The sequence below is a fragment of the Pedobacter psychrophilus genome, from assembly GCF_001652725.1.
GTDB classification, from domain to species: domain Bacteria; phylum Bacteroidota; class Bacteroidia; order Sphingobacteriales; family Sphingobacteriaceae; genus Pseudopedobacter; species Pseudopedobacter psychrophilus.
The window spans coordinates 1-230,686 of the sequence record NZ_LWHJ01000031.1 but is presented as its reverse complement, the minus strand read 5'-3'; the positions used below and the strand labels follow the sequence as shown (position 1 = coordinate 230,686).

The 230,686-nt window shown below is 31.8% G+C and carries 227 protein-coding genes, 4 tRNA genes, 1 pseudogene and 1 riboswitch (1 of these 233 cut by a window edge); of the genes and pseudogenes, 101 read left to right on the top strand and 131 right to left on the bottom strand.

The features are described from left to right. The 3 genes from A5893_RS16360 to A5893_RS16350 all read left to right on the top strand — a co-directional run. Positions 1-407: the final stretch of an alginate lyase family protein gene (locus tag A5893_RS16360; RefSeq protein WP_068823662.1), read on the top strand. Its footprint begins 763 nt before the window's first position; 407 of the gene's 1,170 nt are visible here — the last part of the coding sequence; its start codon lies off the left edge, out of view; the stop codon is at positions 405-407. 223 nt (positions 408-630) lie between these two features. Continuing rightward, positions 631-1,827, top strand: coding sequence for a glycoside hydrolase family 88 protein (locus A5893_RS16355; protein WP_068823661.1), 1,197 nt, complete (start codon positions 631-633; stop codon positions 1,825-1,827). 1 nt (position 1,828) lies between these two features. Beyond that, positions 1,829-3,142, top strand: a complete 1,314-nt coding sequence (locus A5893_RS16350) for a polysaccharide lyase 6 family protein (protein WP_068823660.1) — start codon at positions 1,829-1,831, stop codon at positions 3,140-3,142. Here the strand turns inward: A5893_RS16350 and A5893_RS16345 are convergent, their stop codons facing one another. After that, a complete protein-coding gene (locus tag A5893_RS16345) occupies positions 3,143-3,352 on the bottom strand; it encodes a hypothetical protein (RefSeq protein WP_157687586.1) in 210 nt (69 codons plus the stop codon). It abuts the gene before it with no gap. Positions 3,353-3,500: 148 nt separating this feature from the next. Between A5893_RS16345 and A5893_RS16340 the strand changes: the two genes are divergently transcribed. Further along, on the top strand, positions 3,501-4,130 hold the full coding sequence (locus A5893_RS16340) for a hypothetical protein (RefSeq protein WP_068823658.1): 630 nt from the start codon (positions 3,501-3,503) through the stop codon (positions 4,128-4,130). A 12-nt stretch (positions 4,131-4,142) separates the two neighbouring features. Here the strand turns inward: A5893_RS16340 and A5893_RS16335 are convergent, their stop codons facing one another. The 6 genes from A5893_RS16335 to lpxK all read right to left on the bottom strand — a co-directional run bounded on the left by A5893_RS16335 (position 4,143) and on the right by lpxK (position 11,098). Next, entirely contained in the window at positions 4,143-5,684 is a 1,542-nt protein-coding gene (locus A5893_RS16335) for a GH3 family domain-containing protein (RefSeq protein WP_068823657.1), read from the bottom strand. An 81-nt stretch (positions 5,685-5,765) separates the two neighbouring features. Beyond that, positions 5,766-6,317 (bottom strand): hypothetical protein, encoded by a 552-nt coding sequence (locus tag A5893_RS16330; RefSeq protein WP_157687585.1) that lies wholly within the window; start codon positions 6,315-6,317, stop codon positions 5,766-5,768. A gap of 6 nt (positions 6,318-6,323) precedes the next feature. Further along, a complete protein-coding gene (locus tag A5893_RS16325; protein ID WP_068823655.1) occupies positions 6,324-6,755 on the bottom strand; it encodes a hypothetical protein in 432 nt (143 codons plus the stop codon). 431 nt (positions 6,756-7,186) lie between these two features. Then, positions 7,187-9,244, bottom strand: coding sequence for a putative porin (locus A5893_RS16320; protein ID WP_232456881.1), 2,058 nt, complete (start codon positions 9,242-9,244; stop codon positions 7,187-7,189). Positions 9,245-9,246: 2 nt separating this feature from the next. Next, on the bottom strand, positions 9,247-10,062 hold the full coding sequence (locus A5893_RS16315; RefSeq protein ID WP_068823654.1) for a purine-nucleoside phosphorylase: 816 nt from the start codon (positions 10,060-10,062) through the stop codon (positions 9,247-9,249). Next, the gene (gene lpxK, locus A5893_RS16310) at positions 10,043-11,098 is read right to left on the bottom strand and encodes a tetraacyldisaccharide 4'-kinase (RefSeq protein ID WP_068823653.1); all 1,056 of its coding nucleotides are present in this window, start codon (positions 11,096-11,098) and stop codon (positions 10,043-10,045) included. The genes A5893_RS16315 and lpxK overlap by 20 nt, the downstream gene beginning before the upstream one ends. 115 nt (positions 11,099-11,213) lie before the next feature. Here lpxK and A5893_RS16305 point away from each other — a divergent pair, with 115 nt between their 5' ends. Beyond that, the gene (locus A5893_RS16305) at positions 11,214-11,945 is read left to right on the top strand and encodes a class I SAM-dependent methyltransferase (protein ID WP_068823652.1); all 732 of its coding nucleotides are present in this window, start codon (positions 11,214-11,216) and stop codon (positions 11,943-11,945) included. A gap of 29 nt (positions 11,946-11,974) precedes the next feature. Here the strand turns inward: A5893_RS16305 and A5893_RS16300 are convergent, their stop codons facing one another. Then, positions 11,975-12,757 (bottom strand): S1/P1 nuclease, encoded by a 783-nt coding sequence (locus tag A5893_RS16300; RefSeq protein WP_068823651.1) that lies wholly within the window; start codon positions 12,755-12,757, stop codon positions 11,975-11,977. 165 nt (positions 12,758-12,922) lie between these two features. Here A5893_RS16300 and pruA point away from each other — a divergent pair, with 165 nt between their 5' ends. Beyond that, on the top strand, positions 12,923-14,557 hold the full coding sequence (gene pruA / locus A5893_RS16295) for an L-glutamate gamma-semialdehyde dehydrogenase (protein WP_068823650.1): 1,635 nt from the start codon (positions 12,923-12,925) through the stop codon (positions 14,555-14,557). Between the two features lie 49 nt (positions 14,558-14,606). Here the strand turns inward: pruA and A5893_RS18215 are convergent, their stop codons facing one another. Then, on the bottom strand, positions 14,607-14,729 hold the full coding sequence (locus tag A5893_RS18215) for a hypothetical protein (RefSeq protein ID WP_262497044.1): 123 nt from the start codon (positions 14,727-14,729) through the stop codon (positions 14,607-14,609). A gap of 33 nt (positions 14,730-14,762) precedes the next feature. After that, a complete protein-coding gene (locus A5893_RS16290; RefSeq protein WP_068823649.1) occupies positions 14,763-15,293 on the bottom strand; it encodes an REP-associated tyrosine transposase in 531 nt (176 codons plus the stop codon). Between the two features lie 276 nt (positions 15,294-15,569). On the opposite strand from A5893_RS16290, the gene A5893_RS17740 reads away from it, so the two are divergent. Then, entirely contained in the window at positions 15,570-15,734 is a 165-nt protein-coding gene (locus A5893_RS17740) for a hypothetical protein (protein ID WP_157687584.1), read from the top strand. Positions 15,735-15,782: 48 nt separating this feature from the next. Here the strand turns inward: A5893_RS17740 and A5893_RS16285 are convergent, their stop codons facing one another. The 12 genes from A5893_RS16285 to A5893_RS16230 all read right to left on the bottom strand — a co-directional run bounded on the left by A5893_RS16285 (position 15,783) and on the right by A5893_RS16230 (position 26,757). Next, positions 15,783-16,436: an SCO family protein gene (locus A5893_RS16285; protein ID WP_068823648.1), complete on the bottom strand. Its 654-nt coding sequence runs from the start codon at positions 16,434-16,436 to the stop codon at positions 15,783-15,785. After that, positions 16,408-16,992 (bottom strand): toxin-antitoxin system YwqK family antitoxin, encoded by a 585-nt coding sequence (locus A5893_RS16280; protein WP_068823731.1) that lies wholly within the window; start codon positions 16,990-16,992, stop codon positions 16,408-16,410. The genes A5893_RS16285 and A5893_RS16280 overlap by 29 nt, the downstream gene beginning before the upstream one ends. Further along, complete coding sequence (locus A5893_RS16275; RefSeq protein ID WP_198342348.1) at positions 16,964-17,722, bottom strand: YHYH protein; 759 nt, start codon at positions 17,720-17,722, stop codon at positions 16,964-16,966. Before A5893_RS16275 ends, A5893_RS16280 begins: the two co-directional genes overlap by 29 nt. A 3-nt stretch (positions 17,723-17,725) precedes the next feature. Continuing rightward, complete coding sequence (locus A5893_RS16270; protein ID WP_068823647.1) at positions 17,726-18,187, bottom strand: hypothetical protein; 462 nt, start codon at positions 18,185-18,187, stop codon at positions 17,726-17,728. Next, a complete protein-coding gene (locus tag A5893_RS16265) occupies positions 18,180-18,452 on the bottom strand; it encodes a hypothetical protein (RefSeq protein ID WP_068823646.1) in 273 nt (90 codons plus the stop codon). Before A5893_RS16265 ends, A5893_RS16270 begins: the two co-directional genes overlap by 8 nt. 35 nt (positions 18,453-18,487) lie before the next feature. Then, positions 18,488-19,012, bottom strand: coding sequence for an RNA polymerase sigma factor (locus A5893_RS16260; protein WP_068823645.1), 525 nt, complete (start codon positions 19,010-19,012; stop codon positions 18,488-18,490). A gap of 59 nt (positions 19,013-19,071) precedes the next feature. Next, entirely contained in the window at positions 19,072-20,724 is a 1,653-nt protein-coding gene (locus A5893_RS16255) for a mechanosensitive ion channel family protein (RefSeq protein WP_068823644.1), read from the bottom strand. 140 nt (positions 20,725-20,864) lie between these two features. Continuing rightward, positions 20,865-21,419, bottom strand: coding sequence for a sugar O-acetyltransferase (locus A5893_RS16250; protein ID WP_068823643.1), 555 nt, complete (start codon positions 21,417-21,419; stop codon positions 20,865-20,867). Between the two features lie 11 nt (positions 21,420-21,430). Then, on the bottom strand, positions 21,431-22,711 hold the full coding sequence (locus A5893_RS16245; RefSeq protein ID WP_068823642.1) for a bifunctional folylpolyglutamate synthase/dihydrofolate synthase: 1,281 nt from the start codon (positions 22,709-22,711) through the stop codon (positions 21,431-21,433). Positions 22,712-22,722: 11 nt separating this feature from the next. Next, positions 22,723-23,244 carry an acyl-CoA thioesterase gene (locus A5893_RS16240; protein ID WP_068823641.1) on the bottom strand — a complete coding sequence of 174 codons (522 nt, stop codon included), beginning with the start codon at positions 23,242-23,244 and terminating at the stop codon, positions 22,723-22,725. Positions 23,245-23,293: 49 nt separating this feature from the next. Further along, complete coding sequence (locus A5893_RS16235; protein WP_232456880.1) at positions 23,294-24,520, bottom strand: type IX secretion system plug protein; 1,227 nt, start codon at positions 24,518-24,520, stop codon at positions 23,294-23,296. A gap of 320 nt (positions 24,521-24,840) precedes the next feature. After that, on the bottom strand, positions 24,841-26,757 hold the full coding sequence (locus A5893_RS16230; protein WP_068823640.1) for an ABC-F family ATP-binding cassette domain-containing protein: 1,917 nt from the start codon (positions 26,755-26,757) through the stop codon (positions 24,841-24,843). Positions 26,758-26,835: 78 nt separating this feature from the next. Here A5893_RS16230 and A5893_RS16225 point away from each other — a divergent pair, with 78 nt between their 5' ends. After that, the gene (locus tag A5893_RS16225) at positions 26,836-27,204 is read left to right on the top strand and encodes a SpoIIAA family protein (RefSeq protein ID WP_068823639.1); all 369 of its coding nucleotides are present in this window, start codon (positions 26,836-26,838) and stop codon (positions 27,202-27,204) included. A 46-nt stretch (positions 27,205-27,250) separates the two neighbouring features. On the opposite strand, the gene A5893_RS16220 is transcribed toward A5893_RS16225, so the two are convergent. The 11 genes from A5893_RS16220 to A5893_RS16180 form a co-directional block, all read right to left on the bottom strand. Continuing rightward, positions 27,251-27,667, bottom strand: a complete 417-nt coding sequence (locus A5893_RS16220; RefSeq protein ID WP_068823638.1) for a cupin domain-containing protein — start codon at positions 27,665-27,667, stop codon at positions 27,251-27,253. A gap of 72 nt (positions 27,668-27,739) precedes the next feature. Beyond that, complete coding sequence (locus A5893_RS18135; RefSeq protein WP_232456879.1) at positions 27,740-28,426, bottom strand: M1 family aminopeptidase; 687 nt, start codon at positions 28,424-28,426, stop codon at positions 27,740-27,742. Continuing rightward, on the bottom strand, positions 28,369-29,601 hold the full coding sequence (locus A5893_RS16215) for a gluzincin family metallopeptidase (protein ID WP_232456878.1): 1,233 nt from the start codon (positions 29,599-29,601) through the stop codon (positions 28,369-28,371). The genes A5893_RS18135 and A5893_RS16215 overlap by 58 nt, the downstream gene beginning before the upstream one ends. Before the next feature lie 142 nt (positions 29,602-29,743). Then, positions 29,744-30,220, bottom strand: coding sequence for a Dps family protein (locus A5893_RS16210; protein WP_068823637.1), 477 nt, complete (start codon positions 30,218-30,220; stop codon positions 29,744-29,746). A 354-nt stretch (positions 30,221-30,574) separates the two neighbouring features. Continuing rightward, positions 30,575-30,748, bottom strand: coding sequence for a histone H1 (locus tag A5893_RS16205; protein ID WP_068823636.1), 174 nt, complete (start codon positions 30,746-30,748; stop codon positions 30,575-30,577). A 156-nt stretch (positions 30,749-30,904) separates the two neighbouring features. Then, positions 30,905-31,480, bottom strand: coding sequence for a MarC family protein (locus tag A5893_RS16200; protein WP_068823635.1), 576 nt, complete (start codon positions 31,478-31,480; stop codon positions 30,905-30,907). A 99-nt stretch (positions 31,481-31,579) separates the two neighbouring features. Next, a complete protein-coding gene (secDF, locus tag A5893_RS16195) occupies positions 31,580-34,543 on the bottom strand; it encodes a protein translocase subunit SecDF (RefSeq protein ID WP_068823634.1) in 2,964 nt (987 codons plus the stop codon). Positions 34,544-34,650: 107 nt separating this feature from the next. After that, positions 34,651-35,178, bottom strand: a complete 528-nt coding sequence (locus tag A5893_RS16190; protein WP_232456877.1) for a dihydrofolate reductase — start codon at positions 35,176-35,178, stop codon at positions 34,651-34,653. Positions 35,179-35,261: 83 nt separating this feature from the next. After that, a complete protein-coding gene (locus tag A5893_RS17950) occupies positions 35,262-35,411 on the bottom strand; it encodes a hypothetical protein (protein WP_198342347.1) in 150 nt (49 codons plus the stop codon). Positions 35,412-35,425: 14 nt separating this feature from the next. Next, complete coding sequence (locus tag A5893_RS16185; RefSeq protein WP_068823633.1) at positions 35,426-36,172, bottom strand: toll/interleukin-1 receptor domain-containing protein; 747 nt, start codon at positions 36,170-36,172, stop codon at positions 35,426-35,428. A gap of 82 nt (positions 36,173-36,254) precedes the next feature. After that, the gene (locus tag A5893_RS16180; protein WP_068823632.1) at positions 36,255-37,076 is read right to left on the bottom strand and encodes a thymidylate synthase; all 822 of its coding nucleotides are present in this window, start codon (positions 37,074-37,076) and stop codon (positions 36,255-36,257) included. Between the two features lie 256 nt (positions 37,077-37,332). Here A5893_RS16180 and ispE point away from each other — a divergent pair, with 256 nt between their 5' ends. Both ispE and A5893_RS16170 read left to right on the top strand, forming a co-directional pair. Then, a complete protein-coding gene (ispE, locus tag A5893_RS16175) occupies positions 37,333-38,139 on the top strand; it encodes a 4-(cytidine 5'-diphospho)-2-C-methyl-D-erythritol kinase (protein ID WP_068823631.1) in 807 nt (268 codons plus the stop codon). Then, a complete protein-coding gene (locus A5893_RS16170; RefSeq protein ID WP_068823630.1) occupies positions 38,136-39,383 on the top strand; it encodes a glycosyltransferase in 1,248 nt (415 codons plus the stop codon). The genes ispE and A5893_RS16170 overlap by 4 nt, the downstream gene beginning before the upstream one ends. Before the next feature lie 97 nt (positions 39,384-39,480). On the opposite strand, the gene A5893_RS16165 is transcribed toward A5893_RS16170, so the two are convergent. The 4 genes from A5893_RS16165 to A5893_RS16150 form a co-directional block, all read right to left on the bottom strand. Next, positions 39,481-40,167 (bottom strand): hypothetical protein, encoded by a 687-nt coding sequence (locus tag A5893_RS16165; RefSeq protein ID WP_068823629.1) that lies wholly within the window; start codon positions 40,165-40,167, stop codon positions 39,481-39,483. A 5-nt stretch (positions 40,168-40,172) separates the two neighbouring features. Further along, the gene (locus A5893_RS16160; protein WP_068823628.1) at positions 40,173-40,922 is read right to left on the bottom strand and encodes an LVIVD repeat-containing protein; all 750 of its coding nucleotides are present in this window, start codon (positions 40,920-40,922) and stop codon (positions 40,173-40,175) included. 2 nt (positions 40,923-40,924) lie between these two features. Then, positions 40,925-41,437 carry a hypothetical protein gene (locus tag A5893_RS16155; protein ID WP_068823627.1) on the bottom strand — a complete coding sequence of 171 codons (513 nt, stop codon included), beginning with the start codon at positions 41,435-41,437 and terminating at the stop codon, positions 40,925-40,927. A gap of 169 nt (positions 41,438-41,606) precedes the next feature. Continuing rightward, a complete protein-coding gene (locus A5893_RS16150; protein WP_068823626.1) occupies positions 41,607-44,027 on the bottom strand; it encodes a zinc-dependent metalloprotease in 2,421 nt (806 codons plus the stop codon). Positions 44,028-44,139: 112 nt separating this feature from the next. On the opposite strand from A5893_RS16150, the gene A5893_RS16145 reads away from it, so the two are divergent. From A5893_RS16145 to A5893_RS16130, 4 genes are all read left to right on the top strand, one after another. Continuing rightward, complete coding sequence (locus tag A5893_RS16145; protein ID WP_068823625.1) at positions 44,140-44,613, top strand: GAF domain-containing protein; 474 nt, start codon at positions 44,140-44,142, stop codon at positions 44,611-44,613. A gap of 324 nt (positions 44,614-44,937) precedes the next feature. After that, positions 44,938-45,627, top strand: coding sequence for a hypothetical protein (locus tag A5893_RS16140; protein ID WP_068823624.1), 690 nt, complete (start codon positions 44,938-44,940; stop codon positions 45,625-45,627). Between the two features lie 149 nt (positions 45,628-45,776). Next, a complete protein-coding gene (locus A5893_RS16135; RefSeq protein WP_068823623.1) occupies positions 45,777-47,135 on the top strand; it encodes a sensor histidine kinase in 1,359 nt (452 codons plus the stop codon). A gap of 104 nt (positions 47,136-47,239) precedes the next feature. Further along, complete coding sequence (locus A5893_RS16130; protein ID WP_068823622.1) at positions 47,240-47,521, top strand: hypothetical protein; 282 nt, start codon at positions 47,240-47,242, stop codon at positions 47,519-47,521. A gap of 61 nt (positions 47,522-47,582) precedes the next feature. Here A5893_RS16130 and A5893_RS16125 read toward each other — a convergent pair whose 3' ends face one another. The 5 genes from A5893_RS16125 to A5893_RS16110 form a co-directional block, all read right to left on the bottom strand. Continuing rightward, complete coding sequence (locus tag A5893_RS16125) at positions 47,583-49,796, bottom strand: tetratricopeptide repeat-containing hybrid sensor histidine kinase/response regulator (protein WP_068823621.1); 2,214 nt, start codon at positions 49,794-49,796, stop codon at positions 47,583-47,585. A 121-nt stretch (positions 49,797-49,917) separates the two neighbouring features. After that, a complete protein-coding gene (locus A5893_RS17570) occupies positions 49,918-50,445 on the bottom strand; it encodes a M28 family metallopeptidase (protein WP_157687583.1) in 528 nt (175 codons plus the stop codon). Continuing rightward, a complete protein-coding gene (locus A5893_RS16120; RefSeq protein ID WP_094336738.1) occupies positions 50,423-51,379 on the bottom strand; it encodes a M28 family peptidase in 957 nt (318 codons plus the stop codon). Before A5893_RS16120 ends, A5893_RS17570 begins: the two co-directional genes overlap by 23 nt. Positions 51,380-51,454: 75 nt before the next feature. Beyond that, positions 51,455-51,913 carry an ankyrin repeat domain-containing protein gene (locus A5893_RS16115; RefSeq protein ID WP_068823620.1) on the bottom strand — a complete coding sequence of 153 codons (459 nt, stop codon included), beginning with the start codon at positions 51,911-51,913 and terminating at the stop codon, positions 51,455-51,457. 101 nt (positions 51,914-52,014) lie between these two features. Further along, positions 52,015-54,192, bottom strand: coding sequence for a catalase (locus tag A5893_RS16110; protein ID WP_068823619.1), 2,178 nt, complete (start codon positions 54,190-54,192; stop codon positions 52,015-52,017). Between the two features lie 179 nt (positions 54,193-54,371). On the opposite strand from A5893_RS16110, the gene A5893_RS16105 reads away from it, so the two are divergent. Then, on the top strand, positions 54,372-54,923 hold the full coding sequence (locus A5893_RS16105; RefSeq protein ID WP_068823618.1) for a pyridoxamine 5'-phosphate oxidase family protein: 552 nt from the start codon (positions 54,372-54,374) through the stop codon (positions 54,921-54,923). 66 nt (positions 54,924-54,989) lie between these two features. Beyond that, positions 54,990-55,589 carry a DNA-3-methyladenine glycosylase gene (locus tag A5893_RS16100; RefSeq protein ID WP_068823617.1) on the top strand — a complete coding sequence of 200 codons (600 nt, stop codon included), beginning with the start codon at positions 54,990-54,992 and terminating at the stop codon, positions 55,587-55,589. A gap of 172 nt (positions 55,590-55,761) precedes the next feature. On the opposite strand, the gene A5893_RS16095 is transcribed toward A5893_RS16100, so the two are convergent. From A5893_RS16095 to A5893_RS16085, 3 genes are all read right to left on the bottom strand, one after another. Then, positions 55,762-57,036, bottom strand: a complete 1,275-nt coding sequence (locus A5893_RS16095; RefSeq protein ID WP_068823616.1) for an adenylosuccinate synthase — start codon at positions 57,034-57,036, stop codon at positions 55,762-55,764. A gap of 35 nt (positions 57,037-57,071) precedes the next feature. After that, a complete protein-coding gene (locus A5893_RS16090) occupies positions 57,072-57,551 on the bottom strand; it encodes a Fur family transcriptional regulator (RefSeq protein WP_068823615.1) in 480 nt (159 codons plus the stop codon). Positions 57,552-57,638: 87 nt separating this feature from the next. After that, complete coding sequence (locus A5893_RS16085) at positions 57,639-58,034, bottom strand: helix-turn-helix domain-containing protein (RefSeq protein WP_068823614.1); 396 nt, start codon at positions 58,032-58,034, stop codon at positions 57,639-57,641. 204 nt (positions 58,035-58,238) lie between these two features. On the opposite strand from A5893_RS16085, the gene A5893_RS16080 reads away from it, so the two are divergent. Genes A5893_RS16080 through A5893_RS16065 form a run of 4 tightly spaced genes read left to right on the top strand, consistent with a single transcriptional unit; the run spans position 58,239 to position 61,324 of the window. Continuing rightward, positions 58,239-58,502 carry a hypothetical protein gene (locus A5893_RS16080; RefSeq protein ID WP_157687582.1) on the top strand — a complete coding sequence of 88 codons (264 nt, stop codon included), beginning with the start codon at positions 58,239-58,241 and terminating at the stop codon, positions 58,500-58,502. Beyond that, positions 58,499-59,638 carry a hypothetical protein gene (locus tag A5893_RS16075; RefSeq protein ID WP_068823612.1) on the top strand — a complete coding sequence of 380 codons (1,140 nt, stop codon included), beginning with the start codon at positions 58,499-58,501 and terminating at the stop codon, positions 59,636-59,638. Before A5893_RS16080 ends, A5893_RS16075 begins: the two co-directional genes overlap by 4 nt. Further along, a complete protein-coding gene (locus A5893_RS16070) occupies positions 59,635-60,954 on the top strand; it encodes a peptidase associated/transthyretin-like domain-containing protein (RefSeq protein ID WP_068823611.1) in 1,320 nt (439 codons plus the stop codon). The genes A5893_RS16075 and A5893_RS16070 overlap by 4 nt, the downstream gene beginning before the upstream one ends. Before the next feature lie 7 nt (positions 60,955-60,961). Continuing rightward, complete coding sequence (locus A5893_RS16065) at positions 60,962-61,324, top strand: DUF1573 domain-containing protein (protein ID WP_068823610.1); 363 nt, start codon at positions 60,962-60,964, stop codon at positions 61,322-61,324. 99 nt (positions 61,325-61,423) lie between these two features. Here the strand turns inward: A5893_RS16065 and A5893_RS18255 are convergent, their stop codons facing one another. After that, entirely contained in the window at positions 61,424-61,582 is a 159-nt protein-coding gene (locus tag A5893_RS18255; RefSeq protein WP_317040604.1) for an ACT domain-containing protein, read from the bottom strand. A gap of 297 nt (positions 61,583-61,879) precedes the next feature. Here A5893_RS18255 and A5893_RS16060 point away from each other — a divergent pair, with 297 nt between their 5' ends. Beyond that, a complete protein-coding gene (locus A5893_RS16060; protein WP_068823609.1) occupies positions 61,880-62,518 on the top strand; it encodes a type IV toxin-antitoxin system AbiEi family antitoxin domain-containing protein in 639 nt (212 codons plus the stop codon). Next, a complete protein-coding gene (locus A5893_RS16055) occupies positions 62,515-63,369 on the top strand; it encodes a nucleotidyl transferase AbiEii/AbiGii toxin family protein (protein WP_068823608.1) in 855 nt (284 codons plus the stop codon). The genes A5893_RS16060 and A5893_RS16055 overlap by 4 nt, the downstream gene beginning before the upstream one ends. Before the next feature lie 8 nt (positions 63,370-63,377). Here the strand turns inward: A5893_RS16055 and A5893_RS16050 are convergent, their stop codons facing one another. Then, positions 63,378-65,609 carry a RelA/SpoT family protein gene (locus A5893_RS16050; RefSeq protein ID WP_068823607.1) on the bottom strand — a complete coding sequence of 744 codons (2,232 nt, stop codon included), beginning with the start codon at positions 65,607-65,609 and terminating at the stop codon, positions 63,378-63,380. 104 nt (positions 65,610-65,713) lie between these two features. On the opposite strand from A5893_RS16050, the gene A5893_RS16045 reads away from it, so the two are divergent. The 10 genes from A5893_RS16045 to A5893_RS16005 all read left to right on the top strand — a co-directional run bounded on the left by A5893_RS16045 (position 65,714) and on the right by A5893_RS16005 (position 76,365). After that, a complete protein-coding gene (locus tag A5893_RS16045; protein WP_068823606.1) occupies positions 65,714-66,313 on the top strand; it encodes a DUF4294 domain-containing protein in 600 nt (199 codons plus the stop codon). A 4-nt stretch (positions 66,314-66,317) separates the two neighbouring features. Further along, positions 66,318-66,824 (top strand): glutathione peroxidase, encoded by a 507-nt coding sequence (locus tag A5893_RS16040; RefSeq protein ID WP_068823605.1) that lies wholly within the window; start codon positions 66,318-66,320, stop codon positions 66,822-66,824. Positions 66,825-66,826: 2 nt separating this feature from the next. Then, positions 66,827-67,549 carry a bacillithiol biosynthesis deacetylase BshB1 gene (bshB1, locus tag A5893_RS16035; protein ID WP_068823604.1) on the top strand — a complete coding sequence of 241 codons (723 nt, stop codon included), beginning with the start codon at positions 66,827-66,829 and terminating at the stop codon, positions 67,547-67,549. A gap of 2 nt (positions 67,550-67,551) precedes the next feature. After that, positions 67,552-68,895 (top strand): sigma-54-dependent transcriptional regulator, encoded by a 1,344-nt coding sequence (locus tag A5893_RS16030; RefSeq protein WP_068823603.1) that lies wholly within the window; start codon positions 67,552-67,554, stop codon positions 68,893-68,895. Between the two features lie 239 nt (positions 68,896-69,134). After that, positions 69,135-69,212, top strand: a complete 78-nt coding sequence (locus A5893_RS18345) for a potassium-transporting ATPase subunit F (protein WP_157687589.1) — start codon at positions 69,135-69,137, stop codon at positions 69,210-69,212. 3 nt (positions 69,213-69,215) lie between these two features. Then, positions 69,216-70,907, top strand: coding sequence for a potassium-transporting ATPase subunit KdpA (kdpA, locus tag A5893_RS16025; RefSeq protein ID WP_068823602.1), 1,692 nt, complete (start codon positions 69,216-69,218; stop codon positions 70,905-70,907). A 4-nt stretch (positions 70,908-70,911) separates the two neighbouring features. Continuing rightward, positions 70,912-72,948 carry a potassium-transporting ATPase subunit KdpB gene (gene kdpB / locus A5893_RS16020; RefSeq protein ID WP_068823601.1) on the top strand — a complete coding sequence of 679 codons (2,037 nt, stop codon included), beginning with the start codon at positions 70,912-70,914 and terminating at the stop codon, positions 72,946-72,948. A gap of 5 nt (positions 72,949-72,953) precedes the next feature. Beyond that, entirely contained in the window at positions 72,954-73,517 is a 564-nt protein-coding gene (gene kdpC / locus A5893_RS16015; RefSeq protein ID WP_068823600.1) for a potassium-transporting ATPase subunit KdpC, read from the top strand. Continuing rightward, positions 73,518-74,630, top strand: coding sequence for a histidine kinase (locus A5893_RS16010; protein ID WP_068823598.1), 1,113 nt, complete (start codon positions 73,518-73,520; stop codon positions 74,628-74,630). Between the two features lie 7 nt (positions 74,631-74,637). Then, entirely contained in the window at positions 74,638-76,365 is a 1,728-nt protein-coding gene (locus A5893_RS16005) for a HAMP domain-containing histidine kinase (RefSeq protein WP_068823596.1), read from the top strand. Positions 76,366-76,509: 144 nt separating this feature from the next. Here A5893_RS16005 and A5893_RS16000 read toward each other — a convergent pair. From A5893_RS16000 to A5893_RS15990, 3 genes are all read right to left on the bottom strand, one after another. After that, positions 76,510-76,594 (bottom strand) — tRNA-Leu (locus A5893_RS16000). 49 nt (positions 76,595-76,643) lie between these two features. After that, positions 76,644-76,716, bottom strand: a tRNA-Gly gene (locus tag A5893_RS15995). Between the two features lie 93 nt (positions 76,717-76,809). Further along, positions 76,810-77,289: a regulatory protein RecX gene (locus tag A5893_RS15990; RefSeq protein WP_068823594.1), complete on the bottom strand. Its 480-nt coding sequence runs from the start codon at positions 77,287-77,289 to the stop codon at positions 76,810-76,812. A 49-nt stretch (positions 77,290-77,338) separates the two neighbouring features. Between A5893_RS15990 and A5893_RS15985 the strand changes: the two genes are divergently transcribed. Beyond that, positions 77,339-79,792, top strand: a complete 2,454-nt coding sequence (locus A5893_RS15985; RefSeq protein WP_068823593.1) for a bifunctional UDP-N-acetylmuramoyl-tripeptide:D-alanyl-D-alanine ligase/alanine racemase — start codon at positions 77,339-77,341, stop codon at positions 79,790-79,792. 9 nt (positions 79,793-79,801) lie between these two features. Beyond that, complete coding sequence (locus A5893_RS15980; RefSeq protein WP_068823592.1) at positions 79,802-80,395, top strand: DUF502 domain-containing protein; 594 nt, start codon at positions 79,802-79,804, stop codon at positions 80,393-80,395. Here the strand turns inward: A5893_RS15980 and A5893_RS15975 are convergent. The 3 genes from A5893_RS15975 to A5893_RS15965 all read right to left on the bottom strand — a co-directional run bounded on the left by A5893_RS15975 (position 80,392) and on the right by A5893_RS15965 (position 83,926). After that, on the bottom strand, positions 80,392-81,321 hold the full coding sequence (locus tag A5893_RS15975; protein ID WP_068823591.1) for a hypothetical protein: 930 nt from the start codon (positions 81,319-81,321) through the stop codon (positions 80,392-80,394). The genes A5893_RS15980 and A5893_RS15975 overlap by 4 nt on opposite strands. 376 nt (positions 81,322-81,697) lie before the next feature. Beyond that, positions 81,698-82,405, bottom strand: a complete 708-nt coding sequence (locus tag A5893_RS15970; protein ID WP_068823590.1) for an LOG family protein — start codon at positions 82,403-82,405, stop codon at positions 81,698-81,700. An 18-nt stretch (positions 82,406-82,423) separates the two neighbouring features. Further along, complete coding sequence (locus tag A5893_RS15965; RefSeq protein WP_068823589.1) at positions 82,424-83,926, bottom strand: sodium:solute symporter; 1,503 nt, start codon at positions 83,924-83,926, stop codon at positions 82,424-82,426. A gap of 73 nt (positions 83,927-83,999) precedes the next feature. Here A5893_RS15965 and recR point away from each other — a divergent pair, with 73 nt between their 5' ends. The 4 genes from recR (at position 84,000) to A5893_RS15945 (ending at position 87,235) form a co-directional block, all read left to right on the top strand. Beyond that, complete coding sequence (gene recR / locus A5893_RS15960; protein ID WP_068823588.1) at positions 84,000-84,617, top strand: recombination mediator RecR; 618 nt, start codon at positions 84,000-84,002, stop codon at positions 84,615-84,617. Positions 84,618-84,619: 2 nt separating this feature from the next. Further along, positions 84,620-85,396 carry a glycosyltransferase family 2 protein gene (locus A5893_RS15955; protein ID WP_157687581.1) on the top strand — a complete coding sequence of 259 codons (777 nt, stop codon included), beginning with the start codon at positions 84,620-84,622 and terminating at the stop codon, positions 85,394-85,396. 1 nt (position 85,397) lies between these two features. Then, positions 85,398-86,213, top strand: a complete 816-nt coding sequence (locus A5893_RS15950; protein WP_068823586.1) for an SDR family oxidoreductase — start codon at positions 85,398-85,400, stop codon at positions 86,211-86,213. A gap of 188 nt (positions 86,214-86,401) precedes the next feature. Then, the gene (locus A5893_RS15945; RefSeq protein ID WP_232456876.1) at positions 86,402-87,235 is read left to right on the top strand and encodes an alpha/beta hydrolase; all 834 of its coding nucleotides are present in this window, start codon (positions 86,402-86,404) and stop codon (positions 87,233-87,235) included. Positions 87,236-87,310: 75 nt separating this feature from the next. Here A5893_RS15945 and A5893_RS15940 read toward each other — a convergent pair whose 3' ends face one another. Then, positions 87,311-87,910, bottom strand: a complete 600-nt coding sequence (locus A5893_RS15940; RefSeq protein WP_157687580.1) for a hypothetical protein — start codon at positions 87,908-87,910, stop codon at positions 87,311-87,313. Positions 87,911-88,042: 132 nt separating this feature from the next. On the opposite strand from A5893_RS15940, the gene A5893_RS15935 reads away from it, so the two are divergent. Both A5893_RS15935 and A5893_RS15930 read left to right on the top strand, forming a co-directional pair. Further along, positions 88,043-89,038, top strand: a complete 996-nt coding sequence (locus A5893_RS15935) for a fumarylacetoacetate hydrolase family protein (protein ID WP_068823583.1) — start codon at positions 88,043-88,045, stop codon at positions 89,036-89,038. A gap of 1 nt (position 89,039) precedes the next feature. Further along, entirely contained in the window at positions 89,040-89,930 is an 891-nt protein-coding gene (locus tag A5893_RS15930; RefSeq protein ID WP_068823582.1) for a flavin reductase family protein, read from the top strand. A gap of 93 nt (positions 89,931-90,023) precedes the next feature. On the opposite strand, the gene A5893_RS15925 is transcribed toward A5893_RS15930, so the two are convergent. The 7 genes from A5893_RS15925 to A5893_RS15895 all read right to left on the bottom strand — a co-directional run bounded on the left by A5893_RS15925 (position 90,024) and on the right by A5893_RS15895 (position 95,581). Beyond that, positions 90,024-90,389, bottom strand: a complete 366-nt coding sequence (locus A5893_RS15925) for a DUF2200 domain-containing protein (protein WP_068823581.1) — start codon at positions 90,387-90,389, stop codon at positions 90,024-90,026. A 208-nt stretch (positions 90,390-90,597) separates the two neighbouring features. Next, complete coding sequence (locus tag A5893_RS15920) at positions 90,598-91,449, bottom strand: TIR domain-containing protein (protein WP_068823580.1); 852 nt, start codon at positions 91,447-91,449, stop codon at positions 90,598-90,600. Between the two features lie 198 nt (positions 91,450-91,647). Beyond that, positions 91,648-92,334 carry a hypothetical protein gene (locus tag A5893_RS15915; protein WP_157687579.1) on the bottom strand — a complete coding sequence of 229 codons (687 nt, stop codon included), beginning with the start codon at positions 92,332-92,334 and terminating at the stop codon, positions 91,648-91,650. Positions 92,335-92,404: 70 nt separating this feature from the next. After that, entirely contained in the window at positions 92,405-93,208 is an 804-nt protein-coding gene (locus A5893_RS15910; protein ID WP_068823578.1) for a class I SAM-dependent methyltransferase, read from the bottom strand. A gap of 45 nt (positions 93,209-93,253) precedes the next feature. Continuing rightward, positions 93,254-94,114, bottom strand: a complete 861-nt coding sequence (locus tag A5893_RS15905) for a hydroxymethylglutaryl-CoA lyase (protein ID WP_068823577.1) — start codon at positions 94,112-94,114, stop codon at positions 93,254-93,256. Between the two features lie 257 nt (positions 94,115-94,371). Then, the gene (locus A5893_RS15900) at positions 94,372-94,743 is read right to left on the bottom strand and encodes a hypothetical protein (protein ID WP_068823576.1); all 372 of its coding nucleotides are present in this window, start codon (positions 94,741-94,743) and stop codon (positions 94,372-94,374) included. A 61-nt stretch (positions 94,744-94,804) separates the two neighbouring features. Continuing rightward, a complete protein-coding gene (locus tag A5893_RS15895; RefSeq protein ID WP_068823575.1) occupies positions 94,805-95,581 on the bottom strand; it encodes an XRE family transcriptional regulator in 777 nt (258 codons plus the stop codon). A 129-nt stretch (positions 95,582-95,710) separates the two neighbouring features. Between A5893_RS15895 and A5893_RS15890 the strand changes: the two genes are divergently transcribed. The 5 genes from A5893_RS15890 to A5893_RS15870 all read left to right on the top strand — a co-directional run bounded on the left by A5893_RS15890 (position 95,711) and on the right by A5893_RS15870 (position 101,438). After that, the gene (locus A5893_RS15890; protein WP_068823574.1) at positions 95,711-96,067 is read left to right on the top strand and encodes a GIY-YIG nuclease family protein; all 357 of its coding nucleotides are present in this window, start codon (positions 95,711-95,713) and stop codon (positions 96,065-96,067) included. Positions 96,068-96,207: 140 nt separating this feature from the next. After that, positions 96,208-99,711 carry a PKD domain-containing protein gene (locus A5893_RS15885; protein ID WP_068823573.1) on the top strand — a complete coding sequence of 1,168 codons (3,504 nt, stop codon included), beginning with the start codon at positions 96,208-96,210 and terminating at the stop codon, positions 99,709-99,711. A 2-nt stretch (positions 99,712-99,713) separates the two neighbouring features. Continuing rightward, positions 99,714-100,682, top strand: a complete 969-nt coding sequence (locus tag A5893_RS15880; protein WP_068823572.1) for a PorP/SprF family type IX secretion system membrane protein — start codon at positions 99,714-99,716, stop codon at positions 100,680-100,682. 82 nt (positions 100,683-100,764) lie between these two features. Continuing rightward, the gene (locus tag A5893_RS15875) at positions 100,765-101,094 is read left to right on the top strand and encodes an immunity protein Imm33 domain-containing protein (RefSeq protein ID WP_068823571.1); all 330 of its coding nucleotides are present in this window, start codon (positions 100,765-100,767) and stop codon (positions 101,092-101,094) included. A gap of 161 nt (positions 101,095-101,255) precedes the next feature. Then, on the top strand, positions 101,256-101,438 hold the full coding sequence (locus A5893_RS15870; RefSeq protein ID WP_068823570.1) for a hypothetical protein: 183 nt from the start codon (positions 101,256-101,258) through the stop codon (positions 101,436-101,438). A 91-nt stretch (positions 101,439-101,529) separates the two neighbouring features. Here the strand turns inward: A5893_RS15870 and lat are convergent, their stop codons facing one another. The 3 genes from lat to A5893_RS15855 form a co-directional block, all read right to left on the bottom strand. Continuing rightward, positions 101,530-102,861: an L-lysine 6-transaminase gene (gene lat, locus A5893_RS15865; protein ID WP_068823569.1), complete on the bottom strand. Its 1,332-nt coding sequence runs from the start codon at positions 102,859-102,861 to the stop codon at positions 101,530-101,532. Between the two features lie 117 nt (positions 102,862-102,978). After that, entirely contained in the window at positions 102,979-103,662 is a 684-nt protein-coding gene (gene mnmD, locus A5893_RS15860) for a tRNA (5-methylaminomethyl-2-thiouridine)(34)-methyltransferase MnmD (protein WP_068823568.1), read from the bottom strand. A 150-nt stretch (positions 103,663-103,812) separates the two neighbouring features. Further along, a complete protein-coding gene (locus A5893_RS15855; protein ID WP_068823727.1) occupies positions 103,813-104,307 on the bottom strand; it encodes a rhodanese-like domain-containing protein in 495 nt (164 codons plus the stop codon). 118 nt (positions 104,308-104,425) lie between these two features. On the opposite strand from A5893_RS15855, the gene A5893_RS15850 reads away from it, so the two are divergent. After that, the gene (locus A5893_RS15850) at positions 104,426-105,208 is read left to right on the top strand and encodes a M90 family metallopeptidase (RefSeq protein ID WP_068823567.1); all 783 of its coding nucleotides are present in this window, start codon (positions 104,426-104,428) and stop codon (positions 105,206-105,208) included. Continuing rightward, complete coding sequence (locus A5893_RS15845) at positions 105,208-105,570, top strand: hypothetical protein (RefSeq protein WP_068823566.1); 363 nt, start codon at positions 105,208-105,210, stop codon at positions 105,568-105,570. The genes A5893_RS15850 and A5893_RS15845 overlap by 1 nt, the downstream gene beginning before the upstream one ends. 4 nt (positions 105,571-105,574) lie before the next feature. On the opposite strand, the gene bioD is transcribed toward A5893_RS15845, so the two are convergent. The 4 genes from bioD to A5893_RS15825 all read right to left on the bottom strand — a co-directional run bounded on the left by bioD (position 105,575) and on the right by A5893_RS15825 (position 109,524). Next, positions 105,575-106,192: a dethiobiotin synthase gene (gene bioD / locus A5893_RS15840; RefSeq protein ID WP_068823565.1), complete on the bottom strand. Its 618-nt coding sequence runs from the start codon at positions 106,190-106,192 to the stop codon at positions 105,575-105,577. Beyond that, a complete protein-coding gene (locus A5893_RS15835; protein ID WP_068823564.1) occupies positions 106,189-107,307 on the bottom strand; it encodes an aminotransferase class I/II-fold pyridoxal phosphate-dependent enzyme in 1,119 nt (372 codons plus the stop codon). Before A5893_RS15835 ends, bioD begins: the two co-directional genes overlap by 4 nt. A gap of 15 nt (positions 107,308-107,322) precedes the next feature. Beyond that, a complete protein-coding gene (gene asnS, locus A5893_RS15830) occupies positions 107,323-108,771 on the bottom strand; it encodes an asparagine--tRNA ligase (protein WP_068823563.1) in 1,449 nt (482 codons plus the stop codon). Positions 108,772-109,056: 285 nt separating this feature from the next. Beyond that, positions 109,057-109,524 carry a hypothetical protein gene (locus A5893_RS15825; protein WP_068823562.1) on the bottom strand — a complete coding sequence of 156 codons (468 nt, stop codon included), beginning with the start codon at positions 109,522-109,524 and terminating at the stop codon, positions 109,057-109,059. A 43-nt stretch (positions 109,525-109,567) separates the two neighbouring features. On the opposite strand from A5893_RS15825, the gene A5893_RS15820 reads away from it, so the two are divergent. After that, positions 109,568-109,858, top strand: a complete 291-nt coding sequence (locus tag A5893_RS15820; RefSeq protein WP_068823561.1) for a YciI family protein — start codon at positions 109,568-109,570, stop codon at positions 109,856-109,858. Positions 109,859-109,968: 110 nt separating this feature from the next. Continuing rightward, positions 109,969-110,451 carry a Spy/CpxP family protein refolding chaperone gene (locus tag A5893_RS15815; RefSeq protein ID WP_068823560.1) on the top strand — a complete coding sequence of 161 codons (483 nt, stop codon included), beginning with the start codon at positions 109,969-109,971 and terminating at the stop codon, positions 110,449-110,451. A gap of 80 nt (positions 110,452-110,531) precedes the next feature. On the opposite strand, the gene sucC is transcribed toward A5893_RS15815, so the two are convergent. The 5 genes from sucC to A5893_RS15790 all read right to left on the bottom strand — a co-directional run bounded on the left by sucC (position 110,532) and on the right by A5893_RS15790 (position 114,816). After that, positions 110,532-111,722, bottom strand: coding sequence for an ADP-forming succinate--CoA ligase subunit beta (gene sucC / locus A5893_RS15810; protein WP_068823559.1), 1,191 nt, complete (start codon positions 111,720-111,722; stop codon positions 110,532-110,534). Positions 111,723-112,028: 306 nt separating this feature from the next. Then, positions 112,029-112,613: an alpha-ribazole phosphatase family protein gene (gene cobC, locus A5893_RS15805; RefSeq protein ID WP_068823558.1), complete on the bottom strand. Its 585-nt coding sequence runs from the start codon at positions 112,611-112,613 to the stop codon at positions 112,029-112,031. A 405-nt stretch (positions 112,614-113,018) separates the two neighbouring features. Further along, complete coding sequence (locus A5893_RS15800; RefSeq protein ID WP_068823557.1) at positions 113,019-113,264, bottom strand: hypothetical protein; 246 nt, start codon at positions 113,262-113,264, stop codon at positions 113,019-113,021. 55 nt (positions 113,265-113,319) lie between these two features. Beyond that, entirely contained in the window at positions 113,320-114,015 is a 696-nt protein-coding gene (locus A5893_RS15795) for a DUF3291 domain-containing protein (RefSeq protein WP_068823556.1), read from the bottom strand. Between the two features lie 69 nt (positions 114,016-114,084). After that, positions 114,085-114,816, bottom strand: coding sequence for an MBL fold metallo-hydrolase (locus A5893_RS15790; protein ID WP_068823555.1), 732 nt, complete (start codon positions 114,814-114,816; stop codon positions 114,085-114,087). A gap of 194 nt (positions 114,817-115,010) precedes the next feature. On the opposite strand from A5893_RS15790, the gene A5893_RS15785 reads away from it, so the two are divergent. Further along, positions 115,011-116,990 carry a S9 family peptidase gene (locus tag A5893_RS15785; protein WP_068823554.1) on the top strand — a complete coding sequence of 660 codons (1,980 nt, stop codon included), beginning with the start codon at positions 115,011-115,013 and terminating at the stop codon, positions 116,988-116,990. 398 nt (positions 116,991-117,388) lie between these two features. On the opposite strand, the gene aroC is transcribed toward A5893_RS15785, so the two are convergent. From aroC to A5893_RS15750, 6 genes are all read right to left on the bottom strand, one after another. Further along, positions 117,389-118,477 (bottom strand): chorismate synthase, encoded by a 1,089-nt coding sequence (aroC, locus tag A5893_RS15775; protein WP_068823552.1) that lies wholly within the window; start codon positions 118,475-118,477, stop codon positions 117,389-117,391. 237 nt (positions 118,478-118,714) lie between these two features. After that, entirely contained in the window at positions 118,715-119,953 is a 1,239-nt protein-coding gene (locus A5893_RS15770) for a 3-phosphoshikimate 1-carboxyvinyltransferase (RefSeq protein ID WP_068823551.1), read from the bottom strand. After that, the gene (locus tag A5893_RS15765; protein ID WP_068823550.1) at positions 119,953-121,059 is read right to left on the bottom strand and encodes a chorismate mutase; all 1,107 of its coding nucleotides are present in this window, start codon (positions 121,057-121,059) and stop codon (positions 119,953-119,955) included. The genes A5893_RS15770 and A5893_RS15765 overlap by 1 nt, the downstream gene beginning before the upstream one ends. A 101-nt stretch (positions 121,060-121,160) precedes the next feature. After that, complete coding sequence (locus A5893_RS15760; protein ID WP_068823549.1) at positions 121,161-121,991, bottom strand: prephenate dehydratase; 831 nt, start codon at positions 121,989-121,991, stop codon at positions 121,161-121,163. Positions 121,992-122,258: 267 nt separating this feature from the next. Further along, on the bottom strand, positions 122,259-123,320 hold the full coding sequence (gene aroB, locus A5893_RS15755) for a 3-dehydroquinate synthase (protein ID WP_068823548.1): 1,062 nt from the start codon (positions 123,318-123,320) through the stop codon (positions 122,259-122,261). Further along, positions 123,317-123,523, bottom strand: coding sequence for an RNA-binding S4 domain-containing protein (locus A5893_RS15750; RefSeq protein ID WP_068823547.1), 207 nt, complete (start codon positions 123,521-123,523; stop codon positions 123,317-123,319). Before A5893_RS15750 ends, aroB begins: the two co-directional genes overlap by 4 nt. Positions 123,524-123,608: 85 nt before the next feature. Here A5893_RS15750 and A5893_RS15745 point away from each other — a divergent pair, with 85 nt between their 5' ends. Next, positions 123,609-124,802, top strand: coding sequence for a proline dehydrogenase family protein (locus A5893_RS15745; RefSeq protein WP_094336737.1), 1,194 nt, complete (start codon positions 123,609-123,611; stop codon positions 124,800-124,802). 10 nt (positions 124,803-124,812) lie between these two features. Here the strand turns inward: A5893_RS15745 and A5893_RS15740 are convergent, their stop codons facing one another. The 8 genes from A5893_RS15740 to A5893_RS15705 form a co-directional block, all read right to left on the bottom strand. Beyond that, positions 124,813-125,352, bottom strand: a complete 540-nt coding sequence (locus A5893_RS15740) for a sigma-70 family RNA polymerase sigma factor (RefSeq protein WP_068823546.1) — start codon at positions 125,350-125,352, stop codon at positions 124,813-124,815. A gap of 260 nt (positions 125,353-125,612) precedes the next feature. Continuing rightward, positions 125,613-126,629 (bottom strand): UDP-N-acetylmuramate dehydrogenase, encoded by a 1,017-nt coding sequence (gene murB / locus A5893_RS15735; RefSeq protein ID WP_068823725.1) that lies wholly within the window; start codon positions 126,627-126,629, stop codon positions 125,613-125,615. A 76-nt stretch (positions 126,630-126,705) separates the two neighbouring features. Continuing rightward, positions 126,706-127,143, bottom strand: coding sequence for a sterol desaturase family protein (locus A5893_RS15730; protein WP_082911470.1), 438 nt, complete (start codon positions 127,141-127,143; stop codon positions 126,706-126,708). A gap of 107 nt (positions 127,144-127,250) precedes the next feature. Beyond that, the gene (lpdA, locus tag A5893_RS15725) at positions 127,251-128,654 is read right to left on the bottom strand and encodes a dihydrolipoyl dehydrogenase (protein ID WP_068823545.1); all 1,404 of its coding nucleotides are present in this window, start codon (positions 128,652-128,654) and stop codon (positions 127,251-127,253) included. A gap of 246 nt (positions 128,655-128,900) precedes the next feature. Further along, positions 128,901-129,131, bottom strand: a complete 231-nt coding sequence (locus A5893_RS15720) for a hypothetical protein (RefSeq protein WP_068823544.1) — start codon at positions 129,129-129,131, stop codon at positions 128,901-128,903. A 104-nt stretch (positions 129,132-129,235) separates the two neighbouring features. After that, positions 129,236-130,171: a tRNA epoxyqueuosine(34) reductase QueG gene (queG, locus tag A5893_RS15715; protein ID WP_068823543.1), complete on the bottom strand. Its 936-nt coding sequence runs from the start codon at positions 130,169-130,171 to the stop codon at positions 129,236-129,238. Positions 130,172-130,179: 8 nt separating this feature from the next. Next, complete coding sequence (locus tag A5893_RS15710) at positions 130,180-130,815, bottom strand: HAD family hydrolase (protein WP_068823542.1); 636 nt, start codon at positions 130,813-130,815, stop codon at positions 130,180-130,182. Positions 130,816-130,875: 60 nt separating this feature from the next. Continuing rightward, the gene (locus A5893_RS15705) at positions 130,876-131,271 is read right to left on the bottom strand and encodes a DUF1573 domain-containing protein (RefSeq protein ID WP_068823541.1); all 396 of its coding nucleotides are present in this window, start codon (positions 131,269-131,271) and stop codon (positions 130,876-130,878) included. A gap of 127 nt (positions 131,272-131,398) precedes the next feature. Between A5893_RS15705 and A5893_RS15700 the strand changes: the two genes are divergently transcribed. From A5893_RS15700 to A5893_RS15690, 3 genes are all read left to right on the top strand, one after another. Beyond that, on the top strand, positions 131,399-133,822 hold the full coding sequence (locus A5893_RS15700) for an alpha-ketoacid dehydrogenase subunit alpha/beta (RefSeq protein ID WP_068823540.1): 2,424 nt from the start codon (positions 131,399-131,401) through the stop codon (positions 133,820-133,822). 134 nt (positions 133,823-133,956) lie between these two features. Next, a tRNA-Ile gene (locus tag A5893_RS15695) sits at positions 133,957-134,030 on the top strand. Positions 134,031-134,036: 6 nt separating this feature from the next. Further along, positions 134,037-134,110, top strand: a tRNA-Arg gene (locus A5893_RS15690). A 77-nt stretch (positions 134,111-134,187) separates the two neighbouring features. Here A5893_RS15690 and A5893_RS15685 read toward each other — a convergent pair. The 4 genes from A5893_RS15685 to A5893_RS15675 all read right to left on the bottom strand — a co-directional run bounded on the left by A5893_RS15685 (position 134,188) and on the right by A5893_RS15675 (position 138,305). Continuing rightward, positions 134,188-134,889, bottom strand: a complete 702-nt coding sequence (locus A5893_RS15685; RefSeq protein WP_068823539.1) for a hypothetical protein — start codon at positions 134,887-134,889, stop codon at positions 134,188-134,190. 7 nt (positions 134,890-134,896) lie between these two features. Further along, entirely contained in the window at positions 134,897-136,639 is a 1,743-nt protein-coding gene (locus tag A5893_RS17945; protein WP_317040605.1) for an Eco57I restriction-modification methylase domain-containing protein, read from the bottom strand. Next, positions 136,609-137,862 carry a type IIL restriction-modification enzyme MmeI gene (locus A5893_RS17940; protein WP_198342345.1) on the bottom strand — a complete coding sequence of 418 codons (1,254 nt, stop codon included), beginning with the start codon at positions 137,860-137,862 and terminating at the stop codon, positions 136,609-136,611. Before A5893_RS17940 ends, A5893_RS17945 begins: the two co-directional genes overlap by 31 nt. Before the next feature lie 74 nt (positions 137,863-137,936). After that, positions 137,937-138,305, bottom strand: coding sequence for a hypothetical protein (locus A5893_RS15675; protein WP_068823538.1), 369 nt, complete (start codon positions 138,303-138,305; stop codon positions 137,937-137,939). Positions 138,306-138,511: 206 nt separating this feature from the next. Here A5893_RS15675 and mnmE point away from each other — a divergent pair, with 206 nt between their 5' ends. The 3 genes from mnmE to A5893_RS15660 are packed head-to-tail and all read left to right on the top strand — an operon-like array spanning position 138,512 to position 140,723. Then, positions 138,512-139,879 carry a tRNA uridine-5-carboxymethylaminomethyl(34) synthesis GTPase MnmE gene (gene mnmE, locus A5893_RS15670; RefSeq protein WP_068823537.1) on the top strand — a complete coding sequence of 456 codons (1,368 nt, stop codon included), beginning with the start codon at positions 138,512-138,514 and terminating at the stop codon, positions 139,877-139,879. Positions 139,880-139,933: 54 nt separating this feature from the next. Then, positions 139,934-140,416 (top strand): nucleotidyltransferase substrate binding protein, encoded by a 483-nt coding sequence (locus tag A5893_RS15665; protein WP_068823536.1) that lies wholly within the window; start codon positions 139,934-139,936, stop codon positions 140,414-140,416. Beyond that, positions 140,391-140,723, top strand: coding sequence for a nucleotidyltransferase domain-containing protein (locus tag A5893_RS15660; protein ID WP_068823535.1), 333 nt, complete (start codon positions 140,391-140,393; stop codon positions 140,721-140,723). Before A5893_RS15665 ends, A5893_RS15660 begins: the two co-directional genes overlap by 26 nt. A gap of 25 nt (positions 140,724-140,748) precedes the next feature. On the opposite strand, the gene coaD is transcribed toward A5893_RS15660, so the two are convergent. From coaD to A5893_RS15645, 3 genes are read right to left on the bottom strand one after another with little or no spacing between them, the layout of a single operon-like run. Beyond that, positions 140,749-141,213: a pantetheine-phosphate adenylyltransferase gene (gene coaD / locus A5893_RS15655; RefSeq protein WP_068823534.1), complete on the bottom strand. Its 465-nt coding sequence runs from the start codon at positions 141,211-141,213 to the stop codon at positions 140,749-140,751. Positions 141,214-141,233: 20 nt separating this feature from the next. Next, entirely contained in the window at positions 141,234-141,773 is a 540-nt protein-coding gene (locus tag A5893_RS15650) for an RsmD family RNA methyltransferase (protein WP_068823533.1), read from the bottom strand. After that, complete coding sequence (locus A5893_RS15645; RefSeq protein WP_068823532.1) at positions 141,764-142,579, bottom strand: DUF3822 family protein; 816 nt, start codon at positions 142,577-142,579, stop codon at positions 141,764-141,766. The genes A5893_RS15650 and A5893_RS15645 overlap by 10 nt, the downstream gene beginning before the upstream one ends. A gap of 237 nt (positions 142,580-142,816) precedes the next feature. On the opposite strand from A5893_RS15645, the gene A5893_RS15640 reads away from it, so the two are divergent. After that, positions 142,817-144,235 carry an ATP-dependent DNA helicase gene (locus A5893_RS15640; protein WP_068823531.1) on the top strand — a complete coding sequence of 473 codons (1,419 nt, stop codon included), beginning with the start codon at positions 142,817-142,819 and terminating at the stop codon, positions 144,233-144,235. Here the strand turns inward: A5893_RS15640 and A5893_RS15635 are convergent. The 3 genes from A5893_RS15635 to mnmA form a co-directional block, all read right to left on the bottom strand. After that, the gene (locus tag A5893_RS15635; protein ID WP_068823530.1) at positions 144,232-144,861 is read right to left on the bottom strand and encodes a CHASE3 domain-containing protein; all 630 of its coding nucleotides are present in this window, start codon (positions 144,859-144,861) and stop codon (positions 144,232-144,234) included. The genes A5893_RS15640 and A5893_RS15635 overlap by 4 nt on opposite strands. A 68-nt stretch (positions 144,862-144,929) precedes the next feature. Further along, on the bottom strand, positions 144,930-145,604 hold the full coding sequence (locus A5893_RS15630; RefSeq protein ID WP_068823529.1) for a hypothetical protein: 675 nt from the start codon (positions 145,602-145,604) through the stop codon (positions 144,930-144,932). Between the two features lie 158 nt (positions 145,605-145,762). After that, complete coding sequence (mnmA, locus tag A5893_RS15625) at positions 145,763-146,851, bottom strand: tRNA 2-thiouridine(34) synthase MnmA (RefSeq protein WP_068823528.1); 1,089 nt, start codon at positions 146,849-146,851, stop codon at positions 145,763-145,765. 213 nt (positions 146,852-147,064) lie between these two features. On the opposite strand from mnmA, the gene A5893_RS15620 reads away from it, so the two are divergent. Beyond that, complete coding sequence (locus A5893_RS15620; protein WP_082911469.1) at positions 147,065-148,648, top strand: IPT/TIG domain-containing protein; 1,584 nt, start codon at positions 147,065-147,067, stop codon at positions 148,646-148,648. A 211-nt stretch (positions 148,649-148,859) separates the two neighbouring features. On the opposite strand, the gene A5893_RS15615 is transcribed toward A5893_RS15620, so the two are convergent. Genes A5893_RS15615 through A5893_RS15605 form a run of 3 tightly spaced genes read right to left on the bottom strand, consistent with a single transcriptional unit; the run spans position 148,860 to position 150,980 of the window. After that, a complete protein-coding gene (locus tag A5893_RS15615) occupies positions 148,860-149,462 on the bottom strand; it encodes a TIGR04282 family arsenosugar biosynthesis glycosyltransferase (RefSeq protein ID WP_068823526.1) in 603 nt (200 codons plus the stop codon). 15 nt (positions 149,463-149,477) lie between these two features. Next, positions 149,478-150,593 carry a DNA polymerase IV gene (dinB, locus tag A5893_RS15610; protein ID WP_068823525.1) on the bottom strand — a complete coding sequence of 372 codons (1,116 nt, stop codon included), beginning with the start codon at positions 150,591-150,593 and terminating at the stop codon, positions 149,478-149,480. 9 nt (positions 150,594-150,602) lie between these two features. Beyond that, the gene (locus A5893_RS15605) at positions 150,603-150,980 is read right to left on the bottom strand and encodes a DUF6122 family protein (protein WP_068823524.1); all 378 of its coding nucleotides are present in this window, start codon (positions 150,978-150,980) and stop codon (positions 150,603-150,605) included. Positions 150,981-151,034: 54 nt separating this feature from the next. After that, positions 151,035-151,228: riboswitch (cobalamin riboswitch) on the top strand. A 95-nt stretch (positions 151,229-151,323) separates the two neighbouring features. On the opposite strand from A5893_RS15605, the gene A5893_RS15600 reads away from it, so the two are divergent. From A5893_RS15600 to A5893_RS15590, 3 genes are read left to right on the top strand one after another with little or no spacing between them, the layout of a single operon-like run. Continuing rightward, positions 151,324-153,306 (top strand): TonB-dependent receptor, encoded by a 1,983-nt coding sequence (locus A5893_RS15600; protein WP_068823523.1) that lies wholly within the window; start codon positions 151,324-151,326, stop codon positions 153,304-153,306. A 2-nt stretch (positions 153,307-153,308) separates the two neighbouring features. Next, a complete protein-coding gene (locus A5893_RS15595) occupies positions 153,309-154,367 on the top strand; it encodes a YncE family protein (RefSeq protein ID WP_068823522.1) in 1,059 nt (352 codons plus the stop codon). A 49-nt stretch (positions 154,368-154,416) separates the two neighbouring features. After that, on the top strand, positions 154,417-154,995 hold the full coding sequence (locus A5893_RS15590) for a DUF6580 family putative transport protein (RefSeq protein ID WP_068823521.1): 579 nt from the start codon (positions 154,417-154,419) through the stop codon (positions 154,993-154,995). Positions 154,996-155,166: 171 nt separating this feature from the next. Here A5893_RS15590 and A5893_RS15585 read toward each other — a convergent pair whose 3' ends face one another. Together A5893_RS15585 and A5893_RS15580 are read right to left on the bottom strand one after the other, a co-directional pair. Further along, positions 155,167-155,913 carry a sugar transferase gene (locus A5893_RS15585; RefSeq protein ID WP_094336736.1) on the bottom strand — a complete coding sequence of 249 codons (747 nt, stop codon included), beginning with the start codon at positions 155,911-155,913 and terminating at the stop codon, positions 155,167-155,169. A gap of 326 nt (positions 155,914-156,239) precedes the next feature. After that, on the bottom strand, positions 156,240-156,632 hold the full coding sequence (locus tag A5893_RS15580; protein ID WP_068823520.1) for a response regulator: 393 nt from the start codon (positions 156,630-156,632) through the stop codon (positions 156,240-156,242). A 573-nt stretch (positions 156,633-157,205) separates the two neighbouring features. Here A5893_RS15580 and dnaK point away from each other — a divergent pair. Beyond that, on the top strand, positions 157,206-159,125 hold the full coding sequence (gene dnaK / locus A5893_RS15575) for a molecular chaperone DnaK (protein WP_068823519.1): 1,920 nt from the start codon (positions 157,206-157,208) through the stop codon (positions 159,123-159,125). Between the two features lie 227 nt (positions 159,126-159,352). Here dnaK and A5893_RS15570 read toward each other — a convergent pair whose 3' ends face one another. Genes A5893_RS15570 through pyrE form a run of 3 tightly spaced genes read right to left on the bottom strand, consistent with a single transcriptional unit; the run spans position 159,353 to position 160,826 of the window. Further along, the gene (locus A5893_RS15570; protein ID WP_068823518.1) at positions 159,353-159,769 is read right to left on the bottom strand and encodes a hypothetical protein; all 417 of its coding nucleotides are present in this window, start codon (positions 159,767-159,769) and stop codon (positions 159,353-159,355) included. Beyond that, a complete protein-coding gene (locus tag A5893_RS15565; RefSeq protein WP_068823517.1) occupies positions 159,769-160,164 on the bottom strand; it encodes an SRPBCC family protein in 396 nt (131 codons plus the stop codon). Before A5893_RS15565 ends, A5893_RS15570 begins: the two co-directional genes overlap by 1 nt. A gap of 2 nt (positions 160,165-160,166) precedes the next feature. Then, positions 160,167-160,826, bottom strand: a complete 660-nt coding sequence (gene pyrE / locus A5893_RS15560) for an orotate phosphoribosyltransferase (RefSeq protein WP_068823516.1) — start codon at positions 160,824-160,826, stop codon at positions 160,167-160,169. Here pyrE and A5893_RS15555 point away from each other — a divergent pair. Then, complete coding sequence (locus A5893_RS15555; protein WP_068823515.1) at positions 160,825-161,427, top strand: NUDIX hydrolase; 603 nt, start codon at positions 160,825-160,827, stop codon at positions 161,425-161,427. The two genes, pyrE and A5893_RS15555, sit on opposite strands and share 2 nt — an antisense overlap. 69 nt (positions 161,428-161,496) lie before the next feature. Here A5893_RS15555 and A5893_RS17515 read toward each other — a convergent pair whose 3' ends face one another. Beyond that, positions 161,497-161,697, bottom strand: coding sequence for a hypothetical protein (locus tag A5893_RS17515; protein ID WP_082911468.1), 201 nt, complete (start codon positions 161,695-161,697; stop codon positions 161,497-161,499). Between the two features lie 177 nt (positions 161,698-161,874). On the opposite strand from A5893_RS17515, the gene A5893_RS15545 reads away from it, so the two are divergent. From A5893_RS15545 to A5893_RS15515, 7 genes are all read left to right on the top strand, one after another. Beyond that, positions 161,875-162,354, top strand: coding sequence for a hypothetical protein (locus tag A5893_RS15545; protein WP_068823513.1), 480 nt, complete (start codon positions 161,875-161,877; stop codon positions 162,352-162,354). A gap of 103 nt (positions 162,355-162,457) precedes the next feature. Further along, complete coding sequence (gene rplU / locus A5893_RS15540) at positions 162,458-162,769, top strand: 50S ribosomal protein L21 (RefSeq protein ID WP_068823512.1); 312 nt, start codon at positions 162,458-162,460, stop codon at positions 162,767-162,769. A gap of 53 nt (positions 162,770-162,822) precedes the next feature. Continuing rightward, positions 162,823-163,299, top strand: coding sequence for a 50S ribosomal protein L27 (rpmA, locus tag A5893_RS17510; protein WP_082911467.1), 477 nt, complete (start codon positions 162,823-162,825; stop codon positions 163,297-163,299). Positions 163,300-163,431: 132 nt separating this feature from the next. Further along, positions 163,432-164,781: a magnesium transporter gene (gene mgtE / locus A5893_RS15530; protein WP_068823511.1), complete on the top strand. Its 1,350-nt coding sequence runs from the start codon at positions 163,432-163,434 to the stop codon at positions 164,779-164,781. A 203-nt stretch (positions 164,782-164,984) separates the two neighbouring features. Next, positions 164,985-165,977: a biotin synthase BioB gene (gene bioB / locus A5893_RS15525; protein ID WP_068823510.1), complete on the top strand. Its 993-nt coding sequence runs from the start codon at positions 164,985-164,987 to the stop codon at positions 165,975-165,977. A gap of 237 nt (positions 165,978-166,214) precedes the next feature. Then, positions 166,215-166,526, top strand: coding sequence for a hypothetical protein (locus A5893_RS15520; protein WP_068823509.1), 312 nt, complete (start codon positions 166,215-166,217; stop codon positions 166,524-166,526). A gap of 91 nt (positions 166,527-166,617) precedes the next feature. After that, a complete protein-coding gene (locus tag A5893_RS15515; protein ID WP_068823508.1) occupies positions 166,618-167,946 on the top strand; it encodes a sigma-54-dependent transcriptional regulator in 1,329 nt (442 codons plus the stop codon). Here A5893_RS15515 and A5893_RS15510 read toward each other — a convergent pair. Continuing rightward, positions 167,931-170,402, bottom strand: coding sequence for an ATP-binding protein (locus A5893_RS15510; protein WP_068823507.1), 2,472 nt, complete (start codon positions 170,400-170,402; stop codon positions 167,931-167,933). The two genes, A5893_RS15515 and A5893_RS15510, sit on opposite strands and share 16 nt — an antisense overlap. A 147-nt stretch (positions 170,403-170,549) precedes the next feature. On the opposite strand from A5893_RS15510, the gene A5893_RS15505 reads away from it, so the two are divergent. From A5893_RS15505 to ligD, 6 genes are all read left to right on the top strand, one after another. Then, positions 170,550-171,524 carry a cation diffusion facilitator family transporter gene (locus A5893_RS15505; protein ID WP_082911466.1) on the top strand — a complete coding sequence of 325 codons (975 nt, stop codon included), beginning with the start codon at positions 170,550-170,552 and terminating at the stop codon, positions 171,522-171,524. 1 nt (position 171,525) lies between these two features. Then, positions 171,526-171,975, top strand: coding sequence for an NUDIX domain-containing protein (locus tag A5893_RS15500; protein WP_068823505.1), 450 nt, complete (start codon positions 171,526-171,528; stop codon positions 171,973-171,975). A 7-nt stretch (positions 171,976-171,982) separates the two neighbouring features. Continuing rightward, the gene (bioA, locus tag A5893_RS15495; protein WP_068823504.1) at positions 171,983-173,248 is read left to right on the top strand and encodes an adenosylmethionine--8-amino-7-oxononanoate transaminase; all 1,266 of its coding nucleotides are present in this window, start codon (positions 171,983-171,985) and stop codon (positions 173,246-173,248) included. Between the two features lies 1 nt (position 173,249). Next, entirely contained in the window at positions 173,250-173,882 is a 633-nt protein-coding gene (locus tag A5893_RS15490) for a hypothetical protein (RefSeq protein WP_068823503.1), read from the top strand. 114 nt (positions 173,883-173,996) lie between these two features. After that, positions 173,997-174,764 (top strand): non-homologous end joining protein Ku, encoded by a 768-nt coding sequence (ku, locus tag A5893_RS15485; protein ID WP_068823502.1) that lies wholly within the window; start codon positions 173,997-173,999, stop codon positions 174,762-174,764. A gap of 3 nt (positions 174,765-174,767) precedes the next feature. Further along, positions 174,768-177,242: a DNA ligase D gene (gene ligD / locus A5893_RS15480; RefSeq protein WP_068823501.1), complete on the top strand. Its 2,475-nt coding sequence runs from the start codon at positions 174,768-174,770 to the stop codon at positions 177,240-177,242. A gap of 124 nt (positions 177,243-177,366) precedes the next feature. Here ligD and A5893_RS15475 read toward each other — a convergent pair whose 3' ends face one another. The 3 genes from A5893_RS15475 to A5893_RS15465 form a co-directional block, all read right to left on the bottom strand. Continuing rightward, a complete protein-coding gene (locus tag A5893_RS15475; RefSeq protein ID WP_068823500.1) occupies positions 177,367-177,819 on the bottom strand; it encodes a cold-shock protein in 453 nt (150 codons plus the stop codon). Between the two features lie 250 nt (positions 177,820-178,069). Next, positions 178,070-178,801 carry a phosphatase PAP2 family protein gene (locus tag A5893_RS15470; protein ID WP_068823499.1) on the bottom strand — a complete coding sequence of 244 codons (732 nt, stop codon included), beginning with the start codon at positions 178,799-178,801 and terminating at the stop codon, positions 178,070-178,072. Between the two features lie 40 nt (positions 178,802-178,841). Further along, the gene (locus A5893_RS15465) at positions 178,842-179,969 is read right to left on the bottom strand and encodes a DEAD/DEAH box helicase (RefSeq protein WP_068823498.1); all 1,128 of its coding nucleotides are present in this window, start codon (positions 179,967-179,969) and stop codon (positions 178,842-178,844) included. A 282-nt stretch (positions 179,970-180,251) separates the two neighbouring features. On the opposite strand from A5893_RS15465, the gene A5893_RS15460 reads away from it, so the two are divergent. Continuing rightward, a complete protein-coding gene (locus A5893_RS15460; RefSeq protein ID WP_068823497.1) occupies positions 180,252-182,372 on the top strand; it encodes an FUSC family protein in 2,121 nt (706 codons plus the stop codon). Positions 182,373-182,375: 3 nt separating this feature from the next. Here A5893_RS15460 and A5893_RS15455 read toward each other — a convergent pair whose 3' ends face one another. The 4 genes from A5893_RS15455 to A5893_RS15440 form a co-directional block, all read right to left on the bottom strand. Further along, positions 182,376-182,600 carry a CDGSH iron-sulfur domain-containing protein gene (locus tag A5893_RS15455; RefSeq protein WP_068823496.1) on the bottom strand — a complete coding sequence of 75 codons (225 nt, stop codon included), beginning with the start codon at positions 182,598-182,600 and terminating at the stop codon, positions 182,376-182,378. A gap of 101 nt (positions 182,601-182,701) precedes the next feature. Further along, positions 182,702-184,804 carry an OmpA family protein gene (locus A5893_RS15450; protein ID WP_068823495.1) on the bottom strand — a complete coding sequence of 701 codons (2,103 nt, stop codon included), beginning with the start codon at positions 184,802-184,804 and terminating at the stop codon, positions 182,702-182,704. Positions 184,805-184,813: 9 nt separating this feature from the next. Further along, on the bottom strand, positions 184,814-185,743 hold the full coding sequence (locus A5893_RS15445; RefSeq protein ID WP_068823494.1) for a PorP/SprF family type IX secretion system membrane protein: 930 nt from the start codon (positions 185,741-185,743) through the stop codon (positions 184,814-184,816). A gap of 5 nt (positions 185,744-185,748) precedes the next feature. Then, positions 185,749-188,289, bottom strand: coding sequence for an Ig-like domain-containing protein (locus A5893_RS15440; RefSeq protein WP_068823493.1), 2,541 nt, complete (start codon positions 188,287-188,289; stop codon positions 185,749-185,751). Between the two features lie 403 nt (positions 188,290-188,692). Here A5893_RS15440 and A5893_RS15435 point away from each other — a divergent pair, with 403 nt between their 5' ends. The 9 genes from A5893_RS15435 to A5893_RS15395 all read left to right on the top strand — a co-directional run bounded on the left by A5893_RS15435 (position 188,693) and on the right by A5893_RS15395 (position 199,665). After that, the gene (locus A5893_RS15435; protein WP_068823492.1) at positions 188,693-189,382 is read left to right on the top strand and encodes a TolC family protein; all 690 of its coding nucleotides are present in this window, start codon (positions 188,693-188,695) and stop codon (positions 189,380-189,382) included. Continuing rightward, positions 189,382-191,583 carry an exopolysaccharide transport family protein gene (locus A5893_RS15430; RefSeq protein ID WP_068823491.1) on the top strand — a complete coding sequence of 734 codons (2,202 nt, stop codon included), beginning with the start codon at positions 189,382-189,384 and terminating at the stop codon, positions 191,581-191,583. The genes A5893_RS15435 and A5893_RS15430 overlap by 1 nt, the downstream gene beginning before the upstream one ends. Then, on the top strand, positions 191,584-192,750 hold the full coding sequence (locus A5893_RS15425) for a glycosyltransferase (protein ID WP_068823490.1): 1,167 nt from the start codon (positions 191,584-191,586) through the stop codon (positions 192,748-192,750). It begins immediately after the preceding gene. 142 nt (positions 192,751-192,892) lie between these two features. Beyond that, a complete protein-coding gene (locus A5893_RS15420; protein WP_068823489.1) occupies positions 192,893-194,386 on the top strand; it encodes an O-antigen ligase family protein in 1,494 nt (497 codons plus the stop codon). Between the two features lie 71 nt (positions 194,387-194,457). Beyond that, on the top strand, positions 194,458-195,666 hold the full coding sequence (locus A5893_RS15415; protein WP_068823488.1) for a glycosyltransferase: 1,209 nt from the start codon (positions 194,458-194,460) through the stop codon (positions 195,664-195,666). Between the two features lie 2 nt (positions 195,667-195,668). Further along, entirely contained in the window at positions 195,669-196,769 is a 1,101-nt protein-coding gene (locus A5893_RS15410; RefSeq protein ID WP_068823487.1) for a glycosyltransferase family 4 protein, read from the top strand. 120 nt (positions 196,770-196,889) lie between these two features. Continuing rightward, complete coding sequence (locus tag A5893_RS15405) at positions 196,890-198,200, top strand: MBOAT family O-acyltransferase (RefSeq protein ID WP_232456875.1); 1,311 nt, start codon at positions 196,890-196,892, stop codon at positions 198,198-198,200. Further along, the gene (locus A5893_RS15400) at positions 198,200-199,150 is read left to right on the top strand and encodes a hypothetical protein (protein ID WP_068823485.1); all 951 of its coding nucleotides are present in this window, start codon (positions 198,200-198,202) and stop codon (positions 199,148-199,150) included. Before A5893_RS15405 ends, A5893_RS15400 begins: the two co-directional genes overlap by 1 nt. Positions 199,151-199,182: 32 nt before the next feature. Continuing rightward, positions 199,183-199,665: a hypothetical protein gene (locus A5893_RS15395; RefSeq protein ID WP_068823484.1), complete on the top strand. Its 483-nt coding sequence runs from the start codon at positions 199,183-199,185 to the stop codon at positions 199,663-199,665. A gap of 74 nt (positions 199,666-199,739) precedes the next feature. Here the strand turns inward: A5893_RS15395 and A5893_RS15390 are convergent, their stop codons facing one another. Further along, entirely contained in the window at positions 199,740-200,033 is a 294-nt protein-coding gene (locus A5893_RS15390) for a hypothetical protein (protein WP_068823483.1), read from the bottom strand. Between the two features lie 97 nt (positions 200,034-200,130). Continuing rightward, complete coding sequence (locus tag A5893_RS15385; protein ID WP_068823482.1) at positions 200,131-200,472, bottom strand: single-stranded DNA-binding protein; 342 nt, start codon at positions 200,470-200,472, stop codon at positions 200,131-200,133. A gap of 289 nt (positions 200,473-200,761) precedes the next feature. Between A5893_RS15385 and A5893_RS15380 the strand changes: the two genes are divergently transcribed. Together A5893_RS15380 and A5893_RS15375 are read left to right on the top strand one after the other, a co-directional pair. Next, the gene (locus A5893_RS15380) at positions 200,762-201,541 is read left to right on the top strand and encodes a hypothetical protein (protein ID WP_068823481.1); all 780 of its coding nucleotides are present in this window, start codon (positions 200,762-200,764) and stop codon (positions 201,539-201,541) included. 227 nt (positions 201,542-201,768) lie between these two features. Continuing rightward, on the top strand, positions 201,769-202,230 hold the full coding sequence (locus A5893_RS15375; protein ID WP_082911465.1) for a hypothetical protein: 462 nt from the start codon (positions 201,769-201,771) through the stop codon (positions 202,228-202,230). A 73-nt stretch (positions 202,231-202,303) separates the two neighbouring features. Here the strand turns inward: A5893_RS15375 and A5893_RS15370 are convergent, their stop codons facing one another. Further along, positions 202,304-203,284: a GlxA family transcriptional regulator gene (locus A5893_RS15370; protein WP_068823480.1), complete on the bottom strand. Its 981-nt coding sequence runs from the start codon at positions 203,282-203,284 to the stop codon at positions 202,304-202,306. A 122-nt stretch (positions 203,285-203,406) separates the two neighbouring features. Between A5893_RS15370 and A5893_RS15365 the strand changes: the two genes are divergently transcribed. The 3 genes from A5893_RS15365 (at position 203,407) to A5893_RS15355 (ending at position 205,762) form a co-directional block, all read left to right on the top strand. Then, positions 203,407-203,886: a DinB family protein gene (locus tag A5893_RS15365; RefSeq protein WP_068823479.1), complete on the top strand. Its 480-nt coding sequence runs from the start codon at positions 203,407-203,409 to the stop codon at positions 203,884-203,886. A gap of 6 nt (positions 203,887-203,892) precedes the next feature. Continuing rightward, positions 203,893-204,804 (top strand): SRPBCC family protein, encoded by a 912-nt coding sequence (locus A5893_RS18130; RefSeq protein ID WP_068823478.1) that lies wholly within the window; start codon positions 203,893-203,895, stop codon positions 204,802-204,804. A gap of 244 nt (positions 204,805-205,048) precedes the next feature. Continuing rightward, positions 205,049-205,762, top strand: coding sequence for a YoaK family protein (locus tag A5893_RS15355; protein ID WP_068823477.1), 714 nt, complete (start codon positions 205,049-205,051; stop codon positions 205,760-205,762). Positions 205,763-205,875: 113 nt separating this feature from the next. Here the strand turns inward: A5893_RS15355 and A5893_RS15350 are convergent, their stop codons facing one another. The 6 genes from A5893_RS15350 to gatB form a co-directional block, all read right to left on the bottom strand. Further along, positions 205,876-206,724 carry a ferritin-like domain-containing protein gene (locus tag A5893_RS15350; protein ID WP_068823476.1) on the bottom strand — a complete coding sequence of 283 codons (849 nt, stop codon included), beginning with the start codon at positions 206,722-206,724 and terminating at the stop codon, positions 205,876-205,878. A 10-nt stretch (positions 206,725-206,734) separates the two neighbouring features. Next, a complete protein-coding gene (locus A5893_RS15345; RefSeq protein ID WP_068823475.1) occupies positions 206,735-207,436 on the bottom strand; it encodes a ferritin-like domain-containing protein in 702 nt (233 codons plus the stop codon). Between the two features lie 468 nt (positions 207,437-207,904). Beyond that, a complete protein-coding gene (locus tag A5893_RS15340) occupies positions 207,905-210,610 on the bottom strand; it encodes a valine--tRNA ligase (RefSeq protein ID WP_068823474.1) in 2,706 nt (901 codons plus the stop codon). A 259-nt stretch (positions 210,611-210,869) separates the two neighbouring features. Then, positions 210,870-211,556, bottom strand: a complete 687-nt coding sequence (locus tag A5893_RS15335; RefSeq protein ID WP_068823473.1) for a response regulator transcription factor — start codon at positions 211,554-211,556, stop codon at positions 210,870-210,872. Between the two features lie 121 nt (positions 211,557-211,677). Continuing rightward, positions 211,678-212,796: a TlpA disulfide reductase family protein gene (locus tag A5893_RS15330; protein WP_068823722.1), complete on the bottom strand. Its 1,119-nt coding sequence runs from the start codon at positions 212,794-212,796 to the stop codon at positions 211,678-211,680. Next, on the bottom strand, positions 212,793-214,262 hold the full coding sequence (gene gatB, locus A5893_RS15325; RefSeq protein ID WP_068823472.1) for an Asp-tRNA(Asn)/Glu-tRNA(Gln) amidotransferase subunit GatB: 1,470 nt from the start codon (positions 214,260-214,262) through the stop codon (positions 212,793-212,795). The genes A5893_RS15330 and gatB overlap by 4 nt, the downstream gene beginning before the upstream one ends. Before the next feature lie 264 nt (positions 214,263-214,526). Between gatB and A5893_RS15320 the strand changes: the two genes are divergently transcribed. The 5 genes from A5893_RS15320 (at position 214,527) to A5893_RS15300 (ending at position 217,989) form a co-directional block, all read left to right on the top strand. Then, positions 214,527-215,012, top strand: a complete 486-nt coding sequence (locus A5893_RS15320; RefSeq protein WP_068823471.1) for a YiiD C-terminal domain-containing protein — start codon at positions 214,527-214,529, stop codon at positions 215,010-215,012. Next, positions 215,013-215,465 (top strand): GNAT family N-acetyltransferase, encoded by a 453-nt coding sequence (locus tag A5893_RS15315; protein ID WP_068823470.1) that lies wholly within the window; start codon positions 215,013-215,015, stop codon positions 215,463-215,465. A 4-nt stretch (positions 215,466-215,469) separates the two neighbouring features. Continuing rightward, positions 215,470-216,111 (top strand): AlbA family DNA-binding domain-containing protein, encoded by a 642-nt coding sequence (locus tag A5893_RS15310; protein ID WP_068823469.1) that lies wholly within the window; start codon positions 215,470-215,472, stop codon positions 216,109-216,111. 123 nt (positions 216,112-216,234) lie between these two features. Further along, a complete protein-coding gene (locus A5893_RS15305; protein ID WP_068823468.1) occupies positions 216,235-217,587 on the top strand; it encodes an MATE family efflux transporter in 1,353 nt (450 codons plus the stop codon). A gap of 33 nt (positions 217,588-217,620) precedes the next feature. Beyond that, the gene (locus A5893_RS15300; RefSeq protein WP_068823467.1) at positions 217,621-217,989 is read left to right on the top strand and encodes a hypothetical protein; all 369 of its coding nucleotides are present in this window, start codon (positions 217,621-217,623) and stop codon (positions 217,987-217,989) included. On the opposite strand, the gene A5893_RS15295 is transcribed toward A5893_RS15300, so the two are convergent. After that, positions 217,990-219,237, bottom strand: a complete 1,248-nt coding sequence (locus A5893_RS15295; RefSeq protein ID WP_068823466.1) for an ABC transporter permease — start codon at positions 219,235-219,237, stop codon at positions 217,990-217,992. 229 nt (positions 219,238-219,466) lie between these two features. Between A5893_RS15295 and A5893_RS15290 the strand changes: the two genes are divergently transcribed. The 4 genes from A5893_RS15290 (at position 219,467) to A5893_RS15275 (ending at position 223,130) form a co-directional block, all read left to right on the top strand. After that, positions 219,467-221,248, top strand: a complete 1,782-nt coding sequence (locus A5893_RS15290; protein WP_094336735.1) for an aromatic amino acid hydroxylase — start codon at positions 219,467-219,469, stop codon at positions 221,246-221,248. 1 nt (position 221,249) lies between these two features. Further along, complete coding sequence (locus tag A5893_RS15285; protein WP_068823465.1) at positions 221,250-221,984, top strand: SDR family NAD(P)-dependent oxidoreductase; 735 nt, start codon at positions 221,250-221,252, stop codon at positions 221,982-221,984. A 138-nt stretch (positions 221,985-222,122) separates the two neighbouring features. Next, positions 222,123-222,650 carry a hypothetical protein gene (locus A5893_RS15280; protein ID WP_157687578.1) on the top strand — a complete coding sequence of 176 codons (528 nt, stop codon included), beginning with the start codon at positions 222,123-222,125 and terminating at the stop codon, positions 222,648-222,650. A gap of 48 nt (positions 222,651-222,698) precedes the next feature. Next, a complete protein-coding gene (locus A5893_RS15275) occupies positions 222,699-223,130 on the top strand; it encodes a hypothetical protein (RefSeq protein ID WP_068823463.1) in 432 nt (143 codons plus the stop codon). A gap of 293 nt (positions 223,131-223,423) precedes the next feature. On the opposite strand, the gene A5893_RS15270 is transcribed toward A5893_RS15275, so the two are convergent. From A5893_RS15270 to A5893_RS15240, 7 genes and pseudogenes are all read right to left on the bottom strand, one after another. Then, on the bottom strand, positions 223,424-224,371 hold the full coding sequence (locus A5893_RS15270) for a D-2-hydroxyacid dehydrogenase (protein WP_068823462.1): 948 nt from the start codon (positions 224,369-224,371) through the stop codon (positions 223,424-223,426). Between the two features lie 22 nt (positions 224,372-224,393). Continuing rightward, positions 224,394-225,458 (bottom strand): 3-phosphoserine/phosphohydroxythreonine transaminase, encoded by a 1,065-nt coding sequence (gene serC / locus A5893_RS15265; RefSeq protein ID WP_068823461.1) that lies wholly within the window; start codon positions 225,456-225,458, stop codon positions 224,394-224,396. Positions 225,459-225,590: 132 nt separating this feature from the next. Continuing rightward, positions 225,591-228,014 carry a TonB-dependent receptor gene (locus A5893_RS15260; protein WP_068823460.1) on the bottom strand — a complete coding sequence of 808 codons (2,424 nt, stop codon included), beginning with the start codon at positions 228,012-228,014 and terminating at the stop codon, positions 225,591-225,593. A 13-nt stretch (positions 228,015-228,027) separates the two neighbouring features. After that, the gene (rpe, locus tag A5893_RS15255; protein ID WP_068823459.1) at positions 228,028-228,699 is read right to left on the bottom strand and encodes a ribulose-phosphate 3-epimerase; all 672 of its coding nucleotides are present in this window, start codon (positions 228,697-228,699) and stop codon (positions 228,028-228,030) included. Between the two features lie 60 nt (positions 228,700-228,759). Further along, the gene (locus tag A5893_RS15250) at positions 228,760-229,470 is read right to left on the bottom strand and encodes a head GIN domain-containing protein (RefSeq protein WP_068823458.1); all 711 of its coding nucleotides are present in this window, start codon (positions 229,468-229,470) and stop codon (positions 228,760-228,762) included. A 96-nt stretch (positions 229,471-229,566) separates the two neighbouring features. Further along, complete coding sequence (locus A5893_RS15245) at positions 229,567-230,115, bottom strand: DUF7010 family protein (protein ID WP_068823457.1); 549 nt, start codon at positions 230,113-230,115, stop codon at positions 229,567-229,569. Positions 230,116-230,343: 228 nt separating this feature from the next. Next, a pseudogene (locus tag A5893_RS15240) lies at positions 230,344-230,686 on the bottom strand (gfo/Idh/MocA family oxidoreductase); the annotation flags it as partial.

Genomic DNA, 230,686 nt, shown 5'->3' with positions numbered 1-230,686 from the left:
TTTTATTACCTAGCCAAATGGTAGCAGATGGTAGTTTTCCTTTAGAAATGGCTCGAACAAAACCTTATGGTTATTCTATTTTTAATTTAGATGCAATGACAATACTTTGCCAGATTCTATCTACTTCTGGTGATAATTTGTTTGGCTTTGAAACTCCAGATGGAAAATCGATTAAAAGAGGAGTTGAATTTATGTATCCTTTTATTGACAATAAAAGTTCATGGACATTAACGCCAGATGTGATGTTTTGGAATGATTGGCCAGTTGCTCAACCATTTTTAATTTTTGGATCAAACGCATATCAAAACCAAAAATGGTTTAATACTTGGAAAGGTTTAGAACATCAGCCAAAAGTAAACGAAGTGATTAGAAATTTACCGATTAAGTATCCATTGTTGTTTATGTAAAAAATTAAAAATTAAAAATTAAAAATTAAAAATTAAAAATTAAAAAGTAAAAAGTAAAAAGTAAAAAGTAAAAAGTAAAAAGTAAAAAGTAAAAAGTAAAAAGTAAAAAGTAAAAAGTTCAATCTATCTCTGTGATCACTGCGCCCTCGGTGGTTAAAAATAAATCCTACTTAGTGAACTCTGTGAAAAACTCTGTTCCATTTGTGGTAAATTATAAAGCACTATGAATATTAAACAAATATTAACAATCGCCATTACTATAACAACGCTCAGCAGTTGCGCACAAAAACTTTATTTTAAAAAAGAAGTAAGCCATGCTGAAGCGCAAACAGACTTAATGATTCAAGAAATTCCAAAGGCTGATAACAAAAACGGCACATTGGTTACTCCAAGGACTTTAGAAGGCGGGAATTTAAAACTGGTAGCTTCAAAAGATTGGACAAGTGGTTTCTTTCCTGGGGAACTTTGGTATTTGTACGAACTCACCAAAAACGACAAATGGAAGCAAGAAGCAATTAAATATAGTGCATTTATTGAGCAAGAAAAATTTAATGATAAGACCCACGATATGGGCTTTAAAGTATATTGCAGTTTTGGAAACGCTTATCGTCTTACAAAAAATGAAAATGATAAAAATGTAATTATCCTAGCGGCAAAAACACTATCTACCCGTTTTAGTCCTAAAGTTGGAGCAATCCGCAGTTGGGATCATAATGATGATAAATGGGATTATCCTGTTATTATTGATAATATGCTTAACCTCGAACTTCTTTTTGAGGCTACAAAACTAACAGGTGATTCAAGTTTTTATAAAATTGCAGTATCTCATGCTAATACTACGATGAAAAATCATTTTCGATCTGATTATAGTACTTATCATGTAATTGATTACAATCCAGAAACTGGATTAGTAGAACATAAACAAACCCATCAGGGATATAGTGATGCTTCTGCTTGGGCGAGGGGACAAGCTTGGGCACTTTATGGTTATACCATGTGTTATCGTGAAACAAAAGACCCAAAATATTTGGCTCAGGCAAAAAATGTAGCAAGTTTTATCTTCAATAATAAAAACATGCCCGCAGATTTGATTCCTTACTGGGATTTTGATGTACCGAATATTCAAAACGAGCCTCGAGATGCCTCAGCAGCTGCAGTTATTGCTTCCGCTTTATTTGAATTAAGCACTTACACCAAAACAAATGATTATCTTCCTAAAGCTTCCAAAATTCTTAAGAATCTTTCTACTAATTATAATTTTAAAAATGGTGAGGGCAAAGGTTTTATCTTAAACTATAGTACAGGTTCTAAACCTTCTAATTCTGAAGTAAACGTACCATTAAGTTATGCAGATTATTATTATTTAGAGTCGTTAATACGGGCAAATAAATTAAAAAATAACAAATCTTTATTTAATTAAGATGACTAAAATAACTGTTAAGTTCCTATTAACTTTTTGTTTTTTAGCGATTTTAAATCAGGCTGAAGCCAAAGATTACACTGTTAAAAATGCGCAAGAAATTACAGCGTTACAATTGGCTGCAGGCGATAAGGTGATCATGAAAAGTGGTGATTGGAAAAACCAGAATATTTTATTTAAAGGGAATGGAACAGAAAAACTGCCGATTGTTTTAATTGCCGAAAAATCTGGAGAAGTTTTATTATCTGGTAATTCTACGCTTAAAATAGAAGGAAGTTATTTGATAATAGATGGTTTGGCTTTCGCCGATGGTTATTCTGAGAAAGAAGCAGTGATTACTTTTAGCAAAAACTCAAATAATTGTAGAGTTACAAATACCAGCATCATTAATTATAATCATCCCGATAAAACTTTTGATTATAAATGGGTATCTGTTTTTGGTGAGCATAACAGAGTTGACCATTGCGCTTTTTCTGGAAAAAAACATCAAGGTACTTTATTAGTAGTTTGGCTTTCTGATAAACCAAATTATTCAGAAATTGATCATAATTATTTTGGACCAAGGCCAGACTTAGGCGTAAATGGTGGAGAAATAATCAGGATTGGAACTAGTGAATGGTCTATGTATGACTCTTTTGCAAAAGTAGAAAATAATATTTTTGATAATTGTAACGGAGAAACCGAAATCATATCCATTAAATCTGGTCATAATCTAATTTCTAACAATCTATTCTACGAGTGTGTTGGTACAGTAACTTTTAGACATGGTAATAATTCTGAGGTTTCTAATAATTATTTTATTGGAAACCATGTAAAAAATACAGGCGGTATCAGAATAATTGGTGAAAACCAAAATGTGCATAATAATTATTTACAAGGTTTAACAGGAACAGATTTAAGAGCAGCGATTTCTATTATGAATGCTTTGGATAAATCACCGTTAAATGGTTATTGGCAAGTAAAAAATCCAAATATCAGTAATAACTTAATTATAGATTGTAAAGAGGCAGTTGTTATAGGGTCTGGAAAAAGTAATTTAAGAATTATGCCGCCTACAGGATTAATTTTAGAAGATAATATAATCATCGATTCCAAAAAACTAATTGTCTTTAATGAGGAATTGTTAGATGGAGAAATAAAAAATAATAAAGTTAAAGGTGCTCAATTACAAAATGGATTTGAAATTTTAAAACCCGATTTAGTAAAATCATCTGGTATCTTCCAAATTAAAGGAAAAGAAAGAGTTCCTTTTTGGTTAAAGGATATTATTGGACCAAACTGGAAAGTTTTTCCCAGAGAAATAATAATTAAATAATTAATAATTTCTCACAAAGAAATATACTATAAAAAGTAAAACCACGCATATCACTAGAATCCAGGTAATACTTAAACCTGCAGGTTTATCATTTTTTTCTGTAACTGCTTCTTCGGCAGGTGCAGGATTATTCTCTTTGTTATGATTATAATCATCTTCTACACCTTCAGGAGATTTTTTTTCTATGTAATCTTTATTTTGCTCTTCCATAATGTCCATAATACAATTTTATTGCCAGCTTTAAATTTGAAATTATTTATTTTTCCATTAATGATATTTTTAATGGCATGAATCATGATTGTATGATATCAGCATATAAATTATGGCTTCAATATTTGTTTCATCTCTTATAAGTTTAATGATTTTATCACAATCAAATCTTTCTAAAAATCCATCCAATCAAAACTTAGATGAATTTAGGTACAACAAAAAAATACCTAAAATAATTGAACATAATGTTTTAATAGCTTTATCTCATTATCCTGAACTAAAAAATACGCCTATTTCATTTGTATTTAAAAAGGATATTAAAAAGTCCGTAATGCAAGCTCAACCTATAATTGGTAGTTTATTGGGAGGAAAAGATAGCAGAGCTTACCGGATAAATATTTCATCCATGTTTAAACTTACTCATTCTGTAACACCAATTCACCAACTACCGGATAGTATTATGATTGGTTGGATTGGTCACGAGTTAGGGCATATAATGGATTATGAACATAAAAGTACTTTTGGAATGATTGCTTTTGGTTTAGGATACTTTTTTTATGAAAAAAGTTTAAAAAAAGCAGAGGTTGCCGCGGATACTTATGCTGTAAACCATGGCTTAGGCGCTTACATTTTAGACACAAAAAGGTTTATTTTAGATAATTCTGATTTACCAGAAGTTTATAAGAAACGAATTGCAAGATTATATCTTTCTCCTGATGATATTGTTGAGCAGATAAAAAAATTAGAAGAAGCAAAGATTAAAGGAGCCATTAAATAGCTCCATTAATACTTACTTAACTATATTATTCTTTAAAAAATCTTGAAATTCTAAAAACTCCTCTTCTTTTAATACCCTCGGTATTTTAGCTTGTCCTCCAAGATTCTTTTTTTCATGGCTCCAATTATAAAATTTTTCCACTTCAAATAATTCAACTTCTACACCTTTTAGCGCTTTTGTGCGGGCAACAGCATAATTTTTATTGTTGATGTTTAAGAAGCCGTCTAATTCAGAAGCTAAATTTTCTCTATCTATTTGGTTGAAATCGCCCTCTACACCTAATAACCATTTATGTATGTACTCTTCATTTTCATTATGAATTGCAGAAACTACAAATTCTTTAGTACATAAATCAGTATGGTTCTTGCTTAGATGTTCTAAAGCGCTATTCATTTGGTGAACAGATAATTGCGAACCCACAACGTTTAAATAATGTTTAGTACGACCAGTAATTTTAATTTCTGCTAATTCTTTGTTTGTGATTGTTACTGTATCACCAATCATATAACGCCAGGCACCAGCAACAGTTGATATTAATAATACATATTCTACATTTTCTACAGTATCGGCGAAAGCCAAAACCTCTGAATTTTGTTTTACTGCACCTTTATCATCAATGTTTTTATCTTCAAAAGGTACAAATTCAAAAAATACTCCATTATTAATGCTTAATGCCATAGAGGAAACATCAGGACGGCGTTGCATAGCCAAAAATCCTTCTGATGCCAAATAAGTATCAATATAAATAATGGGATGATCTAATAGCTTTTCAAAACTTTTACGATAAGGTTCAAATGCAACTCCTCCAGAAGTATAAACCTGTAAATTAGGCCATATTTCATGAATGTTTTCTAATTTATGATATTTGATTACTGCTTCCAACATTAATTGAACCCAACTTGGAATTCCAGAAAGACTACCAATATCCCAGTTTGGAGCTTCCTCTGCAATACGCTTAACTTTCTCATCCCAATTTTTTATGGCTGCTATTTCTTCGCCGGGTTTGTAAAATCCTTTAAACCAGGCAGGAATATTACTGGCCGATATACCAGAAATTTCGCCCTCTAAATGATCTTCTTTATTGATTAAATCGGTACTACTTCCCAACATCAAAATTTGCTTCTCAAAAAAATCTCCTGGTAAATCAAAGTTTTTTAAACTCATAATTTGTTGGATACCAGATTTTCTAATAGAGTCCAGCATATCATCCGTAACAGGTATATGTTTGCTGTTGCTTGTAGTACCGCTACTAAGTGCAAAATAATTTTGCCCGCCAGGCCAAGTTACATTTTGATGTCCTTCTAAAAGATAATGCCACCAATCATCATTCATTTTATCATAATCATGGATGGGAACAATCTCTTGAAACTTTTGAATGGGATTTTCTGATTTTAAAATTTCTGTAAAAAGATATTTTTTACCAAATGCAGTATGTTTTGCCTTTTCTAAAAGATTTATTAACACTTCTTTTTGAGCTGTGTTAGGGTTGGGGTCGCCTGTAATAAATCCTGATACGCTTATTGCTTTTTTAATCAGTTCACCAATCACTGTCATTCTTAAATATTTAAAGTTTGTAAAAATTTATAAGCAAAAAAAGAACCCTTATTACTAAGAGTTCTCATTTTTTTAAATTTATTAGCTTTTGGGCTTTATTTTAGTACCATCCTCGGTGATTTTAACTTTTCCTGTCTCGTCTTTTATCTTCATCTTATCATCGGTCACTTTTGTTTTTTCATCACCGCTTTTAGATTTATAGGTGTCATTATCTATTTTGATTTTAGATGTATCAGTTTTGATTTTGATTTCATCGCCATCAATTTTGATTTTCATATCATCTAATTTATATTTTCCATCACCCAAGCTAACTAACATATTATTTACCTTCATACCATTTTGATATAAAGTATCCATGGTAATTGGGTCGTAATAAAATTCAACTGGAAGTTGTGTTTTACTATCAACAGCAATTCCAGTCGTTTCGTCTCTTGTAATCTCTATATCTTCCCCAGTAGAAAGGTTTTTATATTTACCAGGTTTTACAACAGGCTTATCCATATCAGTCATGGCATTATCTTCATCCATTGAAACAGAAGTGCTATCGTTGCTTGTTGAATCGTCCTTTGAATCATTGTTGCAAGCCGTTAAAATAATAACCGCAGCAATCATACTTAAAAATATCTTTTTCATGATAGACTAATTATCAGTTTTAATTTTAGCTTCTCCGTCTTCAATTTTTATCTTTTTGTCATCTGTTTTTATTTTATAGTCTCCATCTTTTTCAACTTTAATTTTCACACCATCTTCAGATTTCATTTCATCAATTTGTTGTTCCAAATCGCTTTTTGCCATTTCGTATTTTCCTTCGGCATCTTTAACAATCTGATTGTTAACAACAGCACCTGTAGTGCCATTTATAGTATCTTTTGTGTCTAAATCCACGTAAAACATCACTGGTTTTTGGCTCACACTATCTATGGCCATTCCTGTTTCTGCGTCTTTAATGATATACACTTTTTCTCCGGTTGCTAAATCTTCATATTTAGCTTTGTTGTTATTACAAGCAGCTAAAACTACAATTGGAGTGATTAATAAAGCAACATTGATTGTTTTTTTTAAATTTTTCATTATTTTTTAAATTTGTTTGACTGCCAACACTTTACAATTACCTTACCAAATTTTAAACACTTGGTTTACTTAGAGAAACACGAAGTAAAGGGAGGAAAAAATTTTTGCCACGAATTGCACTAATGTTCACTAATTCTAAAAAGAGAATATTTCGCTAATTAGATTTAACAAGAACTTTAATAATCTAAGTTTAGTAAATAAATTTAGAGAAACACGGATTAAAAAGGTGGAAAAAATTTTTGCCACGAATAGCACTAATTGTCACCAATTCTAAAAGAGAATATTTCGCTAATCAGCTTTAATAATAACTCTAATATCTAAGTGTAGGAATCAAAACTTTTATTCAGTTAATAGGGAAATCCTGATAATCTTAAAATACTGATAATCTATAGTTAGACAATAAAAATCATAATAGTCAACATTCAGATAATTTAATCGTAAAACTTCCAGCTTACTCCAAATTTTGCCAAAGAATATGGCATTGGATAACGATTAACAGTGTAATATCCTTTACTAAATAAGCCTTGATTTAAATAATCATAACGCAAAAACAAATTTGCTCTTTTCCAATTGGTTCTTATCCAAACATCTGCGATAGGGTAGGTGTCAAACTGAACATTCCCGCCATTATAAAAAACACCGATTGCAGGGGCATATTTAGGTGATGTATATTTACTAAAATATTTAACATCTATCCCAATATCGGTTTTTAAAACTTTAAAGAAATTTTGAGAAAAATATAAGCTGTGAAAAGTGTAGATTTCTGGTGTTCTTAAGATATTCTCATTATCTGTTTTTTGATAAACTAAATAATTCTCAAAAGTGAATTTGCCAAATTTGAAATCTTTTCTTAAGCTTAGCTTTAATAAATTAATTGCACTTCCATATTGAGTTGGTGAGGCATCGCTATCTGTTCCCTGCTCAAAATATAAATGATTATTCACTAAATAATACTCGGCCTTAGCCTTTAAAAAATATTTAGGAATTACATAAGAAAAGCCTAAATGTTGAGTAGTGATTTTTTTAAAACTTAAATTCCATTGATAATGATTAGTGACTTGCCTTTCATAGATTAAAGCTGGACTTTGATTTTGGGAATAGCCTTCAAAAATTACACTTCCTATTTTATTACCTAATTTAATTTCAGATTGGGCTTCATAAAGAAAATCTCCAAAATTACGACCTTGGATGATTTGAGAAAGTTTAACATTTAAATTTGCTTTATCATTAAAGCCATAATTTGCGTTACCTTTTAAAGTAATATCCTGGAAATTGGTTTTAAATGTAAACTGCTCATAACTATAAAAATCATGTTGAATGCCAACTTCTACTTTTAACTCATTCCTTAAAAAGGACACACTTTTTCCCCTTAAATAAAAGCTATAATTAAATTCATTTTTTAAGTGATTTAATTTAGTACTGTCGCCAGTTTTAGAAGAATCTTGATAAATGAAATAATTTTTTAATAAGCCGGTATCGTCAAAACCATCATTTGTAAAATAAAATTTTTGAGTTTGATATTGTAAGTTATAACTCACTCTTTGGGTGGGTAATACGTTACTGTTGCTATCAATTGTTTTTTGTTTACCAATATTATAAAACTGCTTTAAATAGATAGAGTTATTATGCCAGTTATGTTTTGCAGTACTTAATCTTGATTCTTCAAATTCTGGAGCAACATTAGTTGGTTCTGTAAAAATAGAATCGTTTAAGATAGAACCGTTTTCATATCCTTTAAGGTTATTAAAAATAGCATTGGCTAGTAATGTGTATCTTTTGTTTGGCGATTCATACCATGTCCATAAAGCAGCATTTAAATGGTTAACCACTACTCTATCAGCCTGCCGGGCTGGTGCGCCATAATAGGAGCGAGATCCTTTTTTTGCAAAACTTGCCCCAATATTCCAATTTGGTTTAATATTTTGAGAATGGGTTACAGCAAACATTTGTTCAGAAAGTCTACCAAATGCAGGCGTTACATAATATAAATCTGTATATGGACTTCTGGCTTTATAATAGATAATATCTTCTGGCTTCAATAAATATCTATCATAATAATGATAGCCAACATCAAAGCCAATTGTTTTTGCTGGCTCAAAAAGCATATCTCTGTAAGATAAACCCAACAATCCCAAATTCATAGTAGGATGTTCTGGGTCGTCTAATATTCTGTACCTATGGAAATTTTTAACAGTGGTATCAATAGGAAATAATCTGGTACTGTCTTTTAGATATTCTTCTTTTGTGTATCTGATATAAGTAGAATTGTAGATGATTGAATCCTTTTTTTTATCTAGTTTTTCTCTTAGAGAATCTATATTTTCTTCTGTATTTTCTTCATTTTGAGGAGGAACCTGATTTCTTGGATCTGTTGGTTCATTTTGCGGGCTACCTGGCACAGGTAAAGGCCTACCCCTTTGAGGGATAAACTGCGCAAAACAAAAAGATGCAGAAATCAATAAAAAGAAAAGTAAAAAAAGCTTCTTCAAGATTATAGCTGTAAAATCAATTCTTTAATAATAGATGTAAGTTGAGGTTCTGCTTCGCTGGCAATTTTAATGATTTCCTCAACAGAAACTGGTTGTAAATCTTCAGAAAAACCTTCATCCGTTAAAACAGAAATGGCACAAACAGGTATACCCATGTGGTTAGCCACAATAACTTCTGGAACAGTACTCATACCAACAGCATCACCGCCAATAATTCTTAAATATTTATACTCAGCTTTGGTTTCTAAATTAGGACCGGTTACAGATACGTAAACTCCTTTATGGCAATTAATATTTTTTTCTTGAGCAATTTTTAAAGCTTTTTCCATCATACCCTTATGATAAGGTTGGCTCATATCAGGAAAACGAGGTCCTAATTCTTCAAAATTTCTACCAATTAATGGATTATCAGGTTGTAAGTTAATATGATCTTCAATCACCATTAAATCTCCTTTTTTAAAATCAGGATTTAAAGAACCACTAGCATTAGAAACAAAAAGCTTTTGGATACCCAGCATCTTCATCACCCTTACCGGGAAAGTAATCTGCTTCATATTATAGCCTTCATAATAGTGTAACCTGCCTTGCATAGCAATAACTTTTTTACCAGATATTGTCCCAAAAATTAGTTTACCAGAATGAAATTCTAAGGTTGACATAGGGAAATTTGGGATATTGGAATACATTAATTGGTATTGTACTTCAATTTCTGAAACCAAGCCACCAAGTCCTGTTCCTAAAATAATTCCTACTTCTGGATTAAAATCACCAACCTTTTGTTTAATGTAAGAGATGGTTTCAGATATATTGCTTAGCATAATTTTTTATCGATTTGTTAAATTCTTCTTGTTGGTTATTTATAAAACCAACTGTTATTGGCAATTTGTAAATAGGTAAATCTTTTAATATGTTATCAAACTGTGTGGTGTTTAAACGTACCGCATCTTTTTCTGTTGTGATGATTATTTTTTTAACAGATTTTAACTCATTAAAATCTGTTGCAAGTTTAAGCATATTTTTTTGTGTAAAAACATGATGATCTGCATAAGCATGATGAATTATTTTAGGGGTATATTTTTTTATTTCAGTAATTAAGGGTTCTGTTTTGGCAATTCCTGTCAATAATATAACAGTGGTTTCGGCTGTTATTTGGGCAATATTTAATTTATCAAAAGATGATATTTTTTGTAATTGTTCATCATATTTGATAAAAGAAAAAAACAATTCTTGATGTTCAAAAGGCTTAATATGCGCTTTAATTTTTTGCCTTTTGGCCGATGATAAGTTTGGTGGACACTTTGTTACGACAATAATATTGGCTCTTTTTCTTTCACAAAAATCTTCGCGATAATCACCTGCTGGTAATAGCAATTTAGGTTTTTGAATTTGATGATAATCGAACAGAAGAATACTTAAACCGGGTTTAACTGCTCTATGTTGAAATGCGTCATCCATCAAAATCAAATCGTTTGTCTGTTTGATTTTATTTATTCCAAAAACCCTATCCTCGCAAACGGCAACATTGATATCTTTATACTTTTTAGCTATTTGCAAAGGTTCGTCGCCAGTTTCTAGTGCATCATCATCAGGTTTAACCCATCTAAAACCTTTTGTTTTACGTCCGTAACCTCTACTTAAAGTAGATAAGTTGAAATCGTTTTTTAAAAGTAAAATCAGATATTCTACCATTGGTGTTTTCCCAGAACCGCCAACTTCTAAATTACCGACAGAAATTATAGGAATATCAAAAGAGGTACTTTTAAAAATATTCCAATCGTAAAGTTTATTCCTAAAAAAAATAATGATTCCGTAAAGGAGAGAAAAAGGAAAAAGTAGTAATCTAAAAATTTTCACTAGCTACGGTTATCAGGTAAAATTAAGAAATAAAAGGTATTACAATAACTATCTACAAGCCTAATAAAACATTTTCCTTTTTTTAGTATTAATTTAACAGAAGAATTCTAAAACCATGAAAAATTACACACTATTGGCTCTAAGCTTATTAATAAGCCAAATTGGTTGTACGCAAACCAACAAACAAAAAACTAAAAATCAAACTGATACTATTTACAAATATAGAACTCCAAGTAGAGATGGCACAGGTAAAATTTACCAGGGAAGAGAGATTTCTTATGTCATGGATGCTTCTGGAGCAAGTTGGTTGGAACGCAATAATAGAAACGAGGAAGAAAATACAACTCTTGCTATGGATAAATTACCCATAAATAATAAAAGTGTAGTTGCAGATATTGGTGCAGGCAGTGGATATTATAGTTTTAAAATTGCACAAAAAGTAAAGGAAGGGAAGGTTTATGCCGTTGAAATTCAGGATGATTTTATCACGCTATTAAAAAAGAATCAACAAGAAAAAGTCTTTAAAAATGTGGAGGTGATAAAAGGAACAGAACAAAATCCTAATCTTCCGGCAAATTCAATTGATTTAGCTATAATGGTTGATGTTTATCATGAATTAGCTTACCCACAAGAAATGTTATCGGCATTAGCCAAAGCTTTAAAAGCCAATGGAAAAATTTTATTGTTAGAATATAGGGAAGAAGATCCAGAAATTGCCATCAAACCGTTGCACAAAATGAGTGTGAAACAAGTTAATAAGGAAATGGAAGCCAATGGATTTAAGCTTTATAAAAGAGAAGAATTTTTACCAATACAACACTTTTTAGTTTATGAAAAGATTAGGTAACTAGCAATTATTCAATCGCTTAAATATTTTTATTTAAACAAAGTATTTAATAATCCTGCAAGTCTAATCCCTGCTTTTTGAATTCTTTCTTTATAGATTTCAGAATGTTTTGGATAATAGGTATAGTTTAAATTTGAGTTTTCTTCTACTTCTTTATAAAGTTGAGAAGAAATTTGGTAAGATTCAAATAACCATTTTGAAACATCATCGTTCTGCCATTCCTTAATTTTTGTTTCATTTACGTTATCTAAAGCGGTCGCCATTTCGGTATAAGTTTTTCCGTTGTAATCTATAATACCACTGTCCCAAAGAGAATGTAAATTAGATTCTTTACCCTGAAATTTAACTTTTATTTTATTTCCACCTTGGTCTTCTTCTCTGCTCACATGCATTGGTTGGTGTAAATCTCCAACTAAATGGATTATCATTTTTAATGCAAATGTTCTTTTGTCTTTAGTATTGTTAGGATTTTTAACTTCCTTTTGCATTTTTAATAAGGCACTATATACATTTTCTGAAGTGTCTGCTTTTAATGCTAAAACAAATTCTTTATAGTTTAATCCTTGAGGGAGATTAATGTAATGCCATGGGGCAGTATATCTAAAAGCGTTATCACTTCTAATTTCATCTGCAAAAGTACTTGTTAAAGGCATTTCTTCTGTTCCTAACAAAAATTTAACGGTTGCCTTGGCTTTTATAGATAGATGGTTTTCAGCAATTTTGCCAATGCTTCTATGAGCAACAACTCCCCAAGAAATCAAAGTAAAAGCGAATATAATAGTAGCAACAGGAAAAATATATTTCAATTTCATATTATAAATTTTATGTGTAAATATAAAACAAGGAGTTTATAAATTTTGGGTTAATCACTTATATAACATTCTATTTACAATGATTTAATGTTTGTCAAAATAGGAAAGGTAATGGAGGTTTAAAACCAAAATTCTTATCTTTAACTTTTACCAAAATTCAAGATTATGCTTAAAGGATTTTTTAAGGTTCCAACACCAACCAACGAACCAATTTATAGTTATGCCCCTAATACCAAAGAAAGAGCTTTATTAAAAGACGCTTTAGTGGAAGCAAGAAATAAAGAGATTGATATCCCAATGTATATTGGTAGTGAGGAAATTACTACAAAAAATAAAGTCGCATTGCGTCCTCCACATGATCATAAACATGTTTTAGGATGTTTTAATTATGGTGATAAAAGTCATGTTAAACAAGCTATTGATGCTGCTTTAGCGGCAAAAGCAAATTGGGAAAATTTGGGATGGGAGCACAGAGCAGCCATATTTTTAAAAGCTGCGGATTTAGTTGCCACAAAATATAGGTACGAATTAAATGCAGCAACCATGTTAGGTCAGTCAAAAAATGCTTTTCAAGCAGAGATTGATGCAGCTTGCGAGTTTATAGATTTCTTGCGGTTTAACGTGAGCTATTTAGCAGATATTTATGCGCAACAACCGCCAGTTTCACCAAGCGGAGTTTGGAATAGATTAGAACAACGCCCTTTAGAAGGATTTATATTTGCTTTAACTCCTTTTAATTTCACAGCTATAGCTGGAAATTTACCTGCTTCTTGTGCCTTAATGGGCAATGTGGTGGTTTGGAAACCCGCCGATACGCAAGTTTATGCTGCTAATGTAATCATGAAAATTTTTAAGGAAGCTGGTGTTCCTGATGGCGTTATCAACTTGATTTATGCCGATGGGCCAGAAGTTGGGGAAGTTATTTTTAACCATCCTGATTTTGCGGGAATACATTTTACGGGTTCTACAGCTGTTTTTCAGCACATTTGGAAAACAATTGGAACCAACATCCATAAATATAAAAGCTACCCAAGAATAGTTGGTGAAACTGGTGGTAAAGATTTTATCCTTGTTCATCCATCTGCAGATTGGAAAGCCGCATCAACCGGAATTGTGAGAGGTGCTTTTGAATATCAAGGACAAAAATGCTCTGCTGCATCTCGTAGCTACATTGCTAAATCTCTTTGGCCACAAATGAAAGAAATGATGTTGAAAGATATTGCTTCTTTTAAAATGGGACCAACTGAAGATTTTGGGAATTTTATCAATGCCGTTATCGATGAGAAATCATTTGATAAACTAGCTAAATATATTGATCAAGCTAAAGCTGATAAAAATGTAGAAATCATTTGCGGTGGTAATTATGATAAATCGGTAGGTTATTTTATAGAGCCAACCATTATTGTAGCCAATGATCCAAAATATACCACCATGTGCGAAGAATTATTTGGACCAGTTTTAACCATTTATGTTTATGAGGATAAAGATTTTGAGAAAACTTTAACACTGATTGACGAAACTTCGCCTTATGCTTTAACTGGAGCAATTTTTTCTCAGGATCGCTATGCGATAGAATTAGCTTCAGATAAACTAAAAAACTGTGCGGGTAATTTTTATATCAACGATAAATGTACAGGAGCAGTTGTTGGTCAGCAACCATTTGGTGGCGCTAGAGGTTCTGGAACTAATGATAAAGCAGGAGCAATGATCAATCTTTTACGTTGGGTTTCTCCACGTACAATCAAAGAAACTTTTAATCCTCCGATTGATTATCGTTATCCATTTTTGGATAAAGAGTAATATAATTAAAGATTTAAAGCTCAGAATTTTTTAAAATTCTGAGCTTTTATTATTCTTTTTCTAAAGTTTTAATGTCTTTAACTAATTGCTGAGCTTCTAATTCTAAAGTTCCGTTGTATATACCTCGAATCCTTTTATTTCCAAAAGCTGTTCGACATGTTCCGCAGGGCATGTCGAACTTTGAATAATGTGGATTTGCAATCCGCTAAACAAAACTGGTAAGTTCCAGCATACTATTTCTTATTCCATATAGCTGACCACAACTACTATATAAATATTCTTCCTCTTTCTCAACCAAACCTGCTCTAACAGGGTTGAGATGAATATAATCTTGCTTTGTATTGAAAAAATCCAGACTGGTGATTTCTTCTCCATGATATCCTTCTTGCCAAAATAAAATATAATCTTCTTTTTTTAAGAGCCATAGCATCCAATTTTTTCTACTTTCCTTTTGATTATTTGTAATGGCTAAAGTGATTTTAGTAGATGTATATTTTTTAAAGTCTCTAATGATGTCACTGAGATTATCTTTATTAGTGCCTATGATCAGATGGATATGATTAGTCATTACCACCCATGAGAATATTTTTAACCCTTTGTGTTTTTGGCAGTAAATCAAACTTTCTAATAAAATATCTATATAATCTTTTCGTGTAAACACATCAACCCACTGGTTTACAGTACAGGTGATGAAATAAATTCCTTTCTGGTCGTATATTCTGTAAGCGAAAGCCATGGATAAATATTGGCTTTTTTAAGTTGAATTACAAATGGGAATTGAGGATTGCAAATCCTTTTTATTTAAAGTTCGACATGCCTTTCGGAACATGTCGAACAGCATAAATCCTTCCTTGTAAACACATAAACCACTGGTTTACAGTACAGTTGATGAAATAAACTCCTTTCTGGTCGTATATTCTGTAAGCGAAAGCCATGGATAAATATTGGCTTTTTTAAATTGAATTACAAGTGGGAATTGAGGATTACAAATCCTTTTTATTTAAAGTTCGACATGCCCTGCGGAACATGTCGAACAGCTAGAGGCGCTAGAGGTTCCGGAACTAATGATAAAGCTGGAGCAATGATCAATCTTTTACGTTGGGTTTCTCCACATACAATCAAAGAAACTTTTAATCCTCCAATTGATTATCGTTATCCATTTTTGGATAAAGAATAATATAATTAAAGATTTAAAGCTCAGAATTTTTTAAATTCTGAGCTTTTATTATTCTTTTTCTAAAGCTTTAATGTCTTTAACTAACTGCTGAGCTTCTAATTCTAAAGTTCCGTTATAAATACCTCGAATTCTTTTATTTTTATCAACCAATAAAATATGCTCAGTATGCAGAAATTGAGTACTGTCTTTGGTGAAACCTAAATCTTCTTCTGCAAAATAAGATTGACGGGCTAATTTATAAATTTCAGCTTTTTTACCTGTGAGTAAATGCCAATTAGGAGCATCAATTTTATTGACTTGGGCATAAATTTTTAATCTTTCTACATCATCAATCCAAGGTGTTACGCTGTAAGATAACATCACTAAATTATGATCATTCTTAAACTCGTTTTGCAGTAATTTCATGTTTTTAGTAATGGTTGGGCAAATGCTACCACAACTTGTAAAAATGAAGCTGGCTATATGTATTTTTCCATTGATGTCTTGTTGGGTAATGGTTTTTCCATACTGATCAACACAAGAAAAATCGGCAATTTGATGTGTTACTTTTAGATTTACTTCTTCAGTGGTTTTTAAAAATAGAGGCGTAAAATCAGGTTTGTTATAGTAAGGCAGCTTTTCCGTTTTATCAATATCGGCACAAGCCAAAAAAGAAAAAAGAAAACAAATGAAGCTAATTTTTAAAAATACTGTCCGATACATTGGTGCAATTTTTTGTCCCTAATAAACCAAATCTTCTTCCGTTTTTGATGATGTAATTTGCCCTTACCTTACCATCATCATAAAACATTTGTTCAACACCTTCTTCATAACCTTTATGGTAATTAAGATTCAACGTAAGCTGACCCTGGTAGTTCCATTCTTTATAATTCCCTTCATACTCATTATTTTGGAAATGATAGTGCAGTTTTTTTCTTCCATCTGGCCACCAAGCTTTTAGTTCACCTTCTTTGAATCCGTTTACAAAAAAACGACTTTCTGTTTTAGTTCCATTCACACTATATTTTCTCCAGTTTCCATGTTCTTTGCCTAAATAATAACCTGTAACTTCTAGAGTATCATTAGTTTGAGCATAGAAGGAAAAAATATATCCTGTGTAAGGTTGATTATTTTTAAACATCAAACCATTTACGCTATGGAAACCAGCTTCACTGCTGTTTTTTATCTCGTTTAATACTATCTTCTGATTCTGGCTTTCACAACCCAAAATCAGAAAGAGAGGAATAAAATTAATTAGAAACTGTACCTGCCGTACCATAAAAACCGCTTCCATTTATGTAAGGATCTGCATCTGTAATGTGATAATGGTATATTCCGTTTGGATAATCAGCTGTTACAGTAGTATGCCCATGATAGGCATCTAAAGATGAATTTGAAACTTTTGCCCCATTTTCTTCTGGTCCATAAACTGGAAAACCATCTAATAAAAAGCCTAATAAAGCAGATTTTGTGGCTTTAATTGTTGTTAAATAAATTGGCTCAACGTGGTAATGGTATTGACCAGACATTTGTGGGTGTCCGTAATATTGATCAAAACTTACTATTTCATTAGTTAAGGGCTGATTTGGACCTGCATATTGGTTAAAAAATGGCACACCATTTAAAGAAACACCAATTGCACCTAATGGAGTAGCTGCATGATTACTCGATACTTGCGGATTTATTGGAATTTTGAAAGTGTAATTTTGTGAAGAAATACTATTTGGGTTTTTTTTGAAAGTATTTCCACCGAAAGTTGTTCCGGTAAAATTTTCATACAAACTATTTGAAGTGGCATAATAAGGAGACTTATGATCTGGCAAACCGCTTGTTTTGATATAAACATAAGTGCCATCAGATGTTATGCTGCTTGCTCCATAAATCTTACTATAAATGGAAGGCACTGTAGCTGTATTGGTTGAGCTTGCTGAAGCTTCTTTTTTACAGCTAAATCCTATCAAGAATATAGCTATAAGTGAAATCGGAATAATGAATAATTTGCGCATCATAATTTATTTAGGTGGTTGGTTTTGATTAAAAAGTTGTGATAGTTCTTGGGTTAATTCTTGATAATTTTTTAATTGATTTGGTTTACAAAGTTTTTTAATCTGCAAAAAATGTTGATAATGAGTTTGCTCTATTTCCGTTTGTAAAATACCAAGTTTATTTTCTAGCTCATTGCTATATGTTATGTTATTGGTGTTGAGCTGTTTGTAAAGCAATTGTTTTGTATCTCTAACCTGATCTCTCAAACTTTTCAATTTAGTTTGGTGCTCATCAATTAATATTTGGTAATCTGCTATTTGCTTTTCATCAAAGTTTAATTTTTGGATGATGATATTTTTAGGACCATTTCCAACATCATCTCTTCTTTCTGGGTGTGGTGGTTGATGAAGAAATAAGAATCCCAAAACAGAAAAATTAAGGATTAAAAGTCCAATAACGGCTATTGTCAATAATTTTAACTTACTCATTATAAAAATTATTATTGTTTTTCAATTGCATTTCTGTTGCCACTTTATCTAAACCTGATTTACTATCCGTTTTTTGAACTTTTATTGCTGTAATATTTAAAGTTATAATCATAATCGCTACAAATCCAAAACTCCATTTAAAATAAGCAGGAATTTCTTGTGTTTTAGCTTCATTAATTTTCTGTTGAATTCTGGTAAACATGAAAGGAGGAGCATCTACTTGTTCTATTTTGCTCAACAAATTTAATTTCTCTTCTATGTTCATGATAGTTTATACGATGTTAATTTTTAAATCCTTCGCTAATTAATTTTTTTTTGAAGATTTATTTTCGCTCTTGTAATTAATGATTCTACAGCCTTAACTGATAGTTGCATAATTTCGGCAACTTCTTTTTGTGAGCGACTTTCTATCTTGTTTAAAATGAGGGCAGTTTTTTGATTTGGAGGTAAACGATTAATATTAGAAAATAGAATTTGTAACTCTTCCTTATGTTCTAATAAAATTCCAGGGTGATTAAAGTCTGTGACTTGAATTTCTTGATCTTCTGATTCGTCTTTAAAAATGCTGATAATAAAACCGAATCTTTTAGCTGTTTTTTTTGATTTAAGGAAATCTAAGCTTTGGTTGATAGTTAACCTGTAAATCCAGGTTTTAAGAGAAGATAATTCGGGATTGAATTGACGATGTTTTTGATAAATTTTTACAAATACTTCCTGGGTAATATCTTGAGCGTCGTCTTTATTTTGGCAATAGGAGAGGGCGAGGTTAAAAACCAATTTATTGTATTCATCATAAATTGATTTAAAATCACTTTGGTTTATCATTAACCATTAAAAAAAATAACCATCAATATATTTTTTGAACAAACCGTAATATTTAAAACCTATTTCTTATTTTCCTTCTTATCTTTTTCTACAACAAAGCCTGGGGTTTCATAATCATCAGCAAGATAATCAGCAGGAATGGTAGTTTTATTTCCATCTCTAAGTGTTTGATAATGAGAACTCATAATTTCTACACCAGCCTCATTAAATTTATCTTGGATATTGGCGTGAAGATTAGAGTAGATTACAGCAGATTTTTCTGGTCGTTTGGTATACGCATTTATCTGATAGGCAACATACCAATCTTCTAAACTCGTTTGTAAAACAAAAGGCTTTCTTTTTATATCTATTCCTTCGCATGCTAATGCAGCATTAATCAATAAATCATGAATTTTACGCCAAGGCTCATCATATCCAATGGTTACTGTAGTATGTAAAATACAGCCTTCTTTTTTAGCCATAACGGTGTAATTGATGGTGTTTCCGCTTAATATAGCCGAATTTGGAATGGTAACAATTTCATTTTTAATCGTTCTTAAACGAGTTACTAATAAAGATTTTTCTACCACATCGCCAGTTACATCACCAATCTTAACTCTGTCTTGTAATATAAACGGACGCATATAGGTAATTACTAAGCCTGCAACCATATTACCAATTGCAGATGAAGAACCAAAAGAAACTAATAAACCTAAAAAAACGGATACTCCTTTGAAAACATCAGAATCTGATCCTGGTATTTTAGGCCAAATAACTACCACCATAAAGGCATAGAGTACAAATTTTACTATTTTAAAAGTAGGTGATGCCCAATCTGGATAAAAACCATTTAGTTTTAATTTTCCTATAGCAATTTCGCCTGCTAAATAACCCAAACCTTTGATTATATATCTAAAAAACATCACAATTACGATGATACTTATTAGGTTGGGTATGAAATTAATTATGGATGAAAGTATACTTTTTAGCGGGTCTAGTATAAAATTGATAAGCGCATCACTCCAGGCTTTTGTCCATGGAAAAAGACGAAAAATTATGGGAAGTGTTAAATAAATTATGATGATAATGACAAAATATTTAACCACGTTAACAGTTCTTCTTAAAAAAATCAACTGACTTTCTTGAGATAACAGTTCGTAATTCCTGATTTTAATTCCGTCTATTTTATTGGTTAAATTATTGCTCAACCATTCCTTAAACCTATTGATATATCTATTTAAGTAAAATATGATGAGGACCAGTAAAAGAATAATCAACAATCCAAAACCAACACGTTTAGCAATTTCAACTATATTATTTTCATTTCTATATTTACTAATGATGTTAACAATGGCTTTTTGATAATTATTAGCTAATTGATTTACAGTGGACTGATTAGCCTTTGCATCAGCTTCTGTGATAGAAACCAATATGATATTGTTATAAATAATATTAGCATTTCCACCGGTAGTGTCAAGTAAGATTGAATCGGTTTTTGTTGCTAAGTCTTTTTCTAATTCTTCTATTTTTTCTGTAGCAAGCCTTGCTCTTTCTTGCGCAGTTAAAGGACCAAGGCTGTTTTTTATATAAAATAGGTTTTTGTTATAAACTGTAACAGGAAAACCCGCATAACTGATGCTATCCCTATCTAAAGAATCTGGAACGACTATTTTATTTTGAGCCTTTAAATTTAAAGCACCAATAATTAAGAAGAAGTATAAAATAATTCTCATCGAATAAAACTACAAATTTATTTAATATTAGTTTGTTTGTGGGCTAGGATTTAGTTTGTTAGGAATTAGTTAACTTTCCCAAACCAAAAACCAAAATAGCAACTTACAACCTAACAACTAACAATTTACCCACTAAACACCTACAGCAAATTCTTAATCACTTTCGCAGGGTTTCCAACAGCCATACTGTTATCAGAAATATCTTTTGTTACCACACTTCCGGCACCAATAATGCAATTTTTTCCAATGCTTACTCCGGGTAAAATAATGGCATTTCCTCCAATCCAACAATCATCACCAATAGAAACTGGTTTTGAAAACTCCAATGTTTTTCTTGTTTCTTTATCTTCTGGATGAGAAGCTGCATAAATTTGAACGCCTGGAGCAAAAAATACGTTAGAACCAATATTAATTTTCATGGTATCTAAAACCACACAGTTCACATTGAAATATACATTATCGCCACAGTGGATATTATAGCCGTAATCGCAATGAAAAGGAGGTTCTATATAAAAGTTTTTACCAGTATTAGGAATCAACTCTTTGATAATATCTTTTGCAGGTTTGGTTACCAAATATTCGGTAATATTCAATTGTCGAAGTAAACGTTTCGCATTTCTTCTTTCTTTAACTAATTCAGGGTCCATGGCCGAATAAAGTTCGCCAGCCAACATTTTTTCTTTTTCAGATTTCATAATAATTGAAATTATAAAGCCTCAGCTACCACAAAAGTGCTTCCGCCGATGAATATTAAATCATCAGGTTTTGCATTAATTTTTGCGGCTTTTATTGCGGTATTAACATCGGCGTAAGCCAAACCATTTAAATTAAATTCTGAAGCTTCTTCTTTTAATTGATCTGCAGGTTTTGCCCTTTCTAATTTTGGCGCACAAAAATAATAGGTGGCATCGGTAGGTAAAAAACTCAATATTTTAGAAATATCCTTATCCTTCACCATTCCAATTACAAAATGTAAATGGTCAAATTTGGTTTGGTTAATGTTGTTAAGAACCTCTTTAATACCATCTTCATTGTGTCCGGTATCGCAAATTACCAGGGGATTTTCTGATAATGTTTGCCAACGACCCATTAAGCCTGTCAGTTTTTTCACTTCGCTTAAAGCCGATATTAAAACGTCGTCATCTATTTCAAAACCTTTCTGCTTAAGCTGATTTATTGTACTTAAAACCGTTTTAATGTTTTTGATTTGATAGGTTCCGGTAAGGTCTAAAGCAATTTGATAGCTTTTTTCTTTACCATGGATTTCAATTTCTCTTTTACCGTTTACAATTTTGCTATCGTTAAAACACCATTCGTTAGCTGCAAAAGTGAGTTCTGCGTTTTGTTCTTTTGCTTTATCGATAAAAATCTGTTTAATTTCTTCTTGATATTCACCGATAATAACTGGGGTATTGATTTTAATGATTCCTGCTTTTTCGGATGCGATTTTTTGTAAAGTATCGCCTAAAATATCCATATGGTCCATACTGATATTTGTGATGACAGAAACTTCTGGACTGATCACATTTGTAGAATCTAATCGACCCCCTAAACCCACCTCAATAATGGCAATATCAACTTTATGTTTAGCAAAATGTTGAAATGCGAGACCAACAGTAGCCTCAAAAAAAGAAGGTGAAACCTCTTCGATAAAAGTTTTGTTTGCTTCTACAAAATCAACGACTTCCGGTTCAGAAATCATTTCACCATTTATTTTAATTCTTTCTCTAAAATCTTTTAAATGAGGAGAGGTGTATAAACCAGTTTTGTAACCAGCTTCTTGCAGAATTGCCGCTAAAATATGCGATGTAGAACCTTTTCCGTTGGTGCCTGCAATATGTACAGATTTGAACTTTTTTTCAGGATGATCTAAATGTTCACAAAATTTAATGGTATTACTTAAATCGTTTTTTAATGCTGCAGCACCCACTCTTGTAAACATTGGTAGTTTTGCATATAGATAGGAAAGCGTTTGTGCGTAATCCATTAAAATAAATTTTACTGTTTTACTGCCGTAAATAAAGCCTTCAATTCTGTAGCATCGTCAGGCTTCATTTTTCCTCCTAAAATTAATCTTAATTGCCTGCGACGTAAAGCACCATTAAATAATTCTTTTTCTTCTTCTGTTTGAGGAATGATTGCAGGTACAGGAACGGTTTTAGAATCATCATCAACAGCAACAAAAGTGTAGTAAGCCTCATTGGATTTTACTTTATGTCCTGATGGAATATTCTCTGCCCAAACATCAAGGCGAACCTCAACAGATGTATTAAAAGCCCTTGAAACTTTAGCATGAATGGTTACCACATCTCCTAATTTTATAGGATGAGAAAAAGAAACGTTATCAACAGAAGCAGTTACCACAATGTTATTACAATGTTTTTGTGCAGAAATTGCTGCTGCAATATCCATCCAATGCAATAATCTACCGCCCATTAAATTATGTAAAGTATTGGTGTCATTGGGCAAAACCAATTCATTCATGGTAATATATGATCCCTGTGGATGTTTCTCTCTCATATTTATTTTATTTCATTCAAGTATTCAAAATTCAATCCTAAATTAACTGTTAAAAGTTTCTTGGGTATTTTACTGTATTTAATTCTGTAAAAGCAATTAGTTCGTCAAACCTACCACCCGGTGGGCGGTAATAAATTAAAATTTGATAATCGTTTTCTGTCTGATAAAAAGTTCCATCAAATGCGTTTTCATCAATAGTTTTTCCATTTTCATCTGCCCAAATATAATGGTAATCTACTACTCCTTGCTTTAGAGGTATACTTAGATTAAAGGTTTTCTGAATTGGGTCATAAACCATTTGGTTTAGAGAATTTTTTTGATAAGCATTAAACTTCCCTACCACATAAGCAAAACCTTTATCATCTGGTGCTTGTGCCTTTAAGGCAAAATTAATATTTCCATAATCAGCATCATAATCTGGGGTATTTCCATCTTGATTTAAAATGAAGAAATTACCATTTTCATCATACTGAAAAGAATAATTTGGAATATTCTTGCTTACATCTGCAAATAGATTTACAGTATAAATCGAATCTTTAATATTTTCATAAACGCCTTCAGATTTGAACCTGAAACTACGGGTGTCAAATCTTCTAAACTCATTACCACCCGCAAAATCAAATGTACTGTTATCAGTAAAAACTAATTGATTGTTTCTGATAAATAAAGGTCTTTGGGTACTTTGAGCAACATTTGAGCGTCCGTTTTGCATTACTACGGCCGTAATTTCTTGATAGGGATTTTGGATATTTAACCCTGGATGAAAAATACTAAAATTGATTTTTTGATTTTTGTCCCTTAAAGAAACCTGACTAGAAGGAGCAATTTCCGCTTGTAAAGAAACTTTTTGAGCCAAAATATAAAAACGCCTGGTAATTAAAAGTCTAGTTTGATCTCCATCTTCATAAACCTTTAAAAGGTAATTGCCAGATAATTTTGGGATAACATTTAGATTGGGAAGCGTAATTTCGTAATGGGTATATTTTTGGAAAGTGTTAAAAGAAAAGCGATAATCATTTACTCTATCTTCGCTAAAGCTTTCTACATAATCTAAACTAGAAATAGCAGAAGGTTTCCAATTGGCGTCGCAATGTGTTACGCTATAGTATAAATTTCTGCTTCCGCCACGTAAATCGTCAAACTTAAACCTTAATCTTTCTGGTGTACCTAAATTTAAAATCGGGAAAGATTGATCTTTTCTATCGTTATAAAACTGAACACTTTTAATTTCAGAAATATAATTTATATCATCAAAAATGGCTTGTACCGATGCCACTTGTATTCTTTGAATCCGTTCTTTTTTAGTTTTTTTTTGAGCTAAACAGGAAGTTGAAATAAATAATAGAGCGATCGAGAATAAACTAAGTTTAAAATCAATAGATAATCCCAATATTTTTTGAGTGAACCACTTTTTATTTTTTACCAAGATGCTTAAATTTTAGTTAAAGAAAATTAACGTCAAGCTGATGATTTTGTTTCTTATTGGTATTGAGATTTGAGTAATGAGTATTGAGCCTTTAGTAACGAGTAACTAGTATCAAGATAAAAATTAATCCTAAAAGTCCTAATCAACTAATTCAACCAATGACAAATGAACTAATTTTCAAGCACCATTATCTCATCAGCTAATTGTTCCCAATGTAATTGAGCAGCTCCTAAGCTTTCTTTTGCTTTAGCATATTGCTCGTTGGTTTCTGCAAGTTTTTTGGGATTACTGTAAACTTCTTCTTTGGCGATTTCAGTTTCTAAATCTTTTACCGTTTTTTCCTTTTCGGCAATCTCATCCTCTAAAGTTTGCAAAGATTGATTCAATTTTTTCAGTTGTTTTTTCTTTTCTTCTAAATCGGAAGGCTTAAGTTCAACTTTTTTAGGTTTTTCAGCTTTTGCAGGTTTTATCCCACCTTGGTCGCCAGTTTTTTCTCTTTTTGATTGCCATTCTTCATATTCCTGATAAGTACCAGGATATTCTTGAATGTCTTGACCTTCTATAAACCATATTTTATTGGCCACATTATCCAAGAAATATCTATCGTGAGAAACGGCAATTAATGTACCTTCATATTGTTGTAAAGCCTGAATTAAGATATTTACAGATTGAATATCCAAGTGATTGGTTGGCTCATCTAAAATCAAGAAATTAGAATCTGTTGTTAATGATTTTGCCAAGGCAACCCTTGATTTTTCCCCACCAGAAAGCACCCTTATTTTCTTAAAAACATCATCACCAGTAAATAAAAAACATCCTAAAATAGAACGGATTTCTGTATCACTATGCTTTGGTGCAAAAGCTTGTAGTTCTTCTAAAATCGAATTATCTAGATGCAAACTTTCTAATTGATGCTGGGCAAAAAAGGTGGTAGTCACATTATGACCAGTTTCACAAGTTCCTTTATAGGTTTCGGTATTGGCAATCATCCTTAATAAGGTAGATTTACCTTTGCCATTTGCCCCAATCAATGCAATTTTATCTCCTTTTTCAATAACACCATCAGCATTATTTAAAATATCGATGTTTGGATAACTTTTATATGCGTTCTCAATCCTGATTACATGTCGACCAGAAGGTTTAGAAAATTTAAATCTAAAATTAACCGTTGGGTTTTCATCATCAACATCCTCCACACGTTCCATTTTATCCAAGGCTTTCATCCTGGATTGCGCCATTTTTGCTTTAGATGCTTTTGCCCTAAAACGTTCAATCAAACGCTCTTCCTGCTTAATTTTAGCTTGTTGATTTTTAAATTCTCCTTTTTGAATCTCTCCTCTTAAAGCTTTTTCTTCTAAATAGAAAGTGTAATTGCCAGAATAAATAGTCAGATTTCCTTTACGTGATTCTACAATCCTATTTACAATCCTATCCAAAAAATACCTATCGTGAGAAACGATAACAATGGCACCATCAAAACCATTTAAATAGGTTTCTAACCATTTAATGGACGGTAAATCCATGTGGTTGGTTGGCTCATCCAACAATAAGATATCAGGAGTTTGTAACAAGATTTTCGCCAACATTACTCGCATACGCCAACCTCCAGAAAAGGTATTTAAGGGGCGATGTTGGTCTTCAGATGAAAATCCTAAACCAGCTAAAATCTCATTTGCCCTATATTCTATGCTATAACCATCTAAAGCTTCAAACTCTAATTGTTTATCACTTAGTTTATTTAAAACTTCTTCAGAATAATCGGTCTCAATTTTTTTTAGTAAAACCTCAATTTCATCATGTAACTGATTTTGACGTTCAAAAGCCTCCATGGCAACGTGAAGAATACTATGATGAGAATCGTAAGAAAGTAAATCCTGATTTAAATAGCCAATTTTTAAATCTTTAGCCATAGAAACCGTACCCATAGAAGGTTGGTATTCGCCAACGATGATTTTTAGGAGTGTAGATTTACCAGTACCATTTGCACCGATTAATCCTATTTTTTCTCCTGGTTTAATGTGCCAATTGGCCTCATCATATAAAGCCCTAGAGCCTATTAAAAAAGTTAAGTCGTTTATTGAAATCATTTGGGCGCAAAGGTATGAAATTTGATAAAACAATCTTGATGCTTTTATCAATCAATTAAATACAAAAAAAATTAGGATATGTTAACGATTATAGAAAATTTACCAGCTCATGTTGTTGGTATTGAAGCTTCTGGTGAAGTTGACGCAGACCAAGTTGCAGATGTGATTATTCCTGCCTTAAAATTGCAAGTAGAAAATTACGATGAAATCAACTATCTGCTGGTTTTAAAAACTGATGTTAAAAACTGGAGTGGTGGAGCTTGGCTACAAGATTTAAAGGCTGGAGTGCAAAACTTAACAAAATGGAATAAGATTGCAGTTGCCACTGATGAAAAAATGGTAGAAAAATTTAGCGATATGTTTTCAGTTTTGAGCCCGGGTGAAAGTAAGGGTTTTAAATTGTCGGAAATAGAGGAAGCAAAAAAATGGGTATCAGCAAAAAGCTAATACCCATTACGATTATAATTTTAGCCATCAAATTAAAAACTGATGGCTATTTTTTTACAGTGATTTCAGTTCCTACAACACCAGCATAAAACACCATTATCTCGGCGGGTATATCTCCTTTGTTTTCTCCATAATGATACTTGTTTACCAATTCTATAATGCTATCGCCAGCTTTCAATTCCAACACATTATTTTTATCATCAATTACAGTAAGAACTCCCGTGATTAAAACGCCAGCATTAATCACTAAATGTTTATGCAAATCTAGTTTTTGATGTGGCGGTATCACAATTTTTAAAATGGTAATTTTTGGTTGACCATTTGGATAAGCGGGAAGCGTATCTCCATTCCAACTTTGAGTGCTTTCTGCTATTTTAGTGACTTTAATATTATCCTCGCTCTTTTGAGAAAAGGCATTATACGTAAAACCTAAAAGCAGTATGATGATTAGAATTTTCTTCATTGTCTTATTTTATTCAACCAGTTTAAATAGCGAAACTGGATAAAAATAATTATGGTTTAAAATGATTTAATTCTAATTAGCAATCCAGTTATTGTTCTTCAAATCTGCATCCATAAAAATACCACCATCAATTGCAATGCTCATAATTTCAGTTCCAGTTCTTATGGTTAAAACAATTTGCTTCTGGTTTTTCTCCCAGATAGCAGGAGTTTGATGGTAGGTGTTTACACTTCCATCAATATGAGTAACTAATACATCAAAAGGAACTGCAAAACCACCAATATTATTGATATATAGCTCTTGGGTATCTTTTGTTTTTTGAACCACTTTGTTTAAATCTAAATCGATATAGTTAGGGGTGTAAAACCAGTTGTAAAAAAACCAATCAAGGTTTTTACCAGAACCGCTTTTCATCGAATTAAAATAATCCCAAGGAATTGGATGTTTTCCGTTCCAATTATTCATGTAAGTGTGTAATGCTTTTTTAAACAAATCATCGCCTAACATGTCTTTTAAAGCTAAATAGCTTAAGGAAGGTTTACCATAAGAGTTATTTCCAGCACCAAATTTCACGTCTGGAGATGGAGTTATAATTGGGTTTTCATTGGTGTGAGGTCCATTGATCCATCGCTTCACCCTAAAATTTTTGTAAAATTCGTCGGCAGCTTTTTTACCATTTTCAGAAATGCCGATTAAATATTCTAAAGTTGTAGCCCAGCCTTCATCCATAAATGCATAATAACTTTCATTAATGCCCATATAAAAAGGAAAATAGGTATGTGCTTGTTCATGATCTTGAACCAATTGAGCAAAGTTAAATCTGTTTCATGGCTATCATTAACCATCATTGGATATTCCATATCTGCAAATCCTTGTACGGCAGTGCTCTTAGAAAAAGGATACGCTACTCCTGGCCAGTTTTTAGAATACCATCCCAAAGCGTATCGGCTGTTTCTTACTGATAAATGAAAGTCGGCAGAACTATCTGGGAATGCTGCTTGTACACTTGCCCTACGTTTTTTTGCTTCATCAACAATTACGCTACTTGCATCCCATACATAATGATTGCTAATTGCCGTAGTAACATCGCTGATATTATTTGCCTTGAAAACCCAGGTATTGGTATTATTTTGATTTGTAATTGTTTTTGTATCTAAATCTTTTTGGGTAACTATATTTATAACTGAATCACTGCTTAAAGATGTTTCTAATTTATTTGCAAACTCTTGCTCAAGCACATCTGTTGGATTTTTTAAATCTCCAGTCGCCCAAACTATAAAGTTTTTTGGTACAGTCACATTTAAAGAGTAATCATTGAAATCATTATAAAACTCTAATGAACCCAAATGAGGTTGTTTGTCCCAACCTTTATAATCATCGTAAACAGAGACACGAGGGTAAAAATAGGCTAAGAAAAATGTAGTAGAATCTATAGCGCCATCTCTTCCTCTGCCAGAAGAAAGTTGATAATGCCAATCAATGGAAAGTTTTACAGAATCATGGGGCATTAAGGTTTTAGCTAACGGAAACATATAATTAGTTGTAGTTGCCATTTCATTATTCCATGATGCTATTTTACCATTTACTTTTATTTGATCTACAGTAATTCCCAAATCTGGATTTTCCACTCCATTTCTTCCTCTACGGTGAACATTAACAATTAGCTTCATGTTTAAGCTATCCAATTTATCTGGACTATTATTAAAATAGGTTATTTCTTCTTTACCTGCAACGGTTTTATTTGGAGGATTAACATTGATGGAAATATCATATCGCCCACGGTTTTGCCAATAATTTTTACCGGGTTTACCATTTTCACTTCTAGTTTGTTTTGAGAATGCATTTTGAATGTTAGAAGGCTTGGTTAATGTTTGTGCATTAACACTTAATCCAAATATGAATGGAAGTATGATTAGATACAATGATTTAGACATAGTTATTATTTTAATCTAAGTTATAAATTGAATGGGTTTCTAAAAATATGTATGATAAAAATTACATAGTTTATCATAAGTATTATTAAATGAGAAGAGCAAATTGATGTTTTCAATTTGCTCTTCATAGCTATATGTTTTTTTAACCTAAATGAGACCTGAGCATCCAGGCAGTTTTCTCATGTTGCTCCATTAAGCCTGTTAAATAATCGCTGATACCTTCTGCTCCAAACTTTTCTGCAATCGGTTTAATGTTTTCTCTTAAAAAGATGATGATGCTTTCATGATCTTCTAAAAGTTCTTTAAAAAGATTTTGGCTATCAAACTTTCCATTTAACTTTTCTGATAGATGGCTGAACTTAATAAATTGACTTAAATCGCCTATGGCATAATGACCTACAGAACGTATTTTTTCTGCAACGTTATCTACAATAATTTGTTGATCATTATATAACTCTTCTAAATAAACATGAACGGTATGAAAATCAGGTCCCGTTATATTCCAATGAGCATTTAATGTTTTTGAATAAAGGATAAACTCATCTGCTAAAATTTTATTTAATTGTTCGGCAATGTGCTCCCTGTTTTTATCGGTAATACCAATGTTTGCTTTTTTCATTATCTTAAAATTTATGCTTGCTATTAATAATTTATTAGCACAGTTTATTTACAGGAAAAATCATACCATAATTTAACTACAGGATTAATTTTTATAACACAAATGTAAAATTGATTTTAGCTAACGATATAACTAATAGGAGGGATGTAATTATTAATATGGTTGATCAAAATTTGGACTTACTATTATCAAATCCACTCTTTCTATTTAATTTGATAATTGTATTAGAGATTATTCTTAATAATATGGAAGAATAAATAACCAATAATCTTGAGTTGTTTTAGAGAAATTTCTTTTAATGCAAAAAGCCTAAATGGGGTTTCCATTTAGGCTTTCATAATTTGATAAAAATGATTAACCGTTTTTCTTAGCAGTTACCTCATTACGAATATCTTGAGCTAAAACTTTAGATTGTTGCATAGCATTACGCAATCTAGTTCCAGCTGCTTTATTTCCTTTGTCAAAAAACGCTGTTGCATCTGCTTCAGCTGAAGAGATCAATTCCTTTAATTCTTTAAATTTGTCCATGTTATAAGATTTAATTTTTGTTAATATTCAAAACGAAGATATTTAACTTTTTTTTATAAACAAACGATTTTTAGGTATTTAAGAAAAAAAATATCCACAAAAACATGCTTATAAACAAATGATAAGGTTTATTGAGACTAAAGTATAGATTTTATATTAAAGTCCGGTATTGTTTCTAAACATTTTTATCGCAATAGCTAAAAGAATAATTCCAAATGCCTTTCTTAATATGTGTAGACCTGTCGGCCCAAACAGTTTTTCTATCCTTAATGAATTTTTTAATACCAAATAAACGAACAATAAATTAATAATTATACCACATAAAATATTCACTGTGTTATATTCAGCCTTTAAGGATAATAAGGTTGTCATTGTGCCTGCACCAGCAATTAAAGGGAAAGCCAAAGGTACAATAGAGACAGCCGCGGGGATTTCTTCTTTAAAAAAATTGATACCTAAAACCATTTCCATGGCAATGATAAAAATTACTATTGAACCTGCAATTGCAAATGATGAAATATCTAAACCAATGATAGCCAACAAACCTTCTCCCAAAAAAAGAAATATGATCATTAGTGCTAATGAAACCAATGTTGCTTTTTCAGATTGAATGTGACCACCAGCTTTTTGTCGTAAACCGATAATAATAGGGATGGAACCCAAAATATCGATAATAGCAAACAAGATCATGGTTACAGATAAGATCTCTTTTATATTAAATTTATTCTCCATATCCTAAAATTAAAAAATTAAGTCAAATTAAAATGAAAGCTAAAAAAAAGACCGTCTCGCTTTTAGTTCGAGACGGTCTTTTAAATTTTATGTTAATTATTAGTTTTTACCTTCTTTATCATCTTTAATAAAATCAACAACTACAGGCGAGGCCACGCAGATAGAAGAGTAAGTACCAAATATTACTCCAATTAATAATGCGAAAGAGAAACCTCTAATTACCTCACCACCAAATAAGAATAAGACAGCCAATACAAATATTACCGTTAAGGCAGTAATTACAGTACGACTTAAAGTACTATTGATCGCATCATTAATCACAACCGACATTTTATCTGTTTTAGCATGATGTTGTCCTAAGAATTCTCTAATCCTATCAAAAACAACTACAGTATCGTTAATAGAATAACCAATTACCGTTAATATTGCTGCTATAAATGCTTGATCTATATCTAAAGAAAATGGTAATATTCCGTTAAATAATGAGAAGAAAGAAAGTACCAATAAAACATCATGTACCAAGGCTACTAGAGCACCTGCACTGTAAGACCATTTTCTAAATCTTACGAAGATGTATAAAGCAATTGCCAATATAGAAAGACCAACTGCATAAATTGCCGATATTTTAATATCATTTGCAATGGTAGGTCCAACTTTTTGCGAGCTTTCAATATTTGATTTATTAGATGATATTTTAGCTAAGCCTTCTTTTAATTTAGTTTCTACCAATTGATCAGCATTATCTGCTTGGTTATCAATCATGTAAGGGGTAGTTAATCTTATTTGATCATCGCTTCCAAAAGTTTTAACTTCAGTTGCTACACCAAATGCAGTATTAAGTGCATCCCTAACTTCTTCCGTATTTACTGATTTTTCAAATTTAACTACATAAGTTCTACCACCTTTAAAATCAACCCCTAAACTAAATCCTCTAACGATGATTGAAATGATACCTAACGTTATAAATAAGCCTGAAATGGCATAGAAAATTTTACGTTTTCCTACAAAATTGTAATTAGCATTTTTGAAAGTATGATTGCTCCAAGGATTACCAAATTTAATCGGCATTTCCTTTTTCAACATCCATTCAAAGATCAATCTTGAAATTAAGATGGCTGAGAACAATGAAGTAACAATACCTATAATTAAAGTAGTGGCAAAACCTTGTATCGGGCCAGAACCAAATACGTAAAGGATAATACCAGTAATTAATGTAGTTACCTGACTATCTAAAATGGATGGCATTGCATGTTTGTAACCATCAGAAATAGCTAATCTTAAAGATTTACCTAAATTTAATTCTTCTCGCACACGTTCGTAAATTAATACGTTAGCATCAACAGCCATACCTAATGTTAACACGATACCTGCGATACCTGGAAGCGTTAAAACCGCACCTAATGATGCCAATACACCCATTAAGAAAAACACGTTGGTAAATACTGCAATATTAGCTACCGTACCTGCTCTATTGTAATAGAACATCATGAAAACCAAAACTACAATTAAACCTACCACGGCAGATGTTAATCCAGAACTGATTGCCGCAGCGCCTAATGATGGGCCTACTATTGCTTCCTGTACAATTTTAGCTGGAGCTGGAAGTTTACCTGCTTTTAATATATTGGCTAAATCTTTTGTTTCATCTACAGTAAAGTTACCTGATATAGAAGATATACCATTCGGAATCTCTCCTGAAACTCTCGGAGCTGTGTAAACAGAATTATCTAAAACAATTGCGATTGATTTGTTATCATCTTCACTTTGCTGATTACCTGCTGCTGCTAATGTTATTCTTTTCCATTCTCTTGCACCATCAGATTTCATTACCATAACCACTTCTGGATTACCACGTTGGTCAAAATCTTCACGAGCATTAGAAATTACATCACCTGCTAATGCTGGTTCTCCGTTTGCACCCGTTGCTTTAATTCCGAAAAGTTCAAATACTTTAGAATCTGCAGACATAGATTTTACGCTCCAAAGTAATTTTAAATTTGAAGGCAAAAGTGTCTTAACATCTTCTTCGTTAAAAATAGAGTTGATTTTGGCAGTATCTAATTCTTGAGCATAACCTACTGTTGGACCAGGGCGTAAACTTTGTTGTCCGTCTTGACCTTGAAAAGTAGCTGGAGATAAAACAGCGAATAAAGGATTGGTTTTTGCCAATGCATCGCTTTTTAAAGAATCTTTACCAGTTGTATCTCTTTTAGCATTTAATAAAGCAGGTTTGTCATTAGCTGCTTTTGCAGTTGAATCAGTAGCGCTAAGTGTTGGCTTAGTAGCTGTTTTAGGTAATTTTGCTGCTAATATATTATTGATATTTTGCAATATTGGGAAGATCTCCTGGTTATCAAAAGTTTCGTAAAACTCCAATTTAGCAGATCCAGAAAGTAATTTACGAACACGTTCTTTTTCTGTAACACCAGGAAGTTCTACTAAAATACGGTTAGAACCATCTTGTAATTGGATATTTGGTTGTGTAACCCCAAACTTATCTATACGAGTTCTTAAAATGTTATAAGATCTTTCTACTGCTGAAGTTGCTTGTTTATCTAAAAATGACTTAACTTCATTATTAGAAGCATTCAATTTAAGATCTGTAGCGTTTTCTTTAGTTGCAAAGAAGATAGAAAGTTTGCCACTTGGACTTAATTTTTCATATTCTGAAACAAAAAGAGAGATTAAACCTTCTTGGCTTGTTGCTAATCTAGCTTCTGCATTACGCAATGCTTGATTAAAAGTAGCATCAGAAGGATTGTTGGCCAAACTTCTTACCAATTGAGATAATTCAATCTCCATGGTTACGTTCATACCGCCTTTTAAATCTAGTCCTAAAGGAATTTCTTTTTGTTTACAATACTGAAAAGTATGGTTAAACAATGGATAAACCGGTTGGTTAGAGATAGAATCTAAGTATCTTTTCTCTTTAATTGGATCACCTTTAGCGAATTCTTTGGCATCATTTTCGACCTTGTTGGTAACGAAAGTAAAAGAAAGCGCATATAAACATAGAAGTGTTAATACAATTGCTGCAAACTTGATAATTCCTTTGTTTTGCATTTTTAGTTTAATTGATTTGTGTAATTCTGATTTAAAAATTCAAGAGGGCAAAGCTAATTAAATTTTTAATTTATAAAATTCTTAAAAATTAAATTATTAGCATTTGATTAATGGCGCTTTAAGATTAGAAAAGAATAATCAAAAGCGTGTTTCTCGTCTTTTTGATGGTCTTCTTTAAAAATAACCTCCCAATCTAAAGCATCTATGGAAGGGAAAAAGGTATCTGCGTTAAACTGATGATGAACCTTTGTTAGATAAATTTGATGAATTAAAGGCAAAGCTTCTCTGTAAATCTCACCGCCTCCAATTACGAAAGCCTGTTCTTCATTGGCGCAAGCATTTAAAGCCTTTTCTAAACTATTAAAAACTTCTACTCCTTCAATCTTTAAATCTTTTTTTCTGGTGATGATGATATTTCTGCGGTTTGGCAAAGGTTTCCCAATAGAATCATAAGTTTTACGACCCATTATTACGGTATGGCCTGAGGTGGTTTTTTTAAAAAACTTTAAATCGTTTGGCAAATGCCAGAGTAATTGGTTGTTTTTACCGATTCCGTTTTCTGAATCTGTGGCAACTATTAGGGATAAACCCATAAATCCCCCAAGGGAGACTTCTTTTTCCTCTTTGATATTCATTGTTTTTTTAGATTTTAAATCGAATTGACTTAAAATGTGACGGAAATTTATGGAGTTTTTAGACTTAAGAGTTATAAAAAAAATTAGGGCTTTAGTTTAACTATTTTATCATCTCGCATCACTACAATAACTGAATTCTTCTGCTTTTTAAACTCAATCATTTTCACGTAAGACTTCTCCAGTCCTTTAATAATTTTATCTCTCAATTCATTTTGCTCTTTTATAGTTGTCATATTGTTTTATTATTTTATTGAACTAATTTATTTTCAAAGGCATACATAAGCCCTTTTTCTGTTACCGCAACTGTACTATAATCATTTGTAAAAAAGCACTTGACAAATCCCATTTTATTTAGTTTTAAAATCGATATTTTAAAAAGCATAGGAGATATTTTAAGTTCATTAATTATAAATTTAGATAGAACATATAATTCTATCCCTTGTTTTTCTATTATTACAGAAAGTATAGAATCAAGGAGTTTTGAGTCATCTTCCAATTTTTCTTGAACAATAGGTTTGAAAGGATTATTACCTATTGCAGGTTTTTCAAATAATGGAGAATTGTGAATAGACCTAACTAATTCATCATAACTGAATTCGAAGTCATCTTCTTTTGAAAAATTGATGTAAAGCTTACTTCTTAAAAATGTAGGGACTTCTAAAGTTCCGCTTTGTTTAATAATTGGAATAATTTTATTTGCATCAATATTTTTCATAAGACTAGAAGTAATAATCATTTTTTCATAACCAACTCCTCCTTGACCTTTATTAGCTTTAGCGACGTATTTATCTGTGCAAATCATTAAAATTTTATTAGCAGAGGCTAAATGAGTTTCCATAAAGTGTGGTAAATCTGCACCCGGTTGTAATTCAAATTGATCTAATATTGCATCAATTCCGTTATTGCGAAGCCTAGTTGCTAATTGCAAAGCCCATTTTTTATGCTCCTGTGTGTCATGAGAATATGAGATGAATGCTTTTGGTATTATATTCATAATTTGCAATTATATTCTTAGAGTATTTCTAATGATGAAATTTTAATAATGGATAATAATCCCCTTTAGGGGTTAAGGGGTTTTAAACCGCCACAGTTCCCTTAATATGCGGATATGGTTCATAGCCCACCAACTCAAAATCTTCAAACTTAAACCCGAAAATGTCTTTTACTTCAGGGTTGATTTTCATGGTAGGTAAAGCTTTTGGTTCGCGAGACAATTGCAGGGTGGTTTGCTCTAAATGGTTGTTATATAAATGAGCATCGCCTAAAGTATGCACAAAATCTCCGGACTGTAAATTGCAAACCTGGGCAACCATCATGGTTAATAGCGCATAAGAGGCAATGTTGAAAGGAACGCCCAAGAAAATATCTGCGCTTCTTTGGTATAGCTGACAGCTTAATTTACCAACTTTTTCTCCCTTTACGGGATTTGGGGGTGCAACGTAAAACTGGAAAAAACTATGGCAAGGAGGCAAAGCCATATTTTCTATTTCGGCCACATTCCATGCAGATACAATAATTCTTCTAGAATCGGGGTTGTTTTTAATTTGGTTAATAATATTGGTAATCTGATCAATATGCTTACCATCTGGCGTAGGCCAAGAACGCCATTGAGAACCATATACCGGGCCTAAATTTCCGTTTTCGTCAGCCCATTCATCCCAAATCTTTACACCATTTTCCTTTAAATATTTGATGTTGGTATCGCCACTTAAAAACCAGATCAGCTCGTGGATGATGGATTTAAGGTGCAGTTTTTTGGTGGTCACCATCGGGAAACCTTCGGCTAAGTTGAAACGCATTTGATAACCAAAAACACTTAATGTTCCTGTTCCTGTTCTATCGTGTTTTTGGGTGCCATTATCTAAAACATGGCGCATTAAATCTAAATATTGTTTCATTTTGTTTTATTAAAAACCCTTAGACTCCGCTCAGGGTGACATGCTATAAGTGCGTTAACGATAGGAGTGACATCCTTTTTTGCTCATTGCCACCCTGCAAATGGCAAAAAAGATATAACGGATAGCGTGTTAAAACGCCCAAATCATTTTTTAAAAATACATTCTAAATTCCAACCTAAGCTTATATTCCTACAAATTAAATTAATCTATATTTGCCATCCTATTAATGTGCAAAACCTCTTAATTGTTAATATTGATGATTACTTTTCCAAACGCCAAAATCAATATCGGTTTAAACATCACCCATAAAAGAACGGACGGTTATCATAATTTGGAGACTATTTTTTACCCTGTTAAAATTAAAGAAGCTTTAGAGGTTATTGAAAGTGCTGAAATGGATTTCGAGACTTCGGGGATTGAAATTCCTGGACCTGCAAATGATAATCTGTGTTTGCAGGCTTATCAGTTAATGAGAAAAGACCATGATTTACCCAACATTAAAATACACCTCCATAAAAACATACCAATTGGTGCAGGTTTAGGAGGTGGTTCTGCCGATACTGCCTTTTTTATCAAATTGATTAATGATAAATTTGAAATGCAACTTTCTGATGAAAAGATGGAGAGTTATTGTAGACAATTAGGTGCCGATTGTGCTTTTTTTATCCAAAATAAACCTGTTTACGCTTTTAATAAAGGGGATGAATTTGAACCCATAACCTTAGATCTTTCGGATTATCATTTGGCTTTAGTGATGCCACCGGTTCATGTTTCTACTGCAGAAGCTTATCGCGGAGTAACTCCAAAACAACCCAAACGATCTTTAAAAGAGTTGATTAAAATGCCCATTGAAGAATGGCAGAGTAAAATTACCAACGATTTTGAAGACCACATCTTATTAAATCACCCTCAAATAAAAAAAGTAAAACAAGATTTATTGAGTGCTGGAGCATTATTTTCTATGATGAGTGGGAGCGGAGCATCGGTTTATGGCATTTTTAAAGAGAAAGTAGATTTAAGTTTTTTAGAAAAAGACAATTTGGTTTTTAGCGATATACAATGAGCAATCCCATACATAAAGTTTTAATAATTGGGACTGTTTTCCCAGAACCTGCTTCATCTGCCGCAGGGAGTAGGATGGTGCAGCTGATAAAAGCTTTTAGCGCCCAAAACTATCAAATTACTTTTGCCAGTGCTGCTGCAGATAGTGAGTTTATGGTAGATCTAGCCTCATTGGGCGTAGAAAAAGTGAGTATTAAATTGAACGACGAGAGTTTTGATGAGTATGTGAAAACACTAAACCCAGACTTGGTTTTGTTTGATCGCTTTATGACGGAGGAACAATTTGGCTGGCGGGTTACGGAACATTGTCCCGATGCCATTAAGGTTTTAGATACCGAAGATTTGCATTGTTTAAGAGCAGGAAGGCAAAGGGCATATAAGGCGAATGAGGAATTTTATTTGGATGATCTGCTTTTAGAGGATGTTGCTAAACGGGAAATAGCCAGTATTTTACGTTGTGATCTTTCCTTAATTATCTCTACTTATGAGATGAGGGTTTTAAAGGAAATATTTGTGATTGACGAAGCCCTGTTGCTTTATCTGCCATTTATGTTGCCCGGCATTACTCCAGCAATAAAAGCGGAATGGTTGCCTTTTGAAGAGCGAGAACATTTTATCAGCATCGGGAATTTTTTACATGAACCCAATTATCAAGCTGTTTTGTATCTTAAAACCGAGATTTGGCCACTCATTAGAAGAAAAATGCCAACAGCCCAAGTCCATGTTTACGGAGCTTATGCGAGCGATAAAGTAAACCAGTTGAATAATGTTAAAGAAGATTTCCTGATCAAGGGGCGGGCGAAGGATGTGAACGAGGTGATGGGCAAAGCCAAGGTTTGTTTATGTCCGTTGGTGTTTGGTGCTGGTTTAAAGGGAAAATTGGTGGATGCCATGCAAAACGGAACGCCAAATGTGAGTACTCCAATTGCAGTAGAAGGGATGCGTGAGGGTTTAACCTGGAGCGGTTTTGTGGCTAATACCCCGAAAGATTTTGCTGATGATGCCGTAAAGTTGTATGAGAATGAGGATATGTGGAACAAGTTTCAAGCTAATGGAACAACCATTATCAATCAGCTGTTTGACGAAAAGAACTGGAATGCGAAATTTATATCTACTTTAAAAAGGCTCAACCAAAATATTCAGGAGCACAGAAAGTATAATTTCTATGGAGCCATGATGCAACACCATACCCAAATGAGTACCAAATACCTTTCTAAATGGATTGAGGAGAAGAATAGGGTTTAGGTGGTTTGTTAGTTTGTTAGGTGGTTAGGTTTAGTTTGTTAGTTGGTTAGGGAATTGTTCTTAGTGATTAGTTCATTAGGGATTAGTTAATTAGTTTTTAATTTTTTATTTGAAAGCCAAACCTTATACCTGCTTGTAAAACAAAACCATTATAATTAAAGCCATAAATAGGCTGCTCATAATTTCTATTTCTCTCTAACAATTCATTTCGTGAACTCATTTTATAACCATAACCAAAATACGTATCTAATAAAATATTGGTGTTCCATACTTTATGATAGCCAAAATTAGCAAATAGAAAACCCGAATTTATAGGGTATTTAGTTTCTGATTCTCCAAAAGTGATATACTCAATACCATCTTCAATATAAGAATAAAAAGCATCGCCTTTTACGGCAAACTCTAAAGTTCTTAAAGTTATCCCTGGAGAGAAGTAAAAGCTGGTCAGTTTTTCAGTCGGCTTTAATTTTAATTTATAAGCCAAGTTGATTCCGCCACCAGAAACATAATCTTTTTCGGCTTCATCGTCATTTATGTTTCTGTAAAGAAGGTCGGTTTTTCCGTTTATAACTTCCAAGCCAACAACAAATGCCGAAGATTTTTCTTTTTGCTGAATCTCTGCATCAAATCTAACGGTGTTATTCATCAAAAATATAGGCTGAAAACTGATACTTAATGGGAATTTACTTTTTGCATCAGCATCTGTACTAACCTTTCCTAATTGGGCAAACAATTTAACTTGAATGATTAGAAAGCAAAAAATTAGCAGTATGATTTTTTTCATTCTTATTATTTAAACCCAATTTTAATACTACTCAATAAAACAGGTTCTTTTCCACTGTAATCATATTGCGTTAATCCATTTTCACCAATCAGCATCAATAATTTACCTATGGCAATGGCATCATTTGCTTTCACATCAATAATCCCTTTTGGTATAAGATTTACGTTATCTGTAGCATCAAACCATTTCACATTATCATCACAAACAAATAAATCGTTACCGTTTAAAGCTAACCCTTTAGGATTATTCATAGGATAGATTTTAGCTACTTTTGGTAATTTCTTATCCTTAATATCAATCACTTCTAATTGCGTAAGCCCTCTAGAACATCTTGTAGCACCAGAACTTAAAGTGATGTATGCGTAATTTTCGTTTGCTACTACAGGATCACAACTTAAAATATGTCTGTATTGGCTCAACTGTTTTGGAGCGAGCGGATTGCTAATATCATAGATATACATACCGGTTTCACTACCTAAAAACAAAGTGTTTCCTAATGGAAAAATGGTTTCAATACCAAAGCCAAAAGGCTTGTCTACTTTATATATTGGATTACTAGCTTCAGATATATCAAATATTTTTACATCTGTTTTTGTTACCGTGTAAAGATTATCGCCAACAATTGCAAACCTAGCTAAAGAACCAGCTGTTCCAGTACTAAATCCATCTGAAGAAGAAGTTGAACTGCCTGCGTCTTTACTACAAGAAGCAATCAAAAAAATCAGGATGATGTAAAGTATATTTCTCGTTTTCATATTTATTTTTTTGTCCAGCTTACGATAATAGTATTTGGTGGCCTGTTTGTTAAATTAAATTTAGATGGAATCACGCCACCATCAGGCGGTGCAACTTCAGGAAATACATTTTCAATCCTCTTTACTATTGCTAAATTTCCTTTTTCATCTTCCAATAAATTAATAGCTATTAAATCTATTGCATTATCAACATATAAAATATTCTCTTTAATGGCCATATCCACACAACCAGGTACAGCAATATAACCTTTGTTAACAGGTAATTTTGGATTACTATTATCAATGATATGTACGCCTTTAAAACGCTCACTAATAAAAATAAAATTATCTTTATAATAGATTTTGGCTGCATCACCGATATTTGTTGTTGGCTTTAACCTTACGGATGTTGAAAGGCTACTTCTTGAAAGTAATACTGGGACATAATCTGTGTAAGAGACGGGAGTGTTAGAACCAATTGGGGTACAAGCCGATATAAATAAAACGGCAATGATAAAAAAGATTGATTTTTTCATATATAGTATCCTATAATTTAATGACAATTACGATGAAGTATCATGGGTTGATACATCGATTAAATATTTCATAGTTAGTTAACAATAAATTAACACCATCTTTTGACGGTTCATTCGTTGAAGCTAAACTAGTTTTAAATCATAAAAAACGATGCAAAATAATACACTCTCAAAATTCATCATCGCCTATAGGAGAACCGTCAGGCATTGCAATAGGTTCTGGTAATTTAAAATCTTCTGGATGTTCTTCAAATCTTTTTATTCTATTTAAAATGAGTTGAGATGTTCCAGCGTTTATACCTGTTAATCTTATATTACAAATGCCTTTAATATCATTAATAGCAGATAACAATCTGGCTTTTACATTCTCAGATGTTCTGTTAGCGCCTAATGTGTTTAAGATTTGGTTAACGGTAAGCACTTGAACCATCCTCGCTATTTCCCCTTTTAAATTATCCTGGCTAATATATGAAGATTTAAAAGTCTGATTAATTAACTGACCTAACATGCCTTCTAGTGAAGGTTGTTTATTGTCTCTGGCATGGTGCTCAATAATTCTTTCTAACCTTTCTGGGTTTAATAAAAAGTTTAAAGTAGTTCCCGTTAAAGATTCTGCAGGAGATAAGGCATCAAATGTTAAGCCTGTATTTGTTTTAAAAGTTTCCCTGCTCCTTGGATATCCAATTGGTCTGGGAGGTATATTTGCAATCAAACTTTCTGGTAATATTAAATTATCCGGAGAAATAACCGATAATAATTTATCAAATGCTTGCTGCTGAACCTGTGGATTAACAAATGAAGTCACCAGTTGTCCATCACCTTTTAGGGCAAAAGTATAATTTAAGCCTCCCACAATTTTAGATACCGCTTCTATTTGGTAACGATGCAACAAATAAATAGGAACCAAAGCTTCTTCAATGGTTGCCATTGGCATTCCTGTTTTAATGGCTTTATCAGAAAACTTGTTTAAAATGGTTTTTCTAATATTCATCAGAGTATCTAAAGTTGCTATTGGATCTTTTCCATCGTCCCATAAATGTGCTGCCGGATGAGCACTACTTTCTGGACGGGAATCTGCATCAGAAATAAAGCTAAAACCCTGTTTTAAAGTCTCTTTAAAGATGTTATTTAAAGCTTCTTCTTCATTGGTTTGTTTTGGGAAATCCTGATAACCATAAAGAACTGCCCGTTTATCCCAACTCCCAATACCAACTGCATAAGTGTCAGATAAGTCAATATTTCCTTTTGCATCCATTTTGATGTGAGGAAAAGGGTAATCCATTACAGATGCCCGATTGTTTGTACTGGCAGCAAAATTATGCTGTATTCCTAAAGTATGTCCAATTTCATGAGCTGCTAACTGCCTGATTCTTGCTAAAGACATTTTCATCATTTGGTCTTCTTGCTGCTTTTCATCGCCGTAAGGCAATAATAAACCAGTTGCAATTAAATAATCCTGCCTCACCCTAAGCGAACCTAAAGAAACCTGGCCTTTAATAATTTCTCCAGTTCTAGGGTCGGTAATGGATTCGCCATAAGACCAACCACGGGTAGAACGATGTACCCATTGCACCAGATTATAACGAATATCCATTGGGTCGACACCTTCTGGAAGTAATTTTACCTGAAAAGCATCTTTGTAACCCGCAGCTTCAAAAGCCTGATTCCACCATTTGGCGCCATCCATCAAAGCAGAGCGAATGGGTTCTGGCGCACCTCTATCAATATAATAAACAATAGAATTTACGGCTTCACTAACGGCTGCAGATGGGTCTTTTTTCTGTAAACGGTGACGAACCATCAGCTTTTTAACGATATTTTGATCAATAGGTGTGGCATAATCCATAAAATCCAGGTTATAAAAACCAGCCCTTGGGTCAAATTTTCTAAACTGATAATTGCTATCTGGTAATTCTATAAAAGATTGATGGGTATGAACGGTTACATTATCAGGGTCTGGCGTTACCGAACGTATTTCCCTCCCTTTTGCAGTTCCTGTTAAGGTAATGATAGATTCAAACTCGGTGTTTTTAGGGAAATTTTTGGTGTTTTCTAAATAAATAGCAGAACGAGATTCATCTGTTTTATAACTCCCTTGCCCCATGGCAGCCAGCTTATCTCCAATTTGGTGGACGTCCCTCATTAAAAAAGGAGTCAAATCTATCAACACTTTATCACCATCCATAGCCTCGGCTTTAAAGCCAAAAATTACAGAACTTGCAAAAGCCTGTTCAACAGAGTTTTTCTCGTCGATATTATTGGTAATGGCCCTGTAATCATAATTGGGTTGTTGTAAAAGTACTTTGGGACCAATCTTCACAAACTTTAAAATCTTATTCCCGCCAATCTGGCCACGGTCTAAACCTAAATCATTAGAACCTACACCAAAAGGTAAAGAGGTCACATACAGAAATTCCTGATTAAATTTATCTATCTCTAAATAGATTTTACCCGAGCTATCATCCCAATAAAAATTAAAATAACCAGGATATTTTGTAAATTCTTTGGTTTTGTTTTCGATGTTTTGAGCCTGAATAGGAACAGTTTGGATAAACAAACCGATAAATAGTAAATAGATAATTTTACGCATTTTAATGATTTAGATTCCTAAGATAAATATTTAAGCTATTAATTAATTGTAAAAAATTGCTGGAGAGAAAGAAAGGCTCATATTTATAGGGCGATTATTTTAATTTTGTGAAATGGCAGAAGATTTAACCATTGTTAACGGAGACAAGATCGCTCAATATCAATCTTTAATCCCTCAAATAGCAGCGCTTATTAGTTATGAAACTGATTTAATGGCTAATTTGGGAAATGTTTGTTCGGCGTTGAAAGAGCAATTCGGTTGGTTTTGGGTAGGTTTTTATTTGATCAAAGAAGATGAATTGGTGCTCTCGGCTTTTCAAGGTCCGGTGGCCTGTACAAGGATTGCCAAAGGAAAAGGAGTTTGCGGAACGGCATGGCAAGCGGCGAAAACACTTATTGTTGCAGATGTTGATGCATTCCCAGGGCATATTGCTTGCAGCAGTCTTTCCAGATCTGAAATGGTGTTGCCTATTTTTAAAGATGATGAGGTGATTGGAGTTTTAGATGTTGATAGTGAGCAACTGAACCATTTTGATGAAGCAGATGAAAAAGGATTACAGGCTATTTTAGCCCTGATCAAATTTTAATGACAAATTTATATGATTAGTTAACCACCCCCAACCCCCGCCAGCGGGGGACACTTATATGATGGGAAAGATATGGCAGTGCATTTTATCGTTTTCAATAGCAAGGTATTCCCTCTGGATGGAGGTATGGGGAGGTAAATTTTTAGTTTTATAATTAAATAGAGATATTTTAAAGTAGGCTAATCTACCAAAACCCCACAGATGGGGACACTGGCTTAAATCGTAAACAATTAAGTTTATCCAAGAATTGAATTGAGTTTAATAAGAGTCCATTTTCTTTCGTACATTTAAAACCAATCCTATCATTTATCACAATCTATAAAAATGAAAAATCATCTTCAAATACTATCCATTAAAAAGTTGAAACCCCTCAAAATTATTATAAACACAAAAATATATTTATACTTTCTACTGTTTATTGGCCTTAGTGCTTGTCAGAATAATAAACCAACAGAAAGCACCAATTCTGCATCAAAGGATAGTATTGCGGTGGTGCAAACAGATACAGTCGCAGTTACACCAGTTAGTGAAGTTAGTTATGCTTTGGCGCTAAGCCCTAATGCTTTACAATTGGTAAATCAAAATACTGGTGCAACTACAGAAATGAGTTTTGGGATGCAGTTTGATGATGCGGTAGAGACTTTAGAAAAGGTTTTAAAATTAAAACCTAGTGTAGGGATCAATAGCGAATGTGGTGCTGGTCCGTTAAAGATGGCAACTTGGGATAATGGCTTAACCTTGCTTTTTAAAGAAAAAAACAAAGAATGGTTATTTGAGGGTTGGGCGGCAAATAAAGCCAAAAACCCAGAAATGAAATTAACTAACATGGCTGGCGTTGGAATTGGCAGCACCAGAAAAGACATGGAAAGTGCAACCGTGATTGAAGTAGAAAAAACATCATTAGGTTATGAATTTTCTACAAAATCTGATGATCTATTCGGAATTTTTGATGGAGCTGGTGAAAATGCAAAAATTACTGCTTTGTGGAGTGGAATTAGTTGTAATTTTAGATAGTTGATTTTTTAAAAGAAATAAGCAATCATCGTAAAATTATCTGAAACTTTTTAATCATCATTTTGTTAACTTCATCAATGATTATTTTAGTCTTTATGACATTGTTATCTGCTTAAAATTAATTAATTAAATTAGTATTTTAATTTAACATGTCAACATTCAATTTCTTTGACCATTATATAGAAAAGATTAATTCTTTATGGATTAAACTGATTGGTAATCAAAGCGAATTTCATTTAGAAAACAGGATATTCCATTCTATAAGTCTTAGCATCATTTGTTTAGCAGCTATATACATCCCTTATAATTTTTATGCTGGGCTATACATTTCTTCCTTATCAGCTTTAATTGTAGGGTTCATTTACTTTTATCAATATTATAATTCCAGGTATTTAGGTAAACCACATAATGATACGTTATTTGCTTTAACGGGGCTATTTATTTTTGGTGTCAATTATTTTTCTAATGCTGGTATAAATGGATCAACTGATATCATTTGGCCTACCTATCTGCTATTGCTCTTTGCGGTTTCGCATTATCGCCATCATATCAATTGGCTAATCATCTATATTGCCTTTTTCCTGATCTTACACCTGATAGAATTTACCTATCCCAATTTAGTACAAAATCCTTTTATAACTAAAAACGCTCATTTTACAGATAGAATTACAGCAATACCACTCGCTATATTGGTAATTTATATCTCCTTTAACTTCATTAGACGCAGCTACGATAAAGAAAGAAAACTAGTGCTTGAAAAAACTTTGTTACTTTCTAAAAGTAATGAACAGATACTTATCCAGAACGAGTTATTGGAGAAAAGCAATGCCGATAAGAGTAAATTAATGTCCATTATATCTCATGATCTTCGTTCTCCTTTGATGAATATCCAAAGTTATTTAATACTGTTAAATGAGTATGAAATGGACAGCAAAGAGCGCAATCAAATAGAAAATACCTTACTTAAATCTACTGAAAATGCTATAGATATGCTTTCTAATATTTTGCATTGGTCAAAATCACAAATGGAAGGCCCTAATGCACAGCCAATACCAGTAAATCTGAAAACAGTTCTATTAAGTACCATAGAGATGGGAAAGATAGCTGCTGTAAAAAAGGAAATTATTTTTAATCATAAATTATGTGATGAAATGAATGTGATTGCAGATGTAGATATGCTTCAATTAGTCATTAGGAACCTCTTGGTTAATGCGATTAAATTTACCCCAAAAGGAGGGCAGGTTGATATTATTGCCGAACGTTCATTAAACGAATGCAAAATTACGGTTGCCGATAACGGAGTAGGTATTCCAAAAGAAAAACAGCGATCTATTTTTTCTATCCAAACAAAGCCGGCTTATGGTACCAATAAAGAAGTTGGAGTAGGTTTGGGATTAGCATTATGCAAAGAATATGTAGACCTTCAAAATGGTAGGATAGACTTTATAAGTGATGAGGCAACAGGCACCCAATTTTTTGTTTATTTACCAATTGCAACTGATATTTAAAATTGGTTGGTCATTATCTTTAACTATTAAATTTTATTTTCTGTTATCAACCCTTTAAAAAATTAAATTTGAACTCATCAAATTTATTATCCATATCAATATCCATGTTATCAGCATACCAAATTCAAAAAGTTAATGAAATAGATCAAATAGTATTTGATTTTTTTAAGCTCCATCCAAAAGTGAAAGAGATACAGTGCAAAGATTTAATGGAGATTTTTGTTAAAGAAAATGTGTTTAATAAAGACTATAAAGAGGGTTTACCCTTAAGGGATTTTCTAAAAAAAGTAGAAGAGAGTGATCAATTAGCGTTGTTTAAAAAATCCACGCTTTACAGAAATGAAGAGAACAGATATTGGTATTTTAAAAAGAAATCAAAGAAATAGTTCTACATCATAAAATTCATTTTTTATCTACTTAAGATAATTAACAGTAGCCATAGAATTATTAAACTACCAATTTTGAATTGAAATCTGTTAAGGTTTGATATAGCTTTTTAATTTCAATTGGTTTGCTTAAGAAGCCATTAAAATGGGATGAATTCTCTTCACGACTTTCAGCAGTGATATCTGCGGTTAACGCAAAAATAGGTGTAAATTGATTGATGTTTTTATCTTCCCTGATCTGTTTGGTAGCGTCAAAACCGTTTAGTTCTGGCATATGGATATCCATTAGTATAAAATCATAAGCAACCAATTTTGCTTTTTCTACGGCTTCTATTCCGTTTATTGCATGGTCTGTATTGATACCCCAATTTGATAATACCTTCATAGCAACCATGGCATTGATTTGATTATCCTCAGAAAGAAGAATCCTTTTTCCTTTTAAATGATCTTGCTCTTGAGCGGGCAATTCATGTACTAAGGCATCCCTTTTTAATTGTAGTGTAAATTGAAATTTTGTACCAATGCCAACTTTACTTTTAAAAGTGATTTTACTGCCATAAATAGCAATGATCTTTTTTACTATAGCAAGACCTAAACCTGTACCTACATGTTTTTTTGTGGTGATGGATTTTGGCTGAGAGAATGTCTCAAATATCTTGTCGTAAAAATCTTCTGAAATGCCAGCACCTGTATCAGAAACCTCAAAACTTATACTGTCTTTCTCTCCAAGTTCTTTAATCTTACTCACTTTTAAAGTCACTGAACCTTTGTCGGTAAATTTAATTCCATTACTAATCAGATTATTTAAAACCTGAGATAATTTAGTCTCATCTAACTCATACCAACCTTTGATCTGATCATCTACCTCTAAATTTAATTTAATGTTTTTTTGTTTTGCATCTAATTCATAGGTGGTAATCGTTCGTTTTAAGATGGTTTTTAAATCTTTAGGGCGTAAATCAATCACCACTTTTCCATGGTCCAGTTTAGTGAAATCAAGGATGTCATTTATGATCAGTAATAGATTTACTGAAGCTGCATTTAACGAGTCGATTAAATTTTTATCATCACCAATGTATTTTTCACTTAAAATTGTACTGATGGTGGTTATGGCATTTAATGGCGTACGAATCTCATGACTCATGGTAGAAAGAAAATCTTGTTTGATACGGGCAGACTGTTCTGCTATATCTTTTTTCTCTAAAATTACGGCCTTTTCTTTCCTCAGTTGTTCATCTTTTTCAAGCGATTTCATTTTGGTAATTAAATCGTAGCTTTTGATGATTTGTAAGGTTTGGGTATTGATTACTTTTTCTTTTTGGGATAAGTAAAGTTCTAAATAATACAACGCATCCAAACGCTTGTTTTCTTGTTTTGCAATTTGATACAACAAAAAATTACTTTTGAATTTGATGATCATCGTATTATACGTTTCACCAATTCTTATTGCCTCTAATAGTGTTTCCTTAGCCTCTTTAAGTTTTCCCCATTTAAGGTAAAGTAACCCTAATTTTTGGTAGGCCATTCCCAAACCAAGTTTCTCACCTGATTTGATGTGTATTTCAATAGATGTTTTAAAATCTTTTTCTGCAAGTTCATAATCACCTGTAAAAGTGTATATTTTAGCTCTGCCATAAATTGCAAATGCCAAACCGCGTATATCTCCATTTTGATTTTTTAACTCAATAGATTTATCTATCAGTTTAAAAGCTTTATCTACTTTTGATTGTTTTAGATAAATACCTGATAAAGGGTTATATACATTTGAGAGTAAGCTTTTATTGTTAATTTTATTGGAGGCGACAATGGCTTTTTTATAAGAAGAAATGGCATTGCCCTCATCCCCAAAATATTCATAAATAGTTCCTAAAGATTTATGTACTCTGGCTTGATTAAAATAGTCGTTATTTTTTTGATAAACGGTTAAACAATCCATTAAATTTATTAAACCTAAATGGTAATTATCAGTTTTATAATGGATGCTCGCAATGTTGTAAGAAGCATCTGCAAGCCCATTTTCATCTTCTAATAATTTAAAAACCAGAATAGATTTCTTAGCCATAGACATGGCTTGCTTATAAGAACCACTAATCATATAAAATAAAGAAAGCTGGTTTAAACTTTTCCCTATTAAAAATTGATCGTTTAAAATTTTGCTTATTGCTAACGCTTTGGAGGATAATCTGATACTTTGTTTTAAATCATAAATACGGCATGCGTAAGAGTCTTTTAAGAGCTTTTTTACCTCATTTATAATTAAAATATTGTTATCCATCTCTAATTGAACTGATATGTTTGGGTTATACGTTTAAACATTCAAAAATGTTTATAAATCACTAATCTAAACCGTAAATAATTTTATAAATCACATTCTCATCAATAAAAATAAATGTTTATCAACGTTTTACTATACCATCAACAGCTGGTTTTTTTAAAGTCTCAGATACTGTCCATCCTGTACCGTACATCCAATCTGTCATCTTTTTTAATTTGGTAATATCTATTGCAGCCGACTCATCTTTTGGGGTATGGTAATCTGGATGCAATAAAGTAGTAAAAAAAATAGCTGGAATACCGGCTTGGGCATAAGGCAAATGATCACTCCTGAAATACCAAAATTCTGGATGTGAGGCTTCATCCCATGAAAAATCAACTTTAAAATGAGTTAGTTTTTCATTTGTTTTTAAAGCCATGTTAACCAGATCTGATGAATTTTTATGGGGAGCAATACTTCCTAGCAAAGCTGCGGAATCAGGATCGTTTCTACCAATCATATCTCCGTTTAAAACAGCAACAATCTTGCTTTTATCAATATTTGGATGATTTACAAACCATCTTGAACCCAATAATCCTCTTTCTTCGGCTCCATGCCATATAAATAATGCAGAACGTTTTCCAGGTTTAGAAATCCATGCCCTTTCCAATAGCCAACATCGCCACAGTTACAGATGCATTATCATCTGCACCATTCCAGATAGAATCTCCATTTATTGCAGGGCCAACGCCATCATGATCATGGTGACCGCTAAAAAGCACAAATTCATTCTTAAGCTGAGGGTCTGTTCCAAAAGCTTTTGCAATGACGTTAACACTAGGATATTCGAAATTTTCTTCCTTAAAATCCAAATTGATATGGGCATTGCCATTACTCAATTGGCTTTCAAATTCATCACTTACCAAAATTGAGGGTGTTTTAACTTTTGGTTTGTCCATGCCATCAATTAAGTACAAACCTTCCTCAAAATTATGGCCTACAAAGGCAATTGCCTTCCTGACCGTTTTATCAGCCACAAAAATAATTGCTTTTACACCTTTGCGTTGTAAAACTTGACTTTGCTGGCGCATGGCCGAAGCTGTGTAGCGATATCCCCACAAGCTCATACCTGATGCTGGCAATGGTTTTGGTGCCTCTATTTTTAATGCAACAATTTTATTTTTTAAGTCCTGGACAGTATCTGCCATAGAGCTTAACCATTTAACATCAGCATCTAATTGAGAATTTGTGGGTTGTGTGGGCCAAACTTCTTTCCAAAGATTTAAAGATTTATTATTTAATGTAAAACTACTATTGCCAGCTATACGAGTTCTGTTGATGTTAAAAAACTGAAAATAAGTACCATCATCTCCAGCAGGTTTTAACCCTGCTTCTTGTGCTTTTTGGGCTACCCAAACAGCAGCTCTCATTTCGTCTAAACTTCCAGCTCGTCTTCCTCGAAAAGCATCTCCAGCCAAATCAAAAATATCTCTGTTTAAATCTGCGGTTTTTATTGATGATAATGCTGGTGGGGAAATTTGCGCTTTAATGTTAAAGCAAATGAAAAATAAATTGAAAAGAATGATGTTAAGGCGTTTTCTCATTTTGCAAAATAAGAAATGAAGATAAAAAAAATAATCAATCTTAAAAATATTACAAAGCAGTTGAATAATAATGGTTTAAGCTAATAAATCTAAAGCGCTCATGTTATTTTGCATGCCAGCATGATCCAAAGCCATTAAACCATTATTGTCCTGAATCATTTTATCAGCACCATGATCTATTAATAATTTTATCATATCATTTCTTCCGAACATGGTAGCAAACATGAGGGCGGTGCCACCATTGCCATGTTGTTGGTTAAGGTCTGCTCCACTTTTTATGAGTAATTCTGCAATTTCTGAATAGCCTTTAAAGGCAACACCCATCAAAGCGGTATTTCCTCCAAAATCCTGGGCATTAAGATCCGCACCTTGCTCAATCAATAATTCTGTCGCAGCTAATTGCCCGTTATAGGTGGCTATAGTAAGTGGTGTATATCCTTTTTCATCTTTACAATTGATGTTGGCACCGGTAGCTAATAATTGTTTAATTTGTTCAAGATCGCCAATTCTGGCAGCTTGTATCAATTCATTCATGTAATGGTTTTTGTTTTAAATTAATGGATTTGATTTTTTTAAAAAGATATCACCAATTATAAAAAAAGGCAGCAGATTGTTTCTGCTGCCTTTTAAAAAGATTATGAAGGAACTTTCTCTCCTTTTTCTCTTGGCCAGAAACGATGGTTTGCAATGGCAGTGATGAATTTTTGCGTATCTTCTTTAGTTACATTATCCATCATGATCAAAGCTTCATCTTTATCAATTGCTTTTTTATCCGTTAGTTTTTGAGCTACATAGCTTTTATCGAATAATTTTTTAGCATCTCCACAAAAAGCCAAGGCTTTACAATGTGTAAAAGTTTCATTTATGAAATGAATAGCATCAGGAACGCCCATTAAAGCTTGTATGCTTTTCTCACCCGAAGGGATGTAAATGGCATCAACCAATACAGAAGCAAATGCTAAAAAGCTTTTATCTACTTTAATTTTGTTTCCATTGCTGTCGTTAATATATCCTCCATGAGGTGCAATTACTTTAACCACGGCTCCTTCATCTTGTAAAGATTTTTTCATAGATGATAAGGATTCCGCATCTACACCGTCAGCAGCTAAAAAAGCAACTTGTCTTGTCTTAATGGTGTCTTTAACCGTATTTGCCATGCTTAAGGCTGGTGAATTTTTAAATTCAGGATTCACATCAATTGGCTGAAAATCATCAGGATTTTCATCTGCACCAAATTGATGATTCATTGGTTCTTTAGGCTCAGGAACTTCTATTCCTAATCCTTTTGCAACAACAGCGGCTAAATTTTTGTCAATTTGAGTCAATAAACCCACCACTCTTTCTGCAATTTCTGGTCTTTCTAATTTACCCAACTCAAATTTCAAAGCATCTTGAATATGGCTTTGTTCTGGTTCTGATTGGCTATTATAGAATAAGGTAGCCTGACTAAAAAAGTCTAAGAAGCTTTTACTTCTTGTCCTGATTTTATAAGAATCTACTCTTTCCTGGTAAGAGGTAAACCCGCCTTCTGTAGCCTTAGCTTGTTTTGGAGAACCATCAGAAATGGAGTTTGGGAAATAAGCTGTTTTGCTTTTATTGATCTCCATTCTTGCGATGCCATCCCTTTGGTTATTGTGCATTGGCGCAATTGGCCTATTGATAGGAATCTCATGAAAGTTTGGTCCGCCTAAACGACTCAATTGTGTATCAGTATAAGAAAATAATCTTCCCTGTAAAAGAGGGTCGTTAGTAAAATCTATTCCGGGTACTACATGTCCTAAATGAAATGCTACTTGTTCAGTTTCTGCAAAATAATTATCTGTATTACGGTTCAAAGTCATTTTACCAATTTTCTTTACCGGAACTAATTCTTCAGGAACTAATTTAGTTGGATCTAAAAGGTCGAAATCAAATTTATGCTCATCTTCTTCTGGGATTATTTGGACACCAAATTCCCATTCAGCAAAATCACCGTTTTCAATGGCATCATGTAAATCTCTTCTATGGAAATCAGGATCTTGTCCGTTAATTTTCAAAGCCTCGTCCCAAACTACAGAGTGCATTCCCAATAAAGGTTTCCAGTGCATTTTTACAAAGCAAGATTTTCCTGCTTCATTTATGAATCTATAGGTATGAACATTAAAGCCTTCCATCATCCTTAAACTTCTCGGAATTGCCCGATCAGACATTGCCCACATGATCATGTGCATAGACTCTGGTGATAGAGAAATAAAATCCCAAAAAGTATCATGTGCTGATGCAGCTTGAGGAATTTCATTATGAGGTTCTGGTTTTACTGCGTGTATCAAATCTGGAAACTTAATGGCGTCCTGAATAAAAAACACGGGCATATTATTTCCTACAAAATCATAATTGCCTTCTTCTGTATAAAATTTGACTGCAAAACCGCGTACATCTCTTGCTAAATCTGCAGAACCTCTAGAACCTGCTACAGTAGAAAAACGGGCAAATATTGGAGTTTCTAAAGAAGGATCAGTTAAGAATTTAGCTTTTGTAAATTCTTTCATGCTATCATCATAAACCTTAAAAACACCATGAGCACCAACACCACGAGCATGAACAATCCTTTCGGGTATACGCTCATGATCAAAATGGGTGATCTTTTCTCTTAGGATAAAGTCTTCCAATAGGGTTGAACCTCTTTCACCAGATTTTAGCGAGTTATTGTCATCATTAATTTTAACACCTTGATTGGTTGTCATAAATTGGTTGCTGCCATCTTCGGTATTTTTAGATAGATCATCAAATTTTTGATTTTGATCATTCTTTTCTGTTGGTTTTGAATTCTTCATTTTAGATAATTATTTTGATGAGGTTTTATTATAACTATTAATCAATATTTGTTCCAATAAAACCCAACCATTACTTTGATTCTATAATTATTGAAATAGGGATAGATTTATTTCTTATTGAGCTATTTTATTGGTCTCATCTTTGCTTTTGCTTAAAAACATTTAAAGAAAAACATACTATGGAAAACAATCAAAGGGACAGTTCTAACAACAGTCAAACAGAAGACACACACAAAACATTAGAAGGTAAAGAAGCATTAGAGAAGCTGAAAGATTTAGCCACGAGTGCAGAGAATTGTTTTTTTTGTACCAGCATTAAAACCGGATTGCCATTATCGGTAAGGCCAATGTCGGTATTACAAGTTGATGATGAAGGGAATTTATGGTTTATGAGCCACAAGCAAAGTCATAAAAATAATGAAATTAAATCTGATCCATTTACCCATCTATTCTTTCAAGAAAATAAAAACTCCGGTTTCTTAAATGTTTACGGTATTAGTGAGATCGTTTATGACCAGGAAAAAATTGATGAATTATGGAACCCACTTTTAAAAACCTGGTTTCAGGGTGGTAAAGATGATTTGGAAATCAGTTTAATAAAAGTAGAGCCAACACATATACATTATTGGGATACCAAACACGGCGAATTGGTTGCATTTATTAAAATGGCCGCATCAGTAGTTTCAGGAAAAACTATGGATGATAGTGTTGAGGGTGATTTGGATATTTAAATTAGTTATTTTAATTATGGACGGGATTTAAAGTTCAATATTATAAAGACCTTTTAATTAAATTTTATGAAGCTTATCCAATCTTTCTATGATAGTGACGATACCCTAAAAATGGCTAAAGATTTAATTGGACATTTTTTGTACACCAATTTAGATGGAAACATTACAGGGGGTATGATTGTAGAAACGGAAGCCTATATGGGTGTTACGGATAGCAGTTGTCACACTTTTAATAATCGTAAAACAAATAGAAACGCCACCATGTATTGCCAGGGTGGCGTTATTTATATGTATGTGTGCTATGGAATTCATGATATGCTGAACATTGTAACCGGCAGTGAAGGAGATTCTCAAGTAATTTTAATAAGAGCTATTGAACCTTTAACGGGTATAGAAATTATGAAAGAAAGGAGGGGAGATGTCCCTTTAAAAAGATTAACAAAAGGACCAGGTTCATTAGCAAAGGCTTTAGGTTTAAAAAGAATTCATGATGGTATTTCTTTAACAGAGGATAAAGTTTGGATTGAAGATCAGGGTTTTAAAGTTGAACCTGAAAATATTATTGAAACAGCAAGGATTGGTTTGGGCTGCCCCGAGCCTTATTTTTCTATTCCATGGCGATTTTTTTTAAAAGGAAATGTATTTGTGAGTGGGAAGACGAAGTAGGTTGGTAGTTAGTTTTTAGTTAGTTAGTTAGTTAGTTAGTTAGTTAGTTAGTTAGTTAGTTAGTTAGTTAGTTAGTTAGTTAGTTAGGTTTTTGGTTTATTAAATGGTTTAGGTTAAAACTAAAAAAGCATCAACCAAATGGCCAATGCTTTTAAAATCATCTAAACAAAATTTAATTCAAAACCAACGTCTGCAACCTGTCGGGGCCAACAGAAAGGTATTTGATAGGTACTTCTAATTCTTTTTCTAAATAATCTATGTAGGCTTGAAGTTTTTCAGGGATTTCATTAATCTCCCTTATTCCAGTTAAATCCTCGTTCCAACCATCAATCTCTTCCCAAAGTGGTTCTGGTTTAATGCTAGAAATATCGTAAGGCATATAATCAATGGTCTCTCCGTTATATTTGTAATGAGTACAGGCATAAATTTTTTCAAAACCGCTTAAAACATCAGCTTTTGTCATTACCAATTGGGTAACACCATTTAGCAATATGGCATATTTAAGTGCAGGTAAATCTATCCAACCGCAACGTCTTGGGCGACCAGTGGTTGCACCAAACTCATGACCAATTTTTCTTAATTCTTCGCCAACTTCATTATCTAATTCGGTAGGAAATGGGCCACCACCAACACGGGTGCAATAAGCTTTAAAAATCCCGATAACATCGCCTATTTTATTTGGAGCGATACCTAAACCGGTACATGCACCTGCGGTAGTGGTATTAGAAGAAGTAACAAAAGGATAAGAACCAAAATCAATATCCAGCATGGTTCCTTGTGCGCCTTCTGCCAACACTTTTTTTCCTTCTTTTAAATATTTTGCAACTAAATGTTCGCTATCTACGTGAGGGAATTGCTTCAATAATTCTATGGCTTCAAAAAATGCTTTTTCTCTTTCACTAAAATCTTCTATCTCGCCATAATTGGCTAGAATAGAACAATGTTTTTCTACTAGTTTATTGTATTTATCTTTGAAATCTGGCAAATAAATATCGCCTACACGTAAACCATTTCTTCCGGTTTTATCCATGTAAGTTGGACCAATCCCTTTTAAGGTAGAGCCAATTTTGCTGTCTCCCATTTTCTTTTCAGAAGAAGCATCTAAAAGCTGGTGAGTTGGTAAAATTAAATGTGCTTTGCGGGCAATCATCAAATTCTTTTTAGCCAATAAATCTATACCAGCATCTTTTAATTTGTCAATCTCTTTTTTTAAGATAATAGGATCAATAACTACCCCATTACCAATTAAATTCATGGTATGCTTTTCGAAAATACCTGAGGGAATGGTATTTAAAACAAACTTTTTGCCATCAAATTCTAAAGTATGCCCCGCATTAGGGCCACCTTGAAAGCGAGCAATTAAATCATATTGTGGGGCTAGCACATCCACAATTTTACCTTTTCCTTCGTCGCCCCATTGAAGGCCTAATAATACATCAACAGCCATTTTTTATGGATTGGATTTGAGTTTAAATGAAATGTTTAAATAAATTTATTTTCTTGGGATGCACAATGACCCGCTTTTAATTGGGTACAATTGCCATATAAGTTCAGTGAATGATGCTTAATCTCGAATTTTAATAAATCACCCATCATAGATTGTATCTGCTGAACGCGAGGGTCGCAAAACTCTACCACTTTGCCGCAATCAATGCAAATGATATGATCATGCTGTTTAAAACCGTAAGATTTCTCAAACTGCGCCATATTTTTTCCAAACTGATGTTTGGTCACTAAATCGCAAGAAAGCAAAAGCTCTAAGGTATTGTAAACGGTAGCTCTACTCACCCTGTATTTTTTATTTTTCATTTGTATGTACAAAGATTCTACATCAAAATGATCAGAGCGTGAATAAATTTCTTCGAGTATTGCGAAACGTTCAGGAGTTTTCCGGAGACTTTTATTTTCGAGATAGCTCTCGAAAATCTTTTTTACCATATCAATGGTTTCTTGCATTCCCATAGCTTTGTTAAGGTTCAAAGTTATTAAAAAATATCATTTTGGTAAATGATATTTGGGAATTTGAAAACTAACCGTTTTATGCTACTATTAAATACGGCTCAAGCTTTGCGGGGGAGGGGTAAAAACTGTCTTTTCAATTAAAAGTTTTGCTAGTGTTTTATTCCTTTCCATAAGCTCTACATTTAAATCTTTTTGATAAGAGACTTCTTTTTTCAAGCTTTGGATTTCGTTGTAATAATCTTGCATCTGCATCCTAAAATTAATTTGTTGCAATTCTGCTAAATCATCGGGAAAAAACTCATATAATGCAGCTTCAGTTATATATGCTAAATGTATAATCTGCTCGAAAGTAAAATAGGAGTGATTGTTCTCAAGTTTAGAATAAGCACTTTGAGAGAGATTTAACATTGCAGCAAATTGTCCTTGTTGTAGATTTTTCTTTATTCTGATATTTTTAATTTTAGAACCGATGTTGTATTTCATTGTAGCGCAGTAAATTAGAAATGCAATTTAAGAAATAGTTTTGTAACATTTATATTCTAAATTTGCATATTATATGCTTAATTAGCATAAAATCTAAGTTTTTTATTTTTCACCTTTGTAAGGTAGCGTTACAAGAGGGAAAACACTTTGCCCTGCCATGGTGGCAATAGAAAGAGATTTAAAAAAAACTTAAATTTATTTTTAATGAAAAATTTTAACAAAAAATTTTTAGTAGCACTTTTAGGAATAGTGCTTTTAACATCTACATTTTCGATTCAAAAAGCTGAAGCAGTTCAAGACCCAGCTACAGCAATTGCCGAGGCAATAACTGCTATCATCGGAGCAGTTTGCCCTGATACTCCCCAAAATAGATGCAAAGCTGGTAATACTTGTCAAGACGGGGCTTGTATTTCATTTAGAAAAGCTTGTTCAACTAATGAAGACTGTGGTGGGACTAATCAAGAATGAAAAATGTTAAATTAAATGTAGTGATTTCTCTTTTGATTTCACTACTTTTTTTAAGTTGTAATTCTTCCGTTAATAATAATGAATTTAAATACATAAACAGTGAGAATTTATTAGGTAATCAAATAAAGATAGATAGTTTTAACTTAAAGTTAAATATAACCTCATTCAAAACTTTCACAAAAATTATAAATAAAAAAATAACTGTAATAGACCAAATATTTGGAACTGTGAAGTTCTTCGATTTGAATGGAAATGTAATTGCCACTTACTTAGGGAAAAAAAAAGCTCCGTACATTAAAGAAATATTTTCTTTTACAAACTTTAAAAACAACTATTATATAGTTGACAATAGTTTAATCTATACGTATGATAACAATTTCCAACTATTGGATAGTTCTCACATAAAATTTAAACCTAATATATTAAGTTTCGATTCTGAAAACCCAAATCCCAATCAAGTTATGTTCTATCAATTGAACTATGGGGCTATGCAACAATATGATGGTTTGAATGATTTTTTAATAATTCCAGTAGAGATGGAACTGCCAAAGTTAAATGCATTTAATAACAATGAATATTATAAAAAGGCTTATAATCTAGGTATGTTGAGCTTAGATAACTACAAGGTCAAGAAAGTATTTAACAACTGGTCTTCTATATATGGAGAAGGTAAAAATTATCCTTATTTAACATCTTTGACTTATAGTATTAATAGAAATAGAATTGTTATTAATTACCCTGCGGATACTTTGATTTATACTTTAGACAAACAATTCCTGCCACATTTGAAGTTTGGTATATGTCCGAAAGGATATAAAACTAATTATAGAGTAACCAAAAGACTATCAGAGGCTTTTGATGCTAACGCTGAAAAAAGATTTAAAAATGAATTTAATCACTTTAATGATATTTTGACAATTGACGATTTTGTCTGTAGAACATATACTTTAATTGAGTCAGGCTCGAAAAAAAAAATTACAGGATTACAAATTTACAAAAACCATAATCTAACAGATGAATTTAAGTTTGCAGGAGAAGTAAAAATTATTGGTGCATTAGATAGCTGTCTATATTTTTCAAGCAAAATAATTGAGGGCGAACCAAATCTCAAAATCTTTAAAATAAAATATAAATGAAACAAACTCTTAAAGCAATTTATCTGCTTTTATTTTTCATATTAAAATGCTCTATTGCATTTTGTCAAGACGGTAAATATCAAATCGTTGATAAGGAAACAGGGAGAGGAGTGTCCTATGCATTAATTAAGTCAAATGATGTAATTGTTAATTCTGACTCATTAGGCCATTTTATTTTACCATTAAATTTGAGCTTTATCCAAATTAGCTGCATTGGCTATGAAACCAAAAAGTTTCAAAGTAATGAGCTTAAACAAATAATAAAATTAATACCAATATCTTACATCTTAAATGAAGTTTCAGTTAACCCGCTTACGTTCAAATCTATAAATAGCAAGTTTAACTCTAACTTTTACGACAACCTAGTGCAAAAACCTTATGATGCTAATTTCTTTTATCGAGAGTTTACAAAATTGGATGGTGATTATATTGACTTTAATGAAAGTTTCGGTTTATATCATTTCGAAGGTTTTTCTTTAAATTCACTAAGAAATCTTAGTGCTTCAAGTTTCATATCTAAAATCAATCAAATAAAATCTTTAAATATAATGATGGATAAAAAGATGGGTTTACATGAAATTAATTGGCTTGCAGCACCGAATAATCTCAATAAGTATATTTTAGAGTTTCTAATGTATTTTGGTGGCGATTTGAGCGATCGTAAACTATCAAATAATTATTTTGATGGTAAAGAACACATTGCTGAGATAAGTTTCAAACCAAACCCCAAGAGATTAAATTACTTAATTTCTAAGCAATGGCGTAGGTTTAATTTTTTTGCTGGTGTTCTAGCTTCTTCTGGTACTTATTATGTAAATACTGACAATGGTAAATTGAAAAGGGTGATTTTTGATACACATGATTTTAATAAATCAGCAAGGGGTTACAATAAAATGGATGAGAGGTTTAAAATTTTAAACTTAAGTGGAGAAATAAATTACATAGAGGATGAAAACTCTAAAACAATTCCTAGCTTTTTGGGATGTAATATTACTTACATCTTAAAAGATGAACCTACAAAAAAAATTGAAAAAAGGCTAGAATTTTATTTTTCAGGCTTTGATTTTAAAAATCAATCCAATGAAGATCTTGCAAAGAAATATAATACAGGAATATTATATGAATTTCCATCTAGGGCAATGAGATATAAAGCTGAAAACATATTTCCCGGAGAGGCCAAATATGACCCTGTCTTTTGGGCAAAAGATTTGCCATACCCCCCTTTTTATGATATTAAAAAAGTAAAAGAGGATTTAGCTAAACAAGGAATTGATATGCAGAAAAAATTTGCTGAATTTAACAATACTTATAAATAATTATTAAATGAAAAATATTATTTTAATTATTACTTTTTTTACTATTCTGAGTCAACAGTTCCCAACCTTAGAATTTGATAAAAAGATTTATGATTTCAAAAAAATAAAACCAAACACAACTGTTACTGCTACCTTTAAACTAACTAATAAATCAAACAAAGTTCCTTTAATAATTTACTCAGTAAGTACAACCTGTGGATGTACAACTGCGAAGGCACCTAAAATAATAAAACCTTCTCAATCAGATTTTATAATTATTAAGTTTGATAGTAGAGGATATAATGGATTAATAAATAAAGATATAGTAGTTATCACCAACACTAAAAATGAGTATGATAAATTAACTATAAAAGGCAATGTAAGTAATTGAGTAAGTATAATTTTTGATATTACTAACTTCATAATTTTCTTAACTCGGCATTAAATACTTATCACACCTTTAAAAGTTTTATCATTCTTTATAGATTATTTACTTCTTAACCACCAAAGTTTCAATCTCAGAATCAAATCTAGTTACATCAGAAATTCCTTTTACTTCTTTTAACTTCTCAATCAAATTATCAAGATGATTGGTATCGTTAACATAAATCATAATAGTGCCATCAAAAAATTCCTTGGTCAGTATCAACTGTTATAGAGCGCATATACACTTTAAAGTCGTTTGAGATTACCTGAGTTAGGTTATTTATTAAGCCAAATCAGCAATGACAATAGTATGTAAACCTGTTAAAAAAGCGCCTTGCTTCTGACATGTACATTCTGCTTTGACAATCTGGTAGCCAAAACTCGACATTAATTTGGTTGCATTAGGGCAGTTTTTTAGTTTTATTTAACGTTTAATTCCTCTCTACTAGATAAAATAGTTAAATAATTAATAGATAATCGGAAATTATCCGATTATCTATTAATTTATCTACATTTGTTTATGAATTTGATAGATAAAATCTCAACTCATTCTCGTCAACCCTTAACACATCAATTGTTGATATCATGGTTAAAGCATTATGAACGTCCAAATGATAAGATAAGTGAACTTATTCATCAGAATAAATTACAGTCAATTAAAAAAGGATTATATATAGTGGGTCCAGCTATTATTGCTGCCATTCCAGAAAAATTTACGATAGCCAACCATTTGTTGGGACCAAGTTACATCAGTTTAGATTCTGCATTAAGCTATTATGGTTTAATTCCAGAAAAAGTTTATACTACTTCCTCAGTTACAATAAAGTCTTCAAAAGAATTCGATACTTCCATCGGTTTTTTTTCATATTCCCAGTTACCTGTACCATATTATTCGTTTGGAATTAAATCACTTTTAATCGGCGAAAGCCAACAGATTTTAATTGCATCAAAAGAAAAAGCATTATGCGATAAAATTATCAAAACAAAAGGCATTGTGTTGAGGAGTGAGAAACAGGCGTATGAATTTTTAATTAAGAACTTAAGAATGGATGAATTTATTTTGAAAAACTTAAATACAGATGAAATTGAAAATTGGTTAAATAATGCACCAAAAGCAGAAAGTATTTCTCAAGTTGTTAAGGTTATTAAATCGCTATGATTAAAGATTGGTTAAATAATTATCAGCCTTCAAATCAAGCAGAGGCAAAAGACGCATTGAGAGAAATAATGCAAGAAATTGTATTGGCTGCCCTTTACAGAGCTGGATTTTTTGAGAAAGCTGCTTTTTATGGAGGTACAGCTTTAAGGATTTTCCATGGCTTAGATAGATTTTCGGAAGATTTAGATTTTTCCTTGTTAAAACCAGATGATGGTTTTTCTTTGGATAAATATCAAGAAGCAATCTTACTGGAATTTACCGCTTTAGGGATGAAAGTAACGATTAAAGAGAAAGAAAAAAAGATTAAGACAAATATCAACTCTGCATTTTTAAAATCGGAAACGATGTGGCGAGAGCTAACATTGGAAGGTATTGTTCCGCAAAGTGGTTTAGACCAAGTTGCAAACATAAAAATCAAATTAGAAGTTGATGTAATGCCGCCTTTAGGTTTTGTAACCGAAGAAAAATTATCATTAAAGCCATTTTCGTTTTATGTGAAATGTCTTACTCTACCAAATTTATTTGCTGGCAAAATGCATGCTTTAATTTTCCGTAAATGGGGAAAAAATGTAAAAGGTAGGGATTGGTATGATATGGAATGGTATATTAAAAAAGGAGTAAAACTTAATTTAAATCATTTCCTTTTGAGGGCAATTGATAGTGGCGATTGGAAGAAGGAAAATATCAACAAACAGGAATTTCAGGAACTTTTGTCCGAAAGAATAAACAATGTTGAAATGAAATATGTAAAAGATGATATCAAAAGATTTATAAAAAACCAATCCGACATTAAAATTTGGTCACCAATATATTTTCAAGATCTGGTAATTCATTTAAAATTTGAGAACTAAGGATTATATTACTTCTTAACCATAGAAGTCTCAATTTCAGAATCAAACCTAGTTACATCAGAAATTCCTTTAACTTCTTTTAATTTTTTGATAAGATTATCGAGATGAGTTGTATCGTTTACATAAATCATAATGGTTCCATCAAAAATCCCTTGGTCGGTATCTACCGTTATGGAACGCATATTCACCTTAAAATCGTTAGAAATTACTTGAGTTAGGTTATTTATTAAGCCAACTTCATCTATACCTAAAATACGTAAACCAGTTAAAAAGGCAACTTGCTTCTGACTTGTCCATTTTGCTTTTACAATCCGGTAACCAAAACTGCTCATTAATTTTGTTGCATTTGGGCAATTTGTTCTGTGGATTTTTATGCCATCAGAAACGGTTACAAAACCAAAAACATCATCCCCAGGAATGGGGTTGCAGCAATTTGAAAGCGTATAATCTATCTTTTGTAAGTCTTCGCCAATTAAAAGAATGTCACTATCCTTTGTTTTTACCTGCTTAATTAATTTCTGGATTTGATCAGTTTCTATTTCTTGAACAGGCTTTTGTTCAACTACTTTTTCTGATGCAGCAAATTCTTTTAAATCCTTAAGGTCAATTATTCCTTTGGCAACATTATAAAAGACATCTTGGGTAGAGCCAAGTTTAAAATAGTAGCTTAGTTTTAAGATATTATCTGTATTGTAGGTTATTTTTAAGGATTTTAACTTACGTTCTAAAATCTCCTTACCATCTTCTGCAATTTTTCTCCGCTCTTCTTTTAATGAAGATTTTATCTTCGCTTTGGCCTTTGCGGTTACCACAAAGTTTAGCCAATCCTCTTTTGGCGCTTGTTTGCCAGAAGTAATGACCTCTACCTGATCTCCATTTTGCAGTTTATAAGAAAGAGGCACTAATTTATGGTTCACTTTTGCACCGATACATTTTGCGCCCACATCAGAATGGATTTCGAAAGCAAAATCTAAAGCTGTAGCTTCAACCGGAAGTTGTATTAAATCGCCCTTAGGCGTAAAAATGAAAATCTCATCTGAGAAAAGGTTCATCTTAAAATCATCCAGAAAGTCTAATGCATTTGCTTCTGGGTTACTCAACATTTCCCTTACCTTACTTACCCATTGATCTAAACCGCTATCAGATGAAGATTCCTTGTATTTCCAATGTGCTGCAAATCCTTTTTCGGCAATTTCGTTCATTCTTTGGGTGCGTATCTGCACTTCTACCCATTGCCCTTTTGGCCCCATAACCGTCGTATGCAAAGATTCATATCCATTTGCTTTTGGCGATGAAATCCAATCCCTTAATCTATCAGGATTTGGACGATAAAGATCTGTTACTATAGAATAGGCTTTCCAGGAATCGGATTTTTCATTTTCTGGTAGGCTGTCTAAAATAATCCTGATTGCAAAAAGATCATAAACCTCTTCAAAAGGAATTCCCTTTTTCTTCATCTTATTCCAAATGGAATGTATAGATTTTGGTCGACCAACCACGCTGGCATTTAAATCTAACTCGGCTAAAATTTTATTTATTGGGCCAACAAACTCTTTAACAAAATGCTCACGCTCTGCTTTTTTCTCGTTTAATTTTGTAGCGATAAATTTATAGGTTTCAGGCTCCATATATTTCATGGAGAGGTCTTCCAATTCAGATTTTATGGCGTATAAACCCAATCTATGGGCAAGAGGTGCATATAAATAAACCGTTTCAGAACAAATTTTAAGCTGCTTATCGCGAGGCATAAAATTCATGGTTCTCATGTTATGCAAACGATCGGCTAGTTTTATCAAAATCACCCTCACATCATCTGCAAGGGTAAGTAACATTTTTCTAAAGTTTTCTGCCTGGATAGAGCTATTGGCATCAAATACACCAGAAATTTTTGTTAAGCCATCAATAATTTTGGCCACTTTTTTACCAAATTCTTGTTCAATATCTTCTAAAGAAATGTCAGTATCTTCTACTACATCATGTAAAAGTGCGCAAACGATAGAAGTGGTTCCTAAACCAATTTCTTCTGCAGCAATTTGCGCAACAGCAATAGGATGATAAATGTAAGGTTCGCCAGATTTTCTACGCATATCTTTATGGCTCTCTACCGCCATATCAAATGCCATGCGTATCATTTTTTTATCACCTTTTTTTAACGTTGATTTACAAGCCCTTAACAAAGTGCGATATCTTTTTAGGATCTCTGATTTTTCAGCTTCTATATCAATTATATAATCTTTCATTCAATATTATCTCTTTCTAATCGTTTAAAAATTAAATAAACGAAATTAGGGTTACTTATTACTATTTTATTAATTAATAAGGTATAAATTTGTATATTAAAACTATGAAATCGAAAGCTTTGTTTTTTTCTTGCGTCTTTCTTTTTTTGGCTGGGTATTGCCAGGCACAAGTAGCTTATGGTGCTAAAGATACCATTAAAGTGGCAACCACAAATTATAACGGTGAAATTATTCCATGGGTAGTTATTGGGGAAGTTACCGTTGTAGATAGGCGTACTTTTAAATCTCAGGAAGATTATGACAAATATAGGAGATTAAGGTATAATGTTTTAAAGGTGTTGCCTTATGCAAGGTTTGCTGGGCAAAGATACAGGCAATTAGAAAGAGATTTAGCCTTAACTAACGATAAAAGAAAACAAAAACAACTCATTAAAAGTTGTGATAAAGAGATTAAGGATTTATTTAACGATAAGATTAAAAACTTAACAATTTCCCAAGGCGAAATTTTAATAAAATTAGTAGATAGGGAAACAGGAAATAGTAGTTATCAATTAGTTAAAGATCTAAAAGGAAATGTTTCTGCCTTTGTTGTACAATCTGTTGCGAAAATATTTGGGCATGATCTTAGAAACAAGTACGATGTAGACCAAGAGATGGATATTGAAGGTATTATCCATTCTGCCGGATACTACACTTATCAATAATATAATGACTGAAAAAAATATTTATAATTTTGAGGTAGAAAATTCTAAAGGAGAAAAAATTATTTTAAAACAATACGAAGGAAAAGTTTTATTAATAGTTAATACCGCTTCCGAATGCGGTTTTACTCCTCAATTAAAAGATTTAGAAGAACTAAGAAAAGATTTTGACGGTGAAAAATTTGAGATCCTGGCTTTCCCAAGCAATGATTTTGGACAACAAGAACCTTTAAACGATGAAGCCATTGGTAAGTTTTGTGCTATAAACTACCATACTCATTTCCCAATCTTTAAAAAAATGCGTGTAAGAGGGGAATATGCATCTCCACTTTTTAAATTTCTGGCCGAAAAGAAATTAAACGGCAACATCAACTCTAGTCCTAGATGGAATTTTCATAAATACATTGTGAACCAACAAGGCGAAGTAGTAGATTACTTCTATTCTTTTACAAAGCCAAACTCCACCAAGGTTAAAAAGAAAATTCAAAAGCTTTTAGGAAGCATCAAAAAATAACCATGAAGTTAGATTTACTTTTTATAGTTGCCCACCCAGACGATGTTGAACTTGGTGCTGCAGGAACTATCCTAAAACATAAAAAAGCGGGCAAAAAAGTTGGAATCATAGATTTAACCCGTGGTGAGCTAGGCACAAGAGGAACAGCAGAAACCCGCAATCAAGAAGCAAAAGAAGCTGCTGATTTACTAGGTTTAGATGTTAGAGAAAATTTATCTGTTAGAGATGGTTTTTTTAAAAATGATGAAGAGCATCAGCTAAAAGTAATTTCTATTATTAGAAAATATCAGCCCGAGATTGTCATTACAAATGCTTATGAAGATCGTCACCCTGACCATGCAAGAGCCTGCCAATTAGTAAATGATTCTTATTTTTTATCTGGATTATCAAAGATTGTAACTTCACAAGATGGTCTTATTCAAAAGGCATATCGTCCAAGATTATTACTTCATCTAATTCAAGATACTTATATAAAACCTGATGTGGTAATTGATATTTCTGAGTTTATGGAGCAGAAGTTGGCTGCTATAAGGGCTTATAAAACACAGTTTTATGTAGAAGGAATTGAACTTGATGATGCACCAACTTATATCTCTAACCCAGCTTTTATGGATTTAATTATTGGCAGAACAAGAGAATACGGTAGATCTATACAAGTAGATCATGCAGAAGGATTTTTAAGCAAGAAGATTTTAGGGGTAAACAATTTATTTGATTTGTTATAATCATGACTAATTCCAAATCTGGAAAAATTCTTATCATAGATGATGAAGAAAAACTCAATCAACTTTTAGGGAGAATTTTAGGATTAGAAGGCTATGAGATTTTTCAGGCATTTAATGGAAAGTCTGGATTAGAAATCCTTAAAAATCAAGAAATACAATTGGTTTTAAGCGATGTTAAATTGCCGGATATTAACGGTATTATTTTGACAGAGCAAATAAAAGCTTTATATCCACATATAGAAGTAATTAACCTTACCGCTTACGGCACCATTGCAGATGGTGTAAAAGCGATACAAAAGGGTGCTTTTGATTACATTACCAAAGGTGATGATAATGATAAGATTATTCCTTTGGTTGCAAAAGCCATGGAAAAAGCATTATTGCAAAAAAGAGTTCAAGAGTTAGAGCAGAAGATCTCTTCTAAATTTAATTTTGAAAGCATCATCGGAAATTCATCTGCTTTAAAACAGGCGGTTGATTTAGCACAGAAAGTGACTCAAACAGATACCACTGTATTATTGCTGGGCGAAACTGGTAGCGGAAAAGAAGTTTTTGCCAATGCCATCCATTATGAAAGTAAAAGAAAGCAAGAAAAATTTATCGCAATAAATTGCAGTGCGTTATCTAAAGATTTAATGGAAAGTGAACTTTTTGGTCATAAATCAGGAGCTTTTACAGGAGCTTTAAAAGATAAAAAAGGTCTTTTTGAAGAAGCGCATAAGGGCACTTTATTTTTGGATGAAATTGGCGAACTCAGCATAGAGCTTCAGTCAAAACTTCTTCGTGTTTTAGAAACCGGAACTTTTATAAAGGTCGGAGCTACAGAAACCTTAAAAGTTGATGTTAGGATTATTGCAGCCACCAATCGAAATTTAAAGCAAGAAGCGGAAGCCGGTACCTTTAGGCTCGATTTATTTTACCGCTTATCTGTTTTCACCATTCCATTGCCTTCATTAAACGATAGAAAAGAAGATATTGAATCTTTAGTCAATCATTATCTTAAGGAATTTTCTTTAAAAATGAACAAAACTGTTAACAGCGTTTCAACAGGTTTTCTTAAAGAGCTTCATTCTCATACATGGAAAGGAAACGTTCGGGAGTTGAAGAACATCATTGAACGAGCAGTTATTTTAGCTCCAAAAAATGAATTAGAAGTAAATTTACTCCCTTGGGAATTTAACCAAACAGATTTGGGAAATGCTACTCAAGATTTGCAAAGTGTAGAGAAACATCATATCCTTAAAGTTTTAAACCATACTCAAAATAATAAAACTGAAACCGCCAGAATACTCAATATCGGTTTAACCACACTCTATCGTAAGCTGGAAGAATACGGCTTAAAATAAATCTCTCACCCTTCCATTTTGGAAATATACCCTTCCGTTTTGGAATGGTTTTTCCATCCTTCAATATTTCCTATTTCATAATTTACTGATTTTCAAATGTTTGAAAATATGGTTTTTTATGGTATTTGCTTTGGCTTAAGCTTTCCAAAACAAATTACCATGAGCACAATCATTTTATTATTAGTAGGCCTTATTTGCTTCTTTATTTTCTTTAAATCCATTAACTATTTCGAAAAGATATGAGCGCATTATTCATCATCGCCATAGCGATATTCTTTTACATGATTTACGTATTGTTAAAACCAGAAAATTTTTAAAAAATGAATACAGAAATTTTAGGTATCGTCCTTATTTTCCTTTTAGCGGTGGCATTGGCTATTCCACTCGGAAAATATATTGCAAAGATTTTTGGAGAAGGGAAACCATTTGCAGAAGGATTCTTTGCTCCAATAGAAAAATTTATTTTCCGCTTAAGCGGGATTAACCCTAACAAACAAATGACCTGGAAGGAACATTTGAAGGCATTGCTAACCATCAACCTCATTTGGTTCTTTTGGGCAATGTTACTCTTAATGACTCAAAGCTATCATTTTTGGAATCCAGATAACAATCCTTCCATGTCGCCAGATTTGGCTTTTAACACCGCCGTTAGCTTTTTGGTAAATGCAAATTTACAGCATTACAGCGGAGAAACTGGCTTAAGTTACCTTTCTCAATTAGCCTGTATTACATTTTTACAATTTGTAACTGCAGCAACTGGTATAGCTGCTTGCATTGTGGTATTTAAAGCTTTTAAAGAAAAGCAAGGCAATTTATTAGGTAACTTTTATGATTATTTTGTTAAAACCGTTTTAAGGATTCTTTTACCAATTTCCGTTATCACTTCCGTTATTTTAGTATTTAGTGGTGTACCCATGACTTTTTTGGGAAAGGCTAATATTCAAACAATTGAAGGTGTAGCCCAACAAATATCTCGTGGCCCCGCAGCAGCCATGATTGCTATTAAACAAGCTGGTACAAATGGAGGTGGTTTTTTCGGCGTTAATTCGGCTCACCCATTAGAAAATCCTACTTACTTAACCAATATATTAGAAAACCTATTAATTATTCTAATACCGATAGCTTTAATTTTTGCTTTAGGTTATTATCTTAAAAATAAAAAGCTAAGCATCATGATTTTTGGGGTGATGACTATTGGTTTTCTGATGCTCTTAATTCCTTCTGTAATGCAAGAAATGCAGGGAAACAAAAAAATTACCGATATGGGAATTTCGCAAATTCACGGAAGTATGGAAGGTAAGGAAACCCGATTTGGCGCCGCAGCATCCGCATTTTGGGGAGTTACCACAACCGTAACTTCAAACGGTTCTGTTAATGCAATGCATGATAGCATGACGCCTTTGAGCGGTTTATCGCAATTGATGGGAATGATGGTCAATGCTTTTTACGGAGGAGTTGGTGTAGGATTTCTGAACTTTTACGTCTTTTTGATATTGGCTGTTTTTATCTCTGGATTGATGGTGGGTCGAACACCGGAATTTTTAGGTAAAAAGATAGAAGCCCGAGAGATGAAAATTGCCATGCTCATTGCACTTCTACATCCATTATTGATATTGGGAGGTACAGCATTATCTTCTTTTTTAATTGTTCTACATCAATATGGATGGTTAAATAATCCAGGTTATCATGGTTTTTCGGAAATGATGTATGAATATAGTAGTGCTTCGGCCAATAATGGTTCTGGCTTTGAAGGATTAGGAGATAATACACCATTTTGGAACATCAGTACAGGAGTAGTTTTAGTATTAGCTAGATTTCTGCCAATCATAGGGCCGGTTGCCATTGCAGGTTTGTTAGCTGCAAAAAAACAAGTGCCAGAAAGTGCTGGAACATTAAAAACAGATACAGGAACTTTTGGTGTCATGATAATGGCAGTCATATTAATTATAGCAGCATTATCATTCTTCCCAGCATTAACATTAGGCCCATTAGCAGAATATTTTTCTTTATAAAATTATGGAAACTCATACAAAATTATTTGAACCCGCATTAGTTAAAACTGCTGTCAAAGAGGCTTTTGTAAAGCTTAGTCCGGTAAGTTTAATAAAAAACCCAGTGATGTTTACGGTAGAAGTGGGTACCGTGTTTATGTTACTTACTAGTTTATATTCCTTAAAATATACCGATCAAGGTTTCTTTGGATATAACATTACCGTATTTTTTATCCTTCTTTTAACGTTATTGTTTGCCAATTTTGCAGAGGCTATTGCCGAAGCCAGAGGAAAAGCACAAGCTAACTCTTTAAGAAAAACCAGACAGGATACCATTGCAAAATTATACCTATCGGCTAGCGATATTAAAGAAATATCATCCGGAGAATTAGCCAAAGGCGATGTTTTTATTTGTGAAGCTGGCGACACTATCCCTTCTGACGGTGAAATTATTGAAGGAATTGCAACTATTGATGAATCTGCAATTACTGGTGAATCTGCCCCTGTAATTAGAGAGGCTGGTGGCGATAAATCTTCGGTTACTGGTGGGACTAAGGTATTATCAGACCAAATCAAGGTAAAAGTTACATCAGACCTCGGCGAAAGTTTTTTAGATAAAATGATTGCTTTAGTAGAAGGTGCATCTCGTCAGAAAACTCCAAATGAAATAGCTTTAACTATATTATTAGCGGGTTTCACTTTAGTTTTTGTGATTGTTTGTATCACATTGAAACCATTCGCAGATTATGCGAATGCACCCATTACCATTGCGGCTTTTATTTCCTTATTCGTTTGCTTGATCCCAACAACTATCGGTGGTTTGCTTTCAGCAATCGGGATTGCTGGAATGGATAGGGCCTTAAGAGCAAATGTAATTACCAAATCTGGGAAAGCAGTTGAAACTGCAGGAGATATTGATGTACTTTTATTAGATAAGACAGGAACTATCACAATCGGTAATAGAAAAGCAACTGCCTTTTACCCTGCAAATGGCATCCCAAAAGAAACTTTTATAAAGCTTTGTTTATTGAGTTCTATTGCTGATGAAACTCCTGAAGGGAAATCCATAGTGGAATTAGCTAATGAATTATTGCCCATTGGTGCGGTTAACTCGTCTGAAAAAGAGGGAATGAATTTTATCAAATTTACTGCTGAAACCAGATCAAGTGGCGTGAAATTAAAGAATGGCAATCAAATTCTTAAAGGTGCTTTTGATTCAATGAGGAAAATAACTGAAAATGCTAATTTTTCTTTTCCAGAAGATACCTCTATCGAGGTAAATAAGATAGCCTCAAACGGTGGAACGCCATTAGTAGTTACCGAAAATTCTGTGATTATGGGCGTCATAGAGTTACAGGATATTATTAAACCTGGCATTAGCGAACGTTTTGAAAGGTTAAGAAAAATGGGAATTAAAACAGTTATGGTAACTGGAGACAACCCTTTAACTGCAAAATTCATCGCCGAAAAGGCAGGTGTAGATGATTTTATTGCAGAGGCTAAGCCTGAGGATAAGATGAATTATATTAAGGCAGAGCAAAAATTGGGTAAATTGGTTGCCATGATGGGCGATGGTACTAACGATGCGCCTGCTTTGGCTCAAGCCGATGTTGGAGTTGCCATGAACAGCGGAACACAAGCTGCTAAAGAAGCGGGTAACATGGTTGATTTAGATAACGACCCTACCAAACTGATAGAAATAGTAGAAATTGGTAAACAATTATTAATGACAAGGGGAACGTTAACTACATTTTCTATCGCAAATGATGTGGCCAAATATTTCGCCATCGTTCCAGCATTGTTTATTACAGCAATTCCAGCTTTACAGTTTTTAAACATCATGGATTTACACAGTCCAGAAACAGCAATTTTATCCGCAGTTATTTTTAACGCCATCATCATTCCGCTGTTGATTCCATTGGCTTTAAAGGGAGTAGCATATAAACCGATTGGTGCAAGTGCTTTGTTAAGAAGAAACCTGTTAATTTATGGTTTAGGAGGCGTAATTGTTCCTTTTATAGGAATTAAATTAATTGATTTAGGCGTATCACTTTTATTTTAAATATCATGAAAACACATATTTTACCAGCGTTAAGATTAAGTCTGGTTTTTATCATCATCATTGCTTTTGTTTATCCTGCAGCTATTTACGGAATTGCTCAATTGCAAAAAGACAAAGGGGAAGGGTCAAAAATATCCGTTAAAGGGAAAGTGGTAGGTTTTGAATTAATCGGTCAATCTTTTACCCAAGCCAGGTATTTTCAAAGCCGCCCTTCTGCGGTTGATTATAACGGAGGCGGTTCTGGAGGATCGAATAAAGGCCCAACAAATCCAGAATATTTAGCACAAGTTGAAGAACGTATTGCTGCATTCCAAAAAGAAAACCCAACAGTAAATAAACCGGCAATACCATCAGAATTGGTAACGGCTTCTGGTAGTGGTTTAGACCCACAAATTTCTTTAGAAGCCGCTTTAGTACAAGTAGATAGGATTGCAAGTACGAGAAATATCGGTAAAGAAAAAATTAAGAAATTAGTTATGGATATTGAAAATAAACCTTTATTTGGATTGTTTGGGCCTTCAACTATTAATGTATTAGATTTGAACATTCGGTTAGATGCCTTGAAATAAATGATCGAAAAAAATCAATTTTTAGATTTAATTAAAGTAAACCAAAAAGGTAAATTCAAAATTTATCTGGGGATGAGTGCGGGTGTTGGAAAATCTTACCGGATGTTGCAGGAAGCGAGTGCTTTGATCAAAAACGACATAGATGTTAAGATAGGTTATATTGAAACGCATCAAAGGAAAGAAACTCAGGAACTGGTTGGAGATTTACCCATTATCCCAAGAAAATCCATTTTTTATAAAGGTAAATCTTTAGAAGAAATGGATTTAAAATCCATTCTACAAGTTAAGCCAGAGGTGGTTATTGTTGATGAATTGGCGCATACAAATATTGAAGGTGGCAAAAACGAAAAAAGGTGGCAAGATGTTATCGATATTTTAAATGCGGGCATAAATGTGATTTCGGCAATAAATATCCAACATATAGAAAGTTTAAATCAAGAAGTAGAAAAAATTACCGGTATTAAAGTTTCAGAAACTGTTCCGGATAAGGTCATTTTGATGGCTGATGAAATTATACAAATAGATTTAACGGCTGATGAGCTTATCCAAAGATTAAAGGAAGGTAAAATATACAAAGAGGATAAGATTCCGATTGCGCTCAACAATTTCTTTAAGATTGAGCAATTACTGCAATTAAGAGAGTTGGCCAATAAAGAAACTGCACATCATCTTGAAAGGAAAATCTCCAACAGTTTACCAGCCAATGTCAAGCTAAGAAAAGAAAAGATTCTTGCCTGTATTTCTACCAATCCAACAGGCACCAAACAGATTTTGAGAAAAACGGCTCGCTTAGCGTCCTATTATCAATCTAAATGGATGGTGCTTTATGTGCAAAGAGAAAATGAAAATCCTGATAGGGTTAAATTAGATTTACAAAGGCATTTAATAAACCATTTTAAATTAGCAACAGAAATGGGCGCAGAAGTAATAAAAGTAAAGGGCAATAATGTAGCTGATATTATTTTTGATACTGCTTTAAAATATGATATTACTACCATTTGCATTGGTAAACCAAAAATAAGTCCATTAGATTTAATATTTAAAACTTCTTTATTTGATAAATTGCTTAAAAAAATGGGTGATACAGAAATTGACTTAATCATTATTTCATAGGGATAAAATGAATATTAAAACAAAATTAAGGTTAGGCACAGGATTTCTTTTTGTACTCATCATCGGGTTGGTTGTAGCATCTACCTGGTATATCAATAGGTTATCTAAAGACGCTCAATTGATATTAAAGGACAATTATTTATCAATTGATATTTCTAAATCTATCCTGCAAGAATTGGGTGGAAATGGTAAGGTGTTAAATGCGGAAGAAATCAATAAAATTAATCAACTCATCCAAAAACAAAGAAATAATATAACCGAAATAGGGGAAGAGAAAGTTACAAATAACATTTTTGTCGACTTTTCTAAAATCTCATCAAATCCGAATAATATTGAAGAGTTAAAAGACAACATTAGGGCTAATTTATATTTAATAATGGATATCAATATGAAAGCCATCGTTTTAAAGAATAATATTGCCCTTCAAACTTCTAAAAATGCAACTTTATATGTCGGCATTTTTGGTAGTGTCTGTATCATGATTGCTTTGAGTTTCATTTTTAATTTTCCGGGATACATTGCTAATCCCTTAAATGTGATAACGGAAGGTATTGAAGAAATTACCCTTAAAAATTATCAGAAGCGTATTGTTGTAGAGGGAAACGACGAGTTAGCACAATTAGCCCAGGCTTTTAATCATATGGCTAAAAGACTCAATGATTTTGAAAACAGCAATTTAGCGAATATCATATTTGAGAAACTAAGATTGGAGACCATTATTAATAACATGAAGGATGCAGTTATTGGCTTGGATGAAAATAAAAATATCCTGTTTGCTAATGCAGTTGCTTTGAATTTATTAAATGCTAAAGCTGATGATTTAAAGGGACGCTACGCTTTGGACATCGCCTTAAAAAATGATTTAATGCGAGAGATTTTAGCCGAGAAAAATCAAAAAGAATTAAGAATTTATGCCGATGAGAAAGAAAGTTTTTTTTCAAAGGAAGTTTTTGAGCTAAAAACAGAAATTAATCCTAAAAATGATGAAATGTCTGAAAGACATTTCGGTTCTGTTATCCTGCTCAAAAATATCACAAAATACCACGAGTTGGATGCAGCAAAAACTAACTTCATGTCAATCATCTCCCACGAATTAAAAACACCTATTTCTGCAATTAGGATGAGTATCAAACTGTTAAAAGATAAAAGGATAGGAGATATGAATCATGAGCAAAACGATTTGTTAAAAAACATTGATGATGATACTCAAAGGTTGCTAAAAATTACGTCAGAGATGTTGGATTTAACGCAACTAGAAAGTGGTAATATTCAGTTGAACATCCATGAAGTTAATGCACAAGATATTGTAGATTATGCAATTAACACTGTTAAATTTTCTGCTCAACAAAAAGGTATCGATTTTAAAGTCCAGCTGAATAATAATTTACCTAAAGTAAAGGCAGATGTAGAAAAAACAGCTTGGGTTCTAACTAATTTTCTCTCTAATGCAGTACGTTACAGTCCTGAAAAATCTACTATTGATGTTTGTGTAAAACCAGGTTATGATGCTATCGAATTTTCTGTAACCGATGTTGGCAAAGGGATTGAGGAAAAATACCAGAAGAGATTATTTGAAAAGTATTTTCAAGTGCCTTCTAATACCAGTGAAAAAGGAGGTACAGGACTAGGTTTAGCCATTTCTAAAGAATTTATAGAAGCGCAACAAGGAAGTATTTATGTAAAAAGTGAAATTGGAACCGGAAGTACTTTTGGATTTTTGTTGCCGGTAAAATAGGATTTGAAATATTATATTTAAAACATCAATGAAAGAAAAGCAGATTTAAACCTTTTTAAAAGCCATTTTATCAGCCTCGCAATTCTAGATGTGGATTTTCTTCAAAAAACAAAAACCTCTTTACGGGCTTGTAAAGAGGTTTTGTACTCAGAGCGGGAATCGAACCCGCACTCCCTTAACAGGAACAGGATTTTAAGTCCTGCGTGTCTACCAGTTCCACCATCTGAGCAAGCATTGAAGCTTACTAAAGATAACTCACAAAGAGATTATCCAAAGAGAGCGAAAGACGAGATTCGAACTCGCGACCCCAACCTTGGCAAGGTTGTGCTCTACCAACTGAGCTACTTTCGCATATTTTAAAGAACTTTCTTTCCCTTGCGGGTTGCAAATATAGCCAGAAAATAATTCTATGCAATATTCAATTAAAAAAAAGTTAAACTACTGCTATAATTCCCTATCATTCAACACATAAAAAATTAAATCTTGTTCAAATCCTCTGCTCATTGCATATTGACAAAGCTTATAATTGCGTTTAAAACGAACTTTTTCCTTTATCAAAGGAGCTTTTTTTTCTAAAAGCCCAACCAATTTTTCTAAATATTCATCACCATCTAAATTTTGAAGTGCTTTTTTAATTAATGGTGGAGATACTTGTTTTAATTTTAAACCTTGCTTTATTTTGTTTTTGCCCCAACTTTTTATTCTCATTTTACCTCTTGCATAGGTGTTTGCAAAGCGTTCTTCGTTTAAAAAACCAGTTTCTATCAAATTTAGGATGATGTTTTCTAATTCCTCATAATAAATTCCCAGGCTTATCAACTTTCCTCTAACTTCATACTGACTGCGTTCTTGGTAGGCGCAAAAAGCTTCTGCTTTTTGTAAAGCAGATTTATAATCTAAAGGAACATTTGTTTTTTGCAGCATTGGCTATAAAATTAGTGATATTCACGAATATTCGTCAACTTTGCAGCAGATGAAGGAATTATCTTACAGCATTCAAAACATTTCTGAAATAATTGGTGATCAAGATTTACTCCGTCATCCTCATCAAAATATAAAAAACCTTCTAACTGATAGCAGAAAAATAACTGACGCTTCTAGCTCTATATTTTTTACGTTAGAAGGTAAAAGAGATGCACATCAATTTATAGATAGCCTTTATAAATTAGGGGTTAAATCTTTTGTAATTACACAGAAAGATTTTAACACTTCAAATTTTCCGGATGCCAATTTTATATGGGTTGGTAATGCCTTAAAGGCGATGCAAAAACTTGCAAAAGCTCATAGAAAACATTTTGATTATCCAGTTATCGGGATTACAGGAAGCAATGGCAAAACCATTGTTAAAGAATGGTTATACCAATTAATGGTAAATGATCAAGAAATTATCCGTAGCCCAAAAAGCTATAACTCACAAATGGGAGTTTCTCTTTCCGTTTGGCAAATGAGCAATCAATACAATTTGGGGATTTTTGAAGCTGGAATTTCTACCAATAATGAAATGGCTGTTCTAGAAGAAATTATCCAACCAACTATTGGAATTCTAACTAATATTGGCGACGCTCATGACGAAGGTTTTAATAGTAGGGAGGAAAAAATCAATGAAAAACTAAAACTCTTTAAAAATTCTCAAATAGTTATCATCAATAAAAAGTATATCGGCGAAAGCCAAGATTTTAAAAAAAATTTTACCTGGAGTTTAACTGAAAATGCTGATTTGCAGATTCTAGATATCAATAAAAAAGAAAACCAAACTTTAATTAAGGGCACATGTCAGGAAAAGGAAATTGAAATAAACATTCCATTTACAAGTCAATCGTCAATTGAAAATGCAATTATTTGCTGGGCTACCTTATTATATTTAGGATACCAGCAGAACATCATCGAAAATAGGATGATGAATTTATTGCCAGTAAAAATGCGTTTAGAGCTAAAAAAAGGCATTAACCAAAGTGATGTTATTGACGATTCTTATAATTCGGATTTTTCTTCTTTAGATATTGCGCTTAATTTTTTAAACCAGCAAAACCAACATCCAACAAAAACATTAATTCTTTCTGATATTTATCAATCCGGAATTGCGGAGAGTGAGCTTTACAAAAATGTAGCTCATTTGATTAAAAATAAAGGAGTCGATAAATTTATTGGTATTGGTAAAGAATTAAAAAAGCATCAGTCATTTTTTAAAAAGGATAGTCTTTTTTTTAGCGATACTGAATATTTTCTAAAGCGATTTAACTGGGAAAGTATTTATAACGAAACCATTTTAATTAAAGGGGCAAGGCATTTTGAGTTTGAAAGGATCAGCAAAAAACTGAGCTTAAAAATTCATGAAACTGTTTTAGAAATTAATTTAAATGCGATTGTTAGCAACCTAAATCATTATAAAGGCAAATTAAAAAAAGGCGTAAAATTAATGGCTATGGTTAAGGCTTTTGCTTATGGAAGTGGAAGCGAGGAAATTGCAAATCTATTACAACATAATGGCGTAGATTATTTATCCGTTGCTTACGCTGATGAAGGTATAGAGTTAAGAGAAGCAGGAATTACTATTCCAATTATGGTTTTGGGTCCGGAGGTTTCAAGCTTTGAAGCGATAATTAACTATAACTTAGAGCCAGAAATTTATAGTTTAAGAATTTTAAAGGCTTTCGCCGATTTAGTTTCTTCAAAAAACTTAAGTAAACAAGCAATTCATATTAAATTGGATACAGGAATGCATCGCTTAGGTTTTATGGAGGATGAGGTTGATGAGTTATTATCGTTTTTAAAACAAAATAATAATGTTAAAGTAAAAAGTATGTTCTCACACCTAGCGGGTAGCGAAAGTGAAAAACATCATAATTACACACAGCAACAGATTGATTTATTTTCTAAAATTACTTCCAAATTTGAAAGAGAGTTAGGTTACATTTTTTTAAAGCACATTTCTAACACTTCGGCAATTACAAAATGGCCAAAAGCGCAATTTGATATGGTGCGTTTAGGAATTGGACTTTACGGAATTGAAGGTGTTATAGAAGAACAGCATCTTTTGGCTAATGTAGCAACTCTAAAAACTACAATTTCTCAAATTAAGCATTTAAAAAAGGGAGATACGGTAGGATACGGTAGGAGTGGAGTAATGCTAAAAGATGGTAAAATTGCCACTGTTAAAATTGGTTATGCAGATGGCTTTCCTAGGATTTTAGGAAATGGCAAGGGCGAAATGTTGATCAATAATCAAAAAGTTAAAACGATTGGAAATATCTGTATGGATATGACCATGTTGGATGTAAGTGATTTAGAAGTAAATACTGGAGATGATGTGATTGTTTTTGGTGAAGATTTGTCAGTTTATGATCTAGCTAAAAATATGGAAACCATTCCTTATGAAGTGATCACTAATATTTCGCAAAGAGTAAAGAGGATTTATTATTACGAATAAATAAATAAAATGAGAAAGCTTTTTAGTGCGCTGTTAAATTATTTTGTAAAAGGATTACTGGTAGTTTTGCCTTTGGGTGCTGCCTTCTTCCTAATATTTTGGGCATTTTCTTCTTTAGATGCAGCTCTAAATCTAAGCGATAAATTTTTTGTTAATCCTTATACTGGTTTGCCATTGTATATTCCTGGATTAGGTATTTTATCGGTTATTTTAATTATTTTATTAACTGGTATTGTTGTTACCTATTTAATTACCGAACCAATTTATAACTGGATTAGCAGATGGATAAACAAATTACCACTTTTTAAATTCATCTATTCTTCTGTAAAGGATTTAACCGAAGCTTTTGTAGGTGATGAAAAGAAATTAAGTGAGCCTGTTTTGGTAGAAGACAATCAGGGTTTTAAGAAGATTGGTTTTTTGACACAAAAAGATATGACTTCGTTTGGTTTACCAGGCGATGTTGCTGTTTATTTTCCATGGTCATATTCTTTTGCTGGGCAAGTGATGATTGTAAAAGCTGATAAAATTACACCGCTTAAAATATCATCAGCGCAAGCTATGAAATTTATAGTTTCTGGTGGAGTAAGCGGGATTCATTAGGGTTTTACCTTATACTTTATAAACCCAGTAGCAATTCCGAAACGTAAAAAAGCATAATGATCTGAAAAATAGATATTGTAAGGATCCTCCCCATAATATCCAGCAGTAGCCATTAAAAAAACATTTTGCATAAAGGGCAAACTGTAATTAGCAGTGAATTCCGCATTTAATCTCTTTTTTACACCCGTTATCGGACTGTTACTCAATGCATTTACAGCATAAGATAAATCGGCATTTAGCCTTAAATATTCTTTTTCTAATTGAGATTTACTGTTTTTCGAATTGTAAAATGCATATTTTCTTAGTGAGAAATTATATAGCAATCTGGTAAAACCATAATTATTTGCTAAAGCTTTTTCGTAGGCAAACCATTTATGCCATTCTAAACCAACTCTGTGGTTATAAGAATCATAATTTTGTCCTTCAACATGTGAAGTGAAATTTCCGAATCGGTATGATGTGGTTAAATAATTGGTACTAAAATTCCCGTTATAGGTATTTATAGTTCCATCCGTATTGGTAGCTTCTGCATCTTGTCCGTTTGAATGATGAGTAAAACCTAATTCAGCATATTTATAGTGATTTGGATTTTCGTTTAAACGGATATAAAATGCCCCACCTAATCTAAAACTCGGTGTTCTTACCCCTGCCGAATTTTCATTTCTTACCCTAACCGTAAAATCAGGAATTACTGCAAAAGAAACAGGCAATTTTTTTGATGCCAATAGCATGTAAGTGGTGGTTAATTTTCCGGATAAAATGTATTTAGAAGGAGCGCCAATTTCGCTTAAAGGTGAGGTGTATGATAATTCTCTGTTTTCTTTGTAGCGTTCTATAAATTCCAGATTTATGGAATCCTTGCTTTGTGCGAGTATTATAAAGCAATTGAAAATATGGAAAATGGTAAGGAAATTCTTTTTATTCATTTTTCTTGATTAACGATAATGATACTGAGGTAGATTTGTGTTTTTATTTTAATGGAATGTTTTATAGCGATTGAATATGGAAACCAAGATATTGATGGTAAACTACTTTAGAAAACAAAAGTCATAGAGATCGAGTCAAAATTACTATTTAGATAAAGTTAAAAATGAATGTTTAAGATATAAATGTTTCAGAAAATGAAAAGCTATGTTATAAAATAAGTAGTGAATATAGAAGCTATTACATTGGGCTGAATGTCAGCCGATTTGCATTAAAAAATAAGTTTCTGTTTTTTTTAAAAAATAGTAAAGCCTATTAAAATGCCTAAATAAAATAATAATTAGAAACCAAAAAAGCCGGCACCGGCTTTTATAATCTCTAAAAATTAGGTTTTAACACATATTTATCGTAGAATCTAAAAATATGTTCTGCGGCTTCTTCTGCAGTATCCACCAACCTAAACAAATTCAAATCTTCTGGATTAATGTTATGTTCTGTCTCTAACATGCTATTTTTAATCCAGTCTATTAATCCGCTCCAATAGCTTATCCCAACTAAAACAATTGGAAAACGAGCTATTTTGCCAGTTTGTATTAATGTTAAAGCCTCAAAAAGTTCATCCATGGTGCCAAAACCTCCAGGCAAACCAATATAACCTTGAGAATATTTCATAAACATCACCTTACGGATAAAGAAATAATCAAATTCTAAAACTTTATCTCTATCAATGTAACGATTGTGGAATTGCTCAAATGGTAATTCAATGTTTAAACCAACAGATTTCCCACCTGCTTCATAAGCTCCTTTGTTACCAGCTTCCATAATTCCGGGTCCACCGCCAGTAATTACTCCGTAACCTCTTTCGGTTAGCAAACGACCAATTTCTACGGCCATTTCATAATACTTATTATCATGCTTTGTTCTTGCAGAACCAAAAATGGAAACACAAGGACCAATCTTAGCCAATTTTTCAAAACCATCAACAAATTCTGCCATGATCTTAAAAATCTGCCATGAATCTGTTACTTTAATCTCTTGCCACGTTCTGTTTTCAAACGCACTTCTTATTTTCTCTTCACCTGTCATATCTTTATAAATGTATTTCTAATACGCAATTTTAGCTTGTTTGTTTGATATTATTAACAATCCTGTAAATGTTATCAATCCGTTAATTAAAATCAATTCATTATCAAAAACATAACCACCCATTAATTTAACTGAATTTTGGTTCAAAAAATAACAGATAGCTGGCGATAAAATACAAATAAACGGAACCAGCTTATCATGTACTCCTCGTTTTTTTAATAACAATCCAAAAGTATAAAGTCCTAATAATGGACCATAAGTATAGGATGCAACCGTAAATATGGCGCCAACCACTGCCTTGTTATTTACTTCATTAAAAAGAATAACCGTTAAAAACATTAATAACGAAAATGCAACATGTACTAAATGTCTTAGGTTGATGCTTTTCTTAGAGTTGATGTCTTCTTTTTTGTTGAAGCCTAAAAAGTCTACACAAAATGAAGTGGTTAAAGCAGTTAATGCAGAATCTGTTGTTGCAAATGTAGCAGCTGTTAAACCCAACATAAATACAATTGCAGGGATAACAGATAAATGGTTCAATGCAATTTCTGGGAAAAGGAAATCTGTTCTTGGTGTTCCTGTAGCATCAACTGGTATGGCAATCCCGTTTTTACTGGCGTAAACATAAAGCAAAGCACCAACACTTAGAAAAAATAGATTGATGATAACGAATATCCCTGTAAAAGTGAACATGTTCTTTTGTGCCTCGCCGATGTTTTTGCAACTCAGGTTCTTTTGCATCAAATCCTGGTCTAAACCTATCATAGCAATGGTTACAAACATTCCGCCTATCAACTGCTTGCCAATGTGAAAACGATTGCTTAAAAAATCATCAACAAAAAATATTTTAGAATAGCCGCTATTTTTTACGGTTTCAAAAGCTTCAACAATTCCTAAATTTAGGCTATCGCAAATAAAATAAATGGTTAATAGAACGGATAAGACCAAAAAAACGGTTTGTAAAGTATCTGTAATGATTATTGTTTTTAAGCCGCCTCTAAATGTGTAAAGCCAAATTAGCGAAAGCGATATTAAAACGGTTGCAAAAAATGGAATACCATAGCTATCAAAAATGAATCTTTGTAAAACGATAACAACTAAATATAGCCTAAATGCCGAACCAATAGTTCTGCTCAATAAAAATATACCTGCTGCTGTTTTATAGCTCACAGTTCCCAATCTTTTTTCGATGTAACCATAAATAGAGGTTAAATTCAGCCTATAATAAAGTGGCAACAAAACCGTAGCAACCACAATAAATCCCAAGGCATTACCCAAAACAAATTGAAAATACTCGAACTGATGTCCTGCTAAAGAACCAACTTGCCCTGGAACAGAAATAAAAGTTACTCCGCTTAAAGCAGTTCCAATCATCCCAAAAGCCACTAAATACCATTTAGAATTTCTATTGGCTATAAAAAAGGTAGAATTATCTAATGATTTTTTTGACGTAAAAAAAGAAACAGAAATCAAAACCACAAAGTAGCCAATGATAAAAGCTAGGAGAATATTTGGCGACATTTTTATGGGTTTTTAATGTGGTTTATGTTTTTTAACAAGTCGCTAATTAGCATTAAATTTTTAATTTAGCAAAATGAATTTTTCCTCTAAACTTTTAGAGAATGCCGTTAATGAATTTGGGAGTTTGCCTGGGATAGGTCAAAAGACAGCTTTACGGTTGGTTTTGCACCTACTCAATCAAGATCATGCTTCTGTTGAGCGTTTTGGAAATACACTAATCCATCTTAAAAATAACATCAAATTTTGTAAAAATTGTAATCACATTTCCGATTTGGATATTTGTGATATTTGCGCCTCAGCCAAGAGAGACCATCAATTAATTTGCGTGGTAGAAGATAGCCGTGATGTAATGGCCATAGAAAATACCAATCAGTATAACGGTTTATACCATGTTTTAAATGGTTTAATTTCACCAATGGATGGTGTTGGTCCTGGAGATTTAACGATAGAACATTTGGTTTCCAGAACTCAAAATCCAGCTATTTCTGAAATAATTTTTGCTTTAAGTGCTACTATGGAAGGCGATACGACGATTTTTTACCTCAACAAAAAATTACATAAAGAGAATTTAAAGGTAAGTACTTTAGCAAGGGGAATCGCTTTTGGCGGAGAAATAGAATATGCGGATGAACTGACTTTGGGAAGATCTATCACCACCCGTGTTCCTTACGAAAATTCATTATCTAAATAATTTTGAAGCTATCCATCATTATCGTTAGCTATAATGTCAGGGATCTTTTGCAGCAAGCTTTAGATTCTTTAATTGATGCTGCTGTAAATATTGATTATGAGCTATTTGTGGTTGATAACAACTCTAAAGATGCTACAGTAGAGATGGTTAAAGAGAAATATCCAGAAGTTAAACTCATCATCAATCAAAAAAATGTGGGTTTTTCTGTGGCTAATAATCAAGCGATAGCGCAATCTAGCGGAGAATATATTTTAGCGATTAATCCAGATACGATTACCAGTGCCGATACTTTAAAGAAAGCGTTAGAGTTTATGGATATAACTCCAAATGCTGGCGGCTTAGGTGTAAGAATGATCAATGCACAAGGAAAATATTTATCAGAATCTAAAAGAGGTTTGCCTACGCCTTGGGTTTCGTTATGTAAATTCTCAGGCTTGCACCTTTTATTTCCTAAATCTAAAATGTTCGATAAATATTATATGGGCTGGATTAACGAATATGAAACCGCAGAAATAGATATTTTAGCGGGTGCATTTATGTTGTTAAGAAAACAAGCCTTAACTAAAACGGGTTATTTTGACGAATCGTTTTTTATGTATGGGGAAGATGTTGATTTATCTTACAGATTGAAATTAGCAGGATATAAGAATTATTACTTTCCAGAGACCTATATCATTCACTTTAAAGGTCAAAGTACTCGTAAATTTAGCCTTAGATATATTTCTAGCTTTTATGGTGCAATGTTTATTTTTGTGAAGAAGCACTTTTTAAAATTTTAAAATGGATTTAAAAGATAAAGTTGTCATAATTACGGGCGCATCTAGTGGGATAGGAGAGGCATGTGCTTTTGAGTTTGCAAAAAGAGGGGCAAATTTAGTTTTGGCTGCAAGGCAATACGTAAAGCTTTGTGAAATTGCAGATGCCATCCATAAAAAATATAATGTGCGGACTTTAGCTATCCAAACCGATGTAAGTAACGAACAAGATTGTAAGGATTTAATTAATCAAACCATTAGCACAATGGGTAAGATAGATATTCTGGTAAATAATGCTGGTATTTCTATGCGGGCTTTATTTAAGGATTTGGATATTGATGTGCTTAAAAAAATAATGGACATCAACTTTTGGGGCACAGTTTATTGTACCAAATATGCTTTCAACCAAATTTTAAATAATTCTGGTTCTATTGTGGGTGTTTCTTCAATCGCTGGTTATAAAGGTTTACCTGGTCGAACCGGTTACTCTGCTTCTAAATTTGCCATGAATGGTTTTTTAGAATCTCTACGCAATGAAAACCTAAAAAACGATATTCATATTATGGTGGCTTGTCCGGGTTTTACAGCTTCTAACATTAGAAATGTAGCTTTAAATAGTGAAGCAAAACCACAAGGAGAATCTTCTATGGAAGAAGACAAAATGATGTCGGCAGAAGAAGTAGCTAAAAATATTGTTAATGGCGTAGTGCATAGAAAAAGAGATTTGATTATGACCGCCCAAGGTAAATTGACCGTTTTGATGCAGAAACTGTTTCCAAAATTATTAGATATCCTGGTCTACAATCATTTCAAAAAAGAAAAAGACCCTTTGATTAGTTAGTTTTTTGGGTTGTTAGGTTTTAGTTTGTTGGGTTGTTAGGTTTTAGTTGGTTAGGTTGTTGGGCTTATTTTGGTTTGATAGATTGTTATCCACAAAAACCAAAAAATTGGATGGTACGTTAATTGACTACAACATTAAAATTTTAATCCATTCATTAAAATTCAAATTAATCTTCAAAATTAACGTTCGTGAAAAAAATCTTTCTTTTATTACTCCTTCCATTCATGCTTTCTTCTTGTTTCAGTTCTAAAAAAATTAAAGATTTAGCTTACGCCGATAAAGGAGAACGAAATCTGTTAGATATTTACCGCCCAGCTAATAAGGATAAACTTCACGACGTAATCATATTTATTCATGGCGGTTCCTGGAGAAGCAGCAAAAAAGATACATATTGGTTTTTGGGAAGAAATTTTGCAAGAAAAGGAAAAGTTTTTGTTGCTATCAATTATCCATTAGCACCTGATTATCAATATCAGGAAATGGGTTATGATTGTGCTAAAGCCATAAAATGGGTAAAAGATAGTATTAGTAAATATGGCGGTAATCCTGATAGGATATTTTTAATGGGCCACTCAGCTGGAGGGCATTTGGCAGCTTTAGTAAACCAAGATCCAAAGTATTTCGCTAAAGCGGGGATTAAAAATCCAATTAAAGGTGTTATTTTAAATGACCCATTCGGCTTGGATATCTACCAATATTTAAAAGCACAAATTAATACTGATGATGAATATGTTCCTGGATTTTTACAGGTTTTTAGTAAAGATGAAAAAGCGTGGAAAGACGCTTCTCCTATGCTAAAGATAGATCAAATAAAAAACCCTTACATGATGTTTGTTGGAGGTGATACTTTTCCAGCTATTAAACAACAAACGCCACTTTTCGAACAGAAGATGAAAGAAGATGATAAAGAGGTTTCATTAGATGTTATTGAAGGGAAAAAACATATTGCGATGATTACGCAAATGATTTTTGGTTGGAATAATCTATATGATAGAATTATAGAATTTACAGATAAGCATTAAAAAATCCAACGTAATAAAAAATCCGCTCTTATTATGAAGCGGATTTAATAAACCAATTAAACAAAAAAAAATATTTTATAAACTTTGAAAAATTCCTGCGTAATTTCCTTTTAATGTTTTTCCATTTTCTAAAACTAAATCATAGGTAATTAAATAGTTAGGTTTAGAACCACTTATTTTCACGGTTCCAGATACAACATCAATATTTTGACTAAATGTTAACAAAGAAGAACTTTGAGAACTCGATATTACATAAGCGTTAGTGAAAAAGTATTTTCCAGAATATTTTGCACTTAATTCAGTATCAGTTAAACCACTATCCTTACTATCATTAATATAATTATAAGTGGCTGTTTCTATCATATCAAGATTAGGAGAATTAAGTTCTGCAAAAACAACAGATTTTCCGCTAATATCTAATAAGGATCCAGTTTTGCTAGTTATAAAAGTACCATCGATAGTGTAAAAATCTACATTTTTATGTGTTGGAGCATTGCCATAAAATGATCTCAAATTATAATCTACAAAGCCAGCTGCATTTATTGAAAGATTCTCTCCATTATACTCCACCTTATTATTAGTAAGAACTTCCGGATTGATAGTTCCATCCTTTTCGCATGAAGAAATAAATATAACCAAACCAATAAGCAGAAATTGTAAAACTTTAATTTTCATGATACTATAAGTTAATTTCATCCTTATACTCGGCGTCAAATAATTAGTTACAAATTTTTTCTTTTTTTGAACAGCAAAGCTTAATTTTAAAAAATACCTTAATTATAAAGCAAACCTTATTAATAATTTTAAATGAAATTAGTATCTTATAAAACCGAGGATTTAGAACACCTTGGAGTTTTCTTTAATGGACATATCTACAACCTAAACTCATTAAACCATGTTATCCCGGATAATATGGCCGATTTTCTTAATGGGGGTGAAGCTTTAATGGAAGCTGCGAAACATGCTTTTGAAGATTTAAAAGCCGATCATGAAAACATAAAAGAAGAGATTTTCTACGAAGTAATTGCTCCGGTTCCCCATCCCACTTCTTTGAGGGATGCTTATGCTTTTAGGCAACACGTGGCAACGGCCAGAAAAAACAGAGGAGTGGAGATGATTTCAGAATTTGATCAGTTTCCTACATTTTATTTTAGTAATCACCATGCTATTTATGGGCCAGGAGAAATATTTTGTATGCCAGATCATTTTCAAAAATTAGATTTTGAATTGGAGGTTGCCATAGTGATCAATAAAAAAGGGCGTAATATAAAAGCTGCGGATGCAGATGATTATATTGCTGGCTACATGATAATGAATGATTTTAGCGCCCGTACTTTACAAATGGAAGAAATGAAATTAAACCTCGGCCCTGCCAAAGGAAAAGATTTTGCCACTTCTGTAGGACCATGGTTAGTTACCAAAGATGAATTAGAACCCTATAAAACACAAACAAAAACAAATCATGTTGGTAATTCTTATCAATTAAATATGGAGTGTTGGGTTAATAGTCAATTGGTTTCTAAAGGAGATTTTGCCACTATGGACTGGACATTTGCAGAAATTATAGAAAGAGTTTCTTATGGTTGTGATATTTTGCCTGGCGACGTAATTGGTTCTGGAACGGTAGGAACTGGTTGTTTTTTAGAATTAAACGGAACTGGAAAGTTAAATGATTCAAACTATAAAGAACAATGGCTGCAACCAAATGATAGAATTGAACTTAGGGTGCAAGGTTTGGGCATTTTAAGTAACATGATGATTGCCGATAAAACAGAATTCTCCATATTAGCGTTAAAGAAATAAGATGTTATCATTAAATATATCAGATTTAACCAATCAGGAAGCTTATCAATTATTAAGTACTGCCATTGCGCCCAGACCAATCTGCTTTGCATCGACTGTAGATTTAGCAGGAAACGTGAATTTGAGTCCGTTTAGTTTTTTTAATTTGATGAGTAGCAATCCTCCAATCTGTGTTTTTTCTCCCGTAAATAGAGGAAGAGACGGAAGTGCAAAAAACACTTTAGAGAATGTGCGTGAAGTTGCAGAAGTGGTAATTAATATCGTAAACTATAATATGGTGCAACAAACTTCTTTGGCGAGTACAGAATATGCAAAAGGAGTTAATGAGTTTACAAAAGCTGGTTTTACCGAAATTGCATCCACAAAAATAAAACCACCAAGAGTTAAAGAAGCACCCGTACAATTAGAATGCAAAGTAAACGACATTATAGTTTTAGGAAACGGTGGTGGCGCCGGACATTTAATTATTGCGGAGGTTTTGGCAATCCATATCCACGAAACTATTTTAGATGAGAACGGAAAAATTGATGTTTTTAAAATTGACCAGGTTGCCAGATTAGGAGGGAATTGGTATAGCCGAATTACTAAAGAAAGTTTATTTGAAGTTGCAAAACCTTTATCAAAATTAGGAATTGGTATTGATGCCTTGCCATACGATGTTAAAAATTCTAAAATTTTAACCGGTAATCATCTTGGGCAATTAGGTAATGTAGAACATTTGCCATCTGATGAAGAAGTAGAAAAATACCTCCAAAACCATGAAATCAAAGATATTTTAGATAGTACCATTGGCGATGCAAATACAAGATTGCTACAAATCCATTTAAAAGCTGCAGAGTTATTAGATGAAAATAGGGTAGAGGAAGCCTGGAAAGTTTTGTTGGTTGATTGATTAGGTTGTTAGTTTTTAGTTAGTTAGTTAGTTAGTTTTTAGTTGTTTGGTTGTGAACCTTAGTTTTGAATAGTCACAAATTTTTTTTGGGATTTATGATGTTCTCAAAATCTTTTCCATTTTTTTACCTTTTGCTAATTCGTCTACCAACTTGTCTAAATACCTTACTTGCCTGGTTAAATGATTTTCGATTTCTTCTATCCGATAGCCACAAATTACTCCTGTTATTAGTTTAGCATTTGGGTTCAAATTTGCTTTCTTAAAAAAGGTTTCAAATGTTGCCTTTTCTTCTATGATTTCATTCAGTTTCTTTTCGTCAAACCCTGTTAACCATTCTATAGCTTGATGCAATTCTGCTTTTGTTCTGCCTTTAATCTCAACTTTTTTTACGTAATGAGGATAAACTGAAGCAAAAATCATTTTTGCCATTCGCTCATTATGTTCAGGCGTTACTTTCATTTTTTTTCTATAATTTTTAAAGTTTTGATTTTAGAATTATGATTTTTTTAATCAAATCTATCGGCAAAGATTTAACGATTTGAAAATTTGTGTTGTAATGGCATTACTTGTAGAACCAATGTCGTACCGCACAGACCAAAGTTAATAACGAAAAACTTGAGATGAACATCCGTCAGCCATTTTTGTGCAAATTTGCTGCTAGGAGATGTTATTCAATGAATAGACCTCTGTTACGATTTCTTCTATGATTTTCCATTAAAAAAATAATTGCTCTGTCAAGCCTATTTAAAGCCATATCCAATTCTTTGTTTTCAAAAGTTATTTCTTCTGGTAATGATGATATAACTATTTTCAATTTTCTCAAGCCCATCTCCAAATCTCTAACTACCCTAAAATCTACAGGATTGTTTTGATTTATCTCTTTCAAGAGATGTGTAATATAATCAGGAGGAAGTATCATTTCAGGATTCCTAAGAATTTTAAATTGTTCCCTTGTAAGTTCAAGAATTTCTTCGACTGCGTCACTAGAGTTATTTTGGGTTTTGTCTTCTGCTTTTAGTCCTGACTTATTATCCGCATCTTTTAATAATGGATCAAGTTTACTTTTCAATTGCTCATACCAAACATCAAATGTCGTTTTCAACTTACTTTCATCTAATTTTTCTTTTACGAGGGCATTATTAATGCTTAAAACTAGTTTCAGTAAATCTTTTTTATCATATAAAGTTGATTGGAATTGCAATAATGGACTTTTCTTAAGATCAGAAGGCTTAAGTCCAAATAAAAAGGGAGAAACATTTGATGTAGTAAATGCTTTTGAAAGAGCTCCTGCTTCAAAGTTCAGCCAAGGTGCATCTATATTTTGAGGTGTAACACATAAAATTCCAAATGATGAATCTTCTAATTCTTTTGCAATATCAATACTCCATCGAGAACCTTTGTCTATATCTTCTGATGATACATATGGTTCTACTGATTGAATTACGAAAGGTATCCATTCTCTCAATTCTAAAGCTACTTTATGACTTAGGTCTCCGGACCAACTTAAAAACACTTTCATTTATTTTATTATTTAGTTTTTGATTACTTGTAGAGTTCTGTAATATAATATCGCCTAACGGTTTGAAAATTTGTGCAGAAATGGCATTACTTGCAGAACCATTTTCGTACAGTATTAAATTAACTAAATAACTGACGAATTAACGTAAACCACCGTCAGCCATTTTTGAACAAATTTGCTGTTAGCTGTAGTACTTTTTTATGTAAATTCTTTTTTAGTCATCCAAGCTTTTAAATTTTCATAAAATTTGTTCACTATATCACGATAACTGCACATTGGGTCTTTAAGTTCAATATTGAATTCTTGCCATTCACATACAAAATCTGTCAGTATTGAAAATAGTTTAGAATCAAGTTGGTTTAGAGTTTTCAAACAATTTTCGTAATTGAAATTTTTATTTGGGTCAGCTTTGATAGCAAAAAACTTTCCAATGTAAAAGTCGACAGCCTGTGAATTAAAACGTCTGCCAATTTTGTATAAATTTTTTAGGTTAGAAATCTCTTTGCTTGTGCATTTATCTTCATAAAAATCAAGTAGAAATTTCTCTTCTTCAAATCCCATTTCCATATAAATTGGAAACATCTTAATATGGTCTAAGCAATTATTTATGTGTTCTAGAAGTTTATCACTAAATATCCTCTTTAAAATTTTACTGTCTTTTATGCGCAAAATCAAATTTGAACCTATAAAAACGTCTTTTAATCTAATATATGAATGTAAAAGTTCATGCGTAAAGGAACCTTTGCAATAGTTGTTAGTTGGGATATAAAAAGTTACATTATCTGATTTTGAAAAACATGAATATTCCGAATTTTTTGAAACTTCAAGTTTTACTTTGCATCGCAAGGTTATTTCATTCCACAAGCGTTCATTTTCTGCTGTCAATTAGTTTGGAAATATTTATATCGTTCATTCAGGTAGTATTACAGCTAACTTATATATGTGGACTTTCCCATCACCCAACCTTCTGAAAAACCCTATTATGCCCAACATTCAAAACATTCTTATAAACTTTAGGGTCAATTTCTTCAGTTGCTCTTGAGACTTCTTCAATTCCTTTAAAAAATTTAGAACCAGGGATTAGGTTTGCTGCATCATCCATAATTAAAAAACCTCCGGGTTTAATAAGCGGCATAAAATTGTACATATCCTCTTTACAAACTTTATAGCTATGGTCGCCATCAATGTAAACAAGGTCGAAGGTTTTATCTTTTACTTGCGCAACAACCTCATCATCATTAGAATAGCCTTTAATTAAGTTGACTTCCTTTAAATCTAAACCCGAGTTTTTAAACATTTTATCAATATGTGTTACAAAATCTTCATTGATATGGATATTTCCATCTTTAAAATCCCTTCTAATAGATGGAACTAAATAAGATAAAGTTTTACGGATGTAATAATTCCTAAATAAACTGTTATTTGGGTAATTCCCTTCAAGCGGAGAAATTGCGGTAATATCAATATCAAAACCTAACTTTTTAGCTACCAAAGCCCACAAAGAAATAGTTTGACCTTTAAAAACGCCTATCTCTAAACAATCTATTTTCCTGTTTTTTTCTTTTAATTGTTGCAAAATCAAATACCACATGTAATGAAAAGAGCGGTCGCCAAAGCCAGCTTGCTTTTCTTCTACATAGTCTCTATGCTTTTTTAGAAATTCAGTCGCATTAACTTTATCCCTAAAAAGTTCCCAAATATGGTCGTTATGTTCTTCTGTGTTTTTATAATTATTGATATAGTATTCAAGATTTTCCATTTTGTTAAAAGCTTTATGATGGGAGAAATATAATTATAAAATAGGCTAAGAAGTAAAGATTTGTTCAGAAAAATTAAGCGCTTTTAAAAATGCTTCTTTGTTAATATGAGTCTGATATTGCTTTTCTTCTAAATAAGCCAGAACATTTTCTGTAGCAACATTTCCGGTAAGTTCATCTTTTGCCATTGGGCAACCGCCATAGCCTTTTATAGTGGCATCAAATCTGGTGCAGCCACTTTTAAAAGCCGCTTCAATTTTTTCTAAACTTTTATCTGGAGTGCTGTGTAAATGCATTCCCCATTCTATTTTGGGATAATTTTTTATTAAAAAAGGATAGATTTCTTTAATGTTTTCAGGATTTGAAACGCCAATGGTATCTGATAAAGCCAAAATTTGAACTCCTGATGCTACCAATTTATCAGTCCATTCTGATAAAATCGATAAATCGTAAGGTTCTTCATAAGGATTTCCAAATCCCATAGAAAGATAGACAACCAGTTTTTTATCGTGTTTAACACAAAGATTTTGAATTTCATTTAAGGTATTTAAAGCATCAGCTCTGCTAGAATTTGTATTTCTCTGTTGAAAAATCTCAGAAACAGAAAAAGGAAAACCTAAATAGTTGATTTCTTCAAATTCAGAAGCATTGACAGCTCCTTTATAATTGGCAACAATGGCTAATAATTTAGTTTGGGTATCACTTAAGTCTAATTTTTTAACCAATTCTGCGGTGTCTTTCATTTGGGGTATGGCTTTCGCCGATACAAAACTTCCAAAATCGATGGTATCAAAACCTACTTTTAACAGCAGATTAATGTATTGTGCTTTTAAATGAGTTGGGATAAAATTAGCAATGCCTTGCATGGCATCTCTTGGGCATTCTACTAATTTAATATGTTGCGACATGGAAAAAAGGTTAAAGGGTAAATTACAAAAGCCAACTTGAATTATAAAATTAGTTTTTAACTGAATTTCAAATCCGTCATGTCGAGGAACGAGACATCACATTCTAAAAGAGATAGCTACAAATGAGGCATTTCATTTATCAATATAACAAAAGTAAATAGGAGTGACCTGACAATTAGTAAAATTTCTCCTTACCATCATCATAAAACAAAAAAGCCCCGCAATAAATTGCGAGGCTTAAAAAATAGGTTAATCAATTAATTACCGTCGCCTTCTTTAGGTTTTTTAGGGCCATTAGCGCCAGCATTAGCTTTCATTTCTGCCATTTTAGCTTTTTGATCTTCAGTTAAAGTTTCTTTCAAAACCTTGCTGTATTTAGCATTAATAGCTTTCATTTGATCAGCATCTGGTTTGTTTCCTTCTCCAGCAGCTTCTTTTAAAGCATCTACTGCTTTGTTCTTTTCTAAATTTGCATTATACATTGCAGTTTTTTGATCTGCAGTTAGAGATAGATTTTTTTCCATCATCTCTGTAGCTTTAGTTGCTCTTTCTTCTGCAGTTTTCTTTTGGGCAAATGTAGCACCGGTAATAGCTACAAAAAATGCGATACTTAAAATTAGTTTTTTCATTTAGTCTAAAATTTATAATGGTTGAGAGTTATAAAAATATAAAAGGTTTAACGATACTCATTTAATTTTTATCATTTTGTAATTGACTGATAGATTTCTGCATTTGGGCCATCATGGTGGTTAAACTTTCCATGGTTGGCTCTGGCGTTGGTTGGGGTAATTCTGTAGAAATAAAAGCTTTCGCTTTCCAAATTTCCACAATATCATCTGCTGCAACAAAATAGGGTTCGTAAATTGTATTGTCAGAAACTAATTTAATTCCCTTATCTGCTTTAAGTTTAGATCCCATTCTTTTATAAACCACTCCATCATTTTTACTTACTATAACTGCTGTTTCGCCAATTTTTAAATCGTTCCAGTTTTCTACATATTCAGATATTATAATTGCACCAGATGGTAGCGGCAACATAGAATCTCCTTTGATTTCAAAAGCCCTAAAAGTGCCGTTTTTAAAAATCGGGATAGAAAACTTAGGTAATGCTCCAACAAATTCAGGGTCGCCATAGCCATTTAAATATCCAGCGCTAGCTTTAACAGGCACCAATTCGATATTTTCATTGTCATCTTTATCAACAGTAATACTTAATACCCTTACATTATTATTATTGTTAGATGGCTTTTGTTGCCATTTATCATTGATCACTTCATTAATCAATTCATCAATACTTAACTCAAAATAAACGGCAAATTTCTTTAAGAGATCATATTTAGGCTCGGCTCGCTCTTCTTCATAAGCGCCCACCAATGATCTTTTAATTTCCATGGCATCAGCAAATTGTTGTTGCGTTAAACCATTCTTCTTTCTTAAATATTTAATGTTATCTGATATTTTTCCCATTTCAAAAAAATAAATTTGCTTTTACTAAAATTATTAGTATTTTTATGCCAATAAAATTAGTAAAAAATATTTGATTATAAAAATCAATTTTTTAAACAGTTTATAAATCTATTTAATTGAAATACAATCATGAAAAAATTAGAAAGCAAAAGATTCGTTTTTATAATCACTGACAGAAACAGAAACAACATACATGTTGGATTAAGTAGCAACCTTGTTAAAACAATGGATTTTTACAGATCAATGCCAAATTTGTTTTTTGATGCGGGAAAGCAACTAACCAACTTGGTTTACTTTGAGGAGTTAAATACTGAGAACATGGCGGAGATGAGGTTTAAAACGATCAATAGATTTACAAGAACCCAAAAAGAAAAAATCATCAAATCTGTGAATACAAATTGGATGGATTTAACAAATGCATTAAAGTATGAAGGTATAAGTAAGAGGATAAAGTTTACTCAACCTTTGTTAAGTTTTGCTTCATAGGATAATTAAGTTAGTATAAAAGATATTTATTTAGGATTTCGTAATTTAAGTTTAAAATAAAGATTCAATAATTTCTGTAAAGTACATTTTTGTTTTAATTTGCATTTCTAAACTAAAATGAACTTAACGTATCTCTCTAAATGAAACTTTTTTTTAAAGTAATTTTAATTACTGTTGGTTTCATCTTCCTAAATAACAAATTAAAAGCTCAAAACATCTCTAATGAGGGTAATGAATTTTGGGTTTGTTTTCCTGATCATGTTCCTGCTGGTGCTTCTCTAGCTACCATGTCTGTTTTTATTACTTCCAAAAGTAATTCTAGCGGAGTTGTAAGTTGTGGTTCATCTATTCAACCTTTTTCTGTTATCGCTAATAAAGTTACGGAGGTTTTAGTTCCTCGTTCAAACTCGTTTATAGGCAGCGGAACAGGAATTTCTATAAATAAAGGAATTAAAATAGTCACGAATGCTGGGCAGCCAAATATTGTTGTGTATGCCCACGTTTTTGCTGGAGCAAGATCTGCCGCTACATTAGTTTTACCTTATCAGGCTTTAGGCAAAAAGCATTATGCAGTATCCTATGATCAAAAAGCACCTACCAATCAACCTAATACTTTTTCCCAATTAAATGTTGTAGCTGTAGATGCGAATACCATCTTAAACATTACTCCGGTAATAGCTGGAGTTAAGCAAGCTAAATTTTCTGTCACCTTAAATAATATTGGTGATGTTTACCAATATCAAAATGCGGAAGATATTACCGGAAGTTTAATTGAAGTAGATTCAGTTTTATCAAATTGTAAAAGAATAGCTGCTTTTTCAGGAAGCTCTGCTTTAGTAATTGGTACTACTAGTTGTAATGCATTAGTTGGTAATATAAGCTTAGATCCCTTATTTCAACAACTGTATCCTATTGATAGCTGGGGATTTACTTATCCCATAATTCCTTTTTTTGATAGAAATACAGGTAGTTTATTTAGAGTTATAGCAGCAGAGGACAATACAATAGTAAATATCAATGGCACTACTGTGAATCTTAATGCAGGAAATTTTTATTCTTCGCCTGCTATAAATACGGTTTCTTTAATAAAATCTAATAAACGTATTTCGGTTGCACAGTTTGCCATATCACAACAATGTTCTGATAGCAGAAATTCTACTAGCGGTAATACAGTTGTTGGTGATCCGGATATGGTAATCCTAAATCCTTTAGAGTATAGTATTGATAAAATAACTTTATATTCTTCTAATAAACTAGCCATTTCAGAACAGTATTTAAATGTAATTATCCCGAGTTTAAAAGTTAGTAGTTTTAAGATTAACAATTTAGATTTTAGCCCAAGTTTTAACCCTGTACCTAATTCGCCAGAATATTCTTACGCTCAAATTAATTTAACCGCAATAGGAGGTTCTAATTTTAGTTTGGCCGCCGATACCGGTTTTAATGCAACAGCCTATGGTTTTGGACAAGTAGAATCTTATGCTTACTCTGCAGGTACAAGTTTAGCCTCAACCACAACTGTAAATGCTTTAAAAAGCAATACCAATCAAATTATTAAAATTGCCTGTGTAAATGATGCCTTCGATTTTAGGCTTTTACTTCCTTATATACCCTCTAAATTAGTTTGGGAACTGGATGCTGTTAGTGCTCCTTTTATACAAAATAATCCTACTTATAATATTGTAGTTCAAAATAATAAATCGCTGTATGAATTTAAGTTGCCAGCCCAAAAAAGTTTTTCGACTAGTGGAAATAAGCTCATTAAAATCACATCAACTTTACCTGTAAATTCTAATGTTTGTTCTACAACAGATGAAGAGATTATAAATTTTAGCTTGGAAGTTTCAGATTTGCCAGTAGCCGAATTTAGCGCTAAGGATAAAGTTTGTATTAATTTACCCTTACAATTTACTTATGTAGAGAAAAATATTGGTGAAACTGTTGCCAAATGGACTTATGATTTTGGTGATGGAACAATTTCAAATGTTAAAGATCCTAGCCATATTTTTACTAAAACAGGAATTTATAAAGTTAAACTGAGTTTAGAAAGTAAAATAGGATGTGCATCCTTAGTATTTGAAAAAAGCATTTCTGTGATTGATCCTCTTACACCAGCTTATGAAACCCAAAATCCCTTATGTGTAAACAACAGTATAAGATTTGCCGATCAAAGCATTAGTACAGATGGATTTGGTAGTTGGTTGTGGGATTTTGGCGATGGGGGAACAAGTACCTTACAAAGTCCAAATCATATATTTACTAAAAGCGGAAACTACAATGTGAAACTTACATTAACCTCTGTAACTGGTTGTACATCATTTATAACTAAATCTATTAAAATAAATGATTTGGCAGAAATAGACTTTTTAGATCCGGGTTCTTGTATTGATGATTTGGTCCAATTTAATGGTTTAGTAAAAACAGGAAACGCAGTATCATGGCTCTGGGATTATGGTGATGGAACAAATGACCCCATAGAAAAAATTAAGCAAAATACTAAACATCGTTATTTAAGTACAGGCACCTATAATGTTAAATTACAAGCTGTTTCACTAGAAGGTTGTATCACTACTTTAACAAAAACCATTACCATTAGCGGTTCTAATCCTAAGGTATTATTTGATGTTTTAGATAAGGATAACTTGTGTAGTAATACTGCGGTTAATTTCAAAAATAATTCTTCTATAGTTTTTGGTAATATCGTAAAACTGGAAATTATCTATCAATATACTACGACAGGAACTCAAGTTGTTTTTACGGATAATAATCCCACACCAGGCAAAATTTACACCTTTAAATATCCAAATGCCGCGGTAGATAAAAATTATCAAGTAGTTTTTAGGGCTTATTCTGGTAATCAGTGTTTTCAGGAAAGCGCACCTATAACCATTACTGTCCATGGTAGTCCAGTTGTGGTGTTTGATAATGTCTCACCCGTTTGTTTAAATGTGCCTAAATTTTTATTAACCGCAGCTAAGGAAACTACTGGCATTGTAGGTACAAGTAAATTAGTGGGTAAAGGAGTGGTAGGTAATTATTTTGATCCTGCAGTGGCGGGTGTTGGCAGTCATGTAGTTACTTTTACTTTTACTTCTAATAAAGGTTGCCAGGAACAAATTTCCAGAACAATAATTGTTAGCGAATTACCAACTGTAGATGCAGGGAAAGATTTAGATATTTTATTAGCTGGTGAGAAGAAGATAGAAGCTAAGGCAACTGGTAATGGTTTGAAATATAAATGGATACCTGCTATTGGTTTAAGTAATGATAGCATTCTAAATCCTATAGCGTTACCAAAAGAAACTACTAAATATACTTTAATGATAACCTCTAAAGAAGGTTGCATAATTGCAGATGAAGTTTTGGTAACTGTTCATATTGATCCTTTTATTCCAAATGTTTTTTCTCCTAATGGCGATGGGATTAACGATACCTGGGTGATAAAATACTTAGAAACTTTTGTAAACGCATCTATCAAAATCTATAATAGATTTGGACAACAGGTTTTTACTGCCCAACAATACAATACCCCTTGGGACGGCAAATTTAATAATGTAGATATGCCAGTTGGGGTTTATTATTTTATTATTGAGCCAAATAATGGAAGAGACAGATATACGGGATCCATCACTTTATTAAGGTAATAATGAAGCTTAAATTCTATATATCTATTTTATTATCAGCAATTACCTGTATATGTTTTGCCCAACAAAGGCCGCATTACAGCCAATATTTGCAAAATATGGACATCATCAATCCTGCAGTTACGGGAATGTTCAAGGCTGTAACTGTTAAAGCTGGATTTAGAAACCAATGGGTTGGGATAGCGGATGCACCAAAAACTAGTTACTTTACGGTACATACACCATTAAATTTAGATGGAAGTATTTTAACGGCAGGTTCTGCTAATTATGGTGTTTTAGAGCCATATACCCGTTCTGATAAAGATTCTTATGAATCTTCTGAAAGCCATCATGGAATTGGGTTTACCGCACTTAATGATAAATCTGGTCCAATTAATAGAACTACACTGAACTTAACTTATGCCTATCATATTATGTTAGGGGATATTGCAAATCTATCTATTGGAGCAGGAGGAGGTGTGAGTAGGATTGGATTGAATACAAGCGTATTAAATTTTGAAGATCCAAACGATCCGGTAGTAGCCCAGGGACAAGAAATTAATTGGTCGCCGGATGTAAACGTAGGTTTTTACCTTTATGGCAATCAATTTTATTTTGGTGGATCTATACAGCAAGTGGTTAAAGAAAAACTCACTTTTGGAGATAATTTTGGACAAGGTTCTGAAATTCCACATTTCTTTTTAACAGCGGGATACACCGTTTGGTTAGGGGAGGACATAGCCATAACACCTTCTGTAATGTTAAAATATGTAAACCCTGCACCCAAAGCCTTCGACTTTAATCTAAAAGCTGCTTTTAGAAATAACTTTTGGTTAGGAGGATCATACCGGACCAAAGATGCCTATGCCATTTTAGCTGGCTTTACCATTAGTAAAACTATGGATGCTGGATATTCCTTTGATAAAACCATTTCTCCCTTAAAAAATATTAATTCTGGAACACATGAGTTTGTGTTAGGGTTTAAGTTTTGAGTATGGGAGATTTATTTGGTGGAATTTTTTAGTACTACATATAAACAAGTTACCAGCAAGCAAAACTCGACAAAACGAATAAATGAAAATTACCGACTTTTTTAAAAGTAAAAATACCACGAAAACTTTTACCGACCCACCAAACACAGCTGTATTTACTACCAAGTTTGTTATATTCGACAATAAGGACATAACTCATGTTACCCATGAAATTGAAGATGGAGCGTGGCAATTTTTTAGTGATGACGAATTTGAACATTTTGAAGATGTTGCAAAAATTGTCGGACTTCAAGAAATAATAAAGCGAGACAATTCAATTTTAGAATTAGCCGACTTGCCTTTGGGTTATTTAGCGACCAGAAAAAACAAAGATGAAAAGTGGGAAATTAAAAAAGCTGACCAAAACACATAAATTGCCAGCTGGTAACAGCAAATTTGATCAAAAATGGCTGACGGTGGTTTACGTTAATTCATCAGTTATTTACTTAAATTGGTTCAGTTCGACAATGGTTCTGCAAGCAATGCCATTTCTGCGCAAATTTGCAAAACGTAGAAATTAAATTGAAATGAAATATGAAAACCAAATTAACTTCAAAATCAAATAAAGGAATTTCTAAAACAGAAAATATAGTTATCCAAACTAATAAATTGGAAATTTCATCTTTTGTAAAAAGGTTATCTTCAAAAATTAACCTTCCTTCTGATTATGATTACAAAAAAGTTAGAACAGATTATTTAGAAGATAAACACAGATAAATATTTTTTTCAAATTCAAATTCCCACTCTTAAAAAATCAAGCAAATCCTTTAATCCTGTAAATCAAGATTCAGACGATTTTATATTACAATTAAATCCCCTTCAAAACTTCCTCCATTACATCCAAACCTTCATCAATATGTTGTTTTTCCATAATTAAAGCGGGTCTAAAACGAATAGTATGATTTCCGCAACCTAAAAACATTACCCCATGTTCTATTCCTTTAGCAACAAAATCGTCTCTCATTTCTTTGGATGGAAAATCAAAAGCAGTTATTAAACCTTGACCTCTAACATTACTAACCCGTTCATCTACTTGAGAAATTGCTAATAGTTTCTTTTGTAAATAATCACCAACAACCGCTGCGTTTTCGCAAAGATTATCTTCTTCTATTATTTCTAATATTTTAGAACAACGAACCATATCTACTAAATTACCACCCCATGTAGAATTTAATCTGGAAGACACTTTGAATACGTTATCCTCAATCTCATCTAATTTAGGTCCGGCTAAAATGCCGCAAACTTGCATTTTTTTCCCAAAAGCAATAATATCTGGTCGGGCTTTTTCTCCAAAATTTTGATGACACCAAAACTTTCCGCTTAAACCAACTCCGGTTTGCACTTCATCATATATTAACAATGCATCATTTTCATCACAAATAATTCTCAATTGCTCTAAAAACTCTTGTCTAACGTGGTTGTCGCCGCCTTCAGACTGTATGGGTTCTAAAATAATGGCGCATATCTCATCCTTATGATTGGCGAAAGCCATTTTAATTTGAGAAATTGACAATGCTTCTCTTCTAAGAAGGTCTTCCTGATTTTCTTTAGTGATTGGGAAATGAATTTTTGGAAAAGAAACCCTAGGCCAATTAAATTGGGCAAACCATTTTGTTTTATTTGGGACGGTGTTAGTTAAACTCATGGTATAACCCGTTCTGCCATGAAATGCTTGTTCAAAATGTAATACTTTATGTCCTTTTTCTTCTTTGTATCCCTTAGCAAAGTTTTTCTGTACTTTCCAATCCATTGCTGCCTTAAGCGCATTTTCTATTGCCAATCCACCGCCAGCTACAAAAAAAGCATGAGGCAAATAATCTGGAATACCAACTTTAGAAAAGGTAGCAACAAATTGAGCGTATTGTGTAGTATATATATCAGAATTAGAAGGATTAGCCATTGCAGCTAAGAAGAGATTCTTTTTAAATTCTTCATCTTCCATCATTTTGGGGTGATTATAACCCAAAGGAACAGAAGCAAAACAGGTAAAAAAATCTAAAAGTGTACGGTTATATTTAGAATCGAAAATCCTAACTCCCTGGCTTTTTTCTAAATCAAAAGTAAGATCATATCCATCTGTTAATAAATGTTTAGAAAGTGTTTTTTTTACATCTTGCGGAGATACGAAAAGTTGATACATAAGAATTGAGTTTGACTCAAATTTACGAAAAACCGCCTAAATTTGCAAGAAATGAGGTTTTGAAGAAAATATAGGTTTAAACAGTTTAAACTTATATTTTAATTATTTCAACTGAATTTAAATTTTTAAAGCCCTCAACATTTCTCTTTTTCCTGCCGCACCAGGTGCTTTTTCTACCCTCATTCCTAAACTTTTCATGATCCGTTTTAAATCGCCAGTGATGGCATAGGTTACAAATATTCCCCCGGCTTTTAGAAATGAAATTATTTTAGTAATGAATTCCTTAGTCCATAGTTCTGGCTGGTTATTAGAAGCAAATGCATCAAAATAAATGACATCAAATTTTTGTGTGGTATTAAAAATCAAAGCATCTTCAACGTCAATCTTCAACTTACAAAAATTATTTAATTGAATAGATGAATTTTGTGCATTAATATAATTTTCGCTGAAAATGTTCCAAGTGTTTGTGGAAACAATGGTTTTATAATCCGTTTGCTCAATTAAATCGGCAGAAACTGGATAGGCCTCAACACCTACATAATCTAGTTTAATTTCTTTTCCGGTACAAAAATCATGAGTTAATAAATAATTTAAGCCAGTACCAAAACCAATTTCTAAAATAGCTACTTCATTTATAGATTTATCAGCGAGGTAATAACGAAGTCCAGAGTTTAAAAAAACATGGTTACTTTCTTGCAGTGCGCCATGTTTGCTATGGTAATTTTCTTTTACAAGCGGACTATATATAGTTTTTGAACCATCTGCTGTAGTAACAATTGATAAATTTATTGGTTCGGGCATTTTAAAATTTTATTTCAAATGTAATTTTGTTAATTAAGACTTCGTCATGTTAACGATAAGAATCATCTCACAAATGGATTTAGTTGGAATTCCAAATTTGCTAACGACATGTCTCGTTACCTCAATACGATAGGAAATAGAAAAAATCTTCTAATAAACTTTAGTGCCTCTAGTTACCCATTTAGACCATTTTTTATTATAAGTATGAATTTCTGAGGTTTGTACACCACTAGATTTATAAACAGGATTTCCTTCATTCACCCATTCAAAAATTCCACCGTAAAAATTATGTACATTTTTATAGCCGTCTTTCAATAGTTTTTCTCCAATTTTCTCACTTCTATAACCCACAGAACAGTAAACAACAATTGTTGCATCTTTAGGAATGTCATAAACTTTACGCATATCAAACCAAATATATCCTACGTTACGGGCATTTTTAATATGGCTCACCTCAAATTCGTCTTTTTCTCTGCTATCTAAAAAATAAATATTTTTCAATTCTTTTATAGAATCTACCGAAATAAGTGGAACGCTATGATCATAAAGATCATCCAACATTTCCTTGTATTCTGGGTCTTTAATTTGTGAGAAAGCCGCAAAGGGAGAGAGCAAAAGAATTAAAGTCCAAATTTTTTTAAACATATTTTTTAAACGCATTAAGGGTTAAATTTGTTATAATTATATTTAAAAGGCAAATTAAACTTAATAAAATCAATTAATTTTTAATTCTATTTCTATCTTAATTCTATAATTACCAATTATGTTCTTAATTCTATCAGTTCTGTTTGTTTTGCTTATCATTTACTTTTTCTTTTTTGGGAGAAAGAGCAAACCTAAAAATACAATTGTAGATGCAAAAGAAATAGATTTTGATATTTTACTTAATGAGCATGTAGAATTTTATAAAAATTTGGCCATTGATAACAAGAAAATCTTTAAAAATTCGGTAAAGAATTTTCTAGAAAATACTTCCATTGAAGGCGTTGGTATTGAAATTACACAACTTGACAGGGTTTTAATAGCTTCTAGTGCGGCTATCCCGATTTTTAGTTTTCCTGATTGGAGATATAAAAATTTAACCAGCGTAATTTTATATCCCGACACTTTTAACGGACAATATCAATACGAAGGAGAAGAACGCCGGATCTTAGGAATGGTTGGGACGGGTTATATGAATGGACAAATGTTGCTTTCAAGGACTGCATTGATACAAGGTTTCTCCAAGAATAAAGGAAAAAATCATACTGCAATTCATGAATTTGTGCATTTATTAGATAAAAGCGACGGTTCTACTGATGGCATCCCAGAAATTTTAATGACGCATGATTATAGTATTCCGTGGTTAAAGATGATGCACCAGGAAATGAGAGAAATAGAAAAAGGAAAATCTGATATTGATAGTTATGCTTTGACTAATGAAGCAGAATTTTTAGCCGTTGTTTCTGAATATTTTTTCCAAAAGCCAGATACTTTTGAAAAAAATCATCCAGAATTATATGATATTTTGAGCAAAATGTTTTTACAAAATCCTGCAAAAGACTAATGGAAAACCGATTAAATTTCAATCATCCCTTACTTCATAACAAATCTGATTACAGTTTAGAATTGTTAAATTACTTTATTATAAAATTTAAGGAGATTGGAGAATTAGAAATTTATCCTACAAAAACTATGATTGGAATAGGAGCAAAGGGCAAAAATTTGGTTTACATTACTGCTTTGGGCAAAAACTTTTTACATGTAGTATTTCCTTTTGAAACAGCTTATGAAGATAATTTATGCTTTCAAAAAATCGCTCAAGTGCATGGAGATAAATATCAATACAATCATCACCTAAGAGTTTTGTTTAAGGAAGACATCAACGAAGAAGTGATGAATTTTATGAAATTGATTTATAAAAATTAACAGCCTACAAATTCAAATTTACCTCATCAACCAATTCTTTTAAACTTGTTTTATCGAGTTTTTCTAACTGTGGGATGTTTGCAATTACTTTAATGCCAGTCAATTTAACAATGATGTTTTGCGTGGATTGGTTTTCATCTCCATTAAAAATAATTCCTTTAATTTTGATGTTTCTGTTTCGTAATGCCTCAATCGATAATAAAGTATGATTGATGCTGCCTAAATAGTTTTTAGAAACTAAGATGACATCAACATCTAGTTTTTTTATTAAATCGATAATTAATTCTTCCTCATTTATAGGTACCATTAAACCGCCCGCACCTTCAATTATCAAATTATTTTCTGTTTCAGGAATGATGAAATTATCTAAATCTATTTTTACCCCATCTAAGTTTGCACTATGATGAGGGGAAAAAGGTTGTGTTAAACGATAAGTTTCTGAATGAAAAACAGTTTGAATATTACTTATGAGATTTTTAACTTTCATGGTATCAGAATTATCCAAATCTCCAGATTGAATAGGTTTCCAATAATCAGCATTTAGTTTTTCTACCAAAAAAGCAGAAACCATTGTTTTTCCAATCTCTGTTCCAATACCTGTTATAAAATAGGATTTACTCATTTCAGTTTTTTTATTGTACTTAAAAGTTGCTCAATTTCATCTTTTGTATTAAAAGCATGAAGGCAAATTCTTAATCGTTCTTTGCCTTCCGCAACAGTGGGACTGAGTATTGCTTTAACATCAAATCCATTTGATAATAAATTAATAGATAGGATTTTACATTCATCATTTCCAGCAATTATTAAAGATTGAATTGCTGATTTGCTCTCTATAAATTTATCAGAGAAATTACTTTTAATGGAATTAAAATAGGAGATATTAGATTGGTTCTCTTTAATATTTAATCCGTTCTTCAAACTTTGATAAGCAATTTTTATGGTTGCTAAACTATGAAAAGGAAGTGCGGTAGTGTAAATGAAAGACCTTGCAAAGTTGATTAAGTAAGAACGCAGAACTTCGCTCCCTAAAATAATTGCTCCATGACAACCCAAAGCTTTTCCGAATGTATGTATGCGGGCAAAAACTTCCTTTTCTAAACCTAATTGTTGAACCAGTCCTAATCCGTTGTTACCAATTACGCCCAAAGCATGTGCTTCATCAACAATTAAATTTGCATTAAATTTCTTAGCTAAAGCCGATATTTCTTTCAATGGCGCAATATCACCATCCATAGAAAAAACACTTTCTGTAATAATGAAAATATTACCTTTGGCATTTTTAAGTTTTTCGGATAAAGAATTTAGATCGTTATGTTTAAAAACGTAACGATTTGCATTGCTCAATCTTGCTCCATCAATTAATGAAGCGTGTAATAATTCGTCACAAATTAAGGTATCACCACGTTTTGCAATGGAGGAAAGTAGACCCACATTTGCATCATAGCCAGAATTAAAGATTAATCCGGCTTCTGCATGATGGATTTTTGCTATTTCAGTTTCTAAAACCTCGGCATAAGCCAAATTACCAGAAAGCAACCTGGAACCTGTTGAACCCAATAAATAATCAGGAAATTTTTTTAACTCCTCATCAATTTTTGCTTTTAAATTAGCATTTCTAGCAAAACCCAAATAATCATTTGAAGAAAAATCTACTAATGAATGGCCACGGTTTTTTAATACACGTAATGAATTATTCTGAATTCTATGTGCTAGTTTGTCTTTTAAAAAGCTATCCAATCTGATGAATTTTAATTAAAATTCGGCGTTTTTAGGGAATCTTGGGAAAGGAATAACATCTCTAATGTTGGTCATTCCAGTAACAAAAAGAACTAATCTTTCAAATCCTAAACCAAAACCAGCATGAGGTGCAGTTCCAAATTTACGGGTATCTAAATACCAGTAAAGCTCGTCTTGCGGGATATGCATTTCATCCATACGGCTTTGCAGTTTATCTAAACGTTCTTCCCTTTGCGAGCCACCAACCATTTCACCGATTCCTGGAAAAAGAATATCCATTGCCCTCACTGTTTTCCTGCCTTGCTCATCAGGTTCGTTCATCCTCATGTAAAATGATTTGATATCTGCTGGGTAATCAGTTAAGATAACGGGCTTTTTGAAGTGTTTTTCTACTAAATAACGCTCATGCTCAGATTGTAAATCAGCTCCCCATTCATCAATCAAATACTTAAATTGTTTCTTTTGATTAGGTTTAGAACGTTTTAAAATTTCTATTGCCTCAGTATAGGTTAAGCGTTCGAAACTGTTTTCTAAACAGAAATTCAGTTTTTCCATTAAGGTTAAATCACTGCGTTCAGCTTGTGGCTTATTTTTTTCTTCTTCTACCAGGCGAGTTGTTAGAAAATCTAATTCATCGGCACAATTTTCTATTGCGTATTTAATGGTATACTTTAAAAGATCTTCAGCCAAATTCATATTGTCTTCCAAATCGGCGAAAGCCACTTCTGGTTCAATCATCCAAAACTCTGCAAGATGACGAGTTGTATTAGAATTTTCTGCTCTAAAAGTTGGTCCAAAAGTATAAATTTCTCCCAAAGCCATTGCACCTAATTCGCCTTCTAATTGCCCTGAAACGGTCAAATTTGCAGAACGACCAAAGAAATCTTCTTTAAAATCTACATTTCCATCATCTGTTCTTGGTGTATTTTCGAAAGGTAAAGTGGTTACTCTAAACATTTCGCCCGCACCTTCGGCATCTGAAGCTGTAATAATTGGCGTATGTAGATAAACAAACCCACGTTCATTAAAAAATTGATGAACTGCAAAAGAAAGTGCATTTCTTACCTTAAAAATCGCATTAAATGTATTTGTTCTAAAACGTAAATGGGCAATTTCCCTCAGAAATTCCAGACTATGCTTTTTTGGTTGTAATGGAAATTTCTCGGCATCACTTTCTCCTAAAATCTCAATTTTAGAAGCTTTTACCTCAACAGTTTGTCCTTTTCCTAAAGACTCTACCATTGTTCCTGTTGCACTAATTGCAGCACCGGTAGTTATTTTCTTTAATATGTTTTCTGGAGTATTAGCAAAATCGACAACCACCTGCAAATTGGACATAGAAGAACCATCATTTAAGGCTATAAATTGGTTATTCCTAAATGTTTTAACCCAACCCATTACGGTTACTTCTTTATTATATTCAGTAGATTTTAAAATATTTGAAATCTTTTCTCTTATGATCATTACAACGTTTTATCTTTTACGAGTCGTAAAAATACAAACCTTTACGTTAATCTCTAAAAATTAAGAAACTATAAATATAAAATTAAGAAAGGGAGGGTAAGAAGGGCTTAAAACGGATTCATATTTAAAAGGACAATAAATAATCTACCAAAATATGAAGACTTTAATCAAAACATTAATTGCATTCTTTATTTTGATTGTATTATTTGTTTTGTGCGGCCATCAAACTAAAAAAAGAGAAATATGAATTTAATGGTAGATGTTTGGACATCTACCATTAATATATTAAAAGTTTCTGCAATCAGATTTCACATAGATAAATCCTTTTCCTTCCTCAGCAGGTTTATCTCCATAAACTTCATAAAGATTGCCATTTTTGTAGGATAATTTAATTGGCATCTCATTACCTTTAACTCCCTCAGATGCAAAAGTATAATTGAGTTTTAATGTGTCTTTATCTAATTTACCTGTTAAATCTCCTTTGCTATTATCTTTCTCAGCAAATTTATACCAAAGCTTACCTTTTATTTCACCATTCTCTTCTCTTAAAGATAGAAATGCAGAATCCTTTTTTAAATGAGCCATAAAACATTGCTCATCGTTACTTAATTTAAAAGCAGACGTATCTGTAGTAACATTTCCTAATTGTGGATCATTAACTGGATATTCTGCAGGAGCATCTTTTTTTTGATTTTGGTTACAAGCAGCTAGAGATAACAAAGCTACAAAGCCCGTAAATAATTTATTTTTCATGGTTATTTTTTTAAGTTTATTACAAATTTAATGCCCTAATAATATGAAACTATACTTAATTATTGCTTGGGATGCAGATGATGCTGATGCCTCGGAAAGAAGAGTTAAAGTAAGAAAAGAACATTTAGCTGGCGCCATGCAGCTCAAAGAAACCGGAAATTTTATTTTAGGTGGCGCAATGTTAAACGATAATGGTGATATGATTGGCTCTACTATGGTTTTACAATTTACTGATGATGATGAATTTCATAAATGGAAATCAAATGAAATTTACATTTTAAAGGGTGTTTGGGACAGGATAGAGGTTCATTCTTTTAAAGTAGCAAATGTATGATATTTGTTAATTTATGTTAAACTAACTGTTTTTAATATTACCAGATTAAACCATCATTACTCTTTTGCATCATAATACCAAACGATTTATAAACAATTAAAATTAAGAACATGAAAAATTTTGTAAAAGGATTAACATTATCAACAGCATTAGTATTAGGTTTAGCTTTAACTTCAGTGGCACAAACGGCTACACCTGCAGAAGCTAAAAAAGAACATGGTGATAGGCCTCAGTTAAATTTAACGGATGCGCAAAAAGCACAAATGAAAGCGAACAGAGATAGTGAAAAAGCAAATAGAGATAAATTTGACGCTTCTTTAAGTGCGGATCAAAAAGCGATAATGAAAGATGAAACGCTTAAAGGAAAAGAAAAAATGCAAAAACTAGATGCAACTTTAACTGCTGATCAAAAAAGCATGAGAAAAGCGAATATGGAAGCTGCAAAAAAGAATAGCGAGTCTTTCAAATCTACTTTAACTCCAGAACAAAAAGAGCAATTTGAAAAAATGAAAGGTAAAATGGGTGAAAGAATGGGAGATAGGAAAGGTGGAAAAGGAAAAGGTGGTGAAAAACCAGCTAAAACAGAAGGATAGTTTTAAAAAGGTATAAAAAATCCCGATTTTTCAATCGGGATTTTTTTTGTCTTAAATTATTTGATAAGACTTAAATGTAATTATGCTAAAACCTCTGATACTAAATCAGCAGCTTCTTTTAATAAAATAGCAGAAAAGACTTTTAAGCCAGATTCGTCAATTAATTTTTTAGCTTCAACAGCATTTGTTCCTTGTAAACGCACAATAATTGGAACACTTATATTTCCCATTTCTGTGTAAGCATCAATAACACCTTGTGCTACTCTATCGCAACGTACAATTCCACCAAAAATATTGATTAAGATTGCTTCTACTTTTGGGTCTTTCAAAATGATTTGAAAAGCAGCTTTTACGGTTGTAGCATTTGCGGTTCCACCAACATCTAAAAAGTTAGCTGGTTCACCACCGGCAATTTTAATAATATCCATGGTAGCCATTGCTAAACCAGCTCCGTTTACCATACAACCTACATTTCCATCAAGCTTAACATAATTAAGGTTACTGGCAGAAGCTTCTACTTCTGTTGGATCTTCTTCTGAAGTATCACGCATTGCTGCAAATTCTGGATGACGGAATAAAGCGTTATCATCAAGGTTTACCTTTGCATCAACAGCTAAAATTTTATCATCAGATGTTTTTAAAACCGGATTGATTTCAAACATAGAAGAATCCGTTGCATCGTAAGCTTTATAAAGCGCAGCAATAAACTTAGTCATATCTTTAAAAGCAGCACCGGATAAGCCTAGATTGAAAGCAATTTTACGAGTTTGAAAAGCCTGTAAACCTACTTTAGGATCAATTTCTTCTTTAAAAATTAAATGAGGTGTATGTTCTGCAACTTCTTCAATATCCATTCCTCCTTCAGTAGAGTACATAATGATATTTTTACCGGTAGAACGGTTTAATAATACAGAAACATAAAATTCTTTTGTTTCAGATTCACCAGGATAGTAAACATCTTGAGCAACCAAAACTTTACTCACTAATTTTCCTTGTGGACCAGTTTGCGGTGTAATCAATTGCATCCCAATAATATCGGTAGCCCTTTGTTTAACTTCTTCTAAATTTTTAGCCAGTTTAACACCTCCACCTTTTCCACGCCCACCAGCATGAATTTGCGCTTTAATTACAACCCAATCAGAATTGTAATCTTCTTTCAATTTTTTTGCAGCTTCTACAGCTTGTTCTGGCGTATCGGCCACAATACCTTCTTGTATGCGTACCCCAAAACTTTTAAGAATTTGTTTACCTTGATATTCGTGAATGTTCATCTTCTAAAAATTTGATGTGAAATTACAAATACCATCCTATAAATGAAACCTAAAAATGATTTAATTATCTATTTGATTACTAAATGACTGTTTACTGAATAGAAATTGGATGGTTATTTAGCGACAAATTTGTTTTGGGCGTTTTATCCACCAGCTGGTGGACCGTTAAATCTTTTTTTGCAATATGAAAAAATGCCAGTGCAAAAAAAAAAAACTTGCCCGATCACTGGCGGGGATACCACTTCAATTGTTAATGCAAGCATTTAACAAAGGATCAAGCTCAAATTAAATTTAATTTATTTCAATTTAACTATAGCTATTTGGTGAAATGTTTAGGTAAGCCAATTTACTTGTATTAAAAATAGGGTCAAATTCTATTTTAGAAATTGAAGAATAATCAACATTTAGATTAAAAACCTTTTCTAAAGGAAAGTCTAGGATATAAGATACAATTGATCTAATAATTCCTGAGTGGCAAACCACTACTACATCTTCTAATTCCATTTTTAAAATATGATCAAAGAAGAGGATGCTGCGTTCAAAAACGTCATTAAAATTTTCTCCATTTTTCATTCTGTAATTCACAAAATCCTCCTTCCAATTATCTAAATCCTTTGGGCTAATTTCTTGCCATGATTTCATTTCCCAATCACCAAAATTTATTTCATTTAACCTTTCATCAATGATGAAATTTTCATCACTCAAATAGGAAAGTAATTTAGTGCATCTCCTTAAAGGACTAGAAAAATAGGTTGCATTTTCTAAATTCAAATGTTCTTTTATCCAATCAAAATCAATTGTAAAATTTTCCTCTAGCGGCATTTCAGATTGCCCAAAACATAGCTCATTTGGATTATAAGTTTTTGTATGTCTAATGAGATAAATATTCATATTAAGCTATTATTTTGAATTGTTTTTTTTTATTAATTTCTCTAATCTATTTAAAATAGGGGAGATATCTTTTAGACAAATTAACATCACTATTTTAATGCATTTTTTATCATAATTTATTAAGTAAATAAGCCCCAAAAAAATAATTAAGAAAATTGGAGGATTGCAATTAATTGGACTTGACTTTGCATTTATTTGGCATTTTATATACACCAAATTAAATTTTTAACACATCTATAATTAATTGTAATACAATAGATTATACAAATAATGTAAATTGATTATTTAGTTTTTAGATAATAATTAGTTCAATTTAGATAATCATAGTAAAATATAATTCTGATTTAGCTATTTATAAAATTCAACTACCTATAATATAGTGTTTTAATGATTGTAATTAAAGTTTTAATTATAGCGATTATAAGTTTCGATAAAATCTGTTCTCATTACTTTAAATCTATCAATAACCGAAGAAATAAATACTTCATCTAATATTTCAAACACACCATTTACCCCATTTAAGATATCCATTTCTGCCAATTTAAAAGTCTGTTCTAAATTTCCTTGTTCAAATTTTATGATGAATTTATTGTTCATAGAAAAAATGGTAATCTTACAATCTGGGTGTGGTAATTCTGCAACTATTCTCATTTTAATATTGTTAAATTGATGTTGGTTTTTAAATTTGACTAATGATTATCAATCATCAACCATTAATAAAAATTGGGTCAACTCCATTCAATTTTCCCTCAGTTTTTAAGATTTTAAATCGAGCAAAAAGCTCCTCGCTATACCAATTTTCTTGTCGAGTTAACTTGATTACTTCAGCATGTTCTTGATCTTTATATGCGAACTTTTTGACATCCTCTAAACTATCCCAAACAGAAAAAGTAGCCTGCATAAAAAACGGAGCTTCGCCAATTCCAATAGAGGTTATAAATCCTTTAGAACTGCCCATAATTGCTGCAACTTTTGGAACATTTTTCCAAAAGTTTTTCAATTTAATAGGCCGTATAGTAGCTCTGGTTAAAATGCCAACTCTTCCATCCTGACCTTTTATTTTAGGATTTCCGAATGGTTCTTTTCCACTCCACTTTCCATGAGATTCAGTAGGTTCTAAATAAATAGAATATTTTTCCTCACAGAAGGTATTCCACCATTTTGCAATAAATGATTTGGTTTTAAATTTCTGAAATTCAGTTTCAGAACCCCAAACAGCCATTAATCCCCATTGTTGGTAATCCGGGTTGATATCAAATGTTCCATTTTTACCGCAACCCAATAGCTTCCAAAAGCTACATCCATTGGTGAAAAATAATGGTAGACGGTGAACTGCCATTGCCAAAAATGCAAATGGAATATATTTTTTAGGATAGCGTAAGATGGTTATCGTAACAAGCATAAAAAGCTAATTTCGATAAATTAAGTTTATAGGAGGTTTAAAGTGGATAAATAGATAATTGTGGATAGTTTAAAGATGAATCTCTAAACCATCTTCCGCTATTGGAATTTCAAAATATTCTTGATTTTCTAATGCCTCATCTCCTAAGTGATTTAATAAAATACGTTTAGAATTTAGTTTGCTTATATTCTTTAATAATGTTTCATAATTCAAATGGCCCTTTCCATTAATTTTATACCAATTACATTCACAAATAAATAAATCGGCCTCATCCGCTAAAGAGATCAAGTTCTCGCACCATTCTGTATCTCCGCTAAAAGCGATGATTTTATCATCCATAAATAGTTTTAAACCATGCGGGAGCGATGAAGGAGAATGTAAAACTTCGAATGTTTTTAATTTGAAATCTGTAAAATCTTCTATTTTATCGGTCTGAAATTCTATGAATTGGATTAAATCACTATTTATTTGATGGATTAAATCTGGATATAATAAATCCAATAAAGCTAAAATTTTGCCTTCAACCCCCTTAGGGCCAATAATCGTTAAAACTTTTGTTCTTTCTTTCCTTAAAAAATCTAGAATGATAAATGGAATTCCTCCAAAATGATCGCCATGAAGATGACTTACTAGAATATAATCTAAATCTGCAGGTTCAAAATTGAATTTTTTTAATCCTATTAAGGAAGTTGCACCGCAATCTATCAGCAAATTTATTTTTTCAGTTTTTAGATGAAAACATGTGTTAAATTTACCACCACTTCCAAAAGCATCTCCACTACCAATTATTGTGACTTTCATGAAAATTTTGCTTAATTAAAAATAATAAAATATGATTTTAATAATGCTGTCATAAGTGAATTCATATTTGAATTGTGAAAAAAACGGAATAAACCATTACAATTTTAATCATAATGGATAATAACTAAACTTTTACAATGATAATTTTATAAATATTCAATTAAAAGTTAAATTATGCCTTTAAACTCGGTGAAATGAAAAAAACTTTACTTTTTTACGTTCTAATATCCTCATTTCTTTGCGCTAATTCTCAAAATAAAAGAATGTTAAAGCCAAATGATGTGTATAATTATAAATCTATATCAAATCCGCAAGTTTCTCCAAAAGGTGATTGGGTCTTATATTCAGTTTCCTCTCCAGACTCGGCAGAAAACAAGAAAAAGTCAGATCTTTTTATGGTTAGCTGGGATGGTACACAAACTTTACAGCTCACATATTCTAACGAGGGAGAATCCGATGCTAAATTTAGTCCGGATGGTAAATTCATCTCTTATATTTCTTCAAAAAAAGTTGATAGCATAGAAAATTCTCAACTATGGTTAATGGATAGAAGAGGAGGAGAGGCTCATCAGATCACAAAAGTTAAGCAGAATTTAAAAAGTTATTTATGGTCTCCAGATGCTAGTAAAATATTATTGGTAATGAAGGATGAAGATCCAGCTGAAAAAAAGAAACCTAAAACAAAGGCCCCAATAGTTGCTGATAAATATCATTTTAAACAAGATGTGGAAGGTTATGTAGATAGTTTAAACTCTCATTTTCACATATTAGATATAAAGACTGGTAAAATTAATCAACTTACAAAAGGAGTTTTTACTGAGGATTCTCCAGCTTGGTCTCCTGATGGATTGAAGATAGCCTTTTCTGGTAATAGAACAGCAGATCCAGAAAGGAATAGCAATAGCGATATTTTTGTGGTTGAGATAAGTACAGGAAATATAAAGCAATTAACAACCTGGAAAGGTAGCGATACCAGACCCATATGGAGTAATGATGGTAAATACATAGCATATTCACAATCTACAGGTGATGAAACCTATTTGAATTATGATCAATCTATATTGGCAATAATAAAACCAGATGGCTCTGATCAAAAAATCTTAACTAAAAGTCTCGATAGACCAGTTTCCAATTACAAATGGTCGATAGATGATAAAGAAATTTATTTTTTAGTGGATGATGATCGCCAATCCTATATTTCTAAAATTGACTTAAACTCCGGGAGCATTAATAAGGTTATTGGTGGCGATAGAAGTTTTTCTGATTTAGAGTCTAATGTAAACGGAGATTGGCTAACTTCAATGAGTGACCCATATCACCCCACAAATTTTTACACGCTATCAAATAATAATTTGAAGCAAATCACAAAAATTAATGAGGATTGGTTAAGTAAAATTGATTTGGCAACAGTTACAGGTTTTAAATCTAAAAGTAAAGATGGTACAGCTATTTCAGGATTATATTTTAAGCCTTATGGTGCCACTGTTGAAAAATTACCGTTTATACTTTATATCCATGGAGGTCCAGTTTCTCAGGATGAGTTTTCATTTGATTTTACTAGACAAATGTTAGCAGCCGGTGGTTTTGGCGTTGCAGCGGTAAATTATAGAGGAAGTAATGGGAGAGGGAGAGCATTCTCTAAATCAATTTATGGAGATTGGGGAAATTTAGAGGTAATGGATTTATTAGGAGCGACAGATTATCTTATAAAAAAAGGTTGGGTTGATGAAACTAAAATGGGAATTGGTGGATGGAGTTATGGCGGTATTTTAACGGATTATACTATTGCCAATACTAACCGATTTAAGGCAGCTTGTAGTGGAGCTGGAAGCGCAATGCAGCTTTCTATGTATGGTATTGACCAATATTTACTACAATGGAATGAAGAAATTGGATTGCCTTGGGAGAAGAAAGGATTAGAAAAGTACCTAAAAATATCTTATCCATTTACCCATGCAGATAAAATCACAACACCAACACTATTTATGGTAGGTCAGAATGATTTTAACGTACCATCTGAAGGTAGTGAACAAATGTATGCTGCTTTAAAAACTTTAAATGTCCCAACGCAATTGGTTATCTACCCAAATCAATTTCATGGAATAGGGGTTTTAAGTTATCAGGTTGATAGATTTAAAAGATATTTAGATTGGTATGGAAAGTATTTGAAATAGGATTTTTTAATTAATTGGAAATCTATTAAAAGGCCAATCTTTAGGTTTATCAAAATATAAATAAGATCTTCTATTCGCATCAATTTCAACATTATGTTTTTGATGATAATAATCTTTTTTTAAATTCTGTTTTATGGCACTTATTAAGCTTGGAATTCCAATTTTTAAATAAAACTTGATAAACCCCAATTCTCGATATTGTAAAATATGTCCAAATTCATGTTTTACAAGCCACAAATCTTTTTGGAGGGAAAAGGTTTCAGGAGATAGAAATATACCAAAATTAGGTAATGTGATCCCATGACCATTTTTTATGAATTTGGATTCAAAGATTCTGATGTTTTCAAAAAAGTCTATTGGTTTCAAGAATGGTCTATCTCGACTTAATTAATCAAAAATTATTTATACAGCTGATTTCTTAAATAATGATCAACTATAACTAAAGCAGCCATTGCCTCAACAATAGCTACCGCTCTTGGAACCACACAAGGATCATGACGACCTTTTCCTTTAATCTCTGCGGCTTCACCAGATTTGTTTACAGTATTCTGGTTGCTCATGATAGTGGCAACTGGTTTAAAAGCAATACGCATATTAATATCCATTCCGTTAGAAATCCCACCTTGAACACCGCCAGAGAAATTGGTTTTAGTAGATATTTTTCCGCTTTCGCTTGATTGAAAAGCATCGTTATGTTGTGATCCTCGCATCGTGGAGCCATCAAAACCAGATCCATAATCAAAACCATGAACCGCATTAATACTTAACATGGCTTTGCCTAAATCGGCATGAAGCTTATCAAAAACGGGTTCTCCTAAACCAACAGGGCAATTTTTAATGTAACAAGTAATTTTACCACCAATGGTATCGCCTTCTTTTCTAATACCATCAATTAATTCAATCATTTGCTCCGCAGTTTTTGCATCTGCACATCTAACAATATTATTTTCTCTTAGGGTTACAAATTCCTCCGCAGAAGTAAAATCAATTTCTGGTGAATCTAAATTTCCAACACTACTCACATGTGCTAAAACATCAATTCCTTTTTGTTTTAAAAATAATTTAGCAATTGCACCAGCGGCAACTCTCGCTGCGGTTTCTCTGGCAGATGATCGTCCGCCACCACGATGGTCTCTAATCCCATATTTTACCTGATAGGTATAATCGGCATGAGAGGGGCGAAAAGTATCTTTGTTATGATCATAATCTTTTGATTTTTGATCTTCGTTTGGAATGATGATGGCAATTGGAGTTCCTGTAGTTTTACCTTCAAAAATACCTGACAAAATCTGGAAAGTATCAGATTCTTTGCGTTGTGTGGTTATTTTAGATTGACCAGGTTTTCGTTTATCCAATTCGTTCTGGATAAAATCTAAATCAATTTCTATGTTAGAAGGACAGCCGTCAATAATAACTCCAATGGCTTCGCCATGAGATTCACCAAAAGTGGTTATTTTAAATATTTGCCCGAAGGAATTACCTGCCATTTATTTTTTTGTTAGTTGGTTAGGAATTAGTTTAGTAGGCTTAAAAAATGACTAATTTAGTTTGTTAGTTGTCTTTAAGTAAATACATAAAAATTTTTAATTGTTTTTTTGCGTTAGGGAATGAAACGGCATCCTTTTTTTGCGCTAGCCATTTTGCAATTAGCAAAAAAAGATATAGTGTAAAGCCCGCCCGAACGCCCAAATTATATATATATTAAACTTTTTACTTCAAACTTTTTACTTTACATCAAAACCTATCTTTTTAAAATCTTCCCAAAAATGAGGATATGATTTTTCTACTACTTTTGCTTCTTCAATAGTTACTTTATCAATCATCATTGCCATTGGTGCAAAAGCCATTGCCATTCTGTGATCTTCATATGTGGCAACAGTTATTTGTGACGGAATGTTTACTAATTCACAATCTAATTGATAAACATCTGCTTGAGTTTCTATCAGTTTCGCTCCAATTTTGGCTAATTCCGTTTGTAAAGCAAAAATCCTATTGGTTTCTTTAATCTTTAAAGTTTCCAGGCCAGAAAAACTAAATTCTTTACATAAAAGTGCAGAGCAAACAATAACTGTTTGTGCTAAATCAGGACATTCTTTAAAATCTAAAAGTTGTGGCTTAATTTCATTTCCAACTTTTTCAATAGTAACTCCATTTTCATGATAAATAGTCTCAACTCCAAATAAAGACATGATTTCTGCAATTTCACTATCGCCTTGTAAACTATTCTTTTTGAGATTTGGAAGATGAACTTTCGCATTCTCTGAAAGTGCAACAACGCTGTACCAGTAAGAAGCAGCACTCCAATCTGGCTCAATAGTTAAGGTTGTCGGTTGAAATTGTTGAGGTAAAATGGCGATATTATCTTTCTCCCAGGTATGGTTGATGCCGCATTGTTTCAGCATTGATAAAGTCATTTCCACATAAGGCTTGGAGGTTAATTCGTCCATAATTTCCAAATCTACACCTTGAGGTAAAGAACTAGCTACGAGCAATAAAGCAGTCAAAAATTGAGAGCTAATGTCACCACGAATTAAGATATGAGCTGTTTTTTGATCAAACGCACCATTAATTAAAACAGGTGGGAAACCATCTTCTTCTTGATAAGAAATATCCGCTCCCAAAGTTCGCAAGGCATCAACCAAAGTTCCAATAGGACGTTGTTTCATCCTATCTGAACCTGTAATTTCAATTTTTTCTCCTTTTAAAGAAAAATAAGCAGTCAAAAAACGCATTGCCGTACCAGTTGGCCCAACATTTACAACTTTTGGATGCTCATTTTCATGATTTAAAATCCCATTTAAGGTAACGGTATCAGCTGCTGAAGAAAGGTTTTTAATAATCACTTTCCCTTTGCTTAACGCCGATATGATAAGCGCTCTATTACTTTCACTTTTTGAGCCTGTTAAATTAATGGTTTCTTCAGCAGAAATTTGAGACTTTTTTATAATAACTGATGGATTCATTATCCTAGCTCGGCTTTTGTTGCATTCATGATTGCCGTTTGCTTACGGATAGATTCGCTATGTATCAATTCTAAAACTTTCTCAGTAAAATCTTTTTCAAGTTTTAAAACAGAACCATAAGCTGTTCTTTTTTGCAGGATTTCATCCCATCTAGAAACCTGGAGAATGGTCACATCATTATCTCTTTTATATTCACCTATTTGCTCTACAATTTTCATTCTTTCTCCTAATTTTTGAAAAATTTGATCATCAATTTGGTCAATTTTTTCTCTCATCACAGCTAATTTATCTACAAAATCAGGATTTTTAGATTCTGCTTTTCTTAAAACAAAACCATCAATCATTTCACTTAATGCAGCTGGAGTAACTTGCTGAGCAGCATCTGTCCAAGCAACTGAAGGATCAATATGAGCTTCAATCATTAAACCTTGCATATCTAAATCTAGAGCTTTTTGTGCAATGAAAGGAATCAATTCTCTAGATCCGCAAATGTGAGAAGGATCGTTCAAAATTGGCAATTGTGGTAACAATGTTTTTAAACTGATTGCCAAATCCCACATGGGTTGATTACGAAAAGCAGTTTTCTCGAATGAAGAAAAACCTCTATGAATTGCCGCCAATTTTGTGATTCCAGCTCGGTTGATACGCTCTAAAGCGCCAATCCATAAAGAAAGATCAGGATTTATTGGATTTTTAACCATTACTGGTACATCATGACCTTCTAATGCATCTGCAATTTCTTGTACTGTAAAAGGATTTACAGTTGATCTTGCACCAATCCAAAGGATATCTACACCAGCAGCCAAAGCTTCTTTAACATGTTTTGCATTTGCAACTTCTACTGCAATTGGTAAACCAGTCTCTGCTTTAGCTTTATTAAGCCATTCTAAACCAATGCTTCCAATCCCTTCAAATTCTCCGGGACGAGTTCTTGGTTTCCAAATACCTGCTCTTAAAACGCTAACTTTTCCAGTAGCTTTTAATAAACGAGCGGTTGCTAATAATTGTTCTTCTGTTTCGGCACTGCATGGGCCAGAGATTACCAACGGCTGATGAGTTACGTTCATCCAGCTGCTTAATGGTTGTATGTTTAGGTTAAGTTTCATGCTTTTTTTTATAATAATTTTGAATGATAGAATTTTGAATGGTTGAATCCGATCTACCTTTATTTTTGTCTATTATCTTTGTTCTTTAATCTTTGTTCTAATTAAACCGAATCGTTCTTTACATATTCCCCCATAATGCTAAAGTTTACGGTATGTTTTAAAATTCTACGTATTGCATCATCATAACTGTCTGAATTATTCCATTCTACATCTACATAGAAATTATACTCATTACGTTTTCCTAAAACTGGCATAGATTGTATTTTGCTCATATTGATATCGTTTTCGGCTAATATGTTTAACACATTTGCTAAAGAACCTACATCATTACTTACCTGAAAGCATAAGGAAGCTTTGTTTGCATTTTTGATTTCACTTTGTTTATCAGTCAAAATCAAGAAACGAGTATAATTTTTTTTGTTAGATTCTATTCTACGTTCTAAAATATTTAATCCATAAAGTTTAGCAGCAAGAGTGTTTGCAATTGCAACTGTATCAGTTAATTGTTCTTCTTTAATTTTTTTAGCACAAGCCGCAGTATCACTACTTTCAATTATTTTTAAATTAGGAAAATCATCCAAAAAATCTCCGCATTGACGGATGGCGATAGGATGGGAGGTTACCGTTTTAATATCTTCAAATACTACTCCTGGCAAAGCCATTAAATGCAGTTGGATATGTAAGTAAACTTCGCCAATTACCGGAAAGTTATATTCTCTTAATAATGAGTAGTTTGGCAATAAACTTCCGGCTATGCTATTTTCAATAGCCATCACTACACAATCAGCTTCTCCATTTGCCAATTTTTGAAAAGTTTGTTTAAAAGAAGTACATTCTATCGTCTCAATATCTTCTCCAAAGAATTTGAAAGCAGCTTCTTCATGAAATGAAGCTTTGATTCCTTGAATTGCAACTCTTTTTATTGTGCTCATTTTTTGGTTAAAAAAAAACCCGGCTGTTTGGCCGGGTTTTATGTTTTATATTTTATAACATATTATGCCCGGCTTTTATCTCTAAAATAAAAGTAAGCATAGTAATATGTAGCGATTTTTGTCATTTTTTTATTTGATGTGTCAAATCTACACAATAATCTGAAATCACAAAATAAGAATTAAATTTTTTTTAAAATAATTTCACAGAATTTAATATGGTCAATTTTTTAATTTAAACTTTCATCTTACATCAGAAAAAAGAGATAATTAGATAGACTGATAATACTTTAAACTATCTAAAATAAGGCTTTCTTCAATAAATGAATCAATGCTACAATTTCCTATTTTTGTGGGTAAAGAGAAACTTATTTTACCATTAGAATTCTTTTTGTCTTGCTTCATTATATCTAGTAGCGCATTTTCGATACCTGGTCTGATTTTATATCTACCAAAAAATTTAATAAATGTATTGGTAATTTTCTCAAGTTCTTCTTCAGAAAGTTCGTTTGTTTCTTTAGCTAAATATGCCTCGCAGATCATTCCAATAGCAATAGCTTCACCATGTAAAAGTGAATTTTTCTCATTAACTAAAGACCAGGATTCTATAGCATGACCAATGGTATGCCCGTAATTTAAAGTTTTACGGATATTTTTTTCAAAAGGGTCGGCTAAGACAACTTTGTTTTTTATGCTTACTGATTTATGAATATGTTTTACAGTAATTTCTTTAGCATCATTTAATAAAGTCAATTCATCAAAGAAATCAACGTCGGCAATAATCCCATGCTTTAATACTTCCGCTAAACCAGAGGTTAATTCTCTTTCTGGTAAGGTCTTTAAAAAATCAGTACAAATGATAACAGCTTGTGGTTGAGAAAAAGTGCCAATGATATTTTTTACATTATCCATATCAATTCCTGTTTTACCACCCACAGAAGCATCAACTTGTGAAAGTAGGGTTGTAGGAATTTGTAAAAAGTCTATACCACGTTTATAAGTTGCTGCAGCAAAACTTCCCATATCCGTAACCACACCTCCGCCTAAATTGATTAACAATGCATTTCTATCCGCTTCAAAATCTAACAGTGTTCGCCAAATGCCAATACAAAAATCTATTGTTTTATTTTCCTCGCCATTAGGCACTTCAATAATGTCAAATTCGGTTAATTGTGGTAACTTTTCCTGAAGTACAGGTAAGCAATGTTCACTTGTCTGTTCATCAACTAAAATAAAGATTTTGGAATATTTTTTTTGAGCCAGTATATTATTTAAAATATTTAAACTATCATCAAAAAACACTTGATAGTTATCATTTTTTATGGGATTCATATAATTTTTATGGTTTGTCCGTTAAATTCAATAACATCACCTTTTTTAACTTTTAGGCGTTTTCTATAATCTATTACTCCATTATAACTTACTAATCCATCGGTTACAACCATTTGAGCCTCACCACCTGAACTTACTAAATCTGTAATCTTTAGTAATTGAATAAGTGGAATAAATTCTCCTTTTAAGGTAAATTCTAACATATCTGCAAACTTACAAAAATAGCCATTGTTGTATGAAGATAATATTCAATGATTTTATAATTTTGCTTTTTATATTCTTCTTATAATGATTACAAATCCAATTGAACCTAAGACTTTATCATTTGATGATACTGCTATTGCCTTTAAACATCAAACTAATAAAGAGTTGAAAGAATCTTTTTGGTTATTTAAAGCCATTAGTAATAATGTACTGGTAAATATTGGGCCGTTTATGACCAAATTTGCAATGGCTATTAAATTGCCAATTACAAAAATTATCAAAAAAACAATTTTTAAACAATTTTGTGGAGGCGAAACTATAGCAGATTGTACCTCAACTATCAATAAGCTAGCAAAAGAAGGTGTAGGAACTATTTTGGATTATTCTATTGAAGGCGAAGAGGAAGAAAGTGTTTTTGAACACACAGCAATGGAAATTATTGATACCATAAAGAAAGCTGTCGAAATGCCACAAGCAATTCCTTTTTGTGTTTTTAAAGTTACTGGGATTGCCAGGTTTGAATTAATTCGGAAAATAAATAATAAAGAGGAGTTAAATAAGTTAGAAAATTTTGAGTGGCAAAAAGCATTATCAAGACTGGAAAACATCGCTAAAACCGCTTTTGAGTTACAAAAACCTTTAATGATTGATGCAGAAGAAAGTTGGATACAAGATGCCATTGATAATTTGGCATTAGGATTAATGCGCCAGTACAATAAAGAAAAAGCAATAATCTTTAATACTTACCAATTATATAGGCATGATAAATTAGCATCCTTAATTACAGATTTAACTTTAGGACAAGCAGAAGGATTTATTTTAGGAGCAAAATTAGTGAGAGGAGCATATATGGAAAAAGAGCGAAAAAGAGCTTTAGAAATGGATTATAATTCGCCAATACAAGCAGATAAAGCTAGTACAGATAGAGATTATAATCTTGCCACTTCATTCTGTTTAGATAATTTGAAAGATGTAAACTTTGTAGCGGGTACGCACAATCAATACAGCTGTGAAACTTTAATAGAGAAAATGGAATTTAAATCTATTGAAAACAATCATTCAAATATTTATTTTTCACAGCTACTGGGAATGAGCGATAATTTGAGCTTTAATCTATCGAATGCAAATTATAATGTAGCAAAATATGTTCCTTATGGACCAGTAAAAGCGGTACTACCTTATTTATTTAGAAGGGCAGAAGAAAATACAGCTATAGCTGGACAAATGGGAAGAGAATTAAAATTAATCTCTTCTGAGATAAAGCGTAGAAAAATTTAGTTCGTGATTATTAAGCAGCTATTTCTGCTTGAGGATTAAATCCTTTATTATCGTATGCTTTTAAATCTTTCTTTAATAATTTTCTTGCCACGTGAATTCTTGTTTTTACAGTACCTATAGGAATTTCTAAATGGTCAGCAATTTCATGATATTTATAACCTTCAAAATACATTGTGAATGGTATATAATATTCTTTCTGTAAAGAATTTAAAGCTTTTTTAATATCATCCATGATAAATTTTTGTTCACCACCATTGTTCATTGCGCTATATGACAATTGAGATGAAGATATTTCGTCAGTTTTGGTAACCATAGAACTGATTTTAACAAATCGTCTATAATTATTTATAAAGGTGTTTTTCATGATGGTATACAACCATCCTTTTAAATTTGTACCCTCTTTAAACTTATTATAATAGGTGATTGCTTTTAGCAAAGTGTCTTGAACTAAGTCGTTAGCATCATCAGAATCATGGGTAAAATGAAGTGCATAAACCTTTAATGATGAAGCTTGGCGCATTACTAAAGTATTGAATTCTATTTTAGTCATTTTGTTTAACTTTTTTGGTTGATTACTTAAACAAAACTAAGAATAAGGAATGGATTCTACAAATTTTGTTTAGCCTTTTTTGTTGTATAGTTAAACAAAATGTTTAAACTTCTAATTATTACCCAAAAAACGGTCCACAATCAGTCATTTTTTGTTTGTAACAATTAAGTTAGGATATGATAAAAATAGATAATGATAAATTTTATAGAAGAAATGAGCTCTATAGTATGGAGACTCTAATTTAATACAGAAATGTTAATTTATATGATGTTAACTTCTCTTTCTAAAGAGACATCAAATTTTGTTTTGACTGAGTCGATGATAGCTTGGGATAAGTTATAAATTTCAACTCCTGTAGCATAACCATGATTTACTAAAACCAAAGCTTGGTTTTTCCATGTTCCTGTGTTTCCTACAATCTTTCCTTTCCATCCGCATTGCTCAATTAACCAACCTGCAGCTAGCTTAATGCCATTATCAATTATATAATGAGGGATATCTGGGAATTTTTTATGAAGCAAATCGAACTCATTTTTTTCTAGAACAGGATTTTTAAAGAATGAACCAGCATTACCTATTGTGGAAGGATCGGGGAGTTTAGAAACCCTTATAGCTGATACTACTTTAGAAATGTCTTTTATATTGGGTTGAATAATCTCTCTATTTTTGAGTTCCTCTTCAATTGCGCCATAAGAAACGTTTAGGTTTGGCTGGGTAGAAAGTTTAAATTTTACTGATGTGATAATATATTTACCCTTTAAATTTTGTTTAAATATGCTTTCGCGATAAGCAAATTGGCAATCAGTTTTATTAAAACTTTTGAAATTTCCAGTTGAAATCTCGAAAGCTTCGCAGCTCTCAAAAACGTCCTTTAATTCTATACCATAAGCACCTATATTTTGAACCGGAGAGGCACCAACAGAGCCTGGAATTAAACTCAAATTTTCCATTCCGGCAAAACCCCAATCCACGCAATAATTTACCAAATCATTCCAACCTTCCCCTGCGCCACTTTCTACAATCACTTCTTCATGATTTATTCGATGCTCAATTCCCCTTATATTCATTTTGATGACCAAGCCATCAAAATTTTGGGTGAATAGCATATTACTACCACCACCTAAAATTAATCTTTGAGTTTCATCATGCCATTTTGGATCTTTAAATAGCTCAACTAATTGTTCTTTATGGTTGATTTCTACAAAGTATTTTGCATAAGCATCAATCCCAAAAGTGTTAAAGTTTTTTAAAGATATATTTTGATGGATTTGAAGCATGAGTTTTATAATGATGGAATGATTGAGGGTTTGAATGATAGAATAATATGGTAATAAATTTATCAAATATTTAAAATTACTTAAAATATTTCTTACTAGCCACAAGCAAGCCAAACTCTTCAGAATCCTCTTTTTCAATTGATTTATGATGGATTTTATGAGCTCTTCTAATCCCTTTTAAATATTTATTTTCTGATTTAAAGGCCTTAAATCTATTATGGATAAACCAATCATGAAAAATAAAATATATGACACCGTAGATTGAAATGCCAGCACCAATCCAAAATTTATAATTTAAATTTTCATGTCCAATCCAAATTAACCATAAAGCAAGTATTCCAAACCCAAAACTAAAAACATCATTTAATTCAAAAAAACCATGTCTTTGTTGATGATGTGTTTTATGTATGAACCATAAAGGACCATGAAATAAATATTTATGCATAGCCCAAGACAAAGTTTCCATCACAATAATGGTTGCTAAAATGATGGCTATGTTGATTAAGATTATCAATGAAGTTTTAATAAAAGAGTTATGAATGATAGAATTTTGAATGATTGAATAAATCTTATTATTTAAAGATATTCAATCATTCTTTCCTTCAAATATTCATAATTATTTTAAATATGTATTGCCCTATTATCTGTTGCGGCTAAAGCAGCTTCTTTGAAAGCTTCAGTAAAAGTTGGGTGAGCATGGCTAATTCTTCCAATATCCTCAGCACTTGCTCTAAATTCCATAGCTACAACTGCCTCTGCTATCATATCGGCAGTACGTGGACCAATCATATGTACTCCTAAGATTTCGTCTGTAGTAGAATCTGCTAAAACCTTTACCAAACCATCCGTATCCATACTTGCTCTTGCTCTTCCACTTGCTTTAAATGGGAAAGTACCCGTTTTATATTTTGTTCCTTTTTCTTTTAACTGCTCTTCGGTATAACCAACAGACGCAACCTCAGGCCAGGTGTAAACAACTCCAGGAATTAAGTTATAATTAATGTGCGGTTTTTGACCCGCAATCGTTTCAGCAACAAAGGTTCCTTCTTCTTCTGCTTTATGTGCTAACATAGCACCTTTAATCACATCGCCTATGGCATAAATACCTTTTACAGAAGTTTCTAGATGTTCATTAACTGGAATTTTTTTGCCTCGTTCTTCAACAGTAATACCAATGTTTTCTAAACCTAAACCTTCACTGTAAGCAGTTCTTCCTACTGCAACCAAGCAATAATCACCTTCTAAAACTACTTTTTCCCCTTTTTGAGAATTGGCTGTGACAGTAACTTTTTTACCTTTTACAGTTGCGCCAGTCACTTTATGGCTCAACAAAAATTTCATACCTAATTTGGTCAAAGATTTTTGTAGCTCCTTACCTAAAGTTTTATCTATTGTTGGGATAATGGCATCCATAAATTCAACAACTGTAACTTCTGAACCTAAACGGGCATAAACAGAACCTAACTCTAAACCAATTACACCACCACCAATCAAAATCATATGTTTTGGTACTTCAGTTAAATTTAAAGCTTCGGTTGACGTAATAATTCTTTTACCATCAGGCTTTAAGAAAGGCAATTCTGTTGGCTTACTTCCAGTTGCAATAATTATATTTTTACCTGTAATTTCTTGCTCACCACCTTTAGTTAGAGTTATTTTGATCGTGTTTTTATCTTTAAAAGAACCTAAGCCCTCAAAAGTATCCACCTTGTTTTTTTTCATTAAGAAAGTAATTCCACCAGTAGTTTGTTCTACTACTTCATTCTTTCTTTTGATCATTTGTGGCAAATTTACTTTTACCTCTTTTACATCAATTCCATGCTCTGCAAAAGTATGAGTAGCATTATGATAATGTTCAGAAGAGTCTAAAAGTGCTTTTGAAGGAATACATCCCACATTTAAACAGGTACCACCAAACGTAGAATATTTTTCAATCATTGCGGTTTTTAAACCTAATTGTGCGCATCTAATTGCTGCCACATAACCACCAGGTCCAGAACCTATCACGATAACATCGTATTGCATCTTTTTAATTTTTTGTTTGCGCTAAATTAAGGAAAAATTTATGCGATAGAAGTTAGATGTTAATTTAATTACAGTTTTATGTATTCGAAAATTTCAACTTTAAATAGGTAAACTTTTTTAGGTTAAATCTGATGATATATTTACCAGTTCCTAAACAACTCAGTTAGAGTTTGAAAAAAGAGTAAGACCATAAAAAAGCCTGACAACTTTATTTTAAGTATAAGTTATCAGGCTTTTCTAAAATTATTAATTACTAAACTCAAGTTTTTTTAGAATATTTTCTAATGATTTTAGATGAAGTTCAGTTCCACCAATTTGTTTCCAATTGTGATTATTTTCCTTTTTTAAAATAACGATTCCAATTTTTGGGATTGTTAGCTTGTAGATTTCATTAACCATTATAGGTTCTACAAGGACTTGTTTTTCTGAAGTCTCGTTCAATAAATTTACTTCAATGCAAAATGCTCCGTCTGTCATGTGATATTTTTTTAACGAGGTATGCAATTCATTTGCCGTATATCGCTAATATTTAATTGGAACATTTATATAGTTAAATGGGACACTATCTTGCAAAAGTAAGGTTAGCGTTCTTTTAAAAATGAAATATTTCTTTTTAAACCTTCAAGTTTAGTTCGTTTTACAGCTGAATTTCTGAAAACCTCAGAGAAAACATCAGAAGTAATTTCTTCCCAATCTTTCTTATTTAATTTAAGTAAATCAGGATGTGGTTTAAATTCTTCATGTTGATGAGGAACCGAAAATCTATTCCAAGGGCAAACGTCTTGGCAAATATCGCAACCAAAAGCCCAGTTATCCATCTTCCCCTTAAATTCTTCAGGAATTTGATCTTTCAACTCGATAGTTAAATAAGAAATACATTTACTTCCATCAACTACATAAGGATCAATAATTGCATCCGTTGGGCAGGCATCTATACATTTTGTACAAGTTCCACAAAAATCATCTTCAAATGGATTATCATAATTTAAATCTAAATCTGTAATCAATTCGGCAATAAAAAAGAAAGAACCATTATCTCTTGAAATCAGGTTTGTATTTTTCCCTATCCAACCTAATCCTGCCTTCTTTGCCCAAGCTTTATCCATAACAGGAGCGGAGTCTACAAATGCTCTTCCCTTAACTTCACCAATGTTTTCCTCAATAAAATGCATTAGAGATTTTAGCTTGTCTTTGATAACAAAATGATAATCTTTCCCGTAGGCATATTTAGAAATTTTTGGAGCATTTACATCAGTTTGTCCTTCTTCTGTATAGTAATTTAATGAAAGTAAAATAACCGATTTGGCATCATCAACTAATAATCTTGGATCTAATCTTTTATCAAAATGATTATTCATATAATCCATTTTGCCGTTATAATTATTATTAAGCCAATTCTCTAATCTTGGTGCTTCTTCTTCTAAAAATCCTGCTTTTGAGATACCACAAAAAGAAAAACCCAAGCGTTTAGCTTCGGCTTTAATAATTTCTGTGTATAAGTTTTTAGAATTTAGCAAAATTGAATTTAAATATCTTTAAACAATTTCTGAATATGATCTGGATAAGTCATTAAATAAGTATTAATGCCCATATCAGTCGCCGTCTTTAAATGTTGCGGACTATCATCTATAAACAAAGTTTCTTCTTTTTTTAAGTTGTTCTCCTGTAAAACCTGCTCAAAAATTTCTTTATTAGGTTTGCGTTTCCCCACTAAATGTGAGTAATAAATCTTTTCAAAAAAACCATCGTTTCCATCTAATCCAAACTCGGTTTTAAGATAATTATTTATATACTTTAAATGGATTTCATTGATGTTGCTTAATAAAAAAATACGGTATTTATCTTTTAGCTTTAATAGTAATTCGTGATTTCCTTTAGGAACTCCAATTAAGAGAGAGTTCCAGGTATCGTCAATCTGTTTATCCGTAAGCTCATTTTTACCGCTTATTTTTCTAATCCCAGCCCTAAATTCTTCTGAACTTATAGATCCTGTTTCAAAATCGTCAAATAAAGAATTGTGACCTTTATGTGAAAAGAAAGTTTCTACATTATTGATTCCTAAATCCTCAAATGCTTTTTTTGTTTTTTTAAAATCTATAGTAAAAATTACATTACCATAATCAAAAATGATGTTCTTAATGTTTTTATCAATCTTCTCCATTAAATTTTAGACATAAAAAAAGCCATCTTCATCAGATGGCTTTATAAAAAGTTTTAACAATTAGTTCGCAGCTGCAACAACCTCACCTTTAATGTATAACATTTTTAAAGGAGTTTTAGAGTTTGAAGTAATTTTAACAAATTTGTTAAAAGGAGCCGCAACTGCAGCATTGTAAGTTAAGGTAATTGAACCTGATGCTCCCTTAAGAACTGGAGTGCCCTGTTTTGGCTCTACACTAGGAACTGTACAACCACAAGTAGACTCTACAGCAGTTATAATTAATGGTTCATCACCAACGTTTGTATACTTAAAAACAAATGAAACTGGCTTTCCTTGAGGAACATTACCAAAATCATGAGTTTCTTCATTAAATTTAAATTCAGCTTTATTATCGCTCATTGCAGAAAAGGCAATAAAACCAATCACTACTGAACATATTAACAAAATCTTTTTCATATTATTAAAATTTATTTATCAAATATAGGTAATTCAACAACTGTTCCAAAACAATTTGAAAACAATAACGCTTATTTTAAAGCTATCTTATATTTTACTAAATTTGAATTTTGAGCACCAATTTAACATGATAGAGACCAAAGATATTTCAAGCGATTTAAATCAAGCCCAAAATTTAACCTTTGAGGATTTTAAGAAAACTGTAATTAATGATTACGAGATTGCTTACAAAAGTCGCCAAGCTAGTATTTTAGGTAGGAGAGAAGTATTAACCGGAAAAGCCAAATTTGGGATTTTTGGTGACGGTAAAGAAGTTGCCCAATTAGCCATGGCTAAGGTTTTTAAAAATGGCGATTGGAGATCAGGATATTATCGTGATCAAACTTTTATGTTTGCCACTGGCATGACAACAATAAAGGAATTGTTTGCTCAACTGTATTCTAATTCAGATTTAGAAAACGAACCAGCATCTGCCGGAAGGCAAATGAACGCACATTTTGCAACTCGTTTTATAAATGAAGATGGAACCTGGCAAAACCAAGTTAAGATGAAAAATAGCTCTTCTGATATTTCTCCAACTTCAGGACAAATGGGAAGATTGCTTGGTTTGGCTTACGCTTCAAAATTATATCGTCAAAATACCGATTTAAAAGAGTTTGATAATTTTTCTATCAATGGAAACGAAGTTGCTTTTGGTACTATTGGGAATGCCTCTACCTCAGAAGGTTTGTTTTTTGAAACAATAAATGCTGCTGGTGTTTTGCAGGTTCCTATGGCTATATCTGTTTGGGATGATAATTATGGCATTTCTGTCTCATCAAAATACCAGACTACTAAAGAAGATATTTCAGAAATATTAAAAGGTTTCCAAAGAGAAGAAGGTAAACCTGGTTACGAAATTTTTAAAGTTAAGGGATGGGATTATCCGGCACTATGCGAAACTTATGAAAAGGCAATAAAAATTTGCAGAGATGAGCATGTACCTGTTTTAATCCATGTTACAGAAATAACCCAGCCTTTAGGCCATTCAACATCCGGTTCTCATGAAAGATACAAATCTAAAGATAGATTAGAATGGGAAAAAGAAAATGATTGTCTCTTAAAAATGAAAGAATGGATGCTTTCATCTGCTATTATTACCGAGACACAAATCTCTGAATTAGAAAACGAAGCTAAAATTTCAGTTAAAGCAATATTAAAAGAAGCCTGGACTGATATGATGGCCAAAATTAAAATTGAAAAGCAAGAAGCTTTAACACTTTTAGATGCTTTAAGCGATAAAGTAGAAGAGGTTAAAAATGTTTCAGTAATATTAAAATCAGAGATTGATCCACTAAGAAAGGAGATCATATCATCTGTTAGAAAGGCTTTAAGGCTAAGTGCTATAAATCAATCTGATGAAAAAGTGCAATTGCTTGATTGGTACAAAGGCCAGCAGAAATTAAATAGCAATCGTTTTAATTCAAAGTTATTTACCGGGAGTTCAAAATCTCCAATTTTGATAAATTCTATTCCTGTTAATTATCATCAGGATTCTAAAATGGTAGATGGCAGAGAGGTTTTAAATGCTTGTTTCGATGCTAATTTTGAGAAAAACCCTTTACTGATTGCATTTGGAGAGGATTTAGGAAGTATTGGTGATGTAAATCAAGGATTTGCTGGTTTACAAGCAAAATATGGAGAACTACGAATAACCGATACCGGTATTAGAGAAATGACCATTATTGGACAGGGAATTGGTTTAGCAATGCGTGGTTTTAGACCGATTGCCGAAATTCAATATTTAGATTATGTGTTATTTGCTCTAAATATTTTGAGTGATGATTTGGCCAGTTTAAGTTATCGTACAAAAGCAGGGCAAGCTGCTCCAATGATTGTAAGAACCCGTGGACATCGTTTAGAAGGTATTTGGCATGCGGGTTCTCCAATTGGATTGTTAATAAACGCTCTAAAAGGAATTCATCTTTGTGTGCCAAGAAATATGACACAGGCTGCTGGTATGTACAACACTTTACTAAAAGGTGATGAGCCAGCTTTTGTAATAGAATGTTTAAATGGTTATCGTTTAAAAGAAAAGATGCCAGATAATCCCGGGGAGTTTTGTATAGCATTGGGAGAAGTTGAGTTTTTAAAAGAAGGAAAAGATATTACATTGATTTCTTATGGTTCTACATTAAAGTTAGTTTGTGAAGCCGCTGAAGAACTGATGAATTATGGTATTGATGCAGAAGTGATCGATGTACAAACGCTTATGCCATTTGATAATGAGATGAACTGCGCTAAGTCTTTAAAGAAAACCAATAAGTTATTAATTATTGATGAGGATGTACCTGGAGGTGCCTCTGCATTTATTTTAAGGGATATTTTAGAGCGTCAAAACGGTTATTTTTCTTTAGATGTTAAGCCACAAACTTTAACAGCTGCAGAGCATAGACCACCTTATGGATCTGATGGAGATTATTTTAGTAAGCCAAGTATAGATGATATAATCGAAAAAGTTTATGGAATGATGCAAAGTTCAAATCCAGAAAAGTTTTCTGATATTTTTTGATTATGAAGCACTTAGCTATAGCTAAGTGAAAATTAAGAAGTAATAATATTTTACAGGCTCATTTTAAGGCAATTTATTTTGTAATTTTTAAAAAAAAGCCCTATCATTGCAGCCGCAAATCGATATAGATTTCGGCACCTATAGCTCAGTTGGTTAGAGTAGAAGACTCATAATCTTTTGGTCCCTGGTTCGAGCCCAGGTGGGTGCACAACACGGTCGCATAGCTCAGCTGGATAGAGCAACTGCCTTCTAAGCAGTAGGTCTCAGGTTCGAATCCTGATGTGATCACTATTTAAAACAAAAACCCTTGTAAATCAGATATTTACAAGGGTTTTTAATTTTTACTGTCAATATTACTGTCAGTTTTAAAAATTTATTCTTTCACAGAATCTTATTGCATCTGGACATTTTATAATAATTGATTCCTCAATTTTATTTGTAGTAAACCAAAGCATTCTATATTCTTTTTGATATTCGTAAAGATTCTTTTTCAGAAATAACTCGTTTTCCCCTGTCTCAATTAAAAATTGGTTAATGAATAAAGGGTCATTAATGAAGTCTTTATTATCTAGTAGGCTTTTTAATTTTTCTGACTTGTTATGAAAAATTCTGCTGTCTTCATAATTGCAAATACCTTCAATTCCTTGAGTACAATTTTCAATTTTTGACATTACTTCAAGACTAAAAAAAGTTGGATTATTAATTTTAATTGCTCCAATTGCATTAAAATCTTTTATAATCCTTTCATTTAATTCTAATGAACAACAAAGAATGTAACTATTTAACCCTGCTTCATATTTTATAGCATGAGTATCGCCCTTTTTGTCTTCAAACCAAATCAAGGCGTCTCCTTCTTCTCTATCTCCTTGTATTTCATTTGGATAATTTCTGAATTTCGAGAAGCAACTTAAATTTAATTCTCCACTATCAAAGAAGTTATCTAACCATTGTTTTTTATTTAATAAGCGATAAATTGGTTGTTTTCTTGTCCTCCAGTTATAGGGTATCGATGGATTATCTATATTCATAAATACACTATCTATATAAGGGATTGATTCTCCTTCCATTTCTTAATTAAATAGCCTCAACCATTTCAATTTCTTTTTCAGTTAATTCATAAAGCTTATAAACCATTGTATCAATTTCATTTTCTGTTTGATGTATTTGAGATTTAATATCAATTGCTTTAATCTTTTGTGCTTCAAAATATTGAAGCAATTCAGATTGTTCATTTAAAGAAAGTTTAACTTTTTGTTTTTCAAATTCATTAAAAAATTCTTTTGCTGTTAATTCGTTCCATTTTGAAAGTTTTAAAGATTGAATAATATTTTTATAACGAAGTGAAATAATAGAACTTAGGGAGTTCAAAATTTCATTCTCTTTTTTCATCAATTCTTTTAGAAAAATTATTTTCTCTTCAAATTCACTTTCTATTTCTTTTTTTTCTAATAAACATGGTAATGAGGAAACATATTCTCCTTTGAACTGTGCAAAAGCCTTATTTTCTCCACTAGATTGCATTTTATGATAATATCCTATAAGCTTTGAATTTAATTGAGCTAATATTGAATAAATAAAACCACGTTTTGGAATAATTAAATAACAGTTTTTTAACGCAAAATACCCTAACAATTCAATATCTGCTGTAATTTTGTTTCCAGTTCTGCGCATCAAGATTTTTTGACTTTTAAAAAAATCTTCATTCGCATTGCTTTTCATTTCTTTCTTAACAAAATTCACATAGCTTCCAGAGAAATAGGTAGAATATCTATTTATATCTTTTCCTAATAAAATTGGTTTATGAGAATCATTTATTTTTTCAGAAAAAATCCACTTTGAATTATCTCTAGTTTCTAAACCTCTATAAACTGTTGCATTATCAGATAATTTTGAACATGCATCTAATTTGTCTGTTATAGAATCGCTTTTCTTAATAAAAGGATTAACTCCTTTTTTGAGAATAGAAATATCTAAAGTTTGCGACTCTATATTACCTAAATTGAACAGTGGAATAACAACAACTTTTTCTTTCTCTTTTTCCTTATCAAGTATGAGAATTAAAGTTTCAACTATTTCATCAAAAGCCGAATTTTTTAAATTTATAATTTGTCTAACATATTGAGAATAAACACCGTTTCTCATCCTTGAAAAATATTTATTATCAAGCCAAGAAGATGGTATAATAAATCCTAATTGCCCTTTATATTTTAAAATTTTACTAATTGCTAATTCAGTAAATAAAGCATATGTGTTGGGATTGTACTCAGCAAACGAATATCTTTCGGATAAATAATTAATAGTATTCTCCCCTACAATAGACTTTATATAAACTACATAAGGCGGATTTCCAATAACCACGTCAAAACCGCCTTTTTCAAAAACGGCTGTAAACTCTAAATCCCAATTAAACGCTTTATCTCCTGCTACTTTAATATCATCAATTAAAGAATTACCGCACTTTAAATTATTATTTAGAGAGTTTAGTTTACGGCCTTTTCTGGCTGTACGCAACCACAAAGAAAGTTTTGCTATTTCAACAGCTTCTTCATTTATATCAACTCCGTAAAGGTTATTTTCTAAAATGCTGGTTTCAACATCAGATAAAATAATACTTCCACCTAAAAGCCTACCCCTTAATTCATCTAATTTTGAATGTTCTAAAATCAAAAAGTCTAAAGCTTGGTTTAAAAACGCACCCGAGCCACAAGCTGGGTCTACAATTTTTAATTCTAAAAGCCAATTTCTGTAATCGTCAATTTTTTGATTTAATTCTTTTCTTTTATCAGTTAGTTTTTTACCTGCTTTGCATCTATAAATTCAAAATCCTCTTCAATGAGTTGAAGTTTTACTTTTTCATCTTTACATAATGTGCCTATGGTATTTTCTACTATGTATTTAGTAATATATTTAGGAGTATAAAAAACGCCGTCTTTCTTTCTTTTGGTTACTTTTTCAACCTTAACTTCTTCTAAACTAGCTTGTATTTCGTCAATCTCATTTAAAGAATGTTCAAAAATATGCCCTAAAATATTTACATCAACTTCACTATCAAAATCATAATTGCTTAATTTTAAAGAACCTTTGTAAAGCAAATCATCTTCAATAATTAAACTGTCTAAAACCTCATCAGGTGCAAATAAACCGCCATTATAAGCAAATATTTCACCGTCTTTGCCATGATAACCAGTATTTAAATAATCGAAGTTTTTACGAAATCTTGTATAAAGTGGGATATAATTATCATATCTATCTTTTAAATCTGTCCAATCCTGTAAAATCTTTCTTGTCCAGTTAGGAGCAACTAAACCTCTATCTTCAGCAAAGAATAAAAACAAAAACCGATCTAATAATTTCTGCGTTTTCTTGAATAAGAATAATTTATCATGATCTGTATTTTTAATGCAGATGTCGTTAAATAATTCATTCCTAAACTTTGCATAATCTGAATAGAGTTGCTTTGTTATCTTTTCTTCCTGATGGTTGGATGCTTCTTTTATTTGAGCAGGAATATTTTTTAAAAGATAATTTGCGCTTAAGCAAACCCACATTAATTTAAAATCCTCAAAAGCGAGATTGAATAAATCAAACTCTAAAAACTCAACTGCGTTATCAATGTAGAATCTTAACTTTTTAAAGTTTGAAGTAATTACGTATTTACATTCTTGCTGATTGTTTTTATATCCAAATGCCTGGCTTTCTATATTCGCCAAATCAATTGTTTTGGTAGATTTCAATTCTATTACTGCGGTAACTACTAAACCGTTTAAAATTGCTCCGTCTGCTTTTTTGCTGTTGCCCTCGTTCTTTTGTTCAGTTATCAGGTTATGATTTTCATCTGGATAAAGTCTATACCCTAAAATATTAACAAATAGTTCTCTTAAAAATCCTTCTTGATATTGTTCTTCTTTTGCATTTAAAATGTTTTCTTGCTTTGCTGGGTTATTAAATACGCTTTGGAAGCGTTTAAAAGAATCTTGAATTTCAGAAATTGAAAGTTCGTTGTAATATTTGTTTAATACAGATTTTTGAAATAAAGACATTTAATAATTAAGATTTCCTAAATATGGTAAAAACCAGATAAATTTTAGGATAATTTTAATTAATTCTAATTTATTTAATGATCATCTTCTTTATTTCCTTTAAACTGTTTTCCCCATTTTTGTCCCTCGCTTCTAAACTTTCTTAATGCTTCTTTTTCAGCTTTATAATTTTCTATTTGTATGGCTTTTTCATTCAAGATTACTTTTTCACTAATAATTTTCCCAACATGTGAAGCAAACTCATCATACTTATCAAGCCTAATCCAATTTGAATCGCTAAAAGCAATTTTGAACGATTTATCAATATATTTTAATTCGTAGGCTATGTTTTCAGGCATATTTCCAACAATTATAGCTTTTACTAAAAATTCATATTCGGTATTTTTATATTTAACCTTTAGTTTTTTCCAATTAATAAATGGGTTTCCATGTATGCCTGTCATATCTGAAATAGTAATAAAAATAATTGCTAATATTTTTAGTAAATCTAGTCAATTATTTATTTTTGATTAATTAAAATTTCATATTTTTAATCAACATTTCCTAATATTAGGTGTGTAGCATTAGAAAGACTTTCGTCTTGACAATTGATTTCAGCAAATCTTAATCTGCAACCCAAACCATCAACAATTTCTTACCTTTGCATTCAATGATTCAACATCAAGAAGAAACAATAGTAGCCCTGGCTACACCAAATGGAATTGGGGCAATCGGGGTAATTCGTTTATCTGGTCCAGACGCAATTAAGATAATTAATTCTGTATTTAAAGGAAAAAATCTAGAACAACAGGATAGCCATACCATACATTTTGGGGCGATTAGGGATGGAGAAAACATTATTGATGAGGTTTTAATTTCCTTGTTTGTTGCACCAAAATCTTACACTAAAGAAAACGTAGTGGAGATTAGTTGCCATGGCTCGAAATATATTATTGATAGGATTATAAAACTATTAATTAAAAATGGGGCGAGATTAGCGAAAGCGGGAGAATTTACTTTAAGAGCTTTTTTAAATGGGGGATTAGATTTGTCTCAAGCAGAAGCAGTTGCAGATTTAATTGCATCCAATTCTAAAGCATCTCATCAATTGGCTATGCAACAAATGAGAGGAGGCTTTTCTAATGAATTAAAAGCATTACGAGAGCAGCTAATTCATTTTGCGAGTATGATAGAGTTAGAACTTGATTTTGGTGAGGAAGATGTTGAATTCGCTAATCGTGATGATTTAAAAAGGTTAATCCTACTGCTTCATAAAAATATTTCACATCTGATTAGCTCTTTTGATTTAGGAAACGTAATTAAGAATGGCGTACCAGTTGTAATTGCTGGCAAACCTAACGTTGGTAAATCTACTTTGTTAAATGCTTTGTTAAACGAGGAAAGAGCAATTGTATCTGAAATTGCCGGAACAACTAGGGATACAGTTGAGGATGAAATAAACATCAAAGGAATTAACTTTAGGTTTATTGATACGGCTGGAATTAGAGAAACACAGGACATAGTAGAAGCAAAAGGAGTAGAGCGCACTTTTGAAAAGATAAAGTCATCTGCAATAGTGTTTTATCTATTTGATGCTAAAGAAACAAATGAAAAAGAATTAGATCAAATTCTAACTGATTTAAAGACGGTTATTAACCAAAACAATAGCACATTAATTGTAATTGCTAATAAAGTTGATATTCATCCATTAAATAATTCCAATCACACTATTTTACAAATATCTGCTAAAGAAAAAGTGAATCTTCAATTATTGGAAGATGCTTTATTAGATGCCGTAAATCTTAATTTGCTAAATTCTGATGAGGTTATTGTGAGTAATATCCGACATTTAGAAGCTTTACAAAAAACAGAAGAAGCTTTAAATCGGGTTTTAAATGGAATTGATAATCCTATAACTTCCGATTTTTTAGCTTTAGATATCAAACAAGCCTTACATTATTTGGGTGAAATTGTAGGTACAGTTACTACTGATGATCTTTTAGAGAACATATTTTCTAAGTTTTGCATTGGAAAGTAAATCCACTGAAAATTAAAAAATATCTATATTTAATCATTGAAAAAGAGATTACAGATGAAAAAAGATATAAGATGGCAACAGCGTTTCAGCAATTACCGAAAGGCTTTAAATCAACTTTCTCAAAATATCGGGTATATCAAAGCATCTTATGAAAATTTGGATTTTGAAGACGAAGAAGTTTTTGAAGAAGTTACCAAAAGCATCGCAGATATTTTAAAACAAGGATTGATACAAAGTTTTGAGTTTACGCATGAGTTAGCATGGAAGGTAATGCAAGATTTTGCAGAAGATCAAGGCAATGCAGAAATTAGAGGAAGTAAAGATGCCACAAGATATGCAGCTCAGGTTAATTTAATTACCAATGCTCAAGAATGGATGAACATGATTTTGAGCAGAAACGAAACTTCTCATACTTATAATGCTGAAACAGCCGATGAGATTTTTAAAATAGTTATAAAGGTTTATTATCCGCTATTCGTAAATTTCGAGAATAAAATAGAACATATAATAAATGGTAATCAAGGAAAATTATTGTAGGGCAGAAGAGATTGGCTTATCTAATGAAGATTTGAACAAAATTAGGTTGGTTTTTACTTCTTTTTCCAAAATTGAGCAAGTTTTACTGTATGGTTCAAGGGCAAAGGGAAGTGCAAAAACATATTCTGATATTGATATTACTTTGATAGGCGATTATTTAGATTTAAATACAAAATATAATTTAGATTTAGCTTTGGACGATTTATATCTTCCTTACACCTTTGACATTAGCATTTTCTCTAATATTGATAATCCTGATCTTCTATCGCATATAGAACGAATGGGTAAACTTTTATATACCATATAGCTATAAATAATAAATAGATTTTTTCCTATTTTAAAAACGGCAAAACAGCGCTAGGGACAAATTGACTAACGTCACCACCGTATCTTAAAATATCCCTGACAATGGTAGAGCTGATGGAAGAATAGCCGGGTTTGCTTACGATAAATATAGACTCAATTTCAGGAATTAGAGAGTGATTCATTTGAGCGATTGCTTTTTCATATTCAAAATCTGAAACGGTTCTAATGCCCCTAATCATGTGAGAGGCTCCAATTTCTTTACAAAAATTTACCGTTAAACCTTCATAAGCTACCATTTCTAATTTAGGTTCATCTTTAAAAACTGCAGTAATCATTTCTAATCTTTGCTCAATTGTCATTAAAGATTGTTTGGTACTATTGGTTCCAATACCTACATAAATCTTATCAAATAATGATAAAGAACGCTTTAATATATCAACGTGAGCTTTTGTAATCGGATCAAAAGAGCCTGGGAACAATGCAATTTTCATGAGAAAAATTTTGATTAAAATTAAGGTTTTAATTTAAAAAAGCTAAAAGCAGAATAACCGTAAACACGTTTATCTGTAAAATTTGGATGGTTTGATAAATCTTGCATACTCTGATGCTCAATAATTAAAATACCATTTTCGTTTAGTAAGTCTTTTTCAAAAACTATAGTGGCAATTTCAGGAATTCGATTTAAATCATAAGGTGGATCGGCAAAAATTAAATCAAACTTTTCAGTTTCTTCATTCAAGAATTTAAAAACATCAGCTTTAATGGCATTAAGGTTATCGATTTTTTGTTCTTCGGCTATTTTTTTGAGATAATTAAAACATCCAAAATTTTTGTCAACCGAGGTAATTGAGATAGCATTACGTGAAGCAAATTCTAAACTAATATTACCAGTGCCGCTAAATAAATCCAGCACTTTTATAAAATCAATATCAATTTGATTCTGTAAAATATTAAATAAGGCTTCTTTGGCCATATCTGTTGTTGGCCTTACCGGTAAATTTTTTGGAGGATTAAACCTAATTCCTTTGAGCTTGCCGCCAATTATTCGCATAAATGCAAACTTAATAAAGAAAAGAAACGCGGCATTACTGGATGTCCTAATCCATTATAAAACAATGGAAGACTATCTTGATCAGTAACTTCTGTACGAGGAAATTGCTTCACAATTTTTTTAAAGGTATCTCCAAATTGTTGTATATCGCCACTTACCTTAACAGTAACAGATGCTGGCTTAATTTTATTCTGTTGAACAGATAATAAAATAAAATACAGAAGTTCATCATCATTTTGATACTCAAACACATTGTAGAATTGAAATTGATGATCTTTTAAAATTATAATTTCTACAAAACCATGCTTAATATTAATAAATAACTGAGAAAATCCAATTTGACTAAAAGCATAAATAATCCCATTATAGAAAGGCACAAATTGAGGGAAAATTTCTGCATTGGGGAAAATTGTACTTAATTTATCTAATTGCAATTCGGGCAATGCATAAATTGCTGTAATTCCAGATTTTTCTAAAGATTTTGTTAAAACTTTATCATTATCAGAAGGTTGGATATATTTACTGTAATTTTCTAGATCTTTTTGATGATAAATTTCTGAAGGTATAAACGTAAACTTTTGTGTAGGTAAACTAATTTTGGTTTTAGCAAAACTTCCTTGCAAAACTAGGTCGTTTAAATCGTTATAAATAACTGTTGGCTTGTGTGCGATAGATTTTACACCTTTATCTGAGGGGTCTATGATGGCATAATTATAAGAATTAAGACCAATTTCTAAATACAATTCAAAATCTTTGAGATTTAAGTTTTCAAAGCCATCTACAGAAAGGATAATTTTATCGCTCATACAAAACAAAAGTAAAAATTTATCTGTAAACCTAGGTCAGAATTAAAGCTGTTTAAAAAGGTTTGAGCACCTATTTTGTTAATTGTTTGCGTTAAGGATTGAAGTGACATCCTTTTTTGCTTTATCTGCAAAAAAGATATAACGGAAAGCCTGTAAAAACGCCCAAAAATTTTAGCTTATATTTTAATCTAAAATGAGTTTATAATCAATTGTTTTTTTTTAGCGAAATTTGAAATAATGAGCATCGCACATGATTTAGCAAAGTCTTTTCCGCATTTACCTAATCCTCAACAGCTTTATTTGTTTGATAAACTTGACCAATTTATGCGTTTAAAGCAGGATAATTGTGTTTTTGTATTAAAAGGATATGCAGGTACGGGAAAAACAACAGTCATTAGTACGCTTATTAAATTATTGCCAAGGTATAATCTTAAGACTGTTTTATTGGCACCAACGGGTAGGGCGGCTAAAGTTTTGGGCAATTATTCAAATAAAGAAGCGTCAACAATTCATCGTAAAATTTATAGAAAAAAATCAGCTGTTTCACCAGATCTGCAGTTTAGTTTGGCAGCTAATTTACATAAAGACACCTTGTTTATTATTGATGAAGCTTCTATGATTGCAGATGAGAAAACGGATTATAGCGGAAGTAGTTTATTGGAGGACGTGATTTCTTATGTTTATGAAAATCAGAATAATAACCGGATAATTTTTATTGGAGATACTGCCCAGCTTCCTCCAGTTGGGTCTTTAGAAAGTCCTGCTTTGGTAAAAGAAAAGCTAAATCATTTTCAACTGGTTGTTTCTGAAGTGGAACTTACCCAAGTGGTAAGACAAGATCTAGAATCTGGTATTTTGCATAATGCTACTACTATTAGAGAGCTTATCCGCACAGAAGAGGAAATTTTCCCCACTTTGGTTACTAAAGGATTTAAAGATGTTTATCGGATGATGGGAGATAAAATTGTGGAGGGTCTAAACTACGCCTATGATAAATATGGAATGGAAAATAGTTTGGTTGTTTGCCGATCTAACAAAGGGGCAAATATCTTTAACCAAAGCATTAGAAATCAAATTTTATGGCGTGAGGATGAAATAACCGGAGGTGATTTGGTGATGGTGGTGAAGAATAATTATTTTTGGTTAGGAGAGGAGAAAGGCGGTTTTATTGCCAATGGTGATATTGGGAAAATCACTCGGGTTAAAAATATCCAAGAAATGTATGGCTTCAGATTTGCCGAAGTTCAAATTCTATTTGCTGATATTGATCAGGAGCCTTTAACCTGCAAAGTAATGTTAGATACGCTTTATGCTGAAACACCAAATTTACCTTATGCAAGGCAAAAAATATTGTTTGAGGAAATGATGAAAGATTATGAGCATTTGACTACAAAAAGAGCAAAAATGGAGGAGTTAAAGAAGAATCCTTATTTTAATGCTTTACAAATTAAGTTTGCTTATGCGGTTACTTGTCATAAAGCACAAGGCGGACAGTGGGATGCGGTATTTATAGATCAAGGTTATTTAACCGAAGATATGATCAATATAGAATTGTTAAGATGGCTTTATACCGCTACAACAAGGGCTTCTAAAGAACTATTTTATGTAAATTTTACCGATTTATTTTTTCCAAATTCAATTATAACTGACTCTTAAGAAGAAGCTTTAACAAAGTAACCAACCAAGAGCAAAATAATAATTATAAAAATGGAATTGCTCCATATAGAAAATTTAAAGTCTTTTCTTTTATTAAGTATAGAAATTTTTGTTTGAGTTTCTTTAAACTTTTGATCGGTATATAAATTCTGAAAAACATTAACAAGTTCTACCATAATCTTCATCTCTACATCTCCTTTAACCAACTGAACTGCCTCTTCATTTAGACCTTGGTTTTTCAAAATTATGATTTTGTTCATCTCCTCTATCTTTTTGTCAACGAGTAAACGAAGCTTCTCAATATCCTTGGCGTTAGATTCAATTAAGCCGTAGCTTTTAGAAATTGTAAAAAACCTGACTTTTTCTGATTCTAACTTATATAATGATTTTTTATATTGATTAAGATAACTTGAATCCTTACTTATTAAATAGCCTCTTTCAAAAGATTCTGCCTCACGCAAATCCAAAATCATTGCATTAGAGCTTTCTAAAAAATCATATTTGTCTTCACTTGTCTTTAAATTAGAAGATATATTGCTATAAGTATAAAGTGTGAAGTACAAGTATCCGGTTGAAGATAATATACCAACCAAAATTAATAAGTAAATGATATTTACTTTTTTCATTCAAGATAATTTCAAGTAGATTTAGACAAAAATAATAAAATACTTAAAATTTTACAGTAGTAATTAAATTATTTAATTGACTTGATTTTTAAAGTAAATTTAAATCCATTAGTGATTTTTCCTGATGAAATATTTTTATCCACTGCAGTAACTTCTTTTTGTACCAAACCTACTTTTTTGGCGTAAGTGGCATATACTAAATCTTCTCTAATCAAATTTTGTTCGTCAATTTCTTTTACAACAATTGTAGAATCAAAGGTGAGTGTATTTATTGTTGACGCAGCAATATCATTTTCTATAGAATAATCCTGCTCGCCAATTGTATTTTTAGAATTTCCGTTCCAAAAACTTCCAGCTAAAGGAGGAAAAATAATTCTAATAAATCTTTGATTATTAATAAATTCTTCCCCACTTCTTACTGTTTTACTTCTGGTAAAAACTTGTTGAAATACCCATGGAGAATTTACATTTAATCTCTTGTATCTTTCTATTCGGTAATTTAAACCTCCTGCTAAATCATCAAAAGTATTAGTAATACTATCTTTTATCTCAAATTTATAATTGGTGCTGGTATTGGTGAAATTACTGTAAGCAGTAGAATCTACATCATAAACTAAAACAGAATTTATTTTTAGTGGATAAAAATCACTTTGTAAATCTTTTGCAGGAGCGTTAGATTCCTTGGTGCAGGATATAGCTAAAAAACAGAAAGAAATTAAAACGAAGGTGTTGATTTTATTCATCAATACTAATTTAGCATAAAAACGTAGAATTTTGTTTATTAATCTATTATGATGATCAATTAGATTTAATAATTTTATTATGGCGTTTTAACACGCTTTTCGCTGTATCTTTTTGTGAAAACAAAAAGGATGTCGCTTCAATCGTTAACGCAAAAAAACTAAACTAAAAAGCCACCACCTAATAAATCATTGCCTTCGTAAAAAACAGCAGATTGTCCAGGAGCAATTCCAGAAACGGCATGATGGAAATTCACTTTCATATTACCACCAATTTGTTGGATAAAACTCATAGCACCAGCATCTTTATATCTGATTTTTGTAGTAGCTTCTAAAGGCTCCATAATAGATTCATACTTAATCAGATTGATATTTCTAACTAAAGCTTCTGTTTTTTGCAATTCATCCTGAGTTCCCAACACAACAGTATTACTATCCGGTAAAATTTGGGTAACAAACATTGGATGGCCGAAAGCAATTCCTAAACCCTTGCGTTGCCCAATAGTATAAAACGGATAACCATTATGTTTGCCCACTCTTGTTCCATCGGTTAATACGAAATCACCACCATTTACATCATTTTCTAAATCAGGAACTCGGTGTTTTAAAAATGAACGATAATCGTTTTCTGGCACAAAACAAATCTCATAACTTTCACTCTTATTAGCCAATTCTTGCTGACCCATATCTAAAGCCATTTGCCTGATTTCTGGCTTAGAAAAAGAACCTAAAGGGAATCTTGTCCTCGCTAAATTTTGTTGAGAAACTCCCCAAAGCACATAGGATTGATCTTTGTTTTCATCCTTACCTTTAGAAATCACATATCTTCCGCTATCCTGTTGACGAATATTTGCATAATGCCCGGTTGCAATAAATTCACAATCCAATTTGTCCGCTCGTTTCAGTAAAGCTTCCCATTTAATGTGTGTATTGCATAATACACAAGGATTTGGCGTTCTGCCAGCCAAGTACTCATCAACAAAATTATCAATTACAAAATCACCAAATTCATCTCTGATATCAAGAATATAATGAGGCATTCCATAGCCAACAGCTAAAGAGCGAGCGTCATTTATAGAATCTAAACTGCAACAACCTGTTTCTTTAGAATTTGAGCCAGAAGAAGCGTAATCCCAGGTTTTCATTGTCAAGCCAATTACTTCATAACCTTGCTCATGCAACATTACGGCAGCAACAGAACTATCTACACCACCACTCATCGCCACTAAAATTCTTCCGTGTTTACTCATTTCTAAATTTAAAACGTTGCAAAGGTAAATTTTAATATTGGGATGGGGAAGATGAGGAAGTCAATGAGGTGTAAGATTTAAGTTGATTCCCAAATTTAATCTTGAGCACAAACAGTCAAAATCGCATACCTAGTTATACGTACACCAAAATCAGTAATTGTAGTGATTAATTTAATGTGGCTACATCCTAACTTTATTACAAATTAAATAGCTATGAAAATATTAAAAAACTCAATTCTAATTTTTGCAATGATGTTTTCTTTAATATCTTGTTCAAAAAACAATGACCCAGTTCCTGACCCTTTAATTCCACCTATTTCTGGGGCAGTTTCTATCTCAGGAATTAGTCCTGACTATGGAAAATCTGGTACTGAAATAATAGTTACTGGAACTAATTTCAGTATTAAAGCTTCAGAAAACATCGTAACGTTAGGAGGCAAAGCCGCAACCGTAACTGCTGCTACTGCTACCCAATTGAAGATAATTGCACCTGCTGATGCAAGTCATGGTAATATTGAAGTTAAAGTAGGTGCAAATATTGCCACAAGTGTAATTTTCAATTATGAGCCTATCATTTCTTCAATAAGCGCCACTTCCGGTAAGGTTGGCGATGCTATTGTGATTACTGGTCAGCATTTTGGAACTATTATAGGTGATTTTGAAGTAAAATTTAATGGTACTGCTGCTGAAATTACAGCAGCGACGGCTACTACACTTTCAGTTAAAATTCCTACGGGTGCAACTAGTGGTTTAATAAGCGTAGCTCGAAAAACCAAATCTCCGGTAAATGGCCCAAACTTTTCTGTATCAGCAGGAAGTGGAGGAACAAGTAATGGATTTACAATCATCAATAATTCTGTTACTATTACAAATCTGCTTAAATCTGATGGAGGAGATGGGCGGGTGCTTTGTATGACTTTAGACGAATCAAGAAATATAGCTTATGCATGTACTGTTGATCAAGTTGTGAAAATTGATTTATCAACTAATGCTGTTTCCACAATAATCAAAAACTCAGCTTATTTAAATATCCCTAACGGACTTCCATCTGCTATGGATGTTGATGCCAATGGAAAGGTTTACGTTATGGCACAGTTTGTTGGTGCAGTACCACCTACAGGCGGTAATGTTTTTATAATTGATCCTATCGCGAAAACAGCTAAACTTCTAGGTAATCGCTATATCGGAGTATCTCTTGTTGGCTCGTTTGGTCAAAATGCTCCATTTCAGGTAATGGGAAATGGAGAGATCATTGCTATTGACCAAAGCTTTAGGGAAGTATGTAAGTTCTCTGCAGATTTAAGTGTTCGTACGGTAATTTATACTTTGCCACTGGTGTTAGAAACATTTGTTCAGTTGATAAAAGTTAATCAAAATACCGCTCGAATTGTTTTAACGGGTATCAGCAATAAATACTATTATGATTATTCTACAAGTTTGGGTTCTAAAACAAATTTTGATGAACCAACAGGGTTTAAAATGATTTCGCAAACAATAGGAGGAAATATCAAATATGGTGTTGCTGGCGAAATTATTGTAGATAATAATAACAAACTATCTGTCCAACAAAGAACAACTTACACAGTTGGGCAATTAAATAATGCACAAACTAGTTTTGATAAAAAGGGCTCTTTTATTATTGAGAGTTTGTTTGAAACGAGCAATGTTAAGTTTTACAACTTTGTGGGACTTAATGGTAAAAATTATTTTTACGCCGATAAAAATGGTAATATGTATGTACACATTTTAGGAAGTGCTGCAACTGAAACTGGTATTTTTAAAATCTCTCTTAATTAAAATTGAATATAGAAGTTCTAATAAATTGAGTATTAAATTTAAAGTTAAAGATGGCTGTTAAAATTTATTTTGACAGCCATCTTTTTTTAATTTAATTCTCTGAATTTTTTATCAAGATTGTAAAATAGAGTTTTAAAGAGTATTGAAAAAAAACAAAATTTGCTATTTCTTAAAAGTTAATTAATATTATAAATCAAATAGTTATAAACAATTAACTAATTAATAACTTTAATTCTTCAGGTAAATCTTCAAAAACATCGATATCTGATAAAGTAGCTGTTGTATCATGATTAATATTTAGAGATTCTAATATTTTAACAGTATCAGAATATACATTTTCGGTACTCCACTCAACATCACTGAATATAGGTTTTATCATTTCAGAAAGCCCTAAAAGGTAATAACCTCCATCTTTTGCAGGTCCAATAACTACATTTTTATCTTTTAACTTCTCAAAAGCATTCTCAATTACATTTTGATCAAGTTCATAACAATCAGAACCAACAATTAAAACCCTCTTATAACCTTTATTAAATAATTGCTCAAAAGCATCTTCCATTCTTCCGCCTAAATCACTTTCCTTTTGATAAGCGGTATGGTAAATCTCATCGCCCCAAGGCACTTTATTGGATGACATCTTGTCATAAAATAAAAATTTATCACAATTTAAATCTTTAGTAATCAGATTTGTATGATTTAACAATTCTTTATAAACTTTAAGTGCATTCTCGTTTCCAATTGTTGCTGCTAAACGAGTTTTAGAACGACCTAATTCTGGATATTTTAGAAAAATTATAATGGCTTCTTTATTCATTTTTATGGTAATATTCTAATCTGCTTCTTCAAAATCATCAAATAAATTTAATTGTCTAAATGTGATGATATCATTTTCTTCATTATAAAAATTGGAAATTGTAACGCCCAACAATCTAATTTTTTTATTCTCCAAATCTATTTTATTTAGGAGTTCTACTGCGTTTTCAAAAATAACTTTTTGATCAGTTACGTAATTTATAAAAGTATAGCTTCTGGTAATTTGACTAAAATCACTAAATTTTACTTTTAGGGTAAGCGTTTTACCTTCTTTATTTTTTACGTTTAATCTGTTATAAACAATTATTGATAACTTTTCAATTTCCTTTTTTAAAACTTCTATATCATCAATATCATTTTCAAAAGTATCTTCTGCACCTATAGATTTAGAAATTCTATTTGCATTTACAGGTCGATCATCAAAGCCTCTAACAATTTGATAAAAAAACTTTCCCGTTTTTCCAAAATGCTTTTGCATCTCATTTTCTGATAGTTTTTTTAAATCCGAGCCATAAAAAAGCCCTAAATTTTTCATTTTTAAGGCGGTCACTTTTCCTACACCAAAAAATTTTTCTACAGGTAATGCTTCCATAAAAGGAATGATTTTAGAGGGACCAATAAAAGTTAAACCATCCGGTTTATTGATATCTGACGCTATTTTTGCAACGAACTTATTTACAGAAACTCCTGCAGATGCTGTTAAGTTTAATTCATTTTTGATCGCGTCCTTAATCGCTTTTGCAATATCAATGGCCGAACCAATGTTCATTTTATCTTCGCTTACGTCTAAATATGCTTCATCTAAAGATAATGGTTCAATTAAATCGGTGTAGCGACTAAATATTTCTCTAATTTTTTGTGAAACTTCTTTGTAGGCCTCAAATCTTGGTTTGGTAAATAATAAATGCGGACATAATTGTAAAGCAGTTTTAGACGACATTGCAGAGCGTACCCCAAATTTTCTGGCTTCATAACTTGCAGTTGCTACAACGCCTCTTCCATCTGGCGAACCTCCAACTGCTAAAGGTTTCCCTCTAAATTCCGGAAAATCTCTTTGCTCTACTGATGCATAAAAAGCATCCATATCTATATGGATTATTTTTCTTTTAGGTTTCTCTTCAGCATTATTCATTATTCATCATTAAAAATTCATAAAGCTAAAGAAATCATGAATTTTAGCATTCACAAAACAATCATGGCATTTAGAAAAAGTGAGAAAGCAATCTAATAAATCGGTTAATATATGAAGTACGAAACCCAAAGCAATAATTTTGACTGTTTGTTTAGGATAAAATAGGAGTACAAAATAAAAGGCAATGGCGTAATAGGAGTGTAGCGGATGAAAACCGATACTGCATCTATGGGGATCAAAAATAGGATTTGCCAAAAGATGGTCTAAATCAATCAACATGGTAGAAAGCAAAAACAAGTAGACTTTTAGCCAGGTTTTTTTAAAAAAGGCAATAGCAATTAATGCTGGAAAAATAAAATGTAAGCTATAATGCACTAGAAATTGCATGTAACAAAGGTTACAAATTATCTTCAATTAATAATTGAAATACAAACTTAATTTCTACTTTTGCGGCGTTATGGTTTTTCGCCTTGGCGAAAATTAAAAGGGAATAAGGTGTAAATCCTAAACTGTCCCGCAGCTGTAAGCTCTAATAACTATTTTTCATTCTTAAAGTCACTGTTCGCTAACCTGCGAATGGGAAGGCAGAAAAATAGGGAGTAAGTCAGAATACCTGCCAAAACATTTTTGATTCATAGCTTTCGCGGACTGAAGCTGATGAGTGTAGATACTTCTCTTTTATATAAAGGTATTTCCATTCCATTTTTTTCCGTGAGCTTAATTTAGATTGATGTTTTTTAAAATATATCTATTCGGCTTTACTTTTTTTCTGATTTTAATCGGAAATATCGGCTATGCTCAAATAGATTCTACACAAAAATTAAAAGAAGTTAAATTAAAAATCAAAAAAGAAAAACCCAGTTTAAGGGCTATTCAAACCATTGATTCCACATCATTCCTAAAAACGAGTTCTTATAATGTTGCTGATGCGATAAGAAATTTTGCTGGTGTAAAAATCAAAGATTACGGTGGAATTGGAGGCTTAAAAACAGTTTCTGTTAGAAGTTTAGGAGCAAATCATACCGGCGTTCAAATTGATGGGATTAATTTAAGTGATGCTCAATCTGGGCAAATAGATTTAGGCAAATTAATGTTAGATAACGTTGAATCTATTTCACTTTATCAAGCCCAACCAGATGATCTATTGACTAATGCCCGTTCTTTTGCGTCTGCTAGTTTAATCGTTATTAAAACAAAAGCACCTTCTTTTGATGTTGGAAGAACTAGTAAATTATCTCTAAAATATACAGGCGGTTCTTTTGGTTTGATAAATCCTTTTATACGGTACGACCAGAAAATTAATGATAATTGGACATTTAATGTTAGCTCAGCTTTGCAAAAAGCTACTGGAGAATATAAATTTAAAGTTGATGGGGATGGTTCTGATACTATATCTATAAGAAGAAATTCTAAAATTAACACTTTATTGTTTGATGGTGGTGTTAGAGGGAAACTGGGAAAGAATGCTTTGCTAGAAGTTAGAGCAAATTATTATGATTCTGAAAGAGGATTGCCTGATGCAGTAATATTTTATAACCCAACAGGAAATCAAACTTTATGGAATAAAGATTTTTATACTCAAGCAAAATTTACCCAAAAGCTAGGAGAAAAATGGGATTTATTGGCTAGCGCTAAATTCAGTCGTAATTATACCCGCTACAACGACCCGGATTATCTGAATTTAAAAGGAGAATTGGATAATCAATATACCCTAAAAGAATATTATCAATCGGTGGCAGCAACGTTTAGCCCAATTAAAAACCTGAATTTTAATTATGCTGCAGATTTATTTTTCACTACACTTTACACCAACCTTTACCAATATGCTTATCCATTACGCACTAGTTTATTGCAAGTAATAGGAGGGAAGTATCAACTGAATAAATGGACTTTTGAAGGAAACATTTTAAATACTTACATCAAAGAAAAAGTAAAAAACGGCAGACCTTCACCAGAACGAAATATTTTCACACCAACCATTTCATTGTCTTATCAGGCATCATCAAACTTAGTTTTAAGAGGATTTTATAAAGATATTTTTAGATACCCAACTTTTAGTGATTTATACTATACCAATTTTGGGAACAGGAAACTGAATCCAGAAAAGGCTAAACAATATAGCACAGGTTTGATTTACAGTAAATTTACAAATACAAAATTCAACTGGTTTGCTTTTAGCTCCGACTTTTATTTTAATCAGATAAATGATAAAATTATTGCTTTGCCAAATAAAGATTTATTTATCTGGACAATGTATAACATCGGTAAAGTAAATGTTTATGGGGTAGATTTTACCAGTAAATTCAATTATGAAATCAACAAAAAATCAGAATTACAAGCCAATATCAATTACACCTATCAATCGGCTTTAGATAAAACAGATCCTACATCAGCAGTTTACAACAATCAAATTCCTTATACACCACATCATACAATTGCATTTAATGCTGGTTATCAAACTAAAAGTTGGGGCATTTTCTATAATAATATTTTTTCTTCTGGGAGGTATTATTTAGGAGAAAACAAGCCAAATTACTTTGTGAAGGGATTTTTTGTAAGTGATATATCTGCAAATTATCAAACAAATATTTATAATAAACCAATCAGCCTTTCGGCAGAAGTAAATAATATTTTTAATCAGAACTATTCCATTATCAGGAGTTTTCCTATGCCTGGCACATCCTTACGTTTAACAATTAAAACAATTATATAATCATGAAAACAAATAATACAATTTTTAAACTTTTAGCTTTTGCTTTTATAGCAACCATCATTTTTAGCTGTTCTAAAGATGACTCAATATCAGAACTACCAGAAATAAGATCGGGATTTTATATTTTAAATGAAGGTGGTTTTAACTCTAATAACGCCTCTTTAGATTATTATAATTTTGAAAACGCCTCATTAACAAGCAGCTTGTTCGCTCAAAAAAATAAAAGAGGACTTGGAGATACAGGAAACGATGCACAAATTTATGGCAGCAAAATGTACATTGTAGTTAATGCTTCAAACACTGTGGAAGTAATCAATGCAAAAACGGCACTCAGTATTAAGCAATTGGATTTTAAAAATAATGGTAAAGGAAGACAGCCACGTTATATCGTATTTAACAAAAATAAAGCTTTCGTTTCTTCTTATGATGGTACTGTTGCCGTTATAGATACTGCAAGTTTAGTTATTGAAAAATTTATTACCGTGGGGAGAAACCCCGAACAAATGGCCATTGCAAACAACAAAATTTATGTTGCTAATTCTGGTGGATTAGACTATCCTAATTATGATAAAACAGTTTCTGTTATAGATTTGAATACATTAACTGAAATTAAAAAAATTCCAGTGGTAATAAATCCTGGAGGCGTAGCTGCAACTGCTGATGGAAGAATATATGTAAAATCTACAGGCGATTATGATAAAATTATGCCATCCCTAACTATTATTGATAGCAAAACTGATGAGGTAAAATCCACTAAAGAATTTTCAGGTAGCGGAATGACCATTGTTGAAGATAAAGCTTATTTTCTGACTTCTGCAGGGGTTAAAGAATATGATTTAAATACAGATGCTGTTACAAAAGACAATTTTATAACGGATGGAACTACCTATAAAATTGGTTATGGTTTAAGTTATGATAAAATAAACCAGCAATTATTTGTTTGCGATGCACAATCCTATTCAGGTACAGGAGCAATTTTATGTTTCGATAAATCTGGTAAATTACTTTATAAAGTTAATACTGGTGTTTTACCAAGTAAAGTTATATTTCTAAATAAGTAAGTTTTATTACCATAAAAGATTTGCTATTTTTACGTTTCAATAAAAAGATATGTCATTAAAGAATTTTAACATTAGAAATTGGGTACTGCTTTTCGTTATTGTTTTAGTTACAGCAACTAGGTTCATCCCATTAAATGGAAATATAAGCTGGTTTAACTTTACACCTGTTGGTGCAATTGCACTATTTGCTGGTACTTACTTTAAAGAAAGATGGAAAGCTTATTTAGTGCCTTTATTAGTTTTGTTTGTGAGCGATATTTTCATAAATCATGCTTACACAGGTAACTGGACTTTATTTTACGGAGGTTTTCAATGGATATACTTAAGTTTTGCTATTATGGTATTTATAGGTTCCTTAATTAAAAAAGTAAATGTCGGTACCGTATTTTTGGGCTCAATAGCTGGTGTATTTGTGCATTGGATCATCACCGATATACAGCCTTGGTTATCAGGAACTATGTATAACAAAGATATTACTGGTTATTATCAGTCTTTGATAGCAGCTATTCCTTTCGAGAGAAACCTTTTATTAGGGAATTTAATATTTGGAGCTATTCTTTATGGAGGGTTTGAATTGGCAAAATCTAAATTCACGATATTAAAAACTAATAAAGAATTAGTATATTAATATTATTCATATAAAAGAGGTCATCAGTTTAATAATTGATGACCTTTTTTTATGATTCTAGAATTGATTGAGCCTAATATCAAACAACAAACCTATTTATTAATGTCAATCGACAGATAGAATTTAAATACATTAAAATTGCTAAAACTATAAATTAGATGTAGAACGAAATTAAACCTTCTCTTTTTGTATTAAGGCAGGTATAGTTTTTAGGATAATTTTTAAATCAAGCCAAATAGAATAATTTTTAGCATAGTAATTATCTAATAGCTTTCTTTCTCTTTCAGACATGTTCTTTTTACCACGTTTACTTGTTTGCCACAATCCGGTTAATCCTGCAGGCCCAAGAAAACGCATAGACCATTCATTTGTGGTTAACTGTTCAGCCTCATATAGTGGTAATGGTCTATTCCCAACTAAAGACATGTCTCCTTTTATTACATTCCAAAGTTGAGGTAACTCATCTATACTTGTATTTCTTAAGAAATTTCCCAATTTGGTTATCCTAGGATCGTTCTCAAATTTAAAAAATGAGGAATTTTCATATTGATTTTTATTTGCTAAAGCTGCCATTTCAGCTTCTGCACCAATTCTCATGGTTCTAAATTTATAAAAATCAAATATCTTATAACCAGTTCCTACACGTTTACTATTATAGAAAATAGGTCCTTTTGAATCCAGTTTTATTAAAATTGCAATAATTATAAATAATGGAATCAACGCAATTATAGTAACCATAGCCAAAGCTAAATCTAAAAATCTTTTTAGGACAGGTATACGGTAAACTACCTGAGGAACTTGCGATAATTGAGAAACTTGAGATCTAAGAGCTTTATAGAAATTCAGGAATTTAACCCTTTCTTTTAAATCACTATATGGAATTGGCGCATGATAACAATCACTTACCCCAATTTCCATTGCTTTTTTAACAAAAAGTTTACTGGGCTCGGTTAGTAAAAAAATTGTTGTAAAAGTTTTAGTGTAAAAATTGTTTTTTAAGGAAAGTATAAAATCTTGTGCTTCTTGAAATTTCGAATTGTCAACTTCTATAATGATAACAGAAAAAACATCCGAAGTAGATATGATATGAGTATAATATTTAAGATCGGTTATACTTTCAGCTTTCTTTAAAAAAAATTCCGACTGATCAAAAACCTTAATTAAATCCTCGTTAAATAGAGAATATTAACGATAGAACTAGAAGAAGGATTATTCTCTACGTTAACATTTGTAAATTGCATCCGCTAATTTAATATAATTTTTATTTTATCTTTTAAAATTGATGGATTAAATGGTTTAGACATTAAAGCATTGATAGGATAAGGGATTCTTGTTTTAATATTTTCTAAAGATTCTGATCCAGATAATACAATTAAAGGAATATCTCTAAAATAACCACTTACTTTTAAAGATCTAACAAAATCAGCACCATCAAAATAAGGCATTTCCATATCAGAAATAATTAAATCCGGAATATTACCGCTATCTAACCAAGTTAATGCATCAAACCCATTGTTCTTTACAATTAAATCGTAATCTTTTTTAAGTATAAATTCCAATAATTTTAAAATCGCTAATTCATCATCTACTAATAGAATCCTTTTCCTCGCAATTTCGTTCTTATGTTCTATTACCATTGTTTAATCAATTTACTCTAATTACGTAGACATAAAAAGTGCCTAATAATTTTATATGGATAATTATTTTTGTATTAATGATAAATTATATTCTTTAACTATACTTATTTTATTAAATATTAAATTCTTCAGCACTTAAAAATTATTTTAAATATAATGAAATTTTATATATTACTTATAATCAGTTACTTATAATAAATTTTACATTAGATTGAAATTTAATTTACTATTAAAGAAATATTTCGTTTTAATCTTTACATAAATAAACATAACATTTCTTGAAATGAATATATTGAATTTTCGGGGAATTATTTCTCGTATTGGGTAATACTTTACATTGCTAAATTTTTAAAGGTCGAATCATTATCTAATTGTCCTAAATAGATAACAAATAAATACTATCCAATATATAGAAATTGTCTGTCAAGCTGTCATTATTAATTTTGCAATTTATGACTAATTATGTGATTTATTATGTCAACTAAATAGGTTTAACTGCCATTTTCCTATTGGCACATTGCTTGTTAAATACAGTTTAAATAGAATAATAGTAAACAACAAAATTATATAAACATGTCAAAAATTATCGGAATCGACTTAGGAACTACCAATTCTTGTGTTGCTGTAATGGAGGGTAACGAACCCGTAGTTATAGCAAACAGTGAAGGTAAACGTACTACACCATCTATTGTTGCATTTGTAGAAGGTGGAGAGCGTAAAGTTGGTGATCCTGCAAAACGCCAGGCAATCACTAACCCTACCAAGACCATTTATTCAATCAAGCGTTTTATGGGTAACAGCTTTAATGAGGTTACAACCGAAATTAGCCGTGTACCTTATAAAGTTATTAAAGGCGATAATAATACTCCAAGAGTAGAAATTGACGACCGTAAATATACTCCACAAGAAATTTCTGCAATGATTCTTCAAAAAATGAAGAAAACTGCCGAGGATTTTTTAGGAACAGAAGTTACAAGAGCAGTAATTACCGTTCCTGCTTATTTTAACGATGCACAACGTCAAGCAACTAAAGAAGCTGGTGAAATTGCTGGTTTAAAAGTAGAAAGAATCATCAATGAGCCAACTGCTGCTGCACTTGCTTATGGTTTAGATAAAACCAATAAGGATATGAAGATTGTAGTTTTTGATTGTGGTGGTGGTACTCATGATGTTTCTATCCTTGAATTAGGTGATGGCGTTTTTGAAGTAAAATCTACGGATGGAGATACCCATTTAGGTGGTGATGATTTTGACCAGGTAATTATTGATTGGTTGGCTAACGAATTCAAAACCGAAAACGGAATGGATTTAGTTAAAGATCCAATGGCATTACAACGTTTAAAAGAAGCTGCTGAAAAAGCTAAAATAGAGCTTTCTAGTACAACTTCTACAGAAATTAACTTACCATACATTACTGCAGATGCTAGCGGACCAAAACATTTGGTACGTTCTTTATCAAAAGCAAAATTCGAATCTTTAGCTTCTGACTTAATCAAAAGAACTATTGATCCATGTAAATCTGCTTTGAAAAATGCTGGAATGAGCACTTCAGATATTGATGAGATCATTTTAGTAGGTGGTTCTACACGTATTCCTGCAATTCAAGAAGCGGTAGAAAAATTCTTCGGTAAAGCGCCTTCTAAAGGTGTTAACCCTGATGAGGTTGTTGCAATTGGTGCAGCTATCCAAGGTGGTGTATTAACAGGAGAAGTAAAAGACGTATTATTATTAGATGTAACACCACTTTCTTTAGGTATTGAAACTATGGGCGGTGTAATGACTAAATTAATCGAGTCTAATACAACTATCCCAACTAAAAAATCAGAAACATTCTCTACTGCATCAGATAGCCAACCTTCTGTCGAGATTCACATCTTACAAGGTGAGCGTCCAATGGCAAAAGATAACCGTACAATTGGTCGTTTCCACTTAGACGGAATACCACCAGCACCAAGGGGAGTTCCACAAGTAGAAGTTACTTTTGATATTGATGCTAACGGCATTTTACATGTTGGTGCTAAGGATAAAGCAACTGGAAAAGAGCAAAAAATCAGGATTGAAGCTTCATCTGGTTTATCTGATGAGGATATCAAAAAGATGAAAGAAGAAGCAGAAGCTAATGCAGAATCTGATAAAACTGCAAAAGAAGAAGCAGATAAAATAAACGCTGCTGATGCTTTAATTTTCTCTACTGAAAAGCAAATAAAAGAATACGGAGATAAAATTCCTGCAGATAAAAAAGGAGCTATAGAAGAAGGTTTAAAATCTTTGAAAGATGCTTATGCTGCTAGAAATTTTGTTGACATTGATGCAGCTTCAGAAAAATTAAATGCTGCTTGGGCTGCTGCTTCTGAAGATATGTATAAAGGTGGACAAGATGGAGCCGGAGCACAAGGCGCACCTCAAGGTGATGCTGGTGAACAACAAGCTGGTAATCCTGACGAAGTTACAGATGTAGACTTTGAAGAAGTAAAAGACGAAGAAGCTAAGTAATCGTTTTTAAATCTTAATAATTAAAACCCGTTCTATTAATTAGAACGGGTTTTTTTATTTTTAAAACACTAGTTATATAAATTATTTGGGCGTTTTAACACGCTATACACTATATCTTTTTTTGCTATTTGCATTGTGGCAAATGTAAAAAAAGGATGTCGTTTCTAACGTTAACGCAAACCTGCATATTGCAATTTCAAAATGGATATCAAAATTTGATTTTAATATTATTCTTCTTTTAATGAAAGTTTATAATAAGCATAAACTGAATCTAAATATCTTAATCCTTCCAAAATAAGTAGAATATAAAACCAATAATGTTGAAATATAGCCGTGGAAACAAAATCTTTAAATCCTAAATAATAAGCTAAATAACTTAAAAAATCGAAACTAAAATATAGGAAGACAACCCGGAAAGGAATAAGAATAAAAGAGCAAATCAGTCCGAGTTTGGCTTTAAACCAAAGTGAATAAGAAGTAAATAAAAAGAAGAATAAAATTAAGATTTGCCAAATTGCGGATACTTTATCAGCAATAGAAAAAGAGAAATCATAAGTGCTTAAAATATAATTAAACCTTGGAGATAGAAAAATTAAAAAGGTGATGCAGTCTAGTATTGCGAAGAGTTTTAATCTTCCATTCATTAAAATGAAGGTTTTGCTAAAGCTGAAGTCTGATGATCAACTAATTTTTGTAAAGGTTTGCTAGCAAGCATTTTCATCATCATATTTAATTCTGCAGATACGATAAGAGTCGCCAAAGTTTCTGTACCACTTTGTAAAACTGTCCATTTCATCTCAATTGCAAATGGAGCATCTTCAGTAGGTAAAATTATAATTTGTTCATTTTGAGTTCTAGCAGATACTTTTAATGATAATTTAGCCATATTTTGAATCGTAAATTTAGCTTCATCTTTAGTACTACTCCAATTATAAATATTTTCCGGCATCAATTGCTCATGATTATTTAAATCGCTTAAAAATGCGTATACTTTTTCAATAGGTTGATCTAAGGTTATCTTACTTTCAAAAACTGTCATTATTAATTATTTTGTTCTATTTGAGTTCCCCATTCGCTAGGATTTTTCCTCCATTCATTTAACAATTCAACATCAGAAGTTTGAATAAAATTATGCTCAGCAGCGTAATTTATTAAAGCAGAGTAATTAGAAAGAGTAGCAAATCTACATTTAGCTTCAGCAAAATTTTCTGTTGCTACGTCAAATCCATAAGAAAAAATAGCCACCAAACCAGCCACTTCATATCCTGCTTCACGTAATGCCTTAACAGCCTGTAAGCTGCTTTTGCCAGTAGAAATCAAATCTTCTACAACAACTACCCGTTGTCCAGGATTTATTTCTCCTTCAATTAAGCTTTGTGTGCCGTGTTCTTTTGCCTTAGAACGCACATATATAAAAGGTAAACCTAATTCTTGTGCCACCAAGGCACCTTGTGGAATACCGGCTGTTGCCACACCAGCAATTACGCTTGCAGATCCAAATTCTTCTTGAATAAGTTCTGAAAGTTTTTGACGTATATATGTTCTAATTGTTGGATGTGAAAGAGTTATGCGGTTATCGCAATAAATTGGCGACTTCCACCCAGACGCCCAGGTAAAAGGATTAGCAGGTTGTAATTTAATTGCTTTTATTTGCAACAAAAATTCAGCAATTTTCTGTTCAATCTCACTATTATTGTACATGGCTCAAAAATACAACATTTATATCAACCAAAAGTGCTTAATTATAACTTCTATTAAGCCTGACGACGCTTTAGATCATCAACTTATTGACGATCAAGACTTTGATTTTTTAACATTTTATAAAGCTTTAAGTAATAATCCTAATGCTAAATTTTATCTTATTTGTGAAGATGCTAAAATTTGTTTTAAAACTATAAAAACTAAAATTAGAGTTATAGAGGCGGCTGGTGGATTGGTACATAGTGATGAAGATAAATATCTTTTTATTAAAAGAAATGGGCGTTGGGATTTACCAAAAGGGAAATTAGAGCTTAACGAAAAGAAAAAAGATGCAGCTGTTAGAGAAGTGGAAGAAGAATGTGGTTTAAAAATAAAATCCTTAGGGATTAAATTATTAAAAACCTATCATGTTTATGAAATTAAAGGTAAGCCGGTTTTAAAAGTTTCTCATTGGTATGCAATGGAAGCAAAATCAAAACAAAAGTTAGTTCCGCAATTAGAAGAAGGAATAACAGAAGTTAAATGGTTTAAGAAAGAAGATTGGGGAATTGTTAGGGCTAATACGTACTCAAATATTTTAGATGTAATAGATGATCATTAATTGCAATTTGACTATAAACCAAAAAAATCCTGCTTATTTAAAAGCAGGATTTTTTTTTCATTTTGTTGATTACATTTTTGCAGTTGAATCCATCATAGTTGAATCTGTCATTGTAGAATCCATCATAGTTGAATCCATCATTGTAGAATCCATCATAGTTGAATCCATAGAAGTAGAGTCTGCTTCTTCTGATGCTTTATTAGAGTTACAAGCAACAACTGATAAAGATAATGCTAATGCAAAAAAACCGATTTTGAAAAATTTTTTCATGTTAAATTCTTTTAATTGTTAAAATATTGATTAATTTTTACTCAAATATATAAATATTTGTTTATTTATATATAGATTTCTTAAGATTATGCTAGTTAATTTAAAGAATTACTAAATAATAGAAATCTGAAATGCAACAGGTTCAGAATTAATTCATCATTAATTGTAAATTGCAAAGTGGAAAAAATTATATTTATTTTATTACCGATCATCTATTTTCTTTATAACGCTTATTTAAATTTTAAAAAAGAGCATGAAAAAGCAGCTAAGAGAACCTCAGAACAACCTCAATACGTGGTTCCAACCAAAGATATCACAGCAGATAACATAAAGACTATTCCTAAATATTATCAGGATTCAATTAGGAAAGAAAATAAAGATTATCAGTCGGATATCACCCGTTATCTAAGTGATCAAAAATCGGAACGTGATCAAATTAACAAAGCTGCCAGAGATGTAAATAAATATAATAAAGCGGCCGTTAAAGATAATTACAATCCAGAAACAGCAAATGTGGAGGTGACCACAAATAGAGCTATCCATCTTCAACATCATCATGAATTTGAATTTCCATCAAATTTTAAGGAAGAATTTATGGATTTTGATCTAAGGAAAGCAGTTATTTACGATACAATTTTAAAAAGGCCTAATTATTAAGTTACCTATTTCCTCAATTAAAATAATAATCGCCCTGATTTGATTTTTTCGAATTAATACCTATATTTGCACCTCAAATTTTTAAACAATAATTTTTTAAATAATGTACGCAATAGTAAGTATAGCAGGGCAGCAATTTAAGGTTGCTAAAGACCAGCATCTTTTTGTACACAGGTTACAAGGAGAAGAAGGCGCTAGTATTGAATTTGACAACGTGTTATTGGTAGAAAACGAAGGTGTAATTTCAGTAGGAGTTCCTGCTGTTAAAGGTGCTACGGTTTCAGCTAAAATCTTGTCTCATTTAAAAGGAGAAAAAGTAATTATTTTCCACAAGAAAAGAAGAAAAGGTTATAAAAAGAAAAACGGTCACCGTCAGTCTTTTACCAAAATTCAAATTGATAGCATTTCAATTTAATCATTAACATTAATTAACTGTACTAAGTTTATACTTGGTTAAATAGATAAAACATGGCACACAAAAAAGGAGCCGGTAGCTCTAACAACGGTAGAGAATCACATAGCAAACGTTTAGGTATCAAAATATATGGTGGTCAGGCTGCAATTGCAGGGAACATCATTGTACGTCAACGAGGTACTAAACATCATCCAGAAAAAAATGTTGGTATTGGTAAAGATCATACTCTTTTTGCTTTAGTAGATGGTAAAGTTTCATTTAGAAAAAGAGCAGATAACAAATCTTATGTTTCTATTATTCCTGTAGATTTTTCTATTCCACTTTCAGCAATCGCTCCAGTAGCAGTAGTAAAGGATAAGGCGACTACAAAAAAAGTAGAATCTGTAAAAGAAGAAGTTAAAGCAGATAAAGCCCCAGCTAAAGCAGAGGCTGAAACTAAGGAAGCTGAAGTTAAAGAACCAAAAGAAAAGAAAGCTCCAGTTAAAAAAACTGCAGCTAAAAAAGCTGACGAAGCAGAAAGCGCAGAATAATTTTAGCGTTTAAAAAAAAAAGTCTCAATCAAAAAATGATTGGGACTTTTTTTTGTTTATTAATTAAATTTTTTAAAAAAAAATATCCTATAAAATTAGCGTTTTTATATGCTATAAACCTATTTTAGCAAAATGCAATCTTTTGAGCTTGATAAAACAGATATTTTAAAAGTTAAACAGGCTTTAGAGGGAGATGATCAAGAATTATTAAGCCTTTTAACTGAATATCATGCATCAGAAATAGCTATTTTATTTGAATCTATTCCTCTAGAATCTCAAAAGAAAATAATTAATCTCCTTCCTATAGAATTAGCCTCTGAAATTATTTCAGAGATGAGTCATGAAGCTCACCCCGAAGAACTTTTAATTGATTTAGAACCGGATAAAAGACAAGAAATTGTTGAGGAACTGGATTATGATGATGCCACGGATATTATTTCCCAAATGCATGAAGATGATCAGCATGAGATATTGGGAGATTTGGATAAAGAGGATGCAGTTAATATAAGAAATTTAATGACTTACGCCGAGGATACTGCCGGCGGATTAATGAATACTGAAGTAATTAAGGTTGATGCTGATATGTCTAAAAAACAGGCAATTGACCAAATTATTCTTCAGAGTGAAGAAATAGAAGAATTTTATACCATCTATGTGGTGGATCATGATGATATTTTAAAAGGAATAGTTTCTCTTAAGGATATTATTAAAGCTAAAGCAAATGCAAAAGTATCTGATATAGTTAAGTCAGATTTTGTTTTTGTTAAAGCCAGCACAGATCAGGAGGAAGTAGCTGATTTGATTTCTCAATACAACTTAACCAGTATCCCTGTAGTAGATTCTAATATGAAACTATTGGGTAGGGTTACATTTGATGATGTTATTGATGTAATGGAGGAAGAAAATACCGAGGATATCTTAAAATTCTCTGGTGTTTCTGAAGATGAAGAATTGAGCGGAAACTGGATTGAAGCTGTGAAATCCAGGTTACCTTGGTTAATATTAAATTTAGGAACTGCTTTTTTAGCATCATCTGTAATTAGGTATTTTGAGCCAACCGTTACAAAAATTGTGGTATTAGCTGGATATATGACCATAATTGCAGGGATGGGAGGTAATGCAGCAACTCAGGCTTTGGCCGTAACTGTACGTAGGATCACATTGAGTGATTTAACGGATAATCAAGCTTATAAAACTGTAGTGAAAGAGCTTACTGTTGGATTAATTAATGGTGCTGTTAACGGGTTAATTGTTTTTCTTTTTGCTTATTTTTATGACGATAATTTGCTATTGGGCTTAGTAATTTTTATTGCGATGACTGGTAATTTATTAATCGCTGGTATAACAGGAGCAGGAATTCCATTGATTTTAAAAAGGGTTGGGATAGATCCAGCTGTTGCATCATCTATTATTATTACCACTTTTACGGATGTTTTTGGTTTCTTGCTATTATTAGGTTTAGCATCAAAATTATTATTGTAATTACTAGCTATAAATTAAAAAATAGAATTCAATTGATAAAAACATTTAATTTTGTTTAGCAATTGCGTTAACGATTGAAACGACATCTTTTTTTGCTCTTTCTGCAAAAAAGATAAAGTGTAAAGCGTGTAAAAACGCCCAAAAAATTAATTAATATTTTAATACTAAGTCAAATACGGTCTTCTGACTTTAATACAAAACAAATGCAAACAAAACACAACTGGACAAAAGAAGAAATTTTAGACATATACAATCAACCTTTTTTAGATTTAGTTTTTCAAGCGGCATCAATACATCGTGAAAATGAAGATTATTCTGAAGTTCAAATCAGTTCTTTAATCTCAATAAAAACAGGTGGTTGTCCAGAAGATTGCGCTTATTGCCCTCAAGCGGCTCGTTACCAAACGGATTTAGAAGTACAGGCAATGATGAAGGTTGAAGAGGTAATTGAAGTAGCACAAAAAGCAAAAGATGGTGGGGCATCCCGGTTATGTATGGGAGCTGCCTGGCGTGAAGTACGTGATAACCGTGATTTTGATAAAGTTATTGATATGGTTAAAGCGGTAAACAGCATGGATATGGAAGTTTGCTGTACGTTAGGGATGTTAAATGCAGACCAAGCCCAAAGATTAGCCGATGCAGGTTTATATGCCTATAATCATAATTTAGATACCTCTGAAGAAGATTATAAACGTATTATTTCTACCCGTACTTATGATGATCGTTTAAAAACGATAGAAAATGTTCGTAAAGCTAAGCTTACTGTTTGCAGTGGTGGCATTATTGGTTTAGGCGAAACTGTAAATGATAGAGTTGCCATGATCAGAGTTTTAGCTAATATGCCTCAACATCCAGAATCTGTTCCGGTAAATGCTTTGGTTCCTGTAAAAGGAACACCTTTAGCAGAACAGCCTAGAGTTGCCATTTGGGATATGGTTAGGATGATTGCAACTGTTAGAATTGTGATGCCAAAGACTGTTGTTAGACTTTCTGCGGGAAGAAATGAGATGAGTACTTTAGAGCAAGCTTTTTGTTTTATGGCTGGTGCTAACTCTATTTTTGCCGGAGACAAACTATTGACAACACCAAACCCAGAATTTAAAGACGATATGCTAATGTTTGAGCTTTTAGGTTTAACGCCAAGAAAAGCTTTTAAAAATGGCAGACCACAAGTTAAGGTAGAGGTTGTTGTATAGTTAAATTAATCATTAGAAAATTAAAGAGCTTAAAACCTAAAAGATTTAAACTTTTAGAATTCATATTCTTATCCTTTGGATGAATTAATCATCAACTTGTAGACTTATTCCACAAACCTCAAATAAACCTATTATTATAAATAATTGATTATTAATTGATTATTTAGTCTGGTATGGCGTGGCATAATGTTGAAGCATTAGTTTTCATAAATAATTAAAATATAAATTTAATCAATTATGAAAAAGTTCATTTTATCAGCTGCATTTTTAGCGTTTGCAGGATTAACAACAGTACAAGCAGGAAATTTAAAACAATCAACTACAATTGTAGCCAATATAGATAGTACAAAAACTACTCCTGTAAAATTAGAAGAATTACCAGAACCAGTAAAAGCTACTCTAGCATCAGATGCTTATAAAGCTTGGACACCTACAGAAGCTTTTTTAATTGTAGAAGAAAGTGGAAAATCCTACTATCAAGTAAATGTTAAGAAAGAAGAAGAAAAAGGTTCGGTAAAAATCAATGCAGATGGAACACCTGCAGAATAAATTATGACATTTAACGTTGGTTAACCTTAAACATTCGTTGATAATGTATTAAAGCCTCCAAAATTTGGAGGCTTTTTTTTATTTTTACAATATGATTAAAACCTTAATTATTGAGGATGATATTTCTTTTTCAGAACTTTTAACAGGTTTTTTGGTAAGATATGACCATGATGTTATTTCTTGTGCTAAAATAAAACCTGCTTTGAAGATCCTAGCAGAAAAAAAGTTTGATTTAATTTTAGTGGATTATCGGTTACCAGATGGTACTGGCTTAGAGATTCTAAAAGCAGTTAGGGAGCAAAGTATAATAATTCCCATCATTATGATGACAAGTTTTAATGATGTACGTACCGCTGTAAAATCTATTCAGTTAGGAGCTTTTGATTATATTATTAAACCAGTAAATCCAGATGAGCTACTTCTTACTATAAAAAAAGCATTATCTAAAGAAGAAGGTAAAATTGATGGCAATAAAATTAATGAAAGCGATTTCATCAAAGGAAATAGCATAGTTGCAAATAAATTATACCAACACATTTCTTTGGTTGCACCAACAGATATGTCTGTAATAATACAAGGAGAAAGTGGAACTGGAAAAGAATATGTAGCAAGAACTTTGCATAACGAAAGCAAAAGGAGCGAAAAACCTTTTATTTCTATTGATTGTGGCGCATTATCTAAAGATTTAGCAGCTAGCGAACTTTTTGGACATGTTAAAGGATCTTTTACAGGAGCTTTGAATGATAAAAAAGGTCAGTTTGAGACAGCACATGGAGGAACATTATTTTTAGACGAGGTTGGCAATTTAAGTTATGAAGTTCAGGTTAAGTTGTTAAGGGCTTTACAGGAAAGAGTGGTTCAGCCTATAGGAAGTACAAAACAAATAGCCGTTGACGTAAGAATTATCACTGCCACAAATGATGATTTAGTTCAAATTATAAAACAAGGAGAATTCAGAGAAGATTTATATCATCGTTTAAATCAATTTAAAATACAATTACCAGCATTACGAGATAGGGGCGACGACCTTAAATTATTTATCGAGCATTTTATTAATTTGGCCAATAAAGAATTGGATAGAAATGTAAAAGAAGTAGATAAATACGCAAAGAAACTTTTATTAAATTATGACTGGCCCGGAAATTTACGTGAGCTAAACAATGTAATTAAAAGAATGGTTTTATTAACGGAAGGAGAGGTTGCAAATATTGATGCATTGCCAGAAGAAATGATATTAGCCGTAAACGAACCAGCTAAAAATTTCGGGTCTGATTTAAAGGCAAACAATGAAATAAATGAGAAAAATTTAATAATTGAGGCTTTATCCAAAACTAAATTTAATAAATCAAAGACTGCTAAAATGTTAAATATTGATAGAAAGACGCTTTATGCTAAGTTGGAGCGTTACGGTATTGAATAATTGTTAGCTTCTAAAACAGTAATCAATGTTTCTAATTGGGTTAATAATTCATTGATTTTTGATTTAATTTGCTTTGAAATACCATCTGAGCCCTCAATTTCTATCTCCATTTTTCTAAATTCTACAGCAACTTTTTTTGCTCCCATTTGTGAGATACGGCCGGCTAAACGATGAACAATTAATCTTACCTCGTCTTTATCAGAATTAATTACAGCATTTTTTAATAGAGTTATATCCTCTTTACAATTAGAAATAAAGCTTTTCAATATTTTCTCTAATTGGTTTTGATCACCAAAAGTCATTTTTTTAAGCTGATCTAAATTGATTTCGATATTTTCTTTAGCTTGATGATTTTGAAAAATCTGTAATAAATCGGCACTTTTAAATGGCTTCATTATAATTCCATCAAAACCACTATTTAAAATTGAATCACGTTCGTTAGGTAAAACTTGTGCGGTAATAGCATAGTATTTTATATGATGAGGTAACTTGTTTTTAAGCATCTGACAAATTTCTATTCCAGAATACTTAGGCATACGCATATCAATTAATATATATTTAAGACCATCATCAATATCTTGATTTAGAATATCTTCTGGCCTATTAAAACATTTATAATTGAGGTTATGGTCAGTAAAAATCAGTCCAATTAAATCTAGAATCAATTGATCATCATCAACAATCCAAACAGTAAATTTTTTATTAAAATTTGGGGAATTATTAATTTTCTTATTTATAATTTGTTGTGACGTCTGTTGATATTGAAGATAAACATAAAAGGTGCTGCCTTCATTTATTTTACTTTTCACATTAATCCTTCCATTTTGAATCTCTACCAATTTTTTTACAATGGATAATCCTAAACCAGTTCCATTATGATTTAAATTGGTTTGATTATGATTTTCAATTTGTTCAAATTCATTAAATATTTTATTTAGGTTATCTTCTGAAATACCTATACCATAATCTTTTATAATAAAATTAAAATGAATATTTTTTTTATCTTCTTTAAAATTTACTAATAATTCAATATTACTATGCTCACTGAATTTTATAGCGTTTCCAATTAGATTAAATAGAATTTGTTTTAATCTGAAACCATCACCAATAACTTGATAATTAGCTGGACAATTGATTTCAGAATTTATAATTATTGATTTACTTTCCGCAAGTGGTTTTAGAACTTCAATCACTTCTTTGATATAGGCATCTATATTAAAAACTTCATTTCTTATATTAAATTCAGCAGAAATAATTCTGCTATAATCTAAAATTTCATTAACAATATGTAATAAATGATTTGAGGAAGATTGTATGGCATTGATATTATTTTTGTTTGGAATTTTTTGTAAAGCAATTTGTTCAGTATAACCAATTATAGATTGCAAAGGTGTCCTTATTTCATGGCTCATGTTAGCAAGAAATCTCTGCTTTTCCTTGCCATAATATTCCGCTTCTTCTTTCGCCACCTCAAGGGCTTTTCTGTATTTATTGCTCTTAGTGATATCAGATAAAATGAAATATAATAGTAGAATTGTGATAATTAAAAAAGCTATTAAAATTGCTGTAATTTGTATAATGCCATCATTAACAACCTTTTTAGCTTCCAAACCATTATAGTTCATTTGAACTAAAACCTCATTTTTAACCTCTTCTAAAATAATCAACATTTTAGATGTCAGTTTATTGGTTGCATCTGATAAAGACGATTCTTGTTGTATAAATTTTTTACTTTTTACCCGCTGCCCAATCTCAATAGATTTGAGTGAACTTTCCATATCAGATAATATATTATCCTCTATAAAAGTGTTTAAAGTATCTTTTTTAATTTTAAGTTCTTCACTAACTACTTTAAAGCCTTCATCTTTCTTTTTTGAGAAAAGTCTATTTAAAAACCCTTTTTTATTATCATTAGGAGAAAGAGTGGTGGTAGAAGTTTTAGTTTCAGTAGTATAAATGGTGCTATCCGCTTTCCAGGCTTTGGTATTAACCAAATTGTTGAGTTTATTTACTTCATCAGAAAAGGATTTTGTATTTACTAAAGATTCCCTCACCTTTAAGTATTTTAAAAACTGCTGGTCTCTTTCTGATAATAATTTTTTTATTGATTTAATTCTGATTAATTGTATGGAATCTAATTGGTATAATGCTCCGAGTGTATCTAGGCCTGATTTTAACTTTCTGGTAGTTTTAAAGAAATCTCTATAATTCCCGGTATCATTAATGGCTAATTCCCTTTGTTGTTGGTCTAAACGAGATATTTTATTAAATAGATCATTTACAATCCTTAGCTTATCGTTAGGTAAAGAAATTTGTTCTACCTTATTAAGCATTTTTTCAAAAACGAATTTACTAACTCCCCATGCGGCTGCTAACGATAGAAATGCCAAAGTAAAAGCAATAATAATTTTGCCTTTAATAATCCTGAAAAAAACTTGTTGGTTATTCTTGAACATCAACTCTTATAAACCCTATAATTTTCTTCTTATTGCTTATAAATTTTATACCAACTGTTAAATAAGAACTAAAACCTGGATTTTATTTATCTATATTTTCTTAAGCCATTGCATTAATTTCTATAAGTTTGTTAAAAATAAACTCTTTTGCAACCAAAAATCAAGATCATACTTACTTCGCTAATTATCAGCATATTATTGATGTTGATAAAATTTGGCGCCTATTTCATAACTCAATCCAATGCTATTTTAACAGATGCAGCAGAGAGTATAGTGAATGTAATTGCAAGCGCTTTCGCTTTTTATAGTATTTATTTAGCAGCACTACCCAAAGACCAAAACCATCCTTATGGTCATGGTAAAATAGAGTTCTTTTCTGCCTTTGTTGAAGGTAGTTTGATCATCTTAGCAGGTATTATCATTATTTTTAAATCCTGTTATAATTTATTTTATCCTCAAGCTGTTAAGGATATTTTGCAAGGTTCTTATCTTATAGCATTTACAGGAGTTATTAATGGAGCTTATGGATGGTACATGGTCAAAAAAAGCGAGAAATTAAATTCAATTACTTTGCAGGCAGATGGTCATCATTTAATAACTGATGCTTTCAGCAGTTTTGGTTTAGTTGTAGGATTGGTTTTAATTTATTTTACTAAAATTGGCTGGTTGGATAGCGCATTATCTATTGCAATCGCTTTTTTTATTATTTACAATGGCTATCGTTTAACCAGAAAATCTATTGGTGGCTTAATGGATGAATCTGATGTGAAAATAATCCAAAAAATTATCTCTTATCTAAACATTAATAGAAAAAACGATTGGATTGACATTCATAATTTACGTACTCAAAGATATGGTTCTCAATTACATATCGATTGCCATGTTACCTTGCCTTGTTATTATGATTTAAATAAAGTACATCAAGAAATTTCAGAGATAGATAGAATTATAAATGAAAACGTAAATTCAGAAACTGAGTTTTTTATCCATGCCGATCCGTGTATACCTCAATGCTGCCATTATTGTAATAAACCAGACTGCCCCGTGAGACAAGAACCCAAGCGTAAAGAAATCGAATGGACTTTAGAAAATGTAACCAAAAACAATAAACATTTTGAGTAAAATGGAAAACAAACATTTTAATATAAGAGTTTATGGGTTACTGATTAACGAACAAAATGAAATTTTGTTAAGTGATGAAGAGGAGCGAGGGATAAGATTTATTAAATTTCCTGGCGGGGGTTTAGAATATGGCGAAGGCTTGATTGATGGCTTAAAAAGAGAATTTATAGAAGAATGTAATCTCAAAATTGAAGTTTTATCACATTTTTATACTACAGATTATTTTGTAAAATCAGCATTTGGAAATGGTGGGCAACTAATTTCTATCTATTATTTGGTTAAGCCTTTAGAAGAAATAAACTTCAAAATTTCTAAGTGTGAGTATGATTTTGATGGACAATCTGAAGTCAGCAAACAATGTTTTAGGTTTGTTCCTCTAGTTAGTTTAAAGAAACAGAATGTTACTTTCCCTGTTGATAAGAAAGTTGTTAAATTATTGAAACAGAATTAAAAAGAAAATGAGCGATTTAGTGAGCAGAGATTTGGAAGCTATTTGGCATCCATACACACAAATGAAAACGGCAGCTAAGCCAATTCCTATCGTTAAAGGAGAAGGAGTTTACCTTTATACAGAGGATGGAAAAAAACTGATTGACGCCGTCTCTTCTTGGTGGGTTAATATTCACGGACATAGTCATCCATATATTGCAGAAAAAGTATTTGAACAGTTACAAGTTCTAGAACATGTTATTTTTGCAGGATTTACTCATCCACAAGCAGTAAAATTGGCTGAAAACCTTTTGAGTATTATCCCAAAAAATCAGGCTAAAATATTTTATTCCGATAACGGTTCAACAGCGGTTGAAGTAGCTATAAAAATGTGTTTGCAATTTTGGAGCAATCAAAACCAACATCGCACAAAAATATTAGCTTTTAAAAATTCTTACCACGGCGATACTTTTGGAGCAATGGCAGTAAGTGCTAGAAGTGCCTTTACTGCAGCTTTTGACTCTTTATTATTTGATGTTGAGTTTTTAGATTTACCAAATGAAAACAATTTAGAAGTTCTCAAATCCCAAATTTCAAATCTTAAATCTGAATTAGCATGTTTTATCTTTGAGCCTTTAGTACAAGGAGCAGGAGGGATGTTGATGTACGAAGCTGAAGATTTAGATGAACTAATTTTGCATTGTAAAAAAGAAAATGTTTTAACCATTGCAGATGAAGTGATGACTGGTTTTGGACGTACAGGAAAGCTTTTTGCATCAGACCATTTAACTCAAAAAGCCGATTTAATGTGCTTTTCTAAAGGTTTAACAGGTGGAACAATGCCTTTAGGTGTAACCTCTTGTACACAAGAAATATACGATGCTTTTTTATCAGACGATAAACTAAAAACTTTATTCCACGGACATTCTTTTACTGCTAACCCAGTTGCTTGTGCTGCATCTAACGCAAGTTTTGATATTTTGATGCAGGCAGAAACGCATGAAAGTTTAAAAAGAATTTCAAAAAAGCATCATCAATTTAAAGAAGAAATTGAGCTTAATCCTAAGGTTAAAAATGTACGCCAATGCGGAACCATCTTAGCTATGGAATGGAATATTGAAGCCACTTCTTATTTCAATAATATTAGAGATACGCTTTATAATTTCTTTTTAGACAAAGGAATTATATTGAGACCTCTAGGTAATATTTTATACATTATGCCACCTTATTGTATTTCTAACGATGATTTAGATTACATTTACAATCAAATAAGAGAAGCATTAATTAAATTTTAAGATGAAATTAAAAGAAACTTTATCACAAATAGTTAGCGATGATTTATTGCACTCTAAATGGTTAAATACTTTGTCTTTTATGGAAAATGCTGGTGCTAAAAAGATATCAGCATCAGAAGATAAAGAAAAGGTAACACTTATTATTTTAAAACATGCTGCCGAAGAACATCGTCATGCTTATTATTTAAAGAAACAGATTTCTAAAATATCAGAAAATCACTGTTCTGATTATCAAAATCAATATTTATTAGCACCAAGAGCCAGCAAATATTATCTAAATAATTTAGATGTACAGGTTTGTAAATACTTAAAAAAAGAACTTCAAATCACCGGGCCAGAACTTCGTTTTGCTGCTTATCTTTTAGTGACTTACGCCATTGAAGTGAGAGCAGATGAATTATATCCCATTTATCAGGATATTTTAACCGAAACTAATAGCAAAGTAATGGTAAAATCGATCATCTTAGAAGAAGAAGGTCATTTGGAAGAAATGCTACATCAGCTTAAAACTTTCTCGCCAAACTGGGAGATTTACGCTAATCATGCTGTGAAAATTGAAACTGAATTGTTTAATGATTGGATTGATCGTTTAGAAAAGGAAGTGTTTAGTGAAGCAACCCAAATAGTGAATTAACCTACAGGTTTTTAATTACCTCATACAAATTTATAACATTGAATATCTTAAGCTCTTCGGAGCTTATTTTTTTTGGAATAAATATTGATTTCAATTTATTAAAATCAATTACAAATGAGATCTATCTGGAACGGAACCATCGCCTTTGGCTTAGTTAATATCCCAATAAAACTTTATTCTGCTATAGACCATAGCAGTTTAGATTTAGATATGTTAGATGGGAGAGACCATGAACATATTAAATATCAACGTATTAACGAAAAAACCAGAAAGGAAGTTCCTTATGAAAAAATTGTTAAAGGATATAAGTTAAAAGACGATTATGTCATCTTAGAAGAAAGAGATTTTGAAGATGCGAGTCCAGAGAAAACTAAAACAATTGATATCCAAAATTTTGTAAAATCATCTGAAATAAACCCAATGTTGTTTGAAACCTCTTATTATGCGGAGGCGGGTAAGCAGGGGCAAAAGGCTTATAAGCTTTTATTAACGGCTTTAAAGAAAACCAATATGGCTGGTGTTGGGCAATTTGTTTTGCGACAAAGAGAAAATCTATGTATCATCCATCCCCAAGATGATGTAATTGTGATTTCCAGGATTCGATTTGCACAAGAAATAAAAGAAACTACTGAAATTAATACTCCTGATGATTTAACTGTTCCAAAAAAAGAGTTAGATGTTGCTTTAGCACTGATTAAACAATATACTTCTGATTTCGATATTAGTAAATATAAAGACACTTATACAGCAGAGTTGCTAAAAATTATTAAAGCTAAAGCCAAAGGTAAACGCCCAACCATTAAAAAGTTAAAACCTAATAAAGCTAAAAGTGATGATTTATACGAGCAATTAATGGAAAGTTTGAATAAGAAAGGAGCTTAAATTATGCCTTTATCTGCCTATGATAAAAAAAGAAATTTCGAAAAAACATCAGAACCAAAATCAGTAAAAGAAAAATCTAAAAAAGGTTTACGTTTTGTAGTACAAAGACATCATGCCTCTCATTTACATTATGACTTTAGGTTAGAAATGGATGGAGTACTAAAAAGTTGGGCCGTTCCAAAAGGTCCATCTCTAAATCCAAATGATAAAAGACTTGCCATGATGGTTGAAGACCATCCTTATGCCTATAGAACATTTGAAGGCGAAATCCCTAAAGGAAATTATGGAGCTGGAACGGTGCATCAGTTTGATGAAGGAACTTATACGTCCTTAAACAAATCTACAAAGGATGATGAAAAAGAATTGCTAAAAGAATTAAAAGCAGGAAGTTTAAAGATTAAGTTAAAAGGTAGAATCTTAAAAGGAGAGTTTGCATTAGTTAAGATAAAAAGTGCAGAACAAAACGCATGGTTACTGATAAAGCATAATGACGAATATGCCGTCAACGATAAATTTGATATTGAAAAACTTATTCCTAAAGAAATCATTAAAAAAGGAAAAGATTTTAAATCTAAAAAGGAGGAAAAATCTAAACCTACGGTTGTTGAAAACCATCAATCAATTAATTATCAGCCAATGCTGGCAAAATTAGCTCCTCAGGTTTTTGACGATGAAAGTTATATCTATGAAAGGAAAATAGATGGTTATCGAATCTTAGCAAATACTGGAGATAGCATCAATTTGATCACAAGAAATGGAAAAGACTATACCTCTAATTATGAGCAAGTTGTATCTGATTTAAAATTGATAAAAGAAAATGCAGTTTTAGATGGGGAATTAGTAGCTGAGGATAAAGACGGAAATCAGAAATTTCAATTGCTCCAAAATTATGAAAATGATGATAAAAATATAATCTTAAAATATTATGTTTTTGATATTTTAAGTCTTAATAATCATGATGTTACAGAATTACCATTATTAAAGCGTAAAGCATTATTAAAAAGCTTGATAAGTCAATATAAGTTTGAACATATCATTTTAATGGATTTTATAGAAGGGGAGGGGAAACAACTTTTTACCAAAGCAAAAAAGGAGGGATGGGAAGGCATTATAGGCAAAAAAGCACAAGACGAATATTATATTGGAAAAAGAAGCGATACCTGGTTAAAATTCAAATTTGTTAATAGTGAAGAAGCAATTATTTGCGGGTATACAAAACCAACTGGTTCAAGAAAATATTTTGGAGCTTTGGTTTTAGGAATGATAGATGAAAAAGGTCAATTAAAATATATAGGCAATTGTGGTACAGGCTTTAATGACGATACATTGAAATCGCTTTATGATGATTTAAACCAAAGGATTTTAGTTAAAAAACCATTATCAGAAAAAGTAAATCAGGAAAAAACAGTGACTTGGGTGAGGCCTGAATTAGTTTGTGAAGTAAATTATACGGAATGGACAGAAGACGGACATTTAAGGCATCCGGTTTTTAAAGGTTTAAGAGAGGATAAAGATGCTGATGAAGTAAATTTAGATGATATGGAGAAAGATGATAATGAAGAAGAGTCAGTAAATGAAAAGGAGCTTGAACTAGAAGGTAAAAAAGTAAAGGTTACTAATTTGGATAAGGTTTTTTGGAAAAAAGAAGGTTACACTAAAGGAGACTTAATTAATTATTATGAAGAGATAGGCGATGAAATGTTGCCTTATTTAAAGGATAAACCCCTAAGCTTAAATAGACATCCAAATGGAATGGATAAGCCGAGCTTTTTTCAAAAAGATGTTGCCTTAAACAATTTACCAAAATGGGCAAAAACAGCAGAAATGCATTCTGATAGTAATAATAAAGAGATTAACTATCTGGTATGCAATGATAAAGCTTCCCTTATTTACATGGCTAATTTAGGATGCATAGAGATAAATCCTTGGTTAAGTACCTTCAAAAAGCCAGAAAATCCAGAATTTATGGTGATTGATTTAGATCCTGATGGGAACAAATTTAGTGAAGTAGTGGAAATTGCTCTAATAGTAAAAAGCATTTTTGATGAAATTAAAATCAAAAGCTTTGTGAAAACATCTGGTTCTTCAGGAATTCATATCTATGTTTATATAGCTCAAAAATATGATTATGATTTTGTCAAAAACTTTGCGGAGTTTATTGCCAACAAAGTTCATGAACAAAGCCCAAAGAATACAAGTATCGACAGAAGTCCTTCAAAAAGAAAAGGATTAATTTATATTGATTTTTTACAAAATCGTAGAGGTCAAACTATAGCTGCGCCATATTCTGTTAGACCAAAACCTGGAGCAACCGTTTCTATGCCTTTAGATTGGAAAGATGTTAATGAAGATTTAGATATGAATGATTTTACGATTTTAACAGTTCCAGATTTAATAAAGAATAGTAAAAATCCTTGGGAGGGAATCAATAACGAAAAATCTGATTTGGTAAAAGGACTTAAGCTATTATCAAAATAACAGAGAAGTAGAAATATCTACTTAACATAATATTGATTATAGGACAAATTGATTATAAAAAATATCAAGCTAATTTGCTTGATATTTTAAATGATATAATGTAGTCTAAACAGTTATATATTAACTATTTAACTCTTTTAACTTTAATTGCATTTAAGCCTTTCATACCTTTTTCCAATTCAAAAGTTACGCTGTCGCCTTCACGTATTTCATCAACTAAACCATTTACATGGACAAAGTATTTTTCCTGAGTTCCGTTTTCCTTAATAAAACCAAAACCTTTACCATCGTTAAAGAAATCTACTTTACCTTTTTTCTCAACTGTTAAATCTTCTTCCTCTTGTTTAGAAATTCCAATTTCTATAGAACTAGCGTCAATTTCTTTTTTCTTACGTGTTGGATCTGGTGGCGTATCTGTAATGTTTCCATATTCATCTACATAAGCCATCATATTCTCTAAACTTCCATCAGAAGAATTTTCTTTTCTTTCTTCCTTTTTTTGTTGCTTTTCCTGCCTTTTTTTCAATCGTTTTTTTTCATTCTCCTTTTTACTAAAGGTTTCCTGTGATCTGCCCATTCGTTATTTTTAATTGTTGTTAATACCTATATTCAATGATACTTTCTGGTGTCAAAACATCCTTAGATTGCTCATATAAACTAAAGCATTTAACAACTTTTATGATAAGATACTTTAATTATAGCGTTTGGAAAAACGAGATTCGTTATGCTTCGCTTAAAAGAAATCTGATTTGAAAGTATTTTTCACAAATATAATAAATATCAATTTAATATTTATGATTAGTAGCTAGATAACAGAACAATATCTTTTATTCGTAACTATTAAGCCTTGTTTTTCTTAATGTGAGGACATTTAGAATTACTAAACAAAACATTAACCAAGCTGTACCTGCTAAATAGCCAGCTAATATGTCTGATGGATAATGAACACCTAAATAAATTCTACTAATTCCAATTGCAAAAATCATTACCACGCAAAATAATACTATCATCACTTTTTGCCATAGCTTCTTTAATAAGATTAAGCATAAGTAACTTATAAATCCATAAAATACTATTGCACTCATGGCATGGCCACTAGGGAAACTATAAAAATTAGCATATACAATGCGATTAATAAGTGGTCTTGGCCTGCTAATCACATTTTTTAAGAACACATTTAATCCTGATGCTAAAACTAAAACCAAAGTAATTTCTAAAGAAACCCTCCAGTTTTTTTTGAAATAAAAGAATAATCCTAATATAATACAGAGTATAAGATATCCAAATAAATCACCTACAAAGGTGATATATTTCATAATGATATTTAAATGAGCAGATCGATAAAATATGATATGATTGGTAATAAAATCATCAATACTTACCATTTCATTGTCACTCATTTTATCGGTTAAAAAAATGAATGCAACTGAAAACAAGAACATCAGTATTACAAAAATAATAATCGAATTTATTTTTGAATTGATTCCTTTATCATCAACATTATTTATGTAATAATCTTTGATATGTTTTGGTAAGAATTTTATGAAGATTTTTCTCATCGTTTTATTAACGCAAAGAATAAAAAAAAGATTTTTGCCCCTACCCTTTTAAACCGTCAATTTTTTCGAAATTAACATGAAGTTCTCTTTCTAAATCCGATATCTTACTCAATTCTGAAGGTGCAACAAAAGCTATAGAATATCCTTTTTTGCCTGCCCTTGCGGTTCTCCCGCTTCTATGGGTATAATACTCCATTTGATCTGGTAATTGATAATGCAATACATAAGATAAACTATCCACATCAATTCCTCTTGCAGAAATATCAGTTGCAATTAAGATTTGCAGCCTGTTACTTTTAAATAAACGCATCACTTTTTCTCTGTCCCTTTGCCCTAAATCACCATGAATGGCTTTTGCTGAGATATTTTTTGCAATTAACTGTTTTTCTAAAGTTTGAGCTGATGCTTTTGTTCTGCAAAAGATAATTCCTCTTTCATTTTCTTTCAGTTTTAAAAACTGACTTAAAACGTTTACTTTATCTTTTATATCCGAGATTAAGTATTGATGGGTGATTGATTGATTGATAATATCCTTTTTCTCCACCTCAATTCTAAAGGCATTAGCTGCCATAAATTCATCAATAATCTCTTTTAAACTATCAGGAATTGTTGCAGAAAAAAGCCAGGTATTTGCCTTTTTATTGGTGTAACCTAATATTTTGTCAATATCAGGCTTAAAGCCCATACTTAACATCTCATCTGCTTCGTCTAAAACAACTGTACCAACTTTTTCAAGATTAATGATATTTCGCTCTAAAAGGTCAATTAATCTGCCCGGTGTAGAAACTACGATATGAGTAGGCCTCTTTAATCTTCCTATTTGTATGTCTATTCTTTCTCCACCATAAACTGCCTCGGTAAAAATCTTAAAATCGGCATATTTAGTAAACTTAAATAGTTGTTTAGCAATCTGTTGAGCCAATTCTCTGGTGGGGCAAATAACCAAGGCTTGTATTTGCTTTAACTCTGGATTAACACGGTGTAATAATGGCAAACCGTAAGACGCAGTTTTACCTGTCCCAGTTTGCGCCTGACCAATAAAATCTGTTCCTTCTTTAATTAAAAATGGGATTGCTTTTTTTTGTATTTCTGTAGGTGTAACGATATTGTTTTCTGTTAATGCGGGTATAAACTGCTCAGAAACGCCTAGTTCTTGGAAAGTATTCAATTTTTTAATTTATTAATGTTAATAAAAAAGAGTGGTTTATATTCAATTTGATGCTTATAATAATAATCATCTCCATCTATTTTGAATGATCATCATTAAAAACCAATTATTAATTAGGGCGTTATAACACGCTTTCCGCTAAATCTTTTTTTCTGAAAATAAAAAAAAGGATACCGCTTCAATCGTTAACGCAAATAAAAAAATAACTAAACCACAATTAATTTATAAAGGTAAGGTTTTAATGAAAACAAATTTCTAAACTTTACTTTTGCGTATATAAAAATGATAAAGCAATTTAAAGATTTTAAAGATTTCCTTTATACACAATACTTCTCTGATGGCGTAAAAGTGACTATTGGGGTTTTATTACCTTCTTTAATATTTTTTCAGATTGGTTTATTAGAAATTGGGATTACCATTTCTTTAGGCGCTTTATGTGTGAGTATTGCAGATAGTCCGGGACCGTGGATACACCGGAAAAATGGAATGCTATATACCATTTTGTTTATTTCTTTAACCTCTTTCATTACAGCTTTAATAAATACCAATGTTTACCTTTTATCCATAGAAATATTTTCTTTCTGTTTCATTTTCGCCATGTTTAATGTTTATGGAGAAAGAGCCGCGGCAGTTGGTACTGCAGCTTTATTAGTTATGGTTTTAAATATAAACCCCAATAAAACAACCTTAAAACTATTTGAACATTCCCTTTACATCATTTTTGGAGGCGGTTGGTATTTTTTATTAAGCAATGCTTTTTCTCAGATCAGACCTTATCGTTATGCACAACAAACTTTAGGTGAGTGCATTAGTGCAATTGCAGATTACCTAAAAATGAGGGCTAGGTTTTATACCGAAGAGATTTCAGTAGAAGATAATTTTAAAGATTTAGTTGATCAACAGATTAAGGTGAACCATCAATTAGATGTTGTTAGGGAAGCACTTTTTAAAACTCGTAAATTATTAAACGACTCTACCAATGCAGGAAGGTTGATGGTGAAAATTTTTGTTGATATGGTAGATTTATTTGAGCAGACCATGGCTACAAATAATGATTATAACACGATTAGGAGAAAATACGAAGAAAAGGATATTTTAATTCATTTTAATGAGTTAATACTTAAGCTTGCTACTGAGGTAAATTATGTTGGTTTTTGTTTAATTTATCAGGAAAAACCAATTAATAAGCAAATGACCATTAATGATTTAGATATTTTAAAATCTAAGATTGATTTATTAGAAAAATCTGGGGAAAATGTATTAATCCTTAAAAAGATATTAATCAATCTTCGTAATATTTATAACAGGACATTAGCTATTCAAAATTACTTTGGAAAACAAACTCAAGAGCTCAAAACAAACTCAAGTCCGGATGAGTTATCTCGCTTTGTAAACCATCAAAGTTTTGATTGGAAGCTGTTTAAAAACAATTTAAACCTTAATTCTTCTGCATTTAGATTTGCCCTAAGATTAGCGGTAGTTTGTATTTTAGGATTTATCATCGGTAAATTATTTGCCTTTGGGGATCATAGTAATTGGATTATTTTAACCATCCTGGTAATCTTAAAACCTGGTTTTAGCAACACTAAAAAAAGAAATTTTGAAAGGGTGATAGGAACTATAATTGGTGGAATTTTAGGGGCAATAATTTTAACATTTGTTGATAGTCAAACCTTAAAATTCGTTATTTTATTAGTAGCAATGTTAATAACCTATAGTTTTATCAGGGTAAAATATATTGTGAGCGTAATTGCAATGACTCCTTTTATTCTGATATTATTCAGTTTTATAAATGCTACAAATAATACCACAGTTTTAGTAAGCGAAAGGATCATTGATACTTTGCTAGGTTCTTTATTAGCAATTGTATTTAGCTATTTCTTTTTACCGGGATGGGAATCTTTACAGTTTAAATCTTATTTAGGCAAAATCTTAAAAGCAAACCTAAATTATTTTGAACATATCATTTTAAGACAATCTTTAATGCCTGCAACAGAAACTGATTATAAGTTGGCAAGGAAAGATGTTTATGTAAATACTGCAAACTTAGCAGCGGCTTTTCAAAGAATGATTAAAGAGCCAAAAAGCAGGCAAAATCATGTTAACGAAATCCACAAGTTTGTTGTTTTGAATCATATTCTTTCTTCTTATTTGGCAAATTTATCTGCTATGTTTTTAGAAAATGAGCCAAAAATAAATAACGATCAATTAAAGTTGATAAGAAAGACTCGATTTTATTTAGAAGAAGCAATTGAAAAAGTAGATGATAAAATGAGTGGCACTACAAAAAACAAATTGCACATTCATTTATCAGAAAATAAGACTGATGAAGAATTGACAGAACAGCTGATGTCTATCAATAAGCTTTCCGCTGATTTAAATAAAATCAGCGAAAAGCTTTAAATATTAAACCTTCTTAGGAGGCAAAGCAAAAGCAACCGCTTCATGTTCAAAATGACCTTTGTGAGAACCATCACAAAAAGGTTTATTAGCAGATAAGCCACATCTACAGATGGAAACTATTTCTCTGCCCTGTAGGTTATAAACGTTTCCGTCTTTATCTACTATTTCAAAATCACCATCAACTTTTAGCGATCCATTATTATTTACAGTAAGTTTTGTTTTAGACATATTATTTTTATTAAGCTCAAAAATAGGTTTTATAAAGCAAAAAAATAGCGTTCCATTAATTTGGAACGCTATTTAGAATGTTTAAAATTTAAATCTAATGTTTATTTACAATCTATTAATGCTAAATTAATCCCTTTATAAACTACCTCAAACTCAGTTCTTCTATTCATTTGTTGTTGTGACTCAGAACAATCAACTCCATCGGTACAACCATTAACTAACCTACTTTTTCCATAGTATTCTACACTAATTCTATCAGCAGATATCCCTTTTTTAACCAAATATGCTTTAGCAGATTCTCCTCTATTAAATGATAAAATTCTATTGTATTCTTCAGACGCCCTGCTATCGCAATGACTTCTTGTTACTATTTTAATATCCGGATATTTAGTCATTAAGCTCACTACTTTACTTAAGTTATCAACCGCATCTGCTCTGATGTAAAATTTGTCTAAATCATAATAGATGTTTTCTAAAGCAAAAACCTTCTTTAAAGAATCACAATGATCAATAATTACCTTTTGAGGATCATTAGCACCAATTAGCTTTAAAGGAACGTAAATTATGGTGTCTTTTGTAATGCCATCTGTACCAACATATCTTCTTTCTGGCAAAAAGTCTTTTAGCGCTCCTCTTAATTCGTAACCTAAATCTTTAGCAAGTGGCTTTTCAAATTCGCCGTTTTCATTTAAAGGCAAAGTTTCTTCATTATCCCCATTTCTTAAAGTTACAGTAGCTAATTTTAGAGGTAATCCTGTAGTTGCATCTGTTACTCTACCTTTTAAGATAATCCCAAATTCTTTTTTTACAAATGAGTAAATATTATCATCACCCACTCTGTTAGAGCTCATATAACCCGTTAGTTTACCGGTTTTTGCTACTCCAAAATCATCATAAGAAGAATTAAAAGGAGCACCTAAATTTTTCGGTAATCCCACTGGTTGTAAATCTTTTAATGTTACAGAGAAAACATCCAATCCACCTAAACCAGCTAAACCATTAGATGAGAAATAAAGCACATTCTCATCATCAATAAAAGGAAATTCTTCATCCCCCTCTGTATTTATCTTCCTTCCTAAATTAACAGGGCGGCTCCATTGTCCTTTTTCATCTAATCGTACAGAATAATATAAATCTATACCACCAGAACCTCCAGGCATATCAGACGCAAAAATCAGTAATTTGCCATCTTTTGTAACAGTTGGGTGTCCAACAGAATACTGATCACTATTATAAGGAAAAGGAACAATTTCAGAAAGATTTTCACCTTTTGCAGTGAACATCTTTAACTTAACCTTACCATCTTTACTTGTTCCTTTACTTCCTTTAAAATAATTATTTCTAGTAAAAATAATCCCTTCCGGCACTACTGCAGATGAACCCTCATGAAATTTTGTATTTATTCTATCCGTTAAAGGCGGAATTTCTTCACCTGTATTATTAGCTGTAACAGAAGTATAAACGTTTCTATCATAAACCCCAATAATTTTTGTATCATTTGATGTTGGCGCAGTGTTATCATCATTAAAAGCACCATTTTTCATGCTTGAGTTAATTGTACTGTCACCAGAGTTAACAGCAGATTCTTGTATGCTATTTCTATCTTTAAGGTTATATAAATCAGAAAATGGAGTATTGTTCCATGCAAACACATATTTAACTGGTTTGCTGTAATACCTGTTACTTGTAAAAACCAAACCATCTTTATAAAGCATTGGGCTATATTCTGATGCAGAAGTGTTAAAATTTAGATAATTAACAGTCCAACTAGATTCTTTTCCCATAGCATTTAAATCTGCTTTAGAAAAAGAGGCAGCCCTCCTATCGCTTGGCACCATGGTCAGATACTTTCTGTACCAGAGTTCTGATTTTTCATATTCTTTGTCATTAGCCAAAGCTTCGGCATATCTTAAAACCCATTCGGCTTTTAAATTGCTTTTTCTACTTAAGTTTTCATACCATTTTAGTGCTTCTGGATATTGCTTAGTTAAACGATAACTATTTGCAAGCATTTCTACCGCTTTTGTATTAGAACTATCTTTAGAAACAATTGGAAGAAGTTCCATAATAGCTTGTTTGTATTTTAAACTATTATAGGAATGAGTTGCGGCCACCATTTTTGCTTCTTTAGACTGAGACATCGCAAATTGTCCAACTAAAAGAAACAGAATAAAAAAACCTGATCTTATATATAATTTTTTCATTTTTCTGAATTAAAAAAATCTTGGTGAAATAAATTTATCTTTCTCAAAACCAAATTCGTAGCGCAACATAATCTCGTGGCTACCACTATTAAAGCTCTGTAATTTAGTAATGCTGTGATCATAAGAATATCCTATTCTTATTTGTGGGGAAGCCTGTATTTCTAACAATCCAGAAACATCTGCATTTGTACGGTACGAGCCTCCTATTCCTATAACATCCTTAATCCAAAAAGTCGCGTTTAAATCTCCTTCAATTGGCGCACCTTTAACTTGTTTTACCAAAACTGATGGTTTCAATTTTAAATCATCAGATAAAGAAGCTACAAAACCTGCTGTTAAAAAAAGGTGTATTTCTTGCTTAGAAAGATTGGTACTTGACTGGCTACCAAATTTTGTAGGTAATAATTCTGGAGCAGATAAGCCCACATAAAAATTATCAGAATTATAATAAATTCCTGTACCAATATTAAAGTTGGTTCTACTTACAAATTCTTGGAATGCAGGATCTATAGAAGTACCAGACTGATCTAATTTAACTTGTGTATAATCTGCTCTTCTATGGTTACCACTTCCTTGTATTCCAAATGATAAAGTTCCCACTTCCATTCTAATCCTGTAAGCAGATGATACTACAAAACCAGTTGTGTTTGTAATACCCAGTCTATCATTAAAAATTTGCAGTCCCAAACCAATTCTTTTATCATTAATTGGGGCATCTATTGAAAATGTACTTGTTTTTGGAGCACCATCATAACCTGTCCATTGATTACGGTACAAAGCCGTTGCCGAAATTACATTTCTGCTACCAGCGTAGGCTGGATTTATGGCCAAAGTATTGAACATATACTGAGTGTACATGGCATCTTGTTGAGCCTTAGTTTCTTTTGTAAGAGCTAACAGCATCAAAAAAGAAATGCTTGTATATATTATTTTTTTCATGACTATTATCTGTTTAAAGTTAGGTATCCGTTGTACTTTTTACCGTTGTAGATTACTATGTAATAGTAGGTGCCAACTGGTAAATCCTGACCAATCAATAAACCTTTATTTGCGGTTCCGTTCCAAGTATTTAAATAATTAGGAGATTTATAAACAATATTTCCCCATCTGTTATAAACTTCAAAATCAACAGGGGTTAAACCCGAGTTAGGTATTACAAAATTATCATTGGTACCATCGCCATTAGGGGAAAAACCACCAGGAATAAAAATCCGATCCACTATAAATATCACTGGTGTTGGTACAGCTGGAGTTACATCATTTGGAGTTGTTGGGTCTGGAGAAACACCATCCGTAGACTGATCGGAGGTTTTTGTTCCATCTGTTACAGAAGTTCCTTCAGTTATCGCTGTATTATTAAAGTTAAAATTACTTCCTAAAACGGTAATGTTAACCACTAATTCTATTTGTGCTGTTGCATTGCCAGGTAGTAGATTATTAGCATTCAACATTTCAGTTAGTGATGTGCCATTAAATGCAGGATTGGTACTTAAAGCTGTAACACCCGTTGATGTTAAACTTATTACCCTGATTGTAGTGCCAGGAAATGATGCCGCTAAATCATCTTTCAAGGAAAGATCTTTTAAATCAACATTACTATAATTTTTAATGTTGAATTGAAATTTAACATTAAATGATCCATCTGGTTGTTCGACTATATCAATTAATGACTTAGCCAAACCAATTTTTGGAGGTGTTGGTACAATAATATTTACAGTTGCAGGGTTAGACTCTGCACCTCTATTATCCTTAACAGTATAGGTAAAACTATCCGGACCCGAGTAACCTGGATTTGGAGTGTAAGTAACCACGCCAGTTACTGGGTTTACTGTAACTGTGCCATTGGTTGGCTGAGTTTTAATTACAACTGTTGTTAAATTAATTGTTGCATTTCCATCTCTATCTGTATCGTTATTAATTACATTAATTGGAATTGGAGTATTAACCACTCCTGTAGCAACATCATTAACCGCAACTGGTATTGCATTGATGATGATTTGCACATCATCTGTAACAGGGCATTGTCCTAGTGCTGTTAAAGTATATGTAAAAATATAAGTTCCATTAATACCAGTGATATTAGTTGATGGTGTATTTGGAGAGCTAATAATTGTACCTGCAGGTCCCGAAGTTTGAACCCATCTACCTGAAGAATTTGCAGGTGCGTTCCCAGTAATTGTTACTGTACCCGTTGCAGTACTAATATTAATTAACTGATCTGGACCAGCATTGGCCTGAATTATTGTAACGGGTTCTGCTATGATAATATTTGCAGGTGCCGATTTATAACCAAAATTATCTGATATTGCATATCTCGCGTTAACAGGGCCTGTAACAGTATTATTTAGAGGAGTAAAAGTTATAGTTCCATTTGTATTTGCAGTAAAAGTTCCTTTACCAACAACTAGAAAACTCTTTTGATCACCCGCAATTGAAGGGTCTAAATCAATAGATGTTAAATCTATACTACCACCAGCGTTAGTAGAAGCATCATTTGCTACCACATTTATGATGGTCGTTTTACTAGTACATTCTGTAATGATATCATCTAAAGCTGTAGGGCTTGTAAAAGGAGGTTCAAAAACATTAATCCTCAAATTTCTGATTTCATGAAAATTGGTTAAATCTCCTGTAGAAGAAGAAATACCATATCTTACTAAAGCTGGAGCTAAATCTGGATAATAATACTTATCAATTACTGTGGTTGTTTTTGTGGGTGTTCCACCTACTTTAATTCTTACGGAAACATTGTATCCACCACTTGGGTTAGGCTCTAAATCTACAAAAGCTCTTCTATATCCTAATTGAGTACTATCTGGAGAACGCATTGTAGCTGCACCATCATCAACTAAATCTACACCTTTACTACTTGCAGTTACAGAAGTTAGATATCTATAATTATTTGGCACTTCAGCAGCCCCATCTCCTTTACCTCTTATTACGACAGATTTTGAAGAAATACCATAAAAACCAGGACCAACTATACCTCCTTGACGTCCTTCTCTTGGATTAGGAAAATTTCCAAATTCATCTAAAGCAACGCCTATATAACCTTTACTAACACCAGGAGAAGTTGGATTAGTTAAATTAAATTGTGCGTAACCTAAAGAACCACCGAAACCACCAATATTAAAGGGGTTGGCTGTAGCATCAAACAGGAAAAAACAAATTCCATCTGCACCACTACCACCATAGGTGAAATATTCAAAAGAAATACTTAAACCTTGATTAGTAGTAAAGTTATCGGTTCCATATATATATCCCTTTTGATTCACAAGACCGTTTGTAAGTCTTAAATACCCATTTCCAGGAGCATCTATTCCAGATGCGGCAGTTAAAACAGCAGTTGGTGCACCTCCAAATTGGATATTGCTTGCTGTTGTCTCCTTAAAACTTTGAAAATATGGTAATTGTGCTTTAGTTAAAAAACTTATAAACACAAATACCATAGTCATAATCAGACTTGGTAAAGATTTAATTTTCATATTGAGCGTTATTTAGTTTGTACAATTTTTAAATTGCAAAGTCCTATGTCCAAATATCAATCCATTAAGATAGTTTTAATAGCGTATGATATTATAATAGTCATAGACGTTATTGAGAGCAATATTTTTTAAATTCAAAACAAAATTAATGATATCTCAATAATAATTAATCAAGAATAAACTTCCACAACTAGGAATTAAATTCCCCGATTTTTTAGGGATTCTTTTTAAAATTCCCCAATTAAAAAAAGCTGATTTTTAAATAAATAAGGCTTCATTAGTATGTACGCCCATAACATCTTTGTTTTATAAAAATGTTTAGAAGTTGGCATTATATTGTCTAAAGAGAGCATGGAGATTTGAGGAATTTTTACTTCAAATCACAAGAACTTAAACTTTTTTTATGAATAGCTCTTTCAGAAGAATTTATTGTTTAATGCTAATTGTGTCTTTATCTGTTTTTACTAAGAAAGTAGAAGCTCAACAAAGTATGATTCAGGATGTAAATTATTTGTATCTAGAAAAATTGCTTGCAACAGCAAGAGAAAACTATCCTGCTGTTAAACAATATCAAATACAAAAGGACATTGATAAATTGAACATTAACGGACAAAGGTTGAATTGGTTTTCCCCTTTAAATGCTTTCTATTTATCAAATCCCAACACTGTATTTAATTCTAACAATTCTCCATTTGTTACAGGACTTCAATTTGGAGTTAATATAAACGTAGCCGATATTTTGCAAAAACCTAACAAGATAAAAATTGCAAAAGAAAATTTGTTATTAACTGAAGCTAATGAAAGCCAATATGCACAAACATTAGAGGTTGAGGTTAAGAAAAGATATTATACATATATACAACAACTGAATACTGTAAAACTTTTTTCTAAAAGTGTACAGGATGCAGAAGGACTTTTAAACGATTTAAGAGTTAGATACCAAAGAGGCGAAGTAGAATTTAGAGTTTATAGCGAAGCTCTTGTAAACTTTAGTAGTATTAGCAAGCAAAAATTAGAAGCTGAGGCTACTTACCTTACCGCAAAAGCAACAATAGAAGAATTGACCATAACCAAATTAGAAGACATAAAATAATGGAAGAATTAAAGAAATTTTATAAACTACTTTATAAATACAGGTTCGTAATAGTCTCAGTGCCTATTATCACCATTATTATTGCATTTTTCTTGGTAAGAAACCTGGAAGATCAATATGTGGCAGAAGGGCAAATTGCAACTGGTATTGTGGATGAAACACAGGTTTTATCAAATACTGCGGATAAGCAGGAAAGTAGTGTAATCAGAGAATTCTCTAACTTAATTGAGATTATGAAGTTGCAGAAAATTGTTAATATGGTTTCTTACCAATTAATGATTCATGATCTTACTTCTGAAAAACCTTTTAGAGAATGGAGCAGTAAGATTAAAGACTTATCTGAGGTGGAAAGAAGAAAACTTTTAAATAATTATAAAAGGAAATTTTCTAACAGAGAAACCATTAACAGGTTTGACACTGAGGACAAAGAACTTTATGAGATGTTAGAATCTATGGATTATACATCAGAAAGCATCTTAAATAATTTAACTGCAGATAGATTAGAAACTAGTGATTTCATCTCGGTAAGATATACATCTGAAAGCCCAGAATTATCAGCATTTGTAGTTAATAAAGAATGTACTGAGTTTGTAATCTATTACACTTCTATTTTAAAGGAAAATCAAAATAAAGCGGTTAGATTTTTATCAGAGAAAGCAAAAGTTAAAAGTGACACTCTTAATAAAAATGTGCAAGCTTTAAAGGAATACAAAATCAAGAACAGGATCATCAACTTGCAAGAACAATCGAGGAAGATGTATGAACTTTCTGCAGAATATGAAAGACGTAAGCAAGAAGCTGAAAAAGATATTGTTTCTTTAAAAGGTACCATATCAAACATCGATAAAAACTTTGATCCAAATCAAAGAAGATATTTTGAAGCTTCGTTAACCAAAATAAATCAGGCTTTGGTTCAGACTAAAAAAGAGCTTGCACTTGTTACTGAAAAATATGTTCAAAGTGGGTTTGAGGAAACTTATAAATCATCTATAGATTCTTTAATGGATGTAATGAACAAACAGATACTTACCGCTTCTGATAAGTATATTGATAATCCATTAAACCAAAAAAGAGATCTAATAGTTAAAAAATTAGGACTACAGGTAGATTATGATATCGCAAGATACAGCTTAAATTTATTAAAGCGTGAATTAGCAGATATGAATAACCGATTTGATAAATTGGTACCTCATGAAGCTGTAATTCAATCTTTAGAACGTAAAATTGATATTGCTAGTAGTGAATATTTAGATATTCTAGACAAATATAATGATGCCAGTTTAGATGCTAGTTTAACATCAAGGTTAAGACAGGTTCAAGTGGCCAACCCTGGTGTAGAGCTTCCTTCTAAAAAGATGCTTTTAATTATCTTAAGTGGTATCATCAGTTTTGTATTTTGTTTATTGGTTTTCTTTATCATTTTCTATTTTGATAATAAGATTGGTACGCCAAGAGAACTTGCACAGGTTACAGAAATTCCAGTATTAGGAAAAATTAACCGTGTTAATTCTGCAAGTTTAGCGCTTAAGGAAATTTGGAGTAATTTACATTCTAACCCAGAAATGCAGGAGCTTAAAAAACAATTGAGATCTGCAAGGTATGAGATTAGTAGAGAGTTAACGCCAATGTCAGCTCAAACCAAAGGTCAGGTTTTAAACATCACTAGTATGAATAATAGTGAAGGTAAAACTCTTTTAGTGGCTTGTATTGCTTATTCTTATGTAGTAATTAGTAAAAAAGTATTATTAATTGATGGTAATTTTGATCATCCAAGTATTACAGAAAATTCTAACTCTAAATTTTTTATTGAAGACTTTCTTAAAACAGGAAATTTGGGCTCTGCAGAATTTAGTGCAGGTATAATGGTAATGGGAAATAAAGGTGAGGACAAATCTTTATTCGAGATTGCTGATGAAGAGACTGTAAACAGACGTTTTGATCAGTTAAGATCAGAGTTTGATGTGATATTAATTGAAACTCCATCTTTAGAAACTTTAAGTAAAGCTAAAGAATGGAACTCCATTTCTGATAAAGTAATGGGTGTTTTTGAAGCAAACCAAAGTTTAACAACTGGTAAAAAGCAACATATCAATTACCTTAAAGGATTAAACGGACAGTTTATTGGATGGGTAATTAATAAAGTATCGGCAGAAACTAAGATTAAGAATGAAAGTAATTTTAATGCTAACTTTATAGAATAAATGATAAAAGAAGCAATAGAGATCAGTTGGTTGGTTTTACAAATCCTTATCGGATTCCACCTATTTTTCCCTATTGCTTTATTTGTTTTTAGTAAGTTTCAAAAGCGTTCTTTGTATATTGATAAAGAAAAAAAAGAGTTTGATTTTGCGGTTATCATTACTGCTTACCAGCAAACTTTTCAACTTAAAAGTGTTGTAGATTCCATTCTAAATCAAAGCAATCAAAACTTTATTGTTTATTTAATTGCGGATGATTGTGACATAACGTCTTTGATTTTTGAGGATGAAAGGATTAAGGTTTTAAAACCAGTTCAAATTATTGCCAGCAATACGGGCTCTCATGAATATGCAACCCAACATTTTATTCGCAAACATGATATCATAACGATAATTGATAGTGATAATATAGTTGACAAACATTACCTCGAAGAGTTAAATAAAACTTTTGCAGCTGGTTTTAAAGCAGTACAAGGAATAAGGGAAGCTAAAAATTTGGACACCACTTATGCTTGTTTAGATGCAGCCAGGGATATTTACTACCATTATTATGATGGAGAGTTATTATTTAAAAGTGGCTCATCAGCAACATTAGCAGGATCAGGAATGGCTTTTAAGGCTAATCTTTATCAAGATTTTTTAAAAAACAATAAAGTAAGCGGTGCAGGTTTTGATAAAGTTTTACAAAACTGGATGGTAAAACAAAATATTAGAATAGCATTTAATACCAAAGCAATAGTTTATGATCAAAAAACATCCAACAAAGATCAATTGGTAAAACAAAGATCACGATGGATAAATACCTGGTTTAAATATTTTAGCTATGGATTTGGATTAATAAACAGGGGAATTTCAACACCATCGCTAAACCAATTTATTTTTGGTTTTGTTTTAATAAGACCTCCCCTATTTGTGTTTTTGCTACTATCTGTTTTTGCAATGTTTATCAATATAATTTTAGGATTAAATTATATGATTTGGCTTTTAGGATTTGTGCTTTTTATAGCCAGTTTTTTATTGGCTTTATCAAAAAGTAAAGCTGATAAAAGAATTTATAATGCTTTAATAGGAATACCAAAATTTATGTTTTACCAGGTTTTGTCGTTGACAAAAATAAGATCAGCAAACAAAATATCGGTAGCAACTAAGCATCAAGAAATTATAGATTAATTACATTTAAAATGAGAATAGATCCAACAGGTACGGTTAAAGAAAGAAATGAAGCTAACTTAATTCGTTTTAAAAGAACGTTAGCTATCATTATTTGTGCTGTTCTCGTATATTTTTTCGCTTTTAAAATCGTGTTCTTTTAATGGAAAATTTAGAAATTCAATCAGAAAGTTACGATAAATCAAAATTGCCAATAGCATTGATCATCATGATTTTGCTATCAATAATTAGTGCTTTTGTTTTCACAAATTATGGCTTTAAATATGGATTGTTACCCCTTCTTTTTTCTTTTGCTATCGTATTTATTTATATAGTAATTAAAGAGCCCAAATTTGCTGTACTAGCCTTAATGTTTGGTTCATATTTCATCATCTTTTTAATTACATTAGTTACCACAACATTTCCTTTAGGAACATTGATGGATGGTATGTTGGTGGTTTTAATCTTTGCGTTTTTTATCAAGCAAAAATACAATCGTAACTATTGGATATTTAAAAATCCTATTTCGTATGTTCTAATAATTTGGATTGGGTATAATTTATTGCAAGTTTTTAATCCTGTAGCAGCATCAAAATTAGCATGGCTTTACACCATTAGAAGTGTTGCATTGGTTATGCTTTCCTATTACATCTTCACCTACTACATTAATAATGTGAAGTTTTTGAGAACCATTTTAATTTTTTGGCTGTCGTTATCCGTATTTGCAGCTTTGTGGGCTATTAAACAGGAGTATTTCGGATTTTTTGCTTTTGAGCAAAAGAATCAATATGATCAATTATACATCAACTTAAACTTTATTGATGGACGTTGGAGAAAGAACGCCATATTTTCTGATCCTGTAGCATTTTCTTACAATATGGCTGCGGCTGCGTTATTATGTATTGGATTATTAACAGGACCTTTTAAAACTAAATGGAAAGTAGCTTTGGGTGCAATGGCTATTCTCTTTTTAACCGTGATGACCTATTCTGGTACCAGATCGGCATATATTTTAGTACCAGCTGCATTTTTAATGTTAGTAGTCTTAAAATTGAACAGATATTTAATTACGGCAACCATTCCTTTAACCATCGTTTTTTTAATATTAATTAACGCTCCAACATCTAATTCAACACTAGCTCGTTTTCAAACTGCTTTTAGGCCAAATCAAGATGCTTCTTATAATGTGCGTAAATTAAATCAAAAAAAGGTGCAGCCTTTTATACAAACTCATCCATTTGGTGGTGGTTTAGGCGGTTCTGGTATTTGGGGAGCTCGATTTGCACCAAATTCTTTTTTAGCGCAATTTCCCCCTGATAGTGGTTATGTACGTGTTGCAATGGAATTAGGATGGGTTGGCTTATTATTGATATGTAGTATCATGTTTACTAGTCTTTATGTTGGGATTAAAAACTTTTTCACCATAAGAGATCCAGAATTAAAGGCAATTTGTTTATCAATGATATTGATAGTTTTCGCCTTTTCACTGGCCAATTATCCTCAGGAATCCATAGTTCAGTATCCATTGAGTATTTATTTTTATTTAGTGTTGGCAATCATCACCTTAACTAAAATATTTGATGATAGAAAACAAGAAGCTTCACCAACTATCGTGAAAGAAGAAAAGAAAAAAATAATAGATTACAGGGTGGTTTAAACATTGTTTTTATTATTGATTTCTAATTGTTTATTTTGGGAACGTTAATCTTTAATAATTAATAAAATTAGATGCTGGAAAACACTTTTGTATTTATCTTAAGCAATGCAAAATATGATGCTCCAATAGAATCTACAGGTTTTACAGTAGCCAAATATCTCTCAAAAAATAACACTGTTTTTTATATCGAATACCCAGCAACGATTAAAGATTATTATCGGTTAAAAACTTCTCCGGAATTTAAAAAAAAGAGAGATTTATTTACCGCTTCTTCTGATGGTTTATTAGCAACTGAAACTCCAAATCTTCATATTTTAATTACTCCCGTTCTTTTATCTATCAACTTTATACCAGAAGGTTCTCTGTATAGAAAGCTTTTGAGTTATAACGAAAGTTTAATAGTAAAGCGGATAGAAAAAATCAAGAAAAAATATAAGATTAAAGATTTCATCTTCATCAATTCTTTTAATATTCATTATCCAAATATTGGGACATTGTTAAATGCCAAGCTAAACGTTTATCACTGTGTAGATCCAATTATAGAAGATTATGATGCAAAACATGGGCATTTATCTGAAGAAATTATTTTAAAAAATGCTGATCTGGTGATTTGCACCAGTAAAGAATTGTATAAAAATAAATTAGAACAACATCCTTATACTTTTTTTGTGCCAAACGCTGCAGATTTTGAACACAGCGAAAAAGCAAACTCTGAAACAACAGAAATCCATCCAAATATTCTTGATATAAAAAAGCCAATAATTGGTTATTTCGGAAATATTGAAAGGCGTATTGATTACCGAATGTTAGAAAAGGTAATGAAATTGAATAGCGATAAAAGCTTCGTTTTTGTTGGCCCAATTGAAGCAGAATATCTTAAGAAGATAAAAAAAGAAACCCCGAATCTTTATTTGATTGAACAGGTACCTTACAAGTTGATGCCATCTGTTTTAAAAGGATTTGATGTTGCCATTATTCCATTTAAAAAGGATAGTGTGAGCCATAATATATTTCCGTTAAAGCTTTTTGAATATTTAGGAAGCGGAAAACCCGTAATCTCAACAGATTTTAATATAGATCTTGATGAATTTACAAATGGAACAGTTCCCTATTGCAAAACTGCGGATGAATTTTCTAATGCGATAAATGATGCCTTGCTTAATGATAACCAGGAAAAACAAAATTTGAGGTTAAAAGCTGCAAAGGATAATACATGGGATAAAAGATTAGATGAATTTTCTAATATCTTGCAAAAACATTTAGAAAAGAAGGAAGATTAATTATGCCAAAAATCTTTTTTGACCATCAAAAATTTACCACCCAAAAATTTGGAGGCATAAGCCGTTATTTTGCCAATATTATTAATGCCATAAAACAAAACCCAGAATTTGAATATCTATTAGGCGTAGCAAATTCTAAAAACTATTATATCAAAGACGAAAAGCAAATTTTAAATACTGCTCTAGCCGATTTTTTTCTAAAATCTGAATATGGTTTTAGAACCTTTAAACTAAACGAATTGTATTGCAAACACCTGCTCAATCAAAACAATTTCGATATTTTCCATCCCACTTATTACGAGCCGTATTTCATTAATAAGCTCAAAAAACCAATGGTAACCACCATTCATGATATGACGCATGAACGTTTGCCACAGTATTTTTGGGTTAAAGACCCTTTAACAAGCTATAAAAGAATAAATGCCGATAGAGCCGATAAAATTATTGCCATTTCTGAAACTACAAAAAGAGATTTACTGACCTATTTGCCCGTTGATGAAAAGAAAGTAGAAGTAATCTATCATGGAATTGATTTAGAAACGCCTTTGTTTTTTGAAGAAATAAAAAACCTACCAAAAAATTATTTACTTTTTATTGGCGATAGAGGCGGTTATAAAAATTTCTATTTGTTATTAGATGCCTTCGCAGAAATCTCAAAGAAAAACTCGGATATACAACTGGTTTTATCTGGAGGAGGAAATTTAGAAGGTGCAGATGTAGAAATCATCAATCGCTTAAAGCTGAATGATAAGGTAAGACATTTTAATGTTAGCGATGGGCAATTAAACCATCTCTACAAAAATGCTTTACTTTTTATCTATCCATCTTTGTATGAAGGTTTTGGATTACCTATTTTAGAAGCTTTTAAAGCCCAATGCCCTGTTTTATTAAGTAAAACAGATTGCTTTGAAGAAATTGCAAATGAAGCTGCCGCCTTTTTTAGTCCTTTTGATTTGGAAGATTTGATTTTTCAAATAGAAAAACTAATCGGCGATAGCGAATTAAGGAAACAATTAATCGATAAAGGAAACATAAGATTAATGGATTTCCCACTACAAAAATCAATGGATAAAACATTAGCACTATATAAAACGCTTGCTTAGTTTATGCTGTTCAACTCGCTAGATTTTGTTTTCTTTTTTGTAATTGTAACCATTTTATACTACGTTTTACCATTTAAAAGTCGATGGTTTTTGTTGCTGGCTGCAAGTTGCTATTTCTATATGGCATTTGTTCCAGTTTATATCCTCATACTCGGTTTTACCATTATTGTAGATTATTTAGCAGGAATTTACATCGAAAAATCTGTCGGTAAAAAGCGTAAATTATTATTAATATGTAGTTTAATAGCCAACATCGGCATTTTGGCGATATTCAAATATTATAATTTCATCAACGATAACATCTCTTTTTTAGCCACCAGCGTAAATTTACAAAACCATATCCCCTATTTAAATATCTTGTTGCCCATTGGTTTATCATTTCACACTTTCCAGGCAATGAGTTATACTATAGAGGTTTATCGGGGTAACCAAAAAGCAGAAAAACATTTTGGGATTTACAGTTTGTATGTGATGTTTTACCCTCAATTAGTCGCCGGACCAATTGAAAGACCGCAAAACATCTTGCCTCAATTGCACATGAAACATCAGTTTTCTTATGCAAATATGTCTGAAGGTTTAAAGCAAATGGCCTGGGGATTTTTTAAAAAACTGGTAGTTGCAGATCGACTTTCTATTTATGTTGATACCGTTTATCCAAATCCAGAACTCCACAATGGCTCCACAGTTGTTTTAAGCTCTATATTTTTTGCCATACAAATCTATTGCGATTTTTCTGGCTATTCTGATATTGCAATTGGCGCAGCCAGAACCATGGGTTTTGATTTAATGACCAATTTTAAACGCCCTTATTTTGCAAAATCTATCTCAGAATTTTGGGGAAGATGGCATATCTCACTTTCTACCTGGTTTAGGGATTATTTGTACATTCCATTAGGTGGAAATCGTGTTAAAATATCCAGAAGATTTTTAAATCTATTTATTGTATTTATCATCAGTGGTTTATGGCATGGAGCAAGCTATAACTTTATTATCTGGGGTGCTTTGCATGGGTTTTATCAAATTATTGGCTTAATTATAAAGCGACCTTTAAATGTTTTCGAGGATAAATTACCACGATTCGGTTTAATGACTTTCAATCTTTTTAAAGGGATTTTTGTATTTTTAATCGTCACTTTTGCGTGGATTTTCTTTAGAGCAAATACACTTTCAGATTCCTTTCAATTGATCAGCAACCTTAAAACATTTGGGCAAATGCCATTTTTAGGAAACGGAGTTAACCAAATGGGGCATTGTGTTATTGCTATTATTTTACTTTTTACCATAGAATACTTTATGGAGTTTAAACCATCATTTAAAATGATGGACAACAAATACCCAATTGTGAGGTATGCATCTGTAGTTGGTTTGCTATTTATCATTTTAATTTTCGGGGTTTTTAATGGCGGACAGTTTATTTACTTTCAGTTTTAATGATGGAGAAATTAAGCCTGAAAATATTTTTAAGAAATCTAGCAATATTTATAGCGCTGCTTTTCTTATGCGATAGATTGATTGGATTTGCTTTAGAAAAATCTTACTTCAGCTTAAAAATTGGGCAGTTTGCACAAACTACTTATACTTTAGACAAGGCAGCTCCAGATATTTTAGTTTTTGGAAGTTCCAGGGCTTTACATCATTACTCTTCAGAAATATTATCAACCAAACTTCAAAAATCAATTTATAATGCTGGCAGCGATGGACAGTTTTTACCCTACTATTGTGCTGCACAAGAAGTAATTTTACAAAGAAAAATCCCAAAGATTATCATTCTGGATGTTAACATTTGGGAACTTGGACCAAATGAATCAAAATATATAAAATTAGCTAGCCTGCTTCCTTACGTAGGCGAACATCCACTTTTAAAGAAATACACCTCAGAAATTAGTGATTTTGAGAACATAAAATTTATTAGCAAAACCTACCCATATAATTCTACCCTACTCATTTCTACATATGATCATTTGTTCTCCAACAAATTACCAGAGGATGATAGAGGATATTTTCCGTTGGTGAGAACAATTCCTAAAAATCAGTTTCAGGAATATAAAGAACAACAAAGAATTTATAACGAGAAAAGGGCAAAACAAAACATCAAAATTGATGAAAAAGCAATGGTTTATTATCGTGAGTTTTTACAGCGATGTAAAGATTTGAAAATCAAAACATACGTCATTATCTCACCAACTATATTAAAAGAACCTAAATCAAAGGAAAAGATTTTATTGGAAATAATAGCCAAAGATTATCCAAATGTTACTTTTTTAGATTATTCTCATGATGATAATTATAACAACCATTATCAGCTTTTTGCTGATGAATTTCATTTAAACAATTTAGGAGCAGAAAAATTCTCTAAAGAATTAGCCGATAGGATAAAATAAAATCGTTCGATTAATTTTTCTAAATTTATAGAATGAAAAACACAATTTTAATATTATCAATTATACTTTCATCTTTTTCTGTTTTTGCACAGCGAAATTCTACAACGGATACTGTAATTATCAACAAAAAATATAATGAGATTGATAATATTCTAAAAACTGATTTACCGCATCATCAGCAAAAAAGGAATGCAACTGATAGTTCTCAAAATTCTAATATACGTATTTGCGTACCATCAAGGGCAAACATGATTGGCTCACCTTTAACTATTATAAAGTATGGGAAGAAAGAATTTCTTTCTAAAGATTCTACAAATAATGCGATTCTTAACATCATCAATCCAAATGATATTTTAAGCATTAATATTTTAAAAAATGAAGAACAGACTAAAAAATATGGTGATGATGGAAAAAACGGAGTTATCATTGTGACCATTAAGGATGAGAAAGCAGATGAATTTGCTAAAGCTTTAAGGCAAAGAAAAAAGGATTTAAAGAAACTGAATAAGAATTAATTCTTTTATAAAACCCACAAAAAAACTCGATATAAAATCAAATTTATATCGAGTTTTTATTTAAGATGATTTGACTATTTCAAGCCATCCAATATTTCTTGTTCCCTTAAACCAGCGATATTATTTTTACCTTCAAACTTGTTTTTAACTTCTTCAAAGTTTTCTAAAACAGCGGCAATAGAATCTAAAATATCAGCAGCATTTTGGTGCATTATACCAAGCTTGTCTTCTAGTTTTGCATTATTAAGTTCCATATTATCAACCTCTATTTTCCCTATTTTCTGAATAACCGCTGTTTGACTATGTTTTAAATCGTCTAACTCACGGGTTATTTTCTCCATTAAATCGAATTTTTTTAACTTATCCATCTTTTAAATTATTGGTATAAATACGTATATCCACTAACTGTGCCAATGATAAATTTCACTGATTTAGCAATAAAATGCCAGTTAACTGATTTAGGATTTAAGCTGGTTTTTTACCCAATAAAACAAAATCATTAACCACAATTTCAGTAACGTAACGTTTAACCCCTTCTTTATCATTATAAGTTCGGGTTACCAGTTTTCCTTCTATGGCTACTTCACTGCCTTTTTGTAGATATTTAATAGCAATATCTGCTTGCTTATCCCACATTACCAATTGATGCCATTGGGTTTCTTCTACCTTCTCTCCTTTTTCATTTTTGTACGAATCATTAGTGGCTAAATTTAGTTTGGCGATTTTCTTTGTTGCAGAAAATTCCTTTACTTCTGGTGCCGAACCTAAAAATCCGATTAATCTTACACTGTTTCTTAAATTTGTCATGATCTTAAAAATTAAATTGTATATACTTGTTAAAGAACAGTTAACCACCATGGCTAACCGACAAAACAAAGGTGAGGATAACGCAGAAACCTAGTCGGATGTTAATCATTTATATCCGTATATAAACGGATAATACGGGAATGATGGTTAGGGGGGAATTGGATATATATGTAAGTTGTATGCAATTTGCAGAAACCTCAAAATCTTAAAATGAAATATGAGAATTATAAAATTTGATTATCGGTATCTTTTCGCAATTATTATTTTGACAATTAGTTGCTCATACAAAATGAAAGAAAGAAAAATAAAAAGTATTGAATATTACAGGGTTGACGGCAAATCAGAACCAAATAAGTCAGACGAAATTTTTAAAATAAAAATAGGATTATATAAAGTTGAAAATTTTGACACAAATGGAAACATTATAAAAGAAAATGGGTTTGACAGAGAAATGAATCCAGATAATATAATAGAAAGAAAGTTTGACAATAACAAAAACCCTATAGAATTATTGACTTTCAAAAACTATTATAATAAACCTCTTACTAAAACTTATCTTTCAAAATATCTTTACGAAAATAATTTGTTAGTCGAGTCTTTACATTATTATGGAACATTTGACAGTTCAGGTTTTTGGGCAAGGAATAAAATTAATTATAATAGTAAAAAACAAAAAATAAAGGATGAATATGAGTCATATAATGATGACGCTAAAAAGGAAACTAGAATATATGAATGGAAAGACGAGTACAGCTACGTTGAAGACAGAATAAATAAAGAAGGAATCTTAGCCGAAAGACATTTTGTAAGACTTGACAAAAGGGGCAAAGAAATACAACATAGAATAAACTTTGAATTGTTGTCAAAAGAGGACTCTTCCTATCAAGTATATTTTGAAAAAGAATTTGACGAATATGGAAATGAAATAGTTAGTATAAGCAAATATGTGGGAAAGCCAATACAAAAAACAGAGTATAAATATTTATACGACGGGGAAAATTGGAAATACCGTTTACAGTTTACAAATCAAAATTATTGGACTGAATTTAGAAGGATTGAGTATTATTAAAACTGCATACAACATCGGTTTGGCAATAGTGGGGCAGACAGTAGTAAATTCAACATTTGTGCTACTATTGGGCATTTGTGCAAAGGTTGGGCTGACGTTTTCCAAATGCCCCACCATCGCCAAGCCTTAAACCGTTAGGTGCAAGTAAAGAGACGCACCCAAATAGAAAACTTGAAACCTAAACATAGACGACAATTATAAAACAAATAAAATCTAAACAAAAAAAAATGAAAAAAGCAATATCAATATTAATGACATTATCGGTTTTGACACTAGCATTGTCATCTTGCGATTGGGCTAAGGACAAGACAAAAAAAGCTGTTAACAAAACAGGCGAAATTGTTGGGAAAACAGGCTCTGAATTTGGCGAAGGAATTTACAAAGGTGTGAAAAAGACTTTTGATAATGACGTAAAAATTTCTGACCAATTAAAAGAGAAAGGACTTGAACTTGGCGAAGTTTTAATTAATTCTTCAAACTCAACTACTGACAATATTTTAACTGCATACTTTATTTTCAACGACAACTTTGATCAAGAAATTACCATTAAAATCTTTGATGAAAACGGAAAAGAATACGGACGACTAACAGAAAAATTAAAAGGCGAAAAAGGTAACGCAAAACATTTTGACTTTACTTTTGACAAACATGTAAACATTGGAAAAAAAGGAAGCATAACAATAGAATAACCTAATGAAACAATATTCACAGCCATTACAATAGCTATAAGAAATTGGCGGTTCAGTGGATAAATGAAGCTCATTAAAAAACCGAATCCTTGTAATATCTGCCTTTATAATCTAGCGGAGACATTCCGGTAATTTTCCTGAAAACTTCACGAAAAGCTTTTACATCAGAGTAGCCAACATCGTACATTACTTCGTTAATAGTTTTACGGTTTGTTTCAAACAACTTTTTTGCCGCCTCTACTTTAACCCTTTGTGTATATTCTATGGGTGTATTTCCGGTAGCTTTAATAAACCTCCTGTCAAAATTTCTTCGTCCAACGTTTAACAGAGTTGATAAATTCTCTATGACAATTTTCTCATCCAAATTATTTTCTATATAAGCTTGTGCCGATTGCACCATTAAATCGTCATGTTTTTTTTGCCCGGTGAAAATAGCAAACTCAGATTGCGTATTCCTATCCATTTCTATCTGAAACACCTTTGAACAATAAATTGCAGTTTTTCTATCGTAATACTTTTCGATTAGGTATAACATTAAATTCAAAAATGAATAAGCCCCACCATTTGTATAAATTCCTTTTTCATCTGTAATTAATTGATCAGCTTGTAAATTAACCTTAGGGAACTTTATTCTAAAATTCTCGGTTACCGACCAATGTGTAGAGCAACTTTTTCCATCCAACAATCCTGATGCCGCAAGCATAAATGCCCCTGTACAAATACTTGCTATTTCCGCCCCGTTTTTATATTGCTTTTCTAGCCACTCAATTAAAAGCTCATTTTTAGCTAATGCTAATTCATAATTATGATTTAACGAAGGGATAATAATTAAGTCAGTTTTTTTAAGGTCTGATATAATGCAATGAGGCTTTACCGAAAATAAGCCTCCGTTAAAATCTACTTTTTCTGAAACACCAGCAAGTTGAATGGCAAATAATTCATTTTTAAAGTTTGCTTCCCAATAAGCATTTGCCTTTCTAAATATTTCATACGCACCAGTAATGCTACTTAAGTTATTTTCTCCATTAGGTATTAAGATCGTAAGATGTTTCATGATTTATAGACAAAAGTAATGATTTCGATTGTCTAAATCAACCCACTAGAATGTCTATTTTACAACTCCTCACAATCATATTTAGACCATAGATTTACAGCATTATAAATTAAAATCTAAAAATGGAACAAACAGAATTAATCGTAAAAATGGTGAAGGACCGTTGGATAGCATCCTTAAAAAGTTGTGATCATTTGCTCAGCATTCTATCAGATGAGGATTTATTGAGGGAAATTGCGCCTTCAAAAAACAGGGGAATTTATTTATTAGGGCATTTAATTGCAGTTCATGATGATATGATCAGACTCCTTGATATGGGTGAAAAACAATATCCATCTTTATATGAACCTTTTTTAAAACTACCTGATCACCCAGACACACCAATGCCATCTGTATCAGAATTAAGAACATTTTGGAGTGAACAGTGTAACGTATTAAACCAAAAATTCGAAGGATTAAAGCCAGAACAATGGTTAGAAAAACATACCGCTGTTTCTGATGAGGATTTTGTTAAGGACCCTTCCCGGAATAAATTAAATATCATCATCACCAGAACTTCTCATTTACAATACCACATTGGGCAAATGGTCTTACTTAAATAATCTAAGATGAAAACAGAAAATTATACAACATCATTTATAGTTGATCAATCGGCGAGTGAGGTATTTAATGCCATTAACAATGTGCGAAGTTGGTGGAGTGAAGAAATTGAAGGAGAAACTGATAAATTAAACGGCGAATGGACCTATCATTATCAGGATGTGCATCGTTGTACCATGAAAATAACTGAGATGGTACCTAATCAAAAAGTGGTTTGGGAAGTTTTGGACAACTATTTTAGTTTTACCAAAAACAACGAAGAATGGAAAGGTAATCATCTCGTCTTTGAAATATCCGAGCAAGACAATAAAACATATTTGCAGTTTACTCAAATTGGTTTAGTCCCCGAATATGAATGTTACGATATTTGCGAAAATGCCTGGAATACCTACATCGGAGAAAGTTTATACAATTTGATCACGACAGGAAAAGGACAACCAAATGCTAATAACCAAGCACAAACAGATGATGAGAAAGCATTATCAGCAACTGATTTCACGAGCACTTTTTTTGTTAACCAAACACCAGCCGAAGCTTTTAAAGCCATAAACAATGTGCGTGGGTGGTGGCAAGGAGAAATTAAGGGAGAAACACAGAAACTTGATGATGAGTTTGAATATCAAATGAAAGAAGTTCATCTTTCTAAACAAAAAATAATAGAATTAATTCCTGATAAAAAAGTAGTTTGGTTAGTTTCTGATAGTAATTTGAACTTTGCTAACTCATCAGAATGGACAGGCACAAAAATAATTTTTGAGGTAAAGGAAATCAATAATAAAACCCAGGTTAGGTTTACACATTTAGGTTTAGTACCACAATTTGAGTGTTACGGAGGTTGCTCTTGGGGATGGGAACAACTCATCCAAAAAAGTTTATTTAGCTTAATAACAACCGGCAAAGGAACTCAGGTTTTTAGTTAGTAAGTGAATGTTATGATTAAAATTGAATCTCTTGAACGTATGAAAAAAATGATTTAATTGGGTTTTGAAAGAGGATTTGCCATGAATTTAAATTATTTAGAAAATCTGTTCACTAAACTATAAGATCAAGAACTAATATGCATAAAAATTAGCGAGATTAATTAATTTAAAAATATGTACCTTAAGCATTAATCTTGATTTAAATAAGGTCTCGAACCATTTTAAATTAGGATTAAAATGAATAATGTTTAGACATCAGGGTAAGTCAAGAACCTTAAGCCATAACAAAAAAATAGCTTCATTACTTTCGTTTGTAGCGGGGGTAGTAAATGTTGTTGGATTTTTATCTGTAAAAAGGCTTACTACTAACGTAACTGGTCATTTTGCGTTTTTTATTGATGAGGTTTTTAAATTCCATTTTACCGAAAGCTTTATATTCTTTCTTTTTATCTTATTCTTTTTTTTAGGATCCTTTTTTTCGAGCTTACTAGTAGAAATTATCGCCATAAAAAACGATAAATTTATTTTTTTCATCCCTACAATCATCGAATCTGTAATTTTAATAACCATAGCGGTAACTGGGAATATCCTGATTAAAAACCATGCAAACCTAATTGCTTATAGTTTACTTTTTGCTATGGGTTTACAAAATTCTTTAGTGACAAGAATCTCAAATGCAGTGGTAAGAACAACACATTTAACAGGACTTTTTACTGATTTAGGCATTGAACTATCTCAATTGTTTTTTTACAAACAAGCAGATCAGCAAAAAAAATTGATTTCAACTATTAAACTTAGACTAAGAATAATCACCTTTTTCTTTACAGGAGGTTTGCTAGGTGGAATTTTTTATCCTTTTATGAGTTTTTATCTATTACTACTTCCATCAACTATGTTAATAGTCGGATTATTTTATGATAATTTAAAATTTAGGGTTTTAAGTTGGAAAAGAAATTAGTTTTAATAAGAATTATAGTGGCTTAGATATATTTTATTTAAAATCATACTCCTTTAAAACAAAAAAAGCGGAACATAATTCCGCTTTTTGAATGATAATTAAAAAATTTCTAATTAAACGATAAACTGCTTAGCGATATCTAATACAGCAGCCATAGTTAATGGTTCATCGAAACATTCAACAGCAGCTTTTGCAGAAATTTTAGTTCCCGCTACCGCTCCATTTAATGTTGTAATGTCAACACCACCTTGTGTTTTATTATCCTCACCTGCAAATGTTTTATCTAATGCTGGTACACCAGAATCATTAGCTTGTCCGTTTGCACCTAAAGAAATCCATGGAGTGATTACGTTTGTAACTCCACTTGTTGATAATGCTCTTCTCATCTGACGGATGTGAGACGCATGACGAGCTTCAACAGAGTGAATACTTAAAGCTGCAGTTAAAACAACTTTATTACCTAACAAAGCAGGCGCTTGTCCTTTATAAGCTCTTACACCTGTATCTTCTAAACCTTGAGCTACTGCTAAATAGGTAGCATAATCAGTAAAAACTGTTGGAAAAGAATTAGTAAAATTAAAAGTAGGTTTTGCAACTGCGGCAGTACCTAAAACTGATTTTAAAAATGCAACGTGAGCATTTTCATCTTTTGCAATTTGAGTTAAAGCACCTTGCGCTGCAGCTGGAGCTGTTGAGTAAACTACACTCGCATTTCCTTTTGTGTAAAAATCTGCTTCTAGGTATTCTAGTGTTAATGCAAAGTTTAAAACATCATTAACAGTATTAGAAGTTTGTCCATAGGCTCTTTTAAACATTGTACCTAAAGCAAAAGGTAAAGAAGAAAGCGCAACTTTAGAACCGAAGCTAGTAATGTTTTTAATAGCTGCCCTTCTTGGGTTTAATCTATCTGTAATTTCAGGATCAATTGTTTCAATGTCCTTTAATATTTTTATAAAATCCATTTTGTTTAATTTAAGAAGGTAAATTACTTGCGTTAATTTCAGTTACAACATATTTTTTTGCAATCGATAAAACCTCAATAGGAGTTCTAGTGATTTCTAAAGCGTTTGCATCAATAATGTCAGAACCTACAAAAGTTCCATTGCTGATCAAATCCCTAATCAACGCAGCGTGACGAGCTTCAACTGAAACGATTTTACCTGCCAATGTCAAGTAATCAGCACTTTTAATTAAATAACCAGCACCGTTATAAGCAGAAACACCTAAATCTTCAAAAGCTTTAGCAGCTCCTAAAACACTGGTTCTATCCGTAAAATTAATAGAAGAAAAATCTACTTGTAATCCTGGAATTGCACTATTACCTAAAGCTGCTTTAAAAAATTCTCTATGCGCAACCTCATGGTCTCTGATAGAAGTTAAGTATCCAGATTCTGTAGAAGAAATTCCTGTATAAGGAGTTAACGCAACCTGAGTGTAAAAAGCTGCTTCTAATTGTTCTAAAGCGTAAGCATAATTTAAAATTCCGATATCTCCAGAACCTAAATCTAAACCTCTACTAAAATCGTCATCTTTTTTACATCCTGCTGCTACTAAAGCAATACCTGCTGCGCTTGCTCCTGCATACTGCAAGAAGTTGCGTCGTTGTAATTTTTTAGAGAAAAAACCTTTCTCTTCCGATAACAACTCTTGATCATCTTTTTCAAAAATTTTCATAAGAATTTAATTTTTTTGTTTAATAAAATTGTTTAACATGGTTATAAACGATAGAAATTGATGCTTGGATGTTGAATTATCTTTAATAGAGAAATAAAACAGAATAAATTTCAAATACTATCGCCTTAAAACCTCTATTCTATTATTAAACCAAAATTTTTTAGGCTAAAAAGAATAGAAAAAAACATAAAAAAATAAATGTCATTTAGTAAACTGAAACATGTTTTAGTGGGTATTTTATTAAGAAGTATTTTGAATTATAAGATATTTTTGCCTTTGCAAATCAAAAGTAATATGCACTCTTTTAAAATAGTTTATGACTTAAATGTAGTGCAATAAATATTTTAAATTATTTACATTCTATTATTTTAAGGCTTCAATTTGGTTTATTTAATCATAAAAAAAGGATACTTTAATAAAAAAGTATCCTTTTGTGTTTAGATCTTGAAGAATATTTTGGCTAAAACACTATAACAAAGCAGTCAGACTTTCTTCAAGAATTTTTATTTTCATCTCTGCATCTGCCTTTTTATTTTGTTCGTTTGCAACCACTTCTGGTTTTGCATTTTGTACAAAACGTTCATTAGAAAGTTTCGCATCTACGGCTTTTAGAAATCCATTTAAATATATAATTTCCTTTTGAATGCTTTCTCTTTCAGCTTCAACATCAATATTACCAATCAATGGTACAAAGAATTCATCCTTGTTAATTAAAAAGGAAGCTGCACCATTTAATTTTTCATTAACAAAATTTATTTCTGCAATGTTGGCTAATTTTATAATAATAGATTGATAACCTTTAAAATCAATTTGAGAATTTGCTTTAATAGATAGGTTTAAAGCTTCTTTTGGCGATATTTGTTTGGTGTTTCTGATGTTTCTTATTTCTGAAATGATTTGTTTTATAGCTTCAATTTCATTTAATAATTTGGTGTTTGTGGGTTTAGAATTTTCCATTTGAGCGATGATACAGCAATCTTTTTCTGTTCTCGCCCCAAATATCTCATCATGCCATAATTCTTCAGTTAAGAAAGGCATATAAGGATGCAACAATTTCAAAATATTTTCAAAAAATTGGATAGTTGCTTTGTAAGTTACCGCATCAATTGGTTGTTGATAAGCTGGTTTTACCATTTCTAAATACCAAGCGCAGAAGTCGTCCCAAACTAATTTATAGGAAGCCATTAGAGCTTCTGATAGACGATATTGAGTGAAATTATGCTCAATTTCTTCTAATGCTTCGTTAAAACGAGATTCAAACCAAGTAATAGTTGTTTGGTTTGCGTTGGCTAAACTTTCGTCAATTTCCCATCCTTTTACCAAACGGAAAGCATTCCAGATTTTATTGGCAAAGTTTCTTCCCTGTTCGCATGAGGATTCATCAAACATAATATCGTTTCCGGCAGGCGAACACAATAACATCCCAACCCTCACTCCATCTGCTCCGTATTTTTCAATTAATTCTAAAGGATCTGGAGAATTACCCAAAGATTTAGACATTTTACGACCTAATTTATCCCTAACAATTCCGGTAAGATATACGTTTTTGAAAGGTGCTTCGCCTCTAAATTCATGTCCAGCCATGATCATCCTGGCTACCCAAAAAAATAAAATTTCTGGAGCGGTTACCAAGTCATTAGTTGGATAATAGTATTGAATATCTGCATTACCTACACTTTTAGGATTGGCAATTACAGTAGGGTCAAATACAGAAATCGGCCACAGCCATGAAGAAAACCAAGTGTCTAAAACATCTTCATCTTGTTTTAAATCTGGTGGTTTTAAATTATTTGTTAAAGTTTTGAGGCTAAATTGGGAAATTGCATCCTCTGCAGTTTTGGCAACCACTACTTCACCATTTGGAGCATACCATGCGGGAATTTGTTGCCCCCACCAAAGCTGACGAGAAACGCACCAATCCTTTACGTTTTCCATCCAATGGCGATAAGTATTTATAAATTTATCAGGAATTAATTTTACTTCGCCTTCAATAACATAATCCAAGGCAGGTTTTGCCATTTCATCCATTTTGCAAAACCATTGCATAGAAAGTTTTGGTTCTATGGCAGCATCAGTACGTTCAGAAAAACCAATTTGAGATTTGTAATCTTCTACTTTTTCTAAGTTTCCAGATTCCTCTAACATTTTAGCGATTTTCTTTCTCGCAATAAAACGCTCCTCTCCTATTAAAATTTGTGCTTTTTCGTTTAAAGTTCCATTATCATTTAAAATATCGATAATTGGTAATTGATGTTTTTGTCCAAGTTCGTAATCATTTAAATCATGAGCCGGAGTTACTTTTAAACAACCAGTACCAAAATCCATAGTTACATATTCATCTAAAATAACTGGAATTTCCCTGTTGATTAATGGAACCAATACAGTTTTACCATGCAAATGGAAATATCTTTCATCATTTGGATTAATGCAAATCGCAGCATCCGCCATGATGGTTTCTGGACGAGTGGTAGCTATAGTTAAGTATTGAGTATTAAGTATTGAATATTGAGATTCTCCTTTATTTTGGTCTTGATTTTTGCTACTTGATTCTTGTTTCTCCGAAATCTGATACTTTATATAATACAACTTCTGGTTTACCTCTTTTCTAATTACTTCTTCGTCAGAAACGGCTGTTAATCCTTTTGGATCCCAGTTTACCATTCTTACACCACGATAAATCAATCCTTTTTCATGTAAATGGATGAAAGTATCTATTACAGCTTCAGATAAGGCAGGATCCATAGTAAAAGCAGTTCTGTCCCAATCGCAACTGGCACCTAACTTCTTTAATTGATCAAGAATAATCCCACCGTATTTATTTTTCCATTCATAAGCGTAGGCTAAAAATTCTTCCCTTGTTATATCTTTTTTATCGATGCCTTTTTCTTTAAGCATCGCCACCACTTTAGCTTCAGTGGCAATAGAAGCATGATCAGTACCCGGAACCCAGCAAGCATTTTTGCCTTTCATTCTTGCCCTGCGCACCAAAACATCTTGAATGGTATTGTTTAACATGTGCCCCATATGCAAAACCCCCGTTACGTTTGGTGGAGGGATAACTATGGTATAAGGTTCACGCTCATCTGGAACAGATTTGAAAAAATCATTCTCCATCCAAAACTGATACCATTTATCTTCAAAATCTTTAGGGCTGTAGGTCTTCGCAATACTCATATAACAATCAAAATATTTTCAATTTGCAAAAATAGGATTTTTATCTTGAGGAGGATAAATTTTTAAATATCAAAAACTCCGAGTTTTCTACAGAATAGCAGCGAAAAACTTTAGTATTTTTTCAATCCTTTTTATTCTTAAATCCTGATCGACAAGATTCAGACAATTAGCCCTAAAGTAAATTTTTAAAATTTCAACAAAAAAAATAACCACTTGACTAAGTGGTTACTAATTCTTTATTGATAAGAAAATGTGGTTATTAAGAATCAAATTTATAACCTACACCTTTTACTGTGGTTACGTAAGTATCTCCTAATTTCTCTCTCAATTTTCTAATATGAACATCAATGGTTCGGTTGGTTACCACCACAGAATCTTCCCAAATATTACTTAATATGGCTTCTCTCGTGTAAACTTTACCGGGTTTAGAAGCTAACAGAAATAATAATTCAAATTCTTTTTTAGCTAAAACGATTTTATTTCCATTTTGATAAACCAGAAAAGATTCCCTATCGATTACTAAATCTCCAATCTCTATCTTATTGTCTACCTCTTCTTCGGCTTGTACGTTTCTTCTTAAAATAGCATTTATGCGACTAATTAGTGCTCTAGGTTTGATAGGTTTTGCGATATAATCATCAGCTCCCACATTAAATCCAGCAATTTCAGAATATTCCTCGCTCCTTGCTGTTAAAAAAACCATGAAAGTATTTTTAAATTCAGGCATTGCCCTCATCACTCTACAAGCTTCAATCCCATCCATTTTAGGCATCATGATATCCAGAATAATTAAATCTGGGATAACTTTTTTAGCCTCTATTACAGCTTCCCTTCCATTACTTGCTGTATAAACCTGATATCCTTCTTTATTTAAATTATATTCAATTAAGTCCAAAATATCTGGCTCATCATCAACTATTAAAATCTTAGGCTTATTGCTGCTCATATATTTATTTTGGTACTAAATTATACGATTGATAGTATCAAACGATTAATATAACATTAAGAAATTGTTAAGGTTTACAAATTCTTAACAATTTCTTAAATATAAAGTATTTTAGACTGATTTACAGATTCTTAGATAAAAAGGTATTTAACTCTTCTCCTTTTAAATTTTTTGCGACAATTTTCCCAGTAGGATCAATCAAAAAAGAAGAAGGTATGGCCTCAATATTATATAATCTTGCAGTTTCGGCTTCCCACTGTTTTAGTTCAGATACTTGATCCCAAACTAAACCATCATCTTTTATTGCTCTTTGCCATTCCTTTGGATCAGTATCTAATGAAAATCCAAAAATGGTAAAGTTTTTATCCTTAAACTTTTGATATTCTCTTACAATATTTGGATTTTCACGTCTGCATGGTGCACACCACGAAGCCCAAAAATCTACCAATACATATTTTCCTTTAAAACCAGATAGACTTATAGACTTACCATCTGGTGTTAAAGCTGTGATTTCTGGTGCTTGTTGACCAATTGCAACTCTACTAGCCGCTTCCATTTGTTTATAGAAAGCATTAACTGCTTTATTTTTAGGAAATTCCTTTTTTGCTACTTTACTATACTCAATCAATTTGTTTTCATATTCTGGCGCATTCATTCCCGCCATTATATTTGCAGCAAAAAATGAGGTTAATGCGCTTTTGTTGTCTTGTATAAATTGATAGGATTGCGCCAAAAATGGTTGATTTAATTCTTGTGATTTAGCATTAAATTCTGCTATAATTTCATCTTTTTTATCCTGATCTTGAGTGATTTTTTTACTGTATTCCTCAGCAAGATGTCCAGTCTTAATGCTGTAATCGTTTGTTATTTTATTGTACTCAGTTAATTTATCAGCTTCATCGGTTCCTTTAATTTCATAATTGCTAGCCTGATTGGTTAAATCTGCTTTAAACTCAATTTCGTCTCCATTTTTTGCTATTCCAAAATAAGAACGTTGGCCAATAATTAACTGAAAAAATTCAGGCTCTTCGCTAATAGATTTTAGAGTAAATTTCTGATTTTCATTAAAAAAAGTAGAATCTTTTGGCACCATTTGCCCCAAACTATCAGCCAATAAAAGATATATTTTTTTTACATCCCCAACATTCTTAACCTCGCCATTTATGGTAAATTCCTTTTTATTATTACAAGCAGATAAAACTGTTGCTAAAAAAATTACCGATAAAACAATCTTCCTCATTTTAAACTTTCTATTTTTTGAATTATTAATTGATTTGTTTTCTTCGGGTCGCATTTGCCATGAGATAATTTCATTACTTCGCCCATAAACAAACCAAGAACTCCTTTTTTGCCATTATGGTATTCTTTCACCTTGTCAGGATATTTATTTAACGCCGTTGTGATAAATCCTGAAAGCTCGTCTTGATGATGATGGTCTCCTAAACCTAAATTTTGCATCAAATCAGCAACTTTTAATGAAGGATTTTCAATCAAGCTATTAAATAATTTATCTTTTGCCTGATGGTGATTTATACTTTTATCAGCTAGTAAATTGATGATTTCGGCTATTTGTTTTGAAGGAACTAAAAAATCTGTAAAACTGATTTGCTTTTCATTCAGGTAAGATTTGATTGGCCCCATTATCCAATTTGATGCGGTTTTATAAGCTTTTGTGTACTCTGTAATCGCTATAAAATAATTGGCAGTTTCTTTTTCAGCAGTTAAAACCAAAGCATCATAAGCTGATAGACCCATTTCAGAAACGAATTTTTGATATAATTCCTCAGGCAATGCGGGCAATTCTGTTTTTACTTTTTCTAAAAATTCATCAGAAATAACAATGGGCAATAAATCTGGCTCAGGGAAATAACGATAATCATTAGCCATTTCTTTAGAACGTAATGGAGATGTTTTCCCAGTTACAGCATCGAAATTTAAGGTATTTTGTGAGATGGTTTCTCCTTTAATTACTAACCTGATTTGTCGGTCTATTTCATGTTCAATCGCCTTCTGAACATTCTTTATCGAATTTAGATTTTTTACCTCACAACGATTACCCAACTTTGTATCGCCCTTTAATCGAATAGAAATGTTTGCATCGCAACGCATACTTCCTTCTTCCATGTTGCCATCACAAATATCCAAATAGCGAACTAATTTTCTCAATTCTGATAAATAAGCTGCGGCTTCTTCACCAGAAGCAATCATTGGCTCAGTTACAACCTCTAATAAAGGCACTCCTGCCCTATTTAAATCTATGAAAGAATAAGCAGCATCTAAATCATGGTTACTTTTTCCCGCATCTTCTTCAATATGAATTCGGTTAAGGATAATATCTTTTTCCACTCCATTGTCTAATCTTATCTTCAATTTGCCCCCAACACAAATAGGACGGTTATCTTGAGTAATTTGATAACCTTTAGGTAAATCGGCGTAGAAATAGTTTTTTCTATCAAAAAAATTATATTGATTAATTTCACAATTTATAGCCAGTCCTAATTTTGTTGCAAAAGCAATTATTTTTTCATTACATACAGGTAACGCCCCTGGCAAACCCAAAGAAACAGTACTTATATCTTGATTTGGTTGGCTTCCAAAACTTGCAGAATCAGAACAAAACGCTTTAGAATTTGTAGATAATTGAACATGAACTTCTAAACCAATAACTGCTTCGTATTGTTCAAATTCTTTTAAATTAAGCTTCATTAATTGATAATTTTTTTATTTATAGGCATATTTTATTGCAATTTTCAAATATAAACGAATTACTTACAATTAATTAAACAAAACAAAATATTATCAAATTGTTAAATTATAATTCTTTTAATATCGGTTTTTTCAACTCATTTAAAATTAATTAGTCTTAAAAATATATTTTACGTAATAAAACACATTCAATATATTCAAAAATAAACTTAGCCAATAGATTTGATGATGGTTTATCAAAATATTTAAGATATTTATCACCCTATGAAAGTTAGCGCAAACACATTAAAATGGATGATGAGATTTTATCCCCCTTTGTTTTTTCAAAGGATTTGGGTCAAAAAATTTGCTGAGGATTTTACTAGCGTTGAGGTTAAGATCAATAAGAGTCTGTTGAATATTAATTACAATAAATCGATTTTTGGTGGTACCATATTTAGTGCTTCTGACCCATTTTATGCACTTTTATTTGATCAAATTTTAAGGTTACATGGTTTTAAAACCAGGGTTTGGCTAAAAAGTGCTTCCATACAATACTTAAAACCAGGACACGGAGATTTATATTTTAAAATATCCATTCAACCCGATGAAATAGAAGAAGCTCTAAAGACCTTAAAAGCTGGCGAGAAATTTATTAAGGCTTACCCAATAGAAATATTTAATAAAAAAGGAGAACTCTGCGCTTTGGTAAGTAATGAAGTTTACGTTAGAAATCGGTATCAAGGAGAACAAAATAAAGTAGCATATTAAATGAAAACAATTATTAACGAGGCTGTTTATTTAAGAAAAGGCTACAAAATTGATACTGATAAATCCTTATTGAATTTAGATTATATCTATAATTTTTTAACACAAAAATCTTATTGGGCAAAAGGACTACCAAGAAAAAATTTTGAAACATCAATCAATGAATCAATTTGTTTTGGAGTTTATTTTAAGGAAAAGCAAATAGGTTTTGCAAGAGTGATAAGTGATAAAAGCACATTTGCCTATTTAGCAGATGTTTTTATAGATAAAGAATACAGAGGATTAGGATTATCAAAATGGTTACTCCAAACAATCATTAATTATAAAGATTTTGATGGAATTAGAAGGTTTCTTTTAGCTACCGCCGATGCACATCAATTGTATCAGAAATTTGGATTTGAGCCATTAAATAAACCAGATAGATTTTTAGAGAAATATAGGAGTTGGGAAACATAAGGCTATGAATAAATTAAAGATTTCTCAGGTTAAAATGATGATTTTAGAAGGTGAAGGTGTTAATCTCGATTTTAAAAAAACAATCACTTCCTGTCATAAAATAGCGAAAACAATGGTTTCGTTTGCAAATAATAAAGGTGGTAAACTCTTTATAGGCGTTGCCGATGATGGTAAAATCAGCGGTGTAAAATCTGAAGACGAAGAACGTTACATGATAGATAAGGCAGCGACATTTTTTTCAAAACCTTTATTAGAACCTACATTTGAAGAAATTTATATTGATGATAAAATTATTGTGGTTGTTGATATTGTAGAAAGCGACCAAAAACCTCATTTTGCATTAGGAGAAGATGAAAAATGGTGGGCTTATATTAGGGTAAAAGATAAAAGTGTTTTGGCAAGCAAAATTGTTTTAGATGTTTTAAAACGTGAACATAAAGACATTGGCGTATTGATTGAATATGGGTCTAAAGAAAAAGCACTGTTAGAATATTTAGAAAAAAACGATAGAATTACCTTAATGCAATATTGTGATATGCTAAATTTATCGAAAAGAAGAGCTTCTAAAATTTTGGTAAAATTAGTGTTGGCTGGCATGATTAGGGTACATACTACTGAGAAAGAAGAATTTTATACTTCAGCTTAACAAGGTTTTCGTGATTTCACAGATTAAGGAGATTTCACAGATTTTAAGATTAGTTTATTTGTTGATTTAAGAAATACATGCTTAACGTTTAATTTCTTAATTTCGCCGTTCATTTTAAACGAAATGTTCAAGTCCTTCTATAAGTACAAACCTTTTTACAAGAGTAATTTCATACTAGCATATCCGGTTGTAATATCGCAATTAGGGCACATGTTAACTGCCGTTGGAGATACTGTGATGGTTGGTCAGTTAGGAACCATACCATTGGCAGCCTGTGCTTTAGGAAATAGTATTTTAAGTATATTTTTAGTAAGTGGAATTGGCATTTCTCAAGGAATTACTCCAATAGTTGCACAAGAAAGCGGTAAAGGAAACAAAAAAATATGTGGATTTTATCTAGAACAAGGAGTAATTATAAGTTTAATAAGCGGTTTAGCGCTTTTTGGAATAGTGGCTTTAATTGCTCAATATTTACATGTACTATCGCAACCCTTAGAAGTAGAGATTGCTGCAAAAGATTATCTTTTAGTAATTGCAGCTTCTATTGTTCCTTTAATGATTTTTCAAATTTTTAGGCAATTTGCAGAAGGTTTAGGTTACACCAAACAAGCCATGTACATTTCTATCGGTGGTAATGCTTTAAACATTCTATTTAATTTTATACTAATTTATGGTTGGTGGGGATTTCCTGCTTATGGATTATTTGGAGCAGGGATTGGTACGTTAATTTCAAGGATTTTTATGGCAATTGCCATGTGGTTTTATGTAATTAAATCTTCACTATTCTCTGATTATTTAAGTGATTTTAAAGTGCATCTTCCAGATTGGACGAAAATCAAAGCCATTACTAAATTGGGTTTCCCCATTGCGATGCAATATTTTTTCGAGGTTGGTGCTTTTTCTGGAGCAGCGATTATGGTGGGATGGATTGGCGCAAAAGAACTTGCAGCACATCAAATCGCAATCAATTTAGCAGCGTTTACATATATGGGTGCAAGTGGTATTGCAGCTGCAGCAACTATTAAAGCAGGAAATGCGTTAGGTAAAAAAGATTTTAAAGAGCTTAAACTTTCTGCCATTAGCTCTTATCATTTGGTTATTGGTTACATGCTAATAACCGCCATTATATTTCTGACTTGCAATCGTTTATTGCCTTGGCTTTACATTAAAAATGAAGAAGTAATAGCTATCGCTTCTCAATTATTAATTTTGGCAGCCATTTTTCAACTATCTGATGGAATACAAGTTATTGGAGCTGGAATTTTAAGAGGTTTATCTGATGTTAAAATCCCTACAATTATTACATTAATAGCTTATTGGGTAATTGGTTTGCCTTTAGGTTATGTTTTAGGTTTCAGTTTTAAAATGGGTCCACAAGGGATTTGGATAGCACTTTCTATAGCGTTAACTGCATCAGCGACTTTGCTTTATTTTAGGTTTAGAAACATGATGAATAAATTGGCAATTCAATCTTAAAAACAAACTGGTATCGAATTCGTTCTTTTTGCAATGACAAATAGAGATCAAGAAATCCAAAAATTAAGACCTGGAATTACATTTGGAGAAATCCCACAACCTTTAGAACAGTTTCAAGAAGTTTTAAGACAAGTACTTAAACTACAAAACGATGTATTGGTTCAAACCTCAATCCATTTTTTAGAAAATAAATATAAGGGATTTTCAAACCGTGATGAAACCATTAAAATAGAATTGTTTTATCAAACTTTAAAAAAAGATATACCGTTTAAGAAAGATTTAATTGGGATGATTAAAGGTTTGTTTACTTCTAACGAATTAGATTTTTATCTTTCTAATCAGCAAGAAATAAACAAACGTCTTGTAGAATTTATCTACAAAAGAGTAGTTGAGCAGTTGTAATTATTTAGATCTAATCGCTTCAACAGGATCTAATCTCGCCGCAGAAAATGCTGGCCAAAATCCAGAAATTACACCAATTATTACTGAAATACTTATTCCTCTAATGATGTTTCCTCTATCTAATACAATTTTAACGTCGAAACCATAAGTGGCAACCAATGTTGCTAAATAAACTATACCTAAACCAATTAAGCCACCTATCAAGCATAAAGCGATAGCTTCAAAAAGGAATTGCATCAATATAAAATAGTTTTTAGCTCCTAAAGATTTTTGAATTCCTATAATGTTTGTTCTTTCTTTAACAGATACAAACATGATGTTTGCAATACCGAAGCCACCCACTAAAATTGAAAAACCTCCTATAATCCAACCTGCAATATTAACGATACCAAATAATTGATCTAATTGTCCGGAAAGTATTGTAGTCTTATTTAATGCAAAATTATCATCGTCAGCTGGTCTAATACTTCTAATAGATCGCATTAAACCTCTTAATTCACTTTCTACATCTTCTACAGAATATTGGTCTTTACCCCTAACCGTGATTTGTGGACCATATCTATCACTTTCTACATCCACTAAATTTCTGGCAAAATTAAGTGGCAAAAGCAATGTATTGTCAGAAGATACTCCTAATAAATCTTCCCCTTCTCTTGCAAAAACACCAATTACCTGAACTTTTCTTCCCAATACTTTTATATCTTTCCCTGTAGCCGTTTGGTTTGGAAAAAGTCCTTCAGCAATATCAGCACCTATTATACAAACGGGTGCTCCGCTATTAGATTCGTTATCTGTATAATATCTTCCTTCTGATAAATCAAAATTCCATGTTTTATCATAATCATGTGATACAGCAGAAACCCTTGCTCCTTCAATACTATTACTTTTATATTTCAAGGTCCTGTTTGATAAACCAACCTGAAAACAAATTCCTTCTGCTGTTGTAATCCTACCTTTTAAGGCTTCATAATCTCTAAGATTGGCATTTGGACGTTGCATATATTTCCACCAGGGATAATCACCAAATCCTCCCCATGGCCATTTTTGTATATAAATTGTTTTGCTTCCTAATTTATCAACGCTGGTTTGTAGGTTCCCCCTAAAAGTATCAACTGCAGCAAAAACGGTAATAATTGTAAATATACCGATAGTGATACCTAACAACGATAAAAATGTACGGGTTCTATTTTGCCTTAACGCATCAAAAGCGAAAATGAAACTTTCTTTAAATAGTTTTAGAAATAGCATAGTTGATTATAAGACATTTGCAAGCAAAGAAAGTTACAAGTTTAAATGAAATTAGTTTGAAATTTATTAATAATTAATTAAAATAATAATGCTATCAATCAAATGAAAACAAATAATAAATTTTAAATCACTCTACATTAAGCATATCAAAAAACCTTAGGCACTAAAAACAATAAATAATTTTGTAAATTGTTAAGTTTGTAGTTAAGACCAATTTGAAAAAAGCTGTATGATAGCAATAGATGATTTCAATAATTCTAAAGTAAAAAAACTTCCCAATCATTTAAGGCAATATATTGTAGATCAAAATTATGAGAACTACACTTCCATAAACCATGCTGTTTGGCGATATGTTATGCGTCAAAATTATAGCTATTTAAAAAATGTGGCCTATTATCCTTATATAAAGGGTTTAGCAAGAGCAGGTTTAAGCATTGAAAATATTCCCGATTTGCAAACCATGAATGATAATTTAGGGAAAATTGGTTGGGGAGCTGTAACAGTTGATGGCTTTATTCCACCTGTTGCATTTATGGAATTTCAGGCTTATCAAGTTTTAGTTATTGCTGCCGATATCAGACAAATTAATCACATTGCTTATACGCCAGCACCAGATATAATCCATGAATCGGCTGGCCACGCTCCTATTATAGCCGATGAAGCTTATAACAATTACTTAAGTTATTTCGGCTCTATTGGTGCCAAAGCGATGTTTTCTTCAAAAGATTACCAACTTTATGAAGCAATAAGAAAACTTTCCATTTTAAAAGAAGATATAAACGCCCATCCTGCTGATATTAAAAAAGCAGAGCAGAAAGTTAATTTTTGTCAAGAGAATTTAGGCGACCCATCTGAAATGGCATTACTAAGTCGGCTGCATTGGTATACGGTAGAATATGGATTAATTGGAACCTTAGAAGACCCAAAAATTTATGGTGCTGGTTTACTTTCATCTATTGGAGAAAGCGCTAGCTGTATGCAAAAGGATGTGAAAAAATTATGGTATAATTTTGATACGATAAATTATTCTTATGATATTACTAAAACACAACCTCAACTTTTTGTAACTCCAAATTTTCAAAATTTAATAGATGTTTTAGAGGCTTTCGCCGATACGATGGCGTTTAGAAAAGGCGGTACCGAAAGTGTGTTAAAAGCAATTGAATGCAAAAAAACCTGTACAGCCGTTTATTCTTCTGGTTTACAAATAAGTGGTGTTTTTACTGATATTGGAATGAGTAAAAATGATGAATTACATTTTATTAAAACTACTGGAACATCGGCTTTAAGCCATGACAATAAACAATTGCAAAATCATGGAAAAGATTTTCATAAAGATGGATTTAGCTCTCCTGTTGGAAAGCTTAAAAATGAAGACAAATGTTTAGAGAATTTCGGTGAAAAGGATTTAGAAAAATATAATATTCTGAAAGGAAACGATACTAATATCGAATTTGAAAGTGGAATTAGCGTTAGTGGAAAAGTGAAATCTCTTCTTTTTAAAAATGATAAATTATTACTGATTAGTTTCGATAATTGTACTGTTACTACCAAAGAAAATCAAATTCTTTTTAAACCAGAATTTGGAGTTTATGATATGGCAGTAGGAGAAAAAATAGTCTCTGTTTTTTGTGGTGCAGCAGATAAGGATGCTTTTGAAGAGATAGCACATGTTTCTAAAACACAAACTAAAAAAGTAGATTATTCTAAAAAACAGCTAGAATTACAGCAACTTTATCAAGAAACAAAATTAATACGTTTAACTGAAAACGGTATTGAAAATGTGGAAAGGATATTTAATGAACTTAAAAAAAATCATCGTGAAGATTGGCTTTGCTGTATAGAATTGTTAGAAATCTTAAATCAGCATCAAATAAATATTTCATTACAAAAAGACATTAAGATATATTTGGAAATGAAAGCCTCTAACTATCAAGAGCTGAAAAAATTGATTGAAGACGGTATTAAATTGATTGATAATCCTGTAATACAACTTACCATAAAAGAATAAAATGCAGACAACTTCTTTAGATGAAATAATAGAATTTAAAAAAATTATAATTACCGGCGCAAGCAGCGGAATAGGTTTTGAAGCGGCTATAGACTTGGCAGTTAAAGGTCATGAAGTAATTGCCATTGCCCGCACAAAAGAAAAGCTGCAAAACTTAAATAAAATAGTTAAAAGTTTAAATCCCGATGCGAAGCTTTACCCTGTAGTTTTTGATATTTTAAATGATGATGAAGAGATTCTAAAAGCTTTTGTAAAACAACAATTTGGAACTTTTAACATATTGATTAACAATGCAGGAACACTTTTAAATAAACCGTTTAAAGAACTGACAGAATTGGATATGGCTGATATGTTTCAAAGCAATTTTCTAAGTCATTTTAGGATGATACAGGCTTTAATTCCACAGCTTCAAGTTAACTCGCACATTGTAAATGTAGGTTCTATGGGTGGTTTTCAGGGAAGTTCAAAATTTGTTGGACTTGCTGCTTATTCTGCAAGTAAAGCGGCGCTTCATAATTTAACCGAATGCTTAGCACAAGAATTAGTTGATGATAAAATAAGTGTAAACTGCTTGGCTTTAGGTTCTGCACAAACAGAAATGTTAGAAAAAGCTTTTCCTGGTTATCAATCTCCAGTACAAGCATTTGAAATGGGAAAATATTTAGCTGATTTTGCTTTAAATGGTCATCGATTTTTTAATGGGAAAATTTTACCAGTGGCAATGAGTACACCATAATTATTCCATCCGTTACCTCGAGGAACGAGAGGTTTCATGTGTAGGTAATCAATTGTGAAATGGCAACTTTGCAAGTGGGATGTCTCCTTTGTAGACATGACGGGCGTAAAAAAATAATATTTTAAATTATAGATAATTATGAAACAGAACATCAAATATTTTCTAACGATAACTTTATTAGCGTTAATGTTTTCTGCTTGCAACAGCGATAATAAACAAACTGACAATGAAATCGATAGCAGCAATGTAATGCACTATTCTGTAAAAGAAAAACCAGCTCAAATTGCAGATGTGCCATGGGCGGCAGAATTAGATTCTACTTCTCAAAAAATAAGTATGCAAAAAAGCGATATGGTTAAAAGTGAGGATCTAGACATCAATAATGTAGCTGAAGCTATCAATAGAAAATATCCTGAAATACATATCGCATCTCAAAATCAAAGTAATGATACTGTTTACGTAAATATCCCTGATGCAACTTATTTAACGCAGCAAAGTGGAAATATGGGTTCAGAAATATTTATGGCAGAAACTACTTATTCTTTCACAGAAATTCCAGGTGTTAAGTTTGTACATTTTAATTTTAAAGAGGGAGATCACGCTACTCCAGGAACTTTTAAAAGGGAAGATTTTAATTTAAAGAGTGAGTTTGTGCCTAGTAAATAAAAATTACAGCTTTAATTTATAAGTAATGCAACTGCTAAAACCCGCACTATGAAAGGAATTTTGCTTATAATATTACTTCTGAGTCTCAAAAGTTATTCACAAGATTTTATTGGAAAATGGAAAGTTTTTTCATATGAAGATGAAATTGCATATTACAATAAAACCAAAGATTTTATAATTTATAAAAATCCCACCAGAAAAGACGAAGCCGAAAGTTTCAAACAAATGTCCGAAATTATAATCTTTTCAGTTACATATACTTTTGAGAGTAATGGAAAATTTATTAATGATTTCCCAGCAATAGGCGAAACCGTCATTGGAAGTTTTGAAGTTGACAAATCAAATAAAAAAATTGTAATGATTGACAATGAGGGAAAAAAAGATGAGTTAAAATACTCATACAATGAGGGGATTTTATTTTTGGAAATGAATATGGAAACAGGTTATATAAAACTTGGCTTAGTAAAAGTTAGCAAATAGTCGTCGCATAACAGCCGTTTCTCGCAATTGCGAGTTTTGTTGTAAGTTCATTTTCACGTTTTGCAAGAATTTTTATATTTAACAGAAAATGATTCGTTATTTATTGAAAATACTGCGGAGAAGTAAAACATCTCATAACAGTTTTGAAATATATTTTGAGGCTTTTCTTGTGAGATTTCTCCTATCGTCGAAATGACGGAAAACAGAGAAAAATCGAAAGCCGAATACCTACTAAAAGCAAAATGCCACAATAAGCAAGAAACTTATTGTGGCATTTTATTGAAATTTAGAAATTAATTCTTTAAATTTCCAATAATCAAATTAGCCAATTCAACTCCTATTCTTTCCTGGGCTTCATTTGTAGATGCACCAATATGTGGAGTTAAAGAAACTTTTGGATGATTTAAAAGGTCTTTTCTTGGAGTTGGTTCGTTATCAAAAACATCCAATCCTGCAAATGCAACCTTTCCGCTATTTAAAGCTTCTATTAAGGCATCCTCATCAATTGTACCACCTCTAGAGCAATTTACAATTCCTACTCCTGGTTTAACTTTTTCAAATTCTTCTTTGCCTAAAACTGGTTTTTCGGTAAAAGGAATATGTAAGCTAATAAAGTCTGATTGGGCTAATAAATCGTCTTTACTAACTTTTGTTATTGGAACATCTACTGTGATACCTCCAGAAAGTTCTAGTTTTAAAGTAGCAGGAATATCATATAAATCAAAAGTTAAAACATCCATACCAAGCCCTAAAGCTAGCTTCGCTGTTTCTTTACCAATTCGGCCGAAACCTATAATGCCAATTTTCTTTCCTTTTAACTCAATGCCTTTTGCATATTCTTTCTTTAACTGATTAAATTGAGTGTCGCCTAAAGAAGGCATTTTTCTATTGGCATCATAAACAAACCTTACCCCATTAAACAAATGTGTAAAAACCAATTCGGCAACAGACTGAGAAGATGATGCAGGTGTATTTTCTACAGCAATACCTTTACTTTTCGCATATTCAACATCAATATTATCCATCCCTACTCCTCCTCTACCAATAATTTTCAGATTAGGGCAAGCATCGATCAAATCTTTCCTAACCTTAGTGGCACTTCTTACGGTAATCCCATCATAATCATTCAGCTTTGCAGCCAATTGATCTTGTGGAATGTGATTGGTATCAACTTCAATTCCGGCTTCCTCCAAAAGTTTTTTTCCAATTGGGTCTATTCCGTCGTTTGCTAAAATTCTCATTATTTTTATTTGGTTTGGTTATTTAGTTTTTTTCTTGAAATTCTTGCATGGCTTCCACCAAAACGTGAACACTTGTAATTGGCAAAGCATTATATAAAGAGGCTCTAAAACCCCCTACGCTTCTATGTCCTTTTATGCCGATACAACCTTTTTCTTCTGCATATTTTAAAAATGGTTTTTCTAATTCTGGATTTTCCATTACAAAACAAACACTCATCATAGATCTATCCTCAACTGCGGTTGTCCCTTTAAATAATGGGTTTCTGTCAATCTCTGTATATAATGATTTTGCTTTCGCGATGTTTTCTTTCTCAATTGCGTCAACGCCACCTTTCGCTTTTAACCATCTTAAATTTAACATGGATACATAAACAGAAAATACTGGAGGTGTATTGTACATAGATTCAGCAGAAATTTGTTTCTGATAATCTAACATTGAAGGAATTGCTCTTCCTGTTTTTCCTAAAATCTCGTCTTTAACAATTACTAATGTTGCACCAGCTGGACCAATGTTTTTTTGAGCTCCGGCGTAAATCAAATCAAAATCTGCTACATTTATTTCCTTACTAAAAATATCAGAAGACATATCGCAAACTAAATGATTTTTTGCATCAGGAAATGTATGGAACTCTGTACCAAAAATAGTATTGTTTGATGTGAAGTGTAAATAAGTACTATCGGCAGCAACGGTATAATCTTTAGGGATATAAGAAAAGTTTTTATCCTTAGAAGATGCAATTACATCTATCTCGCCAAATAACCTGGCTTCTTCAATTGCTTTGGTAGACCAAACGCCTGTATTTATATAACTCGCTTTTTTTCCTTCTGGTAATAAATTATAAGCTAGCATAGCAAATTGTAAACTTGCGCCGCCTTGTAAAAATATTACTGAATATCCGGCAGGAACGTTCAATAATTCTTTAACCAAAGCAATGGCTTCATCCATTACTGCAACAAATTCGGGAGCTCTGTGAGAGATTTCCAAGATGGACAAACCTGTATCGTTAAAATCTAAAACTCCATAAGATGCTTGTTTAAATACTTCTTGAGGTAAGATACATGGACCTGCGCCAAAATTATGTTTCATATTTATTTAGTTTGGGGTTGTTTTTATTTTTTATCGATGCAAAAACCTGATTTATAATTTGTTTTTGATGATTTTCTTGTCAATTTTATAATGTTCAAATTTATGATAAACATTGCGGATAACTAATTTATTTTAAAATTTAGTAATCAAACGGACATTCAATTGACGTGATGTTAAATAATTAGGGATAGCAAATTGCAAGTTGTTTACGTCTGTAACCCAAAGATAAGAAACCGTATTATCGATATTTAGGGCATTAAAAATCTCCGCATAAATAATTATCGATTTAAAATATTTATTTAAAAGTTTAGGTTTATGAGTACTCTCAGGATCTAAAATATCTTTAGAAAAACCAATATCAAAACGTTTATAAGCTGGTATTTTAAAGGTTTGGGCATATCTAGGTGAAGCTGGTGGACCCGTTGGTAACTTAGAACCGTACAATAAATTCATGTGGACCTTATAAGTTGGACTTTTAAATAGTTTATCTTGAAAAAAAGCGGAAAAATTGACCCTTTGATCGGTAGGCCTTTTAATATAACCTGGATAAATAATTTGAGTTGATCCATTCTCATTTTTTTGAATGTAAGAATCGCCCTGAATGTCTTCAGCAGTTTTCATAAACGAAATCCTAAATGAAGATTCTAAATCTTTAACAAATTCGCCACTCAAACTAAAATCTAAACCGCCAGCATAACCTTTTGCATTTTGATTGGCATAATATCTAATTTTTAAGTTTTCGATATCATAAGGCGTTAAATTATAAAGGTTTTTAAAATAAGCTTCGGCACTAAACCTTAAATCAGTTCCCCAACCTTTAAAATTATAATCAGACGAAAGCACAAAATGTAACGACTTTTGAGATTTTGCATTTACATTTAAATTCCCATCAAAATTTCTTATTTCCCTGTAAAATGGCGGTTGTGCATATAAGCCTGTCGCAAAGCGATAAATAATATCTTTTTGATCGTTTGGTTTATAAGAAAAGACAATTCTTGGACTCGCTAAAAATTCAGCAGTATAATCGTTGTAATTAAACCTTACGCCGCCTGTATAAGAAATTTTAGGACTGATATCGCCAGTATTTTGTACATAAGCGCTATATCTCAATGTATTTACACTATTGGATGCATCAACAGATCTTGATAAAGTAAAATTTTGATATTGGTTTGGTATAGCATATCCAGCAGAATCAATCAATTCAAATTCTTTTAAAATATCAGCAATTTTATCGTACTGTAAACGAATTCCAGTTTCCCAAAATCCTTTCTTTGTATCGAAATTAAATTTTAGATCACTTGCGTAAACATCAGCTCTTAGTTCATTTCTTCCATAATTTTGATAAGCACCAATTCCCCGGTTTGCTTTAATTTGTCCAAAATTGCTGTTGCCAAAGTCGTTTTCAATCTCGTTAAAAATATAAGAACCTAAAATGTCAAAATTCTCTTTTTCGGTAATCAAAAACATGGAGTTAATCCATTTTAAATTTGTTTTCTCCCCTATTCTACTGTTTAATGTTAATGCGGCTACTTGGTTTGAAAACTCGTCTTTTTCCTGACCTTCATAATCTATGGATAACTTTAAAAGTTGATTAAAAGTTCCAAAAGAAGTTTCCCTTGATTGAGGGATTAATCCAAATTTACTGCTGTTGTAAATTGCTAGAAAATTTAGACTTGTGTTTTTACTAAATTGATAATTGAACAAACCTTGCAAATCATAAAATTGAGGATTATAAGCACCAACTACAGGTTGAGAATTTAAAATCAGCTTGTTCTGTTTATTTCTAAATCCAATTGCGCCCGACAATTTCTTATAATTAAAAAAACCTGTTGCCGAAACTCCATTAGTACCTAAACCAACGGTATATTTTACTGAATCTTGATTTTTATATTGCACATCTAAAACTGAGGAAAGCTTATCACCATATTTTGGGGTAAAACCTCCAGCAGAAAATTTCACATTACCCACCAAATCAGGGTTTATCAAACTTAAACCCTCTTGTTGTCCGTTTCTAACTAAATAAGGTTTGTAAATTTCAACATCATTGATATAAATTAGGTTTTCATCAAAATTCCCGCCCCTTACAGAATATTGAGAGCTCAATTCGTTATTGGTAGAAACGCCAGGCAATTGTTTTAAAATAGATTCAAAACTTTGAGAAATATTAGGATTTGAATTAGCAAACTTAGGATCAACACTAATCATCCCTGTATTTCTACTTTGTTGATCTTGCACAACTACTTGCTTTAAACTTTGAAGATCTTTTAATAAAGCGATAGATAAATCCACATCGCTATCTTTAACCTTTACTTGTATATTGGCAGTTTTATATCCTAATAAAGAGAAACTTATAATATATTCTCCGGATTTTAAATTAAATTGATAAGCTCCGTTTTCTTTACTGATGGCAAACGTTTTACTATCTTGAATTTTTATCCTTACTCCTTCTAAAACTTCTTTTTGCTCGTTAGTAATTATCCCTTTAACCAAATGTGTATTTTGGGCATTACTTAGAATAGGAAAGAGAAGTAAAATAAAAAAGAGCTTTTTAAACATTTAGAATTGCTAATTAGGCGGAAAGTATATCTGGAGAAATGTTCTTAAGCTCTGCGATAGTATGCTTTGGATCCGAAGAACTAAAGATTGCATTTCCTGCAACTAAAACATTAGCACCAGCTTTTAAAAGAGCCAACGAGTTATGCGTACTTACACCGCCATCAACCTCAATCCATAAAGAAGGATTAATTTCATCTGCCATTTTTTTTAGTTCCCTAATTTTAGTATAAGTATGTTCAATAAATTTTTGTCCACCAAAACCTGGGTTTACCGACATGATTAAAACCATATCCAAATCTTGTAGAATATCTTTAAGTAAGAATACTGGAGTATGAGGATTTACAGCAACACTTGCTTTGCAACCCAACTCTTTAATTTGCTGAATGGTGCGATGTAAATGCGGACAAGCTTCGTAATGTACAGTTATTGAATTTGCACCAACATCTTTAAATTCCTTTAAAAATCTTTCTGGTTGGGTAATCATTAAATGTACATCTAAAGGCTTCTTAGCGAAATTCTTAACGGCAGCTATTATCGGGAAACCAAAAGAAATATTGGGTACAAAAACACCGTCCATCACATCAACATGAAACATATCCGCTTCACTTTGATTGATCATTAAAATATCATCCTCAAGATTGGCGAAATTTGCAGAAAGAATAGATGGGGATATCAGCGGTTTCATTTTTCAAAGATAATAAATAAGGTATCTTATAAAAATATTATCACAATCCTAATCAGTTATTTAATTGATATGAACCAAATCTGAACTGCCGCTTTTATCATTATTTACTGATTTTGGATTTCCTTTATATTGGATATCGCTTGCGCCAGAAGATTTAACGTTTAAAGTATTTAAAACATTTATTTTACAATTAGAAGAGCCAGAAGATTCTATATTGTAATCACCAACTATTAAGTCAAAAGCAGATAATTGGGTAGAGCCGCTCATCTCTAAAATGTGCTCTCTCGCTTGTCCTTTTAGATTAATCTCTGCAGAACCAGACGTTTCAGTTTTTAACCTTCCAGTCACTAAATCTAAATTTACTTTAGAGTTTCCACTCAATTCTAGATCAAAATTATCCGAGTTAATGGCCGTTGCAGATATAATTTCAGCTGAACCAGAAGCATCAATTCCTTCTAATTTTTTGGTATGAACTACAATTTCAATAGGTTGCAAATCACAATAACTTCCTTTCATTTCTATTTTGAGCACATCGCCATCCACATTTGTTTTTATTTCTTTTAAGATATTATCGTCTGCGGTAATATTCATTGATGTATTTCCATCCTGATATACAGTAAGTTTAATGCTCCCACCAAATTCGATTTTGTTAAAATCAGAAATACTCCTATCTTCTGTTTTAGAAGTTCCAGATCCTTTAATACAATCTGAACTACAGGCGCTTAAAGCAATTATTATGGTTAAAAATAATAGGTATTTTAATTTTTTCATGTTGAGTTGTGGTTGTGTGATAAATATAGAATATATGTTTTGATAAGCCTTCATGGTTACAATTTAAATAACTAAAAGTCTGAATTTGAATTAACTTTAAACTGATTCTTTTATTGAATTTCTATAAATTACAAATAGAATAATACTAAATAAAACTTCTATTAAACCTCCAGTAAATGCTGAATAAGAACCGTCTATCTTATAAGTAAAAAGGATATATGAAGCTAAAATTAGAGTTGCACCCAAAATCCAATAGAGCTTTGTTCCATAGATGGTTGCGAAAGTCAAATATCTTCCACCAATAATAATCATCATTCCTTGAAAAAACCATTCTACTTTTGTCAACGATAAGCCGTAAGCTAAAGGAATACAAATAATCATCCAAATTGTGCCTTCCATTGCCAATTTTCCAAGTTGGTTTTTCTTATTATGGTTTCCTTTGATTCCTAAAATTTTCCCGAATAACATTGATAAAGGAAAAATAAACACTCCTCCAATAATCAATGTCCAAATACCATATATAGGAGATTTAAGGTTAAAGACAAAGCTAGAGGAAATCCAGAAAATTCCAGAAATTAAAATCCCGACTGATCCGTAGCCGTATCCCATTTTCATATCATTTTGAGATTCTTTTAAACTATCCATATTGATGTTATTAATTATGTAATATCGTTATCTTCTTCATTTTATTGGATAAAATGAGTTTTGTAAATATTCGTGTAAAATTTAATTTATTTATACATGAAGCGGCAAATCCAACAATTAAATTTTTCAAATGTTTCATCCTTCAATAGCCATATTTAAATACTTTTTGTTCCCTAGTTTTAACTGTGAGTTTTATTAAAAAAAACCAATAATTTTGAATGAATTTAATTATAAGTTCACATCCATTAGTTTACCGTTTAAACGACTTTTTTCTGCCATAAAGCCCATAACATGACTTTCAATAGATTCATCAATATTAGAAGTTAATAACTCTGGTTTTTGTTGCGCAACTGCTTGTACAAAATCTCTTGTTAATAACCAGTCTCCACCACCATGACCACTGTTTTTATATCCTTCAACATCCTCTGCTTTCGGTAAAAACTTTATCTCTTTTCCGGTTCTAAAATCATTTACAACCAATTCTGTCATATCACCAACCATGTCTCCCATAGCGCCCATTATCCTTGTACGTCTACCACCATAGGATGTAAAAGCCTCCATAGAAAATGCG

Excerpts from the sequence above, each read along its gene's own strand:
- rpmA (WP_082911467.1), top strand. The coding sequence starts at position 162,823 with ATGGCACACAAAAAAGGAGCCGGTAGCTCTAACAACGGTAGAGAATCA.
- A5893_RS15750 (WP_068823547.1), bottom strand. The coding sequence starts at position 123,523 with ATGTTAGAATTTACCTTAAAAGGAGAATTTATTCCACTTATTCAATTA.
- A5893_RS16260 (WP_068823645.1), bottom strand. The coding sequence starts at position 19,012 with ATGATAAACCAAAGTGATTTTAAATCAATTTATGATGAATACAATAAA.
- A5893_RS16115 (WP_068823620.1), bottom strand. The coding sequence starts at position 51,913 with ATGAATGAATTGATACAAGCTGCCAGAATTGGCGATCTTGAACAAATT.
- A5893_RS15445 (WP_068823494.1), bottom strand. The coding sequence starts at position 185,743 with ATGAAAAAAATAATATATACAAGCATTTCTTTTTTGATGCTGTTAGCT.
- A5893_RS15370 (WP_068823480.1), bottom strand. The coding sequence starts at position 203,284 with ATGAAACATCTTACGATCTTAATACCTAATGGAGAAAATAACTTAAGT.
- A5893_RS15500 (WP_068823505.1), top strand. The coding sequence starts at position 171,526 with ATGGAAAACAAACATTTTAATATAAGAGTTTATGGGTTACTGATTAAC.
- A5893_RS15880 (WP_068823572.1), top strand. The coding sequence starts at position 99,714 with ATGAAGCTTAAATTCTATATATCTATTTTATTATCAGCAATTACCTGT.
- A5893_RS15595 (WP_068823522.1), top strand. The coding sequence starts at position 153,309 with ATGAAAACAAATAATACAATTTTTAAACTTTTAGCTTTTGCTTTTATA.
- bioB (WP_068823510.1), top strand. The coding sequence starts at position 164,985 with ATGCAAACAAAACACAACTGGACAAAAGAAGAAATTTTAGACATATAC.
- mnmE (WP_068823537.1), top strand. The coding sequence starts at position 138,512 with ATGATTCAACATCAAGAAGAAACAATAGTAGCCCTGGCTACACCAAAT.
- asnS (WP_068823563.1), bottom strand. The coding sequence starts at position 108,771 with ATGATCATAAGAGAAAAGATTTCAAATATTTTAAAATCTACTGAATAT.
- A5893_RS15660 (WP_068823535.1), top strand. The coding sequence starts at position 140,391 with ATGGTAATCAAGGAAAATTATTGTAGGGCAGAAGAGATTGGCTTATCT.
- A5893_RS16170 (WP_068823630.1), top strand. The coding sequence starts at position 38,136 with ATGAGCAATCCCATACATAAAGTTTTAATAATTGGGACTGTTTTCCCA.
- aroB (WP_068823548.1), bottom strand. The coding sequence starts at position 123,320 with ATGAATCCCATAAAAAATGATAACTATCAAGTGTTTTTTGATGATAGT.
- A5893_RS16065 (WP_068823610.1), top strand. The coding sequence starts at position 60,962 with ATGAAAAATATTATTTTAATTATTACTTTTTTTACTATTCTGAGTCAA.
- A5893_RS15650 (WP_068823533.1), bottom strand. The coding sequence starts at position 141,773 with ATGCGAATAATTGGCGGCAAGCTCAAAGGAATTAGGTTTAATCCTCCA.
- A5893_RS15605 (WP_068823524.1), bottom strand. The coding sequence starts at position 150,980 with ATGCAATTTCTAGTGCATTATAGCTTACATTTTATTTTTCCAGCATTA.
- A5893_RS15975 (WP_068823591.1), bottom strand. The coding sequence starts at position 81,321 with ATGAATAAAAAGAATTTCCTTACCATTTTCCATATTTTCAATTGCTTT.
- A5893_RS15910 (WP_068823578.1), bottom strand. The coding sequence starts at position 93,208 with ATGGAAAATCTTGAATACTATATCAATAATTATAAAAACACAGAAGAA.
- A5893_RS15930 (WP_068823582.1), top strand. The coding sequence starts at position 89,040 with ATGTTATCATTAAATATATCAGATTTAACCAATCAGGAAGCTTATCAA.
- sucC (WP_068823559.1), bottom strand. The coding sequence starts at position 111,722 with ATGAACATTCACGAATATCAAGGTAAACAAATTCTTAAAAGTTTTGGG.
- A5893_RS16300 (WP_068823651.1), bottom strand. The coding sequence starts at position 12,757 with ATGAAATTGAAATATATTTTTCCTGTTGCTACTATTATATTCGCTTTT.
- A5893_RS16355 (WP_068823661.1), top strand. The coding sequence starts at position 631 with ATGAATATTAAACAAATATTAACAATCGCCATTACTATAACAACGCTC.
- A5893_RS16250 (WP_068823643.1), bottom strand. The coding sequence starts at position 21,419 with ATGAAATCTGAAAAAGAAAAAATGTTGGCTGGCGAACTTTATTCGGCC.
- A5893_RS16105 (WP_068823618.1), top strand. The coding sequence starts at position 54,372 with ATGGAAAACAATCAAAGGGACAGTTCTAACAACAGTCAAACAGAAGAC.
- A5893_RS15350 (WP_068823476.1), bottom strand. The coding sequence starts at position 206,724 with ATGGATTTTATAAAAATATTAAAGGACATTGAAACAATTGATCCTGAA.
- A5893_RS15770 (WP_068823551.1), bottom strand. The coding sequence starts at position 119,953 with ATGAATCCATCAGTTATTATAAAAAAGTCTCAAATTTCTGCTGAAGAA.
- recR (WP_068823588.1), top strand. The coding sequence starts at position 84,000 with ATGAATTTTTCCTCTAAACTTTTAGAGAATGCCGTTAATGAATTTGGG.
- A5893_RS15340 (WP_068823474.1), bottom strand. The coding sequence starts at position 210,610 with ATGAGTATTGCGAAGACCTACAGCCCTAAAGATTTTGAAGATAAATGG.
- A5893_RS16100 (WP_068823617.1), top strand. The coding sequence starts at position 54,990 with ATGAAGCTTATCCAATCTTTCTATGATAGTGACGATACCCTAAAAATG.
- bioD (WP_068823565.1), bottom strand. The coding sequence starts at position 106,192 with ATGAGTAAATCCTATTTTATAACAGGTATTGGAACAGAGATTGGAAAA.
- A5893_RS15385 (WP_068823482.1), bottom strand. The coding sequence starts at position 200,472 with ATGACAAATTTAAGAAACAGTGTAAGATTAATCGGATTTTTAGGTTCG.
- A5893_RS18135 (WP_232456879.1), bottom strand. The coding sequence starts at position 28,426 with ATGGGCATTAATGAAAGTTATTATGCATTTATGGATGAAGGCTGGGCT.
- A5893_RS15435 (WP_068823492.1), top strand. The coding sequence starts at position 188,693 with ATGAATAGCTCTTTCAGAAGAATTTATTGTTTAATGCTAATTGTGTCT.
- A5893_RS15685 (WP_068823539.1), bottom strand. The coding sequence starts at position 134,889 with ATGGAAGGAGAATCAATCCCTTATATAGATAGTGTATTTATGAATATA.
- A5893_RS15630 (WP_068823529.1), bottom strand. The coding sequence starts at position 145,604 with ATGAATAAAATCAACACCTTCGTTTTAATTTCTTTCTGTTTTTTAGCT.
- A5893_RS16265 (WP_068823646.1), bottom strand. The coding sequence starts at position 18,452 with ATGAACATAGAAGAGAAATTAAATTTGTTGAGCAAAATAGAACAAGTA.
- A5893_RS16240 (WP_068823641.1), bottom strand. The coding sequence starts at position 23,244 with ATGAGAGAGAAACATCCACAGGGATCATATATTACCATGAATGAATTG.
- A5893_RS15440 (WP_068823493.1), bottom strand. The coding sequence starts at position 188,289 with ATGAAAATTAAATCTTTACCAAGTCTGATTATGACTATGGTATTTGTG.
- dinB (WP_068823525.1), bottom strand. The coding sequence starts at position 150,593 with ATGAATAATGCTGAAGAGAAACCTAAAAGAAAAATAATCCATATAGAT.
- A5893_RS16270 (WP_068823647.1), bottom strand. The coding sequence starts at position 18,187 with ATGAGTAAGTTAAAATTATTGACAATAGCCGTTATTGGACTTTTAATC.
- A5893_RS15760 (WP_068823549.1), bottom strand. The coding sequence starts at position 121,991 with ATGAGCACAATAAAAAGAGTTGCAATTCAAGGAATCAAAGCTTCATTT.
- A5893_RS15940 (WP_157687580.1), bottom strand. The coding sequence starts at position 87,910 with ATGAAAATTAAAGTTTTACAATTTCTGCTTATTGGTTTGGTTATATTT.
- A5893_RS15330 (WP_068823722.1), bottom strand. The coding sequence starts at position 212,796 with ATGAGGAAGATTGTTTTATCGGTAATTTTTTTAGCAACAGTTTTATCT.
- A5893_RS15710 (WP_068823542.1), bottom strand. The coding sequence starts at position 130,815 with ATGGAGAAGATTGATAAAAACATTAAGAACATCATTTTTGATTATGGT.
- coaD (WP_068823534.1), bottom strand. The coding sequence starts at position 141,213 with ATGAAAATTGCATTGTTCCCAGGCTCTTTTGATCCGATTACAAAAGCT.
- A5893_RS15305 (WP_068823468.1), top strand. The coding sequence starts at position 216,235 with ATGTTCAAGTCCTTCTATAAGTACAAACCTTTTTACAAGAGTAATTTC.
- A5893_RS15785 (WP_068823554.1), top strand. The coding sequence starts at position 115,011 with ATGAAAAAAACTTTACTTTTTTACGTTCTAATATCCTCATTTCTTTGC.
- A5893_RS15790 (WP_068823555.1), bottom strand. The coding sequence starts at position 114,816 with ATGAAAGTCACAATAATTGGTAGTGGAGATGCTTTTGGAAGTGGTGGT.
- A5893_RS15990 (WP_068823594.1), bottom strand. The coding sequence starts at position 77,289 with ATGCTGCAAAAAACAAATGTTCCTTTAGATTATAAATCTGCTTTACAA.
- ispE (WP_068823631.1), top strand. The coding sequence starts at position 37,333 with ATGATTACTTTTCCAAACGCCAAAATCAATATCGGTTTAAACATCACC.
- A5893_RS16315 (WP_068823654.1), bottom strand. The coding sequence starts at position 10,062 with ATGCTAAGCAATATATCTGAAACCATCTCTTACATTAAACAAAAGGTT.
- A5893_RS16290 (WP_068823649.1), bottom strand. The coding sequence starts at position 15,293 with ATGGCTTTCGCTTACAGAATATACGACCAGAAAGGAATTTATTTCATC.
- A5893_RS15415 (WP_068823488.1), top strand. The coding sequence starts at position 194,458 with ATGCTGGAAAACACTTTTGTATTTATCTTAAGCAATGCAAAATATGAT.
- A5893_RS15740 (WP_068823546.1), bottom strand. The coding sequence starts at position 125,352 with ATGACTAAAATAGAATTCAATACTTTAGTAATGCGCCAAGCTTCATCA.
- A5893_RS15970 (WP_068823590.1), bottom strand. The coding sequence starts at position 82,405 with ATGACAGGTGAAGAGAAAATAAGAAGTGCGTTTGAAAACAGAACGTGG.
- A5893_RS15570 (WP_068823518.1), bottom strand. The coding sequence starts at position 159,769 with ATGAATGGAAGATTAAAACTCTTCGCAATACTAGACTGCATCACCTTT.
- A5893_RS15270 (WP_068823462.1), bottom strand. The coding sequence starts at position 224,371 with ATGAGAATTTTAGCAAACGACGGAATAGACCCAATTGGAAAAAAACTT.
- A5893_RS15665 (WP_068823536.1), top strand. The coding sequence starts at position 139,934 with ATGAAAAAAGATATAAGATGGCAACAGCGTTTCAGCAATTACCGAAAG.
- A5893_RS16350 (WP_068823660.1), top strand. The coding sequence starts at position 1,829 with ATGACTAAAATAACTGTTAAGTTCCTATTAACTTTTTGTTTTTTAGCG.
- A5893_RS15600 (WP_068823523.1), top strand. The coding sequence starts at position 151,324 with ATGTTTTTTAAAATATATCTATTCGGCTTTACTTTTTTTCTGATTTTA.
- A5893_RS17515 (WP_082911468.1), bottom strand. The coding sequence starts at position 161,697 with ATGAAAAAATTTTTCAAAATCGGTTTTTTTGCATTAGCATTATCTTTA.
- A5893_RS15820 (WP_068823561.1), top strand. The coding sequence starts at position 109,568 with ATGAAACTATACTTAATTATTGCTTGGGATGCAGATGATGCTGATGCC.
- A5893_RS16340 (WP_068823658.1), top strand. The coding sequence starts at position 3,501 with ATGATTTTATCACAATCAAATCTTTCTAAAAATCCATCCAATCAAAAC.
- A5893_RS16125 (WP_068823621.1), bottom strand. The coding sequence starts at position 49,796 with ATGGATAACAATATTTTAATTATAAATGAGGTAAAAAAGCTCTTAAAA.
- A5893_RS16205 (WP_068823636.1), bottom strand. The coding sequence starts at position 30,748 with ATGGACAAATTTAAAGAATTAAAGGAATTGATCTCTTCAGCTGAAGCA.
- A5893_RS16045 (WP_068823606.1), top strand. The coding sequence starts at position 65,714 with ATGAAATCGAAAGCTTTGTTTTTTTCTTGCGTCTTTCTTTTTTTGGCT.
- A5893_RS15875 (WP_068823571.1), top strand. The coding sequence starts at position 100,765 with ATGAAAATTACCGACTTTTTTAAAAGTAAAAATACCACGAAAACTTTT.
- A5893_RS16150 (WP_068823626.1), bottom strand. The coding sequence starts at position 44,027 with ATGCGTAAAATTATCTATTTACTATTTATCGGTTTGTTTATCCAAACT.
- mnmD (WP_068823568.1), bottom strand. The coding sequence starts at position 103,662 with ATGCCCGAACCAATAAATTTATCAATTGTTACTACAGCAGATGGTTCA.
- A5893_RS16080 (WP_157687582.1), top strand. The coding sequence starts at position 58,239 with ATGAAAAATTTTAACAAAAAATTTTTAGTAGCACTTTTAGGAATAGTG.
- A5893_RS15510 (WP_068823507.1), bottom strand. The coding sequence starts at position 170,402 with ATGTTCAAGAATAACCAACAAGTTTTTTTCAGGATTATTAAAGGCAAA.
- A5893_RS15245 (WP_068823457.1), bottom strand. The coding sequence starts at position 230,115 with ATGGATAGTTTAAAAGAATCTCAAAATGATATGAAAATGGGATACGGC.
- A5893_RS16255 (WP_068823644.1), bottom strand. The coding sequence starts at position 20,724 with ATGAGAATTATTTTATACTTCTTCTTAATTATTGGTGCTTTAAATTTA.
- A5893_RS16010 (WP_068823598.1), top strand. The coding sequence starts at position 73,518 with ATGATCGAAAAAAATCAATTTTTAGATTTAATTAAAGTAAACCAAAAA.
- A5893_RS18130 (WP_068823478.1), top strand. The coding sequence starts at position 203,893 with ATGAAAACAGAAAATTATACAACATCATTTATAGTTGATCAATCGGCG.
- A5893_RS15355 (WP_068823477.1), top strand. The coding sequence starts at position 205,049 with ATGTTTAGACATCAGGGTAAGTCAAGAACCTTAAGCCATAACAAAAAA.
- A5893_RS15585 (WP_094336736.1), bottom strand. The coding sequence starts at position 155,913 with ATGGAAATTGGGGTAAGTGATTGTTATCATGCGCCAATTCCATATAGT.
- A5893_RS16140 (WP_068823624.1), top strand. The coding sequence starts at position 44,938 with ATGAAAAATCATCTTCAAATACTATCCATTAAAAAGTTGAAACCCCTC.
- A5893_RS15720 (WP_068823544.1), bottom strand. The coding sequence starts at position 129,131 with ATGACAGACGGAGCATTTTGCATTGAAGTAAATTTATTGAACGAGACT.
- mnmA (WP_068823528.1), bottom strand. The coding sequence starts at position 146,851 with ATGAGTAAACACGGAAGAATTTTAGTGGCGATGAGTGGTGGTGTAGAT.
- A5893_RS17740 (WP_157687584.1), top strand. The coding sequence starts at position 15,570 with ATGCCCTGCGGAACATGTCGAACAGCTAGAGGCGCTAGAGGTTCCGGA.
- A5893_RS16090 (WP_068823615.1), bottom strand. The coding sequence starts at position 57,551 with ATGGGAATGCAAGAAACCATTGATATGGTAAAAAAGATTTTCGAGAGC.
- ku (WP_068823502.1), top strand. The coding sequence starts at position 173,997 with ATGAGATCTATCTGGAACGGAACCATCGCCTTTGGCTTAGTTAATATC.
- A5893_RS15520 (WP_068823509.1), top strand. The coding sequence starts at position 166,215 with ATGAAAAAGTTCATTTTATCAGCTGCATTTTTAGCGTTTGCAGGATTA.
- A5893_RS16210 (WP_068823637.1), bottom strand. The coding sequence starts at position 30,220 with ATGAAAAAAGCAAACATTGGTATTACCGATAAAAACAGGGAGCACATT.
- A5893_RS15375 (WP_082911465.1), top strand. The coding sequence starts at position 201,769 with ATGAAAAAAGCAATATCAATATTAATGACATTATCGGTTTTGACACTA.
- A5893_RS15315 (WP_068823470.1), top strand. The coding sequence starts at position 215,013 with ATGAAAACAATTATTAACGAGGCTGTTTATTTAAGAAAAGGCTACAAA.
- A5893_RS15615 (WP_068823526.1), bottom strand. The coding sequence starts at position 149,462 with ATGAATAAAGAAGCCATTATAATTTTTCTAAAATATCCAGAATTAGGT.
- A5893_RS15300 (WP_068823467.1), top strand. The coding sequence starts at position 217,621 with ATGACAAATAGAGATCAAGAAATCCAAAAATTAAGACCTGGAATTACA.
- A5893_RS15745 (WP_094336737.1), top strand. The coding sequence starts at position 123,609 with ATGATTACAAATCCAATTGAACCTAAGACTTTATCATTTGATGATACT.
- secDF (WP_068823634.1), bottom strand. The coding sequence starts at position 34,543 with ATGCAAAACAAAGGAATTATCAAGTTTGCAGCAATTGTATTAACACTT.
- murB (WP_068823725.1), bottom strand. The coding sequence starts at position 126,629 with ATGCTTCAAATCCATCAAAATATATCTTTAAAAAACTTTAACACTTTT.
- A5893_RS16180 (WP_068823632.1), bottom strand. The coding sequence starts at position 37,076 with ATGAAACAATATTTAGATTTAATGCGCCATGTTTTAGATAATGGCACC.
- A5893_RS16120 (WP_094336738.1), bottom strand. The coding sequence starts at position 51,379 with ATGAGAAAACGCCTTAACATCATTCTTTTCAATTTATTTTTCATTTGC.
- A5893_RS15310 (WP_068823469.1), top strand. The coding sequence starts at position 215,470 with ATGAATAAATTAAAGATTTCTCAGGTTAAAATGATGATTTTAGAAGGT.
- kdpB (WP_068823601.1), top strand. The coding sequence starts at position 70,912 with ATGGAAACTCATACAAAATTATTTGAACCCGCATTAGTTAAAACTGCT.
- A5893_RS15455 (WP_068823496.1), bottom strand. The coding sequence starts at position 182,600 with ATGTCTAAAACAAAACTTACTGTAAATAATAATGGATCGCTAAAAGTT.
- A5893_RS15845 (WP_068823566.1), top strand. The coding sequence starts at position 105,208 with ATGGAAAACCGATTAAATTTCAATCATCCCTTACTTCATAACAAATCT.
- A5893_RS16305 (WP_068823652.1), top strand. The coding sequence starts at position 11,214 with ATGAAAAATTACACACTATTGGCTCTAAGCTTATTAATAAGCCAAATT.
- A5893_RS15765 (WP_068823550.1), bottom strand. The coding sequence starts at position 121,059 with ATGAAACTTAACCTAAACATACAACCATTAAGCAGCTGGATGAACGTA.
- A5893_RS15335 (WP_068823473.1), bottom strand. The coding sequence starts at position 211,556 with ATGAGCAGCAATAAGCCTAAGATTTTAATAGTTGATGATGAGCCAGAT.
- A5893_RS15470 (WP_068823499.1), bottom strand. The coding sequence starts at position 178,801 with ATGAGAAAAATCTTCATAAAATTCTTACCAAAACATATCAAAGATTAT.
- A5893_RS15950 (WP_068823586.1), top strand. The coding sequence starts at position 85,398 with ATGGATTTAAAAGATAAAGTTGTCATAATTACGGGCGCATCTAGTGGG.
- A5893_RS15450 (WP_068823495.1), bottom strand. The coding sequence starts at position 184,804 with ATGAAAAAATTATATATAAGATCAGGTTTTTTTATTCTGTTTCTTTTA.
- A5893_RS16185 (WP_068823633.1), bottom strand. The coding sequence starts at position 36,172 with ATGAATATAATACCAAAAGCATTCATCTCATATTCTCATGACACACAG.
- A5893_RS15700 (WP_068823540.1), top strand. The coding sequence starts at position 131,399 with ATGATAGAGACCAAAGATATTTCAAGCGATTTAAATCAAGCCCAAAAT.
- A5893_RS15490 (WP_068823503.1), top strand. The coding sequence starts at position 173,250 with ATGAAATTAAAAGAAACTTTATCACAAATAGTTAGCGATGATTTATTG.
- A5893_RS15925 (WP_068823581.1), bottom strand. The coding sequence starts at position 90,389 with ATGAAAGTAACGCCTGAACATAATGAGCGAATGGCAAAAATGATTTTT.
- A5893_RS16095 (WP_068823616.1), bottom strand. The coding sequence starts at position 57,036 with ATGGCTGTTGATGTATTATTAGGCCTTCAATGGGGCGACGAAGGAAAA.
- A5893_RS15980 (WP_068823592.1), top strand. The coding sequence starts at position 79,802 with ATGAGAAAGCTTTTTAGTGCGCTGTTAAATTATTTTGTAAAAGGATTA.
- A5893_RS15640 (WP_068823531.1), top strand. The coding sequence starts at position 142,817 with ATGAGCATCGCACATGATTTAGCAAAGTCTTTTCCGCATTTACCTAAT.
- A5893_RS16230 (WP_068823640.1), bottom strand. The coding sequence starts at position 26,757 with ATGATTTCAATAAACGACTTAACTTTTTTAATAGGCTCTAGGGCTTTA.
- A5893_RS16245 (WP_068823642.1), bottom strand. The coding sequence starts at position 22,711 with ATGGATTACGCACAAACGCTTTCCTATCTATATGCAAAACTACCAATG.
- lat (WP_068823569.1), bottom strand. The coding sequence starts at position 102,861 with ATGTATCAACTTTTCGTATCTCCGCAAGATGTAAAAAAAACACTTTCT.
- A5893_RS15280 (WP_157687578.1), top strand. The coding sequence starts at position 222,123 with ATGAAACAGAACATCAAATATTTTCTAACGATAACTTTATTAGCGTTA.
- A5893_RS15285 (WP_068823465.1), top strand. The coding sequence starts at position 221,250 with ATGCAGACAACTTCTTTAGATGAAATAATAGAATTTAAAAAAATTATA.
- cobC (WP_068823558.1), bottom strand. The coding sequence starts at position 112,613 with ATGAATATTTATCTCATTAGACATACAAAAACTTATAATCCAAATGAG.
- A5893_RS15430 (WP_068823491.1), top strand. The coding sequence starts at position 189,382 with ATGGAAGAATTAAAGAAATTTTATAAACTACTTTATAAATACAGGTTC.
- A5893_RS15580 (WP_068823520.1), bottom strand. The coding sequence starts at position 156,632 with ATGGTAATAGAACATAAGAACGAAATTGCGAGGAAAAGGATTCTATTA.
- ligD (WP_068823501.1), top strand. The coding sequence starts at position 174,768 with ATGCCTTTATCTGCCTATGATAAAAAAAGAAATTTCGAAAAAACATCA.
- A5893_RS16085 (WP_068823614.1), bottom strand. The coding sequence starts at position 58,034 with ATGAAATACAACATCGGTTCTAAAATTAAAAATATCAGAATAAAGAAA.
- A5893_RS15635 (WP_068823530.1), bottom strand. The coding sequence starts at position 144,861 with ATGAAAAAAGTAAATATCATTTACTTATTAATTTTGGTTGGTATATTA.
- A5893_RS16215 (WP_232456878.1), bottom strand. The coding sequence starts at position 29,601 with ATGTCTAAATCATTGTATCTAATCATACTTCCATTCATATTTGGATTA.
- A5893_RS16280 (WP_068823731.1), bottom strand. The coding sequence starts at position 16,992 with ATGGTACGGCAGGTACAGTTTCTAATTAATTTTATTCCTCTCTTTCTG.
- A5893_RS15475 (WP_068823500.1), bottom strand. The coding sequence starts at position 177,819 with ATGGGCAGATCACAGGAAACCTTTAGTAAAAAGGAGAATGAAAAAAAA.
- A5893_RS15855 (WP_068823727.1), bottom strand. The coding sequence starts at position 104,307 with ATGTTTAAAAAAATTTGGACTTTAATTCTTTTGCTCTCTCCCTTTGCG.
- A5893_RS16200 (WP_068823635.1), bottom strand. The coding sequence starts at position 31,480 with ATGGAGAATAAATTTAATATAAAAGAGATCTTATCTGTAACCATGATC.
- A5893_RS15565 (WP_068823517.1), bottom strand. The coding sequence starts at position 160,164 with ATGACAGTTTTTGAAAGTAAGATAACCTTAGATCAACCTATTGAAAAA.
- A5893_RS16330 (WP_157687585.1), bottom strand. The coding sequence starts at position 6,317 with ATGAAAAAGATATTTTTAAGTATGATTGCTGCGGTTATTATTTTAACG.
- A5893_RS16135 (WP_068823623.1), top strand. The coding sequence starts at position 45,777 with ATGTCAACATTCAATTTCTTTGACCATTATATAGAAAAGATTAATTCT.
- mgtE (WP_068823511.1), top strand. The coding sequence starts at position 163,432 with ATGCAATCTTTTGAGCTTGATAAAACAGATATTTTAAAAGTTAAACAG.
- A5893_RS16225 (WP_068823639.1), top strand. The coding sequence starts at position 26,836 with ATGTTAACGATTATAGAAAATTTACCAGCTCATGTTGTTGGTATTGAA.
- pruA (WP_068823650.1), top strand. The coding sequence starts at position 12,923 with ATGCTTAAAGGATTTTTTAAGGTTCCAACACCAACCAACGAACCAATT.
- kdpC (WP_068823600.1), top strand. The coding sequence starts at position 72,954 with ATGAAAACACATATTTTACCAGCGTTAAGATTAAGTCTGGTTTTTATC.
- A5893_RS15675 (WP_068823538.1), bottom strand. The coding sequence starts at position 138,305 with ATGACAGGCATACATGGAAACCCATTTATTAATTGGAAAAAACTAAAG.
- A5893_RS15320 (WP_068823471.1), top strand. The coding sequence starts at position 214,527 with ATGAAAGTTAGCGCAAACACATTAAAATGGATGATGAGATTTTATCCC.
- A5893_RS16110 (WP_068823619.1), bottom strand. The coding sequence starts at position 54,192 with ATGAAGAATTCAAAACCAACAGAAAAGAATGATCAAAATCAAAAATTT.
- rpe (WP_068823459.1), bottom strand. The coding sequence starts at position 228,699 with ATGAAACCGCTGATATCCCCATCTATTCTTTCTGCAAATTTCGCCAAT.
- lpdA (WP_068823545.1), bottom strand. The coding sequence starts at position 128,654 with ATGCAATACGATGTTATCGTGATAGGTTCTGGACCTGGTGGTTATGTG.
- A5893_RS15365 (WP_068823479.1), top strand. The coding sequence starts at position 203,407 with ATGGAACAAACAGAATTAATCGTAAAAATGGTGAAGGACCGTTGGATA.
- A5893_RS15705 (WP_068823541.1), bottom strand. The coding sequence starts at position 131,271 with ATGAAAAAGATTTTGTTAATATGTTCAGTAGTGATTGGTTTTATTGCC.
- A5893_RS15985 (WP_068823593.1), top strand. The coding sequence starts at position 77,339 with ATGAAGGAATTATCTTACAGCATTCAAAACATTTCTGAAATAATTGGT.
- A5893_RS15250 (WP_068823458.1), bottom strand. The coding sequence starts at position 229,470 with ATGAAAAAATTAAAATACCTATTATTTTTAACCATAATAATTGCTTTA.
- A5893_RS15795 (WP_068823556.1), bottom strand. The coding sequence starts at position 114,015 with ATGCTTGTTACGATAACCATCTTACGCTATCCTAAAAAATATATTCCA.
- A5893_RS15420 (WP_068823489.1), top strand. The coding sequence starts at position 192,893 with ATGGAAAATTTAGAAATTCAATCAGAAAGTTACGATAAATCAAAATTG.
- A5893_RS15890 (WP_068823574.1), top strand. The coding sequence starts at position 95,711 with ATGAAAAAATTAGAAAGCAAAAGATTCGTTTTTATAATCACTGACAGA.
- A5893_RS15885 (WP_068823573.1), top strand. The coding sequence starts at position 96,208 with ATGAAACTTTTTTTTAAAGTAATTTTAATTACTGTTGGTTTCATCTTC.
- A5893_RS17950 (WP_198342347.1), bottom strand. The coding sequence starts at position 35,411 with ATGACAACTATAAAAGAGCAAAATGAATTGAGAGATAAAATTATTAAA.
- A5893_RS15620 (WP_082911469.1), top strand. The coding sequence starts at position 147,065 with ATGAAAATATTAAAAAACTCAATTCTAATTTTTGCAATGATGTTTTCT.
- A5893_RS15825 (WP_068823562.1), bottom strand. The coding sequence starts at position 109,524 with ATGAAAAATAAATTATTTACGGGCTTTGTAGCTTTGTTATCTCTAGCT.
- A5893_RS16325 (WP_068823655.1), bottom strand. The coding sequence starts at position 6,755 with ATGAAAAATTTAAAAAAAACAATCAATGTTGCTTTATTAATCACTCCA.
- A5893_RS18215 (WP_262497044.1), bottom strand. The coding sequence starts at position 14,729 with ATGCCCTGCGGAACATGTCGAACAGCTTTTGGAAATAAAAGGATTCGA.
- A5893_RS16145 (WP_068823625.1), top strand. The coding sequence starts at position 44,140 with ATGGCAGAAGATTTAACCATTGTTAACGGAGACAAGATCGCTCAATAT.
- A5893_RS15260 (WP_068823460.1), bottom strand. The coding sequence starts at position 228,014 with ATGTTTAAAAAGCTCTTTTTTATTTTACTTCTCTTTCCTATTCTAAGT.
- A5893_RS16335 (WP_068823657.1), bottom strand. The coding sequence starts at position 5,684 with ATGACAGTGATTGGTGAACTGATTAAAAAAGCAATAAGCGTATCAGGA.
- A5893_RS15870 (WP_068823570.1), top strand. The coding sequence starts at position 101,256 with ATGAAAACCAAATTAACTTCAAAATCAAATAAAGGAATTTCTAAAACA.
- A5893_RS17940 (WP_198342345.1), bottom strand. The coding sequence starts at position 137,862 with ATGTCTTTATTTCAAAAATCTGTATTAAACAAATATTACAACGAACTT.
- A5893_RS15645 (WP_068823532.1), bottom strand. The coding sequence starts at position 142,579 with ATGAGCGATAAAATTATCCTTTCTGTAGATGGCTTTGAAAACTTAAAT.
- A5893_RS15555 (WP_068823515.1), top strand. The coding sequence starts at position 160,825 with ATGGCTCAAAAATACAACATTTATATCAACCAAAAGTGCTTAATTATA.
- A5893_RS16165 (WP_068823629.1), bottom strand. The coding sequence starts at position 40,167 with ATGAAAAAAATCATACTGCTAATTTTTTGCTTTCTAATCATTCAAGTT.
- A5893_RS15380 (WP_068823481.1), top strand. The coding sequence starts at position 200,762 with ATGAAAGAAAGAAAAATAAAAAGTATTGAATATTACAGGGTTGACGGC.
- pyrE (WP_068823516.1), bottom strand. The coding sequence starts at position 160,826 with ATGTACAATAATAGTGAGATTGAACAGAAAATTGCTGAATTTTTGTTG.
- A5893_RS15800 (WP_068823557.1), bottom strand. The coding sequence starts at position 113,264 with ATGAGAATAGTTGCAGAATTACCACACCCAGATTGTAAGATTACCATT.
- A5893_RS15590 (WP_068823521.1), top strand. The coding sequence starts at position 154,417 with ATGTCATTAAAGAATTTTAACATTAGAAATTGGGTACTGCTTTTCGTT.
- A5893_RS16070 (WP_068823611.1), top strand. The coding sequence starts at position 59,635 with ATGAAACAAACTCTTAAAGCAATTTATCTGCTTTTATTTTTCATATTA.
- A5893_RS15275 (WP_068823463.1), top strand. The coding sequence starts at position 222,699 with ATGAAAGGAATTTTGCTTATAATATTACTTCTGAGTCTCAAAAGTTAT.
- A5893_RS15405 (WP_232456875.1), top strand. The coding sequence starts at position 196,890 with ATGGCATTTGTTCCAGTTTATATCCTCATACTCGGTTTTACCATTATT.
- A5893_RS16345 (WP_157687586.1), bottom strand. The coding sequence starts at position 3,352 with ATGGAAGAGCAAAATAAAGATTACATAGAAAAAAAATCTCCTGAAGGT.
- A5893_RS15390 (WP_068823483.1), bottom strand. The coding sequence starts at position 200,033 with ATGGATAAGTTAAAAAAATTCGATTTAATGGAGAAAATAACCCGTGAG.
- kdpA (WP_068823602.1), top strand. The coding sequence starts at position 69,216 with ATGAATACAGAAATTTTAGGTATCGTCCTTATTTTCCTTTTAGCGGTG.
- A5893_RS15395 (WP_068823484.1), top strand. The coding sequence starts at position 199,183 with ATGAAAAACACAATTTTAATATTATCAATTATACTTTCATCTTTTTCT.
- A5893_RS16130 (WP_068823622.1), top strand. The coding sequence starts at position 47,240 with ATGTTATCAGCATACCAAATTCAAAAAGTTAATGAAATAGATCAAATA.
- A5893_RS15920 (WP_068823580.1), bottom strand. The coding sequence starts at position 91,449 with ATGAAAGTGTTTTTAAGTTGGTCCGGAGACCTAAGTCATAAAGTAGCT.
- A5893_RS15515 (WP_068823508.1), top strand. The coding sequence starts at position 166,618 with ATGATTAAAACCTTAATTATTGAGGATGATATTTCTTTTTCAGAACTT.
- aroC (WP_068823552.1), bottom strand. The coding sequence starts at position 118,477 with ATGGCAGGTAATTCCTTCGGGCAAATATTTAAAATAACCACTTTTGGT.
- A5893_RS15295 (WP_068823466.1), bottom strand. The coding sequence starts at position 219,237 with ATGCTATTTCTAAAACTATTTAAAGAAAGTTTCATTTTCGCTTTTGAT.
- A5893_RS15905 (WP_068823577.1), bottom strand. The coding sequence starts at position 94,114 with ATGTCGCAACATATTAAATTAGTAGAATGCCCAAGAGATGCCATGCAA.
- A5893_RS15965 (WP_068823589.1), bottom strand. The coding sequence starts at position 83,926 with ATGTCGCCAAATATTCTCCTAGCTTTTATCATTGGCTACTTTGTGGTT.
- A5893_RS16190 (WP_232456877.1), bottom strand. The coding sequence starts at position 35,178 with ATGAATATCAAAGAGGAAAAAGAAGTCTCCCTTGGGGGATTTATGGGT.
- A5893_RS15895 (WP_068823575.1), bottom strand. The coding sequence starts at position 95,581 with ATGGGAAAAATATCAGATAACATTAAATATTTAAGAAAGAAGAATGGT.
- A5893_RS18345 (WP_157687589.1), top strand. The coding sequence starts at position 69,135 with ATGAGCGCATTATTCATCATCGCCATAGCGATATTCTTTTACATGATT.
- A5893_RS16075 (WP_068823612.1), top strand. The coding sequence starts at position 58,499 with ATGAAAAATGTTAAATTAAATGTAGTGATTTCTCTTTTGATTTCACTA.
- A5893_RS16030 (WP_068823603.1), top strand. The coding sequence starts at position 67,552 with ATGACTAATTCCAAATCTGGAAAAATTCTTATCATAGATGATGAAGAA.
- rplU (WP_068823512.1), top strand. The coding sequence starts at position 162,458 with ATGTACGCAATAGTAAGTATAGCAGGGCAGCAATTTAAGGTTGCTAAA.
- A5893_RS16220 (WP_068823638.1), bottom strand. The coding sequence starts at position 27,667 with ATGAAGAAAATTCTAATCATCATACTGCTTTTAGGTTTTACGTATAAT.
- gatB (WP_068823472.1), bottom strand. The coding sequence starts at position 214,262 with ATGAAGCTTAATTTAAAAGAATTTGAACAATACGAAGCAGTTATTGGT.
- A5893_RS15425 (WP_068823490.1), top strand. The coding sequence starts at position 191,584 with ATGATAAAAGAAGCAATAGAGATCAGTTGGTTGGTTTTACAAATCCTT.
- A5893_RS16160 (WP_068823628.1), bottom strand. The coding sequence starts at position 40,922 with ATGAAAACGAGAAATATACTTTACATCATCCTGATTTTTTTGATTGCT.
- A5893_RS16040 (WP_068823605.1), top strand. The coding sequence starts at position 66,318 with ATGACTGAAAAAAATATTTATAATTTTGAGGTAGAAAATTCTAAAGGA.
- A5893_RS16005 (WP_068823596.1), top strand. The coding sequence starts at position 74,638 with ATGAATATTAAAACAAAATTAAGGTTAGGCACAGGATTTCTTTTTGTA.
- A5893_RS15850 (WP_068823567.1), top strand. The coding sequence starts at position 104,426 with ATGTTCTTAATTCTATCAGTTCTGTTTGTTTTGCTTATCATTTACTTT.
- A5893_RS15900 (WP_068823576.1), bottom strand. The coding sequence starts at position 94,743 with ATGAAAAAACTAATTTTAAGTATCGCATTTTTTGTAGCTATTACCGGT.
- bshB1 (WP_068823604.1), top strand. The coding sequence starts at position 66,827 with ATGAAGTTAGATTTACTTTTTATAGTTGCCCACCCAGACGATGTTGAA.
- A5893_RS16275 (WP_198342348.1), bottom strand. The coding sequence starts at position 17,722 with ATGATGCGCAAATTATTCATTATTCCGATTTCACTTATAGCTATATTC.
- A5893_RS15400 (WP_068823485.1), top strand. The coding sequence starts at position 198,200 with ATGATGGAGAAATTAAGCCTGAAAATATTTTTAAGAAATCTAGCAATA.
- A5893_RS16055 (WP_068823608.1), top strand. The coding sequence starts at position 62,515 with ATGATTAAAGATTGGTTAAATAATTATCAGCCTTCAAATCAAGCAGAG.
- bioA (WP_068823504.1), top strand. The coding sequence starts at position 171,983 with ATGAGCGATTTAGTGAGCAGAGATTTGGAAGCTATTTGGCATCCATAC.
- A5893_RS15935 (WP_068823583.1), top strand. The coding sequence starts at position 88,043 with ATGAAATTAGTATCTTATAAAACCGAGGATTTAGAACACCTTGGAGTT.
- A5893_RS16285 (WP_068823648.1), bottom strand. The coding sequence starts at position 16,436 with ATGTATCGGACAGTATTTTTAAAAATTAGCTTCATTTGTTTTCTTTTT.
- A5893_RS16060 (WP_068823609.1), top strand. The coding sequence starts at position 61,880 with ATGAATTTGATAGATAAAATCTCAACTCATTCTCGTCAACCCTTAACA.
- A5893_RS16155 (WP_068823627.1), bottom strand. The coding sequence starts at position 41,437 with ATGAAAAAATCAATCTTTTTTATCATTGCCGTTTTATTTATATCGGCT.
- serC (WP_068823461.1), bottom strand. The coding sequence starts at position 225,458 with ATGAAACATAATTTTGGCGCAGGTCCATGTATCTTACCTCAAGAAGTA.
- A5893_RS15460 (WP_068823497.1), top strand. The coding sequence starts at position 180,252 with ATGATAAAGCAATTTAAAGATTTTAAAGATTTCCTTTATACACAATAC.
- A5893_RS15290 (WP_094336735.1), top strand. The coding sequence starts at position 219,467 with ATGATAGCAATAGATGATTTCAATAATTCTAAAGTAAAAAAACTTCCC.
- dnaK (WP_068823519.1), top strand. The coding sequence starts at position 157,206 with ATGTCAAAAATTATCGGAATCGACTTAGGAACTACCAATTCTTGTGTT.
- A5893_RS16050 (WP_068823607.1), bottom strand. The coding sequence starts at position 65,609 with ATGAAAGATTATATAATTGATATAGAAGCTGAAAAATCAGAGATCCTA.
- A5893_RS15345 (WP_068823475.1), bottom strand. The coding sequence starts at position 207,436 with ATGAAAATTTTTGAAAAAGATGATCAAGAGTTGTTATCGGAAGAGAAA.
- A5893_RS15410 (WP_068823487.1), top strand. The coding sequence starts at position 195,669 with ATGCCAAAAATCTTTTTTGACCATCAAAAATTTACCACCCAAAAATTT.
- A5893_RS15815 (WP_068823560.1), top strand. The coding sequence starts at position 109,969 with ATGAAAAATTTTGTAAAAGGATTAACATTATCAACAGCATTAGTATTA.